The organism is Streptomyces sp. NPDC051578, assembly GCF_044454045.1.
Lineage (GTDB): Bacteria > Actinomycetota > Actinomycetes > Streptomycetales > Streptomycetaceae > Streptomyces.
This window is the reverse complement of record NZ_JBITDH010000004.1, coordinates 80,272-307,641: the sequence shown is the minus strand read 5'-3', so window position 1 is coordinate 307,641 and position 227,370 is coordinate 80,272. Positions and strand designations below refer to the sequence as shown.

At 71.0% G+C, this 227,370-nt stretch carries 207 protein-coding genes, 6 tRNA genes, 2 pseudogenes and 1 riboswitch (2 of these 216 cut by a window edge); of the genes and pseudogenes, 108 read left to right on the top strand and 107 right to left on the bottom strand.

The annotated features are described in order from the left end of the window. Both ACIA6C_RS20545 and ACIA6C_RS20540 read left to right on the top strand, forming a co-directional pair. Positions 1–207, top strand: partial view of a SpoIIE family protein phosphatase gene (locus ACIA6C_RS20545; protein WP_399277723.1) — the end only. The gene continues 2,118 nt to the left of window position 1, outside the view; only the last 207 of its 2,325 coding nucleotides appear in the window; its start codon lies off the left edge, out of view; its stop codon occupies positions 205–207. A 48-nt stretch (positions 208–255) separates the two neighbouring features. Further along, positions 256–1,308 carry an AI-2E family transporter gene (locus tag ACIA6C_RS20540; protein WP_399277721.1) on the top strand — a complete coding sequence of 351 codons (1,053 nt, stop codon included), beginning with the start codon at positions 256–258 and terminating at the stop codon, positions 1,306–1,308. A gap of 24 nt (positions 1,309–1,332) precedes the next feature. On the opposite strand, the gene ACIA6C_RS20535 is transcribed toward ACIA6C_RS20540, so the two are convergent. Next, entirely contained in the window at positions 1,333–2,295 is a 963-nt protein-coding gene (locus ACIA6C_RS20535; RefSeq protein WP_399277719.1) for a pirin family protein, read from the bottom strand. A 126-nt stretch (positions 2,296–2,421) separates the two neighbouring features. Beyond that, positions 2,422–3,066 (bottom strand): TetR/AcrR family transcriptional regulator, encoded by a 645-nt coding sequence (locus tag ACIA6C_RS20530; protein WP_399277717.1) that lies wholly within the window; start codon positions 3,064–3,066, stop codon positions 2,422–2,424. A gap of 102 nt (positions 3,067–3,168) precedes the next feature. On the opposite strand from ACIA6C_RS20530, the gene ACIA6C_RS20525 reads away from it, so the two are divergent. Further along, the gene (locus ACIA6C_RS20525; RefSeq protein WP_399277715.1) at positions 3,169–4,224 is read left to right on the top strand and encodes an aldo/keto reductase; all 1,056 of its coding nucleotides are present in this window, start codon (positions 3,169–3,171) and stop codon (positions 4,222–4,224) included. Between the two features lie 56 nt (positions 4,225–4,280). Here the strand turns inward: ACIA6C_RS20525 and ACIA6C_RS20520 are convergent, their stop codons facing one another. From ACIA6C_RS20520 to ACIA6C_RS20510, 3 genes are all read right to left on the bottom strand, one after another. After that, the gene (locus ACIA6C_RS20520; RefSeq protein ID WP_361130535.1) at positions 4,281–4,739 is read right to left on the bottom strand and encodes an SseB family protein; all 459 of its coding nucleotides are present in this window, start codon (positions 4,737–4,739) and stop codon (positions 4,281–4,283) included. Between the two features lie 69 nt (positions 4,740–4,808). After that, positions 4,809–5,024, bottom strand: a complete 216-nt coding sequence (locus tag ACIA6C_RS20515) for a DUF397 domain-containing protein (protein ID WP_399277713.1) — start codon at positions 5,022–5,024, stop codon at positions 4,809–4,811. Then, a complete protein-coding gene (locus ACIA6C_RS20510) occupies positions 5,005–5,856 on the bottom strand; it encodes a helix-turn-helix domain-containing protein (RefSeq protein WP_399277711.1) in 852 nt (283 codons plus the stop codon). The genes ACIA6C_RS20515 and ACIA6C_RS20510 overlap by 20 nt, the downstream gene beginning before the upstream one ends. A gap of 114 nt (positions 5,857–5,970) precedes the next feature. Here ACIA6C_RS20510 and ACIA6C_RS20505 point away from each other — a divergent pair, with 114 nt between their 5' ends. The 5 genes from ACIA6C_RS20505 to ACIA6C_RS20485 all read left to right on the top strand — a co-directional run bounded on the left by ACIA6C_RS20505 (position 5,971) and on the right by ACIA6C_RS20485 (position 10,873). Then, the gene (locus tag ACIA6C_RS20505; protein ID WP_399277709.1) at positions 5,971–6,177 is read left to right on the top strand and encodes a hypothetical protein; all 207 of its coding nucleotides are present in this window, start codon (positions 5,971–5,973) and stop codon (positions 6,175–6,177) included. Next, the gene (locus ACIA6C_RS20500) at positions 6,174–6,578 is read left to right on the top strand and encodes an ATP-binding protein (RefSeq protein WP_399277707.1); all 405 of its coding nucleotides are present in this window, start codon (positions 6,174–6,176) and stop codon (positions 6,576–6,578) included. Before ACIA6C_RS20505 ends, ACIA6C_RS20500 begins: the two co-directional genes overlap by 4 nt. Positions 6,579–6,645: 67 nt before the next feature. Then, the gene (locus ACIA6C_RS20495) at positions 6,646–8,472 is read left to right on the top strand and encodes an acyl-CoA dehydrogenase (protein WP_399277705.1); all 1,827 of its coding nucleotides are present in this window, start codon (positions 6,646–6,648) and stop codon (positions 8,470–8,472) included. A 253-nt stretch (positions 8,473–8,725) separates the two neighbouring features. After that, positions 8,726–9,466, top strand: a complete 741-nt coding sequence (locus tag ACIA6C_RS20490; protein ID WP_399277703.1) for a hypothetical protein — start codon at positions 8,726–8,728, stop codon at positions 9,464–9,466. A 102-nt stretch (positions 9,467–9,568) separates the two neighbouring features. Beyond that, a complete protein-coding gene (locus ACIA6C_RS20485; RefSeq protein WP_399277701.1) occupies positions 9,569–10,873 on the top strand; it encodes a M18 family aminopeptidase in 1,305 nt (434 codons plus the stop codon). Between the two features lie 38 nt (positions 10,874–10,911). Here the strand turns inward: ACIA6C_RS20485 and ACIA6C_RS20480 are convergent, their stop codons facing one another. Beyond that, the gene (locus ACIA6C_RS20480) at positions 10,912–12,747 is read right to left on the bottom strand and encodes an NHL domain-containing thioredoxin family protein (RefSeq protein ID WP_399277699.1); all 1,836 of its coding nucleotides are present in this window, start codon (positions 12,745–12,747) and stop codon (positions 10,912–10,914) included. 71 nt (positions 12,748–12,818) lie between these two features. Between ACIA6C_RS20480 and ACIA6C_RS20475 the strand changes: the two genes are divergently transcribed. Then, positions 12,819–13,403 carry a Uma2 family endonuclease gene (locus ACIA6C_RS20475; protein WP_399278015.1) on the top strand — a complete coding sequence of 195 codons (585 nt, stop codon included), beginning with the start codon at positions 12,819–12,821 and terminating at the stop codon, positions 13,401–13,403. Positions 13,404–13,415: 12 nt separating this feature from the next. Here ACIA6C_RS20475 and ACIA6C_RS20470 read toward each other — a convergent pair whose 3' ends face one another. Further along, positions 13,416–14,219 carry a hypothetical protein gene (locus tag ACIA6C_RS20470; protein ID WP_399277697.1) on the bottom strand — a complete coding sequence of 268 codons (804 nt, stop codon included), beginning with the start codon at positions 14,217–14,219 and terminating at the stop codon, positions 13,416–13,418. Positions 14,220–14,251: 32 nt separating this feature from the next. On the opposite strand from ACIA6C_RS20470, the gene ACIA6C_RS20465 reads away from it, so the two are divergent. After that, positions 14,252–14,746 (top strand): LURP-one-related family protein, encoded by a 495-nt coding sequence (locus ACIA6C_RS20465; RefSeq protein ID WP_366081355.1) that lies wholly within the window; start codon positions 14,252–14,254, stop codon positions 14,744–14,746. A gap of 101 nt (positions 14,747–14,847) precedes the next feature. Here ACIA6C_RS20465 and ACIA6C_RS20460 read toward each other — a convergent pair whose 3' ends face one another. Beyond that, positions 14,848–15,165 carry a hypothetical protein gene (locus ACIA6C_RS20460; protein WP_361130568.1) on the bottom strand — a complete coding sequence of 106 codons (318 nt, stop codon included), beginning with the start codon at positions 15,163–15,165 and terminating at the stop codon, positions 14,848–14,850. Between the two features lie 75 nt (positions 15,166–15,240). Then, entirely contained in the window at positions 15,241–16,020 is a 780-nt protein-coding gene (locus ACIA6C_RS20455) for a carbon-nitrogen family hydrolase (RefSeq protein ID WP_399277693.1), read from the bottom strand. A 137-nt stretch (positions 16,021–16,157) separates the two neighbouring features. Between ACIA6C_RS20455 and ACIA6C_RS20450 the strand changes: the two genes are divergently transcribed. Next, a complete protein-coding gene (locus ACIA6C_RS20450) occupies positions 16,158–16,982 on the top strand; it encodes a maleylpyruvate isomerase family mycothiol-dependent enzyme (RefSeq protein WP_399277691.1) in 825 nt (274 codons plus the stop codon). Positions 16,983–17,003: 21 nt separating this feature from the next. On the opposite strand, the gene ACIA6C_RS20445 is transcribed toward ACIA6C_RS20450, so the two are convergent. From ACIA6C_RS20445 to ACIA6C_RS20430, 4 genes are all read right to left on the bottom strand, one after another. Next, positions 17,004–18,323: a nitrate/nitrite transporter gene (locus ACIA6C_RS20445; RefSeq protein ID WP_399277688.1), complete on the bottom strand. Its 1,320-nt coding sequence runs from the start codon at positions 18,321–18,323 to the stop codon at positions 17,004–17,006. Beyond that, a complete protein-coding gene (locus ACIA6C_RS20440; protein ID WP_399277686.1) occupies positions 18,320–18,970 on the bottom strand; it encodes a GntR family transcriptional regulator in 651 nt (216 codons plus the stop codon). Before ACIA6C_RS20440 ends, ACIA6C_RS20445 begins: the two co-directional genes overlap by 4 nt. 113 nt (positions 18,971–19,083) lie before the next feature. After that, positions 19,084–21,000, bottom strand: a complete 1,917-nt coding sequence (locus tag ACIA6C_RS20435; protein ID WP_399277684.1) for a C1 family peptidase — start codon at positions 20,998–21,000, stop codon at positions 19,084–19,086. Positions 21,001–21,207: 207 nt separating this feature from the next. Next, positions 21,208–22,239 carry a hypothetical protein gene (locus ACIA6C_RS20430; protein ID WP_399277682.1) on the bottom strand — a complete coding sequence of 344 codons (1,032 nt, stop codon included), beginning with the start codon at positions 22,237–22,239 and terminating at the stop codon, positions 21,208–21,210. A 342-nt stretch (positions 22,240–22,581) separates the two neighbouring features. Here ACIA6C_RS20430 and ACIA6C_RS20425 point away from each other — a divergent pair, with 342 nt between their 5' ends. Both ACIA6C_RS20425 and ACIA6C_RS20420 read left to right on the top strand, forming a co-directional pair. Then, complete coding sequence (locus tag ACIA6C_RS20425) at positions 22,582–23,805, top strand: DUF1266 domain-containing protein (protein WP_399277680.1); 1,224 nt, start codon at positions 22,582–22,584, stop codon at positions 23,803–23,805. A 79-nt stretch (positions 23,806–23,884) separates the two neighbouring features. Further along, positions 23,885–24,301: a PPOX class F420-dependent oxidoreductase gene (locus ACIA6C_RS20420; RefSeq protein ID WP_366083384.1), complete on the top strand. Its 417-nt coding sequence runs from the start codon at positions 23,885–23,887 to the stop codon at positions 24,299–24,301. Positions 24,302–24,339: 38 nt separating this feature from the next. On the opposite strand, the gene ACIA6C_RS20415 is transcribed toward ACIA6C_RS20420, so the two are convergent. The 4 genes from ACIA6C_RS20415 to pdhA (ACIA6C_RS20400) form a co-directional block, all read right to left on the bottom strand. Next, complete coding sequence (locus tag ACIA6C_RS20415) at positions 24,340–25,275, bottom strand: GNAT family N-acetyltransferase (protein ID WP_399277678.1); 936 nt, start codon at positions 25,273–25,275, stop codon at positions 24,340–24,342. Positions 25,276–25,391: 116 nt separating this feature from the next. Beyond that, positions 25,392–26,858 carry a dihydrolipoamide acetyltransferase family protein gene (locus ACIA6C_RS20410; protein WP_399277676.1) on the bottom strand — a complete coding sequence of 489 codons (1,467 nt, stop codon included), beginning with the start codon at positions 26,856–26,858 and terminating at the stop codon, positions 25,392–25,394. 12 nt (positions 26,859–26,870) lie between these two features. Continuing rightward, entirely contained in the window at positions 26,871–27,851 is a 981-nt protein-coding gene (locus ACIA6C_RS20405) for an alpha-ketoacid dehydrogenase subunit beta (protein WP_399277674.1), read from the bottom strand. A gap of 5 nt (positions 27,852–27,856) precedes the next feature. Further along, the gene (gene pdhA / locus ACIA6C_RS20400; RefSeq protein WP_361130604.1) at positions 27,857–29,056 is read right to left on the bottom strand and encodes a pyruvate dehydrogenase (acetyl-transferring) E1 component subunit alpha; all 1,200 of its coding nucleotides are present in this window, start codon (positions 29,054–29,056) and stop codon (positions 27,857–27,859) included. A gap of 325 nt (positions 29,057–29,381) precedes the next feature. On the opposite strand from pdhA (ACIA6C_RS20400), the gene ACIA6C_RS20395 reads away from it, so the two are divergent. Continuing rightward, a complete protein-coding gene (locus ACIA6C_RS20395) occupies positions 29,382–30,044 on the top strand; it encodes a response regulator transcription factor (protein WP_361130607.1) in 663 nt (220 codons plus the stop codon). 257 nt (positions 30,045–30,301) lie between these two features. Here the strand turns inward: ACIA6C_RS20395 and ACIA6C_RS20390 are convergent, their stop codons facing one another. Beyond that, positions 30,302–31,912, bottom strand: coding sequence for a protein kinase (locus ACIA6C_RS20390; RefSeq protein ID WP_399277671.1), 1,611 nt, complete (start codon positions 31,910–31,912; stop codon positions 30,302–30,304). Between the two features lie 227 nt (positions 31,913–32,139). Between ACIA6C_RS20390 and ACIA6C_RS20385 the strand changes: the two genes are divergently transcribed. From ACIA6C_RS20385 to ACIA6C_RS20340, 10 genes are all read left to right on the top strand, one after another. After that, positions 32,140–33,795 carry a protein kinase gene (locus ACIA6C_RS20385; protein ID WP_399277668.1) on the top strand — a complete coding sequence of 552 codons (1,656 nt, stop codon included), beginning with the start codon at positions 32,140–32,142 and terminating at the stop codon, positions 33,793–33,795. 203 nt (positions 33,796–33,998) lie between these two features. After that, a complete protein-coding gene (locus tag ACIA6C_RS20380; RefSeq protein WP_399277666.1) occupies positions 33,999–34,568 on the top strand; it encodes a hypothetical protein in 570 nt (189 codons plus the stop codon). Between the two features lie 119 nt (positions 34,569–34,687). After that, positions 34,688–35,368, top strand: a complete 681-nt coding sequence (locus ACIA6C_RS20375) for a PadR family transcriptional regulator (protein WP_399277664.1) — start codon at positions 34,688–34,690, stop codon at positions 35,366–35,368. 24 nt (positions 35,369–35,392) lie between these two features. Beyond that, a complete protein-coding gene (locus ACIA6C_RS20370; RefSeq protein ID WP_399277662.1) occupies positions 35,393–36,136 on the top strand; it encodes an ABC transporter ATP-binding protein in 744 nt (247 codons plus the stop codon). Positions 36,137–36,327: 191 nt separating this feature from the next. Beyond that, a complete protein-coding gene (locus ACIA6C_RS20365) occupies positions 36,328–39,072 on the top strand; it encodes an ABC transporter permease (protein WP_399277660.1) in 2,745 nt (914 codons plus the stop codon). 103 nt (positions 39,073–39,175) lie between these two features. After that, positions 39,176–39,715, top strand: a complete 540-nt coding sequence (locus ACIA6C_RS20360; RefSeq protein WP_190185627.1) for a bacterial proteasome activator family protein — start codon at positions 39,176–39,178, stop codon at positions 39,713–39,715. A gap of 229 nt (positions 39,716–39,944) precedes the next feature. Then, positions 39,945–40,844 (top strand): NTP transferase domain-containing protein, encoded by a 900-nt coding sequence (locus ACIA6C_RS20355; protein ID WP_399277657.1) that lies wholly within the window; start codon positions 39,945–39,947, stop codon positions 40,842–40,844. Beyond that, a complete protein-coding gene (locus ACIA6C_RS20350; protein WP_399277655.1) occupies positions 40,841–42,178 on the top strand; it encodes a molybdopterin molybdotransferase MoeA in 1,338 nt (445 codons plus the stop codon). The genes ACIA6C_RS20355 and ACIA6C_RS20350 overlap by 4 nt, the downstream gene beginning before the upstream one ends. Then, the gene (locus ACIA6C_RS20345; protein WP_399277653.1) at positions 42,166–43,257 is read left to right on the top strand and encodes a potassium channel family protein; all 1,092 of its coding nucleotides are present in this window, start codon (positions 42,166–42,168) and stop codon (positions 43,255–43,257) included. Before ACIA6C_RS20350 ends, ACIA6C_RS20345 begins: the two co-directional genes overlap by 13 nt. A gap of 10 nt (positions 43,258–43,267) precedes the next feature. After that, positions 43,268–44,245 (top strand): NAD(P)H-quinone oxidoreductase, encoded by a 978-nt coding sequence (locus ACIA6C_RS20340; protein ID WP_399277651.1) that lies wholly within the window; start codon positions 43,268–43,270, stop codon positions 44,243–44,245. Positions 44,246–44,251: 6 nt separating this feature from the next. On the opposite strand, the gene ACIA6C_RS20335 is transcribed toward ACIA6C_RS20340, so the two are convergent. Next, complete coding sequence (locus ACIA6C_RS20335; RefSeq protein ID WP_399277649.1) at positions 44,252–44,812, bottom strand: TetR/AcrR family transcriptional regulator; 561 nt, start codon at positions 44,810–44,812, stop codon at positions 44,252–44,254. Between the two features lie 80 nt (positions 44,813–44,892). Here ACIA6C_RS20335 and ACIA6C_RS20330 point away from each other — a divergent pair, with 80 nt between their 5' ends. Next, the gene (locus ACIA6C_RS20330; RefSeq protein ID WP_399277647.1) at positions 44,893–46,008 is read left to right on the top strand and encodes an FAD-dependent monooxygenase; all 1,116 of its coding nucleotides are present in this window, start codon (positions 44,893–44,895) and stop codon (positions 46,006–46,008) included. Between the two features lie 467 nt (positions 46,009–46,475). Here ACIA6C_RS20330 and ACIA6C_RS20325 read toward each other — a convergent pair whose 3' ends face one another. The 3 genes from ACIA6C_RS20325 to pdhA (ACIA6C_RS20315) are packed head-to-tail and all read right to left on the bottom strand — an operon-like array spanning position 46,476 to position 49,926. Continuing rightward, positions 46,476–47,783 (bottom strand): dihydrolipoamide acetyltransferase family protein, encoded by a 1,308-nt coding sequence (locus tag ACIA6C_RS20325; RefSeq protein ID WP_399277645.1) that lies wholly within the window; start codon positions 47,781–47,783, stop codon positions 46,476–46,478. Continuing rightward, positions 47,783–48,793: an alpha-ketoacid dehydrogenase subunit beta gene (locus ACIA6C_RS20320; RefSeq protein ID WP_361130649.1), complete on the bottom strand. Its 1,011-nt coding sequence runs from the start codon at positions 48,791–48,793 to the stop codon at positions 47,783–47,785. The genes ACIA6C_RS20325 and ACIA6C_RS20320 overlap by 1 nt, the downstream gene beginning before the upstream one ends. Next, complete coding sequence (gene pdhA / locus ACIA6C_RS20315; RefSeq protein WP_361131134.1) at positions 48,793–49,926, bottom strand: pyruvate dehydrogenase (acetyl-transferring) E1 component subunit alpha; 1,134 nt, start codon at positions 49,924–49,926, stop codon at positions 48,793–48,795. The genes ACIA6C_RS20320 and pdhA (ACIA6C_RS20315) overlap by 1 nt, the downstream gene beginning before the upstream one ends. Positions 49,927–50,103: 177 nt before the next feature. Between pdhA (ACIA6C_RS20315) and ACIA6C_RS20310 the strand changes: the two genes are divergently transcribed. Next, a complete protein-coding gene (locus ACIA6C_RS20310; RefSeq protein ID WP_366080814.1) occupies positions 50,104–50,736 on the top strand; it encodes an Lrp/AsnC family transcriptional regulator in 633 nt (210 codons plus the stop codon). Here the strand turns inward: ACIA6C_RS20310 and ACIA6C_RS20305 are convergent. The 3 genes from ACIA6C_RS20305 to ACIA6C_RS20295 all read right to left on the bottom strand — a co-directional run bounded on the left by ACIA6C_RS20305 (position 50,717) and on the right by ACIA6C_RS20295 (position 53,925). Then, complete coding sequence (locus ACIA6C_RS20305; protein ID WP_399277643.1) at positions 50,717–51,682, bottom strand: alpha/beta hydrolase; 966 nt, start codon at positions 51,680–51,682, stop codon at positions 50,717–50,719. The two genes, ACIA6C_RS20310 and ACIA6C_RS20305, sit on opposite strands and share 20 nt — an antisense overlap. 75 nt (positions 51,683–51,757) lie before the next feature. Then, complete coding sequence (locus ACIA6C_RS20300; protein WP_361130658.1) at positions 51,758–52,348, bottom strand: TetR/AcrR family transcriptional regulator; 591 nt, start codon at positions 52,346–52,348, stop codon at positions 51,758–51,760. Further along, positions 52,345–53,925 (bottom strand): 3-hydroxyacyl-CoA dehydrogenase, encoded by a 1,581-nt coding sequence (locus ACIA6C_RS20295; protein ID WP_399277640.1) that lies wholly within the window; start codon positions 53,923–53,925, stop codon positions 52,345–52,347. Before ACIA6C_RS20295 ends, ACIA6C_RS20300 begins: the two co-directional genes overlap by 4 nt. Positions 53,926–54,127: 202 nt before the next feature. Between ACIA6C_RS20295 and paaN the strand changes: the two genes are divergently transcribed. After that, positions 54,128–55,810 (top strand): phenylacetic acid degradation protein PaaN, encoded by a 1,683-nt coding sequence (gene paaN, locus ACIA6C_RS20290; RefSeq protein ID WP_399277638.1) that lies wholly within the window; start codon positions 54,128–54,130, stop codon positions 55,808–55,810. A 38-nt stretch (positions 55,811–55,848) separates the two neighbouring features. Here the strand turns inward: paaN and ACIA6C_RS20285 are convergent, their stop codons facing one another. From ACIA6C_RS20285 to ACIA6C_RS20275, 3 genes are read right to left on the bottom strand one after another with little or no spacing between them, the layout of a single operon-like run. Beyond that, the gene (locus ACIA6C_RS20285) at positions 55,849–56,616 is read right to left on the bottom strand and encodes a TrmH family RNA methyltransferase (RefSeq protein ID WP_399277636.1); all 768 of its coding nucleotides are present in this window, start codon (positions 56,614–56,616) and stop codon (positions 55,849–55,851) included. Between the two features lie 57 nt (positions 56,617–56,673). Next, positions 56,674–57,828: an HTTM domain-containing protein gene (locus tag ACIA6C_RS20280; RefSeq protein WP_399277634.1), complete on the bottom strand. Its 1,155-nt coding sequence runs from the start codon at positions 57,826–57,828 to the stop codon at positions 56,674–56,676. Beyond that, positions 57,813–58,487, bottom strand: a complete 675-nt coding sequence (locus ACIA6C_RS20275) for a DUF5819 family protein (protein ID WP_399277632.1) — start codon at positions 58,485–58,487, stop codon at positions 57,813–57,815. The genes ACIA6C_RS20280 and ACIA6C_RS20275 overlap by 16 nt, the downstream gene beginning before the upstream one ends. Positions 58,488–58,622: 135 nt before the next feature. Here ACIA6C_RS20275 and paaA point away from each other — a divergent pair, with 135 nt between their 5' ends. The 6 genes from paaA (at position 58,623) to ACIA6C_RS20245 (ending at position 63,730) form a co-directional block, all read left to right on the top strand. Continuing rightward, on the top strand, positions 58,623–59,717 hold the full coding sequence (paaA, locus tag ACIA6C_RS20270) for a 1,2-phenylacetyl-CoA epoxidase subunit PaaA (RefSeq protein WP_399277630.1): 1,095 nt from the start codon (positions 58,623–58,625) through the stop codon (positions 59,715–59,717). Further along, positions 59,714–59,998 carry a 1,2-phenylacetyl-CoA epoxidase subunit PaaB gene (gene paaB, locus ACIA6C_RS20265; protein ID WP_329196601.1) on the top strand — a complete coding sequence of 95 codons (285 nt, stop codon included), beginning with the start codon at positions 59,714–59,716 and terminating at the stop codon, positions 59,996–59,998. The genes paaA and paaB overlap by 4 nt, the downstream gene beginning before the upstream one ends. A 62-nt stretch (positions 59,999–60,060) precedes the next feature. Beyond that, a complete protein-coding gene (paaC, locus tag ACIA6C_RS20260) occupies positions 60,061–60,768 on the top strand; it encodes a 1,2-phenylacetyl-CoA epoxidase subunit PaaC (protein ID WP_399278012.1) in 708 nt (235 codons plus the stop codon). Beyond that, positions 60,762–61,289 carry a 1,2-phenylacetyl-CoA epoxidase subunit PaaD gene (gene paaD, locus ACIA6C_RS20255; RefSeq protein ID WP_399277627.1) on the top strand — a complete coding sequence of 176 codons (528 nt, stop codon included), beginning with the start codon at positions 60,762–60,764 and terminating at the stop codon, positions 61,287–61,289. Before paaC ends, paaD begins: the two co-directional genes overlap by 7 nt. Next, complete coding sequence (locus ACIA6C_RS20250; protein ID WP_399277625.1) at positions 61,290–62,459, top strand: 2Fe-2S iron-sulfur cluster-binding protein; 1,170 nt, start codon at positions 61,290–61,292, stop codon at positions 62,457–62,459. A gap of 128 nt (positions 62,460–62,587) precedes the next feature. Then, the gene (locus ACIA6C_RS20245; protein WP_399277623.1) at positions 62,588–63,730 is read left to right on the top strand and encodes an acyl-CoA dehydrogenase family protein; all 1,143 of its coding nucleotides are present in this window, start codon (positions 62,588–62,590) and stop codon (positions 63,728–63,730) included. A gap of 22 nt (positions 63,731–63,752) precedes the next feature. Here the strand turns inward: ACIA6C_RS20245 and ACIA6C_RS20240 are convergent, their stop codons facing one another. The 5 genes from ACIA6C_RS20240 to ACIA6C_RS20220 all read right to left on the bottom strand — a co-directional run bounded on the left by ACIA6C_RS20240 (position 63,753) and on the right by ACIA6C_RS20220 (position 67,795). Then, positions 63,753–64,097: a rhodanese-like domain-containing protein gene (locus ACIA6C_RS20240; protein WP_361130686.1), complete on the bottom strand. Its 345-nt coding sequence runs from the start codon at positions 64,095–64,097 to the stop codon at positions 63,753–63,755. Between the two features lie 81 nt (positions 64,098–64,178). Next, entirely contained in the window at positions 64,179–65,012 is an 834-nt protein-coding gene (locus ACIA6C_RS20235) for a J domain-containing protein (protein ID WP_399277619.1), read from the bottom strand. A 185-nt stretch (positions 65,013–65,197) separates the two neighbouring features. Further along, on the bottom strand, positions 65,198–66,634 hold the full coding sequence (locus ACIA6C_RS20230; protein ID WP_399277617.1) for a DUF2252 domain-containing protein: 1,437 nt from the start codon (positions 66,632–66,634) through the stop codon (positions 65,198–65,200). 191 nt (positions 66,635–66,825) lie between these two features. Beyond that, positions 66,826–67,353, bottom strand: a complete 528-nt coding sequence (locus ACIA6C_RS20225) for a hypothetical protein (RefSeq protein ID WP_399277614.1) — start codon at positions 67,351–67,353, stop codon at positions 66,826–66,828. Positions 67,354–67,712: 359 nt separating this feature from the next. Continuing rightward, a tRNA-Leu gene (locus tag ACIA6C_RS20220) sits at positions 67,713–67,795 on the bottom strand. 292 nt (positions 67,796–68,087) lie between these two features. On the opposite strand from ACIA6C_RS20220, the gene ACIA6C_RS20215 reads away from it, so the two are divergent. The 6 genes from ACIA6C_RS20215 to pknB all read left to right on the top strand — a co-directional run bounded on the left by ACIA6C_RS20215 (position 68,088) and on the right by pknB (position 76,133). Next, complete coding sequence (locus ACIA6C_RS20215; RefSeq protein WP_399277612.1) at positions 68,088–68,912, top strand: FhaA domain-containing protein; 825 nt, start codon at positions 68,088–68,090, stop codon at positions 68,910–68,912. 10 nt (positions 68,913–68,922) lie between these two features. Then, entirely contained in the window at positions 68,923–69,423 is a 501-nt protein-coding gene (locus ACIA6C_RS20210; RefSeq protein WP_190185607.1) for an FHA domain-containing protein, read from the top strand. A gap of 147 nt (positions 69,424–69,570) precedes the next feature. Then, positions 69,571–71,034, top strand: coding sequence for a PP2C family protein-serine/threonine phosphatase (locus ACIA6C_RS20205; protein WP_399277610.1), 1,464 nt, complete (start codon positions 69,571–69,573; stop codon positions 71,032–71,034). 31 nt (positions 71,035–71,065) lie between these two features. Then, positions 71,066–72,490 carry an FtsW/RodA/SpoVE family cell cycle protein gene (locus tag ACIA6C_RS20200; protein WP_366080799.1) on the top strand — a complete coding sequence of 475 codons (1,425 nt, stop codon included), beginning with the start codon at positions 71,066–71,068 and terminating at the stop codon, positions 72,488–72,490. Beyond that, positions 72,487–73,950 carry a penicillin-binding transpeptidase domain-containing protein gene (locus tag ACIA6C_RS20195; RefSeq protein WP_366080798.1) on the top strand — a complete coding sequence of 488 codons (1,464 nt, stop codon included), beginning with the start codon at positions 72,487–72,489 and terminating at the stop codon, positions 73,948–73,950. Before ACIA6C_RS20200 ends, ACIA6C_RS20195 begins: the two co-directional genes overlap by 4 nt. A 155-nt stretch (positions 73,951–74,105) precedes the next feature. Beyond that, positions 74,106–76,133 carry a Stk1 family PASTA domain-containing Ser/Thr kinase gene (gene pknB / locus ACIA6C_RS20190; RefSeq protein ID WP_399277608.1) on the top strand — a complete coding sequence of 676 codons (2,028 nt, stop codon included), beginning with the start codon at positions 74,106–74,108 and terminating at the stop codon, positions 76,131–76,133. A 56-nt stretch (positions 76,134–76,189) separates the two neighbouring features. Here the strand turns inward: pknB and ACIA6C_RS20185 are convergent, their stop codons facing one another. From ACIA6C_RS20185 to ACIA6C_RS20160, 6 genes and pseudogenes are all read right to left on the bottom strand, one after another. Further along, the gene (locus ACIA6C_RS20185) at positions 76,190–76,927 is read right to left on the bottom strand and encodes a class E sortase (RefSeq protein WP_399277606.1); all 738 of its coding nucleotides are present in this window, start codon (positions 76,925–76,927) and stop codon (positions 76,190–76,192) included. A gap of 37 nt (positions 76,928–76,964) precedes the next feature. Then, positions 76,965–77,648: pseudogene (locus ACIA6C_RS20180) on the bottom strand (class E sortase); the annotation flags it as partial. 137 nt (positions 77,649–77,785) lie between these two features. Then, positions 77,786–78,424, bottom strand: coding sequence for an aminodeoxychorismate/anthranilate synthase component II (locus ACIA6C_RS20175; RefSeq protein ID WP_190185600.1), 639 nt, complete (start codon positions 78,422–78,424; stop codon positions 77,786–77,788). Further along, the gene (locus ACIA6C_RS20170; protein WP_168713929.1) at positions 78,421–78,597 is read right to left on the bottom strand and encodes a hypothetical protein; all 177 of its coding nucleotides are present in this window, start codon (positions 78,595–78,597) and stop codon (positions 78,421–78,423) included. Before ACIA6C_RS20170 ends, ACIA6C_RS20175 begins: the two co-directional genes overlap by 4 nt. A 90-nt stretch (positions 78,598–78,687) precedes the next feature. Beyond that, entirely contained in the window at positions 78,688–79,482 is a 795-nt protein-coding gene (locus ACIA6C_RS20165) for a class E sortase (RefSeq protein WP_399277603.1), read from the bottom strand. Next, the gene (locus ACIA6C_RS20160) at positions 79,433–80,227 is read right to left on the bottom strand and encodes a DUF881 domain-containing protein (RefSeq protein ID WP_399277601.1); all 795 of its coding nucleotides are present in this window, start codon (positions 80,225–80,227) and stop codon (positions 79,433–79,435) included. Before ACIA6C_RS20160 ends, ACIA6C_RS20165 begins: the two co-directional genes overlap by 50 nt. A gap of 91 nt (positions 80,228–80,318) precedes the next feature. Here ACIA6C_RS20160 and crgA point away from each other — a divergent pair, with 91 nt between their 5' ends. After that, positions 80,319–80,573 (top strand): cell division protein CrgA, encoded by a 255-nt coding sequence (gene crgA, locus ACIA6C_RS20155; RefSeq protein ID WP_190185596.1) that lies wholly within the window; start codon positions 80,319–80,321, stop codon positions 80,571–80,573. Between the two features lie 129 nt (positions 80,574–80,702). On the opposite strand, the gene ACIA6C_RS20150 is transcribed toward crgA, so the two are convergent. Both ACIA6C_RS20150 and ACIA6C_RS20145 read right to left on the bottom strand, forming a co-directional pair. After that, on the bottom strand, positions 80,703–81,584 hold the full coding sequence (locus tag ACIA6C_RS20150; RefSeq protein WP_399277599.1) for a rhomboid family intramembrane serine protease: 882 nt from the start codon (positions 81,582–81,584) through the stop codon (positions 80,703–80,705). A 116-nt stretch (positions 81,585–81,700) separates the two neighbouring features. After that, on the bottom strand, positions 81,701–82,228 hold the full coding sequence (locus tag ACIA6C_RS20145) for a peptidylprolyl isomerase (protein WP_399277597.1): 528 nt from the start codon (positions 82,226–82,228) through the stop codon (positions 81,701–81,703). Positions 82,229–82,405: 177 nt separating this feature from the next. Here ACIA6C_RS20145 and ACIA6C_RS20140 point away from each other — a divergent pair, with 177 nt between their 5' ends. Further along, positions 82,406–83,095, top strand: coding sequence for a DUF5324 family protein (locus tag ACIA6C_RS20140; protein WP_399277595.1), 690 nt, complete (start codon positions 82,406–82,408; stop codon positions 83,093–83,095). Positions 83,096–83,260: 165 nt separating this feature from the next. On the opposite strand, the gene ACIA6C_RS20135 is transcribed toward ACIA6C_RS20140, so the two are convergent. Beyond that, a complete protein-coding gene (locus ACIA6C_RS20135) occupies positions 83,261–83,695 on the bottom strand; it encodes a LysM peptidoglycan-binding domain-containing protein (protein ID WP_399277593.1) in 435 nt (144 codons plus the stop codon). A gap of 245 nt (positions 83,696–83,940) precedes the next feature. Then, a tRNA-Ala gene (locus tag ACIA6C_RS20130) sits at positions 83,941–84,013 on the bottom strand. A gap of 160 nt (positions 84,014–84,173) precedes the next feature. Here ACIA6C_RS20130 and ACIA6C_RS20125 point away from each other — a divergent pair. Both ACIA6C_RS20125 and ACIA6C_RS20120 read left to right on the top strand, forming a co-directional pair. After that, positions 84,174–84,722, top strand: a complete 549-nt coding sequence (locus tag ACIA6C_RS20125; RefSeq protein ID WP_329196640.1) for a DNA-binding protein — start codon at positions 84,174–84,176, stop codon at positions 84,720–84,722. Between the two features lie 34 nt (positions 84,723–84,756). Beyond that, a complete protein-coding gene (locus ACIA6C_RS20120) occupies positions 84,757–86,046 on the top strand; it encodes a serine/threonine-protein kinase (RefSeq protein ID WP_399277591.1) in 1,290 nt (429 codons plus the stop codon). Here the strand turns inward: ACIA6C_RS20120 and ACIA6C_RS20115 are convergent. From ACIA6C_RS20115 to dnaA, 12 genes are all read right to left on the bottom strand, one after another. Continuing rightward, on the bottom strand, positions 86,043–87,347 hold the full coding sequence (locus ACIA6C_RS20115; protein WP_399277589.1) for a hypothetical protein: 1,305 nt from the start codon (positions 87,345–87,347) through the stop codon (positions 86,043–86,045). The genes ACIA6C_RS20120 and ACIA6C_RS20115 overlap by 4 nt on opposite strands. Positions 87,348–87,470: 123 nt before the next feature. Then, entirely contained in the window at positions 87,471–87,605 is a 135-nt protein-coding gene (locus ACIA6C_RS20110; protein WP_208809277.1) for a DLW-39 family protein, read from the bottom strand. 131 nt (positions 87,606–87,736) lie between these two features. Next, entirely contained in the window at positions 87,737–88,150 is a 414-nt protein-coding gene (locus tag ACIA6C_RS20105; protein WP_399277587.1) for a cytidine deaminase family protein, read from the bottom strand. 139 nt (positions 88,151–88,289) lie between these two features. Next, a tRNA-Ile gene (locus tag ACIA6C_RS20100) sits at positions 88,290–88,363 on the bottom strand. A 93-nt stretch (positions 88,364–88,456) separates the two neighbouring features. After that, on the bottom strand, positions 88,457–89,089 hold the full coding sequence (locus ACIA6C_RS20095) for a DUF3566 domain-containing protein (protein WP_366080666.1): 633 nt from the start codon (positions 89,087–89,089) through the stop codon (positions 88,457–88,459). A 3-nt stretch (positions 89,090–89,092) separates the two neighbouring features. Continuing rightward, entirely contained in the window at positions 89,093–91,702 is a 2,610-nt protein-coding gene (gyrA, locus tag ACIA6C_RS20090; RefSeq protein ID WP_361130744.1) for a DNA gyrase subunit A, read from the bottom strand. Positions 91,703–91,742: 40 nt separating this feature from the next. Beyond that, on the bottom strand, positions 91,743–93,803 hold the full coding sequence (gyrB, locus tag ACIA6C_RS20085) for a DNA topoisomerase (ATP-hydrolyzing) subunit B (RefSeq protein ID WP_366080665.1): 2,061 nt from the start codon (positions 93,801–93,803) through the stop codon (positions 91,743–91,745). A gap of 437 nt (positions 93,804–94,240) precedes the next feature. Next, the gene (locus ACIA6C_RS20080) at positions 94,241–94,771 is read right to left on the bottom strand and encodes a DUF721 domain-containing protein (protein ID WP_399277584.1); all 531 of its coding nucleotides are present in this window, start codon (positions 94,769–94,771) and stop codon (positions 94,241–94,243) included. After that, positions 94,768–95,904, bottom strand: coding sequence for a DNA replication/repair protein RecF (recF, locus tag ACIA6C_RS20075; protein WP_361130752.1), 1,137 nt, complete (start codon positions 95,902–95,904; stop codon positions 94,768–94,770). Before recF ends, ACIA6C_RS20080 begins: the two co-directional genes overlap by 4 nt. 86 nt (positions 95,905–95,990) lie before the next feature. Further along, a complete protein-coding gene (gene gnd, locus ACIA6C_RS20070) occupies positions 95,991–96,866 on the bottom strand; it encodes a phosphogluconate dehydrogenase (NAD(+)-dependent, decarboxylating) (protein WP_136210316.1) in 876 nt (291 codons plus the stop codon). Between the two features lie 168 nt (positions 96,867–97,034). Continuing rightward, positions 97,035–98,165, bottom strand: coding sequence for a DNA polymerase III subunit beta (dnaN, locus tag ACIA6C_RS20065; RefSeq protein ID WP_361130755.1), 1,131 nt, complete (start codon positions 98,163–98,165; stop codon positions 97,035–97,037). A gap of 924 nt (positions 98,166–99,089) precedes the next feature. Then, positions 99,090–100,892 carry a chromosomal replication initiator protein DnaA gene (gene dnaA / locus ACIA6C_RS20060; RefSeq protein WP_361130758.1) on the bottom strand — a complete coding sequence of 601 codons (1,803 nt, stop codon included), beginning with the start codon at positions 100,890–100,892 and terminating at the stop codon, positions 99,090–99,092. A 360-nt stretch (positions 100,893–101,252) separates the two neighbouring features. On the opposite strand from dnaA, the gene rpmH reads away from it, so the two are divergent. From rpmH to ACIA6C_RS20015, 9 genes are all read left to right on the top strand, one after another. Then, a complete protein-coding gene (gene rpmH / locus ACIA6C_RS20055) occupies positions 101,253–101,390 on the top strand; it encodes a 50S ribosomal protein L34 (RefSeq protein ID WP_018547628.1) in 138 nt (45 codons plus the stop codon). Between the two features lie 20 nt (positions 101,391–101,410). Beyond that, a complete protein-coding gene (gene rnpA / locus ACIA6C_RS20050; RefSeq protein WP_361130763.1) occupies positions 101,411–101,785 on the top strand; it encodes a ribonuclease P protein component in 375 nt (124 codons plus the stop codon). Further along, complete coding sequence (gene yidD / locus ACIA6C_RS20045) at positions 101,782–102,063, top strand: membrane protein insertion efficiency factor YidD (protein WP_075970728.1); 282 nt, start codon at positions 101,782–101,784, stop codon at positions 102,061–102,063. Before rnpA ends, yidD begins: the two co-directional genes overlap by 4 nt. A 3-nt stretch (positions 102,064–102,066) precedes the next feature. Next, positions 102,067–103,173 (top strand): membrane protein insertase YidC, encoded by a 1,107-nt coding sequence (gene yidC, locus ACIA6C_RS20040; protein WP_361130766.1) that lies wholly within the window; start codon positions 102,067–102,069, stop codon positions 103,171–103,173. A 44-nt stretch (positions 103,174–103,217) separates the two neighbouring features. Beyond that, positions 103,218–103,733, top strand: coding sequence for a R3H domain-containing nucleic acid-binding protein (locus ACIA6C_RS20035; RefSeq protein ID WP_361130769.1), 516 nt, complete (start codon positions 103,218–103,220; stop codon positions 103,731–103,733). Between the two features lie 109 nt (positions 103,734–103,842). Then, positions 103,843–104,559, top strand: coding sequence for a 16S rRNA (guanine(527)-N(7))-methyltransferase RsmG (gene rsmG / locus ACIA6C_RS20030; RefSeq protein ID WP_190185579.1), 717 nt, complete (start codon positions 103,843–103,845; stop codon positions 104,557–104,559). Between the two features lie 265 nt (positions 104,560–104,824). Continuing rightward, the gene (locus ACIA6C_RS20025) at positions 104,825–105,934 is read left to right on the top strand and encodes a ParA family protein (RefSeq protein ID WP_399277579.1); all 1,110 of its coding nucleotides are present in this window, start codon (positions 104,825–104,827) and stop codon (positions 105,932–105,934) included. Beyond that, complete coding sequence (locus ACIA6C_RS20020) at positions 105,931–107,031, top strand: ParB/RepB/Spo0J family partition protein (RefSeq protein WP_399277577.1); 1,101 nt, start codon at positions 105,931–105,933, stop codon at positions 107,029–107,031. The genes ACIA6C_RS20025 and ACIA6C_RS20020 overlap by 4 nt, the downstream gene beginning before the upstream one ends. Positions 107,032–107,121: 90 nt before the next feature. Further along, on the top strand, positions 107,122–107,745 hold the full coding sequence (locus ACIA6C_RS20015; protein WP_190185576.1) for a GNAT family N-acetyltransferase: 624 nt from the start codon (positions 107,122–107,124) through the stop codon (positions 107,743–107,745). A 66-nt stretch (positions 107,746–107,811) separates the two neighbouring features. Here ACIA6C_RS20015 and trxA read toward each other — a convergent pair whose 3' ends face one another. The 7 genes from trxA to ACIA6C_RS19980 all read right to left on the bottom strand — a co-directional run bounded on the left by trxA (position 107,812) and on the right by ACIA6C_RS19980 (position 117,433). Then, the gene (gene trxA / locus ACIA6C_RS20010) at positions 107,812–108,153 is read right to left on the bottom strand and encodes a thioredoxin (protein ID WP_361130781.1); all 342 of its coding nucleotides are present in this window, start codon (positions 108,151–108,153) and stop codon (positions 107,812–107,814) included. A 54-nt stretch (positions 108,154–108,207) separates the two neighbouring features. After that, complete coding sequence (gene trxB / locus ACIA6C_RS20005) at positions 108,208–109,173, bottom strand: thioredoxin-disulfide reductase (RefSeq protein WP_329196671.1); 966 nt, start codon at positions 109,171–109,173, stop codon at positions 108,208–108,210. A gap of 125 nt (positions 109,174–109,298) precedes the next feature. Further along, a complete protein-coding gene (locus ACIA6C_RS20000; RefSeq protein ID WP_399277573.1) occupies positions 109,299–110,252 on the bottom strand; it encodes a hypothetical protein in 954 nt (317 codons plus the stop codon). Next, a complete protein-coding gene (sigM, locus tag ACIA6C_RS19995; protein ID WP_399277571.1) occupies positions 110,249–110,950 on the bottom strand; it encodes an RNA polymerase sigma factor SigM in 702 nt (233 codons plus the stop codon). Before sigM ends, ACIA6C_RS20000 begins: the two co-directional genes overlap by 4 nt. 127 nt (positions 110,951–111,077) lie before the next feature. Next, positions 111,078–112,817 (bottom strand): protein kinase family protein, encoded by a 1,740-nt coding sequence (locus ACIA6C_RS19990; protein ID WP_399277569.1) that lies wholly within the window; start codon positions 112,815–112,817, stop codon positions 111,078–111,080. 123 nt (positions 112,818–112,940) lie between these two features. Then, positions 112,941–115,121: a murein biosynthesis integral membrane protein MurJ gene (gene murJ, locus ACIA6C_RS19985; protein ID WP_399277567.1), complete on the bottom strand. Its 2,181-nt coding sequence runs from the start codon at positions 115,119–115,121 to the stop codon at positions 112,941–112,943. A 47-nt stretch (positions 115,122–115,168) separates the two neighbouring features. Then, complete coding sequence (locus tag ACIA6C_RS19980) at positions 115,169–117,433, bottom strand: DUF6049 family protein (RefSeq protein WP_399277565.1); 2,265 nt, start codon at positions 117,431–117,433, stop codon at positions 115,169–115,171. Positions 117,434–117,619: 186 nt separating this feature from the next. Here ACIA6C_RS19980 and ACIA6C_RS19975 point away from each other — a divergent pair, with 186 nt between their 5' ends. Continuing rightward, the gene (locus ACIA6C_RS19975; protein ID WP_399277563.1) at positions 117,620–119,086 is read left to right on the top strand and encodes a CCA tRNA nucleotidyltransferase; all 1,467 of its coding nucleotides are present in this window, start codon (positions 117,620–117,622) and stop codon (positions 119,084–119,086) included. Between the two features lie 55 nt (positions 119,087–119,141). Here ACIA6C_RS19975 and ACIA6C_RS19970 read toward each other — a convergent pair whose 3' ends face one another. The 3 genes from ACIA6C_RS19970 to ACIA6C_RS19960 all read right to left on the bottom strand — a co-directional run bounded on the left by ACIA6C_RS19970 (position 119,142) and on the right by ACIA6C_RS19960 (position 122,301). Further along, positions 119,142–120,428: an MFS transporter gene (locus ACIA6C_RS19970; protein ID WP_399277561.1), complete on the bottom strand. Its 1,287-nt coding sequence runs from the start codon at positions 120,426–120,428 to the stop codon at positions 119,142–119,144. Between the two features lie 137 nt (positions 120,429–120,565). After that, positions 120,566–121,648, bottom strand: coding sequence for an inositol-3-phosphate synthase (locus ACIA6C_RS19965; protein WP_361130806.1), 1,083 nt, complete (start codon positions 121,646–121,648; stop codon positions 120,566–120,568). Between the two features lie 50 nt (positions 121,649–121,698). Further along, positions 121,699–122,301: a helix-turn-helix transcriptional regulator gene (locus ACIA6C_RS19960; protein ID WP_399277558.1), complete on the bottom strand. Its 603-nt coding sequence runs from the start codon at positions 122,299–122,301 to the stop codon at positions 121,699–121,701. 272 nt (positions 122,302–122,573) lie between these two features. Between ACIA6C_RS19960 and ACIA6C_RS19955 the strand changes: the two genes are divergently transcribed. Further along, positions 122,574–125,174, top strand: a complete 2,601-nt coding sequence (locus ACIA6C_RS19955) for a transglycosylase domain-containing protein (RefSeq protein ID WP_399277556.1) — start codon at positions 122,574–122,576, stop codon at positions 125,172–125,174. A gap of 87 nt (positions 125,175–125,261) precedes the next feature. Next, positions 125,262–126,722, top strand: coding sequence for a glycosyltransferase 87 family protein (locus ACIA6C_RS19950; RefSeq protein ID WP_361130813.1), 1,461 nt, complete (start codon positions 125,262–125,264; stop codon positions 126,720–126,722). A gap of 6 nt (positions 126,723–126,728) precedes the next feature. Here the strand turns inward: ACIA6C_RS19950 and ACIA6C_RS19945 are convergent, their stop codons facing one another. From ACIA6C_RS19945 to ACIA6C_RS19935, 3 genes are all read right to left on the bottom strand, one after another. Then, entirely contained in the window at positions 126,729–127,760 is a 1,032-nt protein-coding gene (locus ACIA6C_RS19945) for an alanine racemase (RefSeq protein WP_361130816.1), read from the bottom strand. 70 nt (positions 127,761–127,830) lie between these two features. After that, positions 127,831–128,949: a peptidoglycan bridge formation glycyltransferase FemA/FemB family protein gene (locus tag ACIA6C_RS19940; protein ID WP_361130819.1), complete on the bottom strand. Its 1,119-nt coding sequence runs from the start codon at positions 128,947–128,949 to the stop codon at positions 127,831–127,833. Positions 128,950–129,077: 128 nt separating this feature from the next. Then, positions 129,078–129,392 (bottom strand): hypothetical protein, encoded by a 315-nt coding sequence (locus ACIA6C_RS19935; protein WP_361130822.1) that lies wholly within the window; start codon positions 129,390–129,392, stop codon positions 129,078–129,080. Between the two features lie 251 nt (positions 129,393–129,643). Here ACIA6C_RS19935 and rpsF point away from each other — a divergent pair, with 251 nt between their 5' ends. From rpsF to rplI, 4 genes are all read left to right on the top strand, one after another. Then, complete coding sequence (gene rpsF / locus ACIA6C_RS19930) at positions 129,644–129,934, top strand: 30S ribosomal protein S6 (RefSeq protein WP_004950685.1); 291 nt, start codon at positions 129,644–129,646, stop codon at positions 129,932–129,934. A gap of 73 nt (positions 129,935–130,007) precedes the next feature. Beyond that, positions 130,008–130,598, top strand: a complete 591-nt coding sequence (locus ACIA6C_RS19925; protein WP_361130827.1) for a single-stranded DNA-binding protein — start codon at positions 130,008–130,010, stop codon at positions 130,596–130,598. A gap of 43 nt (positions 130,599–130,641) precedes the next feature. Further along, the gene (rpsR, locus tag ACIA6C_RS19920) at positions 130,642–130,878 is read left to right on the top strand and encodes a 30S ribosomal protein S18 (protein ID WP_005315025.1); all 237 of its coding nucleotides are present in this window, start codon (positions 130,642–130,644) and stop codon (positions 130,876–130,878) included. A gap of 18 nt (positions 130,879–130,896) precedes the next feature. Next, complete coding sequence (rplI, locus tag ACIA6C_RS19915; protein WP_136210369.1) at positions 130,897–131,343, top strand: 50S ribosomal protein L9; 447 nt, start codon at positions 130,897–130,899, stop codon at positions 131,341–131,343. Positions 131,344–131,499: 156 nt separating this feature from the next. On the opposite strand, the gene ACIA6C_RS19910 is transcribed toward rplI, so the two are convergent. Beyond that, positions 131,500–132,837, bottom strand: a complete 1,338-nt coding sequence (locus ACIA6C_RS19910) for an MATE family efflux transporter (protein WP_399277552.1) — start codon at positions 132,835–132,837, stop codon at positions 131,500–131,502. Positions 132,838–133,289: 452 nt separating this feature from the next. On the opposite strand from ACIA6C_RS19910, the gene dnaB reads away from it, so the two are divergent. After that, positions 133,290–134,753 carry a replicative DNA helicase gene (dnaB, locus tag ACIA6C_RS19905; RefSeq protein ID WP_361131143.1) on the top strand — a complete coding sequence of 488 codons (1,464 nt, stop codon included), beginning with the start codon at positions 133,290–133,292 and terminating at the stop codon, positions 134,751–134,753. Between the two features lie 9 nt (positions 134,754–134,762). Then, entirely contained in the window at positions 134,763–136,148 is a 1,386-nt protein-coding gene (locus ACIA6C_RS19900; RefSeq protein WP_399277550.1) for a serine hydrolase domain-containing protein, read from the top strand. 72 nt (positions 136,149–136,220) lie between these two features. Here the strand turns inward: ACIA6C_RS19900 and ACIA6C_RS19895 are convergent, their stop codons facing one another. From ACIA6C_RS19895 to ACIA6C_RS19885, 3 genes are read right to left on the bottom strand one after another with little or no spacing between them, the layout of a single operon-like run. Beyond that, positions 136,221–137,396: a winged helix DNA-binding domain-containing protein gene (locus ACIA6C_RS19895; protein ID WP_399277548.1), complete on the bottom strand. Its 1,176-nt coding sequence runs from the start codon at positions 137,394–137,396 to the stop codon at positions 136,221–136,223. A gap of 54 nt (positions 137,397–137,450) precedes the next feature. Next, positions 137,451–137,912: a GNAT family N-acetyltransferase gene (locus ACIA6C_RS19890; protein WP_399277545.1), complete on the bottom strand. Its 462-nt coding sequence runs from the start codon at positions 137,910–137,912 to the stop codon at positions 137,451–137,453. A 12-nt stretch (positions 137,913–137,924) separates the two neighbouring features. Then, on the bottom strand, positions 137,925–138,812 hold the full coding sequence (locus ACIA6C_RS19885) for a GNAT family N-acetyltransferase (protein WP_399277543.1): 888 nt from the start codon (positions 138,810–138,812) through the stop codon (positions 137,925–137,927). A gap of 192 nt (positions 138,813–139,004) precedes the next feature. On the opposite strand from ACIA6C_RS19885, the gene ACIA6C_RS19880 reads away from it, so the two are divergent. Beyond that, complete coding sequence (locus tag ACIA6C_RS19880) at positions 139,005–139,655, top strand: HAD family hydrolase (protein ID WP_399278010.1); 651 nt, start codon at positions 139,005–139,007, stop codon at positions 139,653–139,655. A gap of 229 nt (positions 139,656–139,884) precedes the next feature. After that, complete coding sequence (locus tag ACIA6C_RS19875) at positions 139,885–140,982, top strand: globin domain-containing protein (protein WP_399277541.1); 1,098 nt, start codon at positions 139,885–139,887, stop codon at positions 140,980–140,982. Between the two features lie 34 nt (positions 140,983–141,016). On the opposite strand, the gene ACIA6C_RS19870 is transcribed toward ACIA6C_RS19875, so the two are convergent. The 4 genes from ACIA6C_RS19870 to ACIA6C_RS19855 form a co-directional block, all read right to left on the bottom strand. Continuing rightward, the gene (locus ACIA6C_RS19870) at positions 141,017–141,496 is read right to left on the bottom strand and encodes an NUDIX domain-containing protein (RefSeq protein WP_399277539.1); all 480 of its coding nucleotides are present in this window, start codon (positions 141,494–141,496) and stop codon (positions 141,017–141,019) included. Between the two features lie 86 nt (positions 141,497–141,582). Further along, complete coding sequence (locus tag ACIA6C_RS19865) at positions 141,583–142,488, bottom strand: LysR family transcriptional regulator (protein WP_366080753.1); 906 nt, start codon at positions 142,486–142,488, stop codon at positions 141,583–141,585. Positions 142,489–142,664: 176 nt separating this feature from the next. Next, positions 142,665–143,822, bottom strand: a complete 1,158-nt coding sequence (locus ACIA6C_RS19860; protein ID WP_399277537.1) for a cystathionine gamma-lyase — start codon at positions 143,820–143,822, stop codon at positions 142,665–142,667. A 38-nt stretch (positions 143,823–143,860) separates the two neighbouring features. Beyond that, positions 143,861–144,244 carry a phage holin family protein gene (locus ACIA6C_RS19855; RefSeq protein WP_366080755.1) on the bottom strand — a complete coding sequence of 128 codons (384 nt, stop codon included), beginning with the start codon at positions 144,242–144,244 and terminating at the stop codon, positions 143,861–143,863. Positions 144,245–144,331: 87 nt separating this feature from the next. Between ACIA6C_RS19855 and ACIA6C_RS19850 the strand changes: the two genes are divergently transcribed. From ACIA6C_RS19850 to ACIA6C_RS19835, 4 genes are all read left to right on the top strand, one after another. Then, entirely contained in the window at positions 144,332–144,649 is a 318-nt protein-coding gene (locus tag ACIA6C_RS19850) for a cupin domain-containing protein (protein WP_366080756.1), read from the top strand. A 126-nt stretch (positions 144,650–144,775) separates the two neighbouring features. Further along, a complete protein-coding gene (locus ACIA6C_RS19845; RefSeq protein WP_373304735.1) occupies positions 144,776–145,003 on the top strand; it encodes a DUF5326 family protein in 228 nt (75 codons plus the stop codon). A gap of 269 nt (positions 145,004–145,272) precedes the next feature. Next, positions 145,273–146,043 (top strand): IclR family transcriptional regulator, encoded by a 771-nt coding sequence (locus tag ACIA6C_RS19840; protein ID WP_399277533.1) that lies wholly within the window; start codon positions 145,273–145,275, stop codon positions 146,041–146,043. A 99-nt stretch (positions 146,044–146,142) separates the two neighbouring features. Next, the gene (locus ACIA6C_RS19835; protein ID WP_190185547.1) at positions 146,143–146,592 is read left to right on the top strand and encodes an SsgA family sporulation/cell division regulator; all 450 of its coding nucleotides are present in this window, start codon (positions 146,143–146,145) and stop codon (positions 146,590–146,592) included. Between the two features lie 41 nt (positions 146,593–146,633). On the opposite strand, the gene ACIA6C_RS19830 is transcribed toward ACIA6C_RS19835, so the two are convergent. Then, positions 146,634–148,043, bottom strand: a complete 1,410-nt coding sequence (locus ACIA6C_RS19830) for a YibE/F family protein (RefSeq protein ID WP_399277531.1) — start codon at positions 148,041–148,043, stop codon at positions 146,634–146,636. Positions 148,044–148,115: 72 nt separating this feature from the next. Then, positions 148,116–148,262, top strand: a riboswitch (TPP riboswitch). On the opposite strand from ACIA6C_RS19830, the gene thiC reads away from it, so the two are divergent. After that, a complete protein-coding gene (thiC, locus tag ACIA6C_RS19825; RefSeq protein WP_361130870.1) occupies positions 148,256–150,043 on the top strand; it encodes a phosphomethylpyrimidine synthase ThiC in 1,788 nt (595 codons plus the stop codon). Its footprint overlaps the riboswitch before it by 7 nt. A gap of 81 nt (positions 150,044–150,124) precedes the next feature. Here the strand turns inward: thiC and ACIA6C_RS19820 are convergent, their stop codons facing one another. From ACIA6C_RS19820 to ACIA6C_RS19810, 3 genes are all read right to left on the bottom strand, one after another. Then, entirely contained in the window at positions 150,125–150,940 is an 816-nt protein-coding gene (locus ACIA6C_RS19820; RefSeq protein ID WP_399277529.1) for a hypothetical protein, read from the bottom strand. Positions 150,941–151,087: 147 nt separating this feature from the next. Then, complete coding sequence (locus ACIA6C_RS19815) at positions 151,088–152,296, bottom strand: metallophosphoesterase (RefSeq protein ID WP_399278008.1); 1,209 nt, start codon at positions 152,294–152,296, stop codon at positions 151,088–151,090. Between the two features lie 234 nt (positions 152,297–152,530). Further along, entirely contained in the window at positions 152,531–153,646 is a 1,116-nt protein-coding gene (locus ACIA6C_RS19810; RefSeq protein WP_190185544.1) for a LacI family DNA-binding transcriptional regulator, read from the bottom strand. 361 nt (positions 153,647–154,007) lie between these two features. Here ACIA6C_RS19810 and hisC point away from each other — a divergent pair, with 361 nt between their 5' ends. Continuing rightward, positions 154,008–155,090, top strand: a complete 1,083-nt coding sequence (gene hisC / locus ACIA6C_RS19805; protein ID WP_399277526.1) for a histidinol-phosphate transaminase — start codon at positions 154,008–154,010, stop codon at positions 155,088–155,090. A 25-nt stretch (positions 155,091–155,115) separates the two neighbouring features. Here the strand turns inward: hisC and ACIA6C_RS19800 are convergent, their stop codons facing one another. Further along, positions 155,116–155,484 carry a cyclophilin-like fold protein gene (locus ACIA6C_RS19800; RefSeq protein ID WP_399277524.1) on the bottom strand — a complete coding sequence of 123 codons (369 nt, stop codon included), beginning with the start codon at positions 155,482–155,484 and terminating at the stop codon, positions 155,116–155,118. Between the two features lie 195 nt (positions 155,485–155,679). Here ACIA6C_RS19800 and ACIA6C_RS19795 point away from each other — a divergent pair, with 195 nt between their 5' ends. The 4 genes from ACIA6C_RS19795 to ACIA6C_RS19780 are packed head-to-tail and all read left to right on the top strand — an operon-like array spanning position 155,680 to position 163,600. Continuing rightward, complete coding sequence (locus ACIA6C_RS19795) at positions 155,680–157,185, top strand: cytochrome ubiquinol oxidase subunit I (RefSeq protein WP_399277522.1); 1,506 nt, start codon at positions 155,680–155,682, stop codon at positions 157,183–157,185. Positions 157,186–157,203: 18 nt separating this feature from the next. Next, positions 157,204–158,205 carry a cytochrome d ubiquinol oxidase subunit II gene (cydB, locus tag ACIA6C_RS19790; protein ID WP_399277520.1) on the top strand — a complete coding sequence of 334 codons (1,002 nt, stop codon included), beginning with the start codon at positions 157,204–157,206 and terminating at the stop codon, positions 158,203–158,205. A 52-nt stretch (positions 158,206–158,257) separates the two neighbouring features. Then, the gene (cydD, locus tag ACIA6C_RS19785) at positions 158,258–161,839 is read left to right on the top strand and encodes a thiol reductant ABC exporter subunit CydD (protein WP_399277518.1); all 3,582 of its coding nucleotides are present in this window, start codon (positions 158,258–158,260) and stop codon (positions 161,837–161,839) included. A gap of 24 nt (positions 161,840–161,863) precedes the next feature. Continuing rightward, entirely contained in the window at positions 161,864–163,600 is a 1,737-nt protein-coding gene (locus ACIA6C_RS19780) for a GAF domain-containing sensor histidine kinase (RefSeq protein WP_399277516.1), read from the top strand. 57 nt (positions 163,601–163,657) lie between these two features. Here ACIA6C_RS19780 and ACIA6C_RS19775 read toward each other — a convergent pair whose 3' ends face one another. Then, on the bottom strand, positions 163,658–164,548 hold the full coding sequence (locus tag ACIA6C_RS19775) for a Cof-type HAD-IIB family hydrolase (RefSeq protein ID WP_399277514.1): 891 nt from the start codon (positions 164,546–164,548) through the stop codon (positions 163,658–163,660). 176 nt (positions 164,549–164,724) lie between these two features. Here ACIA6C_RS19775 and ACIA6C_RS19770 point away from each other — a divergent pair, with 176 nt between their 5' ends. Continuing rightward, a complete protein-coding gene (locus ACIA6C_RS19770; RefSeq protein ID WP_399277512.1) occupies positions 164,725–165,630 on the top strand; it encodes an LLM class flavin-dependent oxidoreductase in 906 nt (301 codons plus the stop codon). 85 nt (positions 165,631–165,715) lie between these two features. On the opposite strand, the gene ACIA6C_RS19765 is transcribed toward ACIA6C_RS19770, so the two are convergent. The 3 genes from ACIA6C_RS19765 to ACIA6C_RS19755 form a co-directional block, all read right to left on the bottom strand. Then, positions 165,716–168,805, bottom strand: coding sequence for a hypothetical protein (locus ACIA6C_RS19765; protein WP_399277510.1), 3,090 nt, complete (start codon positions 168,803–168,805; stop codon positions 165,716–165,718). Beyond that, entirely contained in the window at positions 168,802–170,670 is a 1,869-nt protein-coding gene (locus ACIA6C_RS19760) for an HSP90 family protein (RefSeq protein ID WP_399277508.1), read from the bottom strand. The genes ACIA6C_RS19765 and ACIA6C_RS19760 overlap by 4 nt, the downstream gene beginning before the upstream one ends. A gap of 122 nt (positions 170,671–170,792) precedes the next feature. After that, positions 170,793–171,332 (bottom strand): RNA 2'-phosphotransferase, encoded by a 540-nt coding sequence (locus tag ACIA6C_RS19755; protein WP_399277506.1) that lies wholly within the window; start codon positions 171,330–171,332, stop codon positions 170,793–170,795. Between the two features lie 132 nt (positions 171,333–171,464). On the opposite strand from ACIA6C_RS19755, the gene ACIA6C_RS19750 reads away from it, so the two are divergent. Further along, the gene (locus ACIA6C_RS19750; RefSeq protein WP_399277504.1) at positions 171,465–172,277 is read left to right on the top strand and encodes an aquaporin; all 813 of its coding nucleotides are present in this window, start codon (positions 171,465–171,467) and stop codon (positions 172,275–172,277) included. A gap of 104 nt (positions 172,278–172,381) precedes the next feature. On the opposite strand, the gene ACIA6C_RS19745 is transcribed toward ACIA6C_RS19750, so the two are convergent. The 4 genes and pseudogenes from ACIA6C_RS19745 to ACIA6C_RS19730 form a co-directional block, all read right to left on the bottom strand. After that, entirely contained in the window at positions 172,382–173,299 is a 918-nt protein-coding gene (locus tag ACIA6C_RS19745) for a MerR family transcriptional regulator (protein ID WP_399277502.1), read from the bottom strand. Positions 173,300–173,309: 10 nt separating this feature from the next. Beyond that, a pseudogene (locus ACIA6C_RS19740) lies at positions 173,310–173,444 on the bottom strand (metal-dependent hydrolase); the annotation flags it as partial. A 38-nt stretch (positions 173,445–173,482) separates the two neighbouring features. Continuing rightward, a complete protein-coding gene (locus ACIA6C_RS19735) occupies positions 173,483–175,264 on the bottom strand; it encodes an SDR family oxidoreductase (protein WP_399277500.1) in 1,782 nt (593 codons plus the stop codon). Then, positions 175,261–176,154 carry a M24 family metallopeptidase gene (locus ACIA6C_RS19730; protein WP_399277498.1) on the bottom strand — a complete coding sequence of 298 codons (894 nt, stop codon included), beginning with the start codon at positions 176,152–176,154 and terminating at the stop codon, positions 175,261–175,263. Before ACIA6C_RS19730 ends, ACIA6C_RS19735 begins: the two co-directional genes overlap by 4 nt. Before the next feature lie 245 nt (positions 176,155–176,399). Here ACIA6C_RS19730 and ACIA6C_RS19725 point away from each other — a divergent pair, with 245 nt between their 5' ends. From ACIA6C_RS19725 to ACIA6C_RS19705, 5 genes are all read left to right on the top strand, one after another. Beyond that, positions 176,400–177,386: an ABC transporter ATP-binding protein gene (locus tag ACIA6C_RS19725; RefSeq protein WP_361130919.1), complete on the top strand. Its 987-nt coding sequence runs from the start codon at positions 176,400–176,402 to the stop codon at positions 177,384–177,386. Then, positions 177,376–178,263, top strand: coding sequence for an ABC transporter permease (locus ACIA6C_RS19720; protein ID WP_361130922.1), 888 nt, complete (start codon positions 177,376–177,378; stop codon positions 178,261–178,263). Before ACIA6C_RS19725 ends, ACIA6C_RS19720 begins: the two co-directional genes overlap by 11 nt. Further along, a complete protein-coding gene (locus ACIA6C_RS19715) occupies positions 178,260–179,171 on the top strand; it encodes an ABC transporter ATP-binding protein (RefSeq protein WP_361130925.1) in 912 nt (303 codons plus the stop codon). The genes ACIA6C_RS19720 and ACIA6C_RS19715 overlap by 4 nt, the downstream gene beginning before the upstream one ends. A gap of 13 nt (positions 179,172–179,184) precedes the next feature. Next, the gene (locus ACIA6C_RS19710; protein WP_399277495.1) at positions 179,185–179,904 is read left to right on the top strand and encodes an ABC transporter permease; all 720 of its coding nucleotides are present in this window, start codon (positions 179,185–179,187) and stop codon (positions 179,902–179,904) included. 83 nt (positions 179,905–179,987) lie between these two features. Further along, positions 179,988–180,653, top strand: a complete 666-nt coding sequence (locus ACIA6C_RS19705; RefSeq protein ID WP_399277492.1) for a rhomboid-like protein — start codon at positions 179,988–179,990, stop codon at positions 180,651–180,653. Positions 180,654–180,803: 150 nt separating this feature from the next. Here the strand turns inward: ACIA6C_RS19705 and ACIA6C_RS19700 are convergent, their stop codons facing one another. From ACIA6C_RS19700 to ACIA6C_RS19660, 9 genes are all read right to left on the bottom strand, one after another. Continuing rightward, positions 180,804–181,616, bottom strand: a complete 813-nt coding sequence (locus tag ACIA6C_RS19700; protein WP_361130931.1) for an HAD family hydrolase — start codon at positions 181,614–181,616, stop codon at positions 180,804–180,806. Beyond that, positions 181,613–182,890 (bottom strand): serine--tRNA ligase, encoded by a 1,278-nt coding sequence (gene serS, locus ACIA6C_RS19695; protein WP_399277490.1) that lies wholly within the window; start codon positions 182,888–182,890, stop codon positions 181,613–181,615. Before serS ends, ACIA6C_RS19700 begins: the two co-directional genes overlap by 4 nt. A 535-nt stretch (positions 182,891–183,425) precedes the next feature. After that, positions 183,426–184,361, bottom strand: a complete 936-nt coding sequence (pheA, locus tag ACIA6C_RS19690) for a prephenate dehydratase (protein ID WP_399277488.1) — start codon at positions 184,359–184,361, stop codon at positions 183,426–183,428. Between the two features lie 42 nt (positions 184,362–184,403). Further along, positions 184,404–185,771 (bottom strand): iron uptake transporter deferrochelatase/peroxidase subunit, encoded by a 1,368-nt coding sequence (gene efeB / locus ACIA6C_RS19685; RefSeq protein ID WP_399277485.1) that lies wholly within the window; start codon positions 185,769–185,771, stop codon positions 184,404–184,406. Next, the gene (locus ACIA6C_RS19680) at positions 185,696–187,762 is read right to left on the bottom strand and encodes a copper resistance protein CopC (RefSeq protein ID WP_399277483.1); all 2,067 of its coding nucleotides are present in this window, start codon (positions 187,760–187,762) and stop codon (positions 185,696–185,698) included. Before ACIA6C_RS19680 ends, efeB begins: the two co-directional genes overlap by 76 nt. Before the next feature lie 22 nt (positions 187,763–187,784). Beyond that, positions 187,785–188,270, bottom strand: a complete 486-nt coding sequence (locus ACIA6C_RS19675) for a copper chaperone PCu(A)C (protein ID WP_399277481.1) — start codon at positions 188,268–188,270, stop codon at positions 187,785–187,787. Next, positions 188,267–188,920: an SCO family protein gene (locus ACIA6C_RS19670; protein WP_399277479.1), complete on the bottom strand. Its 654-nt coding sequence runs from the start codon at positions 188,918–188,920 to the stop codon at positions 188,267–188,269. Before ACIA6C_RS19670 ends, ACIA6C_RS19675 begins: the two co-directional genes overlap by 4 nt. A 62-nt stretch (positions 188,921–188,982) precedes the next feature. Next, positions 188,983–189,696, bottom strand: coding sequence for a YcnI family protein (locus tag ACIA6C_RS19665; protein ID WP_399277477.1), 714 nt, complete (start codon positions 189,694–189,696; stop codon positions 188,983–188,985). Between the two features lie 110 nt (positions 189,697–189,806). Further along, a complete protein-coding gene (locus tag ACIA6C_RS19660) occupies positions 189,807–190,598 on the bottom strand; it encodes a hypothetical protein (protein ID WP_399277475.1) in 792 nt (263 codons plus the stop codon). 243 nt (positions 190,599–190,841) lie between these two features. Between ACIA6C_RS19660 and ACIA6C_RS19655 the strand changes: the two genes are divergently transcribed. Then, positions 190,842–191,324, top strand: coding sequence for an ATP-binding protein (locus ACIA6C_RS19655; protein WP_399277473.1), 483 nt, complete (start codon positions 190,842–190,844; stop codon positions 191,322–191,324). A gap of 79 nt (positions 191,325–191,403) precedes the next feature. On the opposite strand, the gene ACIA6C_RS19650 is transcribed toward ACIA6C_RS19655, so the two are convergent. Beyond that, complete coding sequence (locus tag ACIA6C_RS19650) at positions 191,404–192,870, bottom strand: aminopeptidase P family protein (protein WP_399277471.1); 1,467 nt, start codon at positions 192,868–192,870, stop codon at positions 191,404–191,406. Between the two features lie 91 nt (positions 192,871–192,961). Further along, positions 192,962–194,527: a PP2C family protein-serine/threonine phosphatase gene (locus tag ACIA6C_RS19645; protein WP_399277469.1), complete on the bottom strand. Its 1,566-nt coding sequence runs from the start codon at positions 194,525–194,527 to the stop codon at positions 192,962–192,964. 407 nt (positions 194,528–194,934) lie between these two features. On the opposite strand from ACIA6C_RS19645, the gene ACIA6C_RS19640 reads away from it, so the two are divergent. Both ACIA6C_RS19640 and ACIA6C_RS19635 read left to right on the top strand, forming a co-directional pair. Further along, the gene (locus ACIA6C_RS19640; protein WP_399277467.1) at positions 194,935–195,651 is read left to right on the top strand and encodes a bifunctional DNA primase/polymerase; all 717 of its coding nucleotides are present in this window, start codon (positions 194,935–194,937) and stop codon (positions 195,649–195,651) included. 108 nt (positions 195,652–195,759) lie between these two features. Further along, positions 195,760–196,320 carry a hypothetical protein gene (locus ACIA6C_RS19635; RefSeq protein ID WP_399277465.1) on the top strand — a complete coding sequence of 187 codons (561 nt, stop codon included), beginning with the start codon at positions 195,760–195,762 and terminating at the stop codon, positions 196,318–196,320. 183 nt (positions 196,321–196,503) lie between these two features. Here the strand turns inward: ACIA6C_RS19635 and ACIA6C_RS19630 are convergent, their stop codons facing one another. The 3 genes from ACIA6C_RS19630 to ACIA6C_RS19620 form a co-directional block, all read right to left on the bottom strand. Next, entirely contained in the window at positions 196,504–197,478 is a 975-nt protein-coding gene (locus ACIA6C_RS19630; protein ID WP_399277463.1) for a DUF5926 family protein, read from the bottom strand. A 132-nt stretch (positions 197,479–197,610) separates the two neighbouring features. After that, entirely contained in the window at positions 197,611–198,213 is a 603-nt protein-coding gene (locus ACIA6C_RS19625; RefSeq protein WP_366082209.1) for an ATP-binding protein, read from the bottom strand. Positions 198,214–198,298: 85 nt separating this feature from the next. Next, complete coding sequence (locus ACIA6C_RS19620) at positions 198,299–199,099, bottom strand: glycerophosphodiester phosphodiesterase (protein ID WP_361130977.1); 801 nt, start codon at positions 199,097–199,099, stop codon at positions 198,299–198,301. 233 nt (positions 199,100–199,332) lie between these two features. Here ACIA6C_RS19620 and ACIA6C_RS19615 point away from each other — a divergent pair, with 233 nt between their 5' ends. The 15 genes from ACIA6C_RS19615 to ACIA6C_RS19545 all read left to right on the top strand — a co-directional run bounded on the left by ACIA6C_RS19615 (position 199,333) and on the right by ACIA6C_RS19545 (position 213,948). Then, positions 199,333–200,859 (top strand): S1C family serine protease, encoded by a 1,527-nt coding sequence (locus tag ACIA6C_RS19615; protein ID WP_399277460.1) that lies wholly within the window; start codon positions 199,333–199,335, stop codon positions 200,857–200,859. 198 nt (positions 200,860–201,057) lie between these two features. Then, complete coding sequence (locus tag ACIA6C_RS19610; RefSeq protein WP_399277458.1) at positions 201,058–201,963, top strand: LysR substrate-binding domain-containing protein; 906 nt, start codon at positions 201,058–201,060, stop codon at positions 201,961–201,963. A 100-nt stretch (positions 201,964–202,063) separates the two neighbouring features. Continuing rightward, positions 202,064–202,618: a cysteine dioxygenase family protein gene (locus ACIA6C_RS19605; RefSeq protein WP_361130986.1), complete on the top strand. Its 555-nt coding sequence runs from the start codon at positions 202,064–202,066 to the stop codon at positions 202,616–202,618. Further along, positions 202,618–203,691 (top strand): YeiH family protein, encoded by a 1,074-nt coding sequence (locus ACIA6C_RS19600; RefSeq protein ID WP_399277455.1) that lies wholly within the window; start codon positions 202,618–202,620, stop codon positions 203,689–203,691. The genes ACIA6C_RS19605 and ACIA6C_RS19600 overlap by 1 nt, the downstream gene beginning before the upstream one ends. 172 nt (positions 203,692–203,863) lie before the next feature. Further along, positions 203,864–204,838 carry a trypsin-like serine peptidase gene (locus ACIA6C_RS19595; protein ID WP_399277453.1) on the top strand — a complete coding sequence of 325 codons (975 nt, stop codon included), beginning with the start codon at positions 203,864–203,866 and terminating at the stop codon, positions 204,836–204,838. 45 nt (positions 204,839–204,883) lie between these two features. Continuing rightward, a tRNA-Ser gene (locus ACIA6C_RS19590) sits at positions 204,884–204,971 on the top strand. A gap of 237 nt (positions 204,972–205,208) precedes the next feature. Then, positions 205,209–205,628, top strand: coding sequence for a DUF6344 domain-containing protein (locus ACIA6C_RS19585; RefSeq protein ID WP_399277451.1), 420 nt, complete (start codon positions 205,209–205,211; stop codon positions 205,626–205,628). 478 nt (positions 205,629–206,106) lie between these two features. Further along, a complete protein-coding gene (locus ACIA6C_RS19580) occupies positions 206,107–206,418 on the top strand; it encodes a hypothetical protein (RefSeq protein WP_399277449.1) in 312 nt (103 codons plus the stop codon). Between the two features lie 213 nt (positions 206,419–206,631). Next, a complete protein-coding gene (locus ACIA6C_RS19575; RefSeq protein WP_399277447.1) occupies positions 206,632–207,792 on the top strand; it encodes an acyl-CoA dehydrogenase family protein in 1,161 nt (386 codons plus the stop codon). Beyond that, complete coding sequence (locus ACIA6C_RS19570; RefSeq protein ID WP_399277445.1) at positions 207,789–208,814, top strand: bifunctional MaoC family dehydratase N-terminal/OB-fold nucleic acid binding domain-containing protein; 1,026 nt, start codon at positions 207,789–207,791, stop codon at positions 208,812–208,814. Before ACIA6C_RS19575 ends, ACIA6C_RS19570 begins: the two co-directional genes overlap by 4 nt. Then, entirely contained in the window at positions 208,814–209,890 is a 1,077-nt protein-coding gene (locus ACIA6C_RS19565; RefSeq protein WP_399277443.1) for an acyl-CoA dehydrogenase family protein, read from the top strand. Before ACIA6C_RS19570 ends, ACIA6C_RS19565 begins: the two co-directional genes overlap by 1 nt. Further along, entirely contained in the window at positions 209,887–210,285 is a 399-nt protein-coding gene (locus ACIA6C_RS19560) for a MaoC family dehydratase (RefSeq protein ID WP_366082219.1), read from the top strand. The genes ACIA6C_RS19565 and ACIA6C_RS19560 overlap by 4 nt, the downstream gene beginning before the upstream one ends. Further along, the gene (locus tag ACIA6C_RS19555; RefSeq protein ID WP_399277441.1) at positions 210,282–211,448 is read left to right on the top strand and encodes a lipid-transfer protein; all 1,167 of its coding nucleotides are present in this window, start codon (positions 210,282–210,284) and stop codon (positions 211,446–211,448) included. Before ACIA6C_RS19560 ends, ACIA6C_RS19555 begins: the two co-directional genes overlap by 4 nt. Before the next feature lie 135 nt (positions 211,449–211,583). Further along, complete coding sequence (locus ACIA6C_RS19550; RefSeq protein ID WP_399277439.1) at positions 211,584–212,117, top strand: SigE family RNA polymerase sigma factor; 534 nt, start codon at positions 211,584–211,586, stop codon at positions 212,115–212,117. A 181-nt stretch (positions 212,118–212,298) separates the two neighbouring features. Then, positions 212,299–213,948, top strand: coding sequence for a long-chain fatty acid--CoA ligase (locus tag ACIA6C_RS19545; protein WP_399277437.1), 1,650 nt, complete (start codon positions 212,299–212,301; stop codon positions 213,946–213,948). Between the two features lie 18 nt (positions 213,949–213,966). Here the strand turns inward: ACIA6C_RS19545 and ACIA6C_RS19540 are convergent, their stop codons facing one another. The 3 genes from ACIA6C_RS19540 to ACIA6C_RS19530 form a co-directional block, all read right to left on the bottom strand. Continuing rightward, positions 213,967–214,542, bottom strand: coding sequence for an antibiotic biosynthesis monooxygenase (locus ACIA6C_RS19540; RefSeq protein WP_366082221.1), 576 nt, complete (start codon positions 214,540–214,542; stop codon positions 213,967–213,969). 13 nt (positions 214,543–214,555) lie between these two features. Next, complete coding sequence (locus tag ACIA6C_RS19535) at positions 214,556–217,969, bottom strand: PAS domain-containing protein (RefSeq protein WP_399277435.1); 3,414 nt, start codon at positions 217,967–217,969, stop codon at positions 214,556–214,558. A gap of 119 nt (positions 217,970–218,088) precedes the next feature. Beyond that, positions 218,089–218,514 carry an SSI family serine proteinase inhibitor gene (locus ACIA6C_RS19530; protein WP_361131028.1) on the bottom strand — a complete coding sequence of 142 codons (426 nt, stop codon included), beginning with the start codon at positions 218,512–218,514 and terminating at the stop codon, positions 218,089–218,091. Positions 218,515–218,764: 250 nt separating this feature from the next. Between ACIA6C_RS19530 and ACIA6C_RS19525 the strand changes: the two genes are divergently transcribed. Both ACIA6C_RS19525 and ACIA6C_RS19520 read left to right on the top strand, forming a co-directional pair. Then, positions 218,765–218,855: transfer RNA gene (locus ACIA6C_RS19525), tRNA-Ser, on the top strand. Positions 218,856–219,086: 231 nt separating this feature from the next. Then, a tRNA-Arg gene (locus ACIA6C_RS19520) sits at positions 219,087–219,159 on the top strand. 50 nt (positions 219,160–219,209) lie between these two features. On the opposite strand, the gene ACIA6C_RS19515 is transcribed toward ACIA6C_RS19520, so the two are convergent. Next, positions 219,210–220,127: an SMP-30/gluconolactonase/LRE family protein gene (locus tag ACIA6C_RS19515; RefSeq protein WP_399277432.1), complete on the bottom strand. Its 918-nt coding sequence runs from the start codon at positions 220,125–220,127 to the stop codon at positions 219,210–219,212. 108 nt (positions 220,128–220,235) lie between these two features. Here ACIA6C_RS19515 and ACIA6C_RS19510 point away from each other — a divergent pair, with 108 nt between their 5' ends. The 8 genes from ACIA6C_RS19510 to ACIA6C_RS19475 all read left to right on the top strand — a co-directional run. Then, complete coding sequence (locus ACIA6C_RS19510) at positions 220,236–220,670, top strand: Lrp/AsnC family transcriptional regulator (protein WP_399277430.1); 435 nt, start codon at positions 220,236–220,238, stop codon at positions 220,668–220,670. Next, complete coding sequence (locus tag ACIA6C_RS19505) at positions 220,667–221,545, top strand: DUF2797 domain-containing protein (RefSeq protein ID WP_399277428.1); 879 nt, start codon at positions 220,667–220,669, stop codon at positions 221,543–221,545. Before ACIA6C_RS19510 ends, ACIA6C_RS19505 begins: the two co-directional genes overlap by 4 nt. A 105-nt stretch (positions 221,546–221,650) precedes the next feature. Then, positions 221,651–221,992, top strand: coding sequence for an antibiotic biosynthesis monooxygenase family protein (locus tag ACIA6C_RS19500; RefSeq protein WP_399277426.1), 342 nt, complete (start codon positions 221,651–221,653; stop codon positions 221,990–221,992). Then, positions 221,973–222,854, top strand: a complete 882-nt coding sequence (locus ACIA6C_RS19495) for an amidohydrolase family protein (RefSeq protein WP_399277423.1) — start codon at positions 221,973–221,975, stop codon at positions 222,852–222,854. Before ACIA6C_RS19500 ends, ACIA6C_RS19495 begins: the two co-directional genes overlap by 20 nt. A 93-nt stretch (positions 222,855–222,947) precedes the next feature. Next, positions 222,948–223,715, top strand: coding sequence for a response regulator transcription factor (locus ACIA6C_RS19490; RefSeq protein WP_361131046.1), 768 nt, complete (start codon positions 222,948–222,950; stop codon positions 223,713–223,715). 110 nt (positions 223,716–223,825) lie between these two features. Then, entirely contained in the window at positions 223,826–225,340 is a 1,515-nt protein-coding gene (locus ACIA6C_RS19485) for a sensor histidine kinase (protein WP_399277420.1), read from the top strand. A gap of 25 nt (positions 225,341–225,365) precedes the next feature. Next, positions 225,366–226,640 carry a glycosyltransferase gene (locus ACIA6C_RS19480; RefSeq protein WP_399277418.1) on the top strand — a complete coding sequence of 425 codons (1,275 nt, stop codon included), beginning with the start codon at positions 225,366–225,368 and terminating at the stop codon, positions 226,638–226,640. Further along, a protein-coding gene (locus ACIA6C_RS19475; protein ID WP_399277416.1) for a glycosyltransferase family 39 protein crosses the window boundary here: on the top strand, positions 226,637–227,370 show its start. The gene runs 1,462 nt beyond the window's last position; 734 of the gene's 2,196 nt are visible here — the first part of the coding sequence; the start codon lies at positions 226,637–226,639; its stop codon lies beyond the right edge, outside the window. Before ACIA6C_RS19480 ends, ACIA6C_RS19475 begins: the two co-directional genes overlap by 4 nt.

The window sequence follows — 227,370 nt, the reverse complement described above, 5'->3', positions numbered from 1 at the left end:
GGGACCCGGCGGCTGCGCGTGGAGGTCGCGGACTCCAGTGACGAGCTGCCGCACAAGCGGCACCCCGGCGAGATGGCGTCCAGCGGCCGCGGGGTGCTGCTGATGGAGATGCTGGCCGACGCGTGGGGCGTCGACCCCCGCGGCGAGGGCAAGTCGATCTGGTTCGAGCTGCGCGAGCAGGCGAAGGCCGAGGACTCCGACGGCTGACGCCCGCGATGCCGGGGAAGCGCCGGGCGCGCGTGGTTGGATGCAGCCGTGGTGACTCCCCTTCTTCCCGGGCCCGTGCGGCGCCTCGCCGCCTGGTGCGTGGTCGTCCTGCTGGTCGCCGGAGTGCTCGCCGTCGGCGTGTGGCTGTGCGTGGTCTTCAAGACCGCCGTCACGCCCGTACTGCTCGCCCTGCTCGGCACCGCACTGCTCGGGCCGCTGCACCGGCGGCTGGTGGGGCTGGGGGTGAACCGGTCCCTCGCCGCCGCGCTGACGTGCCTCGCCGTCGTCGCCGTCGTGGGCGGGGCCGGCTACGTCATCGTCACGGCGCTGATCGACACCGGTGACGAGATCCTCACCTCGCTGCGGCGCGCCGGGGAGGCGCTGAGGGAGCACTTCGGCGCGGCGGGAACCTCGCTGGAGGACCTCGCCGAGAACGCCAAGGAACTGCTGGGCAAGTTCGGCGGTACGGCCGCCTCCGGCGTGATCACCGGCATCAGCGTCGTCGGCGAGCTGATCGCGACCGGCGTGCTCGCGCTCCTGCTGATCTTCTTCTTCCTGCGCGACTCCGACCGGGCCGCCGGCGCGCTGCGCTCCCTGGCGCCCGACACCACCGGCGACACCGTCGAGGCCGTGGCCCGGCGCGCGTTCAAGGCCGTCGAGGGTTTCATGCGCGGAACCACCTTCATCGCGCTGATCGACGCCCTGTGCATCACCGCCGGGCTGCTGGTGCTGCGGGTGCCCGGGGCGGTCGGGCTCGGCGCGCTGGTATTCGTCGGCGCCTACATCCCGTACCTGGGCGCCTTCATCTCCGGGGCGCTCTCCGTCCTCGTCGCCCTCGCCGACCGGGGCTGGGTGATCGGGCTGTGGGCGCTGGGCGTGGTGCTCGCCGTCCAGGTGCTGGAGGGGCACGTCCTGCAGCCGCTGATCCAGAGCCGCACGGTGCAGATGCACCCTGCGGCGGTCATGCTCGCCATCACGGCGGGGGCGAGCGTCGCCGGGATCCTCGGCATGCTGCTCGCCGTACCGCTGACGGCCGCCGCGTCCGGTGTGCTGTCCGAGCTGCGCACCCGCTACGCGGCGAGCGGGCAGACCACCGTGTGACGGTGTCCTGCCCGCCGTGTCACCTCAGCGCGTACGCGCCGTGGTGGGTACGGTCCCCAGCCGGCCGGCCTGGAAGTCGTCGAAGGCCTGCTGGAGTTCGTGCTTGCTGTTCATCACGAACGGCCCGTAGTGCGCCATCGGTTCCCGGATGGGACGGCCACCGAGCAGGACGATCTCCAGCGCCGGGGCGTTGGAGTCCTGCGAGGCGTCCGCCCGCAGGGTGAGCGAGCCGCCGTCGCCGAACACGGCCGTCTGGCCGGTCTTGATGGGCCGCCTGTCCTCGCCGACCGAGCCGCGCCCGGCCATGACGTAGGCGAGGGCGTTGAAGTCCTCGCGCCACGGGAGGGTGATCTGCGCGCCCGGGGTGACGGTCGCGTGGATCATCGCGATCGGGGTGTGGGTGATGCCCGGACCCTGGTGCCCGTCGAGTTCACCAGCGATCACGCGGAGCAGCGAGCCGCCGTCGGGGGTGGTCAGCAACTGCACCTGGCCGCCGCCGATGTCCTGGTAGCGCGGGGGCATCATCTTGTCCGAGGCGGGGAGGTTCACCCACAGCTGGAGGCCGTGGAAGAGCCCGCCGCTGACGACGAGCGACTCCGGCGGGGCCTCGATGTGCAGGAGGCCGGAGCCGGCCGTCATCCACTGGGTGTCACCGCCGTTGATGACGCCGCCGCCGCCGTTGCTGTCCTGGTGGACGAAAGTCCCGTCGATCAGGTACGTGACGGTCTCGAAGCCGCGGTGGGGGTGCCAGGGGGTGCCCTTCGGCTCGCCCGGCGCGTACTCCACCTCGCCCATCTGGTCCATCATGATGAACGGGTCGAGGTACTGGTAGTTGATTCCGGCGAACGCGCGGCGCACCGGGAATCCCTCGCCCTCGAAACCACCGGGGGCGGTCGTGACGGCCAGCACCTTGCGGGCGGCGGTCTCCTGGGCCGGTTCCGCGACGCGGGGGAGCGTCAACGGGTTCTCCACAGTCACTGCAGGCATGGTCGGAACCTCCTTCTGCGTCGACTTTAGTTGAAAGTCGAACTTTCTGCCACATGTGACTGAACAGCGCGCCCCCCATCGCCATTCCCCGCCCCGGACGCGCGCCCCGCCGAGCCTCCCGGCGGCTCAGCGGCGTACGTACACCCCCGCGCGCGCCGCCACCACCGCGGCCGCCGCCGCCCGGTCGGCGGCCTCCCCCTCCAGCGGATCGGCCGTGGTCAGAAGCCGGTAGTAGAGGGGGGCCGACACCGCCCGGATCACCTCGTGCGCGTCGGTACCCACGGGCACCTCACCCCGGGCGGCCGCCTGCTCGACGCAGGGCGCCCACTCGGCGACGCGGACGGCGTAGAAGCCGTGCAGCGCCTCCGCCGCCTTCGGATCGCAGGTGGCGGCCGCGATGACCGCCTTGAACAGGGCCCCCTGCCGGGGATCGGCGAGCGTCCGCGCCACCAGACGGGCGTTGGCCGTCAGGTCCCCCAGCAGCGAGCCGGTCTCCGTCCGCGGCACGGACTGCCCGGCCATGTCCGACAGCAGGTCCGCCACGAGGCCGGTGACCGTCCCCCACCGGCGGTAGACGGTCGTCTTCCCGACCTCCGCGCGGCGCGCGACATCGGCCAGGTCGAGGTGGGCGAACCCCTCCTCGGCCAGCACGTCCCCGGCCGCCTCCAGCACGGCGGCCCGCACCCGCGCCGTACGCCCTCCGGGCCGCACGGCCCCCGGCCCCGCCGCCGACCCGGCCTCGGGCTCGGGCTCACCCTCCGGAAACTTCATAACGGGACCCCTGTTCCATTAATAGCCGCACGTTGCTACCGTGAGGACATCTTAACGGGACTGCGGATCCATTAGGCGCCGCAGTGGTAGAGGGGACACGTCATGGAATACAGGCGGCTGGGTACATCCGGGCTCCAGGTCCCGGCACTGAGCTTCGGGGCCGGGACCTTCGGCGGGCAGGGACCGCTCTTCGGCTCGTGGGGCACCACCGGCGTCGAGGAGGCGCGCCGCCTCGTCGACATCTGCCTGGACGCCGGGATCACGATGTTCGACACCGCCGACGCCTACTCCGCCGGCGCCTCGGAAGAGGTGCTCGGGGCCGCCCTCAAGGGCCGCCGCGACCGGGCGCTCATCTCCACCAAGGCCGGCCTCCCCATGGGCGACGGCCCCGCCGACGCGGGCACGTCACGCTCGCGGCTGATCGGTTCGGTGGATGCCGCCCTGCGCCGCCTCGACACCGACTACATCGACCTCTTCCAGCTCCACGCCTTCGATGCCGGGACCCCCGTCGAGGAGGTGGTGTCCACCCTGGACGACCTGGTCCGCGCCGGGAAGATCCGTTACGTCGGCGTCTCCAACTTCTCCGGCTGGCAGACGATGAAGTCGCTCGCCGCCGCCGACCGCCACGGCCGGCAGCGCTATGTCTCCCACCAGGTCTACTACTCCCTCATCGGCCGCGACTACGAGTGGGAGTTGATGCCGCTCGGACTCGACCAGGGACTGGGCGCGATCGTCTGGAGCCCCCTCGGCTGGGGCCGGCTCACCGGCAAGATCCGCCGCGGCCGGCCGCTGCCCGCCGGAAGCAGGCTGCACGCCACTGCCGACTACGGTCCGCCGGTGGCGGACGAGCACCTGTACCGCGTCGTGGACGCGCTGGACGAGATCGCGGACGAGACCGGCAAGGCCGTCCCGCAGATCGCCCTGCGGTGGCTGCTCCAGCGTCCCACCGTGTCCTCGGTCATCGTCGGCGCCCGCAACGAGGGGCAACTGCGCCAGAACCTCGGCGCGGTGGGCTGGACGCTCACCCCGGAGCAGATGGCGAGGCTGGACGCGGCGAGTCACCGCCCGGCCCCGTACCCCTACTTCCCTTACGAACGCCAGGAGGGCTTCGCGCGGCTCAACCCGCCGGCGGTCCCGATCCCGGGCGCGGATGCCTGACCTCGGCCAACCGTATGCACGGCAATGTCGTCCAGCCGCCTGCGCAGCAATGGCGTCTAGCCATACATGCGGCGCATGGCGTAGTCGACCATCTGCTCGACCGCCTTGGCGTCGAAGACCATGCGGTGGTCGCCCTCCATGTCGAGGACGAAGCCGTACCCGGTCGGGAGCAGGTCGATGACCTCGGCGCCGGTGATCACGAAGTACTTGGACTCCTTGCCGGCGTACCGGCGGAGCTCCTTGAGCGTGGTGAACATCGGGATGACCGGCTGCTGCGTGTTGTGGAGGGCCAGGAAGCCGGGGGTCTCGCCACGCGGGCAGTAGACCTTCGAGGTGGCGAAGATCTGCTGGAAGTCCTCGGCGGCGAGCTGCCCGGTGGTGAAGGCGCGTACGGCGTCCGCGAGGGAGGGCGGGGACGGCTCGGGGTACAGCGGCGGCGCCTGCTGCGCGTAGCCCTGCGGGGGCTGCTGCGCGTACTGCTGCTGGGCGCCCGGGTTCTGGTCGTAGCCGTACATGCGGCACAGACTACCGAGCGGCCGCCGCCCTACGGTCGGGTACGGGCCACCCCTGCGGGGAGGCCCGCATCAGCCGGCGCAACCGCCGTCCTTCAGGGCGGCGACGAAGGGCGTCCACGCCGCCGCCGTGACGACGATCGCGGGCCCGCCCGGCCGCTTCGAGTCCCGGACGGGGACGAGTCCGGCCAGGCCGTCAGCCACCTCGACGCAGTCGCCGCCGGTGCCGTTGCTGTAGCTGCTCTTGCGCCAACGGGCGGACGCCAAGTCAATGTCGGTGCGTGCCATTTCGGAAGTCCTCTGCAGCTGCGTCGATCCTCGCGAGGGACGCCTCAGGTGACAGCGCGGCAGCCCTGAGCAGATCGTACGACCTGCGGTAGTCCCGCACGAGCGCCGGATAGTCGATGAGTTGCCCGCTATGCAGGCTCTCGGTGTACACCACCGGGGGCGCATCCGTGAACGTCATCACCTTGGCCATGCCCATCATGAAGGGATGGGCGGCGGCGGTTTCCGGAACGATCTGCAGAACGGAGCGGGTCGCCCGGACAACTCCGGCGATGTGCTCAAGCTGTTCGGCCATCGGCTCAGGTGCCAGGATGCGTCGCCGGATCAGCGACTCGTCTGCGATCACCCAGTACTCCGGGGGCCTCTCGCGCTCGAAAAGGCGAGCCCGCGCCATGCGAGCGCTCACCTTCTTCTCGATCTCGCTGTCGAGGGCCCGAGGCATCGCTGCCCGAGTCAGGGCCCGAGCGTATGCGGCTGTCTGCAACAACCCCGGCACCAGCATCGGGGCCCATTCCTCGATGGTCTCGGCATACGGCTCCATCTCCGCCACGTCCGCGAAGTACTCCGCGTGCCCGGACTGCTTCGCCTTGCGCGCATCTTCACAGCGGCGCTCGAAAAAGCCGTCTGTACCCAGCTTCTCGTCCACGTGCCGGGCCAGATCCGGCGGCATTCGGCGCTCGCCGCGCTCGATCTGGCTCAGGAACGGGACGCCTCGGAAACTGCCCTCCGCCAGCTGCTCCAGCGTGAGCCCGGCCGACTCCCGTTTGAAGCGCAGCTCGGCGCCGTAGAAGGACGGCACGTTCGCCGACGCGTCAGTGTCCTTACGAGGAGGCACAACCCACCACCGCCATTTGCCACTTGCCCTGCGTAACCGAAAACCCTTCCCACGCTACGCCCGGCGGCGCCACGCTGTGAGCGGTTCGTCACACTCCGCACAGAAGGGGCCCCCATGAGCACACACGCCGCCGACCGCGAGGCGATCGACGCACTCGCCCGGCTCCGCGCCGCACTGGCCACGCACGGGATCACGCTGCCCTCGCTCGACCTCCACCTCGCCTCCTACGCCAGCGGCTACGGCAACCCGCCCCTGATCACCCTCGGCAACTGCAACACCGCCACCGCGCAGCGCCTGGCCGCCGCCCTGGCCGAGCGGTGAACGGCCTCACCCTCCGGCTGCTCGCCACGCCTGAGGAGGTGGCCGACGTACGGCGGGCCGTGCGGGAGCACGTCGGGGAGCCGTGCGCCGACGTACAGCTCTGCGTCAGCGAGCTGCTGGCCAACGTGATCACCCACCTCGGCGCGGGCACGCCCGTCACGCTGCGGGTCACCGGAAGGGCAGCCCGCACGCGGGTCGAGCTCACCGACCCCGATCCGCGGGCGTGGCCCGTACCGCGCCGGGCGGCCGGCACCGACGAGTGCGGACGCGGGCTGGCCCTGCTCGACGCGGTGGCCCTGCGCTGGGGGGTGACACAGGGCGCCGGATGCAAGACCGTGTGGTGCGAGCTTGAGCCTGGTCACAGTCCGGACCGGAGGGTTGCCCTTATTACCGGTGGGTAGCATCATGTTGTTACCGATTGGTATGTACGAGGAACCTGTCTCCCCGAGCCTTAACGGAGCCGTCGCCATGGGGCACTACAAGTCGAATCTCCGCGACATCGAGTTCAACCTCTTCGAGGTGCTCGGCCGCGACAAGCTGTACGGCACCGGCCCGTTCGGCGAGATGGACACCGAGACCGCCAAGAGCATCCTGGCCGAGCTGACCAAGCTCGCCGAGAACGACCTGGCCGCCTCCTTCGAGGACGCGGACCGCAACCCGCCGGTCTTCGACCCGGCCACCAACACCGCGCCCGTCCCGGCGTCCTTCAAGAAGAGCTACCAGGCCTTCATGGACTCCGAGTACTGGCGCCTGGGCCTGCCCGAGGAAATCGGCGGCACCACCTCGCCCCGCTCCCTCATCTGGGCCTACGCGGAGCTGCTGCTCGGCGCCAACCCGGCCGTGTGGATGTACTCCTCCGGCCCGGCTTTCGCCGGCGTGCTCTTCGAAGAGGGCAACGAGGCGCAGAAGAAGATCGCCGAGATCGCGGTCGAGAAGCAGTGGGGCTCGACCATGGTCCTCACCGAGCCGGACGCCGGCTCGGACGTCGGCGCCGGCCGCACCAAGGCGGTCCAGCAGGACGACGGCTCCTGGCACATCGAGGGCGTGAAGCGCTTCATCACGTCCGGTGAGCACGACATGTCGGAGAACATCCTCCACTACGTCCTCGCCCGCCCCGAGGGCCACGGCCCGGGCACCAAGGGCCTGTCCCTCTTCCTCGTCCCGAAGTTCCACTTCGACTGGGAGACCGGCGAGCTGGGCGAGCGCAACGGCGTCTACGCCACGAACGTCGAGCACAAGATGGGTCTCAAGGCCTCCAACACCTGCGAGATGACCTTCGGCGACCAGCACCCCGCCAAGGGCTGGCTGATCGGCGACAAGCACGACGGCATCCGCCAGATGTTCATGATCATCGAGTTCGCCCGGATGATGGTCGGCACGAAGGCCATCGCGACCCTCTCCACCGGCTACCTGAACGCGCTGGAGTACGCCAAGGAGCGCGTGCAGGGCCCGGACCTGGCCAACTTCATGGACAAGACGGCTCCCAAGGTCACCATCACCCACCACCCCGACGTGCGCCGCTCGCTCATGACGCAGAAGGCGTACGCGGAGGGCATGCGCGCGCTCGTCCTGTACACCGCGTCCATCCAGGACGAGATCCAGGTCAAGCAGGCCGCGGGCGAGGACGCCTCCGCGCTGGTCGGCCTCAACGACCTGCTGCTGCCGATCGTGAAGGGCTACGGCTCGGAGAAGTCCTACGAGCAGCTCGCGCAGTCGCTGCAGACCTTCGGCGGTTCCGGTTACCTCCAGGAATACCCGATCGAGCAGTACATCCGGGACGCGAAGATCGACACCCTCTACGAGGGCACCACCGCGATCCAGGGCCAGGACTTCTTCTTCCGGAAGATCGTCCGCGACCAGGGCGCCTCCCTGAACGTCCTCTCCGAGACGATCAAGAAGTTCCTGGCCGAGGCCGTCGGCGGCGACGACCTCGCCCCGGCGCGCGACGCGCTCGCCAAGGCCGCGGTCGACCTGGAGGCCATCGTCGGCCAGATGATCGTCGACCTCACCGCCACCGGCGAGGACGTCAAGAACATCTACAAGGTGGGTCAGAACACCACCCGCCTGCTGATGGCCTCGGGTGACGTCGTCGTCGGATACCTGCTGCTCAAGGGCGCCGCCGTGGCCGCGGAGAAGCTGGCCACCGCCGCCGCGAAGGACGTCCCCTTCTACACCGGCAAGATCGCCGCCGCGAAGTTCTTCGCGGCGGAGGTCCTCCCGGGCGTCTCGGTCCAGCGCGCGCTGGCCGAGAGCGTGGACAACAGCCTGATGGAGCTGGACGAGGCCGCCTTCTAAGCCGCGCCGCTTCGACGGTCACACGGCCGGGCCCCCTTCCCGGGGGCCCGGCCGCTGCCGTACGGGCCCACCCACGGCCCGCAGCGCTGCCCGGCGGTCCGCACCGGCCGCCGGAACCGGCCCCGGACACCGCGGCGCCGCCCGGCGGGCCCCGGGCCGCCGGGCCCCGCGCAGGGGTGTGGTCAGGGGCGTGTTCGGGGGCCCACGACCTGCGCATTCCCTGCTTGTCAGTCGGCCGTGGGACGCTCTAGGCATGACGCCACAGGATCAGCACGGCAACGGCAGGGGGTACTCCGTCCCCACCGGGCGGCCGTACGCCCTCAAGGAGCTGCAAGCGATGCTGGGCAGCCTCGGCGACCACGCCCGGGAGCTGTACGACGGCTCCCACCCCGCCGAGTACGAGGGCCTCGCCGACGCGCTCTACACCGCGTTCCAGACCGCCGCCGGCCTGGCCCCCGCCAAGAGCTACACCGGCTGCCCCGAGCACCCCAACGGCGCCCTCGACCCCGAGGCGCCCGACGGCTGGGGCCGCTGCCTGATCTGCAACGACCGGCGACGGCTCGGCATGCGCCGGCACGGCGGGCGCCCTGGTCCCGCCGCCCCGGTCCCCGGGCAGCAGCGCCGACTGGGATACCCGGTGCCCGAGCCCCCGTACACGCACGAACTGCTGCGGGGGTACCTCCGTACGATCGAGGACCAGCGCTTCCACCTCGGCATCTCCTCGCCCGCCGCGGACTTCGTACGGATCGCGGACGACCTGCACCGCGCCTTCATCGTCGCCCGGGAACTGTCCCGCCCCCGCAACGCCTCCGGGTGCTCCGAACACCCCGGAGCGCCGATCGACCCCGATGCGCCGCCGGGTGAGGCCTGTATCTTCTGCGCCGGACGCAAAAGACGCGCGCAGCGCCCTTCGCAGACCCCCGAGATGCTCCCGCGCATCCGCCGGGGCGAGCGGCGGCAGCTACAGCGCAGATTCGAGCGTCCGCCGGGCTGAAAACGACGGGACCGCGGGCCACACACCCCGCGTCGCCCTGACCTTTCCGCTATCCGCCGCAGTCCGGCCATGGCGAACACGACCGTCGTTAAGGTGAACCACATGACCTCTCCCGCCCACTTCGACCGCGGCCACACCGACGACCTGATGGCCTTCCTGACGGCCAGTCCGTCGCCGTACCATGCCGTGGCCAACGTGGCCGAGCGGCTGGAAAAGGCCGGTTTCAGGCAGCTGTCGGAATCGGACGCCTGGGACTCGGGTACGGGGGGCAGGTTCGTACTCCGCGGCGGTGCGATCATCGCCTGGTACGTACCGGAAGGCGCCGCCGCGCACACCCCGTTCCGCATCATCGGCGCCCACACCGACTCCCCGAACCTGCGCGTCAAGCCGGTCCCTGACACGGGCTCACAGGGTTGGCGGCAGATCGCGGTCGAGATCTACGGCGGGACGCTGCTCAACACCTGGCTGGACCGCGACCTCGGCCTGGCCGGCCGGCTGACGCTGCGCGACGGCAGCGAGCGGCTGGTGAACGTGGACCGGGCGTTGCTGCGCGTGCCCCAACTCGCCGTGCACCTGGACCGGTCGGTGAACACCGACGGGCTCAAGCTCGACAAGCAGCGCCACATGCAGCCGATCTGGGGCCTGGGCGAGGTCCAGGAGGGCGACCTGATCGCGTTCCTGGAGGAGGAAGAGGGCCTGCCCCAGGGCTCGGTGGCCGGCTGGGACCTGATGGTCCACTCGATCGAGCCGCCCGCGTACCTGGGCCGCGACCGCGAGCTGCTGGCCGGACCGCGCATGGACAACCTGCTGTCGGTGCACGCGGGCGTCGCGGCGCTGGCGGCCGTCGCCGGGTCCGGTTCGGGGAACGCGAAGCTCGACCACATCCCGGTGCTGGCCGCCTTCGACCACGAGGAGAACGGCTCGCAGTCGGACACCGGCGCGGACGGCCCGCTGCTGGGCAACGTGCTGGAACGTTCTGTCTTCTCGCGCGGCGGCTCCTACGAGGACCGGGCGCGCGCCTTCGCGGGCACCATCTGCCTGTCCTCGGACACGGGCCACGCCGTGCACCCCAACTACGGTGAGCGGCACGACCCGACGCACCACCCGCGCGCCAACGGCGGCCCGATCCTCAAGGTCAACGTCAACCAGCGCTACGCCACCGACGGCAGCGGGCGCGCGGTGTTCGCGGGCGCCTGCGAGCGGGCCGGGGTGCCGTGGCAGACGTTCGTCTCCAACAACTCGATGCCGTGCGGTACGACGATCGGCCCCATCACGGCCGCCCGGCACGGCATCCAGACCGTGGACATCGGCGTGGCGATCCTGTCGATGCACAGCGCCCGCGAACTGTGCGGCGCCGACGACCCGTTCCTGCTGGCCAACGCGCTGGTGGCGTTCCTGGAGGGCTGAGCGCCGGCCCCCGCCCCGCGGGGCGGGGGCCGTGTCCCCTACGCGTCCATCCCGGCGAGGACGAGGGGGAGGCGGGCGGTCCCGTCGGCGGTGACGGTCACCGGGACGCCCCAGTCCTGCTGGTGGACATGGCAGGCCGGGTACTCGTTGGCCGGATCGTCGTCGCAGGACGCGGCCATCGCCGAGACGTGCAGCACGCCTTCGGTGACCTCCGGGTTCAGCGTCAGGTCGCGGAACAGGTCCGTCCCCGGGCCCTCGCCCGCCAGCAGCAGCCCGGGCGGGGTCGAGGAGACCAGGAGGCGGGTCGAGGGCCCGTAGCGGGTGTCGAGCTTCTGCCCGCTCGGCGCCTGGAAGACCACGTCGAGGCGGAGCGTGCCCGGCGCGACCTCGGTGGCGGCGCGCTGCGTACGGTGGGCGACCGCGTCGACCCGCACGGCCTCCTCGGGCAGGCGCAGCCGCGTCAGGCGGTGCCGGGCCGACTCCACGACCACGATGTCCCCGCCGACGAGGACGGCGTCGCTGGGCTCGCGCAGGTCGGTGGCGAGGGTGGACACCTCCTCCGCCGCCGGGTCGAAGCGGCGCAGCGCGTGGTTGTACGTGTCGCAGACCGCGACCGAGCCGTCGGGCAGCGCGGTCACCCCGAGGGGGTGCTGGAGCAGGGCCTGGGCGGCGTCGCCGTCGCGGTGCCCGAAGTCGAAGAGTCCGGTGCCGACGGCGGTCCGTACGACGTACTCCTCGCCCTCGCGTTCCAGGTACCTCAGCGCGCTGGTCTCGGAGTCGGCGACCCACAGCCGGTCCTCGGTGGCGGCCAGCCCGGACGGCTGCGCGAACCAGGCCTCGGCGGCGGGCCCGTCCACGAGCCCCTCGTTGGTCGTGCCGGCGGCCACGCCCACGGTCCCCGTCCCGGGGTCCCAGGTCCACAGCTGGTGCACGCCCGCCATGGCGATCCACACCTTGCCCTGCCACCACGCCACGTCCCAGGGCGAGGACAGGTCGACCTCCAGGGCGGGCCCGGAGGTGGCCGATCCCTGCCACCACTGGCGGCCCGTCCCGGCGACGGTCTCCACGGCCCCGGTGGCGGGGTCGTACGTGCGCAGCGCGTGGTTGACGGTGTCGGCGACGACGACCCTGCCGTCGGGCAGCAGCGCGAGGCCCTGGGGCTCGCTGAAGCTGTCGGCGGTGAACCCGCGCTCGCCGCTGCCGATGCGCCGTACGACGCTCTCCCCGTCGGCGCCGAGCTCCACCAGCTGGTGCCGGGTGGAGTCCGACACCAGGAAGTTCCCCGAGGGCAGCAGCAGCGCCTTCCCGGGGAACCGCAGGTCGCTCGCCACGGGCTCGGGCGCCACGTACGGCCCGTCCCCGCGCCGCAGGGTCCCCTTGGCGGCGTGCTCGGCCTCCAGCTCCGCCACCAGCCGCTCGATGGCGTGCGCGTGCCCCTCACCGGCGTGCTGGGCGACGACGTACCCCTCGGGGTCGATCACCACGAGCGTGGGCCACGCGCGTACGGCGTACTGCTTCCAGGTGGCGAGCTCGGGGTCGTCCAGGACGGGGTGGTGCACCTCGTACCGCTCGACGGCGTCCACGACGGCCGCGTGCTCGGCCTCGTGCGCGAACTTCGGCGAGTGCACGCCGACGATCACCACGGTGTCGCGGTGCTTCTCCTCCAGCTCGCGCAGCTCGTCCAGGACGTGCAGGCAGTTGATGCAGCAGAAGGTCCAAAAATCCAAGATCAAGATGCGACCTCGGAAGTCGGCGAGCGTCAGGTCCTTCCCGCCGGTGTTGAGCCAGCCCCCCTTGCCGATCAGCTCGGGGGCACGGACGCGGGCACGGCGGGTTGCGGGCGCGGGGGTGTGCGCCGGAGCAGCATCGTTCATCCTTCAAGCTTGCCATCCCCGCCCAGGTGCACCCCCGGGGGTGACGCCGCCCGGTCGAGCCGCGTGGCAGGCTGTCCGCAGGCAGCGAAGGAGGCGTCCGGCATGACGACCGCGTACGACCCGGCGAGGGCATCGATCCCGAGCGTGCCCTGAAGTACGCCATCCAGCACCACAACGGCGACCGCACCGAGATCCTTGAAGGGGTCATCAGCAACGTGACGCCGAACTGGGATCACGAGAACGCGGCCGAGGAGATCCGCGATCAGATCAAACCGCGGGTCAGGGAACTGGGCTGTGTGACCGGCTCGGGCAATCTGGACCTACCCGGCTCGGCGAACTGGTACGTCCCGGACCTCGCGGTCGCCCCCAAGGAATTGGCAAAAGGCGGCGGCGCCCTCCTCCCCGACCAGACCCTGCTGATCGTCGAAGTGACCTCGGAGTCCAACGCCGAGACCCATCGCGTCGTCAAGCGCAAGCGGTACGCCGAGTACGGCGCGCCGCTCTACCTGCTGGTCGACCGGTTGGACAAGACCGTCACCCTGTTCTCCGAGCCCGGGCGGCTCGGTTACGCCGGGGTCGACGGGCCGCACCCGTTCGGGACGGCTGTGCGGCTGCCGGAGCCGTTCGGCCTGCACCTCGACACCAGCGAGCGCTAGGTCCTGTCCGGCCTAGGACAGGAAGGCGTCCAGGGAGCGGGCGAGGGCGGTGACGAAGGCGTCCTGGACGTCCGTCGGGACGAGGTGGAGGGACAGGTAGGGGTTGAGGTCCTCCAGTTCGACCAGGAGGAGGTCTCCGGAGGGGGTGCGGCAGGCGTCCACGCGCTGGATGCCGTGCGTGAGGGTGTTCCACTCGACGAAGGCGCGGGCGAAGGCCAGGTCCGCCGGGGCCGGCTCGTAGGGCTCCAGCTCCCAGCGGCGCTCGGGGTCCGGGGCGTACAGGGCGTACTGGAAGGCGTCGTCCACGAAGTAGAACGACACCTCGTACGCGAAGTCGATCCGCGGCTGGATCAGGGTCCGGCCCGGTTCGGCGGTGGAGGGGTCCGCCGTGAAGGTGAGGCCGATGGAGTCCGCGCCCTGCTTGGGCTTCACCGCGTACTGCGGGACCCGCGGCAGCAGGTGCAGGTGCGCCGGGTCGTCGACCGTCGGGATCACCGGGTAACCGGCCGCCGTCAGGTCCGGCAGGTACTGCTTGCCCGCCATGTCTCCCCGTCCCGTCAGCGGGTTGTAGACGCGGGCGCCGCGGGCGAGGGCGGCGGTGCGGAAGGCGTCGTAGGCCTCCTGGTAGTGCAGGACCGGGCCGCTGTTGCGGACCACGACCGCGTCGAAGCCGCCCATCAGCGCTTCGGCGTCGCGCGGGTGGCACAGGGCCAGCGGGAAGTGCTCGCGCAGCCGTCCGGTGAGGAATATGTCCTCGTCGCAGTAGCGGCGGCCGCGCGCCGGGTACGTCAGGTCGGTGACAAAGAGCAGAGGCATGGCGGCAACCTATCGCGGGCACGGATCAGGCCATGAAATACCTCGTACGGGACAAAGTGCTGGCCATCGGGGACGACTACTGGATCGAGGACGAGGAAGGCCGCCAGGCCTTCCTCGTCGACGGCAAGGCCCTGCGGCTGCGCGACACCCTGGAGCTCAAGGACCGCGACGGGCGGATCCTGATCACCCTGCGGGAGAAGTGGCTCGCCTTCCGCGACGCGATGACCCTGGAGCGGGACGACCGCCGGCTGGCCGTGATCCGCAAGAAGCGGCTGTCCCTGCTGCGCAACCACTACCTGGTCACCCTGGCCGAGGGCACCGAACTCGACGTCAGCGGGCGGATCCTCGACCGCGAGTTCAAGGTCGAGTACGACGGCGAGCTGCTCGCGCTGGTCTCCCGCCAGTGGTTCCGGGTCCGCGAGACGTACGCGGTGGACGTGGTGCGGGAGGACGCGGACGCGGCGCTGCTGATCGCCGTCGCCGTGTGCGTGATCCGGATGGCCGAGAAGGAGCGGGAGGAGCGGTAGCCGGATCGGCGGCGGTCGCGGCAGCGGTGGCCCGGCCGGCGGCGGTCGCCGGATCGGCGGCGGTGGCCCGGCCGGCGGTAACCGTCCCGGTGGTGGCCCGGTCAGCGGCCGCGCGCGCTCAACTGGCCCTGTGCGTAGGGGTCGGCCTCCGGGGTGTACGGGCCGCCGTGGTCCGCGAGGAGGTCGGTGATCCGCCGCCATTCCGCCAGGGCGGCGCGGGTGGACGCATCGGCGTCGGCGCCGTCCCCGCCCGCGACGGCGTCCTCGGCCCGCTCCAGGGCGGCCGCCGTCTGGTGGTGGGTCATGCCGGTGGCCTCGGCCCGTACCCGGTCGCGGGCCTCGATCTCGCCGGGGGACGGTTCGTGCGGCTCCAGTGCCGCCTCCACCATGGCCTCCACGGCTTCGGACTCCTGCGACATGGCACCCGCCCCCCTGCTCCGCCTCATGCTCCGTCGTCGCCCGCCTACCCCGCGGCCGCTCCGCCAACCGCCGCCTCAGCGCCCTAGGCGGCGGTCCTTCAACGCGGGGAACTGCTCCCGCGTGTCCGCGACCCTCGCCGGATCCAGTTCCACCGTGAGCACGTCCTCGCCCGGGCCGGCCTCCGCGAGCACCTCGCCCCACGGGTCCACGACCAGGCTGTGTCCGGCCTGCTCGACGCCCGCGTGGGTGCCGGCCAGCCCGCAGGCCAGTACGTACGCCTGGTCCTCCACGGCGCGGGCCCGGTTCAGCAGCGTCCAGTGGGCGCGGCGGCGGGCCGGCCAGCCCGCGGCGACGACCATCGTCGTGGCCCCGGCGTCGACCAGGCCGCGGAACATCTCGGGGAACCGCAGGTCGTAGCAGGTGGCGATGCCGAGCGTCTGCTCCGGCAGGGTCACCGTGGTCAGGGTGTCCCCGGCGGCCATCAGCACCGCCTCGCCCTGGTCGAAGCCGAAGCGGTGGATCTTGCGGTAGCTGGCGGCGAGCTCACCGGCCGGGGAGATCACCAGCGCGGTGTTGTACAGCGACCCGTCGCCGGCGCGCTCCACGACCGAGCCGGCGTGGAGCCAGACCCCGGCGTCGCTCGCGGCCTTGGACATCGCCTCGTACGTCGGGCCGTCCAGCGGCTCCGCCTCGGTCTCGAACTGCTCGTAGGCGAACGCGCCGACCGTCCACAGTTCCGGCAGCACGACGAGGTCGGAGGCGGACTGCTCCCGTACGAGATCGGCCACGCGGGCGCGCCGGGAAGAGACCGACTCGCCCTCGTTCACCGCGACTTGGATCAGAGAGGCGCGCACACTACCACCGTCCTTGCATTGCGTCCGTCAGCTCGGGCCTACGATCGTCACACGAAAGCGCTGCCGGGGTGCTCACCGGCAGCGTACTTTTGGGCACAGTCCACAACGCGCCACTGAACAGCACGCGAGGGGTCCCGTTGACCGTCCATCCCAGCCTCCAGCCCTATGCCGATGCGTGGACCCATTCCATCGAGGCGATATCCGAGCTGGTCCTCCCCCTGTCGGAGGGCGAGTGGAACCGGACCACTCCCTGTCCCGGCTGGTCGGTCCGTGACGTGGTGTCACACATCATCGGCATCGAGTGCGAGCAGCTCGGCGACCCGCGGCCGATCCACACGCTGCCGCGCGACCTGCGCCACGTCGTGGACGAGTTCACCCGGTACATGGAGGTGCAGGTTGACGTCCGGCGCCACCACACCGCCCCGGAGATGACCTCCGAGCTGGAGTACACGATCATCCGGCGCCAGCGCCAGCTCCGCAACGAGAAGCGGGATCCAGCCACGCTGGTGCGGGGCCCGCTGGGTGACCAGGTGCCGCTGGAGTTCGCGCTGCGGCTGCGGGCGTTCGACGTGTGGACCCACGAACAGGACCTGCGGGCGGCGCTCGGCGTACCGGGGAACTGGGACTCGCCCGGCGCGTACGTGGCGCGGGACATCCTGCTGGCCGGGTTGGCGAAGGTGGTCGCGAAGGAGGCGGGCGCGCCCCCGAACTCGGCCGTGGTGCTCGACGTCCACGGGGAGCTGGAGTTCATGCGGACCGTACGGGTGGACGCGCAGGGGCGGGGCACGCTGGACAAGGCACCCTCGCTGGGTCCGGCGGTGACGCTGGCGATGGACTGGCAGACGTACGTGCGGCTCGCGGCGGGGCGGGTACGGCCGCACGCGGTCGCGGACCGGGTGAAGGTCGAGGGCGACGTCGCCCTGGCGCAGGCCATCCTGACGCGCTTCGCCGTCACCCCGTAGCCGCCACCGGCCCGCGCCGCCCTACGTACGGGCGCGGGCCGGGACCAGCGGCTGCGGGTCCGGCGCCGGGAGCGGGAGGCGTTCGCGGGCCAGGGCGGCGGGGCGCAGGCGCAGGATCTGGGACAGGCCCAGCGCCTCCAGGAAGAACACCGACGAGAAGGCGATCCGGTAGTCGTCGCCGGTGGCGTCGAGCAGCACGCCCACCGCGAGCAGCGTCGTCATGGACGCGAGGAAACCACCCATGTTGGTGATGCCCGAGGCGGTTCCCTGACGTTCCGCCGGGTTGGCGGGTCGGGCGAAGTCGAAGCCGATCATCGAGGCCGGTCCACAGGCTCCCAGCACCACGCACAGCGTGGTCAGCAGCCACATCGGCGCCCGCTCGCCCGGGTAGGCCAGCACCGCTCCCCACAGCGCGGCGGTGGCCGCGACCGTGCCCAGCGCCAGCGGGATCCGCGCGCCCTGACGGCGGCCGACGAGCTGCCCGTACAGCAGCCCGAACCCCATGTTCGCGACGACGATCAACGTCATCAGGCCGCCCGCGGTGCCCCGCGACAGCCCCTGCGCCTCGACGAGGAACGGCATCCCCCACAGCAGCAGGAACACCATCGCCGGGAACTGCGTCGTGAAGTGCACCCACAGCCCGAGCCGGGTTCCCGGCTCCCGCCAGGACTCGGCTATCTGACGGCGTACGAACCCGCCTCCGCCGGCGCGCGCCGCGGGCTGAGGCGCGTGCCCCTCCGGGTGGTCCCGCAGGAACAGCACCAGCGGCACCAGTACGAGGAGCCCCGCCGCCGAACTGCCCGCGAAGGCGGGCACCCAGCCGAGCCCGTGCAGGGCCGGCGCCAGCACCAGCGTGGAGACGAGGTTGCCCGCCATGCCCACCAGTCCGGCCAGCTGCGCCATCAGCGGCGCGCGCCGGGCCGGGAACCAGCGCGTGCCGAGCCGCAGCACGGAGATGAAGGTCATGGCGTCGCCGCAGCCCAGCAGGGCGCGCGCGGCCAGCGCCGTCCCGTAGGAGGGCGCCAGCGCGAAGCCGAGCTGTCCGACGGTGAACAGCACCGCCCCCATCGTCAGGACCCGCTTGGTGCCGAGCCGGTCCACCAGCAGCCCGACGGGTATCTGCATGCCCGCGTAGACCAGCAGTTGGAGGATGGAGAAGGTGGCGAGCGCCGACGCGTTGACGTGAAAGCGGTCGGCGGCGTCCAGCCCGGCCACGCCCAGGCTGGTACGGAAGATCACCGCGACGAAGTAGACGGCGACCCCGATCGCCCAGACGGCGAGGGCCCGGCGCCCGCCGGGGGGATCCAGGGGCGGGCGGGGCGGCCCGGTGGGCGCGCTCATCGGCCGGCCCCGCGCACCAGTGCGTCGACCCGGCCCACGTGCGCCCGTACGGCGGCGGCGGCCGTCTCCGGCTCCCCGGCGCGCAGGGCGTCCAGGATCTCGGCGTGCTCGGCCAGCGTCCGCTCCACCCGGTCGGGGTGGGCGTGCAGCAGAGCCACGCCCATCCGCAACTGCCGGTCGCGCAGCTGGTCGTAGAGCCGGTCCAGGATCCGGTTCCCGGCGTTGCGGACGATCTCGGCGTGAAAGGCCCGGTCGGCGGCCATCAGCGCGACCAGGTCCCCGTCGGCGGCGTGCCGGCGCTGCTCCCCGATGAGGCCGGCGAGCCGCTCCAGCAGGCCGGGCGGGGCGGGTACCGCCTTGCGGACGGTGAACTCCTCGACCAGCAGCCGGGTTTCGATGACGTCGGCGATCTCCTGCGCGGAGACCGGCAGCACCAGCGCGCCCTTCTTCGGGTACAGCTTGAGCAGCCCCTCGGTCTCCAGGCGCAGCAGTGCCTCGCGCACCGGCGTCCGGGACACGCCGACGGCCTCGGCGACCTCGCCCTCGGTGAGGAGTACGCCGCCCTCGTAGCGGCGGCCCAGCACCCCCTGTTTGACGTGCTGGTAGACGCGGTCGGCGGCGGTCACGACCGGGGGCGCGGAAGTCATGCGCACAGGATAGATACATGAGCCGTACAAGAGTCCTGGCCGTCCAGGATGCGGACGGCCGGGTGCGGACGGCCGGGTGCGGATGGCAGGGTGCGGACGGCAGGGTGCGCGGCTCAGGCCGGGCCGATGATCGGCCCGGCGTGCCAGCGGCCCGAGTCGTCGCGGCGGTAGTGCTGGAGCAGGCGGTCGGTGCGCAGGACGATCACCTCCAGGCCGAACCCGAAACTGCCCTGGAGCATCCCCGTGACGGCGAGCGCGTCCCGCCCGAAGACCGCGCCACGGGTCCAGGCGCCGCCTCCCGCGTTGCCCCGCCACCAGTGCTCGACCCGGCCGCCCGCCGCGACGACGCACAACTCGTAGTTCCCCGCGGTCCGTTCGTCGGTGGACCCGTACTGCGCCTCGATCAGGCAGGGGGCCGAGGTGATCGCACGGCCGAACACCTCGCCGGGACGCCAGGCGAAGCCGTCGTGGTCGTCGCGCCACCACAGCTGCATCCGGCCGTCCGTCCGCGTCGCGACGAGGTCCAGGTGACGGGAGCGGGTCTGGACCAGCGCGGGCCCGAAGTGGGCGATGCCGGAGGCGAACCGGCCGCCGTCGTGCCAGGTCCAGGGCGCTCCGTTGATGCGCCACCAGTGGTTCAGGCGTCCGTCGACGGTGCGGACCACCACCTCGAAGTTGCCGGGCTTGCCGTAGTCGCTCTGGATGAAGGCCGGGGTGGAGCCGATCGCCGCGTCCCCCGGCCCGAAGGCGCCGCCGTCGCGCCAGGCACCGCCGGACTGCTCGTAGTACCAGTGACGCAGCCGGCCGCCGGTGGTGACGTGCAAGGACTCCGTGTTCCGGTTGAAGGTGGTGCCCGTGAAGGCGGGCTGGCCGGAGGCGTCGTGGGCGTAGGTCTTGGCGGGGGTCCACGCGAAGGGTGCTTCGCCCTCGCGCCACCAGTGCCGCAGGCTGCCGTCACCCGTCGCCGCCGCGAGTTCGAAGTTGCGGTGGCCGCGGCCGTTGCCGCTCTCGTAGACGTTCCCCGCGTGCAGTCGGCGCTTGCTCCACGGGTCGATGTTGGTGCCGGTCAGACCGCACTTGGCCCAGTGGTCGACGCGGGCCTCGCCGTACGCGATCCGCCCGTAGCCGCCGGTGTGGTGAAGCGCGCCCCAGGAGTTCTTGAACAGCCAGCACCCGGCCGCGTCGTCGTAGCCGACGACCAGCACGCAGTGTCCGCCCACCCGTCGGCCGCTCGTGCGGTGGTACACGCCGGAGCCGAGCCCGAAGAAGTCCTCGTACACCTCGAGGCAGGCGGTCAGCGGGCCGACCGTGTCCAGCCACACCTTCTGCTGCCCGACGTCACCGAGCCGTACGTAGTCCGTGATCCGTACCGTCCGGCCCGACCGGTCCCAGCTCGGCGTGTACTCGGAGCCCCAGGCGGCGCGCCGCTCGGCGGGCAGACCGGGCGGCGGGACGGTGTAGGGCCGGCAGTCGGGGTCCGCGAGGCCGCCGTTGTCCCGGATCCAGTCGAGCGCGGTCTCCGGGTCGCAGCCCTGGCCGCAGGTCAGCCGCAGCCCGTCGCGCACGTCCCCCTCGGACCGCACGGCCCACACGTGGTGCTCGATACGGGCCATGGACTCCACCAGGCCGGCCGCCGCGAAGGCCCAGCCGGACTCGCACGGGTTCTGGTCCTTCACCCGGGTGATCCACCGCCACCCCCACCGCTCGCGCCAGTCCACGGCCGTCGGCAGCGCGCCCGCCGTCGCCCCGCCCCTGCCGGTGCCGGTGCCGGTGCCGGTGCCCGGCAGCAAGCCGTGCGCCGCCCTGCGCCGGGTCAGGCGGGGGTTGCCGCTCACGTGCCCGATCAGCGCCCGCAGATCCACGGTTCCCGCCTCGGCCGCGGTCGTCGGGCGCGACGGGCCGGCCAGGCCGAGGGAGGGGCGCGGGAGCGGCTCTCCGTCGGCGAGGTGCTCGCTGACGGACCAGCGCGCCCCCAGCTCCGCGAGCCGCGCGCGCAGCTCCCCCGCGGTCCGCACGGACTCCTGCGGCATACCGGCCCCCCAGAGTGCGATCGCCCGTTCGGATGCGGGCGAGACCCGGGAGCGTCTCCCTGGCGCAGGGGGGCGTCAAGAGGGGCCGCGCGGTCGCGCGGTGGCACGGGGGTCGTACGGTGCGGGCCCCGGCGGGGGCGGGGGCGGGCACCGCTGCGTCCCCGGCGCGCGAAGGGCGCCGGGGACGCAGGGTTCTGGGGGAGCCGCTCAGGCGGTGGGCGCCTTCTGCTGGCCCGAACCGTTGACCAGGGCGAGGAGGACGGCGCCCAGGTCGGTCACGACCATGTCGGCCTTGGCCTTGGCGTCGGCGGGGCCGCTGCCGGTCTCGGCGACCTTGAGGAGGCCGTCGACGGAGGCCTTGAGCTTGTCGACGGCGGCGCCGGCCTTGTCGACGGGAGCGGCCTTCGGCGCGGTGACCGGAGTCGCGACCGGGGGCTTCGCCATGGGGGCGGCCGGGGCAGCCGGGTTCACGGGCTGCGCGACGGGGGGCTTGGCGGCCGGGGCGGCCGGGTTCGCGGGCTGGGCGACCGGAGGCTGCGCGACGGGCGGCTTGGCCGGCTCGGCGACCGGGGGCTTCGCCACGGGGGCGGCCGGGTTCGCGGGCTGCGCGACCGGAGGCTTGGCCGGCTCGGCGACCGGCGGCTTCGCCGGCTCCGCGACCGGAGGCTTCGCGGGCTGCGCAACGGGCGGCTGCGCGACCGGAGGCTTCGCCGGCTCCGCGACCGGAGGCTTCGCGGGCTGCGCGACGGGCGGCTGCGCGACCGGAGGCTTGGCCGGCTGCGCGACCGGAGGCTGCGCGACGGGCGGCTGTGCGACCGGGGGCTTCGCAGCCGGGTCGGCCGGCGGGTCGGCGGGCTTGGCCACCACCGGCTTCGCCATCGCCGGGTTCGCCGGCACGGGGGCCGGCAGCGGCTTCGCCGACTCCGGCAGGCTCTGGCGCAGCCCCGCGAACGCGGGCTCCAGCTGCTTCTTGACCTCGGCCAGGTCGGCCTCCGACACCTTCCCGTTCGGCGACTTCAGCACCGCCGAGACCAGGTCCGTGACGGGTTCGAGCACTGCGGCGGCGGCGCCGAGCGACTGCGCCTGGGCGAGCAGCGCCTCACTGCCGGGAACGGTCTGCCCGGCGAAGGTGACGGGCGGGCGCTCGGGCGAGGAGACGGCTGCCGCGATGCCCGGGGAGGCGGTCAGCAGGGTCACGCAGAGGGCGGCGGGGATGGAGTAGCGGGTGATGCGGTGCAACGGCTCTCTCCTGTTCAGAGATGTGGCTGATCGTGTGGTCCGGAAGGACGCGGGGCGGTGGTGACGCCCCCTACCACTCACCGACAGCCGGTCACCGCGCGCAACCGGAGCCGCCCCTCCGTAGCCGCCGACACGCCGCGCAACCGCGTACATCACCGGTCTGACCTGCCCGAACCCCGTCACCCCGGGGCGCACCCCGGATGGACGCACGTCCGTCACAGAGCGTAACGATCGGGCGGGGCGGCGGGTTCCCCCTCGCAGGCCGGTCCGACGACCGCGCGCCGTCCTCAGGGGCACGGGAGGCCCGAACTGGCGCCCGGGGGTCACGGATAGGGTTCTTCCATGGGGACCTGGACCGCGCCGAGCGCCATAGAACGAGAGCTGGAAGAGGCCAAGACCGCCGGGAACTGGCCGGCGTTCTTCGACGCCCTCGCGCTCGCCGACCTCTTCGTACCGCAGGAACGGTCCTTCCAGGACGCCCACCCCACCCGGGTACGCCGGCAGCGGGTCCACCTGCCGCACGCGCGCGCCGAGGCGTACGTGGTCTTCACCGAGGGGATGCTGCCCGCTCCCACTCCCGAGCTCGTCTTCGAGAGCGTCGACCTCGGGTGGTTCTGCGAGAGCTTTCCGCCCGACGGACCCCCGTTCCTGGCCGTGAACCCCGGAACCCCCTTCGAGACCCTCCTGCCCGCCTCCCCCGCCCATCGCGCCACCTGGGCCCTGCACGACGGCCGCCGGCCCCGCTACGTGGGCCTTGAACAGGGCAAGGTCCACGCCCTCCACGTCGGCGGGCCGCTGCACGGCCCCGTCGCCTTCGGGCTGGCCTGCGGCGCACACCTGTCCGTGCGCAACGGCACGTTCTGGAACTCCCTGGCCTACCACGGCCAGGGCTACACCAAGGAGCGCGAGACGCTGCGCGACAGCTGGGGCGTCACCACCCGCGAGGAGTGGCTCGTCACCACCGAACGGCTGCTGCGGGCCGACATGGTCAGCCCCGTGTGGGAGTTCGCGCTGCGCGTGCGCCAGGCGCTGGCCCAGGAGTTCGCCGGGCCCGTGGACATCGAGCACTGGCGGCACGCCACCGAGGCGACCTTGCGCGCCAACGCCGAGCGTGCCGCCGAGCCCCGGCTGACCCCCGACGGGGTCACGGTCGCGCAGCCCCGCCCGACCGCCGAGGTGGAGGGCGAGATCGCGGGCGTGCAGCGCGTCATCGGCCGGATCACCCGCTACGAGCAGCGGTTCCGGGCGGACGGCGTGCTCGGCGAGGGCAAGTACGTGCGGTCGGTGGAGGCGTGGGACTACGGCCGGGCCTCCCAGATGGCCCGCTGGGGGGTGGGTGCCCGCTTCGGGACGCTCGCCGAGGCCGAGGACGTCGTGGTGCGGGCCGGAAAGGCGTGCCGGCTCGCGTACCGGTCCTGGGAGGAGCTGTCGGCGGGGTTCGTACTCGGGCGCTGCATGCAGTTCGACGAGGAGGAGTTCGGGCGGTGGTACGAGGAGATGGCCACCGCGCACCGCGAGCTGACGGGCGACCCGGGAAGCCCGTGGCTCAACATCGCCTGGGGCTGACGCGCGGACCTCGGGTAGTCGCGCCGCGGGCGGCGAAAACCCGGCGCGTCGGCACCTGGCCCCAACTACCCTCGGCTGCATGACTGTTGAGCTGAACGACACCGTGCGCAAGCTGCTGGACGCGCCGCACCCGGCCGTGCTGACCACGCTCAACCCCGATGGGGGACCGCAGAGTTCGGTGGTCTGGGTGATCCGGGACGGCGACGACGTGCTGGTCTCCACCGAGCAGGGCCGCCGCAAGGAGCGGAACATCGCCCGGGACGCGCGGGTCGGCCTGACCGTCTTCGACCTGAACAACCCGTACCTCTACGCGGAGATCCGCGGCACCGCCTCGGTCTCCGAGGACGCCGGGCGGGCGGTCACCGTCCGGATCGCCGAGGAGTACCTGGGCCCGGGCGGGGGCCGGGAGTACGCGCAGGCGCCCGCGGAGAACGTACGCGTGATCCTGCGCATCACCCCGACGAACGTGCTCGGCAACGCCACCAAGGCGGGTTAGGCCCTCTCTTCCGGGGCCGGACGACGCGCGTCCTGCGCTCAGGCCGCAGACGGCGCCTCCAGCACCAGCCGGACCTCCGTGACCTCGTACCCGGCGCGGTCGAACGCGGCGGCCATGGGGGCGTTGACGGTGTCGGTCGTCGCGGTGACCCGGCGGGCGCCCTGACCGGCGTGGAAGCGGGTGATCTCGGCGAGGACCTCGTCGATGAGGCCCTTGCCGCGCTGTTCCGGTACGACACCGAGGTAGCCGACGTTGCGGTGGTAGGGGGTCGCGGAGGGAATGGCCAGCCCGGCCAGGGTGCCGTCCGGCAGCTCCGCGAGGCGCCACCAGGAACGTTCGCCCGGGCAGTCGAGGTAGAACTCGACGTCTTCACGGGCCAGTTGCCCGGCGTCCATGGAACGCAGTGAGGTCCGGGTGTGCACGTCCAGGCTCCCGGCCGAGACGCGGGCGAACGCCTCGACGAACTCCTCGTCCGTGCCCTCGCGGAACCGCAGCCGCCCCGTCGGCTCCGTGGTCCCGGCGGCCGGGGTCCACTCGTAGCGCAGGCGCTCGATCCCGTTCGTCAGGCCGGCCCTCCGCGCGGCCTCCCGGCGCCAGGCGACGGCCTCGGCGACGTCGGGGCGGGCGCGCCAGTCGCGGGGCAGGGAGAGGTCGTAGAGGGGCAGGGTCCCGAAGGCCGCGTGTCCGGCAGCGAGCAGCCCGGCCGCGACGGCGGCGGGGTCGGCGACGCCCCGGACCTGGAGGCAGTCGAGCGCGACGGGCCGTTCGCTGTCCTCCCGGCCCCACCACAGGGCGCGGCCGAGGACCTCGCCGTCCTCGGCCTGCGCGAACCAGATCCACTCGGGGCGCAGCCGGCCCGCCGCCAGTTCCTCCCGGATGCGGTCGGCGGCGAGGGCTTCGACGGGGCCGTCGGCGGGGTGGGTGAGGGCGCGGTCGATGTCCGTGGGGTCTGCGGTCGCAGCGCGGAAGATCATCCGCTGATGATCGGGCAGGGGCGGAACCCCCGGCCAGCGGTTTTCCGCCCGAACGGCCGGTGGCCGGGCTCCGCGAGGGAGTCCGGCCACCGGCGCCGCGTGCGTTCTCCTGCCCGTTACGACCAGGTGACCAGACGGCGGGGGTGTTCCAGGACCGCCGCGATGTCGGCCAGGAAGCGGGATCCGAGCTCGCCGTCGATCAGACGGTGGTCGAAGGACAGCGCCAGCGTGGTGACCTGGCGCGGCTTGACCTTGCCCTTGTGGACCCACGGCTGGAGCTTGATCGCGCCGACCGCGAGGATCGCGGACTCGCCCGGGTTGATGATGGGCGTCCCGGTGTCGACGCCGAAGACGCCGACGTTGGTGATGGTGATGGTGCCGTTCTGCATGTCGGCCGGGGAGGTCTTGCCGTCGCGGGCCGTGGCGACCAGCTCGGACAGGGCCGTCGACAGCTCCGGCAGCGTCTTGGCGTGGGCGTCCTTGATGTTCGGGACGATCAGGCCGCGCGGGGTGGCCGCCGCGATGCCGAGGTTGACGTAGTGCTTGAGCACGATCTCCTGGGCCGCCTCGTCCCAGGAGGCGTTGACCTCCGGGTTGCGGCGGACGGCCACGAGGACGGCCTTGGCGATGAGGAGCAGCGGGTTGATCCGCAGACCGGCGAGGTCCGGGTCCTCCTTGAGCTGCTGGACCAGCTTCATCGTGCGCGTCACGTCGAGCGTGATGAACTCGGTGACGTGCGGGGCGGTGAAGGCGGAGCCGACCATGGCCTGGGCGGTGACCTTGCGGACGCCCTTGACCGGGATGCGGGTCTCGCGCGCCGTCGCCTCGGCCGGGGCCTGGGCGGGTGCCTGTGCGGCGGCCGGGGCCTGGGCCGCGGCGGCCGGGGCGGCTGCCGGGGCGGCCGGGGCGGTCTGCGGGGCGAGCGCGGCCGCCGCGGCCGCGTGCACGTCCTCGCGGGTCACGACGCCGCCCTCACCGGTGGGGACCACCGAGGCGAGGTCGATGCCGAGGTCCTTGGCGAGCTTGCGGACCGGCGGCTTGGCCAGGGGACGCTCGGCGCCCCCGGTCACCGTGCCGTTGCCGTTTCCGTTGCCGTTCAGCGCGGCGGTCCCGTTCTGCGCGGGAACGGCGGGAACGGCGGGAACGGCGGGGACGGCGGGCGCGGCCGGGGCGGCGGGCGCCGCCGCGGCGGCCACCGCGCCCGCTCCGGCCTCCGCCGCGGCCTTGCGCGGCCGCCGCTTCGTGGAGGCCGTGGACACGCCGTACCCGACGAGGACGGGCTGGCGCGCCTCGGCGGCGGCCGGGGCGGCCACCTCCTGGGCAGGCGCCTCGTCGGCCGGGCCCTCCGTCTGCACCGAGATGATCACCTGGCCGACGTCGACCGTGGTGCCCTCCTCGAAGAGCAGCGCGTGCACGGTCCCGTCGAACGGGATCGGCAGCTCCACGGCCGCCTTCGCGGTCTCGACCTCGCAGACGACCTGCCCGTCGGTGACCGTGTCACCCGGCTGGACGTACCACTTGAGGATCTCGGCCTCGGTGAGGCCCTCGCCCACGTCGGGCATCTTGAATTCGCGGATGGTCATGAACGTGGCTCCTCAGTACGCCAGCGAGCGGTCGACGGCGTCGAGCACCCTGTCCAGGCCCGGCAGGTACTCGTCCTCCAGGCGGGCCGGCGGGTACGGGGCGTGGAACCCGCCCACGCGCAGCACCGGCGCCTCCAGGTGGTAGAAGCACCGCTCGGTGATGCGCGCGGCGATCTCCGAACCGACGCCCAGGAACACCGGCGCCTCGTGGACGATGACCAGCCGCCGGGTGCGCTCCACCGAGGCCTGCAGACCGTCGAAGTCGATCGGGGACATCGACCGCAGGTCGACGACCTCCACCGACTTGCCCTCCTCGGCCGCCGCGGCCGCCGCCTCCAGGCAGACCTTCACCATCGGGCCGTACGCGGCCAGCGTGAGGTCCGTGCCGGCGCGTGCCACACGGGCGGCGTGCAGGGCGTCCGGGATCGCGTCGACGTCGACCTCGCCCTTGTCCCAGTAGCGCCGCTTCGGCTCGAAGAAGATCACCGGGTCGTCGCTGAGGATCGCCTGCTGGAGCATCCAGTACGCGTCGCTCGCGTTCGACGGCGAGACCACCTTGAGACCCGGGACGTGCGCGAACAGCGCCTCCGGGGACTCGCTGTGGTGCTCGACCGCACCGATGCCGCCCGCGTACGGGATGCGGATGACGACCGGCATCTTGATCTTGCCGAGCGAGCGCGCGTGCATCTTCGCGAGCTGCGTGACGATCTGGTCGTAGGCGGGGAAGACGAACCCGTCGAACTGGATCTCCACGACCGGCCGGTATCCGCGCAGGGCCAGGCCGATCGCCGTGCCGACGATGCCGGACTCGGCGAGCGGGGTGTCGATGACCCGCTCCTCGCCGAAGTCCTTCTGCAGGCCGTCGGTGATGCGGAAGACGCCGCCGAGCTTGCCGACGTCCTCACCCATGATCAGGACCTTGGGGTCGGTCTCCAGGGCCTTGCGCAACGAGTCGTTGAGCGCCTTCGCGATGGTCAGCTTCTGTACGGCCATGGTGGTCACTCCCCGCCTTCGAAGGACGCGAGGTAGGCGGCGAACTGGGCGCGCTCCTCGTCGACGAGCGCGTGCCCGTCCGCGTAGACGTTCTCGAAGATCGCCATGGTGTCCGGGTCGGGCATGGCGCGCACGACCTCGCGCACCCGCTTGCCCAGCGTCTCGCTCTCCTCCTCCAGCTGCGCGAAGAACGCCTCGTCGGCGCCGCCCGTCGCCAGGAGGTGGGCCTTGAGGCGCAGGATCGGGTCCTTGGCCTCCCAGGCCGCCGTCTCCTCGTCGCGCCGGTACTTCGTCGGGTCGTCGGAGGTGGTGTGCGCGCCCATGCGGTACGTGAACGCCTCCACCAGCGTGGGGCCCTCGCCGTTGCGCGCCCGCTCCAGCGCCCAGCGGGTGACCGCCAGGCAGGCCAGCACGTCGTTGCCGTCGACGCGGACGCCCGGGAAGCCGAAGCCCTGGGCCCGCTGGTAGAGCGGCACGCGCATCTGGCGCTCGGTGGGCTCGGAGATCGCCCACTGGTTGTTCTGGCAGAAGAACACGACCGGGGAGTTGTACACCGCCGAGAAGGTGAACGCCTCCGCGACGTCACCCTGGCTGGACGCGCCGTCACCGAAATAGGCGATGACCGCGGAGTCCGCGCCGTCCTTGGCCACGCCCATCGCGTACCCGGTCGCGTGCAGCGTCTGGGAGCCGATGACGATCGTGTACAGGTGGAAGTTGTTGGTGTTCGGGTCCCAGCCACCGTGGTTCACGCCGCGGAACATGCCGAGCAGGTTGGTCGGGTCGACCCCGCGGCACCAGGCCACACCGTGTTCACGGTAGGTGGGGAAGACGTAGTCGTCGTCGCGCAGCGCCCGGCCCGAGCCGATCTGGGCGGCTTCCTGACCGAGGAGCGAGGCCCACAGGCCCAGCTCGCCCTGACGCTGCAGGGCGGTCGCCTCGCCGTCGAAACGGCGGGTCAGGACCATGTCGCGGTAGAGCCCGCGCAGGTCCTCGGTGGTGATGTCGGCGACGAAGGGGGCGAACTGCGCGCTGTCGGCGCTCTCGACCCGCTCTCCCTCGGGCGTCAGCAGCTGTACGAGCTGAGGCTCGGCGTCGTGCGGCTGTGCGGTGGCAACAGCGGTCTTGCGGGCGCTTTCGGCGCCGGCCGCCCGCTTGGTGCCGCTGCTGCGTCGCGGCTTGCGCGCGGCAGTGCTCTCCACGGTCACGTGTGCTCCTCCGTCGGTCCGGCACCCGGGTTCTCCGGGGTCCAGTGCGGCTCACCTGTATGCGTACCCGCGCACGGGGTGGGTGCGAGGAAGGTACGGGATTCAGGCGTGACAGGTGCCCCGGCGAGTGCCCTGCGCAATGCACGTTACCCAGTGCCTCGCATAACTGCGAAACCCCGTTTGACCTGCGATTTTGCTTGGATATCCAAGTAAATCGGCGGCTGCGGGAACAACCACTGGTCACAGCCTTGCAGGGGGCCGGAACAACGGCACGTTATCCCGGGTAACTGCGGCAGGGAAGGGGTGAGTGTGTGAAACTGACTCCGTGCCCGAAAACGGTAAAATCAAGGTATTCCTCCTGGACGACCACGAAGTGGTGCGCCGGGGAGTGCATGAGCTGCTGTCCGTGGAAGACGACATCGAAATCGTGGGCGAGGCGGGTACGGCCGCCGACGCGCTGGTGCGGATCCCGGCGACCCGCCCCGACGTCGCGGTCCTCGACGTGCGGCTGCCGGACGGCAGCGGGGTGGAAGTGTGCCGGGAGGTGCGCTCGCAGGACGAGGGCATCAAGTGCCTGATGCTCACCTCGTTCGCGGACGACGAGGCCCTCTTCGACGCGATCATGGCCGGCGCCTCGGGGTACGTGTTGAAGGCCATCCGCGGAAACGAGCTGCTCAGCGCGGTACGGGACGTCGCGGCTGGCAAGTCGCTGCTGGACCCGGTGGCCACCGCGCGGGTCTTGGAGCGGCTGCGCGACGGCAACAACGGCAAGGGCGACGACCGGCTGTCGCACCTCACCGAACAGGAGCGCAAGATCCTGGACCTGATCGGCGAGGGGCTGACGAACCGCGTCATCGGCGAGCGGCTGCACCTGGCCGAGAAGACCATCAAGAACTACGTCTCCAGCCTGCTGTCGAAACTCGGCATGGAGCGGCGCTCGCAGGCGGCGGCGTACGTGGCGCGGCTCCAGGCGGAGAAGCGCGTCTAGGCGCGCGGGCGGTGCCGTCCTCCGGCGCGTGAGCGGTGCGCGAGGGGTGTGCGAGCGGTGCGCGAGGGCGTACGACCGCGGCGCGAGCGCCGTTCGAGGGGCGCGCGAGCGGCGTGCGAGCAGCGTGCGAGCAGCGCGCTTCGGGATGGATTCAGGGCCCGGAGCCGGCCGCCCCGGTCGCGACCGGGAGGTCTGCAAGCGGAAAACGCACGGGCCCGGCGGAAATCCTTCCGCCGGGCCCGTCCGTTTGACCGGCTCTATTCGCCTTCGTTGTTCGCCGCGCTGCCGGTGGGCGCCGTGGTCGTCTTCGTCGGCTTCTCCGTCGGCGTCGGCTTGTCCGAGGCCGTCGGCTTCTCCGTCTCCGTGGGCTTGTCCGAGGCCGTCGGCTCCGTGGAGGGCGTCGGCGTGGCGCTCGCCGTGTACTTGGTGCGGCCCTGCGTCGGCTTGCGCGTCTCCTGTTCGTCCGACTCCGAGGAGTCCGGCGTCGCGGACGGGGTGACGTCGGAGGACGGCGTGGAGGAGTCCTGCGAGGCGTTCGGGGAACTGCTGTGGGTGGTGCCCGGCTTGTTGCCGCCGCCACTGCTGTTCACCGTCTTGACCGCGTACGCGATGCCGCCGGCGATCGCGAGGACCGCGAGCACCGCGAACACCCACATCTTCCAACGGCTGCCGCCCCGGCGGTCGTCGTAACCGTCGTAGCCGTCGTAGCCGCCGCCCTGGCCGTAGCCGCCGCCCGGGCCCTGGCCGTGGCCGCCGCCCGGGAAGGCCGAGCCGTCGTCCGGGTTCAGCGCGGGCACCATCGGCCGCTGGAACTGCGAGGTCGTGGCGTTCTGGCCGTAGGGCGGGCGCGCTCCGCCCGGACCGCGCATCGGCGTCGTCGCAGCGCCACCGCCGGACTGGCCGTGCGGCAGCGCCATGGTGACCGGACCGGTGTTCCAGGTACCGGAGTTGGGCCCCTGCTCCTGGAGCATCTGGAGCGCGTACTGGACCAGCCCGCGCATCTCCTCGGCGCTCTGGAACCGGTCGTCCGGGTCCTTCGCCAGGGAGCGCATGACCAGACCGTCGAGCTCCTGCGGGATGTGGTGGCCCTCGGGCAGCTGGGACGGCGGGACCGGCGCGTCCTGGACGTGCTGGTAGACCACCGACAGCGGCGTCTCACCGGTGAAGGGGGGCCGCAGCGCGAGGAGTTCGTACAGCAGGCAGCCGGTCGCGTACAGGTCCGAGCGGTGGTCCACGGCCTTGCCGAGGGCCTGTTCGGGCGACAGGTACTGGGGGGTGCCCATGACCATGCCGGTCTGGGTCATCGTCGACTGCGCGCCGTGCAGGGCGCGGGCGATGCCGAAGTCCATCACCTTGACCGCACCGGTGTTGGTGATGATGACGTTCGCGGGCTTGATGTCGCGGTGCACGATGCCGTGCTGGTGCGAGTACGCGAGGGCTTCCAGCACGCCCGACACGATGATGAGCGCCTGCTCGGGCCCCGGGGCCTCGGCGCTGATCAGCAACTCGCGGATGGTGCGGCCTTCGACCAGCTCCATGACGATGTACGGGACGACGTTCGGGCCGACCCGGTCCTCACCCGAGTCGTAGACCGCGACCACGGCGTGGTGGTTGAGCCCGGCGACCGACTGTGCCTCGCGGGTGAAGCGGGCCTTGGACACCGGGTCCTCGGCGAGGTCGGCGCGCAGCAGCTTCACGGCGACGGTGCGGCCCAGCCGGACGTCCTCGGCGGCGAACACCTCCGCCATACCGCCTCGTCCGAGGCGGTGCGTGAGGCGGTAGCGGCCGTCGCCCACCAGGCCGCCTGCGCCCCAATGCTCAGGATCCTCGGCCATCCCGGCGCCGGTTCCGTCGGGTTCGGGTGCCATCAGTCCTCGCCGTCGTCTCTCTCGTCCGTAACTTCTGCGGGTCCTCTTCGGGTGCTCCGACGAACGCTACAGCCTCGGAACAGGTCGCCGTTCGGGCAATGGCACGCCGTGGCCCCCCGGTCACGGAACGGGCACCCGGCTTGACTGGTGCTTGCCCTCCGGCAGACTGGGCGCCACATGCGCTCTGCCAGACGCGTTCGGACACAGCCCGAGGGGAAGCAACAGTCATGAGCCAGGACGGCACACGGGGCCGGTACGCAGGCGGTTCCCTGGCCGGTGGCCGTTACCAGCTAAGGGACTTGCTGGGCGAAGGCGGCATGGCGTCCGTCTATCTCGCTTACGACTCGGCGCTCGACCGACAGGTCGCCATCAAGACCCTGCACAGCGAACTCGGCCGCGAGGCGTCCTTCCGCGAGCGGTTCCGCCGCGAGGCGCAGGCTGTAGCGAAACTGTCGCACACCAACATCGTCTCGGTATTCGATACGGGCGAGGGAAGCGTCACGTTCGGCGGCTCCGTCGCGGACGACGGCGCCCCGATGCCGTACATCGTCATGGAGTACGTGGAGGGGCAGCCGCTCGGTTCCGTGCTCCAGGCGGACGTGGCGCAGTACGGCGCGATGCCCGCCGACCGTGCGTTGAAGGTGACGGCTGACGTGCTGGCCGCGCTGGAGACCAGCCACGAGATGGGCCTGGTCCACCGCGACATCAAGCCGGGCAACGTCATGATGACCAAGCGCGGCGTGGTCAAGGTCATGGACTTCGGCATCGCGCGCGCCATGCAGTCGGGGGTCACCTCGATGACGCAGACCGGCATGGTCGTGGGCACCCCCCAGTACCTGTCGCCCGAGCAGGCGCTGGGGCGCGCCGTGGACGCGCGCTCCGACCTCTATTCGGTCGGCATCATGCTCTTCCAGCTGCTGACCGGCCGGCTGCCGTTCGACGCGGACTCGCCGCTGGCCATCGCGTACGCGCACGTGCAGGAGGAGCCGGTCGCCCCGTCCTCCGTCAACCGCTCCGTGACGCCGGCGATGGACGCGCTCGTGGCGCGCGCCTTGAAGAAGAACCCGAACGAGCGCTTCCCGACGGCCGCGGCGATGGGCGACGAGATCGCGCGGGTCCTGTCGGCCGGTCACACGGGTGCGCCGGTCATCGTCCCGGGTGCGGCGGCGGGCGGCAGCGGCGCCGGGGTGAGTTCGGCCGTGTTCCCGCCGGTGGACTCCGCCTACCGGACGCCGCCGCAGTCGGTGCAGCAGCCGTACCAGGCCGCGCAGGCGGCGCCGTCCCCGTACGCGCCGCACACCCCGGCGCAGGGCGGCTACGCGTACCCGCCCCAGCAGCACGCGGCGCAGGGCGGGCAGCACCAGTACGGCCCGCAGACTCCGCCGCCGTTCACCATCTCGCCGAGCCCGCGGGGCGGGACGGGGGCCGCGGCCCCGAAGTCGAACACCCCGTTGATCATCGGGGCGATCGTGGTGGCGCTGCTGGCCGTCGGCGGGCTGATCGCGGCGCTCAACCTGGGCGGCGACGAAGGAAACCAGGCACGGGGCAACGGGAGCAGCACGCCCTCCGCGTCGGCGTCGACCTCCGCCAAGCCGGGTCACAAGGGTCCGGACACCTCTCGGACGATCGACGCGGAGAAGTGCAAGAGCCCGTCGAAGGACTGGCAGGACGCCTCCAAGGTCTCGGCCCCCGACTTCACGTACAAGAACCTGCGCTCGGTCAAGGAGTGCATCCAGGCCGCGGGCGGCAAGTACAAGATCGAGAACAAGGACGAGGCCGTCTTCGGCCAGGACACCGTCCTCGCGCAGTTCCCGGTGGCGGGGACCGCGGTGACGAAGGACCAGGAGTACACGCTGACCGTGTCCACCGGCGATCCGCAGTAGCGGGCAGGCGGCCCCGGGTGGGCCGCTCAGACGGCCCCGGGGTGGGCCGCAGCGGTCGTGTTCCGGCATCCCGGGCCACCCTGACGGGCGGTCTGGGATGCCGCTTTTGTCCCGCCGTGCGAATGTGGGCCCTGTACAGGTCCGAGCGCTGCCGCCGCGCGCGCTCGCGCCGCCCGCGCCGCTCGGACGGGAGGGGCTTCCCGGTGACCCAACGTCTCCGCGCGCCGGTGTGGGCGGCCTGGGCCGCGCTGGCCGCGGCCGCGCTCCTGGGCGTCGCGCCCGGGCAGGGCGCGGCCCCCGCCTCCGCCCTGGTCCCGATCATCGCCTCCGCGAGCGCCGACGAGGTGGCCGTCGTACCCGAAGAGGCCTACGAGGAGCTCGCCGGCAGTGCCGCGGGCGTCGGGCGGGACCGCCCCGGGCGGCCCGTCGGCGAGCCCGCCGACCCCGAGGCGATGGTGGCCTCCCAGCCGCGGCAACGGCCCGCGCGCCCGCAGCGACCGCCCGGCGTCCCCCCGGGCACGGCCGCCACCGGCGCGCCGACCGCGGCTGCGAGCACGGCGGCGACTCCAGGCCCCTCCACCGCGGCCTCCCCCGGGGCGAGCCCCGCCCCGGACGGCTCGGCGAGCCCCGGCACCGGGGTCAACGCGCTCGGCACCGGGGCGAACGACCGGGCCGCCGACCTGGCCGCGCACATGCTCCCCCTGGGTACCGGGCTCGCCCTCATGGGGCTGGGTCTGGGGTTCATCGGGGTGCGGCTGCGGCGGGGTCCGTAGGGACCGTCCCCCTCCCTTCGCCCTCCGCCTCCTCCGCCCACCTTTGCCCTCCCGTCCCCCTCGCAGCGTACGACCCTGGACGGTTGCGGCCAGGAGCATACTCGGTATACATACTGAGTATGTCCATTCGCCACGGCCTTCTCGCCCTGCTCGAAAGGGGTCCTCGGTACGGCTCTCAGCTGCGTACCGAGTTCGAATCCCGCACCGGCTCCACCTGGCCGCTGAACGTCGGGCAGGTCTACACGACCCTCGCCCGTCTGGAGCGCGACGGCCTCGTCGCCCCGGGCGGCGAGGACCCGGCAGGCCACACCCTCTACGCCATCACCGACACCGGGCGCGCCGAACTGCACCAGTGGTACGAGCGCCCCGTCGACCGCACCAACCCACCGCGCGACGAGCTGTCGATCAAGCTCGCCATGGCCGTCGGCGCTCCCGGCGTCGACATCCGCGCGGTCATCCAGTCGCAGCGGCACGCCACCATCCAGGCCATGCAGGACTACACCCGCCTCAAGGCCCAGGCACTCGCGGCCATCGAGAGCGGCAAGACGCACGAACGCGACGACATCGCCTGGCTGCTGGTCCTCGAACAGCTGATCTTCCAGACCGAGGCCGAGGCGCGCTGGCTCGACCACTGCGAAGCACGGCTCGTACGGCTCTCCCGGGCGGCCGTCGGCGCAGCCGTGGAGCCCGCTCCACCGTCCGGGGAGCCCGGGCCGCCGCCCGCCACCACCCCCGCGAGCGGCCCCGTCGCCGCCGCTACCACCGAGCCGTCCCGCACCGCCCGCCTGCGGCGGCGCTGAACCACGTCCCAGGGGGGACCCCACATGCCCGACCAGTACACGCAGCGCCCCGTACTCCAGCTGGAGAAACTCGTCCGCACGCACGGCAGCGGCGCCACCGAGGTCCACGCCCTGCGCGGCATCGACCTGGCCGTCCACCCCGGCGAACTCGTCGCCGTGATGGGCCCCTCGGGCTCCGGCAAGTCCACGCTGCTCACCCTCGCCGGGGGACTCGACACCCCCAGCTCCGGACGCGTGATCGTCGAGGGAACCGACCTCACCACCGCGAGCCGCAAGCAACTGGCCGCGCTGCGCCGCCGCAGCATCGGCTACGTCTTCCAGGACTACAACTTGATCCCGGCGCTCACGGCCGCCGAGAACGTGGCGCTGCCGCGCGAGCTCGACGGGGTCTCCGCCCGCAAGGCGCGCGTCTCCGCGCTGGCCGCGCTGGAGGAGATGAACCTCGGGCAGCTCGCCGACCGGTTCCCCGACGAGATGTCCGGCGGGCAGCAGCAGCGCGTCGCGATCGCCCGCGCCCTGGTGGGCGACCGCCGCCTGGTCCTCGCCGACGAGCCCACCGGCGCCCTCGACTCCGAGACCGGCGAGTCCGTCCTCGCCCTGCTGCGCTCGCGCTGCGACGCGGGGGCGGCAGGGATCCTGGTCACGCACGAGCCGCGGTTCGCCGCCTGGGCCGACCGGGTCGTGTTCCTGCACGACGGCCGCGTCGTCGACGAGACGCTGCGCAGCGGGGCCGACTCGCTGCTCTCGGGGCGGGCGGCCGGCCTGTGAGCTCGTCGTCGTCCCCCTCGCCCGGCGCCTCGCCCAGCGCGTCGTCGTCCCGCTCGCCCAGCGCGTCGTCCCGCTCGTCGTCCCGCTCGTCGTCCTTCCCGGCGTCCTGGTACCACTCGTGGGTCGCGGCGGTCCGAATCGCCCGCCGTGACGCATGGCGCGCCAAGGGGCGCAGCGCTCTCGTCCTCGCGATGATCGCCCTGCCGATCGTCGGCGTGAGCGCCGTGGACCTGACGTGGCGCAGCTCCGAACTCTCCGTCGAGCAGACCCTGTCGCGGCAGATCGGCGCCGCCGACGCGAAGCTCACCGACACCTCCTACGACGCGGGCCTCTACCAGAACCCGACGGGCGACCGGTACGAACCGGTCGGCGGGTACCGCGACTACGACCCCTCGAAGGCGAAGCCGGAGGACGTGCCGGTTACCTCCGTTCTCCCGCCGGGTGCGCAGGTCGTACAGGACAGCCACGGCAGTGCGAAGGTCCGCACCACACACGGACTGCTCGTCACCGAGCTGCGCGAGGTGGACACGGCCAGCCCGCTGGTGGAGGGGCTGTTCACCCTCAAGCGGGGCCGGCTGCCCTCGGTGGCGGGTGAGGTCATGGCCACCGACACGTTCCTCAAGGAGTCGGGCTTCTTCGTGGGCTCCGAGCTCATCCCGCGCGGCGCCGCCCGGTCCTACCGGATCGTGGGCGCGTACGAACTTCCGTCCGCGCTGGACAGGACACAGGTCATCGCGCCGCCCGGGACACTGCTCGGCCCGCTCGACCGCGCCCTCACGGGCGCCGGCGGCCAGGGCCTGAGCGTCGACGACAGCTTCCTCGCCAAGGTCGGCGGAGACGGTTTCACGTGGAACATGGTGCGGGCGGCCAACGCCAAGGGAATGCTGGCCGTCTCGCGCACCGTCAAGCTCCATCCGCCGGCCGACTCCGAGGTGCCGCTGTACGCGCAGCAGCGTGCGGAGGGCAGCGGCGACGACTACAACGGAGCATCGGCCAAGGCGGTCGAACTGACCGTGCTGGCCACGGTGGTGGGCCTGGCCCTGCTGGAGGTCTGCCTGCTGGCCGGTCCGGCCTTCGCGGTCGGTGCCCGGCGCTCGGCCCGCCAGCTCGGCCTGGTCGGCGCCAACGGCGGTGACCGGCGGCACATCCGCGCCATCGTGCTGTCCGGCGGTCTCGTCCTCGGCGCGGTGTCCGCCGTCGTCGGCACCGCACTCGGCGTGGCGCTGACCCTCGGGCTCCGGCCGGTGCTGGAGGAGTACCTGGGGCTGCGCTGGGGCGGGTTCGAGATCCGTCCTCTGGAGCTCCTCGCCGTCGCGCTGGTCGCCGTACTGACCGGGCTGCTCGCCGCGGTCGTCCCCGCGGTCACGGCGTCCCGGCAGACCGTGCTGGCCTCGCTGACGGGCCGTCGCGGAGTCCGTCGCGCCAACCGGATCCTGCCCCTCATCGGGCTCGTCGCCGTCGCGGCGGGCGCGGCGCTCGTGCTGTACGGGGCCGTCTCCGACAGGGGGACCGTGGTCGTGGCCGGCGGCAGCGCCCTGGCCGAGCTGGGCGTCGTCGCCCTGACGCCGACGCTGGTCGGGCTGTTCGGACGGGCCGGGCGGTGGCTGCCGCTGTCGCCGAGGCTCGCGCTGCGGGACGCCGTGCGCAACCGCGGGCGTACGGCGCCGGCGGTGGCCGCCGTACTGGCCGCCGTGGCCGGCACCGTGGCCGTGGCCACGTACCAGCACAGCACGGAACTCCAGGCCCGGCACGAGTACGTGGCCTCGCTGCCCGCAGGCGCCGGAATGCTGACGAACACGGAGGACGACCGCTACAAGGACGTACCCGCCGCACGCGAGGCCCTCGCGAAGGAGTTCTCCCTTGCCGTACGGGCCGACGTGGACCGGGTGGTGGTCGGCAAGCCGTCCTGCGGTTCGTACTCCACCGAACCGGGCTGCGGGCGGCTGGAGATCGTCACGCCGCCGGAGAACCGCTGCCCGCTCTACGAGTGGAAGAACGGGATGTCCGACTTCACCATGGACCAGGTGCGGGCCCTGCGCCGCGACTGGCGCTGCAAGGAGCGGCAGTTCATGCAGCCGCGCGACACGGTCGTGGCCGACGAGAAGCTGTTGGCGGTGCTGGGCGTCAACGACCCGGGGGCGGTCACGGCGCTGAGGTCCGGGCAGGCCGTCTCCTTCGACCGGCGCAACTCCAAGGCCGGGAAGGTCACGCTGCGGGTGATCACCGACGACGCCCGGGGTTCCGGCACGCCGGGGCCCGGGGGCGAACCGAAGGGCGTCGAGAAGGTCTTCCCCGCCTACCAGGCGCCCGACGCGGTCACCGGCTACGGGATCGAGGTCGTCCTGCCGCCCGGTGCGGTGAAGGCGGCGGGCATGGGCACGGCCCCGTTCGGGACGTACTTCACCCTCGCCGACAAGCCCACGAGTGCGCAACGCCAGGCGCTGACGGGCGCGATCGACCGGATCGGGGTCGACGCCCTCGTCAAGATCGAGGAGGGTTACCAGGGCCGGGACAGCCTGGAGATCCTCGCCCTGACGATCTTCGCGGGCCTGGTCACCATCGGTGCGGCGGGCATCGCCACCGGCCTGGCCCAGGCGGATGCCGAGGCCGACCTCAAGACGCTGGCCGCCGTCGGGGCTCCGCCGCGGGTGCGGCGGACGCTGAGCGGCTTCCAGTGCGGGGTGGTGGCCCTGATGGGCGTCGCCCTGGGCACCGCCGCCGGGCTGTTGCCGGCGGCGGGGCTGCGCCTGACGGAACGCCGGGCGCTGGCCGGCCTGATCGCCCACTCCGGCTCGGACCAGGCCGTGTACGTGCCGTTCGCCGTGCCGTGGGCGACGCTGGGCGGCCTGCTGATCCTGGTCCCGCTGGGCGCGGCCGTGCTGGCTGCCCTGGTGACGAAGTCGAGCGGCGCGCTGGCCCGCCGCGCGACGGGCTGAGGAACCTTTGCTCACTATCTGATTACGGGCCCTCGCACAGGGTGGATCACGCCTGTGCGGGGGCACACCGTGTGCGTACGGAGGTGTGCGAGAGAATGTCGGCATGGAGATGCCGAGGAGTGAACGGTCGCAGGACAGCCCCCCGAACGTCCTGATCGTGGGACAGGACGGGACGGCGGTCGGCGGCGCCGATGACGAGTCGCGCGAGGTCCCGGTGACGGAGATGGTCGAACAGCCCGCCAAGGTCATGCGGATCGGCAGCATGATCAAGCAACTCCTGGAAGAGGTACGCGCCGCACCTCTCGACGAGGCGAGCCGGGTCCGGCTCAAGGACATCCACGCCGCGTCGGTGAAGGAGCTGGAAGACGGCCTCGCCCCGGAGCTGGTCGAGGAACTGGAGCGCCTGTCCCTGCCGTTCACGGAGGAGGCGATCCCTTCGGAGGCGGAACTGCGGATCGCGCAGGCGCAGTTGGTGGGCTGGCTGGAGGGCCTCTTCCACGGCATCCAGACCGCCCTGTTCGCCCAGCAGATGGCCGCCCGCGCCCAGCTCGAACAGATGCGCCGCGCCCTCCCTCCGGGCGCCCCCCACGACGACGACGAAGAGGGTCCCCACGGCGCCATCCGTTCTGGCCCGTACCTGTAACCCGCCCGCTCCTGCGACCACGACGGCCCCGCTCCGCCCACCCCGGCGCGGGGCCCGGGGCCGCCTCACGGCCCGCCCCGGCGCAGCCTCACGGCCCGGCTTGGCGCAGCCTCACGGCCCGCCCCGGCGCAGCCTCACGGCCCGGCTTGGCGCAGCCTCACGGCCGGGCCGCAGGGCCGCGGCGCGGGCCGGAACCCGCCCGCAACACGGCCCCCGCATACTCATCGGTATGAGCTACGACGCGATCGTCCTCGCCGGCGGCGCCGCGCAGCGACTCGGCGGGGCCGACAAACCCGGCCTGCACGTCGGCGCGCGCACCCTCCTCGACCGCGTGCTCGACGCCTGCGCCGACGCCGCCGCCACCATCGTCGTCGGCACCCGCCGCCCCACCTCCCGCCCCGTGAGCTGGACCCGCGAGGACCCGCCCGGTGGCGGCCCCGTGGCCGCGCTCGATGCCGGGCTGCGCCAGACCTCGGCCACGCGGGTCCTCGTGCTCTCGGCCGACCTGCCCTTCCTGGACCGGGACACCGTCCGCGCCCTGCTCGACGCGCCCGGCCCCGACGGCGTCATGCTCCGTGACCCCGGCGGCCGCGACCAGCCCCTCGTCGCCGCCTACCGGACCGAGCCGCTGCGCCGGGAAATCGCCCTCCTGGCCACCGAACACGGCACCCTCGCCGGGCTGCCGCTGCGCGCCCTCACCGCCGAACTCGACCTCACCACCGTCACCGGCGCTGCGCCACTCGCCTCCTTCGACTGCGACACCTGGGACGACCTCGCGGCGGCCCGCGCCCGGATCAGAGAGCATGGGACCGTGCTGGAGCAATGGATCAACGCCGTCAAGAGCGAGCTGGGCATCGATGTCGCCGTCGACACCAAGGCCCTGCTCGACCTCGCCCGTGACGCCGCCCACGGCGTCGACCGGCCCGCGGCCCCGCTGACCACCTTCCTCGTCGGCTACGCCGCGGCCCGCGCCGAGGCGGCGGGCGCGGATCCCGCCCAGGCCGTCGCCGAGGCGTCCCGCAAGGCCGCCGCGCTGGCCCTGCGCTGGGCCGAGGAAGACTCCGCGCCCGGCCCCGTGGGCCTCACCGAGGACCGCCCGGAACACGGCCCGGAAGCCGGCACCGGATGACCCGCACCGACGCCGACCGCGCCCTGGACGAGGCCCTCGCCCTGGTGAGCCGCGATCCCTCCCCCCACGCCTCCGGTGCGTCCGGTCCCCTCGACCCGTCCGACGCGGGCCGCGCCGCCGGTGGTCACCGCGCCTCGCCCTGGCCCCGCGCCAGGGAAACCGCCGTCCGGGCCGGCTCGGGCGTCCGCGCCCGCAGCCACCGGGTCCCGCTCGCCGACGCCCTCGGCGAGGTACTGGCCGAGCCCCTCGACGCGCTCACGGACCTGCCGTCCTTCGACACCTCCGCCATGGACGGCTGGGCCGTCGCCGGTCCCGGCCCCTGGTCGGTGCACACCGGCGCCGGGATACTGGCCGGCTCCGACCGGCCCGAGCCCCTCGCGGACGGCGAGGCCGTGCCGATCGCCACCGGTGCCCGGATCCCCGCGGACACCACCGCCGTGATCCGCAGCGAGCACGCCCGTGAGGACGGCTCCCAGCTGTACGCGCTGCGCCCCGTGGTCACCGGCCAGGACATCCGCCCGCGCGGCCAGGAGTGCCGCTCCGGGGAGTTGCTGCTGCCGGCCGGCTCGCTGGTCACCCCGGCCCTGCTCGGGCTGGCGGCCGCCGCCGGGTACGACGAGCTGGAGACCCGGCCCCGGCCCACGGTGGAGATCCTGGTGCTCGGCGACGAGTTGCTCACCGAGGGCCGGCCCCGCGACGGCCTCATCCGTGACGCCCTGAGTCCCATGCTCGGCCCCTGGCTCACCCGGCTCGGCGCCGAAGTCACCGGCACCCGACGGCTCGGCGACGACCCCGCAGGAGCCGAGGCCCTGTTCGAGGCCGTCACCACCTCCACCGCCGACCTCATCGTCACCACCGGCGGCACCGCCTCGGGCCCCGTCGACCACGTGCACCCCGTCCTGATGCGAGCGGGGGCCGAACTGCTCGTGGACGGGGTGGCCGTACGCCCCGGGCATCCCATGCTGCTGGCCCGGATCGGCGACCGCGTCGATGGCCGTCATCTGGTGGGGCTGCCCGGCAACCCGCTGGCCTCCGTCTCCGGGCTGCTGACGCTCGCCGAACCGCTGCTGCGCTCCCTCGCCGGCCGGCGCCGGCGTCCGCGGTACGCCGTTCCGGTGCAGGGCGACGTGCCGGGGCACCCGTACGACACCCGGCTCGTACCGGTGCTGCTGACGGAGGAACACGCGGTGCCGCTGCGCTACCACGGCCCGGCGATGCTGCGCGGTGTGGCGGCCGCGGACGCGCTGGCCGTCGTACCGCCGCACGGCGCGCGATCGGGGCAGGAACTGGAAATGCTCGACCTGCCCTGGGCCTCCGGAGGATGTTTCACGTGAAACAGCCCGGCCAGGACGCGATGGCCCGGCGCGCCGACGAGGCGCTCGTGGCGCGGCGCGTCACCCTCCCGAAGCGCGTCGTCCAAAGGCCGCTCCGGCAGGTGGCACGACGGCTGTTGATGGCCCTGTTCGTGATGTGCCTGACGGTGTTGCTCGTGTGGCTCGACCGCGAGGGCTATCACGACAACGCCGACGAGAGCGTCGACTTCCTCGACTGCGTCTACTACGCGACGGTGACGCTGTCGACCACCGGCTACGGCGACATCGTCCCGTACAGCGACAGTGCGCGGCTGGTGAACGTCCTGCTGATCACGCCCTTGCGCATCGTGTTCCTGATCATCTTGGTCGGGACCACGCTGGAGGTGCTGACGGAGCGGACCCGGGAAGAGTGGCGGCTGAAGCGTTGGAGGAAGAACGTGCGTGACCACACGGTTGTCGTCGGCTTCGGCACGAAGGGCCGTTCGGCGCTCCAGACGCTCCTGGCCACCGGTCTCGCCAAGGAACAGGTCGTGATCGTGGATCCGAGCGCCAAGGTGATCGACGTGGCGGCCGCCGAGGGTTTGACGGGTGTCGTCGGCGACGCCACCCGTTCCGATGTGCTGTTGCGCGCCGAGCTGCCCAAGGCGCGGCAGATCGTCGTGGCCACGCAGCGCGACGACACGGCGGTCCTGGTGACGCTGACGGCGCGCCAGCTCAACCGCGGCGCCAAGATCGTCGCTGCGGTCCGGGAGGAGGAGAACGCGCCGCTGCTGCGCCAGTCCGGCGCGGACGCGGTCATCACGAGCGCGAGCGCGGCCGGGCGGCTGCTGGGCCTGTCGGTGCTCAGCCCGAGCGCGGGCACCGTGATGGAGGACTTGATCCAACAGGGCAGCGGCCTGGACCTGATCGAACGGCCCGTCACCAAGCCGGAGGTCGGCAAGGGGGTGCGGGAGACGGAGGACCTGGTGGTGAGCGTGCTGCGGGGGCACCGACTGCTCGCCTACGACGATCCCCACGCGAGTCCGCTCCAGTCGACGGACCGTCTGATCACCATCGTGCGCGCCGGTCAGGCGGCGGCGCCGTCAGGGCTTTCCGGGTAGCCTCCGGGCCATGCATGCGATCACCATCGAGCAGCCCGGCGGACCCGAGGCCCTGGTGTGGGCCGAAGCTCCCGATCCGGTGGCAGGCCAGGGCGAGGTACTCGTCGAGGTCGCGGCGAGCGCCGTGAACCGCGCCGACGTCCTCCAGCGGCAGGGCTACTACGACCCGCCGCCCGGTGCGTCCCGTCATCCCGGGCTGGAGTGTTCCGGACGGATCGTCGCGGTCGGGCAGGGCGTCTCCGGCTGGTCGGTGGGTGACGAGGTGTGCGCCCTGCTGGCCGGCGGCGGATACGCGGAGCGGGTCGCGGTCCCGGCCGGCCAGTTGCTTCCGGTACCGGCCGGAGTGGACCTGGTGACGGCGGCCGCACTGCCGGAGGTCGTCACGACGGTCTGGTCGAACGTGTTCATGGTGGCCGGGCTGCGTCCCGGCGAAACCCTGCTGGTGCACGGCGGATCCAGCGGCATCGGCACCATGGCGATCCAGCTGGGCAAGGCGGTCGGCGCCCGGGTCGCGGTGACGGCGGGTGGCAAGGAGAAGCTGGAGCGCTGCGCGGAGCTGGGCGCCGACATCCTGATCGACTACCGCGAGCAGGACTTCGTGGAGGAGCTGCGGTCCGCGACGGACGGGGCCGGGGCGGACGTGATCCTGGACATCGTGGGCGCGAAGTACCTGGCGCGGAACCTGGACGCGCTGGCCGTGAACGGCCGGCTCGCGGTGATCGGGCTCCAGGGCGGGGTGAAGGCGGAGCTGAACCTGGGCGCGCTGATGGCCAAGCGGGCGGCGGTCACGGCGACGTCCCTGCGGGCACGGCCGCTGGAGGAGAAGGCGGCGATCGTGGCGGCGGTACGGGAGCACGTCTGGCCGCTCGTCTCGACGGGCCGGGTCCGGCCGGTGGTCCACGCGGCGTACCCGATGGCGGAAGCGGCCGAGGCGCACCGGGTGATGGAGTCCAGCGCCCACGTCGGGAAGCTGCTGCTCACCGTCTGACCCCGGTCACCTGAGGGCGGCCGCGACGAGTCCCTCCAGGGCGTCACGTGACACCTCGCCGCCCTTCGGCAGTTGGTCGAGGACGAGACCGTCGACCGAGGCCAGCAGGGCCAGGGTGCGGGATTCCGGGTCGGGGACGCCGTGTGCCGCCAGGAAGGTGCGCACGACGTCCCGCCCGGCGTTCTCGCGCGGCACGAGGATCTCGCGCAGCTCGGCGTCGCGGACGCTCTCCAGGGCGCAGGCGTAGCGGGCCAGCGAACGCATACGTCCCTCTCCCGGCGCCAGCCTGGCATCCGTCAGCCCGGCGAGGGCGTCGGTCATCTCGGCAGGGGTGCGGGGCTGCACGGCGCGTTCACCGGCCGCCTGGAGTTCGGCCTGGTCGCGGGCCACGAGACGGCGTACGAGGGCGGTGAGCAGGGCGGCCCGGGTGCGGAAGTAGGCCGAGGTGGTGCCCGGGGGCATGGCGGCGGCCCGGTCCACGGCGCGGTGCGTCAGCCCGCGCATGCCGAGCTCGGCCAGTACCTCGATGGCGGCGTCCGCCAGGACGGTGCGTCGGTCTTCACTCACACCCCCCTTTCTACACCCGTAGAAGAAGGGGTTACGCTGCACCCACACGTTTCTACACCTGTAGAAAGAGGGGCGGGACCATGGGCGCACGGGCCGTGGTGGTCGGCGGGGGCATCGGCGGACTGGCCGCCGCCATCGGACTGCACCGCACCGGGTGGGAGGTGACCGTGCTGGAGCGGGCCGCCGCCCCGGCCGACGCGGGAGCCGCGATCTCGCTCGCGGCCAACGGGATCAGGGCGCTGGACGCACTGGGCGTGGGCGAGGCCGTACGGGCGGCCGCCCGCCGCCAGTACACGGGCGGCACCCGCACCCCCGACGGTCGATGGCTGTCCCGGATGGACGGCGCGGCGCTGGAACGTGCGCTCGGCACCCCCATGGCCGGCATCCGGCGCACCGCACTCCACCGGCTGCTGCGGGAGGCGCTGCCGCCCTCGTGCGTACGGGTCGGGGTGACCGGCACGCTGGACGGAACCGACGCCGAGCTGGTGGTGGCCGCCGACGGCGTGCGCAGCGCGATCCGGGCGGAACTCTTCCGCGACCACCCGGGCCCGCTCTACAGCGGCTCGACGGTGCTGCGGGCCATCACGGCCGAACCCGTCCCCCTGGACACGGACTTCGAGCTGACGTGGGGGCCGGGTGCGGAGTTCGGGCACATCGGCCTGCCGGACGGCCGCGCGGAGTGGCACGCCGTGCTGGTGGCGCCGGAGGGGGTCCGGCACGCCGACCCCCTGGCCGCGCTGCGCCGCCGCTTCGCCTCCTGGCACGGGCGGATACCGCAGCTGCTGGACGCGACCCGGGCCGCGGACGTGCTGCACCACGACGTCCACGAGCTGGTGACGCCGCTGCCGGCGTACGCCGTCGGCGGGCGGGTGGCGCTGCTCGGGGACGCCGCGCACGCCATGACGCCGAACCTGGGGCAGGGCGCGTGCCAGGCCCTGGAGGACGCGGTGACGCTGGCCGCGGAACTGGCGGCCGGGCCGGATGTGGCGTCGGCCCTGACCCGGTACGACGCCGTGCGCCGGCCCTGGGCGGACGGGGTGGCCCGCGCGGCCCGCCGGGCGGGACGGCTCGGCCACCGGCTGCGCCACCCGCTGGCCGTCCCCCTCCGCAACGCGGCCCTCCGCATGACCCCACCGGCGGTCGCCCAGCGCGCGATCCTCCGCCACGCCACCTGGACCCCGCCCCGCCTCCCCTGACCCCGCGCCCCGCCCCGCGGCCCGCTACGAAGCGGCCCCGCACGCGGTTCACCCCGCACGAGCTCGTCGCCCGGACGGCCGGGCTAGCGGAGCATGTGGAGACGAACGGTCCGTGACCCGTTCCCCGACGCCGGTTCCGGGGATCCCACCGGCGACGTGCCGGTCGAGGCACTCGTGTTCGTCGGGGACAACCGCGGCGGCGGCCGGTTCGCGCCGAAGGCCGAGACGACTGGTACCGGTGCCTGGCCGGGGTGTACACGATCCTGGCCGCGCATGCCGAGTAGCCCCGCCCCCGGCTGCGCTCGCCGGAACCGGCCCCGGCGGACCGGCGCGCGAACGACGGGCGGGGCCGCCGGACCGGTTCCCGGCCCCCCGGCTCGACCGGGCCGGGGGCCGGGCGGGCCGGTCGAGCCGGGGGCCGGGGGCGTGGCAGGCGCGGCCCAGGGGCCGGCAGGCCGGCCCCGCCCCTACAGCGAGCGGAGCAGGACCGCCGGGGACTCGACGCAGTCCGCCACGTAGCGCAGGAAGCCGCCGGCCGTGCCGCCGTCGCAGACGCGGTGGTCGAACGTCAGCGACAGCTGGACCACCTGGCGCACCGCGAGTTCGCCCTGGTGGACCCACGGCTTCGGGATGATCCGGCCCACCCCCAGCATCGCCGCCTCCGGGTGGTTGATGATCGGCGTGGAGCCGTCGACCCCGAACACCCCGTAATTGTTCAGGGTGAACGTCCCGCCCGTCAGGTCCGCCGGTGCCAGCTTCCCGGCCCGCGCCAGCTCGGTGAGCCGGGCGAACTCCGCCGACAGGGACTCCGGACTGCGCGTCTGGGCGTCCCGCACCACCGGGACCATCAGGCCCCGCTCGGTCTGCGCGGCGAAGCCGAGGTGCACGGCCGGGAGCCGGACGATCTCCTTCGCCGCCAGGTCCACGGTGGAGTTGAGCTCCGGGTACTTGGCCAGCGCGGCCGTGCAGATGCGGGCCAGCAGCGCCAGCACCGAGATCTTGGGGCCGCCCACGGCGTTCATCGCGGCCCGGGCCGCCATCAGTTCGGTGGCGTCCGCGTCCACCCAGCAGGTGGCCTCCGGGATCTCGCGGCGGCTGCGCGAAAGCTTCTCCGCCACCGCCCCCCGCAGTCCCTTGAGCGGGATCCGCTCACCGGCGGGAGCCGCCGCAGCGGTCACCGGCGCCGGCGCGGCCTCCGCCTCCGCCCGCAGCGCCGCCTCCACGTCCGCCCGCAGGATCAGCCCCTCGGGGCCCGAACCGCGCAGCTCCCGCAGATCGACCCCGTTGTCCCGGGCGAGCTTGCGTACGAGCGGCGAGATCACCGGAACCGGCCCACCCGGCCCCGCCGGAACCGGCACCGCAACGGAAACCGGAGCGGAAGGCGGAACCGGAACCGGAGCCGAAGGCGCCACGGCCGTCGCGGCCCCCGGCCGGATCCGCCGCCTGCGCGCCGGTCGCGAGTGGTCCGTGCCGTACCCGACCAGCACGTTCCCGGAACCGGACGACTCCGGAGCCGGGGCAGGCTCCGCGGGACCTACCGCCACCGTGATCAGCGGCGCGCCGACCGGCAGTTCGGTCCCCTCCTCCCCGAACCGGGCGGTGACCACGCCCCCGTACGGGCACGGCACCTCCACCATCGCCTTGGCCGTCTCGACCTCGACGACCGGCTGGTCGATCTCGACGACATCGCCCACCGCCACCAGCCAGCGGACGATCTCCGCCTCGGTCAGCCCCTCACCGAGGTCGGGCAGCTTGAACTCCAGTACCTGCGGCATCAGTTCTCCCACTGCAGGCGTCCCACGGTGTCCAGGATCCGGTCCACGCCCGGCAGGTGGTGCTTCTCCAGCATCGGCGGCGGGTAGGGGATGTCGAACCCCGTCACCCGCAGCACCGGCGCCTCCAGGTGGTGGAAGCACCGCTCCGCGACCCGCGCCGCGATCTCCGCGCCCGGACCGCCGAAGCCCCCGGCCTCGTGGACCACCACGGCGCGCCCGGTCCGGCGTACCGAGGCGAAGACCGTCTCCTCGTCCAACGGGACCAGCGAGCGCAGGTCCACGACCTCCAGGTCCCAGCCCTCCTCGCGCGCCGCCTCGGCGGCCTCCAGGCACACCGGGAGCGAGGGCCCGTACGTGATCAGCGTCGCGCTCGTGCCCGTCCGCCGCACCAGCGCCTTGCCAATGCCCGGAACGTCCGCCGGGGCCTGCGGCGACCACGGCGCCTTCGACCAGTAGAGCCGCTTCGGCTCCAGGAAGACCACCGGATCGTCGCTCGCGATGGACGCGCGCAGCAGCCCGTACGCGTCCTCGACGGTCGCCGGGGTGACCACGGTCAGCCCGGGCGTCGCCACGTAGTACGCCTCGGAGGAGTCGCTGTGGTGCTCGACCCCGCCGATCCCGCCGCCGTACGGCACGCGGATGGTGATCGGCAGCGGCATCGCGCCGCGCGTGCGGTTGCGCATCTTCGCGACGTGCGAGATCAGCTGCTCGAACGCCGGGTACGCGAACGCGTCGAACTGCATCTCCACGACCGGCCGCAGCCCGTACATGGCCATGCCGACGGCCGCGCCGAGGATGCCGGCCTCCGCGAGCGGGGTGTCCGTACAGCGGTCCTCGCCGAACTCCTTCGCGAGGCCGTCGGTGATCCGGAAGACCCCGCCGAGCGTGCCGACGTCCTCACCCATCACGTGGACCGTCGGGTCCTCGGCCATCGCGTCGCGCATCGCCCTGCCGAGGGCCTGCGCCATGGTCGCCGGCTTGGTCCCCGGCTGCACCGCCACCGTCGTCATCACTCGTTCTCCGCTTCAAGCTCGGCGCGCAGCAGGTCCGCCTGCTCGCGCAGCCGCCCGGTCTGCTCCGCGTAGACGTGCGCGAAGAGGTCCATCGGGTCGAGCACCGGCTCGGCGTTCATCGCGTCCCGCAGGGCCGCCGCCATCGCCTCGGCCGCGTCCTTGGCCACCTGTATGCCCTCCGCGTCCAGCAGCCCGCGCGAGGTCAGCTCACGCTCCAGCAGTTCCACCGGGTCGTGCGCCTTCCAGGCCTCCACCTCGGAGTCCGTGCGGTAGCGGGTCGCGTCGTCGGCGTTGGTGTGCGCCTCGATGCGGTAGGTGACCGCCTCGATCAGCGTCGGACCGCCGCCCGCGCGCGCCCGCTGGACGGCCTCGGTCAGCACCTCGTGCATCGCGGCGATGTCGTTGCCGTCGACCAGCCGGCCGGGCATCCCGTACCCGACGGCCTTGTGGGCCAGCGTCGGGGCCGCGGTCTGCTTGGCGAGCGGGACGGAGATCGCGAAGCCGTTGTTCTGGACGAGGAAGACCACGGGGGCCTTCCACACGGCGGCGAAGTTCAGCGCCTCGTGGAAGTCGCCCTCGCTGGTGCCGCCGTCGCCGACCATGGCGAGCGCGACCACGTCGTCCCCGCGCAGCCGGGCGGCGTGCGCCAGGCCCACCGCGTGGGGCAGCTGGGTGGCGAGCGGCGTGGACAGCGGGGCTATCCGGTGCTCTCGCGGGTCGTAGCCGGTGTGCCAGTCGCCGCGCAGCAGGGTCAGCGCCTGTACGGGGTCCAGGCCGCGCGCGACGGCCGCCAGGGTGTCCCGGTAGCTGGGGAAGAGCCAGTCCTGCTCTTCCAGGACCAGCGCGGCGGCGATCTCGCAAGCCTCCTGGCCGACGGTCGACGGGTAGACGGCAAGCCGCCCCTGCCGGGTGAGCGCGGTGGCCTGGGCGTTGTAGCGGCGTCCGCGCACCAGCTCGGCGTAGTACCGGCGCATCAGCTCGGCGTCGAGCCCGTCCGCGGCCTCGGTGCCCAGCACCCGGTAGGGCTCGGGGTCCGGGAGCAGCGCGGCGGCGTCCGTACGCGGCCTCCAGGCGGGCGGCGGGGTCGAACGGTGGGACGCCCCGGCACCGGGCAGCTCTTGGACCGTCATGGCGGCGTACACCTCCTCGTAGGAAGCGGGCAGGAGTGCCCCGGGTGTGAGGCGCCTCACCTACCGATTGTTCGGTTGTCTGCGCAATTTGGCTACAGGCGCCTCCAGGCTGTGGACAAAGTGGCGCCGGGGCCCTGGGATGGGTGCAGGACGTCCAGGAGAGGGAGGCAGTGGGCAATGCCGGATGAACAAATGGCCGCGGCGGGCTCCGCCGGGGGATCCGCACCGGTCCCGCCCGGAGGGGCCAAAGCGGCACCACCCGTACCGCCCGCCCCCTCCGGACCGCCGCCCGGTCCAGCCGCCGCGGCGCCCGTCCCGCCGCGGCCCCTGGATCCGATCGACCGCTCGATCCTGCGGCTGCTCCAGGCGGACGGCCGGGCGTCGATACGGTCGGTCGCTGAGCAGGTCCACGTGTCCCGGGCGAATGCCTACGCGCGGATCAACCGGCTGATCGACGACGGCGTCATCCAGGGCTTCACCGCCCGGGTGAACCACGAACGCGCAGGTCAGGGCGCATCGGCGTACATCACCTTGAAGATCGTCCAGAACTCCTGGCGCACGGTGCGCGAAAAGCTGCGCGAGCTGCCGGGCGCCGCGCACATCGCCCTGGTGAGCGGTGACTTCGACGTGCTCCTGCTGGTGCACACCCCGGACAACCGCACGCTGCGCGAGCTGGTCCTCACCCGCCTCCAGTCGATCCCGGAGGTCCTGTCCACCCGGACGCTGCTGGTGTTCGAGGAAACGGACCTGCTGGATCCCGGCCCGGTCGGCGGCCCGGCGCTCACCCCGCTCACCGAGGAACAGCCCTAGGAGGGGCAGCGGCCGCGGGCCTCAGGAGCGTCCGCAGCTCGCGGACGAGTTCCGCCACGGCGGCGTCCGCCGCGGGCGCGAGGGCCGCGTAGTCCACGAAGCCGTGGACGAGCCCGGGGTAGAGGTGCGAGCGCACCGTGACCCCGGCCTCCTCCAGGGCGCGGGCGTAGGCCAGGACCTGGTCCCGCAGCGGGTCGAACCCGCCGACGCCGATCACCGCCGGGGCCAGGGCCCGGTGGGACTCGGCGAGCAGCGGCGAGGCGCGGCCGTCGGCGGCCGTTCCGGGATCGTTGCCGACGTAGAGCAGGATGTCGTTCTCGATCGCGGCGGTGGTCATCCCGTAGCCGGTGGCGTTCTCCTCCATCGACGGGTAGCCGCCGCGGCCGGTGAGGTCGGTGACCGGGTACGCCAGCAGCTGAGCGGCGACGGGTGTGCCCGCGTCGCGCAGGGCCAGGGCCACGGCCGCGGCGAGGGTGGCGCCCGCGCTGTCCCCGGCGAGCGCGAACACGCCGCTGCCGCCGCCGAAGCGCTCGGGGTGGCCGGCGACGTCCCGGGCGACGGCGAGGCAGTCCTCGTAGGCCGCCGGGAACGGGTGCTCGGGCGCGAGCCGGTAGCCGACGGCGACCACGACCGCCTCCACGTCCCGGCACAGGCGGCGGCAGATCGCGTCGTGGGTGTCCAGGTCGCCCACGACGAAGCCGCCGCCGTGGCAGTAGACGACGGCCGGCGCGGGGCCCGGGGGCCGCGGCCGGTAGATCCGTACGGGGACCCCGGCGAGGGTGTCGTCCGCGACGGATCCCGCGGGCGGCGGCGCTTCGGGAGCGACGGCCCGCGCGAACTCACGGTGACGGGCGCGCCTCTCGGCGGCGCCCGGCAGCGGGACGGGCGCCGGCCCGTCGACGCCGAAGCGGTGCATGACTGCTGCGATGTCCGGGTCAAGGGCCATGTGGCCATCGTCGCGGCGACGGGCGGCGGGCGCCGCACGGAGGAGCCGTTCAGGTGGCGCCGCGCGCCCCGGCCGTCAGGTGGTGCTCGTGCGCAGCCCGTCGAAGGCCATGTGGACGACGGCGTCCGCGAGCTGGGAGTGGTCCGCGCCGGGGTAGGGGCGGTACCACTCGACCAGGGAGTTCACCATGCCGAACAGCAGCCGGGTGGCGAGCCGGCTGTCCACGTCGGTGCGCAGGTCGCCCTCCGCCGCGGCCGCCTTCAAGAGGTCGGCCACCGCGTGGTCGAACTCGCGGCGGCGCTCCAGCGCCCAGCGCTCGGTGCGCGTGTTGCCCCGTACCCGCAGCAGCAGCGTCACGTACGGCAGTTCGGCCAGCAGCACCTCGACCGTGCGCCGCGTGACGTACTCGACCCGCTCCACGGCGCGGCCGCGCAGCGCGCCCGGCTCCTCCAGGACGGCGAAGAGGCCGTCGAGGGCGCGGCTGACCGCCCGCCGGAGCAGCTCTTCCTTGCCCGCCACGTGGTGGTAGATCGAGGACTTGGAGATCCCCGCGGCCTTGGAGAGGTGCTCCATCGAGGTGCCGTCGTAGCCGCGCTCGTTGAAGACCTGGACCGCCACCGAGAGCAGCGTCTCGGGGGTGTACGTGTCACGCCTCGCGGTGGTCACCGGCCGCCCCCGTATCCCGCACCGTCGTCCTCGGCCGGGGCCCGGGCCTCGTCCTCGGCTGCGTACCGGGCCTCGTCCTCGGCCCCGTCCTCCGCGTAACCGAGTTTGAACAGCGCGAGGGAGGGCGCGTACCGGCCCCCCGGGCAGCGTTCGTCGAGGTGGTGCAGGAGGTCGTACGCCCAGTCGCGGCCGAGGCGCTCGTGCCAGGCGGACGGGCCCAGCGGGTAGTTGACCCCGAGCCGCATCGCGGTGTCGATGTCCTCGGCGGTGGCCACGCCACGCGCGACGGCGTCGGCGGTCAGGTCGATCAGCATCGCGACGGTGCGGGCGACGATCATGCCCGGGACGTCGCCGATGACGGAGACCTTCTTGCCGAGCTTCTGGAAGAGGCCGACGGCCTCCGCGAGGGTGCGCTCGCTGGTGTCCGCGCCGGTGGAGAGCGCGATCCGGGTGGCGTCCCGGTAGTCGAGCGCCAGGTCGAAGTAGACGACGTCCGTGAACTCGACGGAGGTCTTGCCGTCCGCGAGCACGAGCTGGCCCTCGCCGGGCAGCTGGATGTACGGGCCCCCCTGCCCGGTCGCCGTGACCGCGATCCCCGCCTCCTCCAGGAGGTCCACGAGAGCGGCGGCGGGGCCGAGGTCGCCGACGACGGTGACCTTGGCGGGGGCCTCCTCGGGACCGGCGGTGTGCGGCTGCGGAAGCAGGGCGTCCGGGCCGTACGGGAACCAGCCGTGCCCCGACTTGCGGCCGAGGCGGCCCGACTGGACCAGGCGCCGCTGCGCGAGCGAGGGGGTGAACTTGGGGCTGCGGAAGAAGGAGTCCCACACGGAGCGGGTGACGGCCTCGTTGACGTCCTGGCCGATCAGGTCGGTCAGCTCGAACGGGCCCATCGTGAAGCCGCCGCTCTCGCGGAGCACGGCGTCGATGGTCGCCGGGTCCGCGCCCTGCTCCTCGTACACCGCGAAGGCCTCGGCGTAGAAGGGGCGGGCGATCCGGTTGACGATGAAGCCGGGCGTATCGGCGCAGCGGACCGGGGTCTTGCCCCAGCCCAGGACGGTCTCGTACGCGCGCTCGGCGGCGGCCGGGTCGGTCGCGGATCCGCTGACCACCTCGACCAGCGGGAGCAGCGGGGCCGGGTTGAAGAAGTGCAGGCCGAGGAAGCGGCCGGGGTGGGCCATGCCGGCGGCGAGCTCGGTGACGGAGAGGGAGGAGGTGTTGGTCGCCAGCAGGGCGTCCGGCGAAACCACCCCTTCGAGTGAGGCGAAGAGCCCCTGCTTGACGGAGATGTCCTCCACGACGGCCTCGATGACGAGGGCGGCGTCGGCCAGCTCGGAGAGGGCCTGGGCCGCGTTGATCCGGCCGTTCGCCCCGTCCGCCTCGGTCCGTTCCAGCCGGCCCTTGGCGGCCAGCCGCTCGATCCGTTCGCGGACCTGCTCGACCCCGTCGCGGGCCGCGCGGGCGTCGATGTCGTGGATCAGCACGCGGTGACCTGCGAGAAGGGCGACCTGGGCGATGCCCTGCCCCATGGTGCCGGCGCCGATGACCGCCACTGTGCGGGACCGCTCGATTGCTGTCATGACCCGATCCTCCCGCACCGACTTATCCACAGGCTTGCCGGGCCCTCTTGTCCCGACCGATCGTTCGGTTACTCTAACTCGTGTCTGCTCTTCTTCACCCGCCCTTGCCCGATCCGGTTCCCCCGGTCCGCACTTCGTGACTGCGTGCCCGACCGTGCGAACCAGCGTGATCCCGCCCGGCTCAACGAGGAGTTGGTCCCTGATGGCCGCCGAGCCCACCGTCCCCCAGCTGTCCGAGAAGCACCGGCCCACCTTGGACCAGGCGCTCGCGGCCATCCGCAGCCGCGCGTACTGGTCCCCGCATCCGGAGCACCCCAAGGCCTACGGGGAGAACGCCCCGGCCGAGGGCCTCGCGGCGTTCGAAGCCGTCCGCGGCACCCGGTTCGACCTCGACCAGCCCGGCACCGACGGCTGGACCGGCGGAGAGGTGTCGCCGTACGGCCCCGAGCTCGGCGTCGAGTACCCGCACGCCGACCCGGACGTGCTGCTGCCCGCGATGCGGGCCGGCATGGGCGCCTGGCGGGACGCGGGCCCCGAGACCCGCGCGCTGGTCTGCATCGAGATCCTGTCCCGGATCTCCGCGCGGACGCACGAGTTCGCGCACGCCGTCATGCACACCAGTGGCCAGGCCTTCATGATGGCGTTCCAGGCGGGCGGTCCCCACGCCCAGGACCGCGGCCTGGAGGCGATCGCCTACGCCTACGAGGAGCAGACCCGCGTCCCGGCGCAGGCGGGCTGGTCCAAGCCGCAGGGCAAGAAGGACCCGCTGGAACTCGGCAAGACCTTCACCGCCGTGCCGCGCGGCATCTCCCTGATGATCGGCTGCAACACCTTCCCGACCTGGAACGGCTACCCGGGGCTCTTCGCCTCCCTGGCCACCGGCAACCCCGTCCTGGTCAAGCCGCACCCGCGCGCGGTGCTTCCGCTGGCGCTGACGGTCCGGGTGGCGCGCGAGGTGCTCGCCGAGGCCGGCTTCGACCCGAACCTGGTCGCGCTGGCGGTCGAGCGTCCGGGCGAGGGCATCGCCAAGACGCTCGCGCTGCGCCCCGAGATCAAGCTGATCGACTACACCGGGTCGACGTCCTTCGGCGAGTGGCTGGAGACCAACGCCCGCCAGGCGCAGGTGTACACGGAGAAGGCGGGCGTCAACACCGTCGTCGTCGACTCCACCGACAACTACAAGGGCATGCTGTCGAACCTCGCGTTCTCGCTGTCCCTGTACAGCGGCCAGATGTGCACCACCCCGCAGAACCTGCTGATCCCGCGGGACGGCATCGAGACGGACGCCGGCCACAAGACGTACGACGAGGTCGTCTCCGACCTCGCGGCCTCCGTCGGGGGCCTGCTCGGCGACGACGCCCGGGCCAACGCCCTGCTGGGCGCGCTGGTCAACCCGGACGTGAAGGCCCGGCTGGAGGCGGCGGCCGGCCTGGGAGAGGTCGCTCTGGCCTCGCGGGAGGTCGCGAACCCGGAGTTCCCGGACGCGGTGGTCCGCACCCCGGTGATGGTGAAGCTGGACGGCTCCAAGCCGGACGACTCCGCGCCGTACCTGTCGGAGTGCTTCGGCCCGGTGTCGTTCGCGGTGGCGGTCGACTCGACGGCGGACGCGCTGGAGCTGCTGCGCCGTACGGTCCGGGAGAAGGGCGCGATGACGGTCGGCGCGTACACGACGTCCGCGGACACCGAACGGGCCATCGAGGAGGTCTGCCTGGAGGAGTCGGCGCAGCTGTCGCTGAACCTGACCGGCGGGGTCTTCGTGAACCAGACCGCGGCGTTCTCCGACTTCCACGGCTCGGGCGGCAACCCCGCGGCCAACGCGGCGCTCTGCGACGGCGCGTTCGTCGCGAACCGCTTCCGCGTGGTGGAGGTCCGCCGCCAGGGCTGAGCCTGGTCACCGCAGGCCTGAGCCCGGACGCCGCCGGGCTAAGCCCGGCCGGTGTGGGGCCCGCCCCAGTGGAAGAGGGTCATGGCCACGCTGGTGGCCAGGTTGTAGCTGGACACCTGCGGCCGCATCGGCAGGGACACCAGGTGGTCGGCCCGGGCGCGCAGCTCGGGGGAGATGCCGTGGCGTTCGGAGCCGAAGGCGAGCAGGGCGTCGTCGGGAAGGGTGAGGGCGCGGATGTCCTCGCCCTCCGGGTCGAGCGCGTACAGCGGCCCGGGGGGCAGGGTGTCGAGCTCCACCCGGTCGACGGTGGTGGCGTAGTGCAGTCCGGCCCCGGCGCGCACCACGTTGCTGTGCCAGGGGTCGAGGTCGCCGCGGGTGACGACGCCGGTGGCTCCGAAGCCGGCGCCCAGCCGGACGACCGCTCCGACGTTGCCGAGGTTGCGGGGGTTGTCCAGTACGACGACCGGCGCGGACCGGGGCATCCGCTCCAGTCGGGCCCGCCCCTCGGCGCGGTCGGGCCGGACCGCCAGGGCCGCGACCCCGGTGGGGTGCACCCGGCTCAGCAGCGTGCGCAGCTCCGCCTCGGCGACCAGCCGGGCCACCTCCGCCTCCACGTCCGGGGCCAGTTCGGCGGCGAGGGCCCGCACCGCGGCGGGGTCGTCGGCGATCACGGCCCGGACGTCGGCGCCGAAGCGCAGGGCGTGCTTGAGCGCGTGGAACCCGTCGAGGAGGACGAGGTCCTCCCGCCCGGCGGCCTCCCGCCAGGCCCGCGCCGCCTCATCGCCCCCACCACGCTGCTCACTCATACCGCCGACCCTACGGCCCCGCCCGCCGGCCTTCCGCAGCGGCGGGCTCCCGTACCGTCAGCGCCCCACGGCTCCGGCCTCGGCCAGCTCCACAGGTGCCGGCCGGCCGCGGCGGACCCGTACGACCGCGACGCGGGCGCCCAGCCACACCAGGAACCCCGTCGGCAGGAACACCGCATCGGCCGCGATCATCGCCATCGAGAAGAACGGCAGCCCCAGCACCACCGCGATCCCCAGGTGCTCCAGCATCATCATCGCCAGCAGCACGTTCTTGATCCGCCGGTTGAACAGCGTGAACGGAAAGGCGACCTGTACCGCCACCGTCCCGTACGTCAGCAGCATCACCACCGTCCCGCTGGCCGCCAGCAGCGCCGAAAGCCCCGGCCACGGGGTGAAGTAGTCCAGCCCCAGCGGGTAGTACAGCGCCGTCCCGTCCTGCCAGCGGGACCCCTGGATCTTGTACCAGCCGGCCGTCGCGTAGATCAGGCAGACCTCCGCCATGATCACCAGCATCCCCGCGTTGTGCAGCAGGTTCGCCAGGACGTCGAGGAGCGCCCGCCCCTCGCCCTCGGGGGCGTACCGCCCGGCGAGCCACCACACCCCCGCCGTCACCCACAGCGCCCCGAAGGCCGCCGCCCACAGCGCGTCGAACCGCCCGGCCAGGGTCCCGTAGGCGAACACCGCACCCAGCACGCCCCACAGCACCGGCCCCCACGCGCCCGTCCCGCCCCGCTCCGCCCTCCGCGCGTCCAGCGACCACACCTGCGCGCACCGCGTCAGCACCAGGTAGATCGCCATGAGGTGGATGACGTTGTCCCCGCCGTCCCCCATGAACACGCTGCGGTTCTGGAGCGAGAGCACCCCCACCATGAACACCACGGACGTCGCCCGCGTCCGCCAGCCCAGCAGCAGCAGCGCGCTCGCGAGCACGGAAACGAGGTACACGGCCTCGAACCACCACGTCGCGTCCGTCCACATCAGCACAGTGAACGCGTGGTTCGTGGCGATCAGCCGCTTCGCGAGCGCCCAGCTCCAGGGCCCGTCCGGCCCGTACAGCTCGTGCCGGTTCGGGAACTCGCGCAGCAGGAAGAAGAGCCACGTACCGGCGAAGCCGATCCGTACGACCGCGCTCTGGTAGGGGCCGAGCGCCTCCCCGGTGACCCTCGCCAGGCCCCGCCGGGCCGCGGCCCGTGCCTTCAGAGCGTCCACCACGGCAGCTCCCGGTAGTACGTCTGGGTGTCGGTGCGCTCCGCGCTCCACTTCGGCGCCGCGACCGCCCTCGTCGCCGAGCGCAGCTGGATCCGTACGATGCGGTCGCCGCCGTGCTGCCACCCGGCCAGCCGGTCCGCGGCGATCCGCCGCAGGTAGGCCTCCGAGAGGTCGCCGCGTTCGCCGTTCGGCTTGTTGTCGTCGTCGTGGGAGCCGGTGAAGAAGTCCCAGGCCCGCCGGAGCTCGTTCTGCCGGGTGTGGCTCGGCAGCAGGTCGTGCCGGATGGCCGCGCCGTCCTCGGCCGACAGGTCGCGCCAGTCGCTGGTGGTCAGGTCGCCGTCGGCCGTCCGCAGCTGGGCCCGTACCTGGACCGCGATGTTCTGCTGGAGCGGGTTGGGCGCGAAGAGCTTCCAGTTCTGTTCGAACTCGGGATAGATCCAGCCGTCGACGGTCGCCGCGTGGCGTTTGCTGACCGTGTTGGGCGGCGCGACGTGCAGGAAGACGAACGCCAGGTGAGCGCAGGCCGCCACGGCGATCGCGCCGAGGGCCGCCGCCGCGAGCACGCGGTACGGGGTGGAGAGGCCGGCGATTCCGGGGGCGCGGGCCGCCGTGACGGGCGGCGGCAGGGCCTGTCCCACGGGCTTTCGCTCGTTCGAATCCATCGCGTCCCGATCGTCCGGCGTCCACAGGGTTGCCCACAGAGGTTGACACCCTACGGGCCGTCGTCTCACCATTGAAGAGGATGAACCGAACGATCGGTCGGTCGGGCGGGAAGCAGACTCTGACAGGGGGCCGGGATGGTCACAGTGACCCCGGAATCTGGGCAGGAAACAGGCCCGGGCACGGGTCCCGCGCAGGCGGGGCACGGAGCCCCGGGCGAGGCCGGCGTTCTCGGCACGCAGCTCGCGGCCGCGTTCGACGCCGCCGTGGCGGCGGACGAGCGCGTCGAGCCGCGTGACTGGATGCCCGACGAATACCGCGCCTCCCTGGTCCGCCAGATGGCCCAGCACGCCCACTCCGAGATCATCGGAATGCAGCCCGAGGCCAACTGGATCACCCGCGCACCCTCGCTGCGCCGCAAGGCGATCCTGATGGCCAAGGTCCAGGACGAGGCCGGACACGGCCTGTACCTGTACAGCGCGGCCGAGACCCTCGGCACCAGCCGTGACGAGCTGCTCGACAAGCTCCACTCGGGGAAGCAGAAGTACTCCTCGATCTTCAACTACCCCACCCTGACCTGGGCGGACGTCGGTGCGATCGGCTGGCTCGTGGACGGGGCGGCCATCACCAACCAGGTGCCGATCTGCCGCTGCTCGTACGGTCCGTACGCGCGCGCCATGGTCCGCATCTGCAAGGAGGAGTCCTTCCACCAGCGCCAGGGGTACGAGCTGCTCCTGGCCCTGTCGAAGGGCACCGAGGCCCAGCACGCCATGGCACAGGACGCCGTCGACCGGTGGTGGTGGCCTTCGCTGATGATGTTCGGCCCGCCGGACGGGGAGTCGGCGCATTCGGCGCAGTCGATGGCCTGGCGGATCAAGCGCCACTCGAACGACGAACTGCGTCAGCGCTTCGTGGACATCGCCGTGCCGCAGGCCGAGTCGCTGGGGCTGACCCTGCCCGACCCGGACCTCAAGTGGAACGAGGAGCGCGGGCACTACGACTTCGGCGCGATCGACTGGGCCGAGTTCTGGGACGTGCTCAAGGGCAACGGCCCCTGCAACGAACAGCGCCTCAGCCAGCGGCGCACGGCCCACGAGGAAGGCGCCTGGGTACGGGACGCCGCCGCGGCGTACGCGGCGAAGCACGCGCGGCAGGCCGGCCGCCCGGCGGACGGCACCACCGCAGAGCACGCCGGACACACGGCGACGAACCACGAGGAGACACAGGCATGACGCAGAACTGGCCGCTGTGGGAGGTGTTCGTCCGCTCGCGGCGCGGCCTCTCGCACACGCACGCGGGAAGCCTGCACGCCCCGGACGCGGAGATGGCCCTGCGCAACGCCCGTGACCTCTACACGCGGCGCAGCGAAGGCGTCTCGATCTGGGTGGTGCCCTCCACCGAGATCACCGCCTCCTCGCCGGACGAGCGGGACCCGTTCTTCGCCCCTTCCGCCGACAAGCCCTACCGGCACCCCACCTTCTACGAGATCCCCGAGGGGGTGCGCCACCTGTGACCAGCAACGCGACCAGCGGTGCGACCGCTGCGCCCGAAGCCGCCGCGACCGGCGCGGATGCCGTGCGGGCGGCCGCCATCGCCCTCGGGGACGACGCGCTGATCCTCTCCCACCGCCTCGGCGAATGGGCGGGCCACGCGCCCGTCCTGGAAGAAGAGGTGGCCCTCGCCAACATCGCCCTCGACCTGCTCGGCCAGGCCCGCCTGCTGCTGTCCATGGCGGGCGACGAGGACGAGCTGGCGTTCCTGCGCGAGGAGCGCTCCTTCCGCAACCTCCAGCTGGTCGAGCGGCCCAACGGCGATTTCGCCCACACCATCGCCCGACAGCTCTACTTCTCGCTCTACCAGCACGAGCTGTACACGGAACTGGCGGCCGGCGACGGACCGTTCGCGCCCCTGGCCGCCAAGGCCGTGAAGGAGACCGCGTACCACCGCGACCACGCCGAGCAGTGGACGCTGCGGCTGGGCGACGGCACGCAGGAGAGCCGGGCCCGGATGCGGGCCGCGCTGGACGCCCTGTGGAAGTACACCGGCGAGATGTTCCAGCCGGTCGACGGACTCGAAGGCGTCGAGTGGGCCGCCCTGGAAGAGCGCTGGCTGGCCGCCCTCGGAGCGGTCCTGGAGCGCGCCGGCCTCACCCTGCCCGAGGGACCGCGTACGGGAGCCTGGGCGGCGGGCGCCGGCCGGCAGGGGCTGCACACCGAACCGTTCGGCCGGATGCTGGCGGAGATGCAGCACCTGCACCGCAGCCATCCGGGGGCGTCATGGTGACCGACGCGGCCCCCGGTACGGGAACGGCCGCCGGAATGACCCGCCTGGAGGCGGAGCTGGCCGAGCTGGCCGGCTCCGTCCCCGACCCGGAGCTGCCCGTCCTCACCCTGGCCGAGCTCGGCGTCATGCGCGGGGTGCGGATGCATGAGGACGGCCACGCCGAGGTCCTCCTCACCCCCACCTACACCGGCTGCCCGGCGATCGAAGCCATGTCCGCCGACATCCGCCAGGCCCTGACCGGGCACGGCATCCCCGATGTGCGGGTGACCACCGTGCTGGCCCCGGCCTGGTCGACCGACGACATCAGCGCCGAAGGCCGGCGCAAGCTCGCCGAGTTCGGCATCGCCCCGCCCCGCCCGCACTCCGCGGGCGGCCCGGTCCCGCTGACGCTGTCGGTCCGCTGTCCGCACTGCGGATCGACCGACACCGAACTGCTCAGCCGGTTCTCCTCCACCGCGTGCAAGGCGCTGCGCCGCTGCGTCGCCTGCCGTGAACCGTTCGACCACTTCAAGGAGCTGTAAATGGCCGTGCCGCCGCCGTCGCCCACGCAGTCGTCCCCGGTGGGGGCGGCGCGTCCCGCGCGCCACGGCGCTTTCCACGCCCTCACGGTGGCGGCGGTCGACCGGCTCACCGACGACTCGGTGGCCCTGACCCTGCGGGTGCCCGAGGAGCTGCGGGCCGAGTACCGGCACGCGCCGGGCCAGCACCTGACGCTGCGCCGCAGCACCCCCCAGGGCTCCGAGGTCCGCCGTACCTACTCGATCTGCTCGCCCGCCCCGGGCGAGGCGGGCCCCTGCCTGCTGCGGGTCGGCGTGCGGCTGGTGGAGGGCGGCGAGTTCTCTACCTTCGCGCACAAGGAGATCGCCGCCGGGGACGTCCTCGACGTGATGGTCCCGGCCGGACGGTTCGTCCTGGACCCGGCCGCGGCGCCGGCCGCCGCGCACTACGCGGCGATCGTCGGCGGCAGCGGCATCACCCCGGTGCTGTCGATCGCCGCCTCCCTGCTGGCTGCCCGTCCCGATGCCCGCTTCTGCCTGGTGCGCAGTGACCGTACGGCGGCCTCGACGATGTTCCTGGAGGAGGTCGCCGACCTCAAGGACCGCTACCCCGACCGGTTCCAGCTCGTCACCGTGCTGTCCCGGGAGGAGCAGGAGGCCGGGCTGCCGTCCGGCCGGCTGGACGAGCAGCGGCTGAGCACCCTGCTGCCGGCGCTGCTGCCCGTGGCGGAGGTGACGGGGTGGTTCCTGTGCGGCCCGTACGGTCTGGTGCAGGGCGCGGAGCGGGCGCTGAAGGCCCTCGGCGTCGTACGGGGCCGGGTCCATGAGGAGATCTTCCACGTCGAGGACACCGCGCCGCAGGCCCCCGAGGACACCGCGCCGCAGGCCGTCGTGCGCGCCCCGTCGGCCGCCGCCTCACGGGGCCGGGTCACCGCCCGTCTCGACGGCCGGTCGGGCACCTGGCCGGTCCAGGACGGGGAGTCCCTGCTGGATGCCGTGCTGCGGAACCGCGCGGACGCCCCGTACGCCTGCAAGGGCGGGGTCTGCGGGACCTGCCGGGCGTTCCTGGTGTCGGGCGAGGTGCGGATGGAGCGCAACTTCGCGCTGGAGGAGGAGGAGACGGAGGCCGGGTTCGTGCTGGCCTGCCAGTCCCACGCGGTGACGGAGGAAGTGGAGATCGACTTCGACCGCTGACCGGTCGGCCCTCTCGGAGGCTGTGCTTTTCACCGGCGCTGCTCTATCTTGACGCTCCGTCAGATCGGCGCAGGATCGGCGCAGTCGTTGAACCGGCACGGTCCGGTGGGCACCCGGGAGGACTGGCAGTGGACTTCACCTTCACCGAGGAGCAGCAGGCCGCCGTCGAAGCGGCCGGGGCCGTGTTCGCGGGTGTCTCGCCGGACGGTGTCCCGAGCCCCGCGCTCACCCCGCGAGCGGTGGCCGACGACTTCGACCGGCCGCTGTGGGCCCGTCTGGCCGGGTCCGACCTGCTGAGCCTGGTCCTGGCCGAGGAACACGGCGGGGCCGGGCTGGACGCCATCGCGCTCTGCCTGGTGCTGCGCGAGGCGGCGAAGGTACTGGCCCGGGTACCGCTGCTGGAGCACTGCGCCACCGCCATGGCGGTACAGGCACACGGCGGCCGGGAACTGGCCGCCGCCCTGCTTCCCGGGGCCGGCCGAGGAACGCTCGTCCTCACCGCCGCCGCGCACGGCCGCACCGGCCACGATCCGGCCGAACTCGCCGTGACCGCCCGGCCCGACGGCTCGCAGTGGGTCCTGAACGGGGTCCAGACCTCCGTCCCCTGGGCCCAGAGCGCCGACTGGATCGCCGTACCCGCCCATACCGGGGAGGGAGCGGCGGTCCTCGCGCTGCTTCCCCGTGTCACCGAGGGGCTGACCCTCGCGGACCAGTACTCCACCAGCGGCGAGCGGCTCGCCCACATCACACTGGACGGGGTGCGAGTGCCCGGCACCCACCTCATCGACGACCCGGCGGCCTGGGAGCTGCTCCACCTGCTGCTGGCGACCGGAACCTGCGCCCTCGCACTGGGTCTCGGCGAGGCCGCGCTGGCCATGACCAGTCAGTACACCGGCAAACGCGAGCAGTTCGGCTTCCCCGTCGCCACCTTCCAGGCTGTCGCCGTGCAGGCAGCGGACCGGTACATCGACCTACGGGCCATGGAGGTCACCCTCTGGCAGGCGGCCTGGAGGCTGGAGAGCGCGGCAGCGGGCGCGGGGGGCCCGCTGCCGGTCGCCGGCGATGTCGCGGTGGCCAAGATCTGGGCCTCCGAGGGCGTACGACGGGTCGTACAGACCGCCCAGCACCTCCACGGCGGCTTCGGCGCCGACACCGACTATCCCCTGCACCGCTACCACGCCTGGGCCAAGCAGCTGGAGCTCCAGCTCGGGCCGGCCGCCGCCCACGAGGAGACCCTGGGAGACCTCCTGGCCGCCCACCCCCTCGCCTGACCGGCGCGCTACCGGGCCCAGCTCAGAGCACGAAGGGCGGGTTGCCGTTCTCGCTGACCATCGGGCGGCTGGCGCCGTCCCAGGCCTGCATGCCGCCGTCGATGTTCACGGCATCGATGCCCTGACGCACGAGGTACTGGGTGACCTGCGCGGAACGCCCGCCGACCCGGCACATCACGTGCACCCGGCCGCCGTCCTCGATGGCCTCGGTGAGCTCGCCGAAGCGGGCCACGAAGTCACTCATCGGGATGTGCAGTGCGCCCTCGACATGCCCGGCCGCCCATTCGTCGTCCTCACGGACGTCCAGGACAAAGCCTTCGGAGGGCACCTCGGCGGCACCCACCGAGGGAAGCGGTCCGAAGTTCATACGTTGCCTTCTCTCGTCACGGATCCGGATCCCAACCTATACCGGCCGGGACACGCGCCACCCGCCCGAGCCGTCGCGCCCTTACTGCGCCCCGGTCAGCCCCGCCAGTTCCCTCTCCCGCTCGGAGACCTGGGCCAGCAGCTGCTCCGCGATCTCCTCCAGCAGTCGGTCCGGGTCGTCCGGAGCCATCCGCAGCATCGACCCGATCGCGCTCTCCTCCAGCTCCCGCGCGACCACCGCCAAGAGCTCCTTGCGCCGCGCCAGCCACTCCAGCCGGGCGTAGAGCTCCTCGCTCTCGCTCGGCCGCGCCTCCTCCGGCGCCGGGCCCGCCGCCCACTCCTGCGCCAGCTCACGCAGCAGGGTTTCCTCGCCCCGCGCGTACGCCGCGTTGACCCGGGAGATGAACGTGTCCCGCCGTGCCCGTTCGGCTTCGTCCTGGGCGAGGTCGGGATGCGCCTTGCGCACCAGCTCGCGGTACAGCCGGCGCACCTCCTCCGTCGGACGCACCCGCTCGGGCGGCCGCACCGTACGGTCGGTGAGCATCGCGGAGGCGTCGTCGGAGATCCCGTCGGAGCCCATCCAGTCGTGGAACAACTCGTCGACCCCGGGCATCGGCATCACCAGCGACCGCGCATCACGGGCCCGCCGAAGATCATCGGGATCGCCGGTCCGCGCCGCCTTCGCCTCGGCGATCAGCGCGTCCAGCTCATCGAGCCGCGAGTACATGGGGCCGAGCTTCTGGTGGTGCAGCCTGGAGAAGTTCTCCACCTCCACCCGGAAGGTCTCCACCGCGATCTCGAACTCGATCAGCGCCTGCTCCGCGGCACGCACCGCCCGGTCAAGGCGGGCCTCGGGCCGCTCGTCGCCGGAGTCGGCGGACTCTGGGGGGACTGTCTGCTCCGTGTGCTCGCTCACCCGGCCAGCCTAAGGCCCGCCCGCCCCGGCGGGCGTTGCGTGTTTCACGTGAAACATCCACCGGTTTCACGTGAAACATCCAACGCCGTCCCGGAAACACCCGAGGCCGCCCCGGCGGCAGCGCCGGGGGCCGCCCCGGCCACGGCGTCCGGCCGACGGGCCCCGGAGTGGGACGGACCGTACCCTCAGACGCCGAACTCGGCCGCGATCCGACCCGACCGGACCGCCGCCACCAGATAGGCATGGTCGGCCTCGCTCCGGTCCGCGTAGGCCACGGCAAAGGCGGCCATGGCCTCGTCCAGCTCCTCGTTCTTGCCGCAGTACCCAGCGAGCACCCGCGGATCGGCACTGTGCGCGTGGGCGCGGGCCAGCAGGGCGCCGGTCATCCGCCCGTAGTCGTCGATCTGCTCAGGGGCGAGCGCCGCCGGGTCCACACTGCCCTTGCGGTTGCGGAACTGGCGGACCTGATAGGGACGCCCCTCCACGGTGGTCCAGCCCAGCAGGATGTCGGAGACCACCTGCATCCGCTGCTGTCCGGCCACCACACGGCGGCCTTCGTGCTCCTCCTCCGGCGCGTGGAAGCCCAGCGCGGGCAGGTGCGGCAGCAGCACCGAAGGCCGAGCCTCCTTCACCTGGAGCACGAGGGGCTCTCCCCGGTGGTCCAGCAGCAGCACCACGTACGAGCGGGTGCCCACGCTCCCGGTGCCCACCACGCGGAACGCCACGTCGTGGATGGCGTACCGGGCCAGCAGGGGCAGCCGGTCTCCTTGCAGGGTGTTCAGGTACGGACCCAGCGAGGCGGCCACGGCGGCCGCCTCTTCGTCGCCTACCCGGCGCAGGACCGGCAGGGCGTCCACGAAACGCCGGAACCCGTCGGGGCCTGCCTGCGTCGACTTGGCCGCGAACCGGGCCGAGGTGTTGTTGCGGGCCTTCTCCGAGACCCGTTCCAGGGTCCCCAACAGGTCCCGGGCATCGGTGTGCGAGACCAGTTCTTCGTCCGCGATGGCGTTCCACGCGTCGAGCGCCGGCAGCTTCGCCAGCAGCCGCATGGTCCGCCGGTAGGCGCCCACCGCGTCCAGTGCGGCCGCCCGGCAGGTGTCCTCGTCCGCCCCCGCCACCCGGCCGGCCAGCACCAGCGAGGTCGCCAGCCGCTTCACGTCCCACTCCCACGGACCGAAGACGGTCTCGTCGAAGTCGTTCAGGTCGATGACGAGCCGGCCGCGCGCGTCCCCGTAGAGGCCGAAGTTCGCCGCATGCGCGTCGCCGCAGATCTGCGCGCCGACGCCGGTCACCGGGCCGCCGGACAGGTCGTGCGCCATCAGACCGGCCGCGCCCCGCAGGAAGGCGAAGGGGTTCGCGGCCATGCGGCCCACGCGGATCGGCGTGAGTTCCGCGACCCGTCCGACGTTGGACTCCTCGACCGCGCGCACGGCGTCGGGCCGTCCGGCCGGGGCCTCGAACCGCGCGTGCGCCGAGCGCGGCACGCGCACCCGCAGCGCCTTGCCCGTCTCCTTGGCCGAGCCCGCCACGACCCGCGGCGCGAATCCGGCGACCCGCGGTATCCGTCCGGCTCCCGTCGCCGGTTCCGCTCCCACTGCCTGCTCAGCCGGTACCGCCACCATGCGTGCCGCCCCCACCCGTAACTGCCGTACTTCTCGGCCAACATCAAATGATCCGGCCTGACCGTACCGACAGCCCGCCACCCCTGACCAGCAGGGCGCCCGGACCGGGCCCCCACACCCCGCCCCGGTCCCGCCCGGCCGGGTCACCCACCGGCCAGACCACGGCCCGGCCAGGCCTCACCCAGCCCCGGTCACGCCCCCGCCCGGTCCGGATCCGAGTCCTGTGCGGCGGCCCGGCCCGCCGCCTCCCTGATCAGCCTCGCGGCGTCGGCGGGACGGTCGGCACAGAACCGCACCCGCCGGGCCATGACGCTCCCACCCCGCCGCAGCCGCACCTCCACGGGCGGGTCGAGGACGAGCACCACGGTGGTGGCGCTGCTGACGGAACACGCCACGCCCTCCCCGTCGTCCGGCGACCCGCGCAGCCCGTGCCCCACGGTCAGCCCGTGCTCGGCCCGGGCGCCCACCACCCGCGACAGCGGCAGGCTCAGCTCCCGAAACGGCCCGGTCCGCAGCCGCAGCACCCGCGCGTCCAACAGGTGCGGGGTACGGGCGGTCATCGCCCCGAAGCCGGCGCACAGGACGAGGGCGCACCCGACCCACAGCAGGTGCAGCACCCGGTACGCGGCCGGGACCATCGCGTCGACGACGACTTCGACGACGAGGTCCGCCGCGGCCACCGCCCAGACCACGAAGCGGGCGTCCGCGGAATGGGACATCGCCCGGCACCCCCCGGGCACCGCCACCGGCTCCCGCCGCAGCCAACCCGCCAGGTCCCTCAGCAGCGTCCACAGCCACTGCGCGGCCGATCGCCCCGCCGTTCCCCCACCATCCGCTCCCATGCCCCCACCCTGCCCGCAGCGCAGCCGCGTCCGGGGCTCACGGATGTCACCGGTTTCCGTGCACGGTGCACGGCGCCGCCATGACGTACGTCACCGGCGGTTCGGCGCCTGACGCTCCCTCAGCGGCCCGCAGGCACGGGCCGAGCGTCCGAGGGCAAAGCAAAACGGCCGCCATCGCTTTCACGATGACGACCGTTTCGTCGTTGCCAAGAACACCGTTTCATCGGTGTCCTCAGTGGGCGAGGGGGGATTTGAACCCCCACGTCCCGAAGGACACTGGCACCTGAAGCCAGCGCGTCTGCCGTTCCGCCACTCGCCCGAGCAGCTCCCCAGCGGTTCTTCCCTTTCGGGCCGTTCCCCTGGCGACGTCGAAACATTAGCACGTCGGACGGGGTGGAATCACATCGCTTCCCGACCGTCCGCCACCACCGCCACGACGGTCCCCTCCCGCACTGTGCTCCCGGTGCGGGACACTGTCCCTGGAGCGCCCCTACGATCCTTGTGAGGACCAACACTCCTGTGCACGGGACCGGAGGGGAACCACCCGAATCCGCCACGCGTGGATACGATCAGTAAGCAGTACAGGGCGACAACGACGGAGGAGGTGCCCCATGGGAGTTCTGAAGCGGTTCGAGCAGCGACTCGAAGGTCTGGTGAACGGCACCTTCGCCAAGGTCTTCAAGTCCGAAGTCCAGCCGGTGGAGATCGCCGGAGCCCTCCAGCGCGAGTGCGACAACAACGCCACGATCTGGAACCGCGAGCGGACCGTCGTCCCCAATGACTTCATCGTGGAGCTCAGCTCCGGCGACTACGAGCGCCTGAGCCCCTACTCCGGGCAGCTCGGCGACGAGCTCGCGGGCCTCGTCCGCGACTACGCCAAGCAGCAGCGCTACAGCTTCATGGGCCCCATCAAGGTGCACCTGGAGAAGGCCGACGACCTGGACACCGGTCTCTACCGCGTCCGCAGCCGGACCCTCGCCTCCAGCACCTCCCAGTCGGCCGGCCCCCAGGGCCAGGCGCCCCAGAACCCGCAGCAGGGCGGATACGGGTACCCCCCGGTCGCCGCCCCGCCCATGCCGAGCGCCCCGCCGCCCGGCGGTCCCGCGGCGCGCCGCGGCGGTCCCGGGCCGGGAGCGGGGCCCGGCGCCCCGGGCACCACGCGCCGCTGGATCGAGATCAACGGCACCCGCCACCAGATCTCGCGCCCCACGCTCGTACTCGGCCGAAGCACCGAGGCCGATGTGCGGATCGACGACCCCGGCGTATCGCGCCGGCACTGTGAGATCCGGACCGGAACGCCCCCGACGATCCAGGATCTCGGGTCCACCAACGGCATCGTGGTGGACGGGCAGCACACCACCCGCGCTACGCTCCGCGACGGCTCGCGGATCGTCGTGGGCAGCACCACCATCATTTACCGGCAAGCCGAAGGGTGAAGCGGGGGCAATGTCAGAGCTGACCCTGACGGTCATGCGGTTGGGTTTCCTGGCCGTTCTGTGGCTGTTCGTCATCGTGGCCGTCCAGGTCATCCGCAGCGACCTGTTCGGAACGAGAGTCACGCAACGCGGCTCCCGCCGGGGCGGCGGCGCAGGCGGTGCCCCGCAGCAGACGGGGCGCCAGAGCGCGCCCCCGCAGCAGCGGCAGCGCCGCGGGGCGCCCACCAAACTCGTCGTGTCCGAGGGCACCCTCACGGGCACCACGGTCGCCCTGTCCGGGCAGACGATCACCCTGGGCCGCGCCCACGACTCCACGATCGTGCTGGACGACGACTACGCGTCCAGCCGTCATGCCAGGATCTACCCCGATACCGACGGCCAGTGGATCGTCGAGGATCTCGGGTCCACCAACGGCACCTATCTCGACCGGACCCGGCTGACCACCCCGACGCCCATCCCGCCGGGCGCCCCGATCCGCATCGGCAAGACCGTCATCGAGCTGCGGAAGTAGTACGAGAATGAGCGAGCGGAGCGAGCGAGCCGCAGCGGTCCGTCCCACCGGGGACACGGACCCGCGCGCGCTCCCGACCGGAGGGTGGGCAGTGTGGCTCGTCGAGACCGGTTGTACCCGGAGGCAGCGTCGACAGGGCAGGTGCGCATGAGTCTGTCCCTGCGGTTCGCCGCCGGATCGCACAAGGGCATGATCCGCGAGGGCAACGAGGACTCCGGTTACGCCGGCCCCCGCCTCCTCGCGATCGCCGACGGCATGGGCGGCCAGGCCGCCGGCGAAGTCGCCAGCTCCGAGGTGATCTCCACCCTCGTACAGCTCGACGACGACGTCCCGGGCTCCGACATCCTCACCGCGCTCAGCGTCGCCGTGCAGCGCGCCAACGACCAGTTGCGCGTCATGGTCGAGGAAGACCCGCAGCTGGAGGGCATGGGCACCACCCTGACCGCCCTCCTGTGGACCGGCCAGCGCCTCGGCCTCGTCCACGTCGGCGACTCCCGCGCCTACCTCCTGCGCGACGGCGTCCTCACGCAGATCACCCAGGACCACACCTGGGTGCAGCGCCTCGTCGACGAGGGCCGCATCACCGAAGAGGAAGCCACCACACACCCGCAGCGCTCGCTGCTCATGCGGGCCCTGGGCAGCGGCGACATCGTCGAGCCGGACCTGTCCATCCGCGAGGTCCGGCCCGGCGACCGCTACCTCATCTGCTCGGACGGGCTGTCCGGCGTCGTCTCCCACCAGACCCTGGAGGAGACCCTCGCCGACTACCACGGCCCGCACGAGACGGTGCAGTCCCTGATCCAGCTCGCCCTGCGCGGCGGCGGCCCGGACAACATCACCTGCATCGTGGCCGACGTCCTCGACACCGACAGCGGCGACACCCTCGCCGCCCAGCTGAACGACACCCCCGTGGTCGTCGGCGCGGTCGCCGAGAACCAGCACCAGCTCTTCGACGGCAACGCCATGCAGACCCCGGCCGGCCGGGCCTCCGGTCTCGGCCGCCCGGCCGCCCCGCCCGCGGGCGCCTTCGGCCCTCCCGGCAGCGGCGACAACCCCGGCTACGGATACCCCGACCAGAGCCAGGGCGGCGGCTACGGCAGCTTCGGCGACGCCGACGGCGGCGCCTACGACGCCGACTCCGGCTACGAGGACACGTACGACAAGCCCCGCAGGCGCCGCGGCAAAGGGCGCCGGTGGACCACCCGCACCCTGATCCTGCTGCTCGTCGCCGGTGTGGTCGGCGGGGGCGTGTACGCCGGGCACCGCTGGACCCAGACCCAGTTCTACGTCGGCGTCAAGGACGACCACGTCGCGCTGTACCGGGGCATCAGCCAGAACCTCGCCTGGATCCACCTCTCACAGGTGGAGACGGACCACCCCGACATCGAACTCAAGTACCTGCCGTCCTTCAAGCGCAAGCAGGTCCAGGCCACGATCGGCGAAGGCAGCCTCGACGGAGCCCGCAAGAAGATCGACGAGCTCGGCGCCCAGGTGTCCGCCTGCAAGAAGGACGAAGCCCGCCGCGCCGCCGAGGCGCAGAACAGCCCGACACCCGGCCCCGGCCTGACTCCCGCGGAGCAGCAGCTGGCCGGCCAGTGCGAAAAGCCCTAGCCACACGCGGGCACAGGGGGCCTGCCACACCATGAGCGTTGTCACCAACACGACCACCATCGGCGCCATCGAGCTGCCGAGCCGGCGGAACACCGAGCTGCTGCTGCTCGCGTTCGCCGTGGTCATCCCGATCTTCGCCTACGCCAACGTGGGCCTGTCGATCCACGGCAAGCTGCCCCCGGGCATGCTCACCTACGGGCTCGGCCTCGGCGTGCTCGCCGGTCTCGCGCACCTCGTGGTGCGCCGCTACGCCAAGTACGCCGACCCGTTGCTGCTGCCGATCGCCACGCTGCTCAACGGGCTCGGGCTCGTGATCATCTACCGGCTCGACCAGTCCGAGCGGCTCCAGAACCTGGCCAAGCGCCAGTTCGGTGCCTTCACCGAGTCCGCGCCCCGGCAGATGATGTACACGGCGCTCGCTCTCGCCCTGTTCGCCGTGGTGCTGCTGGTCCTCAAGGACCACCGCGTGCTCCAGCGGTTCACGTACATCTCGATGGCGGCCTCGCTGGTGCTGCTGATCCTTCCCGTCGTCCCGGGCCTGGGCGCCGACGTCTTCGGCGCGAAGATCTGGATCAGCGTCGGCGGCTTCTCCATCCAGCCCGGCGAGTTCGCGAAGATCGTGATCGCGATCTTCTTCGCCGGATACCTGATGGTGAAGCGGGACGCCCTGGCCCTGGCCAGCCGCCGCTTCATGGGCCTCTACCTGCCGCGCGGCCGTGACCTCGGCCCGATCCTGATGATCTGGGCGATGAGCCTGCTCGTCCTCATCTTCGAGAACGACCTCGGCACCTCGCTGCTCTTCTTCGGCATGTTCGTGATCATGCTGTACGTGGCCACCGAGCGCACCAGCTGGATCGTGATCGGTCTTCTCATGTCGGTCGGCGGCGCCGTCGTCGTCGGCACCACCGCCAGCCACGTCAAGGTCCGCGTCACCGCCTGGCTCGACCCCTTCGCCTGCTACAGCAAGTCCGGCGCCTGCGAGCAGGTCGGCCAGTCGATCATGAGCTTCGGTTCCGGCGGTGTCCTCGGCACCGGCTGGGGACAGGGCAACTCCGACCTGATCGGCTTCGCCGCCAACTCCGACTTCATCTTCTCCACCGTCGGCGAGGAACTCGGCCTCTCCGGCGTCATGGCCTTCCTGCTGCTCTACGGCCTGATCATCGAGCGCGGCGTCCGCACCGCACTCGCCGCCCGCGACCCGTTCGGCAAGCTCTTCGCCATCGGCCTCTCCGGCGCGTTCTCCCTCCAGATCTTCGTCGTCGCCGGCGGAGTCATGGGCCTCATCCCCCTCACCGGCATGACCATGCCCTTCCTCGCCTCCGGCGGTTCCTCCGTCCTGGCGAACTGGGTCCTCATCGCCATCCTCATCCGGATCAGCGACACCGCACGCCGCCCCGCCCCGGCCCCCGCCCCGTCCCCCGACTCCGAGATGACCCAGGTGGTCCGACCGTCATGAACAAGCCCCTGCGCCGCATCTCGCTGTTCTGCGGGCTGCTCGTCCTCGCGCTGCTGATCCGCACGAACTGGCTGCAGTACGTCCAGGCCGAGGAACTCAGCACCCGCAAGGAAAACCGCCGGGTCCAGATCGCCCAGTACGCCACCGAACGCGGCAACATCATCGTCGAGGGGCAGCCCGTCACCGGCTCCGCCGTGACCGACGGCAGCGACTTCAAGTACAAGCGGACGTACATCGACGGCCCCCTGTGGGCGCCCGTCACCGGCTACGCCTCGCAGGCCTTCGGCTCCACGCAGCTGGAGAACATCGACGACGGCATCCTCACCGGCAACGACGACCGGCTCTTCTTCGACCGCACCATCGGCATGTTCACCGGCGAGAAGAAGCAGGGCGGCAACGTCGTCACCACCCTGAACGCCGCCGCCCAGAAGGCCGCCTACCAGCAGCTCGGCACCAAGAAGGGCGCCGTCGCGGCGATCGACCCGCGGACCGGCGCCATCCTGGCCCTGGTCAGCACCCCGTCCTACGACCCGTCCAAGTTCGCCGGGTTCTCCAAGGACGACGGGAAGGCCTGGCGCGAGCTCAACGACAGCGAGGACAAGAACCTCGTCAACCGCGCCCTGCGCGAGACGTACCCGCCCGGCTCCACCTTCAAGGTCGTCACGGCCTCCGCGGCCCTGGAGAACGGTGTCGTCACGGACATCGACGCACCCACGGACACCCCCGAGCCGTACATCCTGCCGGGCACCAAGACCCCGATGGTCAACCACGCCTCCGGTTGCGAGAAGTCCAGTCTGAACAACGCGCTGCGGGTCTCCTGCAACTCGGTCTTCGCGAACGTGGGTGACAAGGTCGGCCGCGACAAGATGGTCGACATGGCCCAGAAGTTCGGGTTCAACAGCACCATCGACACTCCCGTCCGCGCCTTCGCCAGCGTCTATGACAAGACCATGGGCAGGGACGGGAACGCGCAGAGCTCCATCGGGCAGTTCAACACCGCCGCCACCCCGCTGCAGATGGCCATGGTCACCGCGGGCATCGCCAACGACGGCAAGCTGATGAAGCCGTACATGGTCGACCAGCTGACCGCGCCCAACCTGGACGTGATCGAGAAGCACGAGCCGCAGGAGATGAGCCGGCCCCTCTCCGCTGCGAACGCGCAGAAGGTCCAGCAGATGATGGTCAACGTCGTCGAGAACGGCACCGGCACCACGGCCAAGATCAAGGGCGTGACCGTCGGCGGCAAGACCGGCACCGCGCAGCACGGCGAGAAGAACGCCAAGCGCCCCTACGCCTGGTTCATCTCCTACGCCAAGCTGCCCGACGGTTCCTCCCCCGTCGCCGTCGCCGTCGTCATCGAGGACAGCTCCGCCGACCGTGAGGACATCACCGGTGGCGGTCTCGCTGCACCGGTCGCCAAGGCGGTCATGGAAGCCGTTCTGAAGAACAACAAGGGATGAGGAAAGAAGACAGGATCCGAGCGCTCGGTACCGGTCTCGTATCAGCCTGTGGTCACGAGACGATCACTCCCGATCGGCCGGTAGCCTTTGCGCGAACAGCACACCGCCGGACCACACACCGGTGCGGTCGGGACTGACGGAGAGGGCTGCAAGTTATGGAAGAGCCGCGTCGCCTCGGCGGCCGGTACGAGCTGAGCCACGTGCTCGGCCGTGGTGGCATGGCCGAGGTCTACCTCGGTCACGACACCCGGCTCGGCCGTACCGTCGCCGTCAAGACCCTGCGTGCCGACCTCGCCCGCGACCCGTCCTTCCAGGCCCGGTTCCGCCGCGAGGCCCAGTCGGCCGCATCGCTCAACCACCCGGCGATCGTCGCGGTCTACGACACCGGCGAGGACTACGTAGACAACATCTCCATCCCCTACATCGTGATGGAGTACGTCGACGGGTCCACCCTGCGCGAGCTGCTGCACTCCGGCCGCAAGCTGCTGCCCGAGCGCACCCTGGAAATGACCATCGGCATCCTCCAGGCCCTCGAGTACTCGCACCGCGCCGGCATCGTGCACCGCGACATCAAGCCCGCCAACGTGATGCTGACCCGCACCGGCCAGGTCAAGGTCATGGACTTCGGCATCGCCCGCGCCATGGGCGACTCCGGCATGACCATGACGCAGACGGCCGCCGTCATCGGCACCGCCCAGTACCTCTCCCCGGAGCAGGCCAAGGGCGAGCAGGTCGACGCGCGCTCCGACCTGTACTCCGCCGGCTGCCTGCTGTACGAGCTGCTCTGCGTCCGGCCGCCGTTCGTCGGCGACTCCCCGGTGGCCGTCGCCTACCAGCACGTACGCGAGGAACCGCAGCCGCCGTCGAACTTCGACCCTGAGATCACGCCGGTGATGGACGCCATCGTCCTCAAGGCCCTGGTCAAGGACCCCGACTACCGCTACCAGTCCGCCGACGAGATGCGCGCCGACATCGAGGCCTGCCTCGACGGGCAGCCCGTCGCCGCGACCGCCGCCATGGGCGCCGCCGGATACGGCTACGGCGACCAGGGCCACGGCTACGGTCACCAGGGCTACGACCAGCCCACCACAGCCCTGCGCAGCACCGACGCCGGCCAGACCTCGATGATGCCCCCGACCGCCCCGGGCGACGGCGGCTACGGTTACGGGGACCAGGGCCACGGCGGCTACGACCAGGGCGGCCACGGCCGCCGGCCGCAGAAGAAGAGCCGCGCTTCGACCGTCCTGCTGGCCGTCGCCGCCGTCCTCGTCCTGGTCGGCGCCATCCTCATCGGCCGCACCGTCTTCACCGGCGGCGCCGACAACCGTCCCACCGTCCCGAAGCTGATCGGCGAGACCCTGGCCTCGGCCCAGGAACGCGGCAAGAACGTCAGCCTCACGGTGGTGCAGGACGGCACGATGGAATGTGCCGACCAGCCCAAGGACCGGGTCTGCCAGCAGACCCCGGCGCCCGACACCAAGGCCGACAAGAACTCCCCGATCAAGGTCAAGATCTCCTCGGGTGCGCCCAAGGTGGCGGTCCCCGACGTGCTGCGGATTAAGTCGGATCAGGCCGAGTCCACGCTGCAGAGCAAGGGCTTCCAGGTGGAGAAGAAGCTGGTCGAGTCCGACCAGTCGCCCGGCATCGTCCTGGATCAGGACCCCAAGTCCGACGTCAAGGCGGAGAAGGGTTCGGTCATCACCCTGACCGTCTCCAAGGAGATCGCGAAGGGCGCCGTCCCGGAGCTGACCGGCAAGACCCAGGACGTGGCGGCCAAGCTGCTCTCGGACGCCAAGCTCAAGCTCGGCAGCGTCACCGAGGTCGACGCGCCCCCCGGCACGGCGCCGAAGACGATCGTGTCCCAGCAGTACCAGGCCGGCACGGAACTGGCCAAGGGCACGACGGTCAACGTGAGCGTCGCCAAGGCCGCAGCGCCGCAGCAGACCGCCGTACCGCCGCTGACCGGTCAGACGGTGGCCCAGGCCAAGCTGACCCTCCAGGCGAGCGGCCTGGTGTTCGGCGCGGTCCTCGCCGGTCCGACCGACGACAACGCGCTGGTCCTGGACTCCACCCCGGCGGTGGGGACTCCCCAGCCCGCCGGCACGGTCGTCAACGTCCGCACGGTCAAGGGTCAGGGCGGCGGAGGCTTCTTCGGCGGCCTCACCGGCGGCACGCGCCGCTGACCTTCCGCGCAGGACACGGCCCGGCCTCCCGTCTCGGGAGGGCCGGGCCGTTCCCGTCAGCGCAGTTCCGCGGGCGGCGTGCGCCGGGCGTCCACCTTCTCCGTGCGCACCAGCTCGCCCCACACCACGTACCGGTACTTCGATGTGTACACCGGCGTGCAGGTCGTCAGCGTGATGTAGCGCCCCGGGGCCGTCTTGCCCGACTCCTTCGGGACCGGGTTGATCACGTCCACGTCGTACTTCGAGGTCTGGCGCAGCTCTGCGAAGACCTTGTACACGTACCAGGTGTCACGCGTCTCGAAGACGACGGCGTCGCCGTCCTTCACCTTGTCGATGTCGTGGAACTTCGCCCCGTGCCCGTCGCGGTGCGCCGCCAGCGTGAAGTTGCCCTTCGCCTCCCACGGCAGTGCCGCCTTGACGGGCTCCGTGTAGTACCCGGCGACCCCCTCGTTGAGCACGTCCGGCGAGGTGCCCGGCTTGACCAGCACCTCGCCGTTCCTCATCGCCGGTACGTGCAGGAACCCGATGCCGCCCCGGGTGTCCAGGGCCCCGGGCCCGGCCGGCTGCCCGGCCGCTCCGCCCGCCGCCGGCTGCTGCCACTGGCGCCGGACCTCGTCGCCGCGCGCCGACGCCTGCCGGTCGGCGAGAACGTTCGTCCACCACAGCGAGTAGGCCACGAACAGGCCCAGCACCAGGCCCACCGTGATCAGGAGCTCGCCGAGCACACTCAGGAACCCGGCGAGGACACTGCGGTCGCGGGGCGGCTGTGCGGAACGGCGGCGGGCACGAGACACTGCGGATTCGTCCTCTGTGGCGTACGTACGGGTCGGCTTACGGGCTGGTCAGCGCGGGCGGGGGACCCTGACTGCGGGGCCGCTCCCCGGTCATCCTGCCCCATACGATCATCCGGTAGGTGCTGGTGAACTCCGGGGTGCAGGTCGTCAGCGTGATGTACCGGCCGGGTCCGGTGAAGCCGGAGCCCGCGGGAACCGGCTTGATCACCGACACGTTGGACGGCGAGGTCTGCGGCAGCGCGGAGGTCATCTCGTAGGTGTAGTACGCGTCCCGCGTCTCCACCACGATCGGGTCTCCCGGCACCAGCCGGTTGATGAAGCGGAACGGTTCCCCGTGGGTGTTGCGGTGGCCGGCCAGCGCGAAGTTGCCCTGCTGGTCGGACGGCATGGCCGTTTTCAGCGGACCCTCGCCGTAGTGCCCGACCATCCCCTTGTCGAGCACCTGCGTCTTGCTGACGCCCTCCGCCACCGGCACCTTCACGTCCAGTTTCGGGATGTGCAGGATCGCGAAGCCCTGGCCCGGTTCGAAGGCCGCCACCGGCGGCGCGGACGCCCCGCCCGGAGCGTGTTCCCAGTTCTGCCGGAGCGAGCCCGCGGCCCCGTCCGCCGTCCGTTCCGCCAGCACGTTGGTGTACCAGAGCTGGTAGGTGACGAACAGCAGCATCACCACGCCGACGGTGATGAACAGCTCCCCGACGGCCCGGCTCAGCACCACCAGCGGGCCGCCCGAGCGCGGGCGCCTGCGGCGGCGTCCACCGCCCCGCTTGCGCGCCCGTACGTGCGTACGCTTCGCGGCCTCCTGTGCCGCCTTGCGCCGCGCGGCCCGGCCCCCCGTGGGCGCGGACGGCGCGACGGCCGTCACGCGACGGCCTTGCCCACCACCGGGGCCAGTCCCACCGACCGCTCGACGGCGCCGGCGTCACCGCAGCGCACGAGCCAGTTGGCGAGCATCCGGTGACCCCACTCCGTCAGCACGGACTCGGGGTGGAACTGCACGCCCTCGACGTCGTGTTCCCGGTGCCGCAGCCCCATGATGATCCCGTCCTCGGTGCGCGCGGTGACCTCCAGCGCGTCGGGCAGGGTCTGCGGCTCGGCCGCGAGGGAGTGGTAGCGGGTCGCGGTGAACGGCGACGGCAGCCCGGCGAACACGCCGAGCCCCTCGTGCACCACCGGCGAGGTCTTGCCGTGCAGCAGTTCCGGCGCGCGGCCGACGACACCGCCGTACGCGACGGCCATCGACTGCATGCCGAGGCAGACGCCGAAGACGGGGACACCCGTGTCGGCGCAGTGCCGCACCATGTCGACGCAGACGCCCGCCTCCTCGGGGGTACCCGGGCCGGGCGAGAGCAGTACGCCGTCGAAGCCGTCCTGCGCGTGGGCGAGCTCGACCTCGTCGTTGCGCAGCACCTCGCACTCGGCGCCGAGCTGGTAGAGGTACTGGACCAGATTGAAGACAAAGCTGTCGTAGTTGTCGACAACCAGAATGCGCGCGCTCACGGAGCAGCTCCCGATCCTTCGTCCACCGTCACGTCGTTGAACGGGAGGAGCGGCTCGGCCCACGGGAAGACGTACTGGAACAGCACGAACACCACCGCGAGGACCAGTGCGAGCGAGATCAGCGCGCGTACCCATGCGTTGCCGGGCAGGTGCCGCCAGATCCAGCCGTACATCGCGCCTGCTTCCCTCTCGTTCCACGTTCCTCCCACGCACCGCGGGAGCGGTACCGCAACAGACTAAAGCCAGTGGCCGTAAGAGGGGGGTCACCTCGGCAATCCCCCGGGCGGCCCCTGGGCGGCCGGCCGGGTCCCGGTGAGCTCCGCCCACACCACCAGGCGGTGGCTGTGGCCCCACTCCGGTTCGCAGGTGGTCAGGGTCAGGTACCGGCCGGGGGTGGTGAACGGCGACCCCTCGGGCACCGGGTCGACCACCCCCGTCTCGGTGGGCAGGACGCGCAGCGGCTCGGACCGGACGGTGTACGTGTACCAGGCCGCGGCGTCCTTGATGATCACGGCGTCCCCAGGGCGCAGCTGCGGCACGTCCTTGAAGGGGTCCCCGTACGTCCGCCGGTGCCCGGCCACCGCGAAGTTCCCGACCGCGCCGGGGCGGGCCGAGCGCGGGTAGTGGCCGAGTCCCCGCTTCAACGGCTCCGGGCCGGTGCCCTCCAGGACGGGCTTGTTCCAGTCCGCGCCGAAGCGGGGGACGTACATCTCGGCGAAGGCCTGCCCGTCGGCGAGCGGCGGAACCGGGGCGGGGGCGGGGGCGGCTGGGGCGGTGCTCGGCGCGGGTGACGTGGGCGCGGGTGCGGCCGTGGGCGCGGGTGCGGCCGTGGGCGCGGGTGCGGCAGGGGCCGACCAGCGCTCGTGCAGCCGTGCCACCTCGCCGTCCATGGCCCGGTCGGCCCGGACCCCCGTCCACAGCAGCAGGTACGCGACGAACAGCACGATCAGCGTGCCGGCCGTCAGGCACACCTCACTGAACGTCCGTACCAGCAGGCGCAGTACGACGTCAGGACGTCGGGGTGGACGTGGACGTGGCGGATTCCACCGGCTTCGCATAGTGGAGGTCCACTGTGCCGGAGTAGCCGGGCAGTGTCAGCGCCTTGTGCTCGTCCACTTTCCAGCCGAGGCCGTACGCGGTGACGTACAGCTGGTAGTTCTGCAGGGCGGGCGAGGCGGCGAGCGCCTTGCGCAACGCGCCCGGGTCGCCGACCGCGGAGACCTTGTAGGGGGGCGAGTAGACCCGGCCCTGGAGGATCAGGGTGTTGCCGACGCAGCGCACGGCGCTGGTGGAGATCAGGCGCTGGTCCATGATCTGGATCCCGGTGGCGCCGCCCTGCCACAGCGCGTTCACCACGGCCTGGAGGTCCTGCTGGTGGATCACGAGGTCGTTGGGCTGGGGGTCGGGCACGTTGGGGATGCGGGGGACGGCGTTCGGCGGGGCGTCGTTGAGGGTGACCGTCAGCCCCTTGCCGGAGACCTCCTCGGTGCCGGAGGCGGCGCGCAGGGCGGCCAGCTTGGCGTCCTCGGCCTTGGTGCTGCCGTCGTCGCGCTCGGCGAGGGCGTCCACCTGCCCGCGCACGGCCGCGGTGGTCTTTTCCAGCTCGGCGTTGTTCTGGCTGCGCTCGTGAATGAGGTCGGAGAGCCTGAGCAGCGAGGCGTCCGTGCGGATGTTCGTACCCTTGGACGTGTTGAAGCTGGTGACGAAGATGAGACCGGCGAGGGCGAAGACGGCGGCGGTCAACAGCCGGACCGGCCGGAGCCGGCGGCGGGGACCCGCGGAGGAGTCGTGGGAATCGCTCAACGTACCCTTCTCCTTCAACGCCACAGGTCCACTACGCTAACGGACGCCCGGGGCAGGCAAGGTCCCCAGCGCATCGACAGGAGAGCCCCTCGTGCCGAAGTCACGTATCCGCAAGAAGGACGACTACACGCCGCCGCCGACGCGGCAGCCGCAGGCGATCAGGTTGACGAACCGCAGCTGGGTGGCCCCGGTCATGCTGGCGTTCTTCCTGATCGGCCTCGCTTGGATCGTCGTCTTCTATGTGACCGACACCCAGCTGCCCATCGAGTCCCTGGGCAACTGGAACATCGTGGTCGGTTTCGGCTTCATCGCGGCGGGGTTCGGCGTCTCCACGCAGTGGAAGTAGCCCGGCGGGCATAGCGGAAATCCACCGCCGACGGAAGCTCTCCCCACGAGTTATCCACAGCGTCATCCACACCTGAGGAAAAGACAGAAGATCTGTGGATAACTCTGTGGAGAGTTGACGCCGGTGTGATCAGGTGAGTGCGGCCAGTCCGGCCGTCCTGACCGCGATCAGCAGGACTGCCAGCAGGAACACCGCCGCGCAGCTCCCCCACTGGAGGAGGACCCGCTTGCGGCCGGCGGCGGGCAGGAGCAGCCCCAGCGTGGCCAGCGCCCCGGTGACCAGGCCGCCCACATGCGCCTGCCAGGACACGCTGATGTCGCCGACCCGTACGAAGGTCAGCCCCAGCATCAGCGCGACCATGATGATCATCGGGCGCATCTCGTACCGCATCCGGCGGGCGAGGACGGCCGTCGCGCCGAGCAGGCCGAAGACGGCCCCCGACGCACCGAGGGTCGCGGTGTTCGGCGCGGTCAGCAGATAGACGAGGGCGCTGCCGCCCAGGCCCGACAGCAGGTACACGGCGAGATAGCGGACGCGGCCGAGGGCGGCTTCCAGCGGCCCGCCGAGCACCCACAGGCCGATCATGTTGCCGATCACGTGCCACCACTCGACGTGCAGGAACACCGAGGTCAGCAGCCGGTAGTACTGGCCGGTGGACACCCCCTCCAGGGGTGCTCCGTAGTACTCCACGTAGCGGCCGAGCAGTTCCAGCCGTACGGGCAGGCCCGGCACCGCCTGCGCGGCGAGGAAGACCGCGACGTTGATCCCGATGAGGATCTTGGTGACGAGGTGCGGATCGGCGGCCACGACGCCGCCCGCCAGGGTCCGCGGGGCGCTGCCGGCGGGGCGGCGGCCCGCACCGGAGGCTTCACGGACGCATTCGGGGCACTGGAAGCCGACCGAGGCGCTGATCATGCACTCCGGGCAGATCGGGCGCTCGCAGCGGACACAGCGGATCCCCGTGTCGCGGTCCGGGTGGCGGTAGCAGCCCGGCAGACGGTCGGTGTCCATCGGTCCCCTCGGTTTGCGGCGGGACGGGCACGGGCGACGCCCCACCGGTCCGGTCAAGGTACGTACCGAGGACGGACGGGCGGGGCGGAAAGGTTCCCGGTGCGGCGGCTCGGTGGTCAGCGCTGCTCGACGACCACCGTCCGGATGATCACGTCCTCCTGCGGCCGCTCGGTACGCGGATTGGTCGGCAGGGCGGCGATCTCGTCCACGACCTTCTGGCTTGCCTTGTCGGTGACCTCGCCGAAAATGGTGTGCTTGCGGGTCAGCCAGGCGGTGGGTGCGACGGTGATGAAGAACTGGGAGCCGTTGGTGCCCGGGCCCGCATTGGCCATGGCGACCAGGTACGGCTTGGTGAAGGCCAGGTCGGGGTGGAACTCGTCGGCGAACTGGTACCCGGGACCGCCGGTGCCGTTGCCGAGCGGGTCGCCGCCCTGGATCATGAAACCGCTGATGATGCGGTGGAAGACCGTGCCGTCGTACAGCGGGTCCGTGGTCTTCTGACCGTCCGTCGGCCTGGTCCATTCGCGTGCACCGGTTGCCAGCTCCACGAAGTTCCGTACGGTCTTGGGAGCGAAGTTCGCCAGCAGCTCGATCTCGATGTCACCGTGGTTCGTCTTCAGCGTGGCGTAGAGCTTCTCGGCCAACGGGATCTGCCTTCCCTAGTGCTCACTGTCGGTTCCCGATCCTCCCACGGTGCGGGCCGACCCACGGAAAACCTCCACCCGAATGCCCTGTCTCACATGCTCGTTGGCGCGGGGACAGGCATGATCCGACAAAGGGTGGAAAGGTGAACTGTGTCCGCCACCGAGGAGGAGGATCCCGTGACCCGCAAGGACAGCGTGCGCCTGGCAGCCGAGAACGCCAGGGAGAGCATGCGGCACGCAGCGGAAGTGGTGGCGCCGTACGCAGGAACCGCCAAGGACGCGGCTGTGCATTACGCGCACGAGGCGAACGAGCGGCTGGCGCCGAAGGTCTCGTACGCGGCCGCAGAGGCCGCCCGCCAGGCCCGTACGACCTATGACAGCCATCTGCACCCGCGCCTCCGGGCCGCGCGGTCCCACGTACCGCCCAACGTCGACCGCGCCGCCACGACCGCCGTGCACCAGACGCGCCGGGTGGCGCGCCAGGCCGCCGACTACACCCAGCCCCGGCTCGGAAGCGCGCTCGCGGCGGCCCAGCCCATGGCGGAGGAGGCGGCGTCGCGGTCCACCGCGGCGCTCGCCGCGCTGCGCGGCCAGGTGACGGCCAAGGAGGTGCAGCGGCTGGTGCGCAAGCACGAGCGGCGTGCGCGGGCCGGCCGGCTGCTCAAGGGCTTCGCGATCGCCGGTGTGGTGGCGGGCGCCGCCTTCGCCGCGTGGAAGTGGTGGGACCAGCAGTCCAACCCGGACTGGCTCGTGGAGCCCCCGGCGGCCACGGAGATGTCGGGGCGCGACGCCGAGCCCGCCAACTTCGACGACGAGCTGGCGGCCAAGGAGAACGAGGCGAACCCGAACGGCGACTCCCAGCCGTAAGGCCGACGGGCGCGCGGTGTGGTGAGGGGCCCGGATCCGATGGATCCGGGCCCCACCCCCCCGGCCCCCCCCCCGCTTCTCGCCCCGGGGGGGGGGGTGTGGTGGGGGCCGCTTAACGCTGTGCCGGGGCCCCCACCCCCACACCGCGCGTTCTTCCGGCCGGCCTCAGCTCGGGAGCATGAGCACCATGCCCGGCCGGATCAGGTCGGGATTCGGACCGACGACGGACTTGTTCATGGCGTACAGCTCGCGCCACCGCCCCTCGTTGCCCAGTTCACGGCGGGCGATGGCGGAGAGCGAGTCACCTGCCCGGACGATGTAGGTGCGCTGCGCCTCGGACGGCGGCTTCGGCGCCGCCGGGACCGCCTTGTGTGCGGCGGAGGCCGGGGTCGGCGTCTTGTGCTGTACGTGCCCGGGGGCCGGCTTCGGCGGCGCCGGGGCGGCCGCCGCCCGGGTCGCCGAGGTGGCGTCGGTGTACTTTCCGCCCATGTCGTTGGGCCCTGCCGCCCTGGCCGGGGCCTGCTCGACCTGCCCCTTCGCCTTCTCGGCGGCCTCTTCCTGCCTCTTCTTGTCGGACTTCAGGAAGTCGAAGATTCCCATGGTGTGTGCGCCTCCGGCGTGGTGTCGCCCCCCTGGTCACAGTGCCTCACCCCACTCTTGACCACCATCTCGGACCCGGCCCCGTGGCTGACCCGTCCGGGCGACGAGGTTTCACGTGAAACAGCGGTCGATCCGCTGTTTCACGTGAAACAGCGGATCGACCAGAGGGCGTCCCGAGGTGCGGCCAGACGCACAAAAGACCCCCTTGACCGGCGTTTCCGCAGGTCAAGGGGGTCTTGAAGGAGTGGAGCCTAGGAGATTCGAACTCCTGACATCTGCCTTGCAAAGGCAGCGCTCTACCAACTGAGCTAAGGCCCCGAAAACGGATACGCCCGTCCCCCGGTGAAGGAGTGGTCGTTCCGCAGAACAGAGTACCGGGTGTACCCCCTCATCCCGCAAAATGATAGGGACTCCCGCCCCGCGACCACTCTCCGTAAGATGCTCGCGAGGTTCGCACCAGCGAAGGGGAGTTGTCAGCGTGGACGCAGTACAGCAAGAGGCCACCGCCAGAGCCAGGGAGCTCCAGCGCAGTTGGTACGGCGAGCCTCTGGGCGCGCTCTTCCGCCGGCTCATAGACGACCTCGGGCTGAACCAGGCCCGCCTCGCTGCCGTCCTCGGGCTGTCGGCCCCGATGCTGTCCCAGCTGATGAGCGGCCAGCGCGCCAAGATCGGCAATCCGGCCGTGGTCCAGCGGGTCCAGGCCCTCCAGGACCTCGCCGGCCAGGTAGCCGACGGCAGCGTCAGCGCGGCCGAGGCCACCGACCGCATGGACGAGATCAAGCGGACCCAGGGCGGCTCCGTCCTCATCAACAGCGGTCAGACGACCACCGGTTCGGGTGCACCCACGGTCAAGCGGGTCGTGCGCGAGATCCAGTCCCTGCTGCGCTCGGTCTCCGCCGCGGGCGACATCATCGACGCGGCGGACACGCTCGCCGCCAGCCATCCGGAACTCGCCGAGTTCCTGCGGGTGTACGGAGCCGGCCGTACCTCCGACGCGGTCGCCCACTACGAGGCCCACCAGAACTGACCGCACGAGCGACGACGGGGGGACGGGCGCAGCGATGGGTGAGGTCTTCGCCGGCCGGTACGTGCTGGTCGACCCGATCGGACGGGGCGGCGCGGGCGCGGTGTGGCGGGCCTGGGACCACCGCCGTCGCCGGTACGTCGCCGCGAAGGTCCTCCTCCAGGGCGACGCCCACACCCTGCTGCGCTTCGTGCGCGAGCAGGCCCTGCGGATCGACCACCCGCACGTGCTGGCCCCGGCCAGCTGGGCGGCCGACGACGACAAAATCCTGTTCACCATGGACCTCGTCGCCGGCGGCTCCCTCGCCCATGTGATCGCGGACTACGGACCGCTGCCGCCCCGCTTCGTGTGCACGCTGCTCGACCAGCTCCTCGCGGGGCTGGCGGCGGTGCACGCGGAGGGCGTCGTCCACCGCGACATCAAACCGGCCAACGTCCTGATGGAGGCGACCGGGACGGGGCGGCCGCACCTGCGGCTGTCCGACTTCGGGATCTCGATGCGCAAGGGCGAGCCCCGGCTCACGGACACCCATGTCGTCGTCGGCACGCCGGGTTACTTCGCCCCCGAGCAAATGCTGGGCGCCGAGCCGGACTTCCCCGCCGATCTGTTCGCCGTCGGCCTGGTAGCGCTGTACCTCCTGCGCGGGAGCAAGCCCGACTCCCAGGAGCTGGTGCGGCACTTCCTGGCCCAGGGGACACCGGGAACACCCGAGGGCGTCCCCGGGCCCCTGTGGGACGTCGTCGCGGGGTTGCTGCACCCGAACCCCGAAAACCGTTTCCGGACCGCCACAGGGGCGCGCAAGGCCCTTGCCGAGGCCGTCGAGCTGCTGCCGCCGCCCCCGGCGGACGAAGAGCCCGTGGAAGTGTTCGACCAACTCGGGCCCCTCCCCGAGGGATTCGGCCCCCTGGGCCCCCGAGTCCCGCTGCCCGGGGCCGCCGTCGCCCCCGAAGAAGCCCCTTCCTCGTCCCCGTCCCCGTCCCCGTCCCCGTCCCCGTCCCCGTCCCCGTCTCCGTCCCCGTCTCCGTCCCCGTCTCCGTCTCCGTCCCCGTCCCCGTCCCCACAGCCCGTCCCGCCGGCCGCGATCGTTCAACCGCCCGGGCTCGCCCCGCCGGCGCCCGCGCCGCACTCCTCGTACGGCCCGCCGCCCGGCTACGGTCCTTCCGATACCGGGAGCTTCCACCTCGCCCCGCCGGCCGCGCCCCCGCAGCCGCACGTCGTCGCGGTGCGCTCCGGGATCGCCCCGCCCCCGCGCCGGGTCACGGCCGCCGTCCTCACCGCCGCCCTGCTCTGCTTCGCGCTCGGCGCCTGGGCGCTGACCCGGATCTAACGCCGCGGGTCGGCGTTCCACCGGGCCAGCAGGAACCAGGCCCCGAGCCCGAGCAGCAGCGCCGCCCCGGTGCCGAAGCCCGCGCCGGCCACCACCCGCATCACCGAGCGGTCGCTCTCGGCCTCGGCGGCCTCCGGTCCGGTGAGGCCCTCCTTCGCGGCCGTCCGGTCGGCGGGGCCGACCCCGAACCCGGCCGCGCCGAGGCTCTCCCGGTACGCGGGCGCCTTGCCGGGAGTGCCGATGACGTCCATCCGCAGCGTCAGCGGAACCGGCGTGGAGTCCCGCGTGAACTCCGCGACCTTCCCGCCCAGCGTCACCGCGAGGTAGTACCAGCCGGCCACCGCCGCCCCGCGCACCCCGGCCTCCTTCGCGTAGCGGTTCTCGTACGCCACCGGCGCGGTCTTCGGCAGGGTGACGGCCGCCTGCTTCCCGTCGTAGGAGGTGTCCTCGGAGCCGACCAGCCCCCGGAAGGGGCTGTACAGCGACACGGTGAGCCCGCCGGCGGCGGACCCGTACGGCCTGGTCATCTCGGCGGCCGCGATCTCGGCGCCGACCCCCAACTGCTGCCCCCAGTCCAGCGGGACGCGGTAGAACCGGGTCTGCCCGGGCCGCAGGTCGTCACGCCACACGCCGCTGTCCACGGCGCGCGCGTCGTTGAAGCCGGTCCCGCCGGTACGGCCCACCGGTTGCGTACCCGGCAGCGTCGGCGAGGCCGAGGGCCACACGCTCGGCGCGACCGTGGGCACGGCTCCGCCCAGGCCGGGTTCGCGCCGGACCAGGAGCTCCACCGGCCACGCTCCCTGGGCGGAGTCCTTCGCCGCGGTCCGCGTCACCTTGGCGTAGTAGATGCCGCCCGCCTGGCACTCGGCGTCCTCGCGGACCCGCCGGACGGCCGCCGCGCCGATCGGGACGGGGTCGTAACCGAAGTCCGCCCGGCCGGGGTTGGGGCAGCGGCGCCCCTCCTTGGTCATGATCTCGACCTCGATGCCGTCGCTGTAGCCCACCTTGGAGCCCTTGGCAGGCCGGACCACTGCCGAGACGTAGAAGTCGGAGGTGTCGTCGAGGGCGAGCCGGTAGAACCGCTCACCGGGCAAGACGGTGTCCTCGTAGACCGTCCCCGGCTCCAGCGGCGGGGCGTCGGCGCTGGAGGGCTTGCCCTGGACCGTACGGGCTCCCTCGGCCGGGCGGTACTCGGGCAGCGGCCCGGGCGCGGGTCCGGCCGCGAGCGCGGCCCCCGCCGCCCACACGACGAGCCCTGCGGCGGCCGCCCCGGCCCCCGTCCTCCGTACCCGGCCCCTCACGCGCACCCACACCCCGGATTCACTCCCGCAAGCCCGAACTTTGCGTACCGCAATCTTCTGCCCCAGAACAGCACAAAGCCCCGGCAGCAGCGGCAGCCGGGGCCTTATGGGAAACCGTGGGTCTCACACGCCGGAACCAGAAGGCACGGAGTCGGTTGCCTCCGTCCACAGGTCCTGCTCGGCGCGGTCCGCCTGGATCTGGCGGTACACGAGGAGACCGCCGATGGCGGCCAGTGCGACCAGGAGCAGCTTCTTCACCGCGCGACCTCGTCTTTCGTTGACGTTGGGTACTTCTGACGGCCCACAATACACACCGGCCGATACCGATCGGTTATCTGAGGGCCCCCTCCGGCGGCACTCGACCGGCCCAACGGACAAGTCGACGCCGATCAGCCGGAAGCGGGCGGAGGGACGGCCTGATCCGCCCACACATAGGAGTGCGGCAGCAGGCCCTGGACGTCGATGCCGCGCACTCCTTCGGCCGTGGGTACCAGGACGCGGATGCCCGGGTGGTAGTCGAGGAGGACCTGCCGGTCGCGTCCGCACGGCGCGAGCACGCCGCGTCCCCCGTCGCCGACGGCGACGATGGTCACCAGCTCCCGCGCCCCCTCGGCGCGCGCATGCCCCAGCGCCACGAGCTCCGCACAGGGGCCGCCGGTGAAGTGGTAGAGGTTGATGCCTGCGAACATCCGCCCCCGCACGTCCCGGACGGCCGCGCCGACCGTGTGTGCCTCCCCGTCGCCGTTGGCCTCCACGATGCGCCGGGCGAGCCCGACCAGTTCCATGTCGTCTTCAGTCGGCATGTGCAGAACGCTTTCCATGCGCAGCACCCTACGGCCGCCGCTGCGGGGGCGATCGGCCGGAGGCCGGACACGGGACCGGTCGGGGGCCGGACAACGCGAAGACCCCCGACCGGGATCCGGTCGGGGGTCTTCCACACTGTGGGGCTAACAGGATTTGAACCTGTGGCCTCATCCTTATCAGGGATGCGCTCTAACCAACTGAGCTATAGCCCCATCCGCGCTGCGCGCTGACTCCTGAAGGTTAGCGTACAGACCCGGCAGGTCCCAAATCCGTTCCGCGAGGGCGTCCCCGCAGGTCAGTCAGGCTCACTCGTCCTCGGCGAGCGTGAGCTCCACACCACCCACGAAGCCGGCCGAGACGTTGTAGATGAACGCGCCCAGCGTCGCCAGCGCCGTCGCCAGCACGACGTCGATCACCGCGATCACCGAGGTGAAGATCAGCACGCGCGGCAGCGAAAGGAACGACTGGAGGTCGAAGCCGTTGCTCTCGTTGGAGCCGGTCGCCTCGCTGATCGTGCCGCCGACGGTCGAGAAGACGCCCATCGCGTCCATGACCATCCACAGCACCACGGCCGCCACGACCGTGCAGATGCCGAGCGCGATCGACAGCAGGAAGCTGACCTTCATCACCGACCACGGGTCGGCCTTGGCCACCCGCAGCCGCGCCTTGCGCGTCCGGGGCGCCGTACGGACCCCCGTGCGCGCCTGCCGCTGCGCACCCGGGCCCCCGGACGCCGGGTAGGCCTGCGGCGGCGTGTAGGGCTGCGCGCCCGGATCCTGGGCCGCGCCGGCCTTCGGCTTGGACTTCGGTCCTCGCGTGTCGGTCACGGTGCTCCCCCTGCCCTTTGCGGGGGCGCCCCCGCCTTGAGAATCCGCGGCGGGGCCACGGGCACCGTTCGCTCCAGTCTTGGCCGGTCCGGCGCCCGTGGCTCCACTCACGACTTACTCCTCGTGCTCCCCAGCCGAAGGCTGCGTGCCCTCGGCGGCCTCAGCGGCCTGTCCTTCGGCTTCCTCGGTCTGCGACGCATTCTCGTCGTCGACCTCGTCGGCCTCCTGACCGGCCTCGGCGTTCCGCGCGATACCCACCACGGCGTCCCGCTTGCCCAGGTTGATCAGCTGGACGCCCATGGTGTCACGGCCGGTCTCCCTGACTTCATTGACGCGCGTACGAATCACACCACCGCTGAGGGTGATGGCGAGAATCTCGTCCGTTTCGTCGACCACCAGCGCGCCGACGAGCGAACCGCGGTCCTCGACGATCTTCGCGGCCTTGATGCCCAGACCACCACGGCCCTGGACTCGGTACTCGTCCACCGGCGTCCGCTTGGCGTAGCCGCCGTCGGTCGCGGTGAAGACGAAGGTACCGGGCCTGACCACGCTCATGGAGAGCAGTTCGTCCCCTCCGCGGAAACTCATGCCCTTCACGCCGGAGGTGGCACGGCCCATCGGACGCAGCGCGTCGTCGGTCGCGGTGAAGCGGATGGACTGCGCCTTCTTGCTGATGAGCAGCAGGTCGTCCTCGGCGGACACCAGCTCGGCACCGATCAGCTCGTCGTCGCCGCCGTCCTCCGTCTCACGGAGGTTGATCGCGATGACACCACCCGAACGGGGGGAGTCGTAGTCCTTGAGCGCCGTCTTCTTCACCAGGCCGCCCTTGGTGGCCAGGATCAGGTAGGGCGCCGCTTCGTAGTCGCGGATCGCGAGGATCTGGGCGATCTTCTCGTCCGGCTGGAAGGCCAGCAGGTTCGCAACGTGCTGACCGCGCGCGTCCCGCCCGGCGTCCGGGAGCTCGTACGCCTTGGACCGGTAGACGCGGCCCTTGTTGGTGAAGAACAGCAGCCAGTGGTGCGTGGTGGACACGAAGAAGTGGTCGACCAGGTCGTCCTGCTTGAGCTTCGTGCCGCGAACGCCCTTGCCGCCGCGCTTCTGCGAGCGGTAGTCCTCGGTCTTGGTCCGCTTGACGTAACCGCCGTGCGTGATCGTGACGACGATGTCCTCTTCGGCGATCAGGTCCTCGATGGACATGTCACCGTCGAAGGGCACGAGCTTGGAGCGCCGGTCGTCGCCGAACTTCTCGACGATGGCCGCCAGCTCCTCGCTGACGATGGAGCGCTGGCGCTCCTCGGAGGCGAGGATCGCGTTGTACTCGTTGATCTTGGCCTGGAGCTCGTCGTGCTCGGCGACGATCTTCTGCCGCTCCAGCGCGGCGAGGCGGCGCAACTGCATCTCCAGGATGGCGTTCGCCTGGATCTCGTCGATCTCCAGCAGGCCCATCAGGCCCTCGCGCGCGATCTCGACCGTGTTGCTGCGCCGGATGAGCGCAATGACCTCGTCGATCGCGTCCAGCGCCTTGAGCAGACCGCGCAGGATGTGGGCGCGCTCCTCCGCCTTGCGCAGGCGGAAGCGCGTGCGCCGGACGATGACCTCGATCTGGTGCTGCACCCAGTGGCGGATGAACGCGTCGATCGACAGGGTGCGCGGCACCCCGTCCACCAGCGCCAGCATGTTCGCGCCGAAGTTCGTCTGGAGGTCGGTGTGCTTGTACAGGTTGTTCAGCACGACCTTGGCGACCGCGTCCCGCTTGAGGACGATCACCAGACGCTGGCCGGTCCGCGAGGAGGTCTCGTCGCGGACGTCGGCGATGCCGCCGATCTTGCCGTCCTTGACCAGGTCGGCGATCTTCTGCGCGAGGTTGTCGGGGTTGGTCTGGTAGGGGAGTTCGGTGACCACCAGGCACTGGCGGTTCTGGATCTCCTCGACCTCGACCACCGCGCGCATCGTGATGGAGCCGCGACCGGTCCGGTACGCCTCCTCGATGCCCTTGCGGCCGACCACGAGGGCGCCCGACGGGAAGTCAGGGCCCTTGATCCGCTCCAGCAGCGCGTCCAGGAGCTCCTCGTGCGAGGCCTCCGGGTGCTCCAGCGCCCACTGCGCGCCCGCCGCGACCTCGCGCAGGTTGTGCGGCGGGATGTTGGTGGCCATGCCGACCGCGATACCGGCGCTGCCGTTGACGAGCAGGTTCGGGAAGCGCGCCGGCAGGACCGTCGGCTCCTGGTTGCGGCCGTCGTAGTTGTCCGTGAAGTCGACGGTCTCCTCGTCGATGTCCCGGAGCATCTCCATGGCCTGCGGCATCAGCTTGCACTCGGTGTAGCGCATCGCCGCCGCCGGGTCGTTGCCCGGGGAGCCGAAGTTGCCGTTCGAGTCCACCAGCGGCATGCGCATCGACCACGGCTGCGCCAGGCGGACCAGGGCGTCGTAGATCGAGGAGTCACCGTGCGGGTGGTAGGTGCCCATGACGTCGCCGACGACGCGGGCGCACTTGTAGAAGCCCTTCTCGGGCCGGTAGCCGCCGTCGTACATCGCATACAGCACGCGGCGGTGGACGGGCTTGAGGCCGTCCCGTACGTCGGGCAGCGCGCGCGAGACGATGACGGACATCGCGTAGTCGAGGTAGGAGCGCTGCATCTCCGTTTCGAGCCCGACGGGCTCGATGCGCAGCTGCGGCTGCTCCTCTTCGGTGTTCTCGGCAGTGGGGGTGGTTTCGTCGGCCATTGCTGGTCAGAAGTCCTTTCAGGCAGTCAGCTGAGCCGACTCAGATGTCGAGGAAGCGGACGTCCTTGGCGTTGCGCTGGATGAAGGAGCGCCGAGCCTCGACGTCCTCACCCATCAGCACCGAGAACAGGTCGTCGGCCTGCGCCGCGTCGTCCAGCGTGACCTGGCCGAGGACACGGTGGTCCACGTCCATCGTCGTGACGCGCAGCTCCTCGGCGTTCATCTCGCCCAGACCCTTGAAGCGCTGGATCGAGTCTTCCTTGATCCGCTTGCCGTTCTGCTTGCCGAGCTCGACCAGGGCGTCGCGCTCGCGGTCCGAGTACGCGTACTCGAAGTCGTCCCGGCCCCACTTGATCTTGTAGAGCGGCGGACGCGAGAGGTACACGTGACCGGCCTCGACCAGCGGCCGCATGAAGCGGAAGAGGAAGGTCAGCAGCAGGGTGTTGATGTGCTGGCCGTCGACGTCGGCGTCCGCCATCAAGATGATCTTGTGGTAGCGGAGCTTCTCGATGTCGAAGTCCTCGTGCACGCCGGTACCGAAGGCGCTGATCAGCGCCTGGACCTCGGTGTTCTGGAGGATCTTGTCGATACGGGCCTTCTCGACGTTCAGGATCTTGCCGCGGATCGGCAGGATGGCCTGGTACATCGGGTTGCGGCCGGACTTCGCGGAACCGCCGGCGGAGTCACCCTCGACGATGAAGATCTCGCACTTGGTCGGGTCGTTCGACTGGCAGTCGGACAGCTTGCCCGGCAGCGAGGCGCTCTCCAGCAGGCCCTTGCGGCGCGTCAGGTCACGGGCCTTGCGGGCCGCGACGCGGGCCGTGGCCGCCTGGATCGACTTGCGGATGATGTCCGCGGCCTCGACCGGGTTGCGGTCGAACCAGTCGTTGAGGTGCTCGTGCACGACCTTCTGCACGAAGGTCTTGGCCTCCGTGTTGCCCAGCTTGGTCTTCGTCTGGCCCTCGAACTGCGGCTCGCCCAGCTTGACCGAGATGATCGCGGTCAGACCCTCGCGGATGTCCTCACCGGCGAGGTTGTCGTCCTTCTCGCGGAGCAGCTTCTTGTCACGCGCGTAGCGGTTGACGAGACCGGTCAGCGCCGCGCGGAAGCCCTCCTCGTGGGTGCCGCCCTCGTGCGTGTGGATCGTGTTCGCGAAGGAGTAGACACCCTCGGTGTACTGCGAGTTCCACTGCATCGCGATCTCGACCGAGAGCATGCGCTCCTTGTCCTCGGCCTCGACGTCGATGACGGTCGGGTGGATCAGCTCGCCCTTGCGCGAGTTGAGGTACTTCACGAAGTCGACGATGCCGCCCTCGTAGTAGTACTTCACCGAGCGGGCCGTGGGCTCGGCCACGTCCGCGTCCGGGTCGTCCGCGCCCACCGTCGCCTTCGCCGACTCGCGCTCGTCGGTCAGCGTCAGGGTCAGACCCTTGTTGAGGAAGGCCATCTCCTGGAAGCGCCGCGACAGCGTCTCGAAGGAGTACTCGGTGGTCTCGAAGACGTCCGGGTCGGCCCAGAACGTCACCGACGTGCCGTGCTCCTCGGTCGCCTCGTTCTTCGCCAGCGCGGCGGTCGGGACACCGAGCTTGTAGTCCTGGGTCCAGCGGTAGCCGTCACGCTTGACCTCGACCGCGACCCTGGTCGACAGGGCGTTCACGACGGACACGCCCACACCGTGCAGACCGCCGGACACGGCGTAACCACCGCCGCCGAACTTGCCGCCCGCGTGCAGGACGGTCAGGACGACCTCGACGGCCGGCTTGCCCTCGGAGGGCACGATGTCGACCGGGATGCCGCGACCGTTGTCGACCACCCTGACGCCGCCGTCGGCGAGGATCGTGACGTCGATGGTGTCCGCGTGCCCGGCCATGGCCTCGTCGACGGAGTTGTCGACGACTTCCTGGACGAGGTGGTGCAGCCCTCGCTCACCGGTCGAGCCGATGTACATGCCGGGCCGCTTGCGGACCGCGTCCAGACCTTCGAGGACCTGGATGTTGCTGCCGGTGTATGAGGACTCACCGGCCTCGCCGCCGGCGGTGGACTCGTTCTTCTCGTTGGGGTTGCCGGAATCGGCCACGAAGCGCCCTTTCTGGCACAGCACAGGCCGTACTCCGGGCCAGCAGGCATGCAAGCAGGAGCGGCTGCGTCGATCTGCGTTGTCAGCGTTTGTCAGCGGATCCCGCAAGCGGGCGGGATTCGCTTCAGTCTACCGGTACCACGGACATGAATGGGGGTTTGCGGGTACCTGAGTCCGCATGTGCCGCCCTGAACCTCCTCTCTCCGACTCCCCATATCCGGGGAGGGGCTCAAAGAGGCTCACACGGGCGTTGAGCGCTTCGGCCTGTCAACCTCTCACTACCGTGAGGGACACCACCCTCGGGAGCACCCCGGAGCGGGGCCGCGACCTGGCCGAAACCGTGCCGTCGCCGACTCGTGATCCACATGCCGCACGGCGGGCGCGGGGCACCGCACAGCGGGCGCCGCAAGGGCGCGGAAGAGGAAAAGAAGGGGTGCGCGGGGGAGGAAAGGAGGGGAGTGTCAGCCGTACGTATCGCCCGGGCCGGTGCCGCCCGGCACCCGCCACGGCCCGTACTGCTTCGGCCGGCCGCCCGGGCCGTGCACCTTGATCATCCGTACGGTGTCCTGGCCCAGCTCCGCGTTCAGCCGCGCGACCAGCTGCGGCGCCAGCAGTTTCAGCTGCGCCGCCCACGCCGAGGAATCGCAGCGGACCACCAGCTCGCGGTCCTCGTACCGCTCCGGCACGCAGTGCGTGGCGATCTCCGGGCCGACGATCTCCGGCCAGCGCTCCATCACACCGGCCACCGCCATCGGCATCTCCCAGCCGTGCTCGGTGCGCAGCCGGGCCAGCGCCGCCATCAGCGGCATGGGGTCCCGGCCGTCCGCACGTGCACCCGACCGCAGCCCCTGCTGCTGCCGCTTCCTGCCCGGCACCGCGTTGCCGCGGGCCCGCGCCTGCTCGCGCGCCGCCGCCAGCGCCTGGCGCGCCAGGTCCACCCCGGACAGCGGCGGGGCCTTGCGCTCCGGGTGCTGCTCCTCGTGGTCGCTCACAGCAGGGTCACCTCACCGCCGGACACCCCGAACCGCGCCCCCGCCAACACGTCCGGAACGTCATCGTCCACAGCCGCCGTCACGAGCACCTGCTCGCCCGGGGCCACCAGTTCCGCCAGCCGCTCCCGACGCCGGGTGTCCAGTTCCGCGAACACGTCGTCCAGGATCAGCACCGGCTCGTCGCCCTCCGAGCGCAGCAGCTCGTACGAGGCCAGCCGCAGCGCCAGCGCGTACGACCAGGACTCGCCGTGGCTCGCGTACCCCTTGGCCGGCAGCTCCCCGAGCCGCAGCAGCACGTCGTCGCGGTGCGGACCGACCAGCGTCACGCCCCGCTCGATCTCCTGCTTGCGCACCTGCGACAGGGCCGCCAGCAGTGCCTCGTACAGCGTCTCCCGGGTGCGCGCCGCCCCGCTGTCCACGGCCTCGCCGGCCGAGGACCGGTACGACAGCCCCAGCGGGCCGCCGCCCGGCGCGAGCTGCTCGTACGCCTTGTCCGCAAGCGGCAGCAGGGACGCGATCAGGTCCAGCCGCTGCGCCAGCAGCTCCGCGCCCGCCCGGGCGAGGTGCTGGTCCCACACGTCGAGGGTCGACAGGTCCATGGAACGCCCGCCGTGGCGACGGGCCATGGCAGCCGACTTGAGGAGGGTGTTGCGCTGCTTGAGCACCCGCTCGTAGTCGGAGCGGACCGCCGCCATCCGCGGTGAGCGGGCCGTGACGAGCTCGTCCAGGAAGCGGCGCCGCTCTCCCGGGTCGCCCTTGACCAGGGCCAGGTCCTCCGGCGCGAACAGCACCGTGCGGACGATCCCCAGCACGTCACGCGGTCTGACCTGCGAGGACCGGTTGATGCGGGCGCGGTTCGCACGCCCCGGATTGAGCTCCAGCTCGACCAGCTGCCGGCGCTCGCCCTGCGCCACGGCCGCGCGGATGATCGCCCGGTCGGCGCCCATCCGTACCAGCGGGGCGTCCGAGGACACCCGGTGGCTGCCCAGCGTCGCCAGATAGCCGATCGCCTCGACGAGGTTCGTCTTGCCCTGGCCGTTGGGCCCCACGAACGCGGTGACGCCCGGACCGAGGGGTACCTCGGCCCGGGCGTACGAGCGGAAGTCGGCCAGTGAGAGATGCGAAACGTGCATTCGGCGCCGACCTCCCCCGGCTTCCTGCTGCTTGCTGTCCTGCGAGTGGTGCTGGTTCTGCTGGTGGTGCTGGTGGTGCGGGCGGACTACTTCTTCTCGACCGCGTGGCCGCCGAACTGGTTGCGCAGCGCGGCGATCATCTTCATCTGCGGGGAGTCGTCCTGGCGGGACGCGAACCGGGCGAACAGCGAGGCGGTGATGGCCGGCAGCGGAACGGCGTTGTCGATCGCCGCCTCGACCGTCCAGCGGCCCTCGCCCGAGTCCTGCGCGAAGCCGCGCAGCTTCTCCAGGTGCTCGTCCTCGTCCAGCGCGTTGACGGCGAGGTCCAGCAGCCAGGAACGGATGACCGTGCCCTCCTGCCAGGACCGGAACACCTCGCGGACGTCGGTGACCGAGTCCACCTTCTCCAGCAGCTCCCAGCCCTCGGCGTAGGCCTGCATCATGGCGTACTCGATGCCGTTGTGGACCATCTTCGCGAAGTGGCCGGCGCCCACCTTGCCCGCGTGCACGGCGCCGAACTCGCCCTCCGGCTTGAGGGCGTCGAAGATCGGCTGTACCGCCGCGACGTGCTCCTTCTCGCCGCCGTACATCAGCGCGTAGCCGTTCTCCAGGCCCCACACGCCGCCGGAGACGCCGCAGTCGACGAAGCCGATGCCTTTGGCGGCCAGCTCCTCGGCGTGCTTCTCGTCATCCGTCCAGCGCGAGTTGCCGCCGTCGACGACGATGTCGCCGGGCGAGAGCAGCTCTCCCAGTTCGTCGACGGTGGACTGCGTCGCCGCACCGGCCGGGACCATCACCCACACCACACGGGGGGCCTGGAGGCCGTCCACGAGTTCCCGCAGGCTGTGGACATCCGCGAGGTCCGGGTTGCGGTCGTATCCGATGACGGTGTGGCCTGCGCGGCGGATGCGCTCGCGCATGTTGCCGCCCATCTTGCCGAGACCGATGAGACCAAGCTCCATCAGGTGCTTCCTTAAGCGTTGTGGCCGTCTGTGCCGGGCTCCCCGGGATCCGGGGCCGTCCCCGGATCCGAGCCTACGCCGGGCCGTCAGGCGGGACCCCACCCAACGTGCCGGTACGCCGTCGGGCCCGGTCCGCGCGTTCGCGAGACCGGGCCCGACGGGACGGACTCAGCCGGACAGACGGACCGGCATGATCAGGTACTTGTACGCCTCGTCCGCCTCGGCGTCGACCGCGGGACGGCCGCTGAGCAGCGCGGGCTTGGTGGAGGTGGTGAAGCTCAGCTGGGCGGCGGGAGAGTCGATCGCGCTCAGGCCGTCCAGCAGGAACGTCGGGTTGAAGGCGATCGAGATGTCGTCGCCCTCCAGCTTCGCGTCGACGCGCTCCACAGCCTGTGCATCGTCGCTGGAGCCCGCCTCCAGGATCAGCACGCCCTGCTCGAAGCTCAGGCGGACCGGGGTGTTGCGCTCGGCGACGAGGGCCACGCGCTTGACGGCCTCGACGAACGGGGCGGTCTCGATCACCGCGACGGAGTTGAACTCCGTCGGGAAGAGCGTGCGGTACTTCGGCAGGTCGCCTTCGAGCAGGCGGGTGGTGGTGCGGCGGCCCGCGCCCTCGAAGCCGATGAGGCCTTCGCCCGCACCGGAGCCCGAGAGGGCGAGGGTGACGGTGTCACCGCTGGTCAGGGACTTGGCGGTGTCCAGGAGCGTCTTCGCGGGCACCAGGGCCACGGCCGAGGCGTCGGGGTTCTCCGGCTTCCACAGGAACTCGCGGACCGCGAAGCGGTAGCGGTCGGTGGAGGCGAGGGTGACCCGGTCGCCTTCGATCTCGATGCGGACACCGGTCAGCACGGGCAGCGTGTCGTCGCGGCCGGCGGCGATGGCGACCTGGGCGGCGGCGGAGGCGAAGACCTCACCGGGGACGGTGCCGGTCGCGGTCGGCATCTGCGGCAGCGCCGGGTACTCCTCCACAGGCAGGGTGTGGAGTGTGAACCGCGAGGAGCCGCAGACCACGGTCGCCCGTACACCGTCTGTGGAAATCTCCACGGGGCGGTTGGGGAGGGCGCGGCAGATGTCGGCGAGGAGCCGGCCGGAGACCAGGACCGTGCCGTCTTCCTCGACGTCGGCCTCGACGGAGACGCGGGCGGAGACCTCGTAGTCGAAGCCGGAGAGGGACAGCGAGCTGTCCTCGGCCTTGAGCAGCAGGCCCGCGAGAACGGGCACCGGCGGCCGGGCCGGGAGGCTACGGGCAGCCCAGGCCACCGCCTCCGCGAGTACGTCGCGCTCCACCCGGATCTTCACCGGAACCGCCTCCTGCTGTTGCTCGCTCGTCTGCCGGCCTTCGTCGTCGGCTCTCGGCCCGGGGTCTCGACGGACCGAGGCCTCGGTGCCGGGAACCAGTCTGACGTACGGCGCCGACAGTCCGTGCTGTCGGCGGTCAAGCCGGGAGCACGGCGGCGGGACGGCCGGACGACGAGTTGTGCACAGGACCTGCTTGAAAACCGAATCCGGCCTAACTCTCTATGGGGGTAGTAGTAGGGCCTGTGGAAACGGTGGATAAGCCCGTCCTCGCAGGTCAGACGCGGTTTTTTATCCCCACACCCTGTGGGCGGCACCGGTGGACAACACGGTGTCCCTGTGGAGAACGAAAACTTCTGCACAGGCCGTCCCCAGACGACCCCCACTACTCCACAGGTGTGTCCCCAGCTTTTCCCCAGTACTCCACAGACCAAACACCGGGATCCATGTGACGGCTTTCACTCGGGGTGGTGACGGGAGGGTGCGCGTTGCCGAACAGTGGACAACGGTGTGGAGAAGTCATCGGATCCTGTGCACAGGATGCGGCAACCTGTGAGTGGGCGGTGGACAGACAGGTGGACGAGCCTGTGGAAGGATTTTCTGTCCACAGGTTGTGGACAGTCGTTGTGCACAATTCCACAGGCGGCTGAGCTGGGTTGATGACCTCTCACCCTGCCCCCCTGTGGACAGATTGTGGGCGAAGGAACCCTTCCCCAGGGTGTGGACGGAAGAAAGTCGCCCAATCTGTGGATGAGTTGGCCTCCAGGGGGCGTATTCGAACAGAGCACAGGCGCGCGCATGAAGAAGGGCGCCCCCGGTTCGATCCGGAAGCGCCCCGGTAGATGAGCGTGCGAGGGCCGCGAAGGCCCCGTGGAAGGGTCTTTGAGGATGTCCTCGGGGCCAGCCTCGGGCAGTTCGGAGCCGGCCTCAGCCGTTCTTGATGCGGTTGGTGAGCTCCGTGACCTGGTTGTAGATGGAGCGCCGTTCCGCCATCAGGGCGCGGATCTTGCGGTCCGCGTGCATGACGGTGGTGTGGTCGCGGCCGCCGAACTGGGCCCCGATCTTGGGCAGGGAGAGGTCCGTGAGCTCCCGGCACAGGTACATGGCGATCTGCCGGGCCGTGACCAGCACCCGGCTGCGCGAGGAGCCGCACAGGTCGTCCACGGTGAGCCCGAAGTAGTCGGCGGTGGCGGCCATGATGTCCGAGGCGGTGATCTCGGGCGCGCTGTCCTCGCCGCCCGGGATCAGGTTCTTGAGCACGTCCTCCGTCAGACCGAGGTCCACCGGCTGACGGTTGAGGCTCGCGAAGGCGGTGACGCGGATCAGCGCACCCTCCAGCTCACGGATGTTGCGCGAGATGCGGGAGGCGATGAACTCCAGTACCTCCGGCGGGGCGTTGAGCTGTTCCTGGACCGCCTTCTTGCGCAGGATCGCGATGCGGGTCTCCAGCTCGGGCGGCTGGACGTCGGTGATCAGACCCCACTCGAAGCGGTTGCGGAGCCGGTCCTCCAGGGTGACGAGCTGCTTGGGCGGCCGGTCGGAGGACAGCACGATCTGCTTGTTGGCGTTGTGGAGGGTGTTGAAGGTGTGGAAGAACTCCTCCTGCGTCGATTCCTTGCTCGCCAGGAACTGGATGTCGTCGACGAGCAGGATGTCCATCTCGCGGTAGCGCTTGCGGAACGCGTCGCCCTTGCCGTCGCGGATGGAGTTGATGAACTCGTTGGTGAACTCCTCGGAGCTCACGTAACGCACCCGGGTGCCCGGGTAGAGGCTGCGCGCGTAGTGCCCGATGGCGTGCAGCAGGTGCGTCTTGCCGAGGCCCGACTCCCCGTAGATGAACAGCGGGTTGTACGCCTTGGCGGGCGCCTCGGCGACGGCCACCGCGGCGGCGTGCGCGAAGCGGTTCGAGGCGCCGATGACGAAGGTGTCGAAGAGGTACTTGGGGTTCAGCCGGGCGGTCGGCTCCAGCGGGCCCGAGGTCGAACCGCCGGACGGGGCCGAGGGGGCGGGGCGGTTGGGGGCCGGCCGCGGGGAGGGCTGCTCGTACTGCTGTGTCTCGTACTGGTGCTGCTGGTGCTGCTGGTTCTCGTACGGGGACTGCTCGTACTGCTTCTCGTACTGCTGCTGCTCGAAGGAGCCCTGCTCGTAGGACCCCTGCTCGTAACCGCCGGGCTCGGACTGCTGGAGGTAGCCCGGCTGCGGGGAGGCATAGGGGTCGCGCTCCGGGAAGCCGCCGAGGCGGGGCTGCTGCCAGCCGTAGTCGTCCTGCTGTCCACCGCGGGGCCAGGAGCCGGGCTCGGGGCGCTGCTGCTGGTAGTCGGGGTAGGCGGGGCGCGCGGTGGGCAGCCGCTCGTCGTCGGAGCCGCCGGGGCCGGTGTGGCCGCCGGGCCGCTGGCCGCCGTAGGGCTCGTAGGACTCGCGCTGCTGGGCGGAGGGGGCGGGGGGCGTCGGCTCGCCCGCGGAGTCGTCCACGGTGATGGCGATCCGGATGGGCCGGCCGCACTCGCGGCTGAGGGCGTCACTGATGAGGGGGGCGAGCCGGCCCTCGAGGACCCGCTTCCCCCATTCATTGGGAACGGCGAGCAGAGCGGTGTCCGCGACGAGGGCCAGGGGCTGACAGCGTTCGACCCACTGCTTGTCCTTGGGCTCGATGCCCGGCTGTCCCTCCCCCAGGAGCACGTCGAGCACGCGTGGCCACACTGCGGCAAGATCGGCAGGTACGTCAGCCACAGAGCACGCTCTCTCACAGGTCCCGGTTCCACGAATGTGTGGTTCTTTGGGACGGTCGGGACAAAAAATCCGGGATCAGACAACGGTAGTCAGGCTGGTGGGTACGGTTCAAGTCGTTGTCCACAGCCTGTGCACAGTGTGCGGCAGTCAGGGCTCGGTTTGACCGGATGGCGTAGCCGCGCGTACCGTAACGAGGTCGAGTTGTCGATGGCTGCTGCCGCCTGCCTACCGATGGGCGAAGATCACTGATCGTGGTCATGTAGCGGTGCCACTCGGGCGAACACGCGAGTTTCCTTCGTGGGCGCACGGTGACAGCCAGGCGATGTCCCGCCACAACGATTCATTCTCTGGAGCCCCCGAGTGAGCAAGCGCACCTTCCAGCCGAACAACCGCCGTCGTGCCAAGACCCACGGCTTCCGCCTGCGGATGCGTACCCGCGCCGGCCGCGCCATCCTGGCGAACCGCCGCAGCAAGGGCCGCGCCGCCCTTTCCGCGTAACACGCGCGGATCGTGACGTCGTGCTGTCTCCCGAAAATCGGCTGAGGCGGCGCGAGGACTTCGCGAGCGCGGTACGGCGGGGGCGGCGGGCTGGACGCCCGCTCCTCGTCGTCCACCTACGTACAAGCGGTGCAACGGACCCGCACGAGCCGGGGGAGATCGATCCCTCGACGCGTGCGGGTTTCGTCGTCAGCAAGGCTGTCGGCAACGCCGTCGTACGGAACCGGGTCAAGCGCCGTCTGCGCCATCTCGTCCGGGAGCGGCTGTCCCAGCTGCCCGCCGGTAGCCTTGTGGTGGTGCGGGCCTTGCCCGGTGCGGGTGACGCCGGCCTCGACGAGCTGGCCCGTGACCTGGACGCCGCTGTACAGCGGCTCCTGGGAGGCGTGGCTCGATGAAGTACCCGCTGCTCGCTTTGATCAAGCTGTACCAGTGGACGATCAGTCCGCTGCTCGGGCCGGTGTGCCGCTACTACCCTTCGTGCTCGCACTACGGGTACACGGCCATCGACCGGCATGGTGCGGTGAAGGGGACGGTTCTTACCGCCTGGCGGATCCTCCGGTGTAATCCGTGGTCCCCGGGTGGTGTGGATCATGTCCCACCCCGGAAACGCCCGCGTTGGCACGAGCAGCTGCGCAGTGCGTTGCGTAGATCTCGCAATGCTCAAGGAGCCTGATTAGTGGACACGATTGCCAGTCTGTTCAGTTTCATCACCACACCCGTCTCGTGGATCATCGTTCAGTTCCACTCGCTGTACGGTGCGATCTTCGGTGCGGACAGTGGATGGGCCTGGGGCCTGTCCATCGTGTCCCTGGTGGTCTTGATCCGTATCTGCCTGATCCCGCTGTTCGTGAAGCAGATCAAGGCGACGCGGGGTATGCAGGCGCTCCAGCCGAAGATGAAGGCGATCCAGGAGCGCTACAAGAACGACAAGCAGCGTCAGTCCGAAGAGATGATGAAGCTGTACAAGGAGACGGGTACCAACCCGCTCTCCTCGTGCCTTCCCATCCTGGCGCAGTCCCCGTTCTTCTTCGCCCTCTACCACGTGCTCGCCGGCATCGCCAACGGCAAGCCGATCGGCGAGATCGACGGTCCGCTGCTGGCGAGCGCCCGCAAGGCCCACATCTTCGGTGCCCCGCTGGCGTCGAAGTTCATGGACAGCGCCGCGGACGTCGCGAAGCTGGGTGCCTCGCTCACCGACGTGCGGATCGTGACCGCGGTCATGATCATCATGATGTCGCTGTCGCAGTTCTACACCCAGCGTCAGCTGATGCAGAAGAACGTCGACCTCTCGGTCAAGACGCCGTTCATGCAGCAGCAGAAGATGCTGATGTACATCTTCCCGCTGATCTTCGCCTTCATGGGCATCAACTTCCCCGTCGGTGTCCTCGTCTACTGGCTGACCACGAACGTGTGGACCATGGGCCAGCAGATGTACGTGATCAACCAGAACCCGACGCCGGGCAGCAAGGCCCAGGACCAGTACCTGACCCGTCTGCTCAAGCACGTCGGGACGCACGGTGAGCTCAAGGGCCGGGGCAAGAAGAAGATCGTCGCGGCGATCGTGGCCAAGGGCCCGGACCGCAACGACAACGAGCGCAAGTTCATCACGGCGCTGACCAAGCAGGGCATGGCCGCGCAGCCGGACGGCTCCGTGATCAGGAGCGCCGAGGCCACGGCGGATGCGGATGCGGCGAGCGGCGGTGTCGCCACCAAGCGGCAGCAGCCGAAGCGGCAGACGAAGTCGAAGCGTCAGACGCCTCCCAGCAAGCCCACCAAGAAGTAAGTCCGCCGAGCAGCCACTCGAAGAAGCAAGAAGGAGCCCCTCCCGTGACGGAAGGCACCGCCACCACCGCCGCCGCTGAGGGCGGCGACACCTTGACCCGCCTCGAGCAGGAGGGCGAGATCGCGGCCGACTACCTTGAGGGCCTGCTGGACATCGCCGACCTGGACGGCGACATCGACATGGACGTCGAGGCCGACCGGGCCGCGGTGTCGATCGTCAGTGACTCCGCCAGCCGTGACCTGCAGAAGCTCGTGGGCCGCGACGGTGAGGTTCTGGAGGCTCTGCAGGAGCTGACGCGCCTCGCCGTGCACCGGGAGACCGGCGACCGCAGCCGGCTGATGCTGGACATCGCCGGGTTCCGCGCCAAGAAGCGCGAGGAGCTGGCGGCGCTGGGCGCCCAGGCCGCGGCCGACGTGAAGGCCTCGGGTGAGCCGCTCAAGCTGGCGCCGATGACGCCGTTCGAGCGGAAGGTCGTCCACGACGCCGTGGCGGCCGCCGGTCTCAAGAGCGAGTCCGAGGGCGAGGAGCCGCAGCGCTTCGTCGTTGTGCTCCCGGCCTGACCGGAACGCGTGTGGTCGGCCCCGTCTGTCTCGCAGGCGGGGCCGATGTTTGTAAGCCTGGCAGTGCCCGTTGTGTGATGAGTGAGTTCTGTACGGAAGGACGGTCCCCGTGACGGAGGCAGCAGAGCTTCCCCCGGCGCCCGAAGAGGCGCGTGCGGTATTCGGCGAGTTTTTCCCGGAAGCCGTGCGGTATGCGGAGCTGCTGGCGGACGCGGGGGTCAAGCGCGGTCTGATCGGCCCGCGTGAGGTGCCCCGGCTCTGGGAGAGGCACCTGCTGAACTGCGCGGTGCTGTCGGAGGCGGTGCCCGAAGGCGTCTCGGTCTGTGACGTGGGCTCGGGGGCCGGGCTGCCGGGCATCCCGCTGGCTCTGGTGCGCCGGGATCTCAAGATCACCTTGCTGGAGCCCCTGCTGCGGCGGACCAACTTCCTCCAGGAGGCGGTCGAGCTGCTGGGCCTGGACCACGTCACGGTGGTGCGCGGCCGCGCCGAAGAGGTGCTCGGCAAGCTCCAGCCTGTCCACGTGGTGACGGCTCGCGCGGTGGCTCCGCTGGACCGGCTGGCCGGCTGGGGCGTGCCCCTGCTGCGTCCCTACGGGGAGATGCTGGCGCTCAAGGGCGACACCGCCGACGAGGAGCTGGTGGCGGCCAAGGCGGCGCTGACGAAGCTGGGTGTGGTGAAGACCTCGGTGCTCCAGGTCGGTGAGGGTGTCGTGGACCCCCTGACGACGGTGGTGCGCGTCGAGGTGGGCGAGAGCCCCGGCGGGGTCCGGTTCGCGGCGAAGCGGGCGAAGGCGGCCCGCGTGGGGCGGACCCGGCGCCGCCGTTGATGATCGTCCCTTTGGGTCCGGCCCGCGTCGTTTCAGGCGTGTTGGGCCCTATAGGTATGGATTTCGGAGTGTCGTAGCGGGCGGAAGTCCGTGTCCGGGCATCGTGTTTCACGTGAAACGTCGCTCCCTGCTGCACGGAATCATCAGCCGCGGTCGTGAGGCCGCGTCCCCCCGCCCGCGTGACGGGGCGGGGGTGACGGAGTTGTCCACATCGGTGGATTCATCCACAGGAGTTCGGGCCCCGCTGGTTCGTGACCCCGGGGACATGGCAGGCTCTGTTCATCGCGAGCCTGATGCCGAGGAGAGTGACACCGTGCGGTCCGACGCCAACCTCGCGGGGCCGATGGCCGACCCGGTCCCCGGTCCCCGCTCTGAATCGCCGGGCGAGGACGTTTCCGCCCCGGTTGCCGCTGGGGAAGAGACACCGCCTCCGCCCCTTGTGGACAACGACGACACCCCCATCGGGCGGGCCGCCCAGCTGGCGGTGGACGCCCTGGGACGGGCGGGTGAACCGCTGCCGCGGCCGGCGCAGACCCGGGTGATGGTGGTGGCCAACCAGAAGGGCGGCGTCGGCAAGACGACGACGACCGTGAACCTCGCGGCCTCGCTGGCCCTTCACGGGGCCAAGGTCCTGGTCATCGACCTCGATCCGCAGGGCAACGCATCCACGGCACTCGGCATCGACCACCACGCGGACGTGCCCTCCATCTACGACGTGCTCGTGGACAGCCGGCCGCTGCTGGAGGTCGTCCAGCCCGTGGTGGACGTGGAGGGCCTGTTCTGTGCCCCGGCCACGATCGATCTGGCGGGCGCGGAGATCGAGCTGGTCTCGCTGGTGGCCAGGGAGAGCCGGCTCCAGCGGGCGATCCAGGCGTACGAGCAGCCGCTCGACTACATCCTGATCGACTGCCCGCCGTCGCTGGGGCTGCTCACGGTGAACGCGCTGGTGGCGGGGGCGGAGGTGCTGATCCCGATCCAGTGCGAGTACTACGCCCTGGAAGGCCTGGGGCAGCTGCTGCGCAACGTCGACCTGGTGCGGGCCCACCTGAACCAGTCGCTGCACGTGTCCACGATTTTGCTGACGATGTACGACGGCAGGACGCGGCTGGCCTCGCAGGTGGCGGAGGAGGTTCGCACGCACTTCGGCAAGGAGGTGCTGCGGACCAGCATCCCGCGCTCGGTACGCATCTCGGAAGCGCCCAGCTACGGGCAGACGGTGCTCACCTACGACCCGGGTTCCAGCGGCTCCCTCTCCTACCTGGAAGCGGCGCGGGAGATCGCGCTGCGGGGAGCCGGAATCCATTACGACGCCCGGCACGCCCATCTGGGCGCCGGCATGAACAGCACACAGAGTATGGCGGAGGGGATCCAGTGAGTGAGCGACGTAGGGGTCTGGGGCGGGGGCTCGGCGCGCTGATTCCCGCCGCTCCCCAGGAGAAGACGCCCATGGTGGGTGCCGGGTCGACGTCACCGTCGGCGGTACCGGTACTGACGTCTGAGCGCGGAATCGCCGCGGCGAAGCTGGCGGCGCTGGCACAGGCCGATGGCGCGCTGGCGGCACCTCCGGCGGCAGCCGACGTGGAAGCGCCGGCGGCACTGGTACCGGAGCCGGCGGCACCGGCCGACGAGGTGGCGGGGGCGACGTTCGCGGAGCTCCCGGTGGACGCCATCACGCCGAACCCGCGGCAGCCCCGTGAGGTGTTCGACGAGGACGCGCTGGCGGAGCTGGTGACCTCCATCAAGGAGGTGGGCCTGCTCCAGCCGGTCGTGGTGCGTCAGTCCGGGCCGGGCCGGTATGAGCTGATCATGGGCGAGCGCCGCTGGCGCGCGTGCCGGGAAGCCGGACTGGACCGGATTCCGGCGATCATCCGGGCGACGGACGACGAGAAGCTGCTTCTGGACGCGCTCCTGGAGAACCTGCACCGGGCGCAGCTCAACCCGCTGGAGGAAGCCGCCGCGTACGACCAGCTGCTGCAGGACTTCCACTGCACTCACGACCAGCTGGCGGACCGGATCGGGCGGTCGCGTCCCCAGGTGTCGAACACGCTCCGACTGCTGAGGCTTTCCGCCTCGGTGCAGCGCAGGGTGGCCGCGGGGGTGCTCTCGGCGGGACACGCACGGGCGCTGCTGTCGGTGGAGGACTCCGAGGCGCAGGACCGCCTGGCGCACCGGATCGTGGCCGAGGGTCTTTCGGTGCGCGCGGTCGAGGAGATCGTGTCGCTGATGGGGTCGGAGCCGGAGAGCCCGGTGAAGCCGAAGGGCCCGCGGGCGGGTGCCCGGGTGGCTCCGGCGCTCAGTGAGCTGGCGACGCGGCTGTCGGACCGGTTCGAGACGCGGGTGAAGGTGGACCTCGGTCAGAAGAAGGGCAAGATCACCGTCGAGTTCGCGTCGATGGAGGATCTGGAGCGGATCCTGGGCACGCTGGCGCCGGGCGAGGGCCGGGTCCTGGAACAGGGGCTGTCCGGAGAGTGACCCGGCGGTCCGGCCGGGGAGTCGGGAGGCGAGTCGTACGGTGCGAGCCGGTACGGCTCGCCTCTTTGTCGTAGCGGATACGATGCGTGTATGGGTCGTCGGTTGGTACCGCTCACGCTGGACAACCTCCAGGACCTTCCCCGGCGTTGCCGGACCTGTGTGTTCTGGGAGCTGGATCCGGTCAGTGGTGAGGCCGCCGTGAAGGCGGGAACCGCTGAGCTGGAGAAGGAGGCCTGGATCTCCGCCGTCCTGTTGGAGTGGGGATCGTGCGGCCGCGTCGTCTATGTGGACGACGTCCCCGTGGGCTTCGTCCTGTACGCGCCGCCGGCCTATGTGCCCCGTGCGACGGCGTTCCCGACGAGCCCGGTCTCTCCTGACGCGGTCCAGCTCATCACGGCGTGGATCATGCCGGGCTATCAGGGGCAGGGGCTGGGACGGGTGATGGTCCAGACGGTGGCGAAGGATCTGCTGCGGCGCGGATTCCGGGCGATCGAGGCGTTCGGCGACGCGCAGTGGGAGCGGCCGGCCTGTCTGCTCCCTGCGGACCATCTGCTGTCCGTGGGCTTCAAGACGGTACGACCGCATCCGGTGCATCCCCGGCTCCGACTGGAACTGCGCTCGACGCTGTCCTGGAAGGAAGACGTGGAACTGGCCCTGGACCGCCTGCTGGGCGGGGCGCGGGCGCGCAAGGAACCGGCGCTGCGCCCGCTGTGAGCGGAGACCGCCGGATGTGCGAACGGGGCCGCTCCCACTGGGAGCGGCCCCGTTTCACGTGAAACATCAGGCGGTCTTGACCTCGACGAAGGGATCGAGGTCACGCAGGATGGCGGCCTTCGGCTTGGCACCGACGATGGTCTTGACGACCTCGCCGCCCTGGTAGACGTTCAGCGTCGGAATGGACATGACGCCGTACTTGGCGGCCGTGGCCGGGTTCTCGTCGATGTTGAGCTTGACGACCTCGATCTGGTCGCCGTACTCGGCTGCGATGGCCTCCAGAGAAGGCGCGATCTGCCGGCACGGGCCGCACCACGCGGCCCAGAAGTCGACCAGGACGGGCTTGTCGGCGGCGAGGACGTCGGCATCGAAGCTGGCGTCGGTCACGTTCTTGAGGGTGCCGGCCACAGCGGCCTCCTTTTTCCTGCGGGGTGTGGGTGGGGAAGGGGGGTGGTGCGGGGGTCAGACGGTCGCGTTCGCGTGCGCCTGCTCGGCGTCCGCGAGGGCGGCGAGGTAGCGCTCGGCGTCCAGGGCGGCGGAGCAGCCGGTACCGGCGGCGGTGATCGCCTGACGGTAGGTGTGGTCCACGACGTCGCCCGCGCCGAAGACGCCGGTGAGGTTGGTGCGCGTGGACGGGGCGTCGACCTTGAGGTAGCCCTCGTCGTCCAGGTCCAGCTGCCCGGTGAACAGCTCGGTGCGCGGGTCGTGTCCGACGGCGATGAAGAGGCCGGTCACGGGCAGCTCGGAGGTCTCACCGGTCTTGGTGTTGCGCAGGGTGAGGCCGGAGAGCTTCTGCTCGCCGTGGATCTCGGCGACCTCGCTGTCCCAGGCGAACGAGATCTTCGGGTCGGCGAAGGCGCGGTCCTGCATCGCCTTGGAGGCGCGCAGGCTGTCGCGGCGGTGGACGATGGTGACCGACTTGGCGAACCGGGAGAGGAAGGTCGCTTCCTCCATCGCGGTGTCGCCGCCGCCGACGACGGCGATGTCCTGGTCCTTGAAGAAGAACCCGTCGCAGGTGGCGCACCAGGAGACGCCTCGGCCGGAGAGGGCGTCCTCGTTGGGCAGACCGAGCTTGCGGTGCTGGGAACCGGTGGTCACGATCACGGCCTTGGCGCGGTGCACGGTTCCGGCGGTGTCGGTGACGGTCTTGATCTCACCGGTGAGGTCCACGGCCACGACGTCGTCCGGGACGAGCTCGGCGCCGAAGCGCTCCGCCTGGCCACGCATGTTGTCCATCAGGTCAGGACCCATGATGCCGTCCTGGAAACCGGGGAAGTTCTCCACCTCGGTGGTGTTCATCAGCGCACCGCCGGCGGTGACGGCACCCTCGAAGACCAGGGGGCTGAGCGAAGCGCGTGCGGTGTACAGGGCGGCCGTGTAACCGGCCGGCCCGGAGCCGATGATGATCACGTTTCGGACGTCGCTCACGGGTTCGTTCCTCGTCTCTGCGGACTGCGTGCTGCCTACCGGGGGGCCGGTGTGGACTGTCATCCCACCCAACGGATCCTACGGCGCTCGCATTCCCGGTCCGGCGCGGCTCAGCCTTGAAGGGGTCAGGGGCGGGCGTACGTACCGGTGAGCAGTGGCTTGCCGGGGGCCGCCGAGGGGGTGTCCGCGCAGCCGCCGGGAACGACGTAGGCGTCCACGCGGGAGGGATCACCGGGGTGCGCGAGGACGACGAGGTAGACGTCCGTGCCCTGGTAGCTGCCGTGCTCGGCGGCGAGCGGGGTGTCGGAACGGCCGGTGGCCCGCTGGGCACAGGGCGGGACGGCGGGAGCCTGCCGGTCGCCGGGGGCGAGGCCCGGGGAGGTGCCTGGGGGGACGCCCGGCGAGGTGCCGGAGGGGACGCCCGGGGAGGCGTTCTCCATCCCGTAGGTGTTGTTCCTCTGCTCGGGCCTGCTCTGCGGCTTCGCGCCGGAAGCGAGGAGGTGCTGGACGCTGCCCTGGAGCCCCTGGGACGTGTACGAGCCGTCGGAGGCGGGCGGAGTGGCGGTTGCGGAAGTGCCGGTCCGGGCGACGGTGTCGTGGGGGGCGCCTCCGCCCAGGGCGCCGGACAGGACGACGCCCAGTGCGCAGGCCGCGGCGCCCGCGAGGCCGGCGAGGACCGCGATCCGTCGGCGGGCCCGGCGTCGGCCGGGACCGGTTGGGCCGGCCGGGTGACCCGCGGGCCGGGCCGGGGCGGACGGCGGCGTCTGCCGCGGGGCGACGGCGGGGGCGGGCGTGGACTGGGCACGCTGCGAGGTGGAGTCCAGGAGGGCCTCGGCGGCGAGGGCGGCGTCGATGCGGCCCGCGACATCGGAGGGCATCCTGCTCGGCCCCGGCAGGGTGCCGAGCAGGGACCGGATCTCTTCTAGGGAGGCGAGGACGTCGGCGCACAGGGCGCAGGCGCCGAGGTGGCTGCGTACGGCGGCGGTGCGGGCCGGTGGGAGCAGCCCTTCGGTCAGGTCGGAGATCTCCGCGACGTCCGGGTGCCGGATCGTGCCGGTCGTGCCGGTTGTGGGGCTCACGGTCGTCCACCTCCGCCCTTCACTGCGTCTGGGTCTGGCTGCCTGGCTTCTGCCGCTGGTGGGACGGGTGACCCCGGCGTCCGGTTCCTTCCCCGCTCGGCGGAGGTGTTATCCACCGCATTCGAGCGCAGATGAGTGAGCAGCGGGAGCAGTTTCGCCCGGCCCCGCGCGCACCGGCTCTTGACCGTTCCGACGGCGACGTCGAGGACGCGCGCGGCCTCGGCCACGGGGTAGCCCTGCATGTCGACCAGGACGAGCGCGGCCCGCTGCTCCGCGGGGAGGGTGCCGAGGGCGGCCAGCAGCTGCCGATGGAGGTCCTGGCGCTCCGCGGGGGCCTCGGCGGATTCGTGCGGCTCCAGGAGCCGCTCCAGCCGGTCCGTGTCGTCCAGGGGAGCCGTCCGGCGGGAGGCCGCCTTGCGGGCCCGGTCGAGGCAGGCGTTGACGGTGATCCGGTGCAGCCAGGTGGTGACGGCGGCGTCACCGCGGAAGGTGTGCGCGGCCCGGTAGGCGGAGACGAGCGCGTCCTGCACGGCGTCGGCGGCCTCCTCCCGGTCCCCGAGCGTGCGCAGCGCCACGGCCCACATCCGGTCGCGGTGCCGCCGCACGAGTTCCCCGAAGGCATCGGGATCCCCCGCCACGTGCCGCTCCAGCAGCTCGTGGTCACCGGCCCGCTCGGGGTCGTCAGCCGCAGGCTTCATTGTCCCCTCCTGGTGCGCGCGGTACGAGACATTCAAGCGGCTTGAGCAGCGGTTGCGATACGTCCCGGTACCGGACGGGACTGTGCGGGGGTCCCCGCACAGTCCCGGTTGCCGCCCGTATCCGGTTTCAGGAGCTGCCCGGTCCTGAGATCACGACGTTGGTGATGGCCTGCTTGTATCCGGCGCCGCTGTATTCGTAGGGCCCCGACTTGGGCATGGCGGTGATCCACAGGAGCACGTAGCGCGTCTTCACCGGGGTGTCGGTGGTGAGGCCGAGCTGGGTGCCGGACGTGGTTGCACCGGCGATCTTGTGCATGGCACTGACCGGATTCGACGACGACATGTTCGGTGCCGCGTAGATCGCGGCGGTGGTGTGGTCGCCGCCGAATTTGAACGCTATCGAGGCCGCGCTGACCTCCTGCTCGGAGCCGAGGTCGAAGACGAGGCCGACGCCCGCCTTGTAGGCGCCCATGTCCGGGCCGTCGGCGAACGCCTTGGTCCGCCAGTACGACGAGGAGTCGCTGTCGAAGCTGTTCGCGGCGTCCTCCGCGTTCTGGGGGGTCCCGTCCGGGTAGTACTCCTCGGCACTCTTGATGTGCAACGGGACGGGCTCGGGGTTCTTCTTCGAGTCGCCCGTCTCGGACGACTGGGAGTTGCCGGGGCTGCCTCCGTTGCCGCCCTGGTTGCTGTGGTTCAGGAGGGTGTCGGCGAGCTGCCAGCTGCCCAGGCCGAGGGCGGCGATGAGCAGCGCTGCGACACCCCACTTGAGGGCGCGGCCGGTACGGCTCTGCAACGGGGGCGGCGGCGTGGCGGCGAGGCTCTGCACGGTCGGCAGGCCGGTCGCCGGGTGCCGCCCGTAGTTGCCCTGCTGGTAGGTGGTGTGCTGGTACTCGGGCGGGGCGGTGAAAGCCGGCTCCGGCGGCCGGATGCGGGGCATCGCGGCGACGGCCTTGGCCAGCTCCTCGGGGGTGGTGCAGGCGGGCTCCTGCCGGGAGGCGGTGGCCCCGTCGTTGGCCAGGGCGCGCATGGCCAGCTCTCCCAGGCCCCGGTGAACCCCCGCTCGCACCTGGTCGGGGGCGATCAGACCAACGCCCTTGGGCAGGCCGGTGAGGCCGTAGGCGTCCGTTTCGTAGGGCCAGCGCTGGGTGAGCGCCGCGTACAGCAGCGCGCCGATCGCCTCGGTGTCGGCCCGCTGGGGGGTGTCGCTGCTGATGCCGCGCAGGGCGGCGTTCACGGCGAGACCGCGGATGCGGTACTGGCCGGTGGAGGTGCGCAGTATCGCGCTGGGAGTCAGGCGCAGGTGCGCCAGGCCCTCGCGGTGGGCGGCGGCCATGGCCTGCGACACCTGGCTGACGAGCTGGTAGGCCTCGTGGGCCTCCAGCGGGCCTACGGCGAGGATGGCGGTGAGTTCGGTGGCGTCGGGCAGCCACTCGTGCACGACGTAGACGAGGTCGTTCTCCTCGACGGCGTCGAGGACCTGGACGAACCGGGGGTCGCCGAGCAGCGCGGAAGAGCGGGCCGCGGCCAGGACGGTCCGGGCCCGGGGGTGGTCGGCCGGCAGCAGGTGCACGCCGACGGCGCGGCGCAGTTTTTCGTCCATCGCACGCCAGCTGCTGAATCCGTCCAGACGGGTGACGCACTCCTCGAGTCGGTAGCGCCTGGCGAGCTTGTGCCCGCTGTGCAGTTCGGGCGCCGCCACGGGCGCGACTGTTTTGCGTTCGCCATCCGTTTCGCGCATGGATCCGTCCGCGGCTCGGTCGTTCTGGGTGTCCACCCCGTCGGCCGTGGCCTTGACCGCTTCCGCGGTCAGCGGCTCATCGCCGCTGTTGTCGGCCACGTCGACGGCAGCTGTGCTACGTTCCGCCACCGTCGTCCCTGCCTCCCCATCCGTTGCGCGCTGTCAGCCAGTCTGCGAAGCCATGCCAATTGTGCCCACAGTCCGGCCCTCCGCACGACACGCGAAGGAGGGCCGGACCGTCGGGTCTGCCCGTCAACGCCCCAGTCGTCCGCGGACCATTCCGACCATCGCGTTGAGCTCTTCGACGCGCATGCGCTTGGCGGCGGCGAGGAAGACGGCCACCAGGGCGATGAAGCCTGCCACCAGGGCGGCGAGCGACCCGGCGGCTCCACTGCCCAGCCACTTGGTGACCCCGTAGGCGGCCGCACCGGCCACGACGGCGGCCGGGACACAGGCGCCGATGAGGCGGGTGTAGGTGCGCATCACGTGTGCCCCGTCGAGGTCACCGCCGAGGCGGGCGCGCAGGCGGCGCCAGGCGACGCCCACGCCGACCGTGTACCCGAGACCGTAGGCCGCGCCCATGCCGACGACGGCCCAGCGCTCGGGGAGGACGAGGAAGGCGAGCCCCGAGACGCCGGCGTTGACCGCGGCGACGATGACCGTGTTGTAGAACGGCGTCCGGGTGTCCTCATAGGCGTAGAAGCCGCGCAGGACGACGTACTGGACGGAGTACGGGATGAGTCCGAGGCCGAAGGCCATCAGGATGTAGCCGATGTTCTGTGCCGTCGCCGCGCCGGAGCCGGCGTAGAGCAGGGTGGACATCGGGACGCCCAGCGCGAGGAACGCGAAGGCGCAGGGCACGATCGCCACGGCGGAGGTGCGCAGGCCGTAGGAGATGTCGTCGCGGACGGCGGCTACGTCCCCGTCGTGGGCCGAGCGGGAGATACGCGGCAGGACGGCGGTCATGACCGAGACGGTGATGATGGCCTGCGGCATCTGCCACAGGAGCAGCGCGTAGTTGTACGCGGCGATGCCGGTGCCGTCGTGGCCTTGGCTGTGGGCGACGTCGCCCGCCCAGGTCGCGAGCTGGGTGACCACGATGAGGCCGAGCTGGTTGGCCAGGACGAAGAAGAAGGTCCACTTGGCGAGGCCGGCCGCCTTGCCGAGCCCGTGGCCCTTCCAGTCGAAGCGCAGGCGCGGCTTGAAGCCGGCGTCCCGCAGGTAGGGGATCATCGCCAGGGACTGGACGGCGAGGCCGAGCAGGGTGCCCAGGCCGAGCAGCCGGACGCCCTCGGGGGTGATGCTCGCCTCGTCGACGCCGGTGCTGGTGAAGCCGCCGAACGCCCAGATGAACGCGCCGAACGTGGCGATGACGACGACGTTGTTGAGGACGGGGGTCCACATCATGGCGCCGAAACGGCCGCGGGCGTTGAGGATCTGACCGAGCACCACGTGCACCCCCATGAAGAACATGGTGGGCAGGCAGTAGTGGGCGAAGGCGACCGCGACCTCCATCCGGTGCGGATCGTCGGCGATCTTCTGCGACATCATGCCGATGAACAGCGGTGCCGCGAGCACGCAGACCGTGGTGACGGCGCCGAGCAGCACCACGACGAGCGTCAGGAGGCGGTTGGCGTACGCCTCGCCGCCGTCCTCGTCGTCCTTCATCGCGCGGACCAGCTGCGGGATGAACACGGCGTTGAGGGCGCCGCCGCCGACCAGCACGTAGATCATCGTCGGCAGGGTGTTGGCGACCTGGTAACTGTCGTTGAGGGTGGTGACACCGATCGCGGTGCCGATCACGAGGGTGCGCAGGAAGCCGGTGATGCGGGACACGATCGTGCCGGCGGCCATCAGGGCGCTCGACTTGAGCAGGCCCGAGGCCTTGCCGGCGGGCTTGGCCGGAGCCGGGACGGCGACCGGGGGCTCCTCCGCGGTCGCCTGCGGGGCCGCCTCCTGGTCCCGGTACAGGTGGGCGAAGGCGTTCGGTTCCGGCTGTTCGTCCGCGGCCGTGGTCACCAGGGAGTCCACACCCACGAACTCCGTGGTCGTGGGGCGGTCACCGTAGGGCAGGTGGCGGGAAGGGCCGTCGGGCTCGGGCGGCGGGGTCTGGGCCCAGACGCGGGCGTCCGGACCGCCGTACGAGGGCGGCGGCGGAGCCGCGTACAGGGGGCCTGGTTCCAGGTAGGTGCCCGGCGGCGGAGGAGGGTGCGAGGCCCGGTCGTACAGGGCCTCCGCCACGGGGTCCTGGGCCGACAGGTCCTGGGACCGGTAAGGGTCGTAGTCGTAGGCATCCTGGACATACGGGTCGTGATCCGGCCCGGATGCGGGCGCGGAGGCCTGCCCGGGCACCGGGGCACCCGGCGCGGTGCCCTGGGAGGGCGCCGGCCCACCAGTGCCCTGCGCGCGGTCACCGTCGTACGGCGCGTTCATCGAAACCCCACCTCATCGTCCCCAGGCCGACCGGCCACGGCATCGCTTTAACGGTCCACTGTCTCACCCGTGCCGGACCCGCTTGTGCTTTGCGGTCCGGTGTCCGGGGACTCGTCACTCGGCTGCGTGCTCTCCTCGGCGGCCGCGCGGGTCGCCGCGCGCTTGCGGCTCGCGTACATCTTGATGCCCGCGAGGACGAGGAGGAGAACGCCGCCGGCGATGACGAGCATGACGGTGGGAGTGACCTCGGTGGCCTCCACGGTGAACTTCTGTTCCTTGCCGTAGGGGACGCCGTTCTTCGTGAACAGCTGCGCGGTGACCTCGACGGGACCGCTCGCGGTGGCGTTCGCGGGGAACTTCAGGGTCTGGCTGTGATCGGCCGGGACGTTGACTTCCTGCTCGGCCACTCCGCTGTCGCCGAACATCAACCGGGTGGGGTTGGCCGACTTCACCCGCAGGACCAGGTTGTGGACGTCCTGCACGAGGCTGTTCTGGACACTGACCGGGATGATCGCGCTGTGCCCGGACAAGGTGGCGTCGGACTTCGGGACGACCTTGACCTTCTCGGTGAGGCCGATCAGGTAGTCCTGCACCTGGTCCCGGTAGACGCCGGCCTCCTCGGGCCGCCCGCGCCACGAGGTGGACATCTCCCGGTTGGTCGTGTTGCCGAAGGGGATCTCGACGCGCTCGGGAGCGGCGAGGATCACCTTGAAACGGTCGAGGGTGTCCTGGGTGGTCCGGATCTTCTCGAACGCGGACACCGGGAGTTCCTGCCGGCTGAGGGCTTCCGGGTACTGGCCGGCCCCGGGGACCTGGGTGGCGGCGCCCGGGTCCGGCTTGGCGGAAGCAGCGGCTTCCAGGTCGGACGGCTGGGTCCAGCGGCCGCCCTGCAGGCCGCGCAGGGCGGCGGCCATCGACTCCGCCTGGCTGGAGGACGGCATCCGCTGCGGCGTGACGACGAAGCTGCGCTGCTCGTCGCCGCCCTGCAGGTTCAGGGCGAGACTGTGGGCCAGGAACCTCTGCACGGCGAGCGTGGAGTCCCTGGCATTGAGCATGTCGCCTTCGAAGGCCGTCGACAGTTCGGCGTCGGCGACGATCGCGGTGGCGCCCGCGCCGATGGGACGGGCGGCCGTCGGGGTGTAGCCGAGGGCGCCGGTCTCCTGGAGGCTGTCGCTGCGGGTGAGGACGTTGTGGGCGCCCGCCGAGGTGGCGACGTTGACGATCGACGGGTCGATCGCGCCGTTCACCGGCCAGGAGAAGTCGGTGGACGGGGTGACGTGCAGGACCGTCTCGACGGCTTGCTTCGCCTTGTCGGTCGCGGGTCGCAGCTGGCCCAGAGTGCCCGACACGTCCTTGCCGTGGTGGGCAAGGGAAGCCAGGTCGGGGTCGGCGTAGGGCAGCGCGACGACCTTCTTGCCCTGGACCGCGGTCTCCAGCGCGCTCAGCCACTGCTCGGCCACGGCCCTGCTCCTGCCCGGCAGGGGCTTCCCGTCAGGGTCGGGGTTGCGGATCCGGTAGCCCTTGGCCATGGCGTCGACCGTGTAGAGCAGGTCCGGGTCGATGACCCAGGTGATCGGCAGGTCCTTGCCGAGGGAGACCATCCGCTCCAGGCGGCCTCCCGGCGCCAGCTCCTTGGCCAAGGAGTCGTCGAGGAAGACGGGCGTCTGCGTCTCGTCCGAGCCGGTTTCCGCCGTGACCCTGGTGGTGGAGATCAGCGGCCACGCATAGGTGAGGTAGGAGCGCTTCGCGGCGGCCTCGGGCTGCCACGGCAGGAACGTCCGCCGGATACCGAGCACCTGCTCGTACGGCCGGCTGTCGGTCTCTCCCGAGAGGGAGACGCCCAGCTGGTAGACGCCGTCCTTGCCCAGGTCCAGCTTGCCGACCGGGACATTGATGGTGAACGGCCGGCTGGCCTTGGAGGGCAACGAGTCGATCTTCACTGCGAAGGCCGGGTCGATCTCCCCCGGGTCCACGCCGGCCCGGAAGCCGGTGCGGTCCGCCACCTCGTCGATGGACGCCCGGTCACCCACGACGGGGCCCACGCGCAGCCCCACGTGCGCGCCCTTGATCGCCTCGCGGCTGTTGTTGACCACGCTGCCCGAGATGGTGAGGGTGTCGCTCTTCACCGGGGCGTTGGGAGACACCTCAAGCAGCTGGACGTCGACAGCGGAGTCGGCGGCCTGGGCCGGCGGGGCAGGGGCGTAGACCAAGGCGGCGAGGACCGGCGTGCCCGCGAGCAGGACGACTGCCCGCCGCAGCCAGCGGCGCCGGGCAGGGGCGGCTGCCCCCAGGATGTCTGCCGCCTCGGCCACGCGCTCGCCCGTCCCTCGAAGTGTCAGTGGTCGTCGGTTGTGCGTCCACGAATGGTAACGAGGCGCGCTGTGCGCGAGTGCCGCCCCTTGCTCCACATGATCGGCTCCGGCCCGCGGGCGCCGTGGGGCGGGGTCCCGCAAAATCGCGGCGGCCCCCGCCGGGCGGGCCACGTACCCTTTTCTGTTGTGCCGAACGCCAATGAAGACACCCCCAGTGCCCTGAGTCAGGTGCAGCGCCGAGCGGTCAGTGAACTGCTGCGCGTCGCTCCTGTCGCCGACGAGCTCGGCCGCCGTTTCCAGGAAGCGGGCTTCCGCCTCGCCCTGGTCGGCGGCTCCGTGCGCGATGCGCTGCTCGGGCGTCTCGGCAACGACCTCGACTTCACCACCGACGCCCGTCCTGAGGACGTGCTGAGGATCATGCGGCCCTGGGCCGACTCGGTGTGGGACGTCGGTATCGCCTTCGGCACCGTCGGCGCACAGAAGCTGGCCCGCACCGCGGAAGGCGACCGGAACTTCCAGATCGAGGTGACGACGTACCGCTCGGAGTCGTACGACCGCACCTCGCGCAAGCCGGAGGTCTCCTACGGCGACTCCATCGAGGAGGATCTGGTCCGCCGCGATTTCACGGTGAACGCGATGGCCGTCGCGCTGCCCGAGAAGGAGTTCGTGGACCCGCACGGCGGCCTGGAGGACCTCCGGGAAGGCGTCCTGCGCACCCCCGGCACCCCCGAGGACTCCTTCTCGGACGATCCGTTGCGGATGCTGCGCGCGGCCCGGTTCGCCGCGCAGCTGGACTTCGAGGTCGCACCCGAGGTCGTGGCGGCGATGAAGGCGATGTCCGAACGTATCGAGATCGTCTCGGCGGAGCGGGTGCAGGCTGAGCTGAACAAGCTCCTGCTGTCCGCACACCCCCGCAAGGGCCTGGGACTGCTCGTGGACACCGGCCTGGCCGACCGGGTGCTGCCCGAGCTGCCCGCCCTGCGGCTGGAGAGTGACGAGCACCACCGCCACAAGGACGTCTACGAGCACTCGCTGATCGTGCTGGAGCAGGCGATCGACCTGGAGGAGGACGGCCCGGACCTCGTGCTGCGTCTTGCTGCCCTGTTCCACGACATCGGCAAGCCCCGCACCCGCAGGTTCGAGAGCGACGGCCGTGTCTCCTTCCACCACCACGAGGTGGTGGGCGCGAAGATGACCAAGAAGCGCATGACCGCGTTGAAGTATTCCAACGACATGGTCAAGGACGTGTCCCGGCTGGTGGAGCTGCACCTGCGCTTCCACGGGTACGGCGACGGGGAGTGGACCGACTCGGCCGTGCGCCGGTACGTCCGCGACGCGGGCCCGCTGCTGGAGCGTCTGCACAAGCTGACGCGGTCGGACTGCACCACGCGCAACAAGCGCAAGGCCAGTGCGCTCTCCCGTACGTACGACGGCCTGGAGGAGCGGATCGCGCAGCTCAAGGAGCAGGAGGAGCTGGACGCGATCCGGCCCGACCTGAACGGCAACGAGATCCAGCAGGTGCTCGGTGTGGGTCCCGGCCCGGTGATCGGCAAGGCCTATGCGTTCCTGCTGGAGCTGCGGCTGGAGAACGGCCCGATGGGACACGACGCGGCGGTGGCGGCGTTGAAGGAGTGGTGGGCCTCTCAGGCCTGAGCCGGTTCGACCGCATGATGTTTCACGTGAAACATCGCGTGGTCTTTCCCCTGGGCTACTGCTGGGCCGCGCCCCCTACAGGGCGTAGGCCCTGCCGCTGGAGGAGGGCTGCCGTGGCGGCGTAGAGGACGGCCACGCTCACCACCAGCGGAACGGACCGGCCGTCGGCAGGGAGCATCAGGGAGGACACCGCCGCTGCTGCGACGAACGCGGCGTTGAACAACACGTCGTAGACGGAGAAGACGCGCCCCCGGAACTCGTCGTCCACCTGGAACTGAACGACGGTGTCGGTGGAGATCTTGGCGCCCTGCGTGGCGATGCCCAGGGCGAAGGCGGCGACGAGCATTGGTCCGGGTGCGAAGAACAGGCCGAGTGCCGGAACCAGGATCGCCGCGCCACCGGCGCACACGGTCATCCAGCCGCGGGTGCCCAGCCGGCCCACCAGCCACGGCGTGACGACGGCCGCCGCGAAGAACCCCGCGCCGGAGACGCCGATGGCGACGCCCAGCAGGGCCAGGCCGGCGGACTCGTTGTCCGACCAGGAGTAGCGGCACAGCATGAGCAGGGTCACCAGCAGAGCTCCGTAGCAGAACCGCATCATGGTCATCGCGGTGAGCGCCTGGGCGGCTTCGCGGCGTCCGGCCAGGTGCCGCAGGCCTTCGGCCATGCCGCGCACGGTGAGCGCCGCCCCCTCGGCGAGCGACGGACGGGACCGTCCAGGGGGGTGGTCGGGTCCCAGGAGGCCGACGGCCAGGCGCAGGGAGACGAGCGCGGCGCACAGGTACAGCCCGGCGCCGAACAGCACGACCAGCGCGTCGGAGTCCGCGGCCAGCAGCCGGACCAGGAAGGCCAGCCCCCCGCCCGCGGTCGCCGCGAGGGTACCGGCGGTGGGTGAGAGGGCATTCGCTGTCACCAGCTGGCCGGACCCGACGACATGCGGCAGCGACGCGGCGAGACCTGCCAGCACGAAGCGGTTGACGGCGGTCACGGACAGGGCCGAGGCGTAGAAGAGCCAGTCAGGGACGTGGATCACGATCAGCAGGCCGGTCACGCAGGCGAGGAAGGCGCGCAGGAGGTTGCCGTAGAGGAAGACCTGCCTGCGGCGCCAGCGGTCCAGCAGCACTCCGGCGAACGGCCCGATGGCGGAGTAGGGCAGCAGCAGCACGGCCATCGCCGAGGCGATGGCCGCGGGTGAGGTCTGCTTCTCCGGCGAGAACACCACGTAGGTGGCGAGCGCGACCTGGTAGACGCCGTCGGCGGCCTGGGAGAGCAGCCGGACGGTCAGCAGATTGCGGAAGTCCCTCAGGCGCAGGAGTACGCGCAGATCACGTACGACAGGCATGAGGGCAAGGGTCACATACGCCGAGGGTCCCCGGGCACATTGCCCGGGGACCCTCGGCGGAAGAACGGTCGAAGTCCAGGTGTCCGAAGGACGTGGTCTTCGCGTGCTTTCTGGTGGAACGCGTGAGCCGGAGCTGCTTAGCGCTCGACCTCGCCCTTGATGAACTTCTCGACGTTCGCGTAGGCCTCGTCGTCGAAGTACTGGACCGGCGGGGACTTCATGAAGTAGCTCGACGCCGACAGGATCGGACCACCGATGCCGCGGTCCTTGGCGATCTTCGCGGCGCGCAGGGCGTCGATGATGACACCGGCCGAGTTCGGGGAGTCCCAGACCTCGAGCTTGTACTCGAGGTTCAGCGGGACGTCGCCGAAGGCACGGCCCTCGAGGCGGACGTAGGCCCACTTGCGGTCGTCGAGCCACGCGACGTAGTCGGAGGGGCCGATGTGGACGTTCTTCTCGCCGAGCTCACGGTCGGGGATCTGCGAGGTGACGGCCTGCGTCTTGGAGATCTTCTTCGACTCGAGGCGGTCGCGCTCGAGCATGTTCTTGAAGTCCATGTTGCCGCCGACGTTGAGCTGCATGGTGCGCTCGAGACGGACGCCGCGGTCCTCGAACAGCTTCGCCATCACACGGTGCGTGATGGTGGCGCCGACCTGCGACTTGATGTCGTCGCCGACGATCGGGACACCGGCCTCGGTGAACTTGTCCGCCCACTCCTTGGTGCCGGCGATGAAGACCGGGAGGGCGTTGACGAACGCGACCTTGGCGTCGATGGCGCACTGGGCGTAGAACTTCGCCGCGTCCTCGGAACCGACGGGCAGGTAGCAGATCAGGACGTCGACCTGGCGGTCCTTGAGGACCTGCACCACGTCGACCGGAGCCTCGGCGGACTCCTCGATGGTCATGCGGTAGTACTTGCCCAGGCCGTCCAGGGTGTGGCCGCGCTGCACGGTGACGCCCGTGTTCGGGACGTCGCAGATCTTGATGGTGTTGTTCTCGCTGGCGCCGATGGCGTCCGAAAGGTCGAGGCCGACCTTCTTCGCGTCGACGTCGAACGCGGCGACGAACTCGACGTCACCCACGTGGTAGTCGCCGAACTGGACGTGCATCAGACCGGGGACCTTGGCCGCCGGGTCGGCGTCCTTGTAGTACTCGACGCCCTGCACCAGCGAGGCGGCGCAGTTGCCCACGCCGACGATGGCTACGCGAACCGAACCCATTCCGGTTGCTCCCTGTTTGTTCTCGGACGAGGCCTGCGAGATCGCAGGTCTCACTTTGCAGTTTCGTCGGACGGGCCGGGTTGTCTCTGATCCCGTCCCGCCCGCTCGCTCTCGATGAGCTCGTTCAGCCAGCGCACTTCGCGCTCCACGGATTCCATTCCGTGCCGCTGCAGCTCAAGGGTGTAGTCGTCGAGCCGCTCCCGCGTGCGCGCGAGCGAGGCGCGCATCTTCTCCAGACGCTCTTCCAGCCGGCTGCGGCGGCCCTCCAGCACGCGCATGCGCACTTCTCGCTCGGTCTGACCGAAGAAGGCGAACCGGGCGGCGAAGGACTCGTCTTCCCAGGTGTCCGGGCCGGTGTGGGAGAGGAGCTCTTCGAAGTGCTCCTTGCCCGCGGCCGTCAACCGGTAGACGATCTTGGCCCGTCGCCCCGCGAGTGAAGCGGCGAGAGCGTCTTCCGGGGCGTTGCCGGGTTCTTCGATCAACCAGCCGTTGGCGACCAGCGTCTTGAGGCAGGGGTAGAGCGTCCCGTAGCTGAACGCCCGGAAGACCCCCAGTGAGGTGTTGAGCCGTTTACGAAGCTCGTAACCGTGCATGGGGGACTCGCGGAGCAGGCCGAGGACGGCGAACTCGAGGATGCCTGAGCGCCTGCTCATCCGCCTGCCTCTCTCCCGGCTCCGAGTTTATGTCGAGCTGATGTATCGACTCGATACATCCAGACGATAGAGCGGGCGGCTCGCGGCGACAAGGGGTGGGGTGGTGACCGGCGTCACATCACCAATTCGTACGATGCAAGTTGCCTGATTTGGGGTGAACTTCGGCACTGATTGGGTTTTGACCCTGCGTACTCTTTGCCGCATGACACCGGGGGAACCGGAATGTAACCGCCGCTTCCAGGCCACTCGCCTGCCCGAGGAGTAGTCGTTCGATGAGCGAGCACCGCCGCAAACCGCCGCAGCAGCCCCAGGGCGGCGGGCGCGCCGCGTCCCGCCGGGCTGCCCAGCAGCGCCCGGGCCGGGGCGCCGCGGCCGGACGTGACGTCCCCATGGCCTCACGCAGCGGCCCGCACGGAGGACCTCAGTCCTCCCACGGCAGCAGCCGGGCCGAGACACGCAGAGCCGCCCAGCGGGGTTCCGCGGGCCGTGGGCGGGCGGGAGGCAAGGGACGGCCGGACAAGCGGCTCATCAACTACCCGCGCTCCGACAAGGACGGCTGGCTGCGCTTCATGCCGTCCTGGAAGCTGGTGAGCGGCACCGTCCTCGGGTTCTTTGCTGTGATCATCGCCGGCGCCGGCATCGGCATCGCCATGGTCAACACCCCGGACGCGAACAAGGCGGCGAAGGCGCAGAACAACGTCTTCTACTGGGCGGACAACACCCAGATGGTCGCGACCGGCGGTTCGATGAACCGCCAGATCGTGCCCATCGACAAGATCCCCCTCTCGATGCGCAACGCCGTGATCGCGGCGGAGAACGAGAGCTTCGAGACGGACAAGGGCGTCGACCCCATGGGCATCGCCCGGGCCGTGGTGAACATGGCCAAGGGCGGCTCCACCCAGGGTGGGTCGACCATCACCCAGCAGTACGTCAAGAACACCTACCTCGACTCCAACCAGACGCTCAAGCGGAAGGTGACCGAGCTCTTCATCGCGATAAAGCTCGGTGTCTCGGTGGACAAGGACACGGTCCTCGCGGGTTACCTCAACACCGCGTACTACGGCCGGGACGCCTATGGCATCCAGGCAGCCGCACGTGCGTACTTCGGCAAGGACAGCGACAAGCTGGACCCCTCGGAGAGCGCGTTCCTGGCGTCGATGCTCAAGGGCCCCAACCTCTACAATCCGGACGGCGGCATCGGCTCGGCGGCCACCCCGAAGCTGAACGAGGACCGGGCCAGGAAGCGGTGGGCCTGGGTGCTGGACCGCGAGGTCGCGGTGGGCCGCATGGACCCGACCGAGCGGGCGAAGTACACGCAGTTCCCCGAGCGCATCGAAGCCGAGCAGGTCCGCAGCCTGTCCGGACAGACCGGCTACCTGGTCGAGACGGCCAAGCAGTACGTCACGAAGACCTTGCACATCACCCCGGACGACCTGGCCCGCGGCGGCTACCAGATCTACACCACCTTCGAGAAGCCGAGGGTGGACGCCCTGACCAAGGCCGTCGAGGACACCCGCAACGGCTTCATCAACGAGAAGGCACGCCCCGACACGGACACCTTCGTCCAGTTCGGCGCCGCTTCCGTGGACGTGAACACAGGTGCGATCGTGGCCCTGTACGGCGGCCCGGGCATGGACAAGAAGTACTTCAACAACAACGCCAACACCAGCGGCGTCCCGGTCGGCTCGACCTTCAAGCCGTACGTGCTGGCGGCCGCGATGGAGTACGGCACGAAGAAGTCCAAGGGCGAGGGCATCTCCGCCGACAGCAAGTACAACGCCAACGACCTGACAGTGATCAACGACCGGGACGGCAAGCCGCTGCTCGGCAAGGACGGCAAGCCCTTCCGCCAGAAGAACGAGAGTGAAAGGGCCTACGGCTACGTCACGCTGAACGAGGCGATGGAGAAGTCCATCAACGTGCCCTTCGCCCAGCTCGTCTTCGACGTCGGTCACAGCAAGGTCCGCGACGTGGCCGCCTCCACCGGCATCCTCAAGGATTCGATGGACCCGAACGACAACGCCTCGTTCGCCCTCGGCACCTCGACCCCCAGCGCCATCCGGATGGCGGACTCCTACGCCACCTTCGCCGCCTCGGGTACCCACCACGAGCCCTTCTCGGTCACCAAGGTCGAGAAGAACGGCACGGCCCTGCCGGGCTTCGAAGCCCCCAAGGCGCAGCGCGCCATGGACAACTCCATCGCGGACAACATCACCAAGGTGCTCAAGAACGTGGTCGAGAGCCCCGAGGGAACCGGTACCAAGGCGAAGAAGCTGGGGCGGCCCGTGGCCGGCAAGACCGGTACGACCGACAAGAACAAGTCGGCCTGGTTCGTCGGCTACACCCCCCAGCTCTCCACCGCGGTCACCCTGTTCCGCAGCGACCCCAGCAAGCCGGACCAGGGACTGATGTCCATGAACGGTGTGGGCGACATCGACTCGATCCACGGTGGTGACATCCCCGCCACCATCTGGACCGAGTACATGAAGGAAGCGCTCAAGGGCAAGCCCGTCAAGGACTTCCCGGAGGCCGAGGACATCGGCGTGGTCGCGGACGCTCCCGGCGCCCCCACCCCCACGCCTGCGGCGCCCACGCCTTCACCCTCGGCGTCCCAGTCCACGCCTCCGGCGAGCCCCTCGCCCTCGGGTTCCCCGTCCCCCTCCAAGGGCGGCAAGCCGAGCTGCCCGCCCTGGAAGGTGTGCCCCCCGGACACCAGCGGAGGCACCGACACCGGCACCAGCACCGGTACCAGCAGCGGCGCCGACGGCGGACCGGACGGCGGTACCACAGGGGCGCCGTCGCCGCCCGTCACCGGCAAACCGGGCCGCCCGGGCGGCACCAGTTGGGGCACCAGTCTCGGCACCGGGGGCTGATCCCCTCCACGCCCCACTCGACGAGGGCCGTCGCACCCCGTGCGGCGGCCCTCGTGCGTGCCCGGCACGGTACGGCAGGATGAGCCCATGACGAAGGTGCACGAGGACCGGCCCGTTCTGCCGACCCAGCAGGACGAGGTCGCCGCCGCCGGCAGTGAGCTGATCGGCGGCCCGTTCGGCCGCCATGCCCGGCTGGGCGGCCACTGGCTGACCCCGGTCCGCGTGGTGGTCCTCGTCGCGCTCGGCATGTTCGCGCTCGGCATGGTGCAGAAGGTGCCGTGCTACGACTGGGCGTGGTTCCGGGGAGCCGGCTCCCAGTACACCCACGCCTGCTACTCCGACATCCCGCACCTGTACGTGGTGCGGGGCTTCGCCGACGGCCTCACTCCCTACTGGGACCGGCTCCCGGGCGACATGCAGTACCTGGAATACCCGGTGCTCACCGGGCTCTTCATGCAGATCGCCTCCTGGATGACCCCCGGCAGCGGTTCGATGCAGCACCGCGAACAGATGTACTGGATGGTCAATGCGGGGATGCTGATGATCTGCACGGCGGTCATCGCCGTGTGCGTCGCCCGCACCCATCGCCGGCGGCCTTGGGACGCGCTGCTGCTGGCCCTGGCCCCCGCCTTCGCGCTCACCGCGACGATCAACTGGGACCTGCTGGCCCTCGCCCTGACCGCCGTCGCGATGCTGATGTGGTCCCGCGGCCGCACGGTGCTCTTCGGAGTCTTCGTCGGGCTGGCCACCGCGGCCAAGCTTTACCCGGTACTGCTGCTCGGGGTGCTGTTCGTCCTCTGCCTGCGGGCCGGGAAGTGGCGGGCGTTCGGCGGCGCCGCCGCCGGAGCGGCCGGCGCGTGGCTCGTGGTGAACCTGCCCGTCATGCTGTTCGCCTGGGACGGCTGGAAGAAGTTCTACACCTTCAGCCAGGAGCGGCCCATCGACTTCGGCTCCGTGTGGCTGTTGATCTCCCAGCGCTCGGGGAACCCCCTGACCGGCGCGAACACCTACGCAACCGTCCTCACCCTGCTGCTGTGCGCCGGCATCGCGCTGCTCACCCTGAAAGCACCCCGCCGGCCGCGCTTCGCACAGCTGGCCTTCCTCGTCGTCGCGGCCTTCATCCTGGCCAACAAGGTGTACTCGCCCCAGTACGTGCTGTGGCTCATCCCCCTCGCCGCGCTCGCCCGGCCGCGCTGGCGGGACTTCCTGATCTGGCAGGCCGGTGAAGTCCTGTACTTCCTCGGCATCTGGTTCTACCTGGCCTACACGACCAGCGGCGAAAAGCACCAGGGCCTGCCGGTCGAGGGCTACCAGCTGGCGATCGCCCTGCACCTGCTGGCGACCCTCTACCTGTGCGCGGTGGTCGTACGGGACGTCCTCCTGCCCGAGCGTGACGTCGTCCGGCGCGACGGCTCGGACGACCCGTCCGGCGGCGTCCTGGACGGTGCGCGCGACGTCTTCACGCTGTCCGACGCCGCGAGGGCGCCGCATGACGCGACGCCCCCGGAGGCACAACGGGTGGAGTGGGGGACCGGCCCCCGGCACTGAGCGGGCTCAGGCGTCGACCACCCGGTCGAACTGCGTGGTGGTGTGGCGCAGGTGCGCCACCAGCTCGTCGCCGACCTTCGGCTCCGTAGCGTCGGAGGGCACGAACAGGATCGACACCTGCATGTGCGGGGGCTCCGCGAACCAGCGCTGCTTGCCCGCCCAGACGAACGGCGACAGGTTCCGGTTCACGGTCGCCAGGCCGGCCCGTGCGACGCCCTTGGCGCGCGGCATCACCCCGTGCAGGGCCTTGGGAGCCTCCAGGCCCACCCCGTGCGAGGTACCGCCGGCGACCACGACGAGCCAGCCGTCGGAGGCGGCCTTCTGCTGGCGGTAGCCGAACCTGTCGCCCTTGGCGACGCGCGTGACGTCCAGGACGGCGCCGCGGTACTGGGTCGCCTCGTGGTCGCCCAGCCACAGCCGGGTACCGATGCGGGCCCTGAAACGGGTCTGCGGGAACTGCTGCTGGAGGCGGGCCAGCTCCTCGGCCCGCAGGTGGCTGACGAACATGGTGTGCAGCGGCAGCCGCGCGGCGCGCAGCCGGTCCATCCAGCCGATGACCTCCTCGACGGCGTCGGAGCCGTCCGGGCGGTCGAGCGGCAGGTGCAGGGCGAAGCCCTCCAGCCGCACGTCCTCGATGGCCGACTGGAGCTGGCCGAGGTCCTGCTCCGAAATGCCGTGGCGGCGCATCGAGCTCATGCACTCGATGACGACGCGGGCCCCGACCAGGCCCCGGACACCGTCCACCGAGGAGACGGACCTGATCACGCGGTCCGGCAGCGGCACCGGTTCCTCGCCCCGCCGGAACGGGGTGAGGACGAGCAGATCACCGCCGAACCAGTCCTTGATGCTCGCGGCCTCGTACGTCGTGCCGACGGCCAGGATGTCGGCGCCCATCCGGGTCGCCTCCTCGCACAGCCGCTCGTGGCCGAAGCCGTAGCCGTTGCCCTTGCAGACCGGGATCAACCCGGGGAACTGGTCCGCGATCTGCTTCTGGTGCGCACGCCAGCGCGCGGTGTCGACGTAGAGCGTGAGCGCCATGCCCGTCCGGAACCTCTCCGATAAGCCGCTGGGTGCGGCTGTGCTGTGTTTGTGGATGGGGCGGGTGCCGTCAGCGGCGCGACATGTAGATGTCGAGCGCCTTGTGCAGCACCTTGTTGAGCGGGAAGTCCCACTCGCCCACGTACTCGACCGCCTCGCCGCCGGTGCCGACCTTGAACTGGATCAGACCGAACAGGTGATCGTTCTCGTCCAGGGTGTCACTGATTCCGCGCAGGTCGTAGACGCTCGCACCGAGTGCGTACGAATCGCGCAGCATGCGCCACTGCATCGCGTTCGAGGGGCGGACCTCGCGCTTGTGGTTGGCGGAGGCTCCGTAGGAGTACCAGACGTGCTGGCCGACCGTGAGCATCGTCGCGGCTGCCAGCGGCTCGCCCTCGTGCGTAGCGATGTACAGACGCATGCGGTTGGGGTCCTCGGAGTTGAGGGCCGTCCACTGGCGCTGGAAGTAACTGAGCGGGCGCGGGCGGAACTTGTCGCGCTCGGCCGTGATCTCGTACAGGTGCTGCCACGTCGGAAGGTCGTCGTATCCGCCCTGGACGACCTCGACGCCGGCCTTCTCGGCCTTCTTGATGTTGCGGCGCCACAGCTGGTTGAAGCCCTTGAGGACGTCGTCCAGCGAACGGTTGGCCAGCGGTACCTGGAAGACGTAGCGGGGCTGGACGTCTCCGAAGCCTGCGCCGCCGTCCTCGGCCTGCTGCCAGCCCATCCGGCGCAGCTTGTCGGACACCTCGAAGGCGCGGGGCTCGATGACCGATGCCTCCACGTCCCGCAGGCGCTTGACGTCCGGGTCCTGGATGCCGGCCTTGATGGCGGCCGCGTTCCAGCGGCGGATGACGACGGGCGGACCCATCTTCACCGTGAAGGCGCCCTGCTGCTTGAGGTGGGCCAGCATCGGCTGGAGCCACTCCTCCAGGTTCGGGGCGAACCAGTTGATGACCGGACCCTCGGGCAGGTAGGCGAGGTACCGCTTCACCTTGGGCAGCTGCCGGTACAAGACGAGGGCGGCACCGACGAGTTCGCCGGTCGCGTCGAACCAACCGAGGTTCTCCGAACGCCACTCGTTCTTGACGTCGGCCCACGCCGGGACCTGGCAGTGGCTAGCCGAGGGCAGGCTCTGGAGGTAACCCAGATGCTGCTCTCGGCTGATGGTCCTCAGGGACAGGCTCATGCGGGGTGCTCCTCCGGCGGCTTCGCTGCTATGGCGCGAAGCCTACTGCGACGGGGGCGCCGCCCAACTGGGGGACGGGTCGGGCTCCGCCCGGTGCCGGGCGGCGCCCCGTCGCGGAGGTACCCCGGTCAGCCCAGCCAGCCGCCGAAGAGGCCGCCGTGCGCCATGCCGAGGAAGAAGCCCACGGCTGACGCGCCAAGCCCGATGATCAGCGCGAAGCGTTCGCGTGTCGTCTCCGAGATGAACTGTCCGTAGGCGCCGGTGATGATCCCGATCAGCCCGGTCCACGAGCTGAGCAGGTGCAGGTTGTGGAAGAACCCCGTGACGAACGCCACGACGCCGAGGATCACGGTGACCGCCATCAGGGTGTCCTGTAGCGGGTGGGGCTTGCCGTCGGTCGCGAAGAGCGAGATGGAGGACTGAGGTCGCATTGCCTGTGCCATCGGAAGGCACCTCCTGGCTGCCGCAGAGCGGTGCTACGGGGCCGCCTCCGGGGGAGCCGGGGGCATAGCACCGTGCACACCCGATGGATACAGAGTGTGGCCCACTCCTGCCGGATTTCAACCGGAAGGAGTCGAGCAGGTAGTCTGTACGGTCTGCGCGGTGTCTGCTCTGTGGACGCCGTGCGCACGCATCACGACCCTCCTGCCACGGAACGACCGTGGCCGCTGAGTCCAAAGGAGGTGGGTTCCACATGCGTCACTACGAAGTGATGGTCATCCTCGACCCCGATCTCGAGGAGCGCGCTGTCTCCCCGCTGATCGAGAACTTCCTCTCCGTCGTCCGTGAGGGCAACGGAAAGGTCGAGAAGGTCGACACCTGGGGCCGTCGTCGTCTCGCTTACGAGATCAAGAAGAAGCCCGAGGGCATCTACTCGGTCATCGACCTCCAGGCCGAGCCTGCGGTCGTCAAGGAGCTTGACCGACAGATGAACCTGAACGAGTCGGTTCTCCGGACCAAGGTCCTCCGCCCCGAGACCCACTGAACTTCGGTTCAGCGGTAATCGGGACCGAGTAGCACAGCAGCCCAGCAGCAAATCCCCGCCGAGAGGTTCATCCATGGCAGGCGAGACCGTCATCACGGTCGTCGGCAATCTCGTCGACGACCCCGAGCTGCGCTTCACCCCCTCGGGTGCGGCGGTCGCGAAGTTCCGTGTCGCGTCCACCCCCCGCACCTTCGACCGTCAGACCAATGAGTGGAAGGACGGCGAGAGCCTGTTCCTTACCTGCTCGGTGTGGCGGCAGGCGGCTGAGAACGTCGCCGAGTCCCTCCAGCGAGGCATGCGCGTCATCGTGCAGGGCCGGCTGAGGCAGCGGTCGTACGAGGACCGTGAGGGTGTCAAGCGCACGGTCTACGAGCTGGACGTCGAGGAAGTCGGCCCCAGCTTGAAGAACGCCACGGCCAAGGTCGCCAAGACCACGGGTCGCGGTGGCCAGGGTGGGTACGGCGGCGGTCAGCCGCAGGCCGGCGGCGGCAACTGGGGCGGAGCCCCCAGTGGCGGCGCGCCTCAGGGCGGCGGAGCTCCCTCCGACGACCCGTGGGCGTCCAGCGCGCCGGCCGGTGGCCAGCCGCAGGGCGGCGGCGGGGGCGGCTGGGGCGGAAGCTCCGGCGGCTCCGGCGGTGGCTACTCGGACGAGCCGCCCTTCTAGGGCAGCTCGCATCCCCACTTCTTGATCACACAGGAGAGACACAATGGCGAAGCCGCCTGTGCGCAAGCCTAAGAAGAAGGTCTGCGCGTTCTGCAAGGACAAGACCGCGTACGTGGACTACAAGGACACGAACATGCTGCGGAAGTTCATTTCCGACCGTGGCAAGATCCGTGCCCGCCGCGTTACCGGCAACTGCACGCAGCACCAGCGTGACGTCGCCACGGCCGTGAAGAACAGCCGTGAGATGGCGCTGCTGCCCTACACGTCCACCGCGCGATAAGGAAAGGGTGACCGACTAATGAAGATCATCCTGACCCACGAGGTCAATGGCCTCGGTGCCGCTGGCGACGTCGTCGACGTCAAGGACGGATACGCCCGCAACTACCTGATCCCGCGTCGCTTCGCGATCCGCTGGACCAAGGGTGGCGAGCAGGACGTGGCGCAGATCCGCCGCGCCCGCAAGATCCACGAGATCGCGACCATCGAGCAGGCCAACGAGATCAAGGCCAAGCTCGAGGGCGTCAAGGTGCGCCTGGCCACCCGTTCGGGTGACGCCGGCCGTCTCTTCGGTTCCGTCACGCAGTCCGACATCGCTTCGGCGATCGAGGCTTCTGGTGGCCCGAAGGTCGACAAGCGCCGCGTTGAGCTCGGCTCGCCGATCAAGACCCTCGGTTCGTACCAGGTCTCCGTGCGTCTGCACGCCGAGGTCCTGGCGAACGTGGGCGTCGAGGTCGTCGCCGCCTAAGTGCTGCGCATGAAGGGCCGCACCCCGCTGGGGTGCGGCCCTTCATCGTTTCCCAAGGCTCTTCGTTTCACGTGAAACCCTCTCGCTTCACGCGAGGGACGTTGTTTCACGTGAAACGGAGTGATGTTTCACGTGAAACAACGTCTCCGTTCGGCGTCAGCGGGTGGCGCCGGCGACCAGCCACCGGCCCGATCGGGCCCGCAGCTGGAGCGTCGCCATACGGACCACCATCATCAACGTCATGGCCCACCAGAGCGCGGTCAGACCGCCTCCCAGGCCGGGCAGGAGCAGGGCGGCCGGAGTGAAAACGGCCAGGGTCAGCAGCATCGCGCCGGCCAGGTAGCGCCCGTCGCCCGCGCCCATCAGGACTCCGTCGAGCACGAAAACGATGCCGCAGACCGGCTGGGAAACGGCGAGTACCAGCAGGGCGGGCAGTAGTGCGTCCTCCACGACAGGGTCGCTGGTGAAGAGCGGCACGAAGACGGGCCGGGCGAGAACGACCAGCAGACCCAGTACAAGACCGCCGACCACGCCCCACCGCACCATCCGCCGGCACAGGGCCTTGGCCCCTTCGGTGTCCCCAGCGCCGAGGTACCGGCCGATGATGGCCTGCCCGGCGATCGCGATCGCGTCCAGCGCGAAGGCGAGCAGTGTCCACAGCGAGAGCAGGATCTGGTGGGCGGCGATGTCCGCGTCACCCAATCGAGTGGCGACGGCGGTCGCGATCATCAGAATGGCCCGCAGGGACAGCGTCCGGACCAACAGTGGCGCGCCGGCTTGTGCACAGGCACGGATGCCTGCCATGTCGGGCCGCAGCGTGGCTCCGTTCCGGCGGGCGCCGCGAATGACGACACCCAGGTATACGGCGGCCATGGCGCACTGGGCGATGACGGTGCCCCACGCGGACCCGGCGATGCCGAGGCCGGCCCCGTAGACGAGCCCCAGGTTCAGCGCTCCGTTGAGGGTGAAGCCGCCGATGGCGACGTAGAGCGGCGTGCGCGTGTCCTGGAGCCCGCGGAGGACACCGGTGGCCGCCAGCACCATGAGCATGGCAGGGATGCCCAGGGCGGAGATCCTCAGGTAGGTGACCCCGTACGGGGCGACGGTGTCGGAAGCCCCGAAGAGGGAGATCAGCCACGGCGCGGTGGGCAGGACGACGGCGACGACGACAGCCCCGAGCAGCAGCGCCAGCCAGATTCCGTCCATGCCCTGGCGGATGGCGGACTGGAGGTCACCCGCACCGACCCGTCGGGCGACGGCCGCGGTGGTGGCGTAGGCGAGGAAGACGAAGACGCTCACCGCGGTGGTGAGCAGAGCGGCTGCGACGCCGAGGCCTGCCAGCTGGGGGGTCCCGAGGTGCCCGACGATGGCGCTGTCGGCCATCACGAAGAGCGGCTCGGCGACGAGCGCGCCGAAGGCCGGGAGGGCGAGCGCGAGGATCTCGCGGTCGTGCCGTCTCGGGCCCGCTTCCGGTGCTGTGGAGGCCAGTTTCATACGCCCAATCTAATCTTCCACAGGTAATGGATACAACCCGTCTAGGACCCTTACTTGACCGTTGACTTGGGAGTTCTCCGCACCCCTTTGGAGGCGATCTTGAGACAGTGGCCAAGAATTTTCTCCCTCACAACCTGAGGAAGAAGAAAATGCAGGTCAACGGCCTACCGGGGGCGGTCGGGTGATTTTGTCCACAGCGTCGTCCCCTGCTCCGTGCACAGCTTCGGCCGACTTACCCACAGCATTGGCGCCGTCATCCACATCTCATCCACACAGCCTGTGGATAACAAGATTGGCTGACGTCGTCCGCGGCCCTACCGTTGTGCGTTGCCCCGATGCGCCGACAGCCGATCCGGGGTCCCCGAATGTCAGAGCCGTGCCCTAGAAAGAGTGGCACGGCGAGGTCCGCGTTGCGGACGGGAGGAGGCGGCCCGGTGAGTATGCCCGAGCCCATGGACGACCCCTGGGCCGACAGCGGTCCGGGTGACCGTCTGCCCGCCCGCTCGCGCCGCAACGGTGACAGCCGCGGCCGCGGAGACGGCGAGCAGGACCGAGGGCGCGAGGGCGGCTCCTGGGACGGCGGGGGCGGCGGCTTCGAGCGCGTCCCGCCCCAGGACCTCGATGCCGAGCAGTCGGTCCTCGGCGGCATGCTGCTGTCCAAGGACGCCATCGCCGACGTGGTCGAGGTGCTCAAGGGACACGACTTCTACCGGCCGTCGCACGAGACGATCTACCAGGCCATTCTCGACCTCTACGCCAAGGGCGAGCCCGCCGACCCGATCACCGTCGGCGCCGAGCTGACCCGGCGCGGTGAGATCAGCAAGGTGGGCGGCGCCGCGTACCTGCACACCCTGGTGCAGTCCGTACCGACGGCGGCGAACGCCGAGTACTACGCGGAGATCGTCCACGAGAGAGCCGTGCTGCGCCGCCTGGTCGCTGCCGGCACGAAGATCACACAGATGGGATACGCGGCCGACGGCGACGTCGACGAGATCGTCAACAGCGCCCAAGCCGAGATCTACGCCGTCACCGAGCAGCGGACGTCTGAGGACTACCTGCCGCTGGGCGACATCATGGAGGGCGCTCTCGACGAGATCGAGGCGATCGGCTCGCGCAGCGGCCAGATGTCCGGCGTACCCACGGGCTTCACCGACCTCGACTCCCTGACCAACGGCCTGCACCCCGGTCAGATGATCGTCATCGCGGCACGTCCCGCCATGGGTAAGTCGACGCTCGCCCTCGACTTCGCCCGTGCCTGCTCCATCAAGAGCAACCTGCCCAGCGTGATCTTCTCCCTCGAAATGGGCCGCAACGAGATCGCGATGCGCCTCCTCTCGGCGGAAGCCAGGGTCGCTCTGCACCACATGCGCTCCGGCACCATGACGGACGACGACTGGACCCGGCTGGCCCGTCGGATGCCCGACGTCTCCGCCGCGCCCCTGTACATCGACGACTCACCCAACCTGTCGATGATGGAGATCCGAGCCAAGTGCCGTCGGCTCAAGCAGCGGAACGACCTCTCGCTCGTCGTCATCGACTACCTCCAGCTGATGCAGTCCGGCGGCTCGCGCCGTCCCGAAAGCCGCCAGCAGGAGGTCTCGGACATGTCCCGAAACCTCAAGCTGCTGGCGAAGGAGCTGGAGGTCCCGGTGATCGCGCTGTCCCAGCTGAACCGTGGACCCGAGCAGCGCACGGACAAGAAGCCGATGGTCTCCGACCTGCGTGAGTCGGGCTCGATCGAGCAGGACGCGGACATGGTCATCCTGTTGCACCGTGAGGACGCGTACGAGAAGGAGTCACCCCGCGCGGGCGAGGCCGACCTGATCGTGGCCAAGCACCGTAACGGTCCGACGGCGACGATCACCGTGGCCTTCCAGGGACACTATTCGCGGTTCGTGGACATGGCCAACACGTAGCATCCGATCATGGCTGCTGTATCCGAGGACCACCGACTGCTTCCCTCCACCCGGCGCGCGCTGACGCACCGGATCGCCCTGGCGCAGAGCGAGGGGCGTGCTCCGTCCGTCGTCGCCGCTGTCGTGCGTGGCGGGGAGGTGGTCTGGGAAGGGTCCCGGACCTGCGTCCAAGGGCACGGTCCGGACGGGAACGTGCAGTACCGGATCGGGTCGATCACCAAGACGTTCACCGCCGTACTGGTGATGCGCCTGCGGGACGAAGGACTGCTGGAACTCGGCGACCCGCTGGAGAAGCACCTGCCGGGCACCGGGGCCGGAGAGGTGACCGTCCGCCAGTTGCTCGCCCACACGGGCGGCTTGGCGGCGGAGACGCCGGGCGAGTGGTGGGAGCGCACGCCGGCCGGGCTGCGACCGACGATCGGTGATGTGCTGGGAGAGGCGCCGTTCCGTTTCGAGCCGGGCTTGCGACACCACTATTCCAACCCGGGTTACACGCTGCTCGGTTCGCTCGTCGAGGCGCTGCGCGGCACGTCCTGGGAGGAGGTGCTCCGGGCGGAGGTGCTGGAGCCCCTGGGTCTGGACCGTACGACGGTCGGTCCGCAGTCGCCGCGCGCCGGAGGCTGGGCGGTGCATCCCTGGGCGGACGTGATGATGCCCGAGCCCGTCGAGGACCTCGGGATCATGGCCTCGGCCGGTCAGCTGTGGTCCACCACCACGGATCTGGCCCGGTTCGCGGTGTTCCTCGTACGGGGCGACGCCCGCGTACTGAGCGCGGAATCTCTCCGCGAGATGCGCACGCCGGCGGTGGCCCCCGAGCCGGGTGCCACCGCGAACGGCTACGGACTCGGACTGCAGGTACTGGACCACGGGGGGCGCGCGCTCGCCGGACACGGCGGATCACTGCCCGGGTTCGTCGCGGGGCTGTGGCTGAGTGAGGCGGACGACGTGGCCGCGGTGGTGCTGGCGAACTGCACGTCCGGAGTGCCCGCCACCACCGTCGCGGTGGACCTGGTCGGCATCGTGGCGGAGGCCGAGCCGCGTATCCCCGAGCCGTGGCGGCCCTTCCTCGGTTCGGATCCGGTGGCGCTCGAGCTGTGCGGCCCCTGGTACTGGGGCACGGCGCCCCAGGTGGTGCGGCTGACATCGGACGGGCTCCTGGAGCTGGGCCCGATGGGACCGACGGGTCGCACCGCCAGGTTCCGCGCGGAGCAGGACGGCAGCTGGACGGGTCTGAACGGCTATTACGCGGGTGAGACGCTGCGCGCGGTACGGCGGGCGGATGGTTCTGTGAGCCACCTCGACCTCGGTTCGTTCGTCTTCACGCGGGAGCCGTACGACGCCGGGGCTCCGGTTCCCGGTGGAGTGGACCCACAGGGCTGGCGCGGCATCGGCTAGCAGGGGGGGGCCGCACGGGCGGGAAGGGGGCGGCCGCCGCTCAGGAGACCAGCCCGTCGGGAGACCGACTCGTCAGGAGACCAGCTCGCGCTCCAGCGGGGTGCGGAAACGCGGGGTGATCCTGGCGTCCCCGATCCATTCGGCGAGGCGGCCGGCCTCTGCGGTCACGGCCCGCTCGGCCGCCTTGCCGGGGCTCCCCAGCAGCCGCCAGACGATGCGCCCGTCGCCGCGCTGGGCCCAGCCGCCGACGATCTCCCCGTTCCACCACACGGTCGGGCCGATGTTGCCGGCGTAGTCGAACAGGGCTGCCCGATAGCCGGGATCCAGATGGAACCCGCGGTCGGCCCAGCCCATTCCACTGGGGTCGAGCGCCGGAAGCAGCGCGACCCAAGGCTCCGGAGCGGGCTCGGGGAGGGTGTCGCCGGGGCTGACGAGGGCGGTGGCGCCGTCTTCCAGGCGGACGTGTTCTGCGCCGGTGGCGGCCAAGGCCTTGCGCGCGTCGGTCAGCGTCCAGCCCGTCCACCACTTGAAGTCGGCCTCGGTGGCCGGTCCGTACGCGCGCAGCCACCGGCGGGCGATCTCAGCGCGGGCCTCGGCAACCGGGACGGCCGGCCAAGGCTCGGTGTGGACCCAGCGGTACTGGCTGGAGGTCCATGTCCCGCGGGGACGGTCGCGCCGGATCCGGCCGTCGGCCGCCAGGAGACGGATGACTCGGGTCGCGACACCCGTCTGCGCCTCGTACTTCTTGCCCCGGCCCACGGTGATCTTCTGACGCAGAGCGGGTACGGCGGTCGACAGCTGGCCGCCGGTGGAAGGACCTCGGGCGTCGAGTGCGTCGAGTGTGGCCTTCTCCGCCTCGGCCAGCCAGGCGGCATCGAGTCCTTGCCCGTCTTCTTCGAGGTGCTTGAGGAGGCTCCGGCGTTCCTTGACCGCGATGGCCCGGGCCGTGGACGCGTCGACGTAGGGCGCGAGTTCGGTGGAGACGGCGAACAGGGTGTTGCGCATGCTCAGCAGGCGGACCAGGCTCACGTCCCCGTACAGCGCCCGTTCGATCGTGGCGGGATCGCCTTCGGTGAGCCGTGCGCGGGCGGAGAGGAAGACGGTCGCGGCATCGGTGGCGTGCAGGGCGACGACGGCGTCCGCCGCCTGGGGCACCGTGGCCGCGCGCGCCGAAGGAGCCAGGCGGTGGCGGTGGCCCAGCCGGTGGCGGCGCTCGGCCTGTGTGATCAGAGGGAGGGAGGGACTCACGCTCCTGATCGTAGGCCGGGCCACGGACAGCGGCCCGGCCTGTGGAGCGATCCGTCAGAGCGCGAGCTTGAATCCGACGTGGGAGGCGGTGAAGCCGAGTCGTTCGTAGAAACGGTGAGCGTCGGTCCGTGTGACGTCCGAGGTGAGCTGGACCAGCGCACAGTTCTCCTGGCGGGACCGCTCGATCGCCCATTCGATGAACCGTGTGCCCAGTCCGCTGCCACGTTCATCGGCATGAACGCGAACACCTTCGATGATGGAGCGAGTCGCGCCCCTCCGGGACAGACCGGCGACGATGGTGAGCTGGAGGGTACCTACGACCCGCTCCCCACGGACGGCCACCACCACGTGCTGGTCAGGATCGTCCGACAGCTGCTCGAGGGCCGCGATGTAGGGGGTCAGGTCGTCCGGGGATTCGCGGGCCGCCCCGAGCGGGTCGTCGGCGAGCATCGAGATGATGGCGGGCAGGTCGGTTTCGGTCGCGGGGCGGATGACCAGCTCGGTGTCGTCGGCCATGGTGGTTCCTCCTCAGCTTGCGGCGACGGTGATCGGAGCCCAGCGTCGTGTCCAGTCGCCCGGCAGGCGGGGGATGTCCCGGGCCATCACGGCGTTGACGGCCAGTGAGCCTAGGCCGCGGGCCTTGAGCCACTCGATGAGCCCGACGTGGCGTACGTCGACGTCGGTGCGCAGTGGTCGCTCGGTGGTGGCTGCCACCGTGTTGACCAGCGCGCGTGCAGTGGCCGTGTCCTGGGCGACCAGCGGACCGATCACATGGGTTTCCATGTTGGGCCAGATGGCGGCGTAGCCGATCAGCTCACCGGAGCTGTCCTCGGCGACGAACAGTCTGTCGGCGAAAGCCGGCAGTCGCGTCAAGAGGTGGGTGCGGTCGGCACCGAACACCTCGGTGTCCAAGTGGACGATCCGAGTGAGGTCATGGGCTGTGGCCGGCCTGACGAGTGTGGCTACGGGCTCTGGCGGTGCGGGATCCGATTGGAAGCTTCCCTGCAACATCTCGGCGCTGCCGATGGTGTCGAAACCGAGTCCCTCATAGAGCGGGCGCCCGTAGGGCGTGGCGTGGAGGGTGAGTGGGATGCCTTTGAGGAGGTCGTCGCAGATGTACGTCATGAGGCGGCGCCCCACGCCCCGCCGGGCATAGCGGTCGGCCACGAGGACCATGCCGATCGAGGCAAGCTCCGGATCGGCATGTGGCCGGCCGTATCGGGTGACGACGCACACCGCGGCGAGTCCTTCGCCGTCAGGAGCGTCGATGCCGTAACCGTTCCCGGCCGCGAGGAGGAGTCCCCATTTGTGGTCCTCGCGGGGCCAGCCGCGGTCCTCGGAGAGGTCGGCGCAGTGGCGCAGATCGTTCAGGGCCAGTGAGCGGATCGGTAGGTCGCTGAGCTCTGGTGGTGTCACGGGCTCAGCCTGGATCATGACACAGGGGCCGTCCAGAGGATTTGGTGGACCCAGGCGGTCGACGTGGTGGATGTTTCACGTGAAACGTCCACCACATCGACCGTCTTCTGCTGCGGGCTCTGTGCAGCTCGGCCTGTGTTTCACGTGAAACAGGCTGTTTCACGTGAAACATGGAAGCTAGCCTCGATGACCATGACGCGTCTGCACCTCTTCGATCTTGACGGCACCCTCATGTACGGATCGGCGGCTCCCGTCGAGATCTCCCGTCAGATCGGCGTCAGCCAAGAGATCGCCGAGCTGGAACGGGCCTTCGCCGCCAGGGAGATCGGACCGCAGGAGTTCTCTCTGGCGGCGCACGCGTTGTGGTCGGATCTGACGGCCGCCCATGTCCGGGCTGCGTTCGACGGTGCCCCGTGGCTTGAGGGGATCCGCGAGGTGTGGCAGGAGATCAAGGGACGTGGTGATCTTTGCGCGGTGATCTCACTGTCTCCCTCGTTCTTCGTCGAGTTGCTCCTGGAGTGGGGAGCGGATGCCGCGCACGGATCGGTCTACCCGGCGGTCCCCTTCGCGGGCCCCATGGACGTCACGGGGATCCTCACCCCCGAGGGGAAGGTGGAAGTCGCCGACCGGCTGTGCGCCAGGTTCGGAGTGAGCCGGAACGACTGCGTCGCCTACGGGGACTCCCTCACCGATTCGGTGCTCTTCGACGTGGTCCCGACGTCGGTGGCGGTCAACGCGCAGCCGTACTTGACGGAGCGGGCCACGTACGTTTACCAGGGGCAGGACCTCCGCGAGGCATACCGGCTCCTCGGGGCGACACGTCAGGAAGTCGCCGCATCTTAGGGGGAAGGGGGAATACAAGCGCCAAGTTTCCTCATTCCGCCGCGGGGCACACGGTCCGCTGGCACGCTGTAAAGCCCGGAACCACGGATTCGACCGTGGTGTGTGCAGACCGACCGAGATGCTCTAAGCGAGGCACCGTATGGACGCTCCGCCCACCAGACCGGCAAGACGGGGGACGGACCGGATACCCTCCGGCGCCGGGGCGACCGAGCCCTCCCCCGATGCCGTATTGATCCGCAAAACCCTCGCGGAGATCGCGCCCATCGCCGACAAGGTCACCTCCTACTTCTACGCCCTGATGTTCACGCGGCACCCCGAGGTACGGGACATGTTTCCCGTGGCCATGGATGCCCAGCGCGACCGGCTGCTGAAGGCACTCCTCACGGCCGCCGAACACATCGACGACCCGGAGGTGCTCACCCCTTATCTGCGTCGGCTCGGCACCGGACACCGCAAGTACGGGACCATGGCAGGCCACTACCCCATGGTGGGCGAGGCGCTGATGGGCGCCCTGTCCCGGTACGCGGAGCTGACCTGGGGGCCCGAAGCCGAGGCCGCATGGGTGCGCGCGTACACCGCGATTTCCCAGATCATGATCGACGCGGCGGCCGAGGACGAGTTCAAGGCGCCGGCCTGGTGGCACGCGGAGGTGGTCGCACACGATCTGCGGACACCGGACATCGCGGTGCTGACGCTGCGCCCGGATCGGCCGTACGCCTTCCTCGCGGGCCAGTACACCAGCTTGGAGACCCCGTGGTGGCCCCGGGTCTGGCGGCACTACTCCTTTGCCTCCGCCCCGCGCGCCGACGGGTTGCTGTCCTTCCATGTCAAAGCCGTCCCGGCGGGCTGGGTCTCCAACGCCCTGGTGCGTCACGCCCGGCCGGGCGATGTCCTGCGTCTGGGCCCTCCGGCCGGATCGATGGTGGTGGACCACAGCACGGACAACGGGATGCTCTGCCTCGGCGGCGGAACGGGCATCGCCCCGATCAAGGCGTTGATCGAGGATGTGGCGGAGCACGGTGAACGGCGCCGCATGGAAGTGTTCTTCGGGGCGCGCAGCGACACCGACCTGTACGACAAGGACACGCTGCTCGGGCTGCAGCGCTCGCATCCCTGGCTGTCAGTGCGTCCGGTTGTCGGGGAAGGGCTTGCGGGGCAGCTGCCCCACGCCGTCGGTGAAAACGGGCCCTGGAGCTCCTACGACGCCTTCATCTCGGGTCCGCCGGCGATGATCCGAAGCGGTGTGGACGCCCTCAAGCGGATCGGGATCCCGTGGGAGCGGATCCGCTACGACTCCGTCGAGGAGTTGGTGGGCGCCGCCGGCTGACCCGGCGACGGCCCGTCGGGCCCTTCCTAGACCGTCAGCCCAGGTCGGGGGCGTGCATCGCTCGTACGCCTTCGATGTTGCCGTCGAGGTAGTGGCGCAGGGACAGCGGGACGAGGTGGACGGCCGCGATGCCGACCCGGCTGAACGGCACGCGGACGATCTCGTATTCGCCCTCGGGCTGGTCGATCTCGGGACCGTGCCGTTGTGCGGGATCCATCGACTCCAGACGGCAGACGAAGAAGTGCTGCACCTTGACGCCGGTCACCCCGCCGCAGGCGATGTGCTCGACGGTGTCCACGAAGCAGGGCACCACATCGGTGATCTTGGCGCCGAGTTCCTCGTGCACCTCTCTGTGCAGGGCGTCGACCACGGTCGCGTCCGTGGGCTCCACTCCCCCGCCGGGAGTGAGCCAGTACGGGTCCAGGCCGGGCTTGGTGCGCTTGATGAGGATCAGGTCGTCACCGTCGAGCAGGATCGCGCGGGCGGTGCGTTTGACCACGGGACGTTCGGTCATGGGAGAAGAGTGGCCCACTCTTCCGCTTCTGAAACGCGTGGTCGCGAAACGCGCGGTTTCCGCGATCCGTCCTCCGCGACGGCGGATCACCAGTCGACGGCGGCGCGCAGCAGCCGGTCGTGGGCCCGGGCGAGGTGGGCGAGCGCCAGACTGCCGGTCCGGACGACGACGAACCAGGTGCGCAGGGGCGGTACCGGGGGCTCCAGCAGAGAGACGATCTGGCCGCGGTCGATGGCGTCCTGGCAGAGGTAGCGGGGCAGGACGGCGAGCCCTGCGCCGGCCTGGACACACTCTCGTACGGCCCTCAGGTCGGGCACGACGACGGTGGCGGCGGCTTCCGGGAGCGCATCGAAGACGGCGGCCCAGTAGCGCGTGATGAGGGGAAGGCTCTCGTGGACCTCCACGACCGGTATCCCTTCGAGGGCCGCGGGGCTGCCGACGCCCTTGTCGCGCAGAAGGTCCGGGTCGACGAGCGCGGCCCAGTAGGGCGCCGCGACGAGGACCTGTTCCTCGTCGCACAGGGCGGTGGCGGTGACCGGCCCGCCACGGGGACGTCCAGTGGTGACGACGAGGTCGTGCTGCCCGGCGGACAGCCCGTCGAGGACCTCCTCGGCGTCCGCCTTGAGCGCGGTGCGCAGGGTCTGGCCTTGGCCGACGAGGGGTGCCAGGGCGGGAAGCACGCGCTGGCACACGAACTCCGGGGGCCCGGCGATGTGCAGCGTGCGTAACGCTCCGGCGGCCTCGCGTTCCGTCTCGGCGATGCGCAGCAACGCGTCGAGGTGGGGGGCGGCCTTGTGGGCGAGTTCGTCACCGATCGCGGTGGGCGTCACCCCTCGTGCCCTGCGGTGGAAGAGAGGCCGGCCCAGTTGCCGTTCGAGGGTGCGGATCTGCGAGGTGACGGCGGGCTGGGACAGCCCGAGGAGTGCGGCGGCCCGAGTGAACGAGCCGGCCCGGTGCACCGCGACGAAGGTACGTAGCAGGGCCAGGTCCATGGCGGCCCCTCTCGTTGGGGCCTTCAACTATAAATATGCCGATAGGCCCCTGTCGCTACCGTGATTGGACTCTGACGCTGAGTCAACTAGCCTTGTCGATGTGGTTCTTCACCGAGGGAACCAAGGGGTGGTCCGAGCCAAGAGGGGGGAGGCTCGGACCACTCCTGCTCATGCCTTCATCGGTCCTGGGCCGCCGAATCAAGGGCCCGCAGGACGTCTGCGACCAGGTCGTCGGTGTCCTCGGCGCCGGCCGAGAAGCGGATGAAGCCCTCCGGCACCGCGTCGCCGCCCCATCGTCCGCGCCTCTCGGCGGTGGACCGCACCCCACCGAAACTCGTGGCGTCCTCCACCAGGCGCAGGGCGTTCATGAAGCGTTCCGCGTGCGCACGGTCGGACAGGGTGAACGAGACCACCGACCCGAAGCCGTTCATCTGCAGAGCGGCCGTCTTGTGCGACGGGTCCGATGGCAGTCCCGGGTAACGCAGTCCGGTCACATCGGCGCGCTCGCTCAGAGCTTCGGCGAGGGCCAGTGCGTTGGCCCACTGGCGCTGTGCCCGGAGCTGGATCGTGGCCAGGGAGCGGTGGGCCAGCCAGGCTTCCATCGGCCCCGGGATGGCTCCGACGATCTTGCGCCAGCGGCGGATCGCGGCGGCCGGTTCCGGGCCGCGGCAGGTGACGTAGCCGATCAGGAGGTCACCGTGCCCGGTGAGTCCCTTGGTGCCGCTGGCCACGGAGAAGTCCGCGCCGAGTTCCAGCGGACGCTGCCCGAGCGGCGTCGCGAGCGTGTTGTCGACCGCGACCAGGGTGGAGCCGGCGTGCGCGGCGGCGACGAGGCGCCGTACGTCGCAGATGTCGAGGCCGGGGTTGGACGGTGTCTCGATCCACAACAGCCGGGCGCCGCCGAGTTCCGAGAGCTGGGCGTCACCGGCGGTCGGGGCCCTGCGCACGTGGATCCCGTACGCCTCGAGCTGCTCCTGGAGAAGCGGCAGTGCCTGGTAGCCGTCGGAGGGAAGCGTGACGGTGTCGCCCGATCGGGTCTGTGAAAGGAGGACCGCGGAGATGGCGGCCATGCCGGAAGCGAAGACGACGGTTTCCGCGCCATCCTGTCCGGGAGCCTCCAGCTCGGTGATGGCCCGCTCCAGCAGTGTCCAGGTCGGATTGCTGTCCCGGGCGTACGCGTACGGTCCCTCGACCTCGCCGGGGAGGTGGAAGTGGGCGGCGAATACGGGCCCCGGCAACGGCGGCTCGTTCTTCACGGGCTCGGGCAGCCCGGCGCGGACGGCCCGGGTCCCGTCGCCGTACCGGTCCGCCGATGCGGTGGGGTGATCGTTCACGGGATGGGCTCCTTCAACACACGCGTACGGGTGGCTGATCAGCTCTTGTCGGGCAGGGCGAGGTTCACGGCCCAGGAGACGACGGAGATGATCAGACCGCCGATGATCGCGGTCCAGAAGCCTTCGACATGGAAGCTGAGGTCGAACTGCTTGGCGAGCCAGGAGGTCAGCAGGAGCATCAGGGCGTTCACCACAAGGGTGAACAGGCCCAGGGTGAGGATGAAGAGCGGCAGGGAGAGCAGCTTCACCACGGGCTTGACGATGAAGTTGACCAGGCCGAAGACCAGAGCGACCAGGATCAGGGTGAGGACCCGGGTGCCGGTGCTGTCCCCGCCTTCGTCGAGCGTGATGCCGGCGACCAGCCAGATGGCCACGGCCAGGGCCGCGGCGTTGGCGAGCGTCTTGACTACGAAGTTCGTCATGGGTCCGATCGTTGCAGAGAAGATCCTGGTGGGACATCGTCAGATCAGCGGATTCCACGGCACCGCGGAACAAGGGGTAGGACAAGGATGAAAGCATTCCGGCTGGACGAGCTCGAAGCGGAACGGGCTGCAAATGACGGCGCGTACCTGCAGTTCCTGAAAGAGCGGAACATGTCGGTCGGGCTGTACGCGCTCGATGCCGGACAGACCGACCCCCAGCAGCCGCATCGACAGGACGAGGTGTACCTCGTCGTGAGCGGCCGGGCCTCGATCACGGTCGGGGAGGAGACGACGACGGTGGCGAACGGGAGCGTCGTCTACGTCCCGGCCGGTGTGCCGCACAGGTTCCACCACATCACCGAGCCGCTGAAAGTGATGGTGGTCTTCTCCCCGCCGGAGGGCTGAGGGTCGGGCCCCTGATCCCCTTAAGGGTCGGATCAGGGGGTTCCGAGGGCTCGCGCGCCCCCGGACGGGACCGCTGCCTCCTAGCATCGAAAGCAGGAAGTCACCGACGAGGAAAAGGTTGTGGACATGGACGGGATCCGAGCGATGTTCGAGGGCATGCCCTGGTGGGTCAAGTGGGTCGCCGTTCCGCTGCTGGCGCTGTTCGTCTTCGGGGGAGTCATCACGACCATCCTCGGGACGCTGATCGCCTTCGTCTTCAAGCTGCTGCTCTTCGCGGCCCTCGTCGGTGGCCTGGTCTTCGTGGTGAAGAAGTTCACCCGCGGCGGATCGAAGTCCTCCGCCGGTGAGTGGTAGGACGCTCCGACGGGGACGCCCCGACCGGGCGGGACGGGGATTAACCCAGGTGGGGGAACGTGAGGCGGGAAACCTCTCACTCGACCAGAACCGGCGGATAGAGTGCCAATCTGGGCCGTCCCTGGGTACCCCTCGCGGTATCACCGTTCTGACCTGCGGTTTTCTTCATCAGCCGACGAGCGCGACCCCCAGGATCCACGGCATACGCGGGGGCGGCCCCCGCAAAGGCGGGCCACCCTTGAGCTCGCCTTCACGCCTGGGGGTGAGCTTTGTCCGCCGTGCACAACGCCGGTGCACCGACGCTGATCGGTTCGGTGCAAAGGGCGCTGAGGCTGCTCGAAGCAGTGGGCTCCCACGGCGACGGAGCCCCGGCGAAACAACTGGCGCGTGAAGCCGGCCTCCCGCTTCCGACCGCGTACCACCTGCTGCGCACCCTGACCCACGAGGGCTACCTGCGCCGTGAAGGCGGGGTGTTCGTGCTCGGTGACGCCGCCTGGCGTCTGGCGAGCGGTGGACTGCAGCAGAAACGTCGCGGCATGATCGTCGACTCCCTCGCGCACTTCCGCGACGCCGTCGGCGCCCCCGTCTACTTCGCGGTCTACCGTGAGGGTGAGATCGAGGTCGTGGGTGTATCGGACACTCCGGCCGCCCCCGCCTGCGAGGAGTGGGCTGATTTCCGCGCGACCGGCCACGCGCACGCCATCGGTCAGTGCCTTCTCGGCCAGCTCGACGAGAAGACGCGCAAGGACCACTACGACCGGCATCCGGTCGGTGCGGTCACCCCGTACACCGTGCGGGACGAGCGCGCTCTCGAACAGCGCCTCGCCTCCCTCCAGCGAATGGAGCCGGTTACGGAGCGTCAGGAATATGTATTGGGCACCGTGTGCGCCGCGATCCCGATTACGGCGGGAGATACCGCTGCAACCATGGCGATTTCGTTCCCTTTGCACCAAGAGGACCGTTTGCGCTATGCAGTTGACCGGCTACGTAGAGAAGTAGGCGCGCTGTTGAGCACCCTCTCCTTCTCTATCAGTATCTGAAATCTCACTCCTTGTGATCTGCTAGCACTTACACCACTCTTGTCAAGAGGGCCCTTGGGGGGACCATTCCTGGCCACTTCCACAACATCGGGGTAGGCAATGCGCGAGTCGGTACAGGCAGAGGTCATGATGAGCTTTCTCGTCTCCGAGGAGCTCTCCTTCCGGATCCCGGTGGAACTCCGGTACGACGCTCACGACCCCTACGCAGTGCGGCTGACCTTCCACCTTCCCGGAGACGCGCCCGTGACCTGGGCGTTCGGCCGGGAGCTGCTCCTCGATGGGATCAACAAGCCCTGTGGCGACGGCGACGTGCACATCGCGCCGTCCCACCCCGACGAGTTGTCGGACGTCCACATCCGCCTACAGGTGGGCGGTGAACGGGCCTTGTTCCGTGCGGGAGCGGCGCCGCTGGTCGCCTTTCTCGACCGCACCGATCGGCTGGTTCCGCTCGGTCAGGAACGCAACCTCGGAGACTTCGAGGGGACGCTCGACGAGGCGCTCGACAAGATCCTCGCCGAAGCCCGGCACAACGAGCAGAACGCCGGCTGAGCGGGTCGCCACCCGCGAGGCCTACCCGGCCACCCCTCGGCTCAGCGCTTGCGCCGGCGTCCCCGGCCACCGCGTACGGGCCCGGCTGCCGGAGCGGTGCCCGCGGTCCCCGTCCCCGGGCGGTCGGCGGAAACCACCAGTGCGGCCAGGGCGGTGGTCACCGGTACGGAGGCCACGAGCCCGATGGAGCCCACCAGCGTCCTGACGATCTCCTCTGCCACCAACTCGCTGTTGGCGACCGCACCCATGCTGCTGTTCGCAATGGAGAAGAGCAGCAACAAGGGAAGCGCTGCGCCCGCGTAGGCGAGCACCAGGGTGTTGACCACCGAGGCGATGTGGTCGCGCCCGATCCTGATGGCAGCCCGGTACAGGGCCCTGGAGCCCATCGTGGGATCGGCCTGGTGCAGTTCCCAGACGGCGGACGTCTGGGTGACGGTCACGTCGTCGAGCACACCGAGAGATCCGATGATCACGCCGGCGAGCAGCAAACCGCTCATGTCGATGTCCGGGTAGAGACCGTGAATCAACCCCGTGTTGTCGTCGGTGTTGCCGCTGAGGAAGGCCCAGCCGATGAAGAGCGAGCCCAGCAGGCCGATCAGCAGCAGCGACACGAGGGTGCCCAGGACGGCGACCGAGGTACGTGCGGTCAGACCGTGGCACATGTAGAGCGCGATCAGCATGATGGCGCTGGCACCGACCACCGCCACGATCAGCGGGTTGGAGCCCTGCAAGATCGCCGGAAGGATGAAGAGCGTCAGTACGCCGAAGCTGACGACCAGCGCGATCAAGGCGAACAGTCCGCGCATCCGGCCGACCACGACGACGGCGACGGCGAAGATGAGCGCCAGTAGAGCCAACGGAAGTTTCCGGTTCAGGTCGACGACCGAGTACTGGAGGTCCCTGGGAGCATCCGGCGCATAGGCCACCACCACCTCCTGGCCGTTCGCCAGCTGCCGAGGGGCCCCCGGCTGGACGATCTCCACGAAGGTGCGGCCCTTGTCCGGGCCGGTACCGACCTCGACGGTCGCCTTCTTGCACGCGCCGGTCTGCTCCGCCGTGGCCTCCCGTCCCGACGGGGTCGAGGTGTCGCCGGTGGCCGGGACCTGAGCGGCGTTGACGGACTTGCAGTCGACACTCGCCAACGCGACGACCTTGCCCTGCTGCGTCTGCCGGTCGAAGCCGACGCCGGTCCGCTCGTGCGAGGGGGCCCCGCCCGGCCAGAGCACCACCATCCCGACGAAGACGGCAGCCGCGAACGGGATCAGCACGGCGGCGATGACCTTGCGCAGGTGCAGGGAGACGGGAGCCGCCGGACCGTGCCCGTGGCTGTGGGAATGTCCGTGAGCGGAGCCGTGGGAAGGCCCGTGGCCATGCCCGTCGTGCGCGTGCTCGTGGTCGCCGGGACCACTGGGCGTGGAGGGGCTGTTGGGAGGTTGCGGCGAAGACGTCACCGGCCGATCATCGCAAGAGATGAGGGGGCCCACTGTTCAGCACGCCACAGATGACGCTAGCGTGGTGCCTACTTTGCACAACGCGGGAGCTCGGAGCACCGGGCTGAGAGGGCGCTGATCACCGTACGCACGCCGGAAGGCGGGTACGGGAAGAGGCTGCGTCGACCGCCGAACCTGTTACCGGGTAATGCCGGCGTAGGGAGATAGGTCTCATGACCATTCAGGACGCACGCACGCCTGCCGTCAGCCAGGACGCCGACGGCCAGACCGCGCGCCAGCCGGGCTGGCACAAGGGATACGTGGCGGGCTCCCGCCCCGACATCCGGGTGCCGGTCCGCCAGGTCCACCTCACCAACGGCAAGGACGTGACGCTCTACGACACGTCCGGTCCGTACACCGACCCCCAGATCGAGACCGACGTCCGCCGGGGCCTCGCCCCGCTCCGCGAGAACTGGATCATCGGGCGCGGAGACACCGAGGAGTACGCCGGACGACCGGTGCGCCCCGAGGACGACGGCATCAAGCACACCTCGCCGCGCGGTGGCCTCAAGAACCTCGACGCGGTCTTCCCGGGCCGCCCGCGCCAGCCCCGCCGGGGCCGTGACGGCGCGGCGGTCACCCAGCTCGCGTATGCCCGCCGGGGCGAGATCACCCCGGAGATGGAGTACGTGGCGATCCGCGAGAACGTCTCTCCCGAGGTCGTGCGCGAAGAGATCGCCGCAGGGCGCGCCGTACTTCCGGCCAACGTCAACCACCCGGAGATCGAGCCGATGATCATCGGCAAGCGGTTCCTGGTGAAGGTCAACGCCAACATCGGCAATTCCGCGGTCACCTCCTCGATCGAGGAGGAGGTCGACAAGATGACCTGGGCGACCAAGTGGGGCGCCGACACGGTCATGGACCTCTCCACCGGCCGCAACATCCACACGACGCGCGAGTGGGTGCTGCGCAACTCCCCGGTCCCGATCGGCACCGTGCCGCTCTACCAGGCGCTCGAAAAGGTCGACGGCCGCGCCGAAGAGCTCACGTGGGAGATCTACAAGGACACCGTCATCGAGCAGGCCGAGCAGGGCGTCGACTACATGACGGTCCACGCCGGCGTGCTGCTGCCGTACGTGCCGCTCACCGCCCGGCGCAAGACGGGCATCGTCTCGCGTGGTGGCTCGATCATGGCCGCGTGGTGTCTTGCCCACCACAAGGAGAACTTCCTCTACACGAACTTCGAGGAGCTCTGCGACATCCTCGCGACGTACGACGTCACCTACTCGCTGGGTGACGGTCTGCGTCCCGGTTCCATCGCGGACGCCAACGACGCGGCCCAGTTCGCGGAGTTGAAGACGCTGGGCGAGCTGAACACGATCGCCAAGCGGCACAACGTCCAGACCATGATCGAGGGCCCGGGGCACGTCCCCATGCACAAGATCAAGGAGAACATCGACCTTCAGCAGGAGATCTGTGAGGAGGCGCCGTTCTACACCCTCGGCCCGCTGACCACGGACGTCGCACCCGCGTACGACCACATCACCTCGGGCATCGGCGCCGCGATGATCGCCTGGTGGGGCACCGCGATGCTCTGCTACGTCACGCCCAAGGAGCACCTGGGCCTGCCCAACCGGGACGACGTGAAGACCGGTGTCATCACGTACAAGATCGCAGCGCACGCCGCGGACCTGGCGAAGGGGCACCCCGGCGCTCAGGAATGGGACGACGCCCTCTCGGACGCGCGGTTCGAGTTCCGCTGGGAGGACCAGTTCAACCTGGCCTTGGACCCGGACACCGCCCGTGAGTTCCACGACGAGACGCTCCCGGCCGAGCCGGCCAAGACCGCGCACTTCTGCTCCATGTGCGGTCCGAAGTTCTGCTCGATGAAGATCTCCCAGGACATCCGCCGCGAGCACGGTGGAGACCTCAAGGCCGACGAGATCGAGGCCGGTATGGCAGAGAAGTCCGCGGAGTTCGCAGCATCGGGCAACCGGGTCTACCTCCCGCTGGCCGACTAGAAACCAGCACCCGCACGGAACGGACCCACGACCCATGGGGGGAGTCGCGGGCCCGGCCGTGCGGGTGTTTCACGTGAAACATCACTCCCGGTCGGGCTCGGCCCCTCCGAAGTCGGGGCTGGTGAAGTCAGGCGGGCTGTAGTCCGGCCGGGGATCCTTGGGTGTGGCCGCGGGGCTGGTGAAGTCCGGCCGGCTGTACCCCAGGCTGGGGATGCGGCCGGCGTGCGGCGTCCGGGGGATCGGATATCCGGGGCCCGCGCTCGGATCGGCCAGCGCGTCCCGCAGGAACGGCATGATGCCCCGCTCCAGCAGGGCGTTTCGCCATGCCTCCCGCGCACGCGAGAGCTCGTCAGGTACCGCCACCGCCTCCTCGGCCCCCACCTCGGTGGAGCTGTTGCGGACGGCGGTCACGAGCAGGCCGATCACCGCGAAGAGCAGCGCGGCCACGGTCAGCCCGCCGAAGAGCCACCCTGCCGTCAGCATCGTCCGTGCGAAGGCCGGCTCGGGGTCGATCATCTTGAGGCTGTAGCCGACCAACAGGAAGATCAGCATGGCGGTGCCGGCCAGGACCGGTGCGAGGACCGCGACCACGGCGCTCACGCCCACGCCGCCGCCCTGCCCGTCACCCTCGGCGTCGGCCGCCGTGCCGGGGGCCGACAGGTGTTCGTCGCGAAGCTCCGCGCGGACCTTGACGTAGTGGTCGTACTCGGCTGCGGCGGCTGCCGTCAGCAGGGCGGTGGCACTCATGGCCATGGTGCGCAATTGTTCGGCGTTCAGTCGTTCGCCCATAGAAGCGAGTTCCGGCCGTTCGTTCGCTGTGCGCAGCGCCTCGTCGAGGAGCCGATCGAACTCCGGTCGGTCTTCGGTGAGCAGGTGCGGAGCGCTGGTCATGTGCATCCCCCGATGCTCCGTACGAGCCGGTATGCCCGCGTAGATTCGGGCGCCGGCACAAACGGAGGAGAGCCTGCTACGGATAGAGCGATGGTAGAGCGCCCACGCCACGAGGTGACAGGGGCTTTCCGGAAATACCCGCTCGGCGAAGGGTCAGTCGTTCAGCGGCAGTTGGACCACGAGCAGCTTGCCGGCCATGGTCACGCCGCCGTCCATCGCGATGGCCAGACCGTCCGCGTACACGTGCGGGCCGTCCACTGCCTCCGGACCGTGGGAGTCGTCGCCGTCCTCCGTGCCCACCTCGCCGAGGAGGTACGGGATGGGGCTGTGGCCGTGCACGACGCGGCCGCCGCCGTACGTGCCGAGCAGTTCCCGCACGGCCTGAGGGCCCGTTTCCTCGTCCCGGAAGGCGAACCGCTTGGTGAACTTGCGGAACAGGTCCCAGGTGATGTCGGCGTCGTTGCGGGTGAGCAACTCGTGGATGGTGTCGTTGACGTCCTCGATGGAGTCGCCGTAGTCCAGGTACGCCGTGGTGTCGGAGTGCAGCAGCAGGTGTCCGTCTTCCAGCGTGGCGGCGTCGAGCCGCGACATCCACTGGAGGTGGACGTCCTGGAGGCGCTCCATATCGGCGCGCTGACCGCCGTTGAGCAGCCAGGCGGCCTGGAAGGTGGCGGTCCCGGCGCCGGACACGACGGGGGTGTCGCCGAACCGCTTGGCGCCGATGAGCAGCAGCTCGTGGTTGCCCATCAGGGCCTTGCAGTAGCCGCCCGCGGCGGCGGCTTCGGCGGAGAGCCGCATGACGAGGTCAATGACGCCGATGCCGTCGGGGCCGCGGTCGGTGAAGTCGCCGAGGAACCAGAGCCGGGCGTTGCCGGCCGACCAGTGGCCGTCGGCGTCGATCAGCCCCTGTGCCCGGAGTTCGGTGAGGAGCTCGTCGAGGTAACCGTGTACGTCGCCGACGACGTAGAGGGGGCCCGGGCCGGTGGCGGCCGGGTCCTGGGGGACGTACTGGACCTGGACCGTGTCACCGGGACCCTCGGCCGCACCGCGGCCGATCACGGGCAGGTCGCGCTGCGTGGGTGTGTAGCCGTCGGGGTCCTGGTCCGGTGCGGCCGCGGGAGGGGTGTCCGGCCGGGGAGCGGGAGGCGGGGCGGCCTCGGGCGCGTAGGCCGGGCGGGGAGGCACGGGAGCGCCTTCCTCGTAGTACGCCGGGTACTCGCCGTACACGGGAGCCTCACCGGGCACGCCGACGGATGCGGTGTACGGGGCGGGTTCGGTGACGGGAACCCGGAAGTCCCGCAGCGTGTCCGTCCGCATCGCGGGTCCCTGACCGGCCCCCTGAGTCATCGACCCCTCCACCACCGTCGCACTGCCGTACACCTGCGGACCCTCCTTGCCTCCGTGGCGGAGGGTCCGTGATGTCGTGCGCCCATCATAGGAATGCAGCTCGCGCTCTGTGACGCACCAGGGGTGGTGAATCCTGGCCGGAGCCGTTCCTTCCTGCCGCTTTCTCCCTGTATGGGTGGTTGTTGAAATATCCGGCAGGGTGGTCGGCCCCGCCGGTGTGGCGCCAAGTCCCGGCCGTACGCGGCGTGATCAGTCCTGAGCGGGGGAGCGGGGCGGGCTGACGGTCGTACGGGGCTGCCTGCGTTGCGAGGAGGTGCGGATGATGAGTTCGGTCGGAACCACTTGCTCGACGGGACGGCCGGTGTCGACCCCTTCGATGGCGTCGATCAGCAGCTGGACCACGGCCGTGCCGATACGGCGAGGCTTGAGGGAGAGCGTGGTGATGGGCGGTTCCGTGTTGGCGTAGACGGTCGATTCGCTGCAGCAGACGAGCAGCAGGTCCTCGGGGACGCGCAGGCCGTAGCGCCGGGCGGCGGCGAGCAGGTCGGTGCCATTGGGGTCGAAGAGCCCGTAGACGGCGTCGGGCCGGTCGGGCCGGGCGAGCAGCCGATCGGCAGCGACGGCGCCGGCGCACGGGTCGTGGGCGGGGTAGGACTCGTAGACGGGGTCCTGGCCGACGCGCTCGCACCAGCTGAGGTACGCGGTGGTCGAGAGCCGGGTGTACGTGTCGGTCGTGGTGCCGGTGAGGAGTCCGATCCTGCGGGCTCCCGCGGCGGCGAGGTGGTCGAGGAGGTTGAGGACGGCGGCCTCGTGGTCGTTGTCGACCCAGGCGGTGACCGGGAGCGACCCGGCTGGGCGGCCGTCGGACACCACCGGCAGGCCCTGGCGGACCAGCTCGCTGACCACGGGGTCGTGGTCGGAGGGGTCGATGACGACGGTGCCGTCGAGGGCGACGTTGGACCACACGTCGTGGCGTGAGGTGGCGGGGAGGATGACCAGGGCGTAGCCGCGGGCGAGCGCGGCGGACGTCGCGGCCCGGGCCATTTCCGCGAAGTAGGCGAATTCCGTGAAGGTGAAAGGTTCATCCCCGTACGTCGTCACGGTCAGGCCGATGAGGCCGGACTTGCCGGTACGGAGGGTGCGTGCGGCGGCGGAGGGCCGGTAGCCCAGTCGGTCGGCGACTTCGCGAACGTGGCGGCGGGTGGCGTCGGGCAGCCGCCCCTTGCCATTGAGCGCGTCGGAGACGGTCGTGATCGAGACGCCGGCCGCGGCGGCCACGTCCCTGATGCCGGCCCGGCCCTGTCGGCCGCCGACCCGCCGGGTGGTCTCGGTCCGGCTCACCTGATGCTTCCCTGCTGCTGTCATGGCGAGCCGATAGTAGGGCTCGAAGGGGTGGCTGGTCCGGCTGCATATGCACCCGTTGACAGGCACGATTCTGCATGGTTCGCCACCCCCAATGACCTTGGAATAGAAGGCAATTGATCACTCAGAACGGCTAAGGCGCTAGTCGGTGACGACGGGCCTGCCAAAACGGTGCCGTTCTGGGCAGTTCTCAACTCACCTGCACGGGGGACGCGCGCCACGGCGCAGGCCACCAGCGCGCGCATATATGCGCGCGCTCCCCTGCGATCCTGGCGCCCGCCATTCTCTGATCGGCGGAATCCTCATAAGGTGAGCAGTATTGAGTCGACGGCGACGTCGACGGGACGGTCGAGGAGGACCTGCGGTGAGCGAGAAGAGCCCGAAGCTGCGCGCCGAGCTGGACGGCATCCCCACTTACAAGCCGGGCAAGCCCGCGGCGGCGGACGGGCGCGTCGCGTTCAAGCTGTCCTCCAACGAGAACCCGTACCCGCCGCTCCCGGGGGTCCTGGAGACCGCCGTCGCGGCGGCCGGCCACTTCAACCGCTACCCCGACATGGCCTGCACGGGCCTGGTGAACGAGCTCGCCGAGCGCTTCGGGGTTCCGGTCGAGCACATCGCCACGGGAACCGGCTCCGTGGGCGTGGCCCAGTCGCTGATCCAGTCGACGGCCGGCCCGGGCGACGAGGTCATCTACGCCTGGCGCTCCTTCGAGGCGTACCCGATCATCACGCAGATCTCCGGTGCGACGTCGGTGCAGGTTCCGCTCACCGAAGGGGACGTGCACGACCTGGACGCGATGGCGGCCGCGATCACCGAGCGGACCCGGCTGATTTTCGTCTGCAACCCCAACAACCCCACCGGTACCGCGGTGCGCCGGGCCGAGCTGGAGCGGTTCCTGGACCGCGTGCCGTCGGACGTGCTGGTGGTGCTGGACGAGGCGTACCGGGAATTCGTCCGCGACACGGACGTTCCGGACGGCATCGAGCTCTACCGCAGCCGCCCGAACGTGTGCGTGCTGCGTACGTTCTCCAAGGCGTACGGTCTGGCCGGCCTGCGGGTCGGTTTCGCGGTGGCGCACGAGCCGGTGGCCGCGGCGCTGCGCAAGACCGCGGTGCCTTTCGGCGTCAGCCAGCTCGCCCAGGACGCGGCGGTCGCCTCGCTGCAGGCCGAGGACGAGCTGCTCGGGCGGGTCGGTTCGCTGGTCTGCGAACGCAAGCGGGTCTACGACACGCTGCTCACGCAGGGCTGGACCGTGGTCCCGGACACACAGGCGAACTTCGTCTGGATGCGGCTCGGTGAGCGGACCGTGGAGTTCGCGGTGGCTTGCGAGAAGGCCGGCGTGGTGGTCCGGCCGTTCCCGGGAGAAGGCCTGCGGGTCACGATCGGTGAGTCCGAGGCGAATGACATCTTCCTCCAGACGGCGGAGGCGTTCTTCAAGGAGATGTAGCCGTACCGCGCAGGGCGGGACCCGGTTACGCGAGTTCGACGCGGACCGGGTCGCCGTCGCGGACGGTGGCCAGCAGGCGGGAGTCGCCGTCGAACGAGCCGAGTACGTTGCAGGGGCTCGCGAGGCGGCTTTCACCGGCACGCGAAATCGGCGTCGGGCCGTACGGCAGCGCGAGTGCGTCGCCCTCGGTCCAGAACGCGACGGTCCCCGGCTCGACGACCTGCCGGGCGTCGTGTTCCACCGCGACCGAGACGCCGGTGTCGAAGTAGACCTCCTCGCCCCAGGTGTGGGCGGAGGCCGAGATCGGGAGCGCCGCGACCAGGGCCTTGCTGGTCGGTGTCTCTTCGAGGGTTGCTGTGAGCTGGCCCGCGGGCCATGAGATGCGAATCTTCATGAGCTGTATTCAACAATTTGTTGAACGAGCTGGCTAGAGGGGACCCCCCGCCGAAAAGATCGGAAAGGCTGTGCGCCATAATGCTTGTGAATGTGAACGCGTTCACAAGCTCCCCTGTTTCATCCCGTATGGCATGGGATGTGACGGGTGGGGTGAGGCTTTGTCGACCCACGGCGACCCGAAGGAGATGACGACGTGGACCTGGCTCTGGCGCCGGAGACTCTGGCGCGATGGCAGTTCGGTATCACCACCGTCTACCACTTCCTCTTCGTCCCCCTGACGATCTCGCTCGCCGCGCTCGTCGCGATCCTGCAGACCGCCTGGGTGCGCACCGAGAAGGAGAAGTACCTCAGGGCGACCAAGTTCTGGGGCAAGCTGTTCCTGATCAACATCGCGATGGGCGTCGTCACCGGCATCGTCCAGGAATTCCAGTTCGGCATGAACTGGTCCGACTACTCGCGCTTCGTCGGTGACGTCTTCGGGGCTCCGCTGGCCTTCGAGGCGCTGATCGCTTTCTTCTTCGAGTCCACGTTCATCGGGCTGTGGATCTTCGGGTGGGACAAGCTCCCCAAGAAGATCCACCTCGCCTGCATATGGATGGTCTCGATCGGCACCATCCTCTCCGCCTACTTCATCCTCGCTGCCAATTCCTGGATGCAGCACCCGGTCGGATACCGGATGAACAAGGAGACCGGGCGCGCCGAGCTGACCGACTTCCTCCAGGTCCTCACCCAGAACACGGCCGTCGCACAGGTCTTCCACACCCTTACGGCGGCCGCGCTGACCGGCGGTGCCTTCATGGTCGGCATCGCCTCCTACCACCTGTTGCGCAAGAAGCACATCCCCGTGATGCGCACCTCCCTGCGGCTCGGCCTGATCGCCGTCGTCATTGGTGGCTTGCTGACAGCGATCAGCGGCGACACGCTCGCCAAGGTCATGTTCAAGCAGCAGCCGATGAAGATGGCCGCGGCCGAAGCCCTCTGGGACGGAGAGAAGAGCGCGCCCTTCTCGGTCTTCGCCGTCGGTGACGTCGACAAGGGCCACAACAAGGTGGCCGTGGAACTGCCCGGCCTGCTGTCCTTCCTGGCCGACAGCGACTTCGACTCCTTCGTGCCCGGCATCAACGACGTGAACAAGTCCGAGCAGGAGAAGTTCGGCCCCGGCGACTACAGGCCCGCGATCCCCGTCGCCTACTGGGGCTTCCGATGGATGATCGGCTTCGGCATGGCGTCCTTCGGCATCGGCGCCCTGGGACTGTGGCTGACCCGGCGCAAGTTCCTGCTGCCGGCCGCCCTGCGCACCGGCGACGACGAACGGCCGCACCTCGTCCTGTTCAAGACGGCCCTGAACCCGCGCCTGACCCGCCTGTACTGGCTCACCGCCATCGGCACGCTCGGCTTCCCGCTGATCGCCAACTCCTGGGGCTGGATCTTCACCGAGATGGGCCGCCAGCCGTGGGTCGTCTACGGAGTCCTGCGCACCCGCGACGCGGTCTCCCCCAGCGTCACGCAGGGCGAGGTGCTCACGTCCATGCTCGTCTTCACCGCCCTCTACGCCGTGCTCGCCGTGATTGAGGTCCGGCTGCTCGTGAAGTACGTGAAGGCCGGCCCTCCGGAGCTCACCGAGGCCGACCTCAACCCGCCCACCAAGATCGGCGGGGACGACAAGAATTCCGACCGGCCGATGGCCTTCTCGTACTGAGGCTGAGGAGACCACACCATGCAACTCCACGACGTCTGGTTCGTGCTCATCGCCGTCCTGTGGATCGGCTACTTCTTCCTGGAGGGCTTCGACTTCGGGATCGGCGTACTGACGAAACTGCTCGCCCGCGACCGGCAGGAAAAGCGGGTGCTGATCAATACGATCGGACCTGTCTGGGACGGCAACGAGGTCTGGCTGCTCACGGCCGGCGGTGCCACCTTCGCCGCGTTCCCCGAGTGGTACGCCACCCTCTTCTCCGGCTTCTACCTGCCGCTGCTGATGATTCTGGTCTGTCTCATCGTCCGCGGTGTCGCCTTCGAATACCGGCACAAGCGTCCCGAGGACAAGTGGCAGACCAACTGGGAACACGCGATCTTCTGGGCCTCACTGGTCCCCGCGTTCCTGTGGGGTGTGGCTTTCGCCAACATCGTCCGGGGCGTCAAGATCGATCAGCACAAGGAGTACGTCGGCACCTTCCTCGACCTGCTCAACGTGTACTCGCTCCTCGGTGGTCTGGTCACGCTGACCCTGTTCACCTTCCACGGCGCCGTGTTCGCCTCGCTCAAGACGGTCGGTGACATCCGGGACCGATCGCGTCGGCTCGCGACCCGGCTGGGCGTCGTCACCGCAGTCCTGGCGGTGGTCTTCCTGCTCTGGACCCAGTCCTCGCGCGGCGACGGCGAGAGCCTGATCGCCATGGCCGTCGCGGTCGCGGCGCTGCTCGCCGCCTTGGGCTTCAACATGGCGGGCCGGGAAGGCTGGTCGTTCGCACTGTCCGGGATCACCATCGCGGCAGCCGTCGCGATGCTCTTCCTGACGCTCTTCCCGAACGTCATGCCCTCCTCGCTGAACGACTCCTGGAACCTCACGGTCACCAACGCTTCGTCCAGCCCCTACACCTTGAAGATCATGACCTGGTGCGCCGCAGTGGCCACACCGGTCGTCATGCTCTACCAGGGCTGGACCTACTGGGTGTTCCGCAAGCGGATCGGAACCCAGCACATCGTCGACGCGCACTGATCCGGCGCGTCGACCGACTCTCCCGCTTGACCCTCCCGAGGGGATGTTTCACGTGAAACCGATCGACCCGCGCCTGCTGCGCTACGCCCGCTCCACCCGCCTCTTCCTGGCCGCGGTGGTGGCCCTCGGGCTCGCCGGGGCGGGGCTGGTCGTCGGACAGGCGATGCTCCTCGCCGAGATCGTGGTCGGCGCCTTCGAGGAGGGGCTGGACGCAGACTCGCTCCGGACGCCACTGCTGCTGCTCGCAGCGGTGGCGCTGGGGCGCGCTCTGATCGCCTGGCTCACGGAACGTGCCGCGCACCGGGCCGGCGCCGCCGTCAAGTCGGAGCTGAGAGGGCGGCTGCTGGACCGGGCCGCGGACCTCGGACCCGGCTGGCTGAGCGGGCAGCGGACCGGCTCGCTGGTGGCACTGGCCACCCGAGGTATCGACGCACTTGACGACTACTTCTCCCGCTACCTGCCGCAGTTGGGGCTTGCTGTGGTCGTCCCCATGGCGGTGCTCGCCCGGATCGTCACCGAGGACTGGGTCTCGGCAGCCATCATCGTGGTCACGCTGCCGCTGATTCCGCTGTTCATGATTCTTATCGGTATGGCCACACAGTCCCGGATGGACCGCCAGTGGCGGCTGCTGTCCCGGCTGTCGGGGCACTTCCTGGACGTGGTGGCGGGGCTCCCGACGCTCAAGGTATTCGGCCGGGCCAAGGCCCAGGCCGAATCGATCCGTAAGATCACCGACGACTACCGCCAGGCCACGATGCGGACACTGCGCATCGCGTTCCTGTCGTCGTTCGCCCTGGAGCTGCTGGCCACGCTCTCGGTCGCCCTGGTGGCCGTCACCATCGGTATGCGGCTCGTCCACGGGGACCTCGACCTGTACACGGGGCTGGTCATCCTGATCCTGGCTCCCGAGGCCTACCTCCCGCTGCGACAGGTGGGAGCGCAGTACCACGCGGCAGCGGAGGGCCTGTCCGCCGCGGAGGAGATCTTCGAGGTCCTGGAAACGCCGGTGACCGCTTCGGGTGGGACCGGTGAAGTGCCCGCCCAGGGGCTGCGGATCGAACTCGACCACGTGGCGGTCAGGTATGCCGGACGGAGTACGGACTCGCCCGGACCCGTATCACTGGCCGTCGAGCCTGGGGAGTGCGTCGCCCTCACCGGGCCGAGCGGGGCGGGGAAGTCCACCTTGCTCCAGGTCCTGCTGGGCTTCGTGGCGCCCACCTCCGGGCGGGTACGGGTCGCAGGCAGAGACTTGAGCGAACTGGCACTGGAGGAGTGGCGGGAGCGGATCGCGTGGGTGCCGCAGCGGCCGCACCTGTTCGCGGGCACGATCGCCGAGAACGTACGACTGGCCAGGCCCGCCGCCTCCGACGAGGCGGTGTTCCAAGCGCTGCGGGACGCCGGAGCGTTGGAGTTCGTAACCGGGCTTCGCAGAGGTCTGGACACTGCGCTGGGCGAGGGCGGTACGGGGCTTTCGGCAGGCCAGCGCCAGCGGTTGGCTCTGGCGCGGGCGTTCCTGGCGGACCGGCCGGTGCTGCTGCTGGACGAGCCGACCGCAGCGCTGGACGGGGAGACCGAAGCGGGCATCGTGGACGCCGTCCGGCGCCTCGCCGTGGGGCGGACCGTACTGCTGGTGGTGCACCGGCCGGCCCTGCTCGCGGTCGCGGACCGGGTGGTGGAACTCCCGGCAGCCGACCCGTCGGCCGACCTGGGGTCCGGGGCCGACAGGGCTCAGGCTCAAAGCTCCGCCGAGGCGCTCGGGCGGGAGGAGCTCGGGCGGGGGGAGCTCGGGTCCGGCGGCGAACCGTCCGGCCCCGGTGACTGGATTCTCGGCACGGCGCCCGACCGGACCGCGAAGAAGCAGGGGCCTGGTACCGGTGGGAGGCATCCCCTGGCCTGGGTCAGGGGAGTGGCCAAGGCCTGGCAGGGGCGGTTCCGGCTCGGCCTGCTGCTCGGGGCGCTCGCTGTCGGTTGCAGCGTCGGGCTGATGGCCGTGTCGGGCTGGCTCATCGCCCGGGCCTCCGAACAGCCGCCCGTGCTCTATCTGATGGTGGCCGTCACCGCCACCCGCACTTTCGGCATCGGCCGGGCCGTCTTCCGCTACGCGGAGCGGCTCGTCTCACATGACGCGGTGCTGCGGATACTGGCCGACCTGCGTGTCGGCGTGTACCGGCGCCTGGAACGGATCGCGCCTGCCGGACTGCGCGAGCAGCGGCGAGGAGATCTGCTGTCCCGGCTCGTGGCCGACGCCGACGCGCTTCAGGACTACTGGCTGCGCTGGCTCCTGCCGGTCGGAACCGCCGTGCTCGTCGGATCCGGTTCGGTCGCCTTCACCACCTGGCTCCTCCCCGAGGCGGGAGCCGCCCTCGCCGTCGGACTGCTCGCGGCGGGCGTGGGAGTGCCGCTGCTGAGCGGGGCAGTCGCCCGCCGTGCGGAGCGTCGGCTCGCACCCGCCCGGGGTGAGCTCGCCACCCGGGTGGCCGATCTGCTCACCGGCACTGCCGAGCTGACCGTGGCCGGTGCATTGGACGGGCGGAAGGACGCGGCGAAGCAGGGCGACCGGAGCCTGACCGTGATCGCCTCGCGAGGAGCCTCCGCGACCGGGCTGGGCAGCGGCCTGTCCGCCCTGGTGTGCGGGCTGACCGTGGTGTGCGCTGCCGCGCTGGGCGCCAACGCGGTGGCCGACGGCAGGCTGGCGGGAGTGGCGATGGCGGTGGTCGTACTGACCCCGCTCGCCGCCTTCGAGGCCGTCACCGGACTCCCGCAGGCCGTCCAGTACCGGCAGCGGGTTCGCCGCAGTGCCGAGCGGATCTACGAGGTCATCGACGCGCCCATGCCGGTCACTGAGCCGGAGCAGGTCGCTGCGCGCCCCGCTTCGCCGTTCCCGCTGACACTCACGGGCATCACCGCCCGGCACCCGGGACAGGAGACGGACGCGCTGCAGGACGTGGACCTGACCCTCGAAGCGGGCCGCCGCATCGCCGTCGTAGGCCCGTCCGGATCGGGCAAGACCACACTCGCGCAGGTGCTGCTGAGGTTCCTGGATCAGCGAGAAGGCTCGTACACCCTGGGTGGCACCGAAGCGCGCGCCCTCGACAGCGACGACGTACGCGGCCTCGTCGGCCTGTGCGCCCAGGACGCACACCTCTTCGACAGCTCCGTGCGCGAGAACCTGCGACTGGCCCGGACCGATGCGAGCGACGCCAGGCTGCGGGACGCGCTGTCGGCGGCCCGGCTGCTGGAGTGGGTGGAGAGCCTCCCGGACGGTTTGGACACCCTGATCGGTGAGCACGGTGAGCGGATGTCCGGTGGCCAGCGCCAGCGGCTGGCCCTGGCCCGGGCACTGCTCGCGGACTTCCCGGTACTGGTTCTGGACGAGCCGGCCGAGCACCTGGACCTGCGTACCGCGGACGCGTTGACGGCGGACCTGCTGGCCGCGACCGAGGGCCGCACCACGGTTCTGATCACGCACCGGCTTGCGGGACTGGAGGCCGTGGACGAGGTGCTCGTGCTGGACCGGGGGCGCGTTGTCCAACGAGGTGCGTACGGGGAGCTGGCCACCGCCGAAGGGCCGCTGCGACGGCTCCTGGAGCGTGAAAGGGAGACTGATGGGACGTTGGCTGACTTTCACAGCTAATGGGGACTAATTAGGCTCAAGGGCATGTCAGGGGAGCAGTCTCAGCAATCGCCGGAACCAGCACGGCCCTCGCCGGACCCGCTGGAGGCCGCCGCTCACGCCACTCGCAGTCTGCAGGGGCTGTCCACCGAACTCACCGCTCGGGTTCCGCAACTGCTGGAGGCGATGCGCTCGGTCGGTACCGGGCTGGAGCTCCATTCCACGCTCGACCGCATCTGTGAGACGGCTGCCGAGCTCGCCCACGCCCGGTATGCGGCGATCGGGGTCGTCGACACCGACCGCCGGGGCCTGTCCGATTTCGTCACCTTCGGCCTCAGCGAGGCACTGGCCCGGAAGATCGGACGCCGCCCGGACGGGAAGAGGGGCCTGCTCGGGGCACTGATCTCACACGCTGACACGGTGCGGCTCCCGGACCTGACGAAAGATCTGCGTTCAGAGGGTTTCCCGGCCCACCACCCGCCCATGAAGAGTTTCCTCGGGGTTCCCATCCGGGTGCAGGGCGAGATCTTCGGCAACCTGTACCTGGCCGAGAAGAACGGTGGCGGGGAGTTCAACGACTACGACGTCCACATGGTCCGCGTCCTGGCCACCGAAGCCGGCATCGCCATCGGCAATGCCCGGCTGTACGAGGCCGCCACCCAGCGCGAGCGCTGGATCGACGGTTCGGTGGCCGTCACCACGGCCCTGCTGTCCGGAGGGGACGCGGACGACGCCCTCGCCGTGGTGGCCGAGCAGGCTCGCCGACTGGCCGACTCCGCCGCCGGGATCGTGATGCTGCCGGCCGAGGAGGGCGGAATGGAGATCGTCGCCGTCTCCTCCGACAACCCGGCCACCTCACTCGGCGTGGTGATCCCGCCCGAAAGCCCTGTCGTGAACGAGTTGCTGCGAGGTGAACCCGTCTTCGTGGAGGACGCGGCCGCGGACTCCCGCATGATCAGCCGGCTCACCAGCCAGTACGGGCCCTGCATGATGCTGCCGCTGCAGAGCGGCGGGCGGGTGCTGGGTGCGCTGGTGACCCCCAGGGCGAGGGGCGGGCGGCCGTTCAGCGAGGCGGAGCGCACCCTCGCCACGCAGTTCGCCTCGCAAGCGGCGCTCGCGCTGATGATGGCAGAAGCCCAGCGCGACAGGGAGCGGCTCGCGGTCTTCGAGGATCGGGACCGGATCGCCCGCGACCTGCACGATCTCGTGATCCAGCGGCTGTTCGCCACGGGGATGATGCTGGAGGGCGCTCAGCGCCGGTCCATCGTCCCCGAGGTGCGGGACGGTGTCGGCAAGGCGGTGGACGAGTTGGACGTGACGATCCAGGAGATCCGCACCGCCATCTTCGCGCTGCAGCAGGGGCCGGCGGAGGCGCCGTCGGGGCTGCGCACCAGGGTCCTGCGCGAGATCAACATGGCCGCCGTACCGCTGGGTTTCAAGCCCGCGCACCGGTTCATCGGCCCGATCGACGCGGCCGTCGGCGAACTGGTCGGCAAGAACCTGATCGCGGCCCTGCGAGAGGCCCTGTCGAACGCCTTCCGGCACGCGGAGGCCTCCCGGATCGAAGTCCTGGTGGACTCCACGATCCGTCTGGCCGACGGGCGGCCCGGCGTCCGCCTTGAGGTCGCCGACGATGGCGTGGGCATCGCGGAGGGCGGTCGGCGCAGCGGTCTGCGCAACCTGCGCCGACGGGCCGAGTCGCTGGGCGGCGCAAGCTGGTACGGCCCCGGCCTCGCCGGCGGCGGAGGCGGAACCACGGTCGTGTGGGAGGCCCCGCACTAGACCTGCCGACCGGACGGAGTTCGGGCCACCCGCTCGGACAGGACGCTGTCGCGCTGGTCAGAGCCCTGGCTGGGGGGCGGCACCTTCGGCCAGGATGCGTTCGATGACGAGGGCGACCCCGTCCTCGTTGTTGGCGACGGTGCGGTCCGAGGCACTCGCGAGCACATCAGGGTGGGCATTGCCCATCGCGTAGGAGGTGCCTGCCCAGGTCAGCATCTCCAAGTCGTTCGGCATGTCCCCGAAGGCGACGACCTCGGCAGGGGAAATACCGCGTTCGGCGCAGCACAGAGCCAGCGTGCTGGCCTTGGAGACACCGAGTCCGCTGATCTCCAGCAGGGACGTAGGGCTGGAGCGGGTGATGGAGGCGTAGGCGCCGGCCGCCGAGCGGGCCAGAGCCAGGAAATCGTCCGGCGCCAGGTCGTTGTGGTGGGCGAGGAGCTTGAGCACAGGAGCCGCAGTGTCGTCCAGATCCTCGCTCAGCAGCTTCTCCGCGATGGCGACGGAGGCTCCGGGGTCCTGGAAGAGCGGTGGATACGACGGCTCGTAATTGATGCCGGTGGTCAGTTCGACCGCGAACGACGTACCAGGAGCGGCGGCCCGCAATGCGTCCACGACCGCCAGCGCGGTGGCCCGGGGCAGGGACCGGACCTGTACGAATTCACCTCCGGCATGGAGGTCGACCACGGCGGCGCCATTCGCGCAGATCGCCAGGCCATGGCCGTGCACGTGATCGCTGACCACGCCCATCCAACGGGCCGGGCGGCCGGTGACGAAGAAGACCTCGATACCGGCCTGCTCGGCGGCGGCGAGCGCGGCGACCGTCCGGGGAGAGACGGTTTTGTCGTCGCGCAGCAGGGTGCCGTCGAGGTCGGTGGCGATGAGCCGGGGAGTGGAGAGAGGCCCGTCCGGGCACTGGGGAGCCGAGGTCACCGCTCCATCTTCGCCCATGGGTGCAGGCGGCAGGACCAAGATCAGCCAGGCGGCGCCGCACCGGTGTTTCACGTGAAACACCGCTGATGTTTCACGTGGAACACCGCCGCCGACCGATGTTTCACGTGAAACATCCGTGGGGCCCGTGGTGCGGAGATACGTAGTTGTTGCGCGGGCCCCGTACGCTCGAACGCATGAGTCTGCGTTTGAGCACTGTGATCCTCCCGGTACGGCCTTGGCATGCCGGAGGCCGTGACCAGTGGGTACGGGCCGAGCGGCTCGGATTCCACACCGCCTACACCTATGACCACCTGTCCTGGCGGACCTTCCGCGACGGCCCCTGGTTCGGCGCGGTCCCCACCCTGACCGCGGCGGCCGCCGTCACCGACCGACTGCGCCTGGGCACGCTCGTCACTTCGCCGAACTTCCGGCACCCCGTGACGCTCGCCAAGGACCTCATGTCGCTTGACGACATCTCCGGCGGTCGCATCACCCTCGGTATCGGTGCCGGCGGAAACGGCTTCGACGCGACCGCGCTGGGCCAGGAGCCTTGGACGCCGCGAGAGCGGGCCGACCGTCTGGCCGAGTTCGTGCCGCTTCTGGACCGGTTGCTCACCGAGGGAGCCGTGACGCATCACGGCACCTTCTACTCGGCCGAGGAGGCACGCAACATTCCGGGCTGCGTCCAGGGGCCGCGCCTGCCCTTCGCGGTCGCGGCGACCGGCCCACGGGGCATGAAGCTGGCCGCCCGGCATGGCCAGGCCTGGGTGACCACCGGCGACCCGAAGCTGGCGCAGGACGGTACGCCGGAGCAGTCGCGGGAGGCCCTGCGCGGGCAGCTGGAGAAGCTGGACAAGGCCTTCGCCGACGTCGGCCGGGACCCCGCCTCGATGGAGAAGATCCTTCTTACCGGCTTCACGCCGGAGGGCAGCGCCGTACTGGACTCCCTCGACGCGTTCGTGGACTTCGCGGGCCGTCACCAGGAGCTGGGCTTCACCGAGCTGGTCATTCACGCGCCGATCCCGGACTCCGACTTCGCGGCCGACGAGGCCGTCTTCGAGCGGATCGCCACCGAGGCGCCGGCCCAGCTGAACAGCTGAGCCGGCGAGCTGCGCGTCCGGCTCGCCAACCGCAGTCTGCCCCCGCCACTGATGAGTGACGGGGGCAGACGCGTCCGGGCAAGCGTCAGGACAGCAGGCCCGCGACGATCCGTTCAGCCTGCGGCAGCACCCACTCCGGCACGGCCTCCTCGGGCAGGGCCCGGATCTCCTCGATCAAAGCCGAGATACGCTCGGCGCCCGCCTTGGGGCGGCCCAGCTCGTGCTCGGTCCAAGCGGCGTTGTTCATGCACTGGAGGCGGTCCTGGATGTGGTCGGAACCGAGCTCGGCGTAAAGTCCGGCTGCCGTCTCCCACAGCCGGACCTCCTCCAGCCGCAGCGCCTCGACCTCGACCTCGACCTCGGCTTTGACCTCGACCTCGGCCTCGGCTTTGACCTCGGCTTCGGCTTCGGCCGGTGCGTCCGCCTCGGTGCCCGCCGCTTCCCCGGCGGCCTCCTCCCGCGAAGTCACCCATCGGTCCAGCACCTGCGCCAGCTGGTGCCAGGTCTGGGCGAGCTCGGCCCGCAGCTCCCGGGACTGAGGGTCGAGGGCGAGCGCGGACGCCAGTACCCCGGCCGCCTCGTCCATCCGGGTCCGGGCGCAGGTCACGCCCGCCTCGGTCACGTCCGCACGCAGTCCCAGCCAGGCCAGGGAACGCAGGATGCGCACCTCGGCGATCGGTGCGCCGCCCGCCTGCCGGTGCAGCTGGAGCGCCCGCTCATAGGCGGCGACCGCTTCGGGCACGAGTTCCGCACTGGAGAGCTGATCGGCGGCCGACTGGGCGAAGCGCGCCTGCGGACGGGGGTCCTCCCACTCCTTGCTGATCTCCGCCGCCAGCAGGTACTGCTCCGCCGAGGCGTGCCATTCCCGCAGCTCGCGCAGTAGATCACCGAGGAACTCGTGGGCGGCGACGGCCTGACCGTCGCCGTGCTCCAGCAGGTCCGCCAGCGCAGACTGCAGTACCTCCGCCGCTTCGGCGGTCCGGCCGGTGCGCGCATGGGCGCGGGCGAGCAGCAGCCGGGCCTGGGCACCGCCATCGGAGCTCAGACCGGCCTGGTCGAACCAGTGGGCAGCCGTGAGCGCGTGCTCGGCCGCCTCCTGCACCGCGCTCTTGCGTGCGTCTTCCTCGGCGCCTTCCGGTGCGTCCGCGCGGCGCAACAGGATGTCGGCGAGCGTGAGCAGTACGACGCCCCGCGTCTCGGCGTCGGTCACCTCCGCGGCGTTCTCCCATGCGGAACGGGCTGCTTCCTCGGCCTCCTCGGGCCGGCCGAGCGACGACAGCACGCCGGCGCGCAGGACCAGGGGATCAACGGCGATCCAGGGGCGGCCCGCGCCGATCGCCCGAGCCGCGGCGGAGGCCAGCAGGGGCAGGGCGCGCTCCGGATCGTCCTGGGCGAGAGCGACTCGGCCCAGCACCTCCTCCGCCTCCGCCACCACATCGGGAAGAGCCTGCGCGTAGGCGGCGACGAAGGCGACGAGCTCGGCCGACAGCTCAGCGTGCCCGTGGTCCTCCCCGGGGGCGTGGCCGTGCCCGGCGCCCTGTCGCGGCTCCTCGACCGAGCGGAGGTACGAGCCCACCCGGATCGACGCCAGTTCCGCGAGCGCGATCCGGCGGATCCGCAGCGGGTCCGCCGGATCCAGTGCCTCGGCGGCCCGCAGGGCCACGCCCAGCAGCTCGCGGATCACCGAGGGCTCGGCGCCCGACTGCGCGGCCACGGTCGCCAGGCGGAGCTCCGCGAGTGCGGCCCGCTCCGCCTGCCCGAGGGCCCGGTAGGTGTCGCGCACGGCCGTCAGCTGCTCCGCGGCGTCGTCCGCCCCGACCCGCGCGGCCGTCAGGGCCCGGTGGTCTGCGACATCGGCCGAGGCCAGCGGGTCGACCTCGTCCTGCGCGCCCGCGCCTGCCAGTACCGCCACCTGGCTCCAGAGCCCGTCGGCAGCCGGATGCCCCTGATCGCGCGCCGCCCGGGCCCGGCCGACGAGCTCGGTGAGATCACTCGGCACGCTCTCGGTCGGCGTGCCGACAGGTGCGGCGGGCGCCGGGCCGGCCGCCGCCGCGGACGGCAGGGAAGCGCTGCGTACGCCCAGCGGAAGCATCCCGATCAGTGGCTCGCGCGTGATCCGGGCCAGGAACCGGTCGGAGACCCGGGTCGTGCCGTTGCGCGTGTCGAAGCGCCGGGCAATGTCGAGCGAGCCGGCGAGGAGGACCTCGTGGAGCTCGCAGACGCTGTGCAGTACGCCGTTGTAGGGGACGGCAGGGCTCTGCCCGTGCCCCAGCTCCTGGAGTCGGCGCAGCAGTACGAGGACACCGCCGTGGAAGACCAGCTGGTCGCGGTCGTTGGCGAGCGGGGTCATTTGAGGGGCGTGTTCGGCGAGGATCTCCAGGCCGCGCGACTCGTTGCCGGTCAGCGCGCAGAACTCGATGTGCTTGCCGACCGAGGGCAGCAGGCTCTCGTTGCCCCGGACCAGACGGTAGCCGCGCAGGTGGTGGGAGCGGGCGTCATCGAACCGGCCGACCCGCAGCAGGGGCAGCAACGAGGTGGCGAGGACCCGGTGGGGCTCCTCGGCGCAAACGCGCTGCCCTTCCAGTACCTGCTTCCAGACGTCCAGGGCCTGGGCGTCGTCGCCGCGCAGAACGGCGTACTGGCCCTGGCTGTTGTCCTCGCAGGCATGGCAGTCGCTCATCTGGTCGCGTTCGGCGCCGCGCCATGCGCGGAAGGCGCGTTCCGCCCGCTCGTCGTCGCCGGTCGCGTCGGCGAGCCACATCTCGGCCTCGCGTACGGGGCGTTCGCTGTAGCCGGCGATCCGGTAGCGGCGTTCCATGTCGTTCAGCCAGCCGGCCGCCGACTCCAGGGGAATGTTTGGAGAGTTGCCGATGGCCGTGGCCACCCACTTGAACTGCCAGAACAGCGAGTGCGTGGCGCCTTCGGAAAAGGCGCCGGGGTCCTTGTCGTACTCCTGGAGCAGCCGGGCGAAGGGCACCAGCAGCTTCGGGGACTCGGCGCTGTAGAGATAGGCGTTGATGAGGTTGTCCAGCGCCTCACGGAAGAGGGCGGCGTCGCCGCTCGCCTCGGCCGCGCCCGCCAGCACCTCGGCGTGGGCGTTGCGGGCCGCGCCGCCGGGCGCGTGACGGTTCTCCGCCAGGCCGCGTTCGATCTCCTCGCGGGTCAGGGTCGTCACTTGTGGCCCTCCTGGGCATCGTGGGAGTGGGTCGCCCATTCCAGGAGTCCCAGGAACGCCCGGTTGAGCAGGGCCGAGTCGGCGGGGCGCAGCGGCCGCTGGGACATCAGCAGTGCCTGCCCGTACAGCGACTCGACGGCGGTGCCGGTGAGCGTCTCGTCGGGGAGTCCGGCGATGCGACGGATCAGCGGGTTGTTGTGGTTCAGGACCAGACGGGCGCGCGGCGCGGAACCGCGCAGGGAGCCGAGGATCCCGGTCCAGAGCGAATCGGCGCTGTCCAGGGCCGCGGTGCGGTCGCGCTCCTGGCGGGCCTGGCGGTCGTCCAGGTAGAGGGCGGGGACGGCGACGGGCTGGAAGGCGCGCAGCACCACGTCGCAGCCCTGTGCTTCGAGTCGGGTACGTGCGGTGGAGAGGAAGCCGGCGAGGGCGAGTTCGACGCCGGTCGGGACGGGGTCGAGGCGTTCGGTGACGGCTCCGGCGTCCAGTTCCGTGACCTTGAGCTCTGGGCGCACGGTGGGCAGCAGGGCCAGCAAATCGGCGTCGTAGGTGTAGCCGGCGTTGATGACGCCGAGCCCGTGGGCCGCCGCGATCGGGGCGATCTGCCGGAACTCCTCGACGGTGCGTGTGAAGTGGATGTCGCTGTGCGCGGCCGCGAACTCCTCCAGGCTCATCGAGCCGTCACTGGTCTCGAACGGCAGCCACGGCAGCATCAGGCCGAGCAGTTCGGCGTCGTGCCTGGCCAGGGACTTCACACCGAGGTGGTGGACGCCCAGGAAGGCCGCGAGCCGCTCGGGTTCGCTCGCGGCCAGCTCGGCGAGCCAGGTCCGGATGCGGGAGCCCAGCGCTTCCCGTACGGCGGCCAGGGTCTCGTCGTCGTACAGGTTCTCGCGGGAGGCGGTGGGACGCAGCGTGTCGGTGTCCAGGACGACGCGGACGAAGAACGCCCAGTCGGGCAGCAGGTTGCTCGCCTGGTCGGTGAGGAGCATGCCCTTGAGGTGGACGCGGTGGCCGGACCGGTGTGCGGGACTGGTCGGTCCGGGCAGGACGTAGGCGACGCCGCGCACACCGGCGACGGGCAGGTCGAGGTCGATGCTGTCGAGCGGGGTGAACCCGAAGACCTGCGCGCAGTGGCCCGCCAGTGCGACGCGGCGGGCGGCCGGGGTGGGGTGGGGGCGGTCCCACACGGCCGGACGGTCGGTGACGGGGCGCGGCTCGGCGCCGGGTCCCGCCTGGAAGGTGATGTCGTAGGGGAGCAGGGACCCGTAGTCGCGGGCGAGCTGCTCGACCTTGGCGGGGGCCATCCATTCCTCGGCGCCGTGACGTGCGCGCAGCAAGACGGTGGTACCGGGTTCGGGTCTGGCCTCGTGGTCCAGCTCGCGGACGGTGTACGAGCCGTCATCCGTCGCCAGCCACTCGACGGGCGGCGCGGTGAGGTCGCGTGCGGACCGGGTGACGACGCGGATTTCGGTGGCCACGACGAAGCAGGCGAGCAGGCCGATGCCGAACTGCCCGAGGAATTCCTTGCGCGCCGTCTCCAGGCCGTGTTCGCCGCCGCGCTTGGAGCTCCTGCCGATGGTGGCGAGGAGGGAGTGTGCCTCGTCGGCGGTCAGCCCGATGCCGTCGTCCGAGATGCCCACCGTTCCGTCCTCGGCCCACAGCCGGATGCGCGGCCGGGCGTCGGGCTCGATGCCCTGACGTGCGGTGATGGCGTCCACGGCGTTCTGCATGAGCTCGCGCACGTAGACGCGCGGGCTGGAGTAGAGGTGGTGGGAGAGGAGGTCGACCAGCCCGCGCAGGTCTACCTGGAAGCTGTTGGCGGCCGGGTCGGGCGGGGCCGACGATTGCGCAGGGGTCGTGGACGTCATGCAGCGTCACCTCGTGTCATCGCGTGAGTGGTTCGGCGATCGCGAGGTGCCCCCCTCACCGATCCCGGAATTGAGGAACAGGGTAGGGGGATGATCTGACAATCTCCGCTCGAATTCCGTGCCTACGGCAAGCGCAGGAACCGAGGCGGCACCGCATCGACCAGCCATACGCCGTTGGCGCTGATCCGGAAGACGTGCCCGGCCGCGCGCATCGCGGCGGCGTCCACGGCGAGGACGACCGGTCGGCCGCGCCGGGCGCCCACCCGGGTCGCGGTCTCACGGTCGGCCGAGAGGTGTACGTGGTGGCGGGCCATGGGCCGCAGGCCCTCGGAGCGGATCGCGTCCAGAGCGGCGGCGACCGTGCCGTGGTAGAGGTACGCGGGTGGTTCGGCCTCCGGCAGCCCGAGGTCCACCGCGACGGTGTGGCCCTGGCTGGCCCGGATCCTGGTGCCCTCGACGGCGAAGCGCTGCTTGTCGTTGACCGCCACGACGTGGTCGAGTTCGGCCCGGCTGAACGGGAACCCGTGGGCGGTGGCGGCGCGCAGCAGGTCGTCGATCTCCACCCAGCCCTGCGGGTCGAGCACCAGTCCGATCCGTTCCGGCCGGTGCCGCAGGTGTTTCGAGACGTATTTGGACACCTTCACGGCGCGTCTGTCGTCCATCGTCCCAGGGTGCCGCCTGCGAGCCGGGAGCTGCAGCGCTTTTTCGCCGGTCCGGGGGCCCGGACCCCCTCTATCGCGTTTCCAAGATACGGAATACATTTTCCGATCAGTCGCGCCTCAGGGGGAGGAACCATGCCAATCGACGCTTCACTGCCGCGCCGCGCTGCGGCCGAGCTCATCGGCACCGCCGGCCTGCTGGTGGTGGTGATCGGCTCAGGGATCCAGGCCAAGGCCCTCAGTCGTGACGCCGGTGTCGCACTCGTCGCCAACTCGATCGCCTCCGCCATCGGGCTCGGTCTGATCATCACCCTGCTCGGCCCGCTGTCCGGCGCCCACCTCAACCCGGTCGTCACCCTCACCTCGTGGTGGGCGCGGCGGAGCGGTGGCGAGGGGGTGGACGGCCGGGAGGTCCTCGTCTACGCCGCCGCCCAGACCACCGGCGCGATCGGCGGGGCCGTCCTCGCCGAGGTCATGTTCGGCCGGGTCCCGGGGACCTTCGCCACCCAGGTCCGCGACGGCAGCCACCTGCTGATCGGTGAGGTCGTCGCGACCGCCGGGCTGGTGCTCGTCATCCAGGGCCTCGGCCGCGTCGGTCGCCCGCGGCTGATCCCGGCGGCGGTGGCCGCGTACATCGCGGCGGCGATCTGGTTCACCTCCTCGGGTTCCTTCGCCAATCCGGCCGGCACCGTCGGACGTGCCTTCAGCGACTCGTTCACCGGGATCGCGCCCCGGTCGCTGCCCGGGTTCGTCGCTGCCCAACTGCTCGGAGGGGCCATCGGCCTCGCGCTCGCCGCACTGCTCTACGGCGCCCGGCGCGGAACCCGGCGCGCTGGCACCGAGGCAGTGCTCTCGGATGTCGCCCCCAGTCCCTCGGATGCCACCGAACCGGCCACACCGGTGGCTGATTTCCCCCGCCCGGATGCCTCGGAGTCGCTCGCGATATGAGACCGCGCCCTGGTTGCCCACAGGAACGGCCGAGTTGTCCACAGCCGGTTCGGCGGGTTTTGGCGGCAAGAGCGTGATTCGCCCTGTGGACTACTGATCGAGCACTACCGGCCGCCGCCCCGGCTGGCCAGCTCGTTCATGGTCCGCGCCTGGAGCTCCCGCTCCGTGGCGGCCCGGACGAACTCCCCCACGTGTTCGGGACCCACAAGATCCTGCACCGCCCGCACGGTCTCGGCGGGCAGCGGCACCGCCGACGGTCCCGATGCCCGCGCCGTTCCGACTGCTCCCAGGTGCTGTTGCAGGTGCCGGGTGGCGAACAGACGCATCGCCCGTGCGAGCTCGGCGTCCACCGTCTGCTGCGCCAGCGGGCGCAGCCTGCGTACCATCGTCGCCGCCTCCGCGGCGTCCGCGTCCGTGGGCGGGACCTGCCCCAGATAGCGTGCGAAGACGTGCTCGGTGGTGAACTCCAGGAACCGCGAGGCGATGTGTTCCACCTGGCCGCGCAACTCCCGCAGATGCCCGGTGATGGCCGGCAGGGGAACCCCGGCCGCGTGCAGCTCCGCGGCCACCGCCAGCTCTTGCGGGGAGGGGACGAGGAACTCGTCGGGACGCCCGGGGATCCGTTCCAGCACCCCCAGCTCGCACGCCTCCCCCACCGCATCGTCATCGGGCCTGCCCCCGAACCGCTCGTCGAGTTCGGCCCGGCTGATCCGCGCCGCCTCCTCGTCGGTCCAGGGCCCGTGCACCTCGGCGACCAGACCCAGGACGCCCCCCAGTCCACGCCCCGCGTCCCAGGCCTCCAGCAACTCCTTGATGGAGGCAAGGGTGTAGCCGCGGTCCAGCAGGTCCGCGATCTGACGCAGCCGCGCCAGATGGGTGTCCCGGTACACGTTGGACCGGCCACGCCGCTCCGGCTTCGGCAAAAGCCCGCGGTCCTGGTAGGCGCGGATCGTGCGCACCGTCGCCCCGCTGTGATGCGCCAGATCCTCGATCCGGTACTCGGCCAGCGCCTGATCGGACAATCCCGGCTCCCTACGACATAGCGGCTCGGCCGGCCGCGCCCGCCGCGGCCCGGGCAGCAGGTGACGCCGCCAGGTGCTCGACCGCCGTGCGCAGCGAGCCCTCCTGCGAGGGATGGTACGACCGCCGCAGGTAGCCGGATACGGCCGTGCCGGGCTCTGTGCGGGCGGCGAGGCCGGCCCGGCTCACAGCCGGGGCTCCAGCTTCGCGATCCGCCGCAGCAGGCGGGGTGTGAAGCGGGACATCCACAGCGCGCCCTTGGACTCCGGCGTCACCGGCACGACGGCCTGGTTGCGCACCACGGCGAGCAGGATCGCGTCGGCGACCTTCTCCGGCGGGAAGTTCCGCAGCCCGTACAGCCGGGAGGAACGCTCCTGGCGGCGCTTCTCCTCGGCCGCGTCCACCCCGGCGAACCGGGAGGTGGCGGTGATGTTGGTGTTCACGATGCCCGGACAGATCGCCGAGACGCCGATCGACTTCGACGCCAGCTCGGCGCGCAGGCACTCGCTCAGCATCAGGACCGCCGCCTTCGACGTGCTGTAGGCGGGCAGCGTTCTGGACGGGAGGTAGGCGGCGGCGGAAGCGGTGTTGACGATGTGGCCGCCCTGGCCGCGCTCGGCCATCTGCTTCCCGAAGATCCGGCAGCCGTGGATGACGCCCCACAGGTTGACGTCGAGGACCTTCTTCCAGTCCTCCGAGGTGGTCTCCAGGAACGGGCCGGACAGCCCGATCCCGGCGTTGTTGACCAGGACGTCCACGATCCCGTACTCGGCTGCGGTCCTCGCCGCCAACTTCTCCATCGCCTGCTCGTCGCTGACGTCGACGCACTCGCCCCAGGCCTGCGGAGCGCCGACCAGGCGGGCCATCTCGGCGGTGCGCGCCGTTCCCTCGCCGTCCCGGTCCACGCACACCACCCGCGCCCCGGCCTCCGCGAACGCGAACGCGGTGGCCCGCCCGATGCCGCTGGCAGCGCCGGTGACCAGCACCAGCTGCCCACCGAACCGGTCGGCGTACTTTCCCGGGGCCTTCCGCTCCGGCGCGCGCGTCGCGGGCTCCTCCGTGGCGGTGACGAACTCCGTGATCCAGGCGGTCAGCTGGTCCGGGCGGGTCCGGGGCACCCAGTGCTGCGCGGGCAGGGTCCGCCGCACGAGATCCGGAGCCCACCGTTCGAGCCCGTCGTAGAGCCGCTCCGACAGGAACACGTCCCCGGTCGGGACGATCAGCTGGACCGGTACGTGCGCGTACGCGTCGGCGCGCGGACTGCGCATACGGGGTCGTACGTTGTCGCGGTAGAGCCACGCGCCGTGGGCCGCGTCCGAGGCCAGTGAGGCGGTCGGGTAGTCGCCGGCCGGGACGTTCTCGACGCGCTGGAGGATCCCCGGCCACCGCTTGCCGAGAGGACCGCGCCAGGCGAGCTCCGGCAGCCGGGGGGTGTGCAGCAAGTACACGTACCAGGATTTGCGGCCCTGGTTCAGGAGCTGGGCGGCCCGCCTCGGGGTGGGCCGCGCCATCCGTTCCTTGACCCAGTGCCCGAAGTGGTCGAGCGAGGGTCCCGACATGGAGGTGAAGGAGGCGATCCGGCCCTCGGTCCGGGCGACCGTGGCGAACTCCCAGCCCTGGACCGAGCCCCAGTCGTGTCCGACCAGGTGCACCGGCCGGTCCGGACTGACCGCGTCGGCCACGGCCAGGAAGTCGTCCGTCAGCTTCTCCAGGGTGAAGCCGCCGCGCAGCGGAACCGGAGCCGAGGAGTGCCCGTGGCCCCGTACGTCGTACAGCACGACGTGGAAACGCGCGGCCAGCCGTTCGGCGACCTCCGACCAGACCTCCTTGCTGTCCGGGTAGCCGTGCACCAGCACCACGGCCGGCCGGCCGGCCTCCCCGAGTTCGACGACGCACAGGTCGACGCCGCCGGTGCGCACCCGACGCTCGCGCGCGCCCGCGAGACCTGCTCCCTTTATGCCGCTCATGCCGCGTTCTCCTCAGCCCAGCGCCGCACGTGCGGCAGGTCGTCGTCCAGCCAGAAGGCGCTCTCCTCGGGATCCCGGGAGTCGGTGACGACCAGGATCTCCTCGAACTTCGCGCCGGTTCCCCGGAAGCCCAGGTGGGGCTCCACCGCCCACAGTCCGGGCTGCGGTGGGTGGTCGGAGAAGTGGTACGGGCTCCACAGCGGCGACCAGCCCTCACGATGCCCGTGCAGGGCGTCGCTCGCCAGGCCCTTGAGGGACTGGGTGCCGAACCCGAAGGCGGTGGGCGACCAGCGCCGCTCCTCGACCCGGTCGATCTTGTGCGCGATCACGCCGAAGGGATAGGCACGATGCCGGTTGGCGTAACCCTGGCGGGTCATGAGCCGTTCGACGTTCTCGTATATCTCGCGCAGCGGACGCCGCTCGCGGACCTGTCCCAAGATCAGCTCGCGATGAGGTCGCAGATCGGACATCAGGCGGTCCTGGACGGGGTTGAGCCCGAGGCTGCCCGAGTAGCCGACGTCGGCCGCGTACCCCTTGTGGACCGGGGCCATGTCGAGGATGAACGGCATTCCCGGCTCCAGTCGCCGGTTCGTCGGGAAGAACTGGAGGGGGATCTTGAAGTTCACGAATGCGGTGCGGTCCCCGAACCAGGCGAACGGCATGTGGAACCAGTCCCGCACCCCGCGCTCACGCAGCCACTCCCGCTGCATGCGTGCCGCTTCCCGCTCGGTCACCCCGGCACGGAGCTGCGCCGCGACGGCCTCGGCGCACTCGTAGGCGAGGCGCTGCACCTCCCGGAACCCGCGCAGCTCGGTGGAACGTGCGGCGAGCGACGAGCCTGCGGTCAAAGTGGTGCCGTGCCTCGTGCGTTGCGTGGTGTCCCCAGCCATGTCAGCCGTCCGTCCGTATAGCCGTACGCGTCCGTAACTTGACACTGATGAATGTGACAATGACCGGAGGTCACGTCAAGGGCCGTGCGCAGACCTGTGGATAAAGTTCCTCGGCCCGCGCCGAACGCAGCGGCGCCTTCCCCTCCGTGTAAGCCTTCTGTCAGGGTCCGTAGTCCTCAAGGCGGAGACGGGGTCCCGCTCCAGGTCTGACGATCGCAGTGCTGCGCACCACTAACGTCGAAGCCGTGACTGTCATCGCGACCGAAAGCCTGAGCAAGCGGTACCCCCGAGTGACCGCTCTCGACCGGCTCTCCCTGGACATCGGGCCCGGCGTTACCGGCCTCGTGGGTGCCAACGGAGCCGGCAAGTCCACGCTGATCAAGATTCTGCTGGGACTGTCCCCCGCCACCGAGGGCCGCGCCGCCGTACTCGGACTCGACGTCGCCACGCACGGCAGCGCCATCCGCGAACGCGTCGGCTACATGCCCGAACACGACTGCCTGCCCCCCGACGTCTCGGCCACCGAGTTCGTCGTGCACATGGCGCGCATGTCCGGGCTCCCGCCGACCGCCGCCCGCGAGCGCACCGCCGACACCCTGCGCCACGTGGGGCTCTACGAAGAGCGCTACCGCCCCATCGGCGGCTACTCCACGGGCATGAAGCAGCGGGTCAAACTGGCCCAGGCGCTCGTCCACGACCCCCAACTGGTCTTGCTGGACGAGCCCACCAACGGCCTGGACCCGGTCGGCCGGGACGAGATGCTCGGCCTCATCCGCCGCGTCCACACCGACTTCGGCATCTCGGTCCTCGTCACCTCCCACCTCCTCGGGGAACTGGAGCGGACCTGCGACCACGTCGTCGTGGTCGACGGCGGCAAGCTGCTGCGCTCCAGCTCCACCAGCGACTTCACGCAGAACACCGCCACGCTCGCGGTGGAGGTCACCGACTCCGACGCCCACCCGGACGGCAGCGCCGCCCTGCGCAAGGCGCTCACCGAAGCCGGCCTCACCCTGCACGCGGCCGATGAACAGGGCTTGCCGGGAGCGGGCCACATCCTCCTCGTGGAGGCGACGGGCGAGGAGACGTACGACCAGGTCCGCGACACCGTCGCCGACCTCGGTATCGGCCTGGTCCGCATGGAGCAGCGCCGACACCACATCGCGGAGGTCTTCCGCGACAACGGCCACAGTGACATCCACCAGCAGAAGGGAGCCGGTTCCGATGGCGCCTGACACCTCGACCCAGATCCACAACATCGGTTACCGGTCCTACGACGGCCCCCGGCTCGGCCGCGCCTACGCCCGCAAGTCGCTGTTCTCGCAGTCCCTGCGCGGCGCCTACGGGCTCGGCCGTTCCGCCAAGTCCAAAGTGCTGCCGATGATCCTCTTCGCGGTGATGTGCGTTCCCGCGCTGATCCTCGTCGCCGTCGCCATCGCGGTACCGGGCTCCACCGACCTACCGGTCAAGTACACGACCTACGCCCTGACCACGCAGGTGGTGATCGGCCTGTACCTGGCCTCCCAGGCGCCGCAGTCGGTCTCCCGGGACCTTCGTTTCAAGACGGTGCCGCTCTACTTCTCGCGGCCCATCGAGCGCGTCGACTACGTCGTGGCGAAGTACGCGGCCATGGCATCGGCGCTGTTCATCCTCACCGCAACCCCGTTGTTGATCATGTACGTGGGCTCGCTGCTGGCGAAGTTCGACTTCGGGTACCAGACCAAGGGATTCGGGCAGGGACTGGTGTCCGTACTGCTGCTGTCGTTGCTGTTCGCCGGTGTGGGCCTGGTCATGGCCGCGCTGACGCCCCGCCGCGGGTTCGGTGTCGCCGCCATCATCGCCGTGCTCCTGATCCCGTACGGCGCGGTGACCGCCGTACAGGGCATCGCCTGGAACACCGGTTCCGCCGGCGCCATCGAATGGATGGGCCTGTTCTCCCCGATCACCCTGATCGACGGCTTCCAGACGGCCTTCCTCGGTGCGACCTCCGCCTTCCCCGGCGGTGAGGGCCCCGGCGCCGGCGCCGGGGCCGTCTACCTGCTCGTCATCCTCGCCCTCATCGCCGGCTCCTACGCCGCCCTGATGGCCCGCTACCGGAAGGCCGGGCTGTGACCATCATCGACATCGACCACACCTCCCGCTGGTTCGGGAACGTCGTCGCCGTCAACGACGTGACCATGCGCATCGGTCCTGGTGTCACCGGACTGCTCGGTCCCAACGGCGCCGGAAAGTCCACCCTCATCAACATGATGGGCGGCTTCCTCGCGCCCTCCACGGGCACCGTCACCCTCGACGGCACGCCGATCTGGCGCAACGAGCAGGTCTACAAGCAGGTCGGTGTCGTGCCCGAGCGCGAAGCCATGTACGACTTCCTCACCGGCCGCGAGTTCGTCGTCGCCAACGCCGAACTCCACGGGCTCGACGATGCGGCCGCGCGACGGGCGCTCGCCACCGTCGAGATGGAGTACGCCCAGGACCGCAAGATCTCCACGTACTCCAAGGGCATGCGCCAACGCGTGAAGATGGCCTCCGCCCTCGTCCACGAGCCGTCCGTGCTGCTCCTCGACGAGCCGTTCAACGGGATGGACCCGCGCCAGCGCATGCAGCTGATGGAACTGCTGCGGCGCATGGGAGACGAGGGCCGCACGGTGCTGTTCTCCTCCCACATCCTGGAAGAGGTCGAGCAGCTCGCCTCGCACATCGAGGTGGTCGTCGCCGGCCGGCACGCCGCCTCCGGTGACTTCCGCAAGATCCGCCGCCTGATGACGGACCGCCCGCACCGCTACCTCATCCGCTCCTCCGACGACCGGGCGCTCGCAGCGGCCCTCATCGCCGACCCTTCCACGGCCGGTATCGAGGTCGACCTCAAGGAAGGCGCCCTGCGCATCCAGGCCGTCGACTTCGGCCGCTTCACCGAGCTGCTGCCGCGGGTCGCCCGCGCGTCCGGCATCCGGCTGCTGACGGTGTCCCCCTCCGACGAGTCCCTCGAGTCGGTCTTCTCCTACCTCGTCACGGCCTGAGGAGCTGGCTTTCATGTACAACCCCACCGTTGCCCGGCTCACCTACCGTGCTCTGCTCGGCCGACGGCGTGCGCTGATCCTCTTCGCGCTGCCCGCACTGCTGATCCTCATCTCCGTTGCCGTCCGCGCCCTCACCGGCGTGGACGACAAGGTTGCAGCCGACCTGCTCGGCGGCTTCGCCCTCGCGACGATGGTCCCTCTGATCGGTGTCATCGCCGGTACCGGTGCCATCGGTCCCGAGATCGATGACGGCTCGATCGTCTACCTGCTCTCCAAGCCGGTGAAGCGACCGACGATCATCATGACCAAGCTGATCGTGGCGATCGCCGTCACCATGGCGTTCTCCGCCATCCCCACGCTGATCGCCGGGTTCATCCTCAACGGCAACGGCCAGCAGATCGCCGTCGCCTACACCGTCGCCGCCCTGGTCGCATCGATCGCCTACAGCGCGCTGTTCCTGCTCCTGGGCACGGTCAGCCGGCACGCGGTCGTCTTCGGCCTGGTCTACGCCCTGATCTGGGAGTCGCTCTTCGGCAGCCTGGTCTCCGGTGCGAAGACGCTGAGCGTGCAGCAGTGGTCCCTGTCCCTGGCGGAGAAGATCGCCGGAGAAGGGTACGTCGACGCCACCGTGGCGCTGCCGACCGCCGCCGTCCTGCTCATCGTGGTCACCGTGGGCGCCACGGTCTACGCCGGCCAGAAGCTCCGCAGGCTGACCTTGGCGGGCGAGGAATAGCCCTCATCCGGCATCCCGCCCCCTTGTGCCCCGCCCGGCCCACCGGCCAGGCGGGGCACAGGCACGCCGGGCATCATCGGGGCATGACGCCTCACCCCGGGGCTGAGCCGTCCAGGCCCGTGTGGTCCTGGATACGTTCCTCGCCCGGTACGCACATCTGGCTGCTGATCATCGCCGTCACCAGCGTCATCGTCGTGGTCGCACCCGACCGACTGGAGCACGTCCTGCTCCACCGCAACAGCAGCAACATCCACGAACTCACCCGGCACCCGGTAAGGGCCCTCGTATCCAGCGCCTTCTGGATCGAGAACCCGGCCTCGCTCGCCCAGTACGCGGTGCTCTTCGAGGTCTTCCACGCCCCGGTCGAGCGCTGGCTCGGCACGTTGCGCTGGCTGGTGATCGTGGCGACCGCCCACATCACCGCCACCTTGATCAGCCAGAGGGTGGTCCTGATGGCGATCCAGGACCACCGGGCCCCGCGCAGCATGGTCCATGTCGTCGACATCGGCGTGAGCTACGGACTCGCCGCCGCCGCGGGGGTCCTCACGTACCGGCTGCCCGGCCCGTGGAGATGGCTCTACCTCGCCGGGATCGTCGCCTTCTTCGGAATCCCGCTCCTCACCGGCGGCACCTTCACCGACCTCGGCCACGCGATCTCGCTCGCCGTCGGCCTCCTCGCCTGGCCGTTGACCCGCCATCCGCACGGGATCGTGTCGCGTCCGACCACGCATGTTTCACGTGAAACATGATTCCGGACCCAGCGGAAATTCGCTGGTACGCGGCATGCGGGCGGGGCAGAGTGAGGCGTGCGGGGAGTAACAAAAGGTCCGGAACGGCCACTTCGAGCGCGTCCTGGGACGCGGGCCGTTCCGGACCTTCCCTGCTTGGGCCACCGCCCGTCAGGCAGCGCCCAGCAGGCGTTCCAGAACAACGGCGATGCCGTCCTCCTGGTGGGACGTCGTGACCTCGTCGGCCACGGCCTTCAGTTCCGGATGAGCGTTCGCCATGGCGACGCCGTGCGCCGCCCAGCCGAACATCGGGATGTCGTTGGGCATGTCGCCGAAGGCGATGGTCTCCGCGGCCTTCACTCCCAGGCGGCGTGCGGCCAGCGAGAGGCCGGTGGCCTTCGTCAGCCCGAGCGGCAGTATCTCGACTATCCCGGGACCGGCCATCACGATGTCCACCAGGTTGCCCACGATCTCCCGGGCCACTTTGACGAGCGTGTCGTCGTCCATCCCGGGGTGCTGGACGTACAGCTTGTTCAGCGGGGCGCTCCACACGGCGGAGGTGTCCTCCAGGTAGACCGCCGGCAAGCCCTCCTGCACCTGGTAACCGGGCCCGAACAGCACCTCCCCGTCCACCCCGTCCCGGCTGGCAGCGAGAGCCAGCGGACCCACCTCGGCCTCGATCTTGGACAGCGCCAGACCCGCCAGCTGCCGGTCCAGCGTGACAGAGGTCAGCAGGCGGTGCGCGCCCGCGTCATAGACCTGAGCGCCCTGCCCGCACACGGCGATCCCCTTGTAGCCGAGATCGTCCAGTACGCCCCGGGTCCAGGGCACGGCCCGGCCGGTGACGATGATGTGCGCCGCACCCGCCGCGGTGACCGCGGCGAGCGCTTCACGGGTGCGTTCCGAGACGGTGTCGTCGCTGCGGAGCAGAGTGCCGTCGAGGTCCGTCGCGACAAGCTTGTACGGGAACGGGGCCGGGCTCACTTGGTGATCGGCTCCAGGACTTCGCGACCGCCGAGGTAGGGACGGAGCACCGGGGGTACCCGTACGGAACCGTCGGCCTGCTGGTGGTTCTCCAGGATGGCCACGATCGTGCGCGGGACGGCGCACAGGGTGCCGTTGAGTGTGGACAGGGGCTGCGTCTTCTTGCCGTCGCGGTAGCGGATCGACAGCCGGCGGGCCTGGAATCCGTCACAGTTCGAGGCGGAGGTCAGCTCGCGGTACTTGCCCTGGGTCGGGATCCAGGCCTCGCAGTCGAACTTGCGGGATGCCGAAGCGCCCAGGTCACCGGTGGCCACGTCGATCACCTGGAAGGGGAGTTCAAGGCTGGTCAGCCACTGCTTCTCCCACTCCAGGAGCCGCTTGTGCTCGGCCTCGGCCTCCTCCGGTGCGACGTACGAGAACATCTCGACCTTGTCGAACTGGTGGACGCGGAAGATGCCGCGGGTGTCCTTGCCGTACGTACCGGCCTCGCGGCGGAAGCACGGCGAGAAGCCGGCGTAGCGCAGCGGCAGCTTGTCCGCGTCGATGATCTCGTCCATGTGATACGCGGCGAGCGGTACCTCGGAGGTGCCGACCAGGTAGTAGTCGTCCTTCTCCAGGTGGTAGACGTTCTCCGCGGCCTGGCCGAGGAAGCCGGTGCCCTCCATGGCGCGCGGGCGGACCAGCGCGGGGGTCAGCATCGGGATGAAGCCGGCCTCGGTCGCCTGCGCGATCGCCGCGTTGACCAGGGCCAGTTCCAGCAGGGCGCCGACGCCGGTGAGGTAGTAGAAGCGCGAGCCCGACACCTTGGCGCCGCGTTCGACGTCGATGGCGCCGAGGGCCTCGCCGAGTTCGAGGTGGTCCTTGGGCTCGAAGCCCTCGGCTCCGAAGTCACGGATCGTGCCGTGCGTCTCCAGCACGGTGAAGTCCTCTTCGCCGCCGACCGGCACGTCGCTGTGGACGATGTTGCCGAGTTGGAGGAGGAGCTGCTTGGCCGCCTCGTCCGCCTCGTTCTGCTCGGCTTCGGCAGCCTTGACGTCCGCCTTGAGCTGTTCGGCCTTCGTCAGAAGCTCGGCCCGCTCCTCCGGAGAGGCCTTGGGGATCAGCTTGCCGAGCGACTTCTGCTCATTGCGCAGTTCGTCGAAGCGCATGCCGGAGGACCTGCGGCGCTCGTCGGCGGAGAGCAGCGCGTCGACAAGGCCGACGTCCTCTCCACGGGCGCGCTGCGAGGCGCGGACACGGTCAGGGTCTTCACGGAGCAGCCGGAGGTCAATCACCCCTCCAGGCTACCGGGCTGGGCTTCCGGGGATCACATCGATATCACGTTGCGTGGCACTATGTCCCAATTGAGGCTAATGCATAACTGCTGCATCTCTCGTCGGCCGGCCTCCGGCGAGGCCTCCGGGCGAGCTTGTAAAAAGCGGATTCTTTCCTCGGAAAGCGGTCACAACGCCGGTGAGGGGCGGCCCCGGAGAAGGGCGGAGGGTGTTCCTTGTCCACAGGAATTCCATCCGGGGCCGTCTTATCCACAGGCTGTGTGCCGGATCTGTGGACACGGAAATAGATCATTCCCGACCGGTGGGTGCTCGCGGGGAATCAGGGTTCAAACCACCCTCACACACTCATTCGGGTGGGAATGACTCGCTCCAAAGAGTTGATCGGCGATACCCGGGTGACGCCGTTCACCCGGCGCTCTCTTGCGTGAAACCTGAGGCCCTCGGCCGATTTGTCGACCTTGTCGCGCTGCACTGTCGACTTGTCCCCAGGCGCGGCTCTCGGCCTGTGGATAACTCTGTGGACAGTGGACGAGCGCTACGCCCGGCCGTCGAGGCAGCGGCCCAGCCAGTCGGAGGCATCGGTGAAGTCGCTGTCCGAGGTGCCCGGCCGCGCGGCGCGCACGTCACTCACAGCAACACCGGCACGCGGGTACGAGCCCAGGAAGCGGACCTGGGGGCAGGTGCGCTTGAGACCCATCAGCGCCTCACTGACCCGACGGTCGGAGATGTGGCCCTCGGCATCAACCGCGAAGCAGTAGTTGCCGATGCCCGCACCGGTCGGCCGGGACTGGATCAGCATCAGGTTGACCCCCCGGACGGCGAACTCCTGGAGGAGCTCCAGAAGCGCACCCGGGTGGTCGTCCCCCAGCCACAGCACGACCGAGGTCTTGTCGGCACCCGTGGGAGCGGCCGGCCGCGCGGGGCGGCCGACGAGCACGAAGCGGGTCTCGGCGTTCTCCGCATCGTGGATCTCGGTGACCAGCGGCTCCAGCCCGTACGTGACGGCGGCGAACTCACCGGCGAAGGCCGCGTCGAAACGGCCTTCCTGTACCAGCCGGGCGCCGTCGGCGTTCGAGGCCGCCGACTCCCACACCGCGTCGGGCAGGTGAGCGCGCAGCCAGTTGCGGACCTGCGGCTGCGCCACGGGGTGGCCGGTGACGGTCTTGACGTCCGACAGCTTGGTCCCCGGCCGCACGAGCAGCGCGAACGCGATGGGCAGCAGGACCTCGCGGTAGATCATCAACGGTTCGCCCGAAGCCAGCTCGTCCAGCGTGGCGGTCACCCCGCCTTCCACCGAGTTCTCGATCGGCACCAGAGCGGCGGCCGCCTCACCGTTGCGCACGGCGTCCAGGGCGGCCGGCACCGACACCATCGGGACGAGCTCCCTGGTGGCGGCTTCCGGCAGCGTACGCAGGGCGGCTTCGGTGAAGGTGCCCTCGGGACCGAGATAGGTGAAGCGGGTGGCCGACATGCGATCAGCCTAATGCCGGGGCGGCCGCGCCCGGCGGGATGTTCACCCTTCGAGCAGGCGTTGCCCGACGTACTCCCCGGGCCGCGGGCCGGGCGGGACCGCGTACAGGCCGCTGGACTCGTGCCTGATGAAGTCCGACAGCGCGTCACCCCGGTCGAGCTTGCGCTGGACCGGCACGAAGCCGCGCAGCGGGTCGGCCTGCCAGCAGATGAACAGCAGCCCGGCGTCGGGGGAGCCGTCGGGGGCGATGCCGTCGTGGAAGGAGAACGGCCGGCGGAGCATGGCGGCCCCGCCGTTCTGCTCCGGGGCCGAGATCCGTGCGTGCGCGTTCGCCGGGATCACCGGCTTGCCATCGGCGCCCAGCTTCGCGAGGTCCATCTTCGTGGTCTCGCTTCCACCCGTCAGCGGTGCACCCGTGGCCTTCGTACGGCCGATGACCTGCTCCTGCTGGGAGGTGGACTGCTTGTCCCACTCGTCGAGCAGCATCCGGATCCGGCGTACGACGGCGTACGAGCCTCCTGCCATCCAGGAGTGCTCGGCCGGGCCGGGGCCCGCGGCCGGCACGAAGATCCGCTTGTCGAAGTCGGGATCGGCCGGCTTGGGGTTCGCGGTGCCGTCCACCTGGCCCATCAGATTCCGGGCGGTCATCGGGGTGCCCGTGGCACCGGGGGACCGGTTGAAGCCGTTCATCTGCCAGCGCACCCGGGCGGCTTCCCCGGCGTCCTTCTGCAGGGCCCGCAGGGCGTGGAAGGCGACGAGCCCGTCATCCGCGCCGATCTGGATCCAGAGGTCGCCGTTGCTGCGCTGGGGGTCGAGACGGTCGGAGGAGAAGTCCGGCAGCGGGTCGAGGGCGGTCGGGCGGCGGGAGGTGAGTCCGGTGCGCTCGAAGAAGGAATGCCCGAACCCGAAAGTGACGGTCAGGGACGAGGGCCCGGCGTCGAGGGCGATTCCGGTGTCGGCCGTGGGGGCGGTCTCACCGGCCATGAGCCGCCGGGCGGTGGCCGACCATCGGCGCATCAAGGCGGCCGCCTCCGTACGCCCGGCGCCGGGCGCGAGGTCGAAGGCGAGGACGTGCCCCTTGGCCTGGAGCGGGGTGGTGATGCCGGCCTGGTGGTCCCCGTCAAAGGCGATCTGGGTGGCACCGAGTGCGGCGGCGGTTCCCGCAGCGCCCTTCGTGGCGGCCGGCGGGGAATCGGCGAGCGCGGAGTGCGTCAGGGCGCCGCCGGCCGCGCCGAGTGCCAGACCGGCGGCGCCGGCGGCACCCACCGTGCCCAGCAGACGACGCCGCGAGATCTCGATGTCGGGGTTGCTCTCGATGCTGTCGGTCACGCTGGTCAGCCGATCTTCACGTTCTTCTGGACGGTCGTCTGGTCGATGTCGGAGGTCCGTACGGTGATGTCGATGCGCCATTCGCCCGCGAGCGGCAGCTGCACCCCGTCCGCGCTCCAGTGTCCCGGAGTCGCGCGGTCCGGGAGAACCGGCAGCGGGCCGATCTCCTTGGCCGGAAGGGTGAAGGAGATCTTCACCTCGGGAAGGTCGAGCGGCTGGCCATCGGGGTCCTCCGCCCACAGGTGGAGGCCGTTGGCGCCGACCCGGCCCGGAGCGAGCTCCAGCCGGACGGTGCCCTTGCCCTGGGCGCCGCCCGTGTCGAAGGGCAGGGTGATCTTGACGGGCCGGTTGGGGACGGCGGTGGTCGCCGTCGAACCCGGTCCCCTCTCCAGTTCCGCGGTCCGCCCCGGCTCGGTGTTGGTCAGGACCGTGGTGACGGCCAGCAAGGCCACCGCGACGGCGGCCTCTGCCAGGACGGAGCGGCGCAGGCCGGCCCGCCCGGGGTCGGCGTCGCGCACCCGCCTGGAGCGGGCGTTGTCACGGGCTGCGCGCTGCCGTGCCAGCTGGGCGGCACGCCTGGGGTCGGCGGGAACCGTCACCAGCGCCGCTTCCTCCACCTCCGCTTCCTCAGCCGGGGTTTCACGCTCTGATGTTTCACGTGAAACATCCCTCGGCGTTTCACGTGAAACATCGGTCTGGGTTTCATGTGAAGCATCCGCGAGCGCCGCCTCGGCGCGGCTGTCGACGAGCCGAGCGGTCCAGGACCGGGAAAGGTAGGCGATGCCGACGAGGACGCCGACGAGCGCGAGCTTGATCAGCAGAAGCCGCCCGTAGCTGGTGCCGATCAGGGCGGACCAACTGCCCAGCTGCCGCCAGGACTGGTAGACGCCGGTGACGACCAGCACCAGGACGCTGATGAACGCGACCTTCGAGAAGCGCCGGACGGCCTCGCGCTCGATGCCGGGGATCTTGTACAGGGCGACCAACAGCGCGGCGAGACCGCCCAGCCAGGTGGCGACGGCGAGCAGGTGCAGGATGTCGACCGGCATCGCGATACCGGGCTGGACACCGGTGGAGGCGTGCTCCGACAGGGCCCAGGTGGCGGCGATACCGCCGGCCACGACGGCTCCGCCGACACCGAGTCCGAAGGCGAGGTCGCTCGTGTCCTTGCGTCCGTCCGCCGCGGGCTCGGTTCCGCCCGCCCCGTCGCCTTCGAACGGTTCGACGTTCCCGTCCTGCGCGGCGCCGCCCTGCTGTCGGCGCGCGTAAGCGCCGAAGAGCACCGCCACGAAGAGCGCAGCCGCCCCGAGGAGCAGCAGCCTGGATACGAGCGAGGCACCGGCTTTGGTGTCGAGGACGGCTTTGAGCCCGTCGAGGTCGAAGGCATCGGCGACCTTGCCCGACCCGGTGTAGGGGTTGCGGAGCACCAGCATCGCCAGGGTGGAGGCGGTCAGCAGTACCCAGCCGCGCAGCACCAGCTTCTGCAGCGGTCGCTCGGCCGAGCCGCGGTGCCAGCACAGCAGGATGAAGGCGGCCCCGCCGATGAGGATGGTGAAGCCGATGTAGGCGGCGTACCGGGCGATGCCGTAGGCGATGCCGACGGGTCCGCCGCCCGCCTTCTGCGCGGGAAGGGTGACCTGAGTCGCCGACGGAGCGCCGATGGAGAAGGTGAAGGCGCCGGAGACGGGGTGGCTGTCGGCGGAGACGGCCTGCCAGGCGACCGTGTAGGTGCCGTTGGGCAGCCCGGAGTGCAGGGCGGTGCCGTAGCGGATGGTGGAGCCGCTGCACATGTCGCGCAGCTCGCCGGTGTCGACCCGCTTGCCCTGCGGGTCCATCACGCGGATCGAGTCGTCGCCCATGGCGACCTGCTCCGAGAAGGAGAGGATGACCTGGGCGGGTGCCGTGGCGACCACCGCCCCGTCCTTCGGGTCGCTCGCGGTGAGTGCGGCGTGTGCCGCGGCCGGGCCGGCCGCGGTGAACAGGGTTGCCAGCAGGGCTGCGAGGACCAGCGCGAGCCGCGGCAGGAATGCCGTGGCGCGGGCGCGGGCCGGGGTGGAGGCGGTGGCCGTCATGGCGTGTCAGTTCCTCGGTCCGTCAGTGGGCGTTGGAGCTCTGCCCGGTGTACGTACGGTCCTTCACGTCCAGCTCGATCGTGATCGGGTCCGCCTTGGCGAACTTGAGCTCGACCTTGACCTTGTCGCCGACCTTCGGCTTGCTCTTGAGCCCCATGAGCATGACGTGGCTGCCGCCGCGCTCCAGGCTGAGCCGGCCGTTGGCGGGCACGTCCAGAGAGGCGACCTGCCTCATCTTCTGGTCCTTGGTCTCGTGGATCTGGAGGTCGTCGGAGAGCGGGCTGGTCAGGCCGGTGAGCTTGTCGGGCGTCTTCGAGTCATTGGTGATGACCATGAAGGCGCCGGCCATCTTGTCGTCGACGGGCTCGGGCATGAAAGCCCCGCTGACCGACAGCTTCGGAGTGGCGTCCGCGGTCTTGCCGTCCGATTCGGAGGAGCAGCCGGATATCGCGAGCGCTGCGGTCAGGGAGAGCGCGGCGGCGAGGGTGCGGGTGGTGCGGGCGTTCACGGGTTCTCTCCCTTGACGATCTTCGGCAGGTCCTTGGTGTAGTCATCGACGGTGGTGCTCTCGCCGTAGAGGAGATAGCCCTCGTCGGTCTTGGGAGAGAACGCGATGACCTGGGCGCCGTGCATGGAGACGACGCTGCCGTCGGCCTCCTTCTTGGGAGCCTCGATACCGATGCCGAGTGACCGTGCTGCGGTCTGGATGGTGGTGAAGTCCCCGGTCAGTCCGATGAAGGACGGGTCCTGGGCCTTGAGCCACGTGCCGAGGGATGCGGGGGTGTCCCGTTCGGGGTCGGTGGTGACGAAGACGACCTGGAGCTTGTCCTGGTCGGCCTTGGGCAGTGCCTTCCTCGCGACCGCGATGTTGCTCATGGTCAGGGGGCACACGTCGGGGCAGTTGGTGTAGCCGAAGTAGATCAGCGTCGGGCGACCCTTGGTCTGCTCTCGCAGGTTCCACGGCTTGCCGGTGGTGTCCGTGAGGACGAGGTCCGGCTTGTCGAAGGGGCGGTCGAGGACGGTCGCCGAACCGGCCTTGTCGGTGCCGGTGATCTGGTTGACCGAGCCGCTGGACTTGGCCGGCTCACCGCCGCAGGCGGTGAGGGCGAGCGTGGCCGCCGCGACGAACGCGGCGACCGTCACACGTGTGGTGCGCATGGGGAGGAATCCCTGGGATCGGGGTGTGGATGGTCGGTGACAGGGCCCGTGGGGCCCGCCGGTCAGGAGGCGCGGCGACGTGAGGCGAAGCCGAACGCGACGCCACCGAGACCGAGAACGATGCCGGCGATGCCGAGGGCGCGTGCGGTCGTGTCCGAGCCGCTCGCCGCGGCCTCGTCGTGGCTGTCCTCGTGGCCCTTGGCGTCGTCGCTCTTCGTGGCGCCGTCGTCGTGGTGGTCGTCGGAGCCGGCCGCGGCGGTCAGCTTGAGGACCGGCGCCGGGTTCTGCGGCTCCGGGGCGCCTGCCTTGGTCTCTTCGATCCAGCGCACGACCTCGTTGTTGTCGTAGGTCTGAATCGCCTTGAAGACCATCTGGTCCGCGTTGTCGGGCAGCTTGCCGATGGAGACCGGGAACTGCTGGAACTTGCCGGGCTCGATCTTGCCGCCGGTCCAGGTCACCTTGGTGACGGCCTCGTTGATCTGCTTGCCGTGCACGGTGAGCGGCTTGTCGAGCTTGCTCTTCTCGACGTTCACGGTCCAGCCGGGAATGTCCTGCGGCATGACGGAGGTGAGCGGCTGGTCGATGGGGAAGTTGACCTCGAGCTGCGTGGTCGACGCGTTGTCGCGCTCGTTCGGGACCTTGAAGTTGATCACCGCGTAACCGCCCTTGGCGGCCTCACCCGGCTGGACGCCGACGTGGGCGAAGGCAGGACCGGAGAGGACGAGGACGGCGCCGGCGGCGAGGGCGGCGGCGAAGGAGACACGAGAGGTCTTCATGGCAGGAACGCTCCAAAGAACCAGGAAACAGTGACATGGCTCCGCGTGCGGGAGCACGCGGGAAGCACGGCACCGGTGCTCCCGTGATCACCGGGAGTGGAGGTGCCGCGTCAGGCTGCGAGGGTGAGTGCCGCCCTCGGCGGCCCGCGCCTGATCACTGTGTGCTGGAGCGCTCCACGACCGGTGGAGACGTCCGGGGAAGCCGTGCTCCGGGGAGTCCGCGCAAGGCGTTCGGGCGCGCCCGGCAACCCGGAGACGAGGGCTCGTACCAGCGCCAGGGCGGTACGCAGCGGACGTACCGGATCCGCCTCGGCGGACAGCCGGGACAACTCGACGAGCCGGAAAAGGGCGGCGTCGCCGCGCCCCAGCAGCCAGCCGGCGCCGAGCGCGGCCAGCAGATGGCCGAGCAGCATGGCGGGGCTGAACAGGGCGGTCTGCGGTGCGTGGGCCATGTGCGCGTGAGCCATGTGCCCGTGCGCGGCCATCGCGGCCGGGTCCAGCCCTGCGGTCTCCAGGATCAGCCGGGCGTCTTCCGGGCTCGGCGGTACGGAGTTGCCCCCGCAGATCAGCTGCGCGGCGAGCGCGGCGAGCGAGGAGTCCGAGGAGGCGGAGTCCACCGGCGCCGCGGCGCCGTGCTGGCCGAAGCCGAACACCGCGTGCAGAGCCACCTGGCCGACGGCGAGCCCGCCGGCGATGCCGGGCAGTGAGCGCCGACGCCCCGCCAGCGGCGCGGTGACCGCGAAGAGCGCGAGGAAGCCGAGGCCGAGGGCCCACCACGGCACGGTGGCGCAGGACGCCACGGCGTGCCCGACCGCGGACAACACGACGCAGACCGCGGTGAACACCGCGGCCCGTATCGTCCGGAGGCCCGCTCCGGCATCCGTCGCTTGGGGGGCAGTCATGGCCGGGCCATCATCGCACTGCCCCGGCGAGGGACATACGGCAGGTCCGGAACGTCCCATGCGTCCCCATGGGCTCCCGAGCGCTGTTCGAGCGGTCGACTCGCAGCCGTGCCGGCGGTGCCCCGGCCGTGTACGCCCGCCGTCGCGAGGCCGCATCGGCCGAACGGGCGCTCCGGCCGCCGAATGAGGGCTCCGGCGGTCACGGGGGCTTACGGGTGACCGAGGGCGGCAATAGGTAACCGTATGAGCATCTGGTGGTCTCTCCACTTGAGGCGCGAAGCCGCGAGCGTGCCGCTCGCCAGGCGACTGCTGCTCGGGACGATGGAGACCGCGGGGGTGGACCCGGACATCTGTTTCGACCTGTCGGTGGCGTTGAGCGAGGCGTGTGCGAACGCGGTCGAGCACGGCGGACCGGTGTCCGGTCCGTCCCGCGCCGGAAGGCCGGACCCCGCGGTCTGCGCCGAGTACCGCGTGACGGCGTATCTGGACGGGGACCGCTGCCGCATCGAGGTGACCGACTCGGGTCCGGGCTTCCCGCCCTCGACGGTCGCCGGGCACAGACCTCCGCCCGCCGGACCGTCCGAGAAGGAGCACGGCCGGGGCCTGGGGCTGATCGCGGAGCTCTCCGACCAGGTCCGCTTCCGCAACCGCCCGGGCCGGGGTGCGGTGGTCAGCTTCGACAAGGTCCTCAAGTGGCGCGAGGGCGCGCTGCTCAAGGTGTCGTAGGCCCTGACCGGTTCCTCCCGGACACGCCGGTGGGCGGGCTCCCGTACGGGAACCCGCCCACCGGTGCGTGAGGCGGTGATCAGCCCTTGAGGCGCGCCATCCACGCCTCGACCTCGTCCGAGGCGCGGGGCAGGCCTGCCGACAGGTTCCGGTTGCCGTCCTCGGTCACGAGGATGTCGTCCTCGATCCTGACGCCGATGCCGCGGTACTCCTCCGGCACGGTCAGGTCGTCGGCCTGGAAGTAGAGACCGGGCTCCACGGTCAGGCACATGCCCGGCTCCAGCGTGCCGTCGACGTACGCCTCGGTGCGCGCGGCGGCGCAGTCGTGCACGTCCATGCCGAGCATGTGGCCGGTGCCGTGCAGGGTCCAGCGGCGCTGGAGGCCGAGCTCCAGCACCCGCTCGACCGGGCCTTCCACCAGACCCCATTCGACGAGCTTCTCCGCCAGCACGCGCTGCGAGGCGTCGTGGAAGTCGCGGAACTTGGCGCCCGGCTTCACGGCGGCGATGCCGGCTTCCTGGGACTCGTAGACCGCGTCGTAGATCTTGCGCTGGATGTCGGTGTACGTGCCGTTGATCGGCAGCGTGCGCGTGACATCGGCGGTGTAGAGGGAGTGGGTCTCCACACCGGCGTCGAGAAGCAGCAGGTCACCGGAGCGGACGTCACCGTCGTTGCGGACCCAGTGCAGGGTGCAGGCGTGCGGGCCGGCGGCGCAGATGGAGCCGTAACCGACGTCGTTGCCCTCGACACGGGCGCGCAGGAAGAAGGTGCCCTCGATGTAGCGCTCGGACGTCGCCTCGGCCTTGTCGAGGACCTTCACCACGTCCTCGAAGCCGCGGACGGTGGAGTCGACGGCCTTCTGCAGCTCGCCGATCTCGAAGTCGTCCTTCACGGCGCGGGCCTCGGAGAGGTAGACGCGCAGCTCTTCGTCGCGCTCGGCGGTGACCTTGTCGGTCAGCGCCTTCTCGATGACGGTGTCGTGGCCGCGCAGGACGCGGACCGGGCCGGCGGCCTCGGCGAGGGCGTCGGGCAGTTCGCGGACGTCCTTGGCGGGGACGCCCAGCAGCTGCTCGGCCTCGGCGAGGGAGTGGCGGCGGCCGACCCACAGCTCGCCCTGGCCGGACAGCCAGAACTCGCCGTTCTCGCGGTCGGAGCGGGGCAGCAGGTAGACGGTGGCGGTGTGGCCGTTGTCGCCCGAGGGCTCCAGGACCAGGACGCCGTTCTCGGCCTGGTCGCCGGTGAGGTACGCGTACTCGGTCGACGCCCGGAAGGGATACTCGGTGTCGTTCGAGCGCGTCTTCAGCCGGCCCGCGGGGACGACCAGGCGCTCGCCGGGGAAACGTGCGGACAGGGCGGCGCGGCGGGCAGCGGTGTGAGCGGCCTGGGCGATCGGCTCCAGCCCGCGCAGCTCCGTGTCGGCCCAGCCGGTGCGCATGTTCTCCGCGAGTTCCTCGCTGACGCCCGGGTACAGCGAGTTCTTGCGCTGCTTGTGCTTCTTCTGGGGCTGCTCTTCTTCCGGGGTCTCCGGGATGAGCTCGTCAGCCACGTCTTCTCCTCAGCTACGACAGAACGGACCGGGTGTGGACCTCGTCCATCGTATGGGTGAGCGGAAGACCCATGTCGGGTCATGTGACAAATCAGTCAAACCGGACCGCGAGCAGCACGATGTCCTCGGCCGGTTCCGCACCGGCGCCGCCGGCCGGCTCGGTGTCGTCCGCCTGGGGAAACACCGTGCGCAGGATGTGGTCGCAGACGGCCGCCGGGTCGTCGCGGGCACTGCGAGGAACGCCCGCGGCCGCGGCGTGCAGCCGAGCGTAGGCCCGGTCCATGGGGTCGCCGGTGCGCCGCAGCAGCCCGTCGGTGTACAGCAGCACCGTTTCTCCGGGCGCGGGTCCGATCTCCACGCTCGGCGCCTCCCAGCAGGCCAGCATTCCCAGCGGCGCGGACAGTGAGGTCTCCACGTACTCGGTGCGCCGCTCGCCGATGAGCAGCGGCGGGGCGTGGCCGGCCCCGGCCAGGATCATCTTGCGGGAGGCCGGCTCGCAGTAGGCGAACAGGGCGGTCGCGGAGCGCGCGGGCTCGGTCAGCCGCAGCAGCAGTTCGAGGTCGGACAGGACGGCGACGGGGTCCTCACCCTCCATGACCGCGTACGCGCGCAGCGAGGCGCGCATCCGCCCCATCGCCGCGACCGCGCTCGGCCCGGAACCGCTGACGGACCCGACGGCCAGTCCCATGGCGCCCTCGGGCAGCGGCAGCGCGTCGTACCAGTCGCCGCCGCCGCGCGGTCCGGTGTGGTGCCGGGCCGCGAGCTGAACCCCCGCGATCCGGGGCAGCCTGCTGGGCAGCAGCTCCTCGGCGACGGTCGCCAGCCGGGAGCGGGAACGCTCGACCTCCATCATCCGCGCGAGGTGCTCGGCGGCGTGCCGTACGTAGAGCCCGGCCAGGTCGCGCTGGCGTTCGCTCGGTTCGGCCTGCTCGTCGTAGAGCCAGACGGCCGCCCCGAGCCGGCCGGTGGCTTCTGCGGCCAGCGGGAGCGCGTAGCTGGCGGCGTAGCCGAGCCGGGCGGCGACCTCGCGGTGGCGGGGGTCGACGGGGGCGGCGAACCCGCCCGCACCCGGCGGGGCGCCGATCTCCGGGAGGACTTCGGACCCGCCCTGCGCGTCCGGGAGCCCGTCCAGGATGCGGCCGTACGAGGTCGCGCTGCGGGGCACCGTCTCGATGTGGCCGAGGTCCGCGTGGCCGAGGCCGAGGCCGATGGTGGTGCTCGGACCGAGCCCGTCGGACGGCTCCAGGACGACCAGGCCGCGGCGGGCGCCGACGAGTGCGGCGCCGGCGCGCACGAACTCGCGCAGGGAGGCGTCGAGATCGACGGCCCGGGCGAGGCGTTCGGTCAGTTCGTGGAGGGTGGTCAGATCGGAGACCATGCCCGCCAGCCGGTCCTGGATGACGGTGCTCGCGGCAGGCGGCACGGTCTGGACGGGAGGGGCGGTGCGTGCGGGAGCAGCCGCGGTGGGCGCGGCAGTCTGCGGTGATGCGGTAACTGCTGGATCGATTCCAGCCACTTTCGGCAGATGCGAGGCGCTCATGGCGTCCGCCTTTCCACCTGGTGCGATTCGCCATATAGCATCGCAAACCCCCAGATCGTGCTGCGCCGCCATCAATGGATCCACATCTACACGCACACGAGGAGCGATGTCCAGCATTGCCCAGGTGGGAATCCTGGTGTCCGCAGGACCACAACTCACTGTCCACCCAAGGGCAAAACTTGGCTGGAAAATGCCGGAAGCGGACGGTTTTTGCGATCGACTGAGCGGGCGTCCCAGCGGGTCCGGGTACGTAAACGGTGATGCCCGGGGCCACTTGACGCCTCCCGGCATCCCGCCGGGAACCGCCCGGCGCGTGCCGTCGTCCTAAGCGGCGGCAGCCGGTCTCGGCACCGGCGGGGGCCGCGCTCGGTCCCGCCGTACGTTGGATGGACCCGTAAGAAAACTGCACGAACCGTGTGAACCTGCTTTCGGCGGACAGTGACGCGAAACGTGTACGTGTGGTGAAACACCGCTTACGTGGTGTGATGTGGCCCTCGGCGTTCAACGGAAAGGAACGAGCGCACATGCGCGAGATCCTCGGAAGGCGTCTCCAGCGGCTCCGCGATCGCTTGAAATCCCGGCTCTCTAACCCTCCCGCCGCCCACGACCCGGACGGCGGCGCCGCGTCCCTGCTCGATGCGGCCCTGACCTGCGCGACCGTATGGCGTTGGCCCGTCCTCCCCGGCGTGGGCCGGGCCGGCGGCGACGGCGCCCGGTGCGCCTGCCCCGACCCCGACTGCGTCGTGCCCGGCGCGCACCCCTTCGATCCCGGCCTGCTCGCGGCGACCCGCGACCCCCGGATGGTGGCCTGGTGGTGGGCGAGGCGGCCGGGTGCCCCGGTACTGATGGCCACCGGTGGCGCGGCGCCGTGCGCGGTCAGCCTCCCGGCCGTCGCGGCCGCGCGTGCCGTCGTACGGCTGGACGCGCAGGGAATGAGGCTGGGCCCGATCGTCGCGACACCCACCCGCTGGTCGCTGCTGGTGGCGCCGTATTCGCTGGAGCGGCTCGGTGAACTCCTTTACGCGAAGGACCACGTGCCCTCCTCGCTGCGTTTCCACGGTGAGGGCGGATACCTCCTCCTGCCGCCCTCGCCCGCGTCCGGTGGCGGACACGTCCACTGGGAGCGGGAGCCGTCCGTAGGGCCGCAGGGCATCCGGCTGCCCGAGGTCGAGGAGCTCGTACACGCGTTGGTGGAAGCGAGCAGCGGGGCGCCGGGCGGCGGGAGCCGGCTCGCGTACTGATGCCGCGCGCCCGTCGGATCACTCTTACGGGTGTCGGCGGGGCCGGTTTGCAGGGGAATTGGGCGCGGGGAGATCCGTGCCCCATTCCCGTATCGCTATCTTCGGCGAATGAATCTCCGCTTGATCGGTATCGGCGCCGGTGTGCTGATCATCTTGTCGCTTCCGCTTGCCGGAGCGATCGCCGGGCCGGATTTCGCCGGTCAGGGTGACGGAAAGGGGGGCGGGTTGCTCTCCTCGCTCGGCCTTTCCGGCTCTTCGCGTACGTCGGACAAGGAGCGGGCCGCCGCCCGCCCGGCGAAGCCCGGTCCGCCGGAACAGCCCCGCACGGACTCGCGGTGCGGCCCCGAACTCACCTCGCCGCACGGCCTGGAGGCCCAGACCTGCGTCCTGGCGAGCGAGGGCAGCACCTGGGGCCGCAGCTACTACCGCAACACCAGCGGCCGTCCGTTGGACGCCGTGCTGACGGTGATGGGGCCGGCGGGGCGCACGGTGCAGATCCGCTGCGCGGTGGGCGCCGGGGACGAGCCGGGACTGTGCGAGACGCCCAAGGCGGCTTCGGCGGGCGCGGTGAACGGTTACTCGGCCGTAGCGGAGTTTGCAGTTCCGGATGATGAAGGTGCACTGCTACTGCGGTCCGGGAGCAACGCACCGGCACCGAGCGGTGGTTGAACACCACCGTAAATGGAAGGGCCCGGTCGCTGGCGACGGGGGATGCACCAGCGACCGGGCTACAAGAACGGTAACAAGAGATCGCCTGTTCGCAAATTCGATCTCTGATATTCAGACAGCGATTTGCAGGCGATTAGCGGGAGTTGTGACCCCAGTCACCGCACCCGCCGGGGCTCGGAGCGGTCAGCTGAGCGTCACCTGACGGTTGGTCAGCCCACCGCGCGCCCGGCGCTCCTCGTGGGTGAGCGGGGCGTCCGTCGCCAGCGCCGCGGCCAGGCGCTCCGCGAGCTCCGCGGCGGGCTTCTCCACGTCGTCGGCCGAGACTCCGGTGGGCAGGTCCCATACGGGAACCATCAGGCCGTGTGCGCGGAACGACCCGACGAGCTTGGTGCCTTCGCCGAGCGAGGAGGTGCCGGCCGCGTGCAGGCGCGCGAGGGCGTCGAGCAGCTTCTCCTCGGGGTGCGGCATGACCCAGCGCAGGTGGTTCTTCTCGGGCGTCTCGCACCAGTAGGCGGCGTCCACGCCGGTCAGCTTGACCGTCGGGATGGCGGCGGCGTTGGCGCGTTCCAGCGAGGCGGAGACCTCCGGGGAGGCGTTCTGAGCGCTCTCCGCATCCGGAATCCAGAATTCGAAGCCACGGTGCACAACCGGCTCGAAAACGCCGTCGACGTCCAGGACATCCTGGAGTCGCGGGCCCTCGGCCGGAACCCGGCGGGCCGGAACCGGTGACCCCGGCTCCGCCGTCAGTGCGCGCTCCAGGGTGTCCGCCATGTCGCGGGCGAGGTCCCCGGTCGTCGAGTCGTTCTGGAGGGCGAGGAGTACGGAACCGTCCTCGCGGCGCAGGGCCGGCCAGGCCATCGGCAGTACGGTGACCAGCGTGACGGACGGGACGCCCTCGGGTAGGCCGCCCTTGAGGGTCAGGGGCACGGTGGCCGCGGGGACGAGCTCGCGCAGCGCCACCCAGTCGCACTCGCCCGGCAGGCCCTCGAAGGGGCGCTGCACGTGCTCGGTGACGGCGTGCGCGGCGGCGGCGCCGTGGCAGGCCTTGTAGCGGCGCCCGGATCCGCAGGGACAGGGCTCGCGTGCACCCACCACGGGGATCTCCCCGTTGTGGAGCTGCGGCTTCGCGGTCTTCGCGGCGGGGCGCTTCTTTGCCATCGTGGGTGTCTCCCGGTTGCGGCGGTACGGCGGGTTCTGGGCGCGAGCCTAGCCGTTGGTACCGCCGGAACCGGTGGGGTGCGGCCGGGAGCACGGTCGGCGTGCGCTCCCGGACGGCCGCCGTCTGCCCTCTCAGGTGTCCAGGTCGTCGAAGGCCGCACCGAAATCGATCGCCGGGGACGCAACGCGCGTAGCGAAGTCCTCGTGCCGGGTCCCGCAGGCGACGATCACCCATACGGTGACCTCACCCGCCGCACCGTCCCGGACGCCCCAGTCCTGGGCCAGGGCGCTGATGATGTTCAGCCCGCGGCCGCCCCGTGCGGTGACCGAGGGCGTGGCCGGGACCGGACGGGTGGGCCCGCCGCCGTCCGTGACCTCGACCGTGAGCCGTCCCGCCTTGTCGACGCGCCATGCCGCGCGTATCTCCCCGTCGCCGATCTCCCGCGCGCCCAGTGGCCGGCCGTGTCGGCAGGCGTTGCTGAGCAGTTCGGAAAGGATCAGTACGGCGTCGTCCACGACCGATTCGGACACCCCGCTGATGCGCAGCTCCCGGCGCATCCGGTGCCTCGCCTCGCCCACGCCCGCAGGGCCGTGGCGTACGCCCATGCACGACGACGTGGGCACTTCCTGTGCCATCACCAACGCCACCCCCGGAACCTCCTTAGCCCCACGCCATGGTCTGGATGCCCCAATGGCCTGGACCGGAAACCGCCCCGGCCGAGCCCTCTGACGCATTCACGACGGACAAATGCGGAGCGGATGCGCCGGTGCACACCTTGTTACGGAAGTGGCAGGGGAAGCGTGTGCGCAAAACGGGACGTCAGCGCCCCAGTTGTGACAGAACCTGGCGTGGTCTGTTCGTGATGATCGCTTCTACGCCCAGATCAGCGCAGAGCTGAACGTCCTCGGGTTCGTTTACGGTCCATACGTGAACGGGGTTGCCTGCGGCCTGGAGCCGGCGGATGTAGCCGGGGTGGTTGCGCACGATCCGCAGCCCCGGTCCGGCGATGCTCACACCGGCCGGCAGCCGCCCGTCCCGCATCCGCGGCGAGATGAACTGCATCAGGTAGACGGTCGGAATCGTCGGAGCGGCCGCCCGCACCCGGTGCAGGGAGCGGGGGGAGAAGCTCATGACCCGTACGGGGTGGGGGCCCTCCGCGGGCGGGGCGTCCAGTCCGAAGCGCTTGAGGAGGAAGAGGAGCCGCTCTTCCACCTGTCCGGCCCAGCGGGTCGGGTGTTTCGTCTCGATCGCCAGCTGCACCGGGCGGCCGGCGTCGGAGACCAGCTCCAGCAGCCGCTCCAGGGTGAGCACGGAGGTGCGCTCGGGGTCGGCGTCCCAGTCGGGTGCCTCCTCGCGGTCCTTCCAGGATCCGAAGTCGAGGGCGGCGAGGTCGGCCAGTTCCAGGGCCGAGACGGCGCCGCGGCCGTTGGAGGTGCGATTGACCCGGCGGTCGTGGACGAGCACGAGGTGGCCGTCGGCGGTGAGCCGGACATCACATTCGAGGCCGTCGGCGCCGTCTTCGATGGCTTTCCGGTAGGCGGCCAGGGTGTGCTCGGGGGCATCCTCCGAGGCGCCGCGGTGGGCGACGACCTGGATGGGGCGCGGCGTTGCGTGGGTCACCGGGTCATGGTGCCACCGCGGGGGCTCACGCGTCGGGGTGAGTCCTGTCGATGGGTGTGAAATGTCGGATATAAAGAATGGTGGGAGATGCACAGGTCCGGCTTACAGTGCTCTGACGGGTCATGGGAAAGGCTCTGTACTGGAACTTGTGCGGCACGTCGAACGTTCAGTCGGACCGGTATCACCAGATATCCAGCACCAGTAGCCGTGTGTGTGAACGAGGAGAGAGCGCTGTGAGCACCGAGAACGAGGGCACCGCGGCCCCGACGCCCCCCGCGGCCCCGTCCGCACCCCCTGTGCCCGTGGCCCCTTCCACCACCCCCGAGCCCGCGTCGGCCGCCGAGCCCGGTGCCGCGCCTGCGGCGCACCCCGCGGCCCATGCGGCCGGCGCCGAGCCGACCCAGCAGGTTCCGGCTGCTCCGACCGCGCCGCCCGCCGCGGCCTATGGCCAGAGCGCGGCGCAGGACGCGTACGGGCAGACCCCGCAGGGCCAGGCGCCCTACGGTCAGGCCCCGGCGGCGCACGGCGCGGAGGGCTGGCCCCCGCCGCCCCCCGCCGTCCCGGCCTACGGCGCGGACGGCGGCCACGGCGGTGGCACCTGGGGCGCCCCGCTGACCGCCCACGGCGCTCCGGGCCCCAAGCCCAAGGGCAGGGGCGGCCTGGTCGCGGGAGTGCTCGTCGCGGCCCTCCTCGCCGGCGGCGTCGGCGGTGGTGTCGGCTACTGGGCTGCGGAGCGCGGCCACGACGGCGCCGGCTCGACCACGATCACCGCCACCACCCCCAAGGACCTCAAGCGAGAGCCCGGCTCGGTCGCGGGCCTGGCGGCGGGCGCGCTCCCCAGCGTGGTCACCATCGAGGCCTCGGCCGGAGACGGCGAAGGCGGCACCGGCACCGGATTCGTCTACGACGAAGAGGGCCACATCCTCACCAACAACCACGTCGTCGCCTCCGCCGCCAATGGCGGCAAGCTGACCGCGACCTTCTCCAACGGCAAGAAGTACGACGCCGAGGTGGTCGGCCGCGCGCAGGGCTACGACGTGGCCGTGATCAAGCTCAAGAACGCGCCGGCCGGACTCAAGCCGCTACCGCTCGGCGACTCCGACAAAGTCGCGGTCGGGGATTCGTCGATCGCGATCGGCGCCCCCTTCGGCCTGTCCAACACGGTCACCACCGGCATCATCAGTGCCAAGAACCGCCCCGTTGCCTCCGGTGACGGCTCCGGGAGCAAGAACTCGTACATGAGCGCGCTCCAGACCGACGCCTCGATCAACCCGGGCAACTCCGGCGGTCCGCTCCTCGACGGCCGGGGCGCGGTCATCGGCATCAACTCGGCGATCCAGTCCGCAGGGAACAGCGGTTTCGGCGGCGGGCAGGCCGGTTCGATCGGCCTCGGCTTCGCCATCCCGATCAACCAGGCCAAGAACGTCGCCCAGTCGCTGATCAAGACGGGCAAGCCGGTCTACCCGATCATCTCGGTCTCGGTGGACCTCCAGGCCAAGGTCGAAGGGGCCAAGATCTCCGAGCAGGGCGCCCCCGCCAACGAGCTGGTCGACCCGAACGGTCCTGCAGGCAAGGCGGGCCTCAAGCCCGGCGACATCATCACCCAGTTCGGCGGCAAGCCGATCGACAGCGGCCCGACCCTGATCAGCGAGATCTGGACGTACAAGCCCGGCGACACGGTGAAGCTCACCTACCTGCGCGACGGCAAGCCGAACTCGGTGGACATCACGCTCGGCTCGCGCGTGGGCGACAAGCCCTGACGGGTCGGTGACGAGACGCTGACGCGGGCGGGGGCAACGGGCCCGGTCCGACCATTGCCCCGGCGGTCGTGGCGACGCTGACGCGGGCGGGGCGCCAAGGGCGGGCACTCAACACCCGCTGGGCGATGGCTTGATGGAGAGGGGCCGTGGGCGGGATTCCGCCTACGGCCCCTCCCAACGTCCGCTTATGCTTCCTTCGTGTTCGATTCTCGGCACATACGGACATTCCACGAAGTAGTCGCCTCCGGGTCCTACTCGGCGGCCGCGCGCGTCCTGGGGTACACCCAGCCCGCGATCACCCAGCAGATGAAGGCGCTGGAACGCGCCGTGGGTACCCCGCTCTTCACCCGGGTCGGCCGGACGATGCAGCTCACCGAGGCCGGGAAGTCCCTGGCCCGGCATGCCGAATTCATCCTCGGCAGCCTCTCCGCGGCCGAAGCGCAGCTCAAGGCGTATGCGCGGCTGCGGACAGGGCGGGTACGGGTCTGCGGGTTCCCCAGCGCCAACGTCACCCTCGTCCCCGAGGCGCTCAGCGGATTGGCGAAGGACCATCCGGGCATCCAGGTCGAGCTGCTGGAGGGTGAACCGCCGGAGTCCTTGCGCCGGCTCCAGCGCGGCGAGTGCGACATCACGCTGGCCTTCACCTACCCCGGGCTGCACGAGGAGGTCCCGGAGGAGGTCGCCGAGGTCAAGTTGCTGGAGGACCAGCTGACGGTCCTCCTGCCGACCGGGCACCCCCTGGCCCGGCGCCGGGCCGTCCACCTGGCCGACCTTTCCGAGGAACGGTGGATCGCCGGGTGCCCGCGCTGCCGGGCCAACCTGCTGCACGAGTGCGCGGAGCTCGGCTTCGTCCCCGACATCCGGTTCGCGACCGACGACAACCTCGTGGTGCAGAGCCTGGTCGCACAGGGTCTGGGGGTGGCGATGATGCCCGCCCTGGTGCTCCCCTCGCTCTCACTGACGCGGGTCTGCGGCCGGCCACTCCAGCCGGCGGCGCGCCGCCACATCGCCGCGTACGTGTACCGGGACCACCTGCGGATCCCTGCCACCTCGGTGGTCCTGAACGAGCTGAAACGGGTGGCGGAGAACCGCGTCGGCTGCTGATCCCGAGCCGCGGCGGCCGGGCCAACCCATAAACCCAGCTTGGGATTTCGGGTCAGAACTGTCGTTGGACGTGATGGATGGGCTGCCCGACGCTCGCTGTATGACCACCACTACACCGGTACGTACGACCACGCGCATGGCCGCCTTCGTCAGTGAGATCCGCGCAGTCGTGGAGCGTGGGCTCAGTCCCGACCTGACCGCCCACCTCGTCGGTGAGCGGCTCGCCCCGTACCTGCGTGAAGACGGTCTGCTCACCCCGGAGCAGCGGGAGGGGCACGCGGACCGGTACCGGCAGCACGTGCTGCACGCCGAGCCGGACGGCAGTTTCTCGGTCGTGGCGCTGGTGTGGTTGCCCGGTCAGGAGACCGCCATCCACGACCACGTCGCGTGGTGTGTGGCCGGCGTCTACGAAGGAGCCGAAAGCGAGCTCCGCTACCGGCTGGCCCCCGCCACGGCGACGGCGGATGCCCGGCTGGTGCCCACGGAGGAGGTGGTCAACGGGCCCGGCGATGTCTGCGGGTTCGCGCCGCCCGGCGACATCCACAAGGTCCGCAACTCCTGTCGTACGACGGCGATATCCATCCACGTCTACGGCGCCGACGTCGCCCGCCTGGGCAGCAGCGTCCGCCGCGTCTACACGATGCCGGCCGGCTGATGGCCCTGCTGAACCGGCCGACCCACCGCCCGATCCGGGACCGGCTACGCCATGTTTCACGTGAAACACCCCCCGCCGCCTCCCCCTCCCCTTGGCCCGGGCTGACGCTCGCCGGCTGTGGCGCCTTCCTCGCCTGGGGCGTACACGTCGTGGTGCCGGCTGTTCCGATGCTGACCGCGTCGGTGGTGCTGGGCATCTCCGTCGCACACCTCCCGGTCACCCGGGCCCTCGTACGTGGACCCGCGCGCCCGGGACTGTCCCTGGCCGGGCGGAGGCTGATGCGGATCGGCATCGTCCTGCTCGGGCTGGGCCTGGGCCTGGACCAGGTACTCCGCCTGGGCTGGTCGACGGTGGCCATGGTGAGCGGGGTCGTCGCGGCCACGTTCTTCGGCACCCTGTGGCTGGGCCGGCGCCTGGGCCTGCCGGGCGATCAGCCGTTGCTGATCGCCACCGGTTACTCGATCTGCGGGGCCTCGGCGATCGGAGCGGTGAGCGAGGTGTCCGGCAGCGACGAGGAGGACGTGGCTTCCTCCGTTGCCCTGGTGACCCTGTGTGGAACGTTGGCCATTGCCGTACTGCCGTTGATCCAAGGGCCTTTGGGTCTGTCCGACCTGGCTTTCGGCCGATGGGTGGGTGCGAGCGTCCACGATGTCGGGCAGGTGGTGGCGACCGCGCAGACGGCGGGACCCGGCGCGCTCGGTGAGGCGGTACTGATCAAGCTCATGCGCGTGGCGCTGCTGGCCCCGCTCGTCGCGGCAGTCGCGTTCTCGGTACGGGCCCGGCGGCGGGGAGTGCGCACGCCCTCGGGACGACGGCCGGCCCCGGTGCCCCTCTTCGTGGCCGGCTTCCTGCTGGCGGCAGCGCTGCGCGCCACGGGCGTACTGCCCGGCGCGGCCCTGGGCTGGGCGCACACCGCCCAGGAGGCGCTGCTGGCCGCAGCCTTGTTCGGCCTGGGCACAGCGGTCCACCTGCCCACCCTGGCCCGGACCGGGGGTCGGGCGGCGGTGCTGGGGCTCGGCGCCTGGGTGGTGGTCGCGGGGGTCTCCTACGGGGGCGTGCTGCTCACCGTATGAGGTTGCTGGCGAGGGGAGTTGGCCATTTCCTGGCCGGAACCGTCCGAACGTTCCCACTGTGGCCTGACATCTCATCCCGGCCGTGCCACCCTGCACCCGATCCGCACCGACCACTCTTCACCCCCACCCTGCCCGGTTCCGACCGGACCGGGCACGGCAGAAGGAGTCCTGCGTGAATCGACACCGCACGACCGCATCCGTCCTCCTCGCGGCGGGCGCCCTGCTCGCCGGCGCGCTGACGGCTGCCACCCCCTCGGCCGCCGCGGAAGCCCCTGCGCCCTCCTCCTTCCGGCAGCAGCAGACCCCGGGCTTCTGGACCGCCGAGCGCATGCGGGCGGCCACCCCGCTGGACGTCCCGGCGGCGCCGAGGCCGGGGGGCCACCGCTCGGCCGGCCCGGCGATCCCCTCCACGTCGGTCCCCCCGACACCGGCGGACGCCCCGGCACCAGCGGCCTCCCCCGCTTCCTTCCCGCAGCCGGGCGGCGCCTGGACGGGCGGCGGCGCGATCGTGAAGACCTCGGGCCGGGTGTTCTTCACCTTCAACGGCCGGACCGCTTCCTGCTCCGGCGACTCGATCACCAGCGCCAACGGCAGCACGGTCATCACGGCCGGGCACTGCGTGAAGTACCAGGGCGCCTGGCACACCAACTGGATCTTCGTCCCGGCGTACGACAACGGCAACGCGCCGTACGGTCAGTGGTCGGCGACCAAGACCTTCGCGACCACCCAGTGGGCGGCGAGCGAGGACATGAACATGGACGTCGGCCTCGCGGTCGTCGCGCCGCTGAACGGCCAGAAGCTCAGCCAGGCCGTCGGAGCCCAGGGCATCCAGTTCAACGGGGGCTACAACAAGAAGATGTACTCGTTCGGCTTCCCGGCGGCCGCCCCGTACGACGGCACGAAGCTGATCTACTGCAGCGCGAACAGCGGCAAGGACTTCCTGCTGACCAAGGACCACAGCCTGTCCTGCAACATGACGGGCGGCTCCAGCGGCGGCCCCTGGTTCCAGGACTTCAACGAGGCCACCGGCCTCGGCACCCAGGTCTCGGTCAACAGCTTCGGCTACAACTTCCTGCCGAATACGATGTACGGGCCCTACTTCGGCAACGAGGCCAAGGCGGCCTACGACCAGGCCCAGTCCGCCTGAGCCGGCCCCCGGCCACCCCCACCGACCGGTACTCTGTACCGGCCAGGTGGGTTGCCCGAGCGGCCTAAGGGAACGGTCTTGAAAACCGTCGTGGCGCGAGTCACCGTGGGTTCAAATCCCACACCCACCGCCACAGCTCAGCGAACGCGCTGATCAGAAGGGGCATCCCGGACCGGGGTGCCCCTTCGTCGTGGGCGGGACGGGGCGGTGCCGGGCGTCGCTGTGGCACCGCCCCTGAGGGGCATTGATCCCTTTGAGTGGTGTTTGTCGGAAGATCGGCGTGCGTGGTGGGGTTCGTGCGGTTGCGGAAGCATCATGGCGAATGTATTCAGATCCGCCCTTCGGAACATCGCGAAATGAGGGACCCGTCATGGCTCTCCGCAGCACCGTCACGTCGTTCTGGACCACCGTCCTCGCCGCGCTCGTGGCGATCCTCGCCGGCCTCGGCTTCGACGTGAAGGCTGCCACGGCCGCCCCCGCGACCGTGGCCGCTCCCCCGGTTACGGCGGCCCGGCGCCGGCCGGCGATGGTGGCCCGGCGGACCTGGCGGGCGATGATGCGCGGGGGCTCGCTCCCGCCCACGATCAAGCAGCGGATCCGAGCCGAAGCGCACGGCAAGAGCCCTTCCGTCCGTCGTTCGACCACGGCCCTCGCCGCGGGTGGGCTCACCGGAGCCGTCGGGGAGCCGGCTGCGTCGCCCGCCGCCGGCGGTGGCACCCGGCAGGCCGCGGCCCTCAGCGCCGGTGGGGGCGTCCGAGCCGTCGCCCGGCAGCTGGAGCTCGCCGCGTAGGACGGACGGTGCGGCTCCGATGGGAACAGCGGGCGCTGGAGCCCGGCCGGTCACGGCCGTGGATCGCGCCCAAGGTGCCCCGGTAGCGGGCGCGATGGACTGAGCCCCGGCGGCGCCGGGGCGCACGGGGGCGCGAAGCGTGGCATCGCAGGGTCGCAGGCCCGGGAGACGGCGGGATTCCCGGACGGCGCGGCCCTTTTCTGCATGCCCGGACCGGGTTGATTGGAGAAACGATTCTCCTCATCTGGGGGAGGAGTGGCGCCCGATGCACGGGTGCTGCTCTGGGGTCGTAGGGGTGCGAATCGGGTTTACCCGATGTTGCTCATGCTTGCGGGGGAATCGTGCACTCCGGGATGGTTCGCCGGGGATTCGGTGGGCAACTCTGATCTCGCGACGTCGTCACCACGCAAAACGACCTGGGCGGTCGGTCAACTGCCCCGGTAGAAACGTCACTTCGCTCCTCCTGGAGGATTCAGACATGGCAAACATCCGTACTGCACGCGTCATCGCCGCCGTCGCCGCTCTCCCCCTCGCCGCCGCCCTGTTCGGTGGCGTGGCCTCGGCGGACAACGGCGCTTTCGCGAACGACGGATCGAATGCGAGCGTGGCCAGCGTCATCGGCAGCGGTGTGGGCGGCAACAACCACGGCAACTCCTCCACTTCGCAGCAGGTCGCCACGGGCGCCGGCGCCTCCAACCAGAACAACACCGCCCAGGTGAACGGCTCGGCCTGGACGGCGATCCAGCAGCACAACGCCACCGTGGCGGTGAACTTCTTCCCGTGGCGGTAAGCCCGCCTGATCGGGGCTGACTGCTGAGGGCGCCCGCGCGACCGGACCGGCTGGGGTCCGGTAGCGCGGGCGCTCCCGTTGGTCGCCTCCGTCGAGCGGGACGGCGGCCGGCTGCCACCCTTCGCCGGTCCGCCCGCAGGCCACCTTGACACCGACCAGAAATCTGACGGACAGTCAGGTCTACTCGTCGATGTGAAGCCGGGAGGCCCGCGCGTGCACCTCGCCCCGACCGGAAGCCAGTTGCGGCTCCGCTCCGAACTGCGGGAGTACTTCCGCGAGCTCATGCCCGACGGTCCGCCCGAGGACCCCACCGCCCAGCGCTCACTGCTGCGGCGCATCGGTGAGGACGGACTGCTCGGCCTCGGCTGGCCCGTCGAGTACGGCGGCCGAGGAGGCGGCCCGGACGAGCAGTTCGTCTTCTTCGACGAGGCCTACCGGGCCGGCGCCCCCGTCTCCATGGTGACCCTCAACACCGTCGGGCCGACCCTGATGCGGTACGGGACACAGGTGCAGAAGGACCGGTTCCTCCCGGGCATCCTCAAGGGCGAACTGGTCTTCGCCATCGGCTACTCGGAACCGGAGGCGGGCACCGACCTCGCCTCGTTGCGCACCAGGGCCGTGCGCCAGAGCGGTCCCGGGGGCGGCTGGCTGATCGACGGGCAGAAGATCTTCACCTCCAACGCCCAGAACGCCGACTGGATCTGGCTCGCCTGCCGCACCGATCCGCAGGCCCCCAAGCACAAGGGCATCTCGATCATCCTGGTGCCCACCGACGCGCCCGGCTTCGGCTGGACCCCGATCGAGACGGTCGGCGGGCTCACCACCACGGCCACCTACTACGACTCGGTCCGCGTGCCCGCCGGCCACCTCGTCGGGCCCGAACACGGAGGCTGGGGGCTGATCACCAACCAGCTCAACCACGAGCGCGTGGCCCTGGCCGCCATCGGCATGCAGGCCGAGGACTTCTACGAGCGCGCCCTCGGCCACGCCCGCACCCCCGACCCCGTTACCGGAGAGCGGCCGGCGGACCACCCCTGGGTACGGTCCCGCCTCGCCGAGGCCCATGCGCGGCTGGCCGCCGTACGCCTCCTCAACTGGCGCCTCGTCCAGGACGTCGCCGACGGCACCCTCGCCCCCGGCGACGCGAGCGGCGTCAAGTTCCTCGGAACCGAGTCCACCGTCGAGGTGTACCGGATGTGCCAGGAGGCGGTGGGGGAGGAAGCCCTCGTACGCGGACCCGCGGGCTTCGCCGGAGGCGAGCTGGAGCGGATGAACCGGGCCGCCCAGATCAACACCTTCGGCGGCGGGGTCAGCGAGGTCCAGCGGGAGATCGTCGCCATGATGCGGCTCGGCATGAAGGGGAGGAAGCGATGACCGCGGACCCGGCCGGGGACGCCGATGAGGCAGCCCGCTGCCATGCGCTGCTGAAAGGCTTCGAAGGGCGCCCGGCCGCCTCGGGAGGCCGCGCCAAGGACCTCGTGAACGAGCCGATGATCCGCCATTGGTGCGAGGCGATGGGAGACACCAACCCCGCCTACACCGGTCCGGACGCCATCGCCCCGCCCACCATGCTGCAGGCCTGGACGATGGGCGGGCTCTCGGGCCACGGCGAGCGCTCCTCCGCCTACGACGAGCTCTTCGCGCTCCTGGACGGCGCGGGTTGCACCTCGGTGGTCGCCACCGACTGCGAGCAGGAGTACCTCCGCCCCCTGCGCCCGGGGGACGCCGTCACCTTCGACGCCGTGATCGAGTCGGTCTCCCCGCGCAAGACGACCAAGCTGGGCACCGGCCACTTCGTGACGACCCGGATGGACGTGCACGCGAACGGGGAGCCCGCCGGCACCCACCGTTTCCGGATCCTCAAGTACGCGCCCGCCCGGCGGGCCGCGCAGGAGCGACCCCCTGCGCCGCGGGCCGCGCAGGAGCGACCCCCTGCGCCGCGGGCCGCGAAGGAGCGACCCCCTGCGCCGCGGGCCGCGCAGGAGCGCCCCCCCGCGCCGCGCCGCCCGCGACCGGTGATCAACCGCGACAACCAGGGCTTCTGGGACGGGGTGCGCGAACACAAGCTGCTGATCCAGCGCTGCACCGCCTGCGCCACCCTCCGCTTCCCCTGGCTCCCCGGCTGCCACGCCTGCGCCGGCTCCGACTGGGACACCGTCGAGGCGAGCGGGGCCGGCACGGTCTTCAGCTACGTCGTCATGCACCACCCGCCCTTCCCGGCGTTCGACCCTCCCTACGCGGTCGCACTCGTGGAACTCGCCGAAGGAGTCCGGATCATCAGCAACGTCACCGGTGTCCCCTACGACAAGGTGCGCATCGGCCTGCCCGTACGGCTGGAGTTCCGGCGCGTGGACGAGGACCTGGAACTGCCCGTCTTCCGAGGGGGTGAGGGCTGATGGACTTCCGGCCCACTGAGGAGCAGACCGCCGCGGCCGGCCTCGCCGCCCGGATCTTCGGCGACCTCGCCACCCACGAGCGGCTCGCGGCCGCGGGCAGCGGCAGCGACGCCGAACTGTGGAAGGCCCTGACGAGCGCCGGGCTGACCGCCGCCGTCGAGGACGTCGGCCTGCTCGGCCTCGTGCTGCTGCTGGAGGAACAGGGCCGTACGACCGCGCAGGTGCCGTACGCCGCGACCTGCGCCTACGGGATCCTTCCCCTGGTCCGGCACGGCAGTGCGGACCAGCGCGCCCGGCTGCTCCCCGCCCTCGGGACGGGCGAGGCGGTGGCGACGGGGGCCTTCCCCGCCCGCGGCAGGATCACCGCCGCACCGGACGGGCGGCTCACCGGGGCCGTCCCGGTCGTGCCCTGGCTGCGCGACGCGACGCACGTCCTGGTGCCGGACGCCGAGCGGTCCCTGTGGCTCGTACGGACCGACCTGCCCGGTGTCGAAACCTCGGCGGTGGAGACGACCGCGCCGTGGGCCGCGGGCCGGCTGACCCTGACCGGCGCGCGGGCCGAACCGCTCGGGCAGGGCCCGAGGGTCTACGAGGACGTCCTCGCCGTTGCCCGTACGGCCTTCGCCGGGCTCCAGGCGGGGGTCTGTGCGGGCTCGCTGGCCCGCGCCGTCGAGTACACCTCCACCCGTGAACAGTTCGGCCGGCCGCTCTCCACCAACCAGGCCGTCATGCTCCGCGCCGCCGACGCCCATATGGACACCGAGGCCATCCGGGTCACCACGTACGAGGCTGCTTGGCGCATCGACGAGGCCCTGCCCGCGGCCGAGCACGCCCTGACGGCGGCCTGGTGGGCCTCGGAGGCGGGCAAGCGGGTCGTGCACGCGGGCCAGCACCTGCACGGCGGCATGGGCGCCGACCTGGACCATCCCGTCCACCGCCACTTCCTGTGGGGCCGACAGCTGGACGCCTACCTCGGCTGCGGAAGCGAGCTGCTGGCGGAGCTGGGCACGCTCCTTGCCGAGGATCCGCCGGCGGCGCGGGCTGCCCTGAGCACGCGTGAGCGGGAGGAATCATGAGGGTCGGTGAGACACTGCCGCCGCTGGAGATCGCGATTACCCGCACGCTCATCGTCGCGGGCGCCATCGCCTCCCGGGACTACCAGGACGTGCACCACGACGCCGAGCTCGCGCGGGAAAAGGGCTCCCCCGACATCTTCATGAACATCCTGACCACCAACGGCCTGGTCGGCCGGTACATCACCGACCACTTCGGGCCGGCCGCCACCCTGCGCAAGGTGGCCATCCGCCTCGGCGCCCCCAACTACCCCGGCGACACGATGACCCTCACCGGGACCGTCACCGCCCTCGACGGGGACACGGCCGAGATCCGCGTGGTCGGCGCCAACGGCATCGGGCACCACGTCACCGGCACCGTCACGGTGACCCTGGACGCACGGGAGGCCGGAGAGTGAGCGTCCGTACCAGGGACGAACTGGGCGGCCGGGCCGCCGTCGTCGGCATCGGCGCGACCGAGTTCTCCAAGGACTCCGGCCGCAGCGAGCTCAAGCTCGCCGTCGAAGCCGTCCACACCGCCCTCGACGACGCCGGGCTCACCCCCGCCGATGTCGATGGGATGGTCACCTTCACGATGGACACCAGCCCCGAGATCACCGTCGCGCAGGCGGTCGGCATCGGGGAGCTCTCCTTCTTCTCCCGGATCCACTACGGCGGCGGCGCGGCCTGCGCCACCGTCCAGCAGGCCGCCCTTGCCGTCGCCACGGGGGTGGCCGAGGTCGTGGTCTGCTACCGCGCCTTCAACGAGCGCTCCGGGCGCCGCTTCGGGTCCGGGGTCCAGCAACGCGACCCTTCCGCGGAAGGGGCGGCCCTCGGCTGGTCACTGCCCTGGGGGCTGCTCACCCCGGCCTCCTGGGTGGCCATGGCGGCCCAGCGTTACCTGCACGCGTACCACCTGACCTCAGAGGCCTTCGGGCACGTGGCGGTCACCGGCCGCCGGCACGCGGCGAACAACCCCGCCGCCTACTTCCACGGCAAACCCATCACCCTCGCCGACCATGCCGCATCGCGCTGGATCGTGGAGCCCCTGCGGCTCCTGGACTGCTGCCAGGAGACCGACGGCGGCCAGGCCCTGATCGTCACCAGCACCGAGCGGGCCCGCACCCTGCCGCAGACGCCCGCCGTGATCACCGCGGCGGCGCAGGGCGCCGGCCGTCGCCAGGAGGCCATGACCTCCTTCTACCGGGACGACCTGACCGGTCTCCCCGAAATGGACGTCGTCGCCCGTCAGCTGTGGCGGACCAGCGGGCTGCGGCCCTCGGACATCGACGTGGGCATCCTCTACGACCACTTCACCCCGTTCGTCCTCATGCAGCTGGAGGAGTTCGGGTTCTGCGGACCCGGGGAAGCCGCCGATTTCGTGGCCGCCGACGCCCTGCCGCTCAACACCCACGGCGGCCAGCTCGGAGAGGCGTACCTGCACGGGATGAACGGCATCGCCGAGGCCGTCCGTCAGCTGCGCGGAACCTCCGTCAACCAGGTCGCGGGCGCCGTCCACACCCTGGTCACAGCCGGAACGGGGGTACCGACCTCCGGCCTGGTCCTCAGCGCCGACGGCTGACTCACGGGCCGGTCGTCGGCACCGCCCCTCCACCTAGAGGTGGTGCGGCCGGCCCCGGCCCTACAACCTGAGGCGGATCCCGCTTCGGCACCTGCGGCCGATTCCAGGGCCGCCCCGCGCTCCTAGCGTTGAGGCATGACCACGCCTGTCTGCACGCTCGCCTCGAACCCGACGCCGTACCCGTCGTTCTCGGCGTACGTCAGGAGCCGCGGCACCACCCTGATGCGCACCGCGCGCTCGCTCACTGCCAACCCCTGCGACGCCGAGGACCTGCTGCAGACGGCCCTCGCCAAGACCTACGCCGCCTGGGACCGCATCGAGGACCACCGGGCACTGGACGGATACGTCAGGCGGGCCCTGGTCAACACCCGCACCTCCCAGTGGCGCAAGCGCAAGGTCGACGAAATTTGCTGCGAGGAGATCCCGGAAGCCGAGCAGGAGCCGTCCGCGGACGCCGCGGAGGCGCAGGCGCTGCGCGACGCCATGTGGCGTGCGGTGACCCGGCTGCCGGACCGGCAGCGGGCCATGGTGGTCCTGCGCTACTACGAGGACCTCAGTGAGGCGCAGACCGCCGAGCTGCTCGGAGTCTCCGTCGGCACGGTCAAGAGTGCCGTCTCCCGGGCCCTCGGCAAGCTCCGCGAGGACCCGGAGCTCGCCCCGGTCCGTTGAGCCGCCACCCGGACCAGTCTGACGTTTCACGTGAAACATCGCGGTTCTCGGATGTTTCACGTGAAACGCACACGGTGGCGTGACGCGCTTTCTACCCCCGGGTAGTGACATACCGCGTGGTACGTGCGCAGAATCCTTGCAATGTCGCGACGGAGCGATAGCGCCCACCGGGAGGACGCCAGTGCTCAGCACCATGCAGGATGTACAGCTCAACATCAGCCGGATTCTGGAGCATGGCCGGAGAGTCCACGGCAAGTCGACCGTGACGACATGGACCGGCGGGGCAGAGCCGCACCGCCGGACGTTCGCCGAGATCGGCGACCGCGCCGCGCAGCTCGCCAACGCCCTGCGCGATGAGCTGGGTGTCGAGCCCGGAAGTGTTCTGGCCACGCTGATGTGGAACAACGCCGAGCACGTCGAGGCGTACTTCGCGATCCCCTCCATGGGCGCCGTCCTGCACACGCTCAACCTGCGGCTCCCTCCCGAGCAGCTGGTCTTCATCGTCAACCACGCAGCCGACCGGGTGGTGCTCGTCAACGGCACCCTCCTGCCGCTCCTCGCGCCGCTGCTGCCGCACCTGCCCACCGTCGAGCACGTGGTCGTCTCGGGCATCGGAGACCGTTCCGTGCTCGACGGCCTCGACGTGCGCGTGCACGACTACGAGGAGCTCCTGGCCGGCCGCTCCGACCACTACGACTGGCCCGAGCTGGACGAGCGCCAGGCGGCGGCCATGTGCTACACCTCGGGCACCACCGGGGACCCCAAGGGCGTCGTCTACTCCCACCGCTCCATCTACCTGCACTCCATGCAGGTCAACATGACCGAGTCGATGGGGCTGACCGACCGGGACACGTCCCTCGTCGTGGTCCCCCAGTTCCATGTGAACGCCTGGGGCCTGCCCCACGCCACCTTCATGACCGGCATCAACTTGCTGATGCCCGACCGCTTCCTGCAGCCCGCCCCGCTCGCCGAGATGATCGAGCGGGAGAGGCCGACGCACGCCGCAGCCGTCCCCACCATTTGGCAGGGACTGCTCGCCGAGGTCACCGCGCGGCCCCGCGACCTGACCTCGATGAAGCAGGTCACCATCGGAGGCGCGGCCTGCCCGCCGTCCCTCATGGAGGCGTACGAGAAGCTGGGCGTGCGCCTGTGCCACGCGTGGGGCATGACCGAGACCTCCCCGCTCGGCACGATGGCGCACCCTCCGGCCGGCCTGAGCGCCGAGGAGGAGTGGCCGTACCGGATCACCCAGGGTCGCTTCCCGGCGGGTGTCGAGGCACGCCTGATCGGCCCCGGCGGCGACCGCCTCCCGTGGGACGGCGAGTCGGCGGGCGAGCTGGAGGTGCGCGGCACGTGGATCGCGGGCGCCTACTACGGCGGCGCCTCCGGCGAACCGCTGCGCCCCGCGGACAAGTTCAGCTCGGACGGCTGGCTCAAGACCGGCGACGTGGGAGTGATCAGCGCCGACGGCTACCTGACGCTGACCGACCGGGCCAAGGACGTCATCAAGTCGGGCGGCGAGTGGATCTCCAGCGTCGAGCTGGAGAACGCGCTGATGGCACACCCGGAGGTGGCCGAGGCGGCGGTGATCGCCGTACCCGACGCCAAGTGGGGTGAGCGTCCGCTGGCGACCGTCGTCCTCAAGGACGGCGCGACCGTTGACTACACGGGTCTGCGTGCCTTCCTCAGCGGGTCCATCGCCAGGTGGCAGCTGCCCGAGCGCTGGACGTTCATCGAGTCCGTGCCGAAGACGAGCGTCGGCAAGTTCGACAAGAAGGTGATCCGCAGGCAGTACGCGGACGGCGAGCTGGACGTGACGAAGCTCGACTGACCCGAACGCCCCGGGCGCTCAGCCGCGCGTGAGCCATGGCCGCAGCAGCTTGCTGACGGCGGGCATGGCCACGTACGTCATCAGGGTGCTGAACACGACCGTGAAAGCGGCCGTCCGCAGTACGAAGGGCAGGCCCACCAGGTACGGCCCGAGCACCGCGTTGCCGAGCAGCGAGATCGGGAAGATGGCCAGCCCCGAGCTGATCGCCATCTTCCAGCGCGGGGGCGCGGGCCGGGTCGTGCCCGGCTTCGCGAACCAGGTCTCCATGCCGTGCAGTTCGCGCCGAGCTATCTCGTGGTGGTGGTGACCTTGGCAGTTGGCGAAGAACGCCGCGCGCTCCGGGGACTTCTGCCAGGCTTCGAAGGCGGCCTGGTTACGGAAGCGGTGCACCAGGAACCAGGGAGCGCCCTTCGCCGCCGGCCGGAACAACCCGTACCCGAGGTGGTCCGGGAAGCCCGCGGCGGTCTCCAGGATCCCGCGCGCCCACGCCTCGAAATCCTCCTCGTGCCCGGGCTCGACCTGCCGGGCGATGAGGAGGCTCACCTCACCGTTGTCGGCGGGCACGCTGTGTTCGGTCGTCTCGGTGATGGCCATCGGGCCAGGATGACTAGTTGGTGCCGATCTTGGCCAGCAGGTCCACGATGCGGCCCTGTACATCGGCGGTCGTGGACCGCTCGGCGAGGAACAGCACGCTCTCGCCGGAGGCCAGCCGCGGTAGTTCGGCCGGGTCGATGCCGGTGGCCGTGTAGACGACGAGCGGGGTGCGGTTCAGCTGCCCGTTGGCGCGCAGCCAGTCCACGATCCCGGCCCGCCGGCGGCGTACCTGCATCAGGTCCATGACGACGAGGTTGGGCCGCATCCGGCTGGCCAGCTCCACGGCGTCGGTGTCGGCGCCCGCCCGCGCGACCTGCATGCCGCGCCGCTCCAGGGCGGCGGTCAGCGCGGCGGCGATCTCGTCGTGCTCCTCGATCAGCAGGACCCGTGAGGGGTGCTGCTCGCTGTCGCGCGGTGCGAGCGCCTTGAGCAGGACGGCCGGGTCGGCGCCGTACGCGGCTTCGCGCGTGGCGTGCCCGAGTCCGGCCGTGACGAGGACGGGTACCTCCGCGGCGACCGCGGCCTGACGCAGCGACTGCAGGGCGGTGCGGGTGATGGGCCCGGTCAGCGGGTCCACGAACAAGGCGGCGGGGAACGCGGCGATCTGCGCGTCCACCTCCTCGCGGGAGTGCACGATCACCGGGCGGTATCCGCGGTCGCTGAGCGCCTGCTGGGTCTGTGCGTCGGGCGCGGGCCACACCAGCAGCCGGCGCGGGTTGTCCAGCGGCTCCGGCGGGAGTTCGTCGTCCACGGGAAGCGGTACGGGCCGGTTGACCACCTCGACCGCGCCGCCGGGGCCGTCGAGCGGCTCGGGCCCCTCGTCGGAACCCGCCTCGGGGGCCCCTATGGCGAAGGCGCGGCCCTCGGGCGAGGGCTCGGAGAGGCGGCGGCGACGGCCGGAGCCGCCCGCGTCCACCGAGATGCCCTGCCCCAGCGTGCCGAGAGCGCGCACACTGATCGGCTGCGAGGCCTCCGACGGGTCGTCCTGCGGCTGCCGGGCACCGGGTACGGGGACGGGACCCGCGCCGGAGCCCGCCGCGGGGTCGCCGTCCTCGGAAGCGGTACGGGCCGCGGGCACCGGCCAGGCGGGAGCGTCGGGCAGTGCGCGACGCCGCCCGGTCGGCGGTACCGGCCCGGGTGCCTCCGGGGCAGCCGCAGGGGCGGCTTCGGGGGCGTCGGCCACGGGGGCGCCGAGCACCCGACGCGCACGGCGGCCGGCCGGAGCGTCCGTGTCGGCCTCGGCCGGAGCGGGAACCGCCCCGGCGCCCGGGGCGGGAGCGGGTCCGGCGGGCAGCGCGAAGCCGCCCTCCGGGGCGATGGGGCGCGGGGGAACGGGAGCCGCGAGCCCGGCCGCGGGAACCGGACCGCCCTGCTGCGGGAACGGACCCGCCGCCGGTCCGGCCGGCGCCGCCGGGCCCAACGCGCGGCGGCGACCCGCCGGATGCTGGGTCAGCGGAACGGGCGGCACCGCGGGCACGGGCGGCAGCACCGGCATCGCGGTCCCCTGCGGAGGCACGGGCTGCTGCGGCGCGGACTGAGGGGCCACGGGCTGAGCGGACACGGATTCGGAGGCAACGGGCTGCGGGGGCACGGGCTGCTGACCGCCGGGGCGCCGGGAAGCGTCCGGCCCGCCGTTGTGGTCCGCACTGCCGTCGCCGTCCCGACCACGCCTGCGCCCCGTACCCAGCCCGGCGGGGTTCACCGGGGACTGCGCCAGCTCCGGGCCGCCCGGACCGGAGCCGTCGAGCGTGCCGTCCGCGCGGCGCCGCCCCGACGACAGGGCGAGCGCGCCCCCGCCCTCCCGCGGCCCCTTCGCCTCGTCGGCGGCGTCGTCCAGGAACGCGTCCACCCCGCGGCGGGCCCGTCGCCCCCCGGCCTCGCCCGTGGCTGCGGCGCCGTCCTTGCCGTCCGGCTTCACCCCGGCCCCGGCGGCCGCAGGCTCCTCCGGCTCCGGGTCCGGCAGCGTCACCGTCCCGGCTCCCGCACCCAGCGGCAGCTCCAGTACGTAGGTACCGCCCGGCGCACCGGGCACCTCGACCGTCTGGAGGACACCCCCGTGCGCGGCCACGATGCCCCGCACGATCGGCTCGTGCACCGGGTTGCCGCCCTCGTACGGCCCGCGCACCTCGATCCGTACGACGTCACCGCGCTGCGCGGCGGCCACGACGATCGTCGAGTCGCTGTACCCGCTGCCCTGGCGGGTCTTGCCCGTGGCGTCCACCCCGGCGACATCGGCCACCAGGTGCGCGAGCGCGGTCGCGATCCGCTCCCCGTCCACCTCGGCCTCGATCGTCGGCGCGTGCACCGCGAACTGCGCCCGGCCCGGCCCGATCAGCTCCACCGCGCCGTCGACACCGGCCGCGACGACCTTGTTGATCAGCGTCTTTTCCTTGGCGAGCTTGTCGCTGCCCGCGTCCAGCCGCTGGTAGCCCAGCACGTTGTCCACGAGAGTGGTCATCCGCGAGTAGCCGGCCGCCAGGTGGTGCAGCAACTGGTTCGCCTCGGGCCACAGCTGGCCCGCGTCATCGGCGGCCAGCGTCGCCAGCTCCCCGCGCAGCTCCTCCAGCGGCCCGCGCAGGGACTCGCCGAGGACCGCCAGCAACTGCGCGTGCCGCGCGGCGAGGGCGTCGTACGGGCGCCGGTCGGTGAAGGTCATGACGGCGCCGACGAGCAGCTCACCGTCCCGTACGGGCGAGGTGGTCAGGTCGACGGAGACCGGCTGCCCCGCCTTGTTCCACAGCACCTGGCTGCGGACCCGGTGCTTGCGGCCGCTGCGCAAGGTGTCGGCCAGCGGGGATTCCTCGAAGGGGAAGGGCGAGCCGTCCGCGCGCGAGTGCTGGATCAGCCCGTGCAGTTCGCGGTTGCCGAGATCGGTGGCCCGGTAGCCGAGGATCTGCGCGGCGGCCGGGTTGACGAGCACCACCCGGCCGTCGGTGTCCGTGCCCACCACGCCTTCCGCGGCGGCGCGCAGGATCATCTCCGTCTGCCGCTGGGAGCGGGCCAGCTCGGCCTCGGTGTCCACGGTCTGGGAGAGGTCCCGTACGACGAGCATCAGCAGCTCGTCGCCGGTGTACGCGGGCTGCGGCTCGCGGTAGGCGTCGCGGCCGTCGAGATGGGCTGCGGTGACCTCGACGGGGAACTCGCTCCCGTCGGTGCGCCGGGCCGTCATCCTCTTGGGTTTCGCCCTGCCCTCTTCGTCGTCCCCGGGACGGCGCATCGAGCCGGGGATCAGCTTCGAGTCGAACTCGGGCAGGAGGTCCAGCACTCCACGGCCGACGAGGCCGGTACCGGGGCTCTCCATGATTTCGAGGGCGATCGAATTCGCGTTCACCACGGTGCCGTTGGCGTTGACGAGCAACAGCGCGTCAGGAAGCGCGTCGAGTATTGCTGCGAGGCGAGCAGCGCCTCGGGATGGCCTGCTGCTCACGACGAGCTTCCTCCCTGACCACGACTACCGGCATGTCACGGGAGGAGTCTAAGGGCACCGCCCCGCGGCGGGATGGCCGATGCGGGGCGGATAACGCACATCCTTCGCATCCTCCCAGGTCAGGAACGCCCACTCGGAAGCACAGGTTCCAGGGTGTTCCACCGGTCGATCTCGCATCCGTTCTTCCGGCGGAAGGTGGTGTCCACCTTCTTGCCGTGCCAGGTTCCCTTGATCCGGGCGGTGGCCGGACCCCCGTCGACCATGGTGCAGATCCGGCGGTCGGACACCGGGGCGAAGGGGTCCTTTCCCTCCTTCGCGAGCGCGTCGAGGCGGGCGCAGGCGTCCTCCGCCTTCGGGTGGTTCCCGCCGACGGGGTCGCACTCCAGCCGGTACTCGCCGTCGGTGCGCGGGTTGCCCGTGTCGGACACGTCGATGGTGAGCCGGTCGGGTGTCGACAGCAGCCGCTCCAACGGCAGGGGTGGCAGCGGTCCGGCGGCCGCGGCGGCCAGGGCTGAGGTGACGGCGAAGGCGGCGAGACGCAGCATGGGGCACTCCAGGTCGTCCGTACGTCGTACGCCTGGCAAACGACCCGCGCGCCCCGACGTTGCGTGCGCTCCGACGCGTGCGTGTGTACGCGCCTCACCCGCCGGGCGCGCCGGCCAGTGGAAGCGCTCCCGTGGATGCCGTTAAGGCTTTGCCCCGGGCCCGCCGTTCCTTGTACCGTGGGAGCGGATTGGTGACCGGCCCCGCGCCTGTGTCATCATCTGCACGCACCCTCGTCCGCGAGGGTGTGCTGGAGGCGTCGCCTAGTCCGGTCTATGGCGCCGCACTGCTAATGCGGTTTGGGGCTTACCCCCCATCGAGGGTTCAAATCCCTCCGCCTCCGCACCTCGCCGAAGCCCCGGTCCTCATGGATCGGGGCTTCGGTGCGTTTCGAACGCCTCAGGAGGGGTACCGAGCTCGCCGCCGGGAGCCGCGCGAGGACTTCCGGATGATCTCCCTCCGCCCTGTTTCCGCAGGTCGGCAGCGGTGGGGCTAATGGATTTCGCGTCCCGCCGAGGTCCATGTATTGTTGTTCTCGCAAGGCCAACGGGGCGCAAAACCCCGAACAGCCCAAGCACTCGTAGCTTAACGGATAGAGCATCTGACTACGGATCAGAAGGTTGCAGGTTCGAATCCTGCCGAGTGCACAGCCGAAGAGGCCCCCCGGTTCGCCGGGGGGCCTCTTGCGTTGTGTGCGTCAGGGGCGGTGGACGCGGGGGAGGCCGGTGACCGAGAGGACCAGGGAGTAGAGCGAGGTGGTGGCGGTGATGAAGAGGCGGTTGTTCTTCGGACCGCCGAAGGCGATGTTGGAGACCGGTTCGGGGACGCGCAGCCGGCCGATCAGGCTGCCGTCCGGCGCGTAGCAGCGCACGCCGTCCTGCATCGCGGCCGCCCAGAGCCGGCCGTCGTCGTCGAAGCGGATGTTGTCCACCGAGGGGCATGCGGCGAAGACCCGGTCGGCCGTCAGGGTTCCCGCGTCGGTGACCTTGAAGGCGCGGATGTGGCCCGCGCGGGTGTCCGCCGCGTACAGCTCGCTCTCGTCGGGGGAGAAGACGAGGCCGTTCGGGCCCAGGAAGCCGTCCGCGGCCAGGCGGACCTCGCCCGTCGCCGGGTCGGCGCGGTAGAGGTTGCAGGCGCCGATCTCGCTCGGCGCGCGCCGGCCCTCGTAGTCGCTGGTGATGCCGAAGTCCGGGTCCGAGAACCAGATCGAGCCGTCGGAACGCACCACCGCGTCGTTCGGGCTGTTGAGGCGCTTGCCCTCCCAGCGGTCGGCGATGACGGTGAGGCTGCCGTCCGGCTCGGTGCGGGTGACGCGCCGGTTGCCCTGCTCGCAGGTGATCAGGCGGCCCTCCCGGTCCAGGGTGTTGCCGTTGGGGTGCCCGGCCCCGGTGCGGAACACCGAAACGGCGCCGGTGGCCTCGTCCCAGCGCAGCATCCGGTCGTTCGGGATGTCGCTCCACACCAGTTGGCGCCAGGCGGGCAGGTAGAGGGGGCCTTCCGCCCAGCGGCAGTCGTCGTGGAGCCGCTCCAGGCGGGCGTCGCCGTTGGCGCAGCGGCCCGTGCGGAAACGATCGTCCAGGATCTCGTACAGAGTGAGGTCCGCGATGGATGACATCTTTCCCCCGTGTCGTCAGTGAGCCGAATCCTGTTCGGCACAATGGTGAGATTGCAGGATCAGGTACTGTTTTCGCAAGCGTTGGCGGGCAGACGAGGGGAAGATCGCGTGGATGACATCGACCGGGCGCTGCTCCAGCGGCTCCAGGAGGACGCGGGTCAGTCGTATGCCGCCCTCGGCGGGGCCGTCGGGCTGTCGGCGGGGGCCACGCACGAGCGCGTACGGAAGCTGCGGGAACGCGGAGTCATCCGGCGGACCACGGTCGACGTGGAACCGGCGGCCGTCGGGAGCGGGGTACTGGCGTACGTGATGGTCGACTCGAACGCCTGGATGGGGGACTCCAGGGCCGCGTTCGAGGGCATCGCCGAAATCCAGGAGGCGCACATCATCGCCGGCAGCGCCTCCGTGCTCGTCAAGGTACGGACGGGCTCGACCGAGCAGCTGCAGGACGTACTGCGCCGTCTCTACGCCATCGACGGTGTCAGCGGGACCCAGGCGACCGTCGTCCTGGAGACCTTCTTCGAGCGGCCGCTCCCGCTGTGACCTGGTGGTGCACCGGCATCCGGTGGCAGGACGGCAGCCCCGGCATCGGCTGGTACGCAGCCGAGCGCGGGGAGCGCGACAGCCCGCTCGGGTACGGACAGCGGCTGGCCTTCTCGGCCCGGGGGGAGCGGCACTGCCTCGGGGTGCGGAGGGCGGGCAAGCGCACGCCGTGCCCCGCGCACCGGACGGTGCCGGGCCGGACCGGGAGCGCCCAGTGCCCCGAGTGCGCCCGGCTGGACCGGTCCTTCTCGGTGGCCGCCGACACCAACGCCGCCGATCCGCGCCCCTACCGGGTGTACCTGGCCTGGTTCGGGCCCGGTCTGATCAAGGTCGGCATCACCGCCGAGGAGCGCGGCCCGGCCCGGCTGCTGGAGCAGGGCGCGGTGACCTGGGCCTGGCTGGGGCGCGGCCCGCTGATGGCCGCGCGGCGCACCGAGGAGCTGCTGCGGGCGGCCCTCGGGGTACCCGACCGGATCGCCTACGCCCGTAAGCGGGCCGTACGGGGCCGGCTGCCGTCGTCGGCCGAACGGGCCCGGGAGGTCGCCGAGCTGCACGCCCGGGCCGTGGCGCTGCCGGGCTGGCCGGAGTCCCTGGAGCCGGTGCACTGCGAAGTCGGCGACCACGCGGCGGCCTTCGGACTGGACGCGCTGCCCACGCCGTCCCGGGTGGTCACCGAGCTGGTGCCGGGCGGAACCGTGGCAGGGCTGCTGGTCGGCGCGGCCGGGCCGGATCTGCACTTCGCGGACGGGCTCGTGGTGGACGCCCGGCTGATGGCCGGCTGGGAACTGGCCGTCGCGCCCGGGGACGCCGTCACGGACGTGCCGCTCACCGGGATCGAACCCCCTGCCGACGCCGAGCAGGGCGGCCTGTTCTGACCTGCCCGCATCCCGGGGTCACCAAGGTCAAAACTTGGATCCCTTTGGTGCCGCGACCCCCTTTCGGGGTGGACACGCGCAGAGCCGCCGCGGAGGGTGGTTGCCATGAGCATCCAGCCCGCACCGCCCTACGAACCGCCTTATGTGATGGCCGTCTTCACCAATGTCCGTACCCCTGACGACACCGGTTACCAGGAGACCAACGATCGGATGAACGAGATCGTCCGGGCCAACCCCGGCTTCCTCGGCTACGAGTCCGCACGCACCCCGGGCGGTCTCGGCATCACCGTCGCCTACTTCCGCGACCACGACTCCCTCACCGGGTGGCGGGAGGACCTGGAGCACCAGGCGGCGATGGCACAGGGCCGCGCCGAGTGGTACGAGAGCTACACGCTGCACGTCGGCACCGTCGAACGGAGTCACGGCTATGTACGCGACCACGGCTGAGGCGGTCCGCGCCTTCCGCGACCGGCTCGCCCTGCCCGGGCTGGTCGACGTGCACACGCACTTCATGCCCGAACGGGTCCTGGACAAGGTGTGGGACTACTTCGACGCCGTCGGCCCGCTGACCGGAGTCGAGTGGCCCATCACCTACCGGCACGAGGAGGAGCAGCGGGTCGCGCTGCTGCGCGAGTTCGGGGTGCGGGCCTTCACCGCCATGCTGTACCCGCACAAGCCGGCGATGGCCGCCTGGCTCAACGCGTGGTCCGCGGACTTCGCCGCGCGGACCCCCGACTGCCTGCACACCGCGACCTTCTTCCCGGAGGACGGCGTGGCGGAGTACGTGGTCCGGGCCCTGGAGGCCGGAGCCCGGATCTTCAAGGCGCACCTCCAGGTCGGCGCCTACGACCCGAACGACGAACGGCTCGAACCGGTCTGGGGAGTGCTGGCCGAGGCCGCCGCCCCGATCGTGATCCACTGCGGCTCGGGACCGGTGCCGGGCAAGTACACCGGACCCGAGCCGATCGCCCGCCTGCTGGCCCGGCACCCCAGGCTGCCGCTGGTCATCGCCCACATGGGCATGCCGGAGTACGCCGACTTCCTCGACCTGGCCGACCGGTACCCCGAGGTCCGACTCGACACCACCATGGCCTTCACCGACTTCTCCGAGCAGTTCAGCGGCTTTCCGGCGCAGGACCTCGGACGGCTCGCGGACCTCGGCGACCGGATCCTGCTCGGCACCGACTTCCCGAACATCCCCTATCCCTACGAGCACCAGCTGGCCGCCCTCGAACGGCTCGGGCTCGGGGACGATTGGCTGCGCGCGGTCTGCCACGACAACGGCGCCCGGCTCTTCCGGCTGGCCTGAGCCCAAACGGCCGGGCCGTCGCGACCGCCGGTTCTCAGGAAATTCACAGCTAGGCGCAAGAACGCTCTCAGAGGTCGCGTCCAGCGTGTACGCATGACTGCGACGACCACCTCCCACGCGTCCACGTCCACCGGCAAGCACACGGCCCTCGTCCGCCCCGACGGCGGCCCGTGCCGGGTGCTCGTCGTCGATGACGAGGCCGCGCTCTCCGAACTCCTGTCCATGGCCCTTCGCTACGAGGGATGCGAGGTCCGCAGCGCCGGCGACGGGGCGACCGCGCTGCGGGCGGCGCGGGAGTTCCGCCCGGACGTGGTGCTCCTCGACATCATGCTCCCGGACATGGACGGCCTCGCCGTGCTCGGCCGGCTGCGCCGGGAGCTCCCGCACGTGCCGGTGCTGTTCCTGACCGCCAAGGACTCCGTCGAGGACCGCATCGCCGGGCTGACGGCGGGTGGCGACGACTACGTCACCAAGCCGTTCAGCCTCGAAGAGGTCGTGGCCAGGCTGCGCGGCCTGGTCCGCCGCTCGGGCGCGGCGCAGGCGGCCCGCGGCGGCTCGGTACTGGCGGTCGGTGACCTGCGGCTCGACGAGGACAGCCACGAGGTGACCCGGGGCGGCCAGGAGGTCCACCTGACCGCCACGGAATTCGAGCTGCTGCGCTACCTGATGCGCAATCCGCGCCGGGTGCTGAGCAAGGCGCAGATCCTGGACCGGGTGTGGTCCTACGACTTCGGCGGCCAGGCCAACGTGGTCGAGCTGTACATCTCCTACCTGCGGCGGAAGCTGGAGAGCGGACCCGGATGGCCGCCCATGATCCACACCCGGCGGGGCGCCGGTTACCTGATCAAGCCGGCCGAGTAGTGGCCGTACGGCTTCCCAGGCGCCGGACGCGGGGCGGACCCGAGCATGTGCGGCCGGGGCGTCGGGTAAGGCGCCCCTGGTCGCTGCGGTCCCGTCTCGTACTGGCGGCGGTGGCGCTGATCGCCGTCGTCGGAGCGGCCATCGGCGCCGTCACCACCTTCGCACTGCGCCAGTACCTGGTCGAGCAACTGGACGACCAGCTGCGCGCCTCCATCACGATGGCCACCCGGGGCCCCGGCGCCGGGAAGGCCGCCCGGGAGGGCAGCCTCGGTTTCGTCCTGGCCGGAACCCCGCCGGGCGCGGCCGGGATCCGGATGGACGAGAACGGCAAGGTCATCGGCACCGCCCGCAACGCCGCGGTCGGCGGCCCCGAGCTCGACCACCGCCAGCCCCTCACCGAAGCCCAGAGCGCGGCTCTGGCGAAAGCCGCCCGCAAGGCCGCTCAGGGCCGGCCGAGGCCCCTGGACGTGGATCTGCCGGATCTCGGCAGCTACCGGGTACTCACCGCTCCCGACGGGAGCGTCGTGCTGGGCTTCCGGCTCGGCGAAGTCGACTCCACCGTCCGGACGCTGATCGCGGTGGAGGTCTTCGCGACCCTGGCCGGCCTGATCGCGGCCTCCCTCGCCGGGCAGGCCCTGGTCGGCGTGGCGCTGCGCCCGTTGCGCCGGGTGGCCGCCACCGCCACCCGGGTCTCCGAACTCCCCCTGCACAGCGGTGAACCCGCTCTGCACGAGCGGGTGCCCGACGCGGAGGCCGACCCCCGGACCGAGATCGGCCAGGTCGGCGCGGCCCTCAACCGGATGCTGGGCCATGTCTCCTCCGCCCTGACCGCCCGGCAGCAGAGCGAGACGCGGGTACGCCAGTTCGTGGCCGACGCCAGCCACGAGCTGCGAACCCCGCTGGCCTCGATCCGGGGCTACGCCGAACTGACCCGCCGGGGCCACGAGGAACCCGGCCCCGACACCCGCCACGCCCTGGGCCGCATCGAGTCCGAAGCCACCCGGATGACCGGCCTGGTCGAAGACCTGCTGTTGCTGGCCCGGCTCGACGCGGGCCGGCCACTTGCCACCGGTGACACCGCCACCGACCTCGCCCCGCTCGTCGTCGACGCCGTCAGCGACGCCCGGGCCGCCGGGCCCGGGCACCACTGGCGGCTGCACCTGCCGGACGAGCCGGCGCCCATCCGGGCCGACCCGGCCCGGATCCAGCAAGTCCTGGTGAACCTCCTCGCCAACGCACGCACCCACACCCCGCCGGGTACCACCGTCACCGCGCACGTTTCACGTGAAACAGTCACCGAAGCACCTGACCTCGGAACACGAGATGTTTCACGTGAAACGCCTCACGTCCGGCTACGGGTCGAGGACAACGGGCCGGGGATTCCGGCCCAGTTGCTCCCGCACGTCTTCGAGCGGTTCGCCCGGGGCGATGCCTCCCGGTCCCGGGCCGCCGGTTCCACCGGCCTCGGCCTCGCCATCGTGCAGGCAGTGGTCACCGCCCACGGGGGCCGGGTCGAGGTCCGCAGCCGGCCCGGACGGACCTGCTTCGAGGTACTCCTTCCCCTCGCGGACGCCCAGCAGCGAACCGGCTCACAGACGGAGCACAGGCTCAGCACACAGCGGTGACAGCCCGCCCGAGGAGGGTCGGGGCATGCCAACCGACACCTCTCCCGGCTCCGGAGCCCTCCCGGCCCGTGTGCACCTGGCACCCGTGCCCGGTGAGCCCGTACTCGACGTGGTGATCCCGGTGTTCAACGAGGAGAAGGACCTCGGCCCCTGCGTGCACCGGCTGCACGATCACCTCACCAGGACGTTCCCGTACCCCTTCCGCATCACCATCGCCGACAACGCCAGCACGGACCGGACCCCCGACGTCGCAGCCGCCCTGGCCGCCGCCGTGGAGGACGTCCACAGCACCCGGCTGGAGGAGAAGGGGCGGGGCCGAGCCCTGCGCACCGTCTGGTCCCGTTCTCAGGCTCCCGTCCTCGCCTACATGGACGTGGACCTCTCCACCGACCTCAACGCCCTGCTGCCCCTGGTCGCCCCGTTGATCTCCGGTCACTCGGACCTCGCCATAGGCACCCGGCTCGCGCGCTCCTCCCGCGTGGTGCGGGGAGCCAAGCGGGAGTTCGTCTCCCGGGCCTACAACCTGCTGCTGCGCTCCTCCCTCGCCGCCCGCTTCACCGACGCCCAATGCGGGTTCAAGGCCATCCGGCGCGACGTCGCGCAGCGGCTGCTGCCACTGGTGGAGGACTCCGGCTGGTTCTTCGACACCGAGCTGCTGGTGCTGGCCGAACGGGCCGGCCTACGCATCCACGAGGTACCGGTGGACTGGGTGGACGACCCCGATTCCACCGTCCACATCGCACGCACCGCCGCGGAGGACCTCAAGGGCGTCTGGCGGGTCGGCAGAGCGCTGGCCGTCGGCGCACTCCCGCTCGACCGGCTCGCCCGCCCCTTCGGTGACGACCCCCGGGACCGCACCGCACTGCCCGGCGTTCCCCGCGGACTGGCCCGCCAACTCCTCGGCTTCTGCGCGGTGGGGCTGCTCAGCACCCTTCTCTATCTGGCGCTGTACTCGGCGTTGCGCTCCGTCTTCGGGCCCCAGGCCGCCAACGCGGCCGCCCTGCTGCTCTCCGCCTTCGCCAACACCGCCGCCAACCGCCGGCTCACCTTCGGGGTGCGCGGCCGTGCCCGGGCGGTGCGCCACCAGGTACAGGGGCTGGTGGTCTTCGCCATCGGCCTCGCCCTGACCAGCGGGTCACTCGCCGCACTGGGTGCGGCCGCCGCCCATCCCGGCCACAGCACCGAACTCGCCGTTCTGATCACCGCCAACCTCGCTGCCACCGTGCTGCGCTTCCTGCTCTTCCGCGCCTGGGTCTTCCCCGAGCCGCGCGGCAACCCCACAAAGGACGACTTCCGATGACGACGGCAGCAGTACCCCTGTTCCCACCCGCCCCACCGGCCGCCACCACCGCGACGACGAGCGGCCGGCCCCGCTGGGAACGTCCCGCGTACACCGTGCTCCTGCTCCTCACCGGCGCCCTGCTGCTGTGGAACCTGGGTGCCTCGGGCTACGCGAACTCCTTCTACTCGGCCGCGGTGCAGGCGGGCGCCGAGAGCTGGAAGGCCTTCTTCTTCGGCTCCTCCGACGCCGGGAACTCGATCACCGTCGACAAGCCCCCGGCCGCCCTGTGGCCGATGGCCCTGTCGGTGCGGCTCTTCGGGCTCGGCGGCTGGCAGATCCTGGTGCCGCAGGCCCTGATGGGCGTCGGTACCACCGCCGTGCTCTACGCGGCCGTACGACGCCAGTTCGGCCCCGTGGCGGCGCTGCTGAGCGGTGTGGTCTTCGCCCTGACGCCCGTCGCGGCCTTGATGTTCCGTTTCAACAACCCGGACGCGCTGCTTGCCCTGCTGATGACCGTCACCGTCTACTGCGTCCTGCGGGCCCTGGACGGAGCACGCACCGGCTGGCTCGTCGGGGCCGGAGCCGCGGTCGGACTCGCGTTCCTGACCAAGACCCTCCAGGCCTTCGTCATCCTGCCTCCGCTGGCGCTGCTGTACGCGCTCTGCGCTCCGACGCGGCTGCGCAGGCGACTGGGTCAGCTGCTGCTCGCCGCAGTCGCGATGGTGGTGGCCGGAGGCTGGTGGGTGGC

Bases quoted from the DNA above. Each gene is read 5' to 3' on its own strand.
- ACIA6C_RS20535 (WP_399277719.1), bottom strand. From the start codon at position 2,295: ATGCCTGCAGTGACTGTGGAGAACCCGTTGACGCTCCCCCGCGTCGCG.
- ACIA6C_RS20530 (WP_399277717.1), bottom strand. From the start codon at position 3,066: ATGAAGTTTCCGGAGGGTGAGCCCGAGCCCGAGGCCGGGTCGGCGGCG.
- ACIA6C_RS20525 (WP_399277715.1), top strand. From the start codon at position 3,169: ATGGAATACAGGCGGCTGGGTACATCCGGGCTCCAGGTCCCGGCACTG.
- ACIA6C_RS20520 (WP_361130535.1), bottom strand. From the start codon at position 4,739: ATGTACGGCTACGACCAGAACCCGGGCGCCCAGCAGCAGTACGCGCAG.
- ACIA6C_RS20515 (WP_399277713.1), bottom strand. From the start codon at position 5,024: ATGGCACGCACCGACATTGACTTGGCGTCCGCCCGTTGGCGCAAGAGC.
- ACIA6C_RS20505 (WP_399277709.1), top strand. From the start codon at position 5,971: ATGAGCACACACGCCGCCGACCGCGAGGCGATCGACGCACTCGCCCGG.
- ACIA6C_RS20495 (WP_399277705.1), top strand. From the start codon at position 6,646: ATGGGGCACTACAAGTCGAATCTCCGCGACATCGAGTTCAACCTCTTC.
- ACIA6C_RS20490 (WP_399277703.1), top strand. From the start codon at position 8,726: ATGACGCCACAGGATCAGCACGGCAACGGCAGGGGGTACTCCGTCCCC.
- ACIA6C_RS20485 (WP_399277701.1), top strand. From the start codon at position 9,569: ATGACCTCTCCCGCCCACTTCGACCGCGGCCACACCGACGACCTGATG.
- ACIA6C_RS20480 (WP_399277699.1), bottom strand. From the start codon at position 12,747: ATGAACGATGCTGCTCCGGCGCACACCCCCGCGCCCGCAACCCGCCGT.
- ACIA6C_RS20470 (WP_399277697.1), bottom strand. From the start codon at position 14,219: ATGCCTCTGCTCTTTGTCACCGACCTGACGTACCCGGCGCGCGGCCGC.
- ACIA6C_RS20465 (WP_366081355.1), top strand. From the start codon at position 14,252: ATGAAATACCTCGTACGGGACAAAGTGCTGGCCATCGGGGACGACTAC.
- ACIA6C_RS20460 (WP_361130568.1), bottom strand. From the start codon at position 15,165: ATGTCGCAGGAGTCCGAAGCCGTGGAGGCCATGGTGGAGGCGGCACTG.
- ACIA6C_RS20445 (WP_399277688.1), bottom strand. From the start codon at position 18,323: ATGAGCGCGCCCACCGGGCCGCCCCGCCCGCCCCTGGATCCCCCCGGC.
- ACIA6C_RS20440 (WP_399277686.1), bottom strand. From the start codon at position 18,970: ATGACTTCCGCGCCCCCGGTCGTGACCGCCGCCGACCGCGTCTACCAG.
- ACIA6C_RS20435 (WP_399277684.1), bottom strand. From the start codon at position 21,000: ATGCCGCAGGAGTCCGTGCGGACCGCGGGGGAGCTGCGCGCGCGGCTC.
- ACIA6C_RS20425 (WP_399277680.1), top strand. From the start codon at position 22,582: ATGGGGACCTGGACCGCGCCGAGCGCCATAGAACGAGAGCTGGAAGAG.
- ACIA6C_RS20420 (WP_366083384.1), top strand. From the start codon at position 23,885: ATGACTGTTGAGCTGAACGACACCGTGCGCAAGCTGCTGGACGCGCCG.
- ACIA6C_RS20415 (WP_399277678.1), bottom strand. From the start codon at position 25,275: ATGATCTTCCGCGCTGCGACCGCAGACCCCACGGACATCGACCGCGCC.
- ACIA6C_RS20410 (WP_399277676.1), bottom strand. From the start codon at position 26,858: ATGACCATCCGCGAATTCAAGATGCCCGACGTGGGCGAGGGCCTCACC.
- ACIA6C_RS20405 (WP_399277674.1), bottom strand. From the start codon at position 27,851: ATGGCCGTACAGAAGCTGACCATCGCGAAGGCGCTCAACGACTCGTTG.
- ACIA6C_RS20390 (WP_399277671.1), bottom strand. From the start codon at position 31,912: ATGGCACCCGAACCCGACGGAACCGGCGCCGGGATGGCCGAGGATCCT.
- ACIA6C_RS20385 (WP_399277668.1), top strand. From the start codon at position 32,140: ATGAGCCAGGACGGCACACGGGGCCGGTACGCAGGCGGTTCCCTGGCC.
- ACIA6C_RS20375 (WP_399277664.1), top strand. From the start codon at position 34,688: ATGTCCATTCGCCACGGCCTTCTCGCCCTGCTCGAAAGGGGTCCTCGG.
- ACIA6C_RS20370 (WP_399277662.1), top strand. From the start codon at position 35,393: ATGCCCGACCAGTACACGCAGCGCCCCGTACTCCAGCTGGAGAAACTC.
- ACIA6C_RS20365 (WP_399277660.1), top strand. From the start codon at position 36,328: ATGATCGCCCTGCCGATCGTCGGCGTGAGCGCCGTGGACCTGACGTGG.
- ACIA6C_RS20360 (WP_190185627.1), top strand. From the start codon at position 39,176: ATGGAGATGCCGAGGAGTGAACGGTCGCAGGACAGCCCCCCGAACGTC.
- ACIA6C_RS20355 (WP_399277657.1), top strand. From the start codon at position 39,945: ATGAGCTACGACGCGATCGTCCTCGCCGGCGGCGCCGCGCAGCGACTC.
- ACIA6C_RS20350 (WP_399277655.1), top strand. From the start codon at position 40,841: ATGACCCGCACCGACGCCGACCGCGCCCTGGACGAGGCCCTCGCCCTG.
- ACIA6C_RS20345 (WP_399277653.1), top strand. From the start codon at position 42,166: ATGTTTCACGTGAAACAGCCCGGCCAGGACGCGATGGCCCGGCGCGCC.
- ACIA6C_RS20340 (WP_399277651.1), top strand. From the start codon at position 43,268: ATGCATGCGATCACCATCGAGCAGCCCGGCGGACCCGAGGCCCTGGTG.
- ACIA6C_RS20330 (WP_399277647.1), top strand. From the start codon at position 44,893: ATGGGCGCACGGGCCGTGGTGGTCGGCGGGGGCATCGGCGGACTGGCC.
- ACIA6C_RS20325 (WP_399277645.1), bottom strand. From the start codon at position 47,783: ATGCCGCAGGTACTGGAGTTCAAGCTGCCCGACCTCGGTGAGGGGCTG.
- ACIA6C_RS20320 (WP_361130649.1), bottom strand. From the start codon at position 48,793: ATGACGACGGTGGCGGTGCAGCCGGGGACCAAGCCGGCGACCATGGCG.
- pdhA (WP_361131134.1), bottom strand. From the start codon at position 49,926: ATGACGGTCCAAGAGCTGCCCGGTGCCGGGGCGTCCCACCGTTCGACC.
- ACIA6C_RS20310 (WP_366080814.1), top strand. From the start codon at position 50,104: ATGCCGGATGAACAAATGGCCGCGGCGGGCTCCGCCGGGGGATCCGCA.
- ACIA6C_RS20305 (WP_399277643.1), bottom strand. From the start codon at position 51,682: ATGGCCCTTGACCCGGACATCGCAGCAGTCATGCACCGCTTCGGCGTC.
- ACIA6C_RS20295 (WP_399277640.1), bottom strand. From the start codon at position 53,925: ATGACAGCAATCGAGCGGTCCCGCACAGTGGCGGTCATCGGCGCCGGC.
- paaN (WP_399277638.1), top strand. From the start codon at position 54,128: ATGGCCGCCGAGCCCACCGTCCCCCAGCTGTCCGAGAAGCACCGGCCC.
- ACIA6C_RS20285 (WP_399277636.1), bottom strand. From the start codon at position 56,616: ATGAGTGAGCAGCGTGGTGGGGGCGATGAGGCGGCGCGGGCCTGGCGG.
- ACIA6C_RS20275 (WP_399277632.1), bottom strand. From the start codon at position 58,487: ATGGATTCGAACGAGCGAAAGCCCGTGGGACAGGCCCTGCCGCCGCCC.
- paaA (WP_399277630.1), top strand. From the start codon at position 58,623: ATGGTCACAGTGACCCCGGAATCTGGGCAGGAAACAGGCCCGGGCACG.
- paaB (WP_329196601.1), top strand. From the start codon at position 59,714: ATGACGCAGAACTGGCCGCTGTGGGAGGTGTTCGTCCGCTCGCGGCGC.
- paaD (WP_399277627.1), top strand. From the start codon at position 60,762: ATGGTGACCGACGCGGCCCCCGGTACGGGAACGGCCGCCGGAATGACC.
- ACIA6C_RS20250 (WP_399277625.1), top strand. From the start codon at position 61,290: ATGGCCGTGCCGCCGCCGTCGCCCACGCAGTCGTCCCCGGTGGGGGCG.
- ACIA6C_RS20240 (WP_361130686.1), bottom strand. From the start codon at position 64,097: ATGAACTTCGGACCGCTTCCCTCGGTGGGTGCCGCCGAGGTGCCCTCC.
- ACIA6C_RS20230 (WP_399277617.1), bottom strand. From the start codon at position 66,634: ATGGTGGCGGTACCGGCTGAGCAGGCAGTGGGAGCGGAACCGGCGACG.
- ACIA6C_RS20225 (WP_399277614.1), bottom strand. From the start codon at position 67,353: ATGTCCCATTCCGCGGACGCCCGCTTCGTGGTCTGGGCGGTGGCCGCG.
- ACIA6C_RS20215 (WP_399277612.1), top strand. From the start codon at position 68,088: ATGGGAGTTCTGAAGCGGTTCGAGCAGCGACTCGAAGGTCTGGTGAAC.
- ACIA6C_RS20210 (WP_190185607.1), top strand. From the start codon at position 68,923: ATGTCAGAGCTGACCCTGACGGTCATGCGGTTGGGTTTCCTGGCCGTT.
- ACIA6C_RS20205 (WP_399277610.1), top strand. From the start codon at position 69,571: ATGAGTCTGTCCCTGCGGTTCGCCGCCGGATCGCACAAGGGCATGATC.
- ACIA6C_RS20200 (WP_366080799.1), top strand. From the start codon at position 71,066: ATGAGCGTTGTCACCAACACGACCACCATCGGCGCCATCGAGCTGCCG.
- ACIA6C_RS20195 (WP_366080798.1), top strand. From the start codon at position 72,487: ATGAACAAGCCCCTGCGCCGCATCTCGCTGTTCTGCGGGCTGCTCGTC.
- pknB (WP_399277608.1), top strand. From the start codon at position 74,106: ATGGAAGAGCCGCGTCGCCTCGGCGGCCGGTACGAGCTGAGCCACGTG.
- ACIA6C_RS20170 (WP_168713929.1), bottom strand. From the start codon at position 78,597: ATGTACGGCTGGATCTGGCGGCACCTGCCCGGCAACGCATGGGTACGC.
- ACIA6C_RS20165 (WP_399277603.1), bottom strand. From the start codon at position 79,482: ATGCGAAGCCGGTGGAATCCGCCACGTCCACGTCCACCCCGACGTCCT.
- ACIA6C_RS20150 (WP_399277599.1), bottom strand. From the start codon at position 81,584: ATGGACACCGACCGTCTGCCGGGCTGCTACCGCCACCCGGACCGCGAC.
- ACIA6C_RS20135 (WP_399277593.1), bottom strand. From the start codon at position 83,695: ATGGGAATCTTCGACTTCCTGAAGTCCGACAAGAAGAGGCAGGAAGAG.
- ACIA6C_RS20120 (WP_399277591.1), top strand. From the start codon at position 84,757: ATGGGTGAGGTCTTCGCCGGCCGGTACGTGCTGGTCGACCCGATCGGA.
- ACIA6C_RS20105 (WP_399277587.1), bottom strand. From the start codon at position 88,150: ATGCCGACTGAAGACGACATGGAACTGGTCGGGCTCGCCCGGCGCATC.
- gyrA (WP_361130744.1), bottom strand. From the start codon at position 91,702: ATGGCCGACGAAACCACCCCCACTGCCGAGAACACCGAAGAGGAGCAG.
- recF (WP_361130752.1), bottom strand. From the start codon at position 95,904: ATGCACGTTTCGCATCTCTCACTGGCCGACTTCCGCTCGTACGCCCGG.
- gnd (WP_136210316.1), bottom strand. From the start codon at position 96,866: ATGGAGCTTGGTCTCATCGGTCTCGGCAAGATGGGCGGCAACATGCGC.
- yidD (WP_075970728.1), top strand. From the start codon at position 101,782: ATGAAGTACCCGCTGCTCGCTTTGATCAAGCTGTACCAGTGGACGATC.
- ACIA6C_RS20025 (WP_399277579.1), top strand. From the start codon at position 104,825: ATGGCAGGCTCTGTTCATCGCGAGCCTGATGCCGAGGAGAGTGACACC.
- ACIA6C_RS20015 (WP_190185576.1), top strand. From the start codon at position 107,122: ATGGGTCGTCGGTTGGTACCGCTCACGCTGGACAACCTCCAGGACCTT.
- sigM (WP_399277571.1), bottom strand. From the start codon at position 110,950: ATGAAGCCTGCGGCTGACGACCCCGAGCGGGCCGGTGACCACGAGCTG.
- murJ (WP_399277567.1), bottom strand. From the start codon at position 115,121: ATGAACGCGCCGTACGACGGTGACCGCGCGCAGGGCACTGGTGGGCCG.
- ACIA6C_RS19970 (WP_399277561.1), bottom strand. From the start codon at position 120,428: ATGCCTGTCGTACGTGATCTGCGCGTACTCCTGCGCCTGAGGGACTTC.
- ACIA6C_RS19965 (WP_361130806.1), bottom strand. From the start codon at position 121,648: ATGGGTTCGGTTCGCGTAGCCATCGTCGGCGTGGGCAACTGCGCCGCC.
- ACIA6C_RS19960 (WP_399277558.1), bottom strand. From the start codon at position 122,301: ATGAGCAGGCGCTCAGGCATCCTCGAGTTCGCCGTCCTCGGCCTGCTC.
- ACIA6C_RS19955 (WP_399277556.1), top strand. From the start codon at position 122,574: ATGAGCGAGCACCGCCGCAAACCGCCGCAGCAGCCCCAGGGCGGCGGG.
- ACIA6C_RS19950 (WP_361130813.1), top strand. From the start codon at position 125,262: ATGACGAAGGTGCACGAGGACCGGCCCGTTCTGCCGACCCAGCAGGAC.
- ACIA6C_RS19945 (WP_361130816.1), bottom strand. From the start codon at position 127,760: ATGGCGCTCACGCTCTACGTCGACACCGCGCGCTGGCGTGCGCACCAG.
- ACIA6C_RS19940 (WP_361130819.1), bottom strand. From the start codon at position 128,949: ATGAGCCTGTCCCTGAGGACCATCAGCCGAGAGCAGCATCTGGGTTAC.
- ACIA6C_RS19935 (WP_361130822.1), bottom strand. From the start codon at position 129,392: ATGGCACAGGCAATGCGACCTCAGTCCTCCATCTCGCTCTTCGCGACC.
- rpsF (WP_004950685.1), top strand. From the start codon at position 129,644: ATGCGTCACTACGAAGTGATGGTCATCCTCGACCCCGATCTCGAGGAG.
- ACIA6C_RS19925 (WP_361130827.1), top strand. From the start codon at position 130,008: ATGGCAGGCGAGACCGTCATCACGGTCGTCGGCAATCTCGTCGACGAC.
- rpsR (WP_005315025.1), top strand. From the start codon at position 130,642: ATGGCGAAGCCGCCTGTGCGCAAGCCTAAGAAGAAGGTCTGCGCGTTC.
- rplI (WP_136210369.1), top strand. From the start codon at position 130,897: ATGAAGATCATCCTGACCCACGAGGTCAATGGCCTCGGTGCCGCTGGC.
- ACIA6C_RS19910 (WP_399277552.1), bottom strand. From the start codon at position 132,837: ATGAAACTGGCCTCCACAGCACCGGAAGCGGGCCCGAGACGGCACGAC.
- dnaB (WP_361131143.1), top strand. From the start codon at position 133,290: ATGGACGACCCCTGGGCCGACAGCGGTCCGGGTGACCGTCTGCCCGCC.
- ACIA6C_RS19900 (WP_399277550.1), top strand. From the start codon at position 134,763: ATGGCTGCTGTATCCGAGGACCACCGACTGCTTCCCTCCACCCGGCGC.
- ACIA6C_RS19890 (WP_399277545.1), bottom strand. From the start codon at position 137,912: ATGGCCGACGACACCGAGCTGGTCATCCGCCCCGCGACCGAAACCGAC.
- ACIA6C_RS19880 (WP_399278010.1), top strand. From the start codon at position 139,005: ATGACGCGTCTGCACCTCTTCGATCTTGACGGCACCCTCATGTACGGA.
- ACIA6C_RS19870 (WP_399277539.1), bottom strand. From the start codon at position 141,496: ATGACCGAACGTCCCGTGGTCAAACGCACCGCCCGCGCGATCCTGCTC.
- ACIA6C_RS19865 (WP_366080753.1), bottom strand. From the start codon at position 142,488: ATGGACCTGGCCCTGCTACGTACCTTCGTCGCGGTGCACCGGGCCGGC.
- ACIA6C_RS19855 (WP_366080755.1), bottom strand. From the start codon at position 144,244: ATGACGAACTTCGTAGTCAAGACGCTCGCCAACGCCGCGGCCCTGGCC.
- ACIA6C_RS19850 (WP_366080756.1), top strand. From the start codon at position 144,332: ATGAAAGCATTCCGGCTGGACGAGCTCGAAGCGGAACGGGCTGCAAAT.
- ACIA6C_RS19845 (WP_373304735.1), top strand. From the start codon at position 144,776: ATGGACGGGATCCGAGCGATGTTCGAGGGCATGCCCTGGTGGGTCAAG.
- ACIA6C_RS19835 (WP_190185547.1), top strand. From the start codon at position 146,143: ATGCGCGAGTCGGTACAGGCAGAGGTCATGATGAGCTTTCTCGTCTCC.
- thiC (WP_361130870.1), top strand. From the start codon at position 148,256: ATGACCATTCAGGACGCACGCACGCCTGCCGTCAGCCAGGACGCCGAC.
- ACIA6C_RS19820 (WP_399277529.1), bottom strand. From the start codon at position 150,940: ATGCACATGACCAGCGCTCCGCACCTGCTCACCGAAGACCGACCGGAG.
- ACIA6C_RS19810 (WP_190185544.1), bottom strand. From the start codon at position 153,646: ATGACAGCAGCAGGGAAGCATCAGGTGAGCCGGACCGAGACCACCCGG.
- ACIA6C_RS19800 (WP_399277524.1), bottom strand. From the start codon at position 155,484: ATGAAGATTCGCATCTCATGGCCCGCGGGCCAGCTCACAGCAACCCTC.
- cydB (WP_399277520.1), top strand. From the start codon at position 157,204: ATGCAACTCCACGACGTCTGGTTCGTGCTCATCGCCGTCCTGTGGATC.
- ACIA6C_RS19780 (WP_399277516.1), top strand. From the start codon at position 161,864: ATGTCAGGGGAGCAGTCTCAGCAATCGCCGGAACCAGCACGGCCCTCG.
- ACIA6C_RS19775 (WP_399277514.1), bottom strand. From the start codon at position 164,548: ATGGGCGAAGATGGAGCGGTGACCTCGGCTCCCCAGTGCCCGGACGGG.
- ACIA6C_RS19770 (WP_399277512.1), top strand. From the start codon at position 164,725: ATGAGTCTGCGTTTGAGCACTGTGATCCTCCCGGTACGGCCTTGGCAT.
- ACIA6C_RS19760 (WP_399277508.1), bottom strand. From the start codon at position 170,670: ATGACGTCCACGACCCCTGCGCAATCGTCGGCCCCGCCCGACCCGGCC.
- ACIA6C_RS19755 (WP_399277506.1), bottom strand. From the start codon at position 171,332: ATGGACGACAGACGCGCCGTGAAGGTGTCCAAATACGTCTCGAAACAC.
- ACIA6C_RS19750 (WP_399277504.1), top strand. From the start codon at position 171,465: ATGCCAATCGACGCTTCACTGCCGCGCCGCGCTGCGGCCGAGCTCATC.
- ACIA6C_RS19735 (WP_399277500.1), bottom strand. From the start codon at position 175,264: ATGAGCGGCATAAAGGGAGCAGGTCTCGCGGGCGCGCGCGAGCGTCGG.
- ACIA6C_RS19730 (WP_399277498.1), bottom strand. From the start codon at position 176,154: ATGGCTGGGGACACCACGCAACGCACGAGGCACGGCACCACTTTGACC.
- ACIA6C_RS19720 (WP_361130922.1), top strand. From the start codon at position 177,376: ATGGCGCCTGACACCTCGACCCAGATCCACAACATCGGTTACCGGTCC.
- ACIA6C_RS19710 (WP_399277495.1), top strand. From the start codon at position 179,185: ATGTACAACCCCACCGTTGCCCGGCTCACCTACCGTGCTCTGCTCGGC.
- ACIA6C_RS19705 (WP_399277492.1), top strand. From the start codon at position 179,988: ATGACGCCTCACCCCGGGGCTGAGCCGTCCAGGCCCGTGTGGTCCTGG.
- pheA (WP_399277488.1), bottom strand. From the start codon at position 184,361: ATGTCGGCCACCCGCTTCACCTATCTCGGTCCCGAGGGCACCTTCACC.
- efeB (WP_399277485.1), bottom strand. From the start codon at position 185,771: ATGGCGCATCGACATCACCGTACGGACCTCCGACATCGACCAGACGAC.
- ACIA6C_RS19680 (WP_399277483.1), bottom strand. From the start codon at position 187,762: ATGACGGCCACCGCCTCCACCCCGGCCCGCGCCCGCGCCACGGCATTC.
- ACIA6C_RS19670 (WP_399277479.1), bottom strand. From the start codon at position 188,920: ATGCGCACCACACGTGTGACGGTCGCCGCGTTCGTCGCGGCGGCCACG.
- ACIA6C_RS19665 (WP_399277477.1), bottom strand. From the start codon at position 189,696: ATGAAGACCTCTCGTGTCTCCTTCGCCGCCGCCCTCGCCGCCGGCGCC.
- ACIA6C_RS19660 (WP_399277475.1), bottom strand. From the start codon at position 190,598: ATGACTGCCCCCCAAGCGACGGATGCCGGAGCGGGCCTCCGGACGATA.
- ACIA6C_RS19655 (WP_399277473.1), top strand. From the start codon at position 190,842: ATGAGCATCTGGTGGTCTCTCCACTTGAGGCGCGAAGCCGCGAGCGTG.
- ACIA6C_RS19645 (WP_399277469.1), bottom strand. From the start codon at position 194,527: ATGCTGGACATCGCTCCTCGTGTGCGTGTAGATGTGGATCCATTGATG.
- ACIA6C_RS19640 (WP_399277467.1), top strand. From the start codon at position 194,935: ATGCGCGAGATCCTCGGAAGGCGTCTCCAGCGGCTCCGCGATCGCTTG.
- ACIA6C_RS19635 (WP_399277465.1), top strand. From the start codon at position 195,760: ATGAATCTCCGCTTGATCGGTATCGGCGCCGGTGTGCTGATCATCTTG.
- ACIA6C_RS19630 (WP_399277463.1), bottom strand. From the start codon at position 197,478: ATGGCAAAGAAGCGCCCCGCCGCGAAGACCGCGAAGCCGCAGCTCCAC.
- ACIA6C_RS19625 (WP_366082209.1), bottom strand. From the start codon at position 198,213: ATGCGTCAGAGGGCTCGGCCGGGGCGGTTTCCGGTCCAGGCCATTGGG.
- ACIA6C_RS19605 (WP_361130986.1), top strand. From the start codon at position 202,064: ATGACCACCACTACACCGGTACGTACGACCACGCGCATGGCCGCCTTC.
- ACIA6C_RS19600 (WP_399277455.1), top strand. From the start codon at position 202,618: ATGGCCCTGCTGAACCGGCCGACCCACCGCCCGATCCGGGACCGGCTA.
- ACIA6C_RS19585 (WP_399277451.1), top strand. From the start codon at position 205,209: ATGGCTCTCCGCAGCACCGTCACGTCGTTCTGGACCACCGTCCTCGCC.
- ACIA6C_RS19580 (WP_399277449.1), top strand. From the start codon at position 206,107: ATGGCAAACATCCGTACTGCACGCGTCATCGCCGCCGTCGCCGCTCTC.
- ACIA6C_RS19570 (WP_399277445.1), top strand. From the start codon at position 207,789: ATGACCGCGGACCCGGCCGGGGACGCCGATGAGGCAGCCCGCTGCCAT.
- ACIA6C_RS19565 (WP_399277443.1), top strand. From the start codon at position 208,814: ATGGACTTCCGGCCCACTGAGGAGCAGACCGCCGCGGCCGGCCTCGCC.
- ACIA6C_RS19560 (WP_366082219.1), top strand. From the start codon at position 209,887: ATGAGGGTCGGTGAGACACTGCCGCCGCTGGAGATCGCGATTACCCGC.
- ACIA6C_RS19550 (WP_399277439.1), top strand. From the start codon at position 211,584: ATGACCACGCCTGTCTGCACGCTCGCCTCGAACCCGACGCCGTACCCG.
- ACIA6C_RS19540 (WP_366082221.1), bottom strand. From the start codon at position 214,542: ATGGCCATCACCGAGACGACCGAACACAGCGTGCCCGCCGACAACGGT.
- ACIA6C_RS19530 (WP_361131028.1), bottom strand. From the start codon at position 218,514: ATGCTGCGTCTCGCCGCCTTCGCCGTCACCTCAGCCCTGGCCGCCGCG.
- ACIA6C_RS19515 (WP_399277432.1), bottom strand. From the start codon at position 220,127: ATGTCATCCATCGCGGACCTCACTCTGTACGAGATCCTGGACGATCGT.
- ACIA6C_RS19500 (WP_399277426.1), top strand. From the start codon at position 221,651: ATGAGCATCCAGCCCGCACCGCCCTACGAACCGCCTTATGTGATGGCC.
- ACIA6C_RS19495 (WP_399277423.1), top strand. From the start codon at position 221,973: ATGTACGCGACCACGGCTGAGGCGGTCCGCGCCTTCCGCGACCGGCTC.
- ACIA6C_RS19490 (WP_361131046.1), top strand. From the start codon at position 222,948: ATGACTGCGACGACCACCTCCCACGCGTCCACGTCCACCGGCAAGCAC.
- ACIA6C_RS19480 (WP_399277418.1), top strand. From the start codon at position 225,366: ATGCCAACCGACACCTCTCCCGGCTCCGGAGCCCTCCCGGCCCGTGTG.